Source organism: Crateriforma spongiae (genome assembly GCF_012290005.1).
GTDB lineage: Bacteria > Planctomycetota > Planctomycetia > Pirellulales > Pirellulaceae > Crateriforma > Crateriforma spongiae.
In genome coordinates this window covers 57,672-288,357 of sequence record NZ_JAAXMS010000004.1, presented here as the reverse complement: position 1 = coordinate 288,357, position 230,686 = coordinate 57,672, and the positions used below count along the sequence as shown (strand labels likewise).

Sequence of the window (230,686 nt, the reverse complement as noted above, 5' to 3'; positions counted from 1 at the left end):
CGGCTAGGTTCGACAGTCGACGCTTTGCCACTTCCCCCACCCACACGCGGGAGGGTCGGAATCGAGGGACGAGATTCCGGGGAGGGTTCTTCAAGCGATCGCGTCCTGCCCTCGCTTAGGCTCGACCCTTCCGGTGGGAGGGTGAAAAGGCAATCGCGTTCAACCCCGTATCACTTCACCCTCTCGCCCCGCGGGAGGGTCGGAATCGAGGAACGAGATTCCGGGGAGGGTTCTTCTGCCACGGCAGAACTTCCTCGCCCACACTCACAGTTTGCACGACGCTACTTTCGCGGGAGCGATAGGCGACTTTGGCTCAGCCGCTTGACGCTAGCGTGTCCGGCTCTGGTCTGCCGCAAACAATTTCACTCCGGTGCAACGACTGGATCGTGACGATGGTCCAATCGCCCCAGCGTCTTTTCCAACAAGTGCAGCATCTTTTCGGCTGCACCGTGGAACGCCGCCTTCACCGTCGCATCGTGATGACGCACCGACACGGGTTTTCGCCCTCTCAGTCGGACTTCCATCACACAACGTTTGTCTTCATCCCCAAATTTTTCGCGGCTATTTTCATCCGCCAAAAAGACTTCCACTCGTGTAATTCGATCTTGGTATCGTTCCAGCGTGTCCGTCACCGACTCTTGCACCAATTCCGTCAACCGATCATCACCTTGGATGTGATTGTCCGTGTGCACCAAGACTTGCATCATTGTTCGATTCCTCTAGATGAGCGGAAATTCTTTACACTTTCATTATACGACGCAAACACCTTCGGGGTTTCCCGGAAACGGTTCCGCGGCGTCGGATTTTGCCCTTAGGTGCGTGGGAATCCGATCAGTCAAAACGTGTAGCGGACGGTCCAATCGACCAAGACAGCTTCGCCAGGCGCGGTCGGTGCATCGACGAAGGTAAAACCCGGTTCGTCGGTACGATTGTGATATTCGGTCTTCCATGAACTGACCTCCAGTCCGGTCGTCAGACGGTCGCTGACCCGATAGATACAATTCGCGTAAATCACATCGTTCTTCGTCCGGCCGATCAGACTGTCGTTATCGTTCGGATCATCGATGCTGTACCCCACGTGGCTGCTCAGCTTTGGCGACCAGGCATAAGTCAATTCCCCCCATCCACCGGTGGACCGGATCGGAACTCGCAAGCAGGGACAGACACCCTGAGCGATCCCGCCCAGAATGTTGCTGAGGTTCGATCCGGTGAAAAATTCCCCCTGAACGCTCCACCGCTGCGTCAGTGGCACGCGAGCCTCCGCGTTGAACGACCATGTCCTCAGACGTACATCGTCTTCGGGCCCCAGCGCCGGATTGGCGGGATGCCCGGTGGCAAAGTCAAAACCGGTTTCACCGATGTGCCCCGATACGCCCAGAATCATCGTGTTGCCGCCGACCGCGATGTCATCGAACGTCACGGCGGACCGAGCCTGGATCATCGGCCAATCACCGGTTTCACGAGTCACTCCGGTGGAACTGAACCCAGTCGCCAAGTCTTGAATGACATTTTGTGCAATCGCCGCCTGAAGCGTCCAAGTCGTTGCACCGGAGCTGATATAGCGTTCCCAGCGAAATTGGTTCCTGCGAAACCCAACGTTCCCGGCCGCCCACGAGATGGAAAAGTTGACCGTGTTGGGAATCAGCGGCGAAACGACATCCCAAGTCTGCCCACCTAAAACTCGATTGCGATCGTTCTTGGCTTCCCAGTACACGTGCCGCAATCGCACATCGGGTTGGTTGTCGGTGGTGAAGTTGCCCAAGAAATCGACTTCGAACCGGGCCCCGGTGTCCATGCCGCCGCACCAGTCGATCTGTGGCCCGGCGACCTCCAGACCGATACGGCTGCGACGGGCATCCAGCTCCAGCGCCGGTTCCCCCTGATCTTCTTCCGATGCCACCCACAGGGCGAATCGCCCCGGCACCGTGCGGCTAGTCGCGTACACCAGATCCGACCAAACGGTGCCGTAGGGACGCAGTGTGAATTCGCCGATGTTAAGCGTCGTCGGCTTCGCTTCGGCCGGCACACAAGGCTCGCAGAAACTAACGGGAACCACCGCTGGTTCGGCCCACAGCGGCGTCATGTCAGCGATCGGATCGCCGGTCACATCGACCAGCGTTTCCATGGATTCGTCGCCCGTTACACGATGGTTCGACCCGAAGACCAGGATCATTGCGGCCAGTATCGCGTACCGAACGCCCCCCGCGAACGAAGCGATGTGAGCAGAGCGAGCCACAGGGGGCTGGGTTTCACGACACATCCGACGCCGACGTCTTCGGGGAAGCAATTGAACCTGGTGTTAACAGTGTTCAAGTCGGCGTGCTGAATCGTTGCGATTGTGTTTTCCCGTACAACCGGAAAAGTCAACGCAGATTGCCAGCCGCCTTGCCTCCAAGTCGCCTATCGCCGCGCGAAAGCATCGCACGAATTAGGCTTCAGCGCAAATCTGCCAATCGCACCGCATCATCGATCGCTGGTAGCATCCTTGGTACGGCTTACAAAACCGTTCCTGACAAGCAGCATAGAAAGCCGCCCGAGGGCACCCGATCAATGGTGTTCCACAGCGACCGCTTCACCCTTGGGTTGACCGATTCCCTTCAACAAGTCGTCGAACCACGGCTGGTCGATATCGAATGGCTTACCACCCTTGATCCGAGTGAACTCGATCGCACGTAGTTCATCCCCTTGGTCTTCATCGTGACCGATCACGCCGCCATCACCGGCCAGCGCACAATCGACCGCTTTGTCCGCACAGGTGGAAATCAGATCCAGATCCGCAGCGTTGGACGGCGCCGCACGGCTGAAGTAACCGCTCTTTTGAATCAACGTCTTCTCGGCACCCAACATTTCTGCGAACTGTTTACCGAACCATTTGCCCGGGTTCACCGCATCCAGCTTGTAGTGACCGAACGCATCCTTGGGGACTTCTTCGCCGCGGGATTCCATTTCTTGCACGATCGTGTCCACACCCGCACCTTCACTGATGAAGATGTTGACGCAATCGATTTCGTCCATGATGCCCTTCAGCCGCTCAGCTTCCTTTTCCAAATCGAAGTGCATTTCGGGAATGAACACCCCGTGCACTTCTTTGCGTTCGCGGCTGAGCCCTGATTCCGGTAAGAAGTCCAGTTCGTCCAACATCTCGCGGTACTTCACCGCCGTTGCCGCGGTCAGCCATCCGCAATTGCGTCCCATCACTTCGTGAACGATCAGCATTCGCGGGTTGGCGTTGTGTTCGGCCACCACATTTTCAAAGAATCGAGCGCCCTGTTCCGCGGCCGTCCAAGCCCCCAAGCTTTGGCGGATCGGAATCACATCGTTGTCGATCGTTTTGGGCAGCCCGACGACGGTCAACTCGTAACCGTTCTCGTGCAGGTAAGCGGCCAAGTCGGCTGCCGCGGTGTTCGTATCGTCGCCACCGATCGTGTGCAGAACATCGACCTGGTCTGTCTTCAAACGCTCGGCCGCCACGTGCAGCGGGTCTTGGCCCTCTTGGACCAAACCACGTTTGACGCAATCGGCGACGTTGGTCAATTTCACCCGGCTGTTGCCGATCGGGCTGCCCCCGTGCTTCTTCAACACGTCGGCCTTGTCACGGATTGCCGGGGTCACGACAAAGCTGTCGCCTTGCAGCAACCCTTTGTAACCGGCGCGGTAACAGATGATTTCAACGTCCGGCGCTTTGGAGGTGTACGATTCGATCAGGCTGCCGATCGCGCTGGACAAACACGGCGCCAAGCCGCCGGCGGTCAGAATTCCAACTTTCTTCACAGTCATTTCATGGCTCCGATTGGTTTGGCGGAAGATGATCGCGGGGACCCATTGGTACCCCATGGCGGAATCGATTGGACTTTGAAATCAATCGAGCATCAGCAATCAGGGTTCGGGCACGAAATTCCCCCTGCGGCAACGCGTTTCGGGCACATTGCCAAAATCGATGGGACCAGAAATCTCGGCCTCGAATTTGCACCCACAGATTAAATGATGCACGTGATTTGGTCATTGGGGCGTGCCCACCCGCCACAACCGGTTTGTCCATGGGAAGCCGACGCACCACGACGGACGCGTGAGAGCACTTTACGCCCCACAAAGCTATAACATTTCACCACCGAATCGATCGAATGCCGCCCGTGCTTCGGGCCGGCACTGGTCGTTTTGATCCTTTTCAACTCGCAAGCGTGTCCAGCCCATGAGTATTGCCGACAGCCCCAGCCCCGCCGTGGCGTCCACCTGCGCCATCGCGTCGACCCCAGAACAGCAGGAATTCTTGAGCGACGTGATGCAAGGCTTGTCGGCTGATCGAAAATCGATCCCGTCGAAGTACTTTTACGACCAGCGTGGATCCCAGCTTTTCGATGCGATCTGTGAATTGCCGGAGTACTATCCAACACGCACCGAAGCAACCATCATGCGACGCGACATCGACCCGATGGTACGCCACATCGGCCAAGGCGTCCGGTTGGTGGAATACGGCAGCGGCAGCAGCGTCAAAACACGCATCCTGCTGCGGCACCTGATCGAGCCGCACGACTACGTCCCGGTCGACATTAGCGAAGAACACTTGCACGCCACCGCGGACGACTTGCGTAGCGAATTTCAATCGCTGGCGATTCATCCCGTCGTCGCCGACTTTACCCAGCCGTTCGATCTGCCGCCCGACCGGGGCGCGACCCGGCGATGCTATTACTTTCCCGGTTCAACGATTGGGAATTTCGACGCCGACGATGCCGAGGCCCTATTGTCAAAAATGGCCGACGAGGCCGAGCAGGGTGACGGGTTGTTGATCGGCTTTGATTTGCAGAAAGACGTGGCAGTTTTGGAAGCCGCCTATGACGATGCCCAAGGCGTCACGGCGGCATTCAACATCAACCTCTTGCACCGGATGAATCAAGAACTGGGTGCCGACTTTGACATCGATGCATTCGAGCACCGGTCGTTCTACAATCGCCGGTACCACCGGATCGAAATGCACTTGGTCAGTCGCGGAAAGCAAAAGGTATCGATCGGTGGAAAGACCTTCTGTTTCGATGACGGCGAATCAATTCGAACCGAGTATTCGCATAAATACACCCGCGAAGGCTTCACCGCATTGGCGGCACGGTCCGGATGGAAATCGAAAGCGTTTTGGACCGATGATCGATCCTATTTCGCCGTCATGTACCTGACGCGCGTCTAGCCGCCGACTCATTGCCAAAGTCGCCTTTCGCTCCGCGTATTTAAAGCAATCACGCCGTAACTCAGCTTGCGGGAAGCTCCCTCGGTGCGGACTACGAACCGGCTCAGCCAAAGTCGCCTTTCGCTCCGCGAAAGTAGCGCACGCAACGGGTTGCACCTGAGTCAAAAACGCCACAACCGGGTGTCATCGGCAACCGGCCGGCGTCCGCCTTCGATCATCGAACCGTCAGCACCATGACGTTCTGGTCATCGCCGCCGATCACAACCGGTTGCCCGGGGGCAACGATGATGGTCGTGCTGATGGTTTGGCTGCGAATTTCCGGTGGCATCGATTCATCGTCGGCTTCATCAACGAGCGAATGCTCGACATCGATTTCCAACAACAATTGCTTCCCTTGTGGTTTGATGATGCACTGGCACATCGACCCCACCGAGTACCGTTCCATTCGTTTAGAAACGACACCGCGTCCGGTGGAAACTTCGCCTTCGACCACCGCGACCTGCCGACCGAACTGGACCGACGATTTCATTCCTTGCACACACGATTGTCGCAGCGTGGTCGTCGACTGGACGTTCGACTGGCCTTCCTTGGTGCCAAGCCATTGAAGAATCTCCGTGTTGGACAGATCGGGATCGACCGCTTCGGTCAAGCGATGGCTAGCCACGGTGACTTCGTACACGGACAACTCGGATTCGGCCGCTTTCTTCTCAGCCGCCTTCATCCCCAAAGCTTTCTTTTGAAGCGTCGGTCTTTTCATATCCGCATGATCGTCCGCGACGGCCGGCAAGCATAGAATGAAGACGGCACAGAAGGCATACCAACGCATGGGGGTCACCTGATCGGGGCGAAAGGTCGGGAAGTGGGAGGCCGGAACATTGTAGAGTCAACCGAACCGATTCCGCTTGAATTTTCCGGGCAAGAATCGCTCGGTGCCTCGTGTTATTGGGGTTACCCCAGGTCCACGCCGACTTTTTGCGTCACGGCTTGAACGAAAACAAACAAGGAATGACCGATGAAGGTTTTGGTCGCGATCGATCAATCGACACACTCAATCGCTGCTCTGGACCAATTGGCCGTCCTGGTCGGGGCCGATCAGATGGACATCGAATTGACCGAAGTGGTCGTACCGATGCCGACCTATGATTTTTCCGGTGTCGGTTTCCCCATGGACGTACCGCTTTTGGTCACCGAACAACGTGATGCGGTCAGCGAAGCGTTGAATCGCCTGGCGGATCAGCACAAGGATCAATTTCGTTCCATCAAGACCACCGTCGCAGTCGGTCCGCCCGGATTCGAACTGACTCGCCACGCGCAAGAATCAAACGCGGATCTGATCGTCACCGGTGCGGTCGGCCATAGCGCACTGGAACGCGTGCTGCTGGGCAGTGTTTCCGATCACGTGGCCACGCACGCCGAATGTAGCGCCCTGGTGACGCGAAGTTCAGATGATGCATCCCAAGGCGAACAGGGAAAGCTGACCGATCGCATTTTGATTGCCGTCGGAAATCCCACCAGCGACGATTTGTTCCTGGACTGGATCGACCGCATCGCGGTGCCGGAATCGACAAAACTGCACTTGGTCCATGTCCAAGAAATCATGACGTTCTATCGCCAAGACATTCTGGTGCGTGCACGCGGCTATCTGGAGCAGGCGAAGGACGCCGCGTCGGATCACTTGAAAGCTTTACAACAAAAGTTTCTGGACAAAGGCTTCGCCGCCGAAACCAGCCTGATCGAATCCTCACACATCGGTCGCTCCATTGTCGAACAGGCCGATGCACTGGATTGCCAGTTGGTCGTCACCGGCGACAGCCACCAAAGTGCTTGGGACCGCATCGTGTTGGGCAGCGTGTCACGACACGTTCTGCATCACAGCCCCACATCAGTGCTGATCGTCCGATAGATTCAAACGCTTCATCAGTCTTTCGGCAGATGCACTCGATAGCGATGCACCGCACTGCCGCGTTGAATCCGAACCAGGCACCATGAACGATCCGGACTCTGGCGAATGAGCTCGCGCAATTGATCGGATGTGGTGATGTCGTTTCCATCCAACCCCAGCACGATGTCTTGGTTTCGCAGCCCCACCCGTTGTGCCGGGCTGTTGGGATAGACGTGCGTGATGACAACGCCACGATCAAACTCTGCCGCACGCACCCCCAGCACCCAATCTGTCGCGACTTGCTCCAGGGGAGTCGTCAAATTCTTTGAGACAAGCCCCTGGTTTGGAGACGTCGATGACGGTAAGTCCGTGGTGGCAATCACTCCCCTTGGAATACCAGCAAAGTCGCGATCACCGTCGGCGACTTCCAGATGCACGGTGGCGTACAGCGTGTTATTGGACATGTCGAATTCAACACGCAAAGCTTGCAGCCAATCCAAAAAGGGGAAACGCCACTGCGGATCGGCGGCGGTCACGTCGAACGCGGATTCGGATTCCCAGCGGGTACTGGTCCAAGCAGAATCACCGTCGCGGATTTGATGAACGTATTCGCCGCCCAAAGGACACACAAGGTCACCGCCAAGCAGCATTTGGACACGTTGTTTGGCGGATTCCTCGGGCACACGGAACCATGATCCCATTCGGTCCAACCAAGTCGCGCCCTGGGTCGAATGGTGACGTGCTTGCATGAAGGTGTAGGCTTGGATGTACGGTTCGACTTTGGACCCACGCAACGGATTCATCGTCAGAAACGCTTGGTGCGCCCCACGGTTCGACGTCTCGACCAACTGCTTCCGCGTCCATTGCCGAGTTTCCTCGGAATCACCGACAATGCAGTGCTCATCGGTCAGATCAACCATCGATGCATACTTCATCATCCCTGGGTCACTGGGACGCATCTTGGACAGCGCCCATCCCAGATAGATGATGGCGGACGCACCGCTTGGATTTCCGCCGGGCAACAAATTAGGTGGTGGCATCATTCCCGATTTCTTTGGTGCGGACGCTGGCTTCGATGCGACGTACTCCTCGCCCTTCAACAGCACCGACGCCAACATCTTCAACACCTCAAGCCGTCCCGGACGCATCGCCAGAAAACCACGTGAACTGGCATACAAGCCAGATGTCCCGGCATCGTCCAGGCGTACCTTTCCGCGATCGATTCGAAAATCCACCCGATCGTCGCGAATCCCGAACAGAATAAGGTGGCTGATGTTCGTCCTTTCGCTCATTCGCACCGTCGCTTGACCGTACAACAACGGTGGATCGGACGTTATCAATGCTCGCGATGTCGCGGGGCCGAGGTGTTTTCGCAGCAATCGATACCGGTCTTCGGCGTACGGCGTGATGACGATTTGCAACGATGTCCGCAAATGCTGGGAGCCTGGATCGATCCCTTCATCGCGAAAAACAACCGCAACCGGATCCGCGCGGCGCCACAAACGCAGATACTCCGATGCAAAGCGTTGGTACGTCGCCACCTCCATTCGCGTTGCCCTGTCCAGTGGCACGTCGGGGATCGGCAAGAAGGTCCCTGGAACGCCACGCAAACTATCTTGATAAACCTCCTCCAGCTGAAATGCACGGGCATCGTCGGGACGCTGGCCAAATGATTCTGGCATGTATCGTTCACGAATCAGTCCCAAGTCATCCAGGTCATTGTTTCCCTCGCCAGCCGCCATCAAGTGCGCGATCTTCAATTGCCGGACCTCTTCTAATGCTCGTTCACGCCGCAACATCTCGATGCGATAGTGGGGGCTGATCAAGTTTTGAAAAAACGGATCCCCCAGGTACAGAAACGCATAACTCCGGCCGCTTCCCCTGGTCTTCCATTTGGCGTATTGAAACTCTTTCCGTTTGCCCAACGCATCGATTCCGCGACCGGTTTCAAAGAATCGCTGCACCAAGGTTTTCGAATTGGTGATCAGCAAGAATCCGTCGTCTTCCGCCAGAAACGAACGCACCTGGTGGTCGGGGGTGCCAAGGAAATCCACCGCGTGACCGGCAATGTTGACCTGTTGTCTGTTGCATCCGGCGGTCTGTGATTCCGCATGATCACGCCACTGTTGGAGAATCGCTTTCAGTGGCCCCGTGGACTTTGCCTGCATCAACAGTCCGACCGCGGCGCCATCGTCGAAGAACGGATCCGAGCCGATCAAAGCCAGATCCGATAAATGTGGTTCGATCGGTGTCAGTTCGTTCAGATCGCCGGGAAGCCCAAGCTGGCGTTCGATCATTTGTCGGGTCGATTGTTCGATGACACCCGTTGCCACCACATCGTCCAGCGATCCGCCCCAGCCGACCAACAATCGTCGCAGGTGACGATAGTTGTTGACCGAACCCGTGCGAACGTAGAAACATTCTGCCGGCGTCCGATGGGCGATCGCTTCCACCGCGGTCGCCGGAAAATCGGGGATCCGCAAACTGCGAACGGTCCTGCGCTTTGGCAAGGGCATGTCCGCGTTCGACGCTTCGTAGCGTCGAAGGTTTGATGCGGTACCGTTGATTTCCGTGGATCTATGAATGGCCAACTGCACTGATTCGAACCCGAGCAGCATTTTCACCGCTCGTTCAAACTGGTCCTCCAGCGATTTCGAATCCATCGTCTTGGCTTGCACTTCGATTCGTCGATGCTCGGGAATACCGAACCGAAATGCCATCGTGTCAAGAATCGTCTGTAACTCCGCGCGACCGACTTGCCCGAAACGCGCAACGTCATGTTGAAGCGCTCTCCACCACTGGTCACGCAACTTCTGAACTCGTTGCGCAGACATCTCGACCGACGACAAGGATTCTTCGAACAAGACCTCCTGGTCATGAACGAGTTGAATCGAAAGCGGGCCATCGCCCTTGACCGCAAAATTGGCTTCGATCGAGGATGCTTGATAGGCCCCTTCGTCTTTGTCGTACTGATACGTCACAACGGGATAGAAGACACGTTGTTCGGCATCGACGACGCGAATCGTTTGATCGGGATAGATGACCGGACCTTCGCCATCGATGAACGTCAGCACGACCTTGCCGAACCCCATCGGCTGACCAGCAACCACCTCCGTCGCGGTCGCGGCAATCGAAGCCATCGGATCACGATTCGGCGAATCAGATTCACCGGTCGTTGCGAACGCCGACGCGGCAAACATCAGAACGCCGCAAAATGCCGCGCCGTAGCGTCCACGGAGACCAAAGCGAAATGTACGCACCTGAAGACTCGCTGTTTTGTTGTCCATCGATCATCACAACGAACCCGCGAAGAGATGACCGATACTGCACCTGACACACACCCAATTCAGCGTAAGGAGCCACCCCCTACCAGGCAATCAAAAACCACCCACCGGGAGCGAGTGTGCATCAAATTTCATGGGCCATTGAACGTCAGAGACGCGAGCGTGTCCGACCCTTGGTATTCAGATGTCCAACTTGATTCGTGCGGCGAAACGAAAGCGGATTCACAGTCACTGCCGATGACACTCCCGCGTCATCAAGGCGTCGCCGCTTCGGCCGCATCCGCCGAAGCATCGTTGCCGCTCGAATCGCGAAGTGGGCTGGGACGCAGAGTGTTTTGGATCCCCTGGCGACGTTGCCGCAACTGGTTCAGATACGCCTGGCGGACTTTGCCAAAGCGTCCTCCCTGGTCACTTTCCAATGTTTCGATCGCTTCGTTGATGGATCGAAGTGCATCGACCGGTTTCCGTTGACGACGCTGCAGATCAGCCATGCTCCACAACGACTGTGCCAAAGCAACGCGGAACATGGGAACATCGGGATGTTGTTGCACGATCCGTCGTTGGGTCACCAAGCTTTCGTCGATCATATCTTGCGCACGATCGCCACGTCCGGCCGCATACTGGCTGATCGCCAGCTTCATTTGAACGCTGGCCTGCAGCGATTGATACTCCGCGCTGTCGGGATACTTTCGCACCAATTCGTTGGCCAGACGAATCGATTGCCGCAAGTCATCCGACGCGCGTGAAAACGCGACCGGCCTAGAATCGCCGATCGCCGCGCTGGCCAGCGTGTCAGCGAACTGATACTGGATATCGGGATCATCGGGAAAACGTTTGGATAGATCATCCAAGATTCGAATCGCTTCGTCGCGATGATGTTTTGCCGATTCCGCTTCATCGCGGCGCATTCGATCCTGACGTGCAATGTCTTGATGGGCCGCCGCCAGCGTTTGGGCGTAGACCTTTCGCTGTGGATCTGACTCCAGCAAGACCTCCAGCCACTGGATCGCTTCGCGGCTGCACTGCTGATGCCAACGATACTGCGCCACCGCGCGGTTGGGGCCACGCCGACGTGATTCCCCCATCAACCGAGCCAACAAGGAATCGGGTCCCGGACCAGGGCCGTTGGTCGATGGCCGCATTCCCGTCATCCACTCCGTTGACAGCGTCAAGCTGCCCGCCAGCCGAAGCGACTTTGCCCAAAGAAACGTCAAATCGGATGTCGCGGGTTTGGCCTGGCCTTCGAAGCACCATTGGCGACAGCGTTGCAGCCAAGCCCGAACGTCCGAGGGTCGTCGCAGTGCCGCGGCGACACGCATTTGCCCCCAAGCCACCGCGATGGGCGATTCCACCGGGACGGTGGAATCAACGGCGTCGCCTTCGTCTTCGCCACGTAATTGCGAATAGATTGCCCATGCCTGGTCGTAGGACTCACGCGCTTCGTCGGGACGTCCCAGACGGAACAGAATGTCCCCGATGCTGCGACGTGCGTCGGCCGCCGGCATCCGCAAATCGGTCGCGTTTTCATCGGCGAATTTTTCGAAGAACTGCAGCAGATTTTCCATCAGTTGAACATCGTCGTCACCGAGCGTTGCACCGGAGTCGGCGTCGCGCATCAAGTCGTCTCCGACGCTTTCCCACACCGATTCGGCGACACCGGTTCGTCCGGCCACGTTGTCCACGATTTCTTGGAATGCCGACAACGCCAGCGACAGATTCGTCTCCGCACGTGATCGCTCGCGGACGGCCGATTCGCGTGCACGTTCCGCTTCGTCCAACGCCGCGCTGCGTTGACGCAGATTTTCGGCTGCCTGGTCATAGGCTTTGCCGATTGCCGTCAACGATCGTGTGCGGCTGCGGTTGATGACCGACAACAGCGTGATGACCGACAACAACAGCACCAACACGGTTCCCGAAAGCGACGCGATCCCGGGATTCCGTTTGGCCCAACGCCAAGACCGCTCCATCGCACCGACCCGCCGCGCCGCGATCGGTCGCCCGGCTAAAAAACGCTGTAGATCGTCGCGAAATTCGCCCGCGGTGGCATACCGATGCGTCGGATCTTCCGAAACCGCCTTCATCACGATCGTCTGCAGATCGCTGGGGATGGTTGCACGCAGCGAACGTGGTGGTGCAATTCGACGACGATTTTCGGCTGACAACAATTCCGCGGGTGTCCCTTGGATCGCCGCACGCCCGGTCAGCAATTCATACAGCGTCAGTCCCAAACAATACACGTCGCTGCGGACATCCAGGTGTCCCTTCAGTTGCTCCGGTGCCATGTAGCGCAACGTGCCGACGATTTCACCGGTCTGCGTGAAGCGGTCCGACGATGGATCGGCGGCCAGCCCAAAATCGGTCAACCAAACATGATGGTCTCGATCAACCATCAAGTTGGCCGGCTTGATGTCACGATGCAGCACGCCTTGACCGTGCGCGTATTGCAGCGCGTCGGCGATCGTTGCGATCCAGGCAGCGGTTTGTCGATCATTTTGCAAGTCGACACCGATATCGGGACCGGTGCCGGCCAGCAAATCGGCCAGACTGACGCCGTCGACCAGGTGCATCGCATAAAAGAGCAAGTCGTCTTGCTGGCCCACGCCATACACGGCCACGATGTTCGTGTGGTGAAGGCCGGCGATCGCTTCGGCTTCGCGTTGAAATCGTTGTCGATGGGACGGGTGATCCGCCGCACGCCAGCTCATCACTTTCAATGCGACGTGTCGCCCCAATGATTCCTGAACGGCTTCATAGACGACGCCCATCCCGCCGCGCGCGATCTGGCGAACGATTCGAAAGTCACCGATCTTTTCGGGGGCGATGAAGCAATGGAACGACAGGTCGTCGTCGGCCGACAATGCCCCCGTGGTGGTCGCCGAGATGTCACGACGTGTTCCGCCGACGTTCAGCTTTTCCATCGCTTCGATCGACGGCAGCATTTGCCGCAAAATGTCGGCATGCTCCGGATGCGAAGCCGCGATCGATTCGATGTCCGGCGTTTCGCCCCGTCGGATTCGCATCGCAAAATCCTCTGCGATTAGATCCACCGGATGTCGGTGTTGCGAATCGTCGCTGACCGGCATCGTTCCGTCGGACGATTCGGGATCGACTTGTCCGGCACGGTCTTGGGCAGGATCATTTCGACCGGGATCGATCACGGTGCATCCTTGGGCTGTCCGGACGTGTCGGCACGAACCTGACTGACAATGTCGGCCAACCGACCGGCGGCGCGCACGTATCGATTGCTGGCGGCGGTGGGGCTGAGATTCAGAATCTGTGCGACTTCCGCGTTGCCGAGTTGTTCAAAATGTCGCAACGCCAAAACTTCACGATCAATCGGGTTCATTGATTCCAACGCCTCACGGACGCGATGCAGGGCTTCGTTTCGGCTGACGATCTGGCTGGGGGACTGGATCGCGTCGACCAGACGACACGCGATCGACAAACTGGTCGCCGCGGAATCGCCCGGTGTGGCCAACCGAATTTCACGTTGCGGGCTGCGTGCTTCGCGGAACTGTGTCCGCTGCATGTCGATCAGCACTTGCAGCGTCTGTTGTCGCACCCAGACAAAGAACGATACCGATGGCTGGTCCAGAAAATCCACCAACCGGCGTGAAATCCGTAGGTACGCTTCCTGCAATACGTCGGCCGCATCGATCCGTCCGCGGACACGTGGGTCCAGTCGAAACGAGACCATGCGGTGCAGACGTTCTTGGTAGGTCGAAAACACATCCGCCAGTGCAGACGGACCGCCCGCACGCAATCGCCTTAGCAGCGTCGCTTCCGCCGCATCGATCGAACTGGAGTTTTGGTCTTCCAAAGAAATTCCAACTTTCCAAATTTTGCCCGTGGATGGTCCCGAATCCGCGTCGGTACCCAAAGTACAGACATTCCAGGACACCGAACACTTGCGGCGATCCGGCCGATGGTGCTTTCGCCCGCGAATCGATGTCCGATCCGCTCCATCCCATCCAAAAGTGGACCCCACGATGAATCTTACCTGCCGTTTCGCGGTTCTGTTGGCCGCCGCCATGATGATGACTCCCGCATGGGCCGACGATGATTCGGATTCGCCACGCGGCCGCTTCCGTGCTGGTCGCGGCGCCGGCGGTCCCGGTGCCGGGCCTGGTGGATCGGGCGATCGCCCGCCGTTCATGGACATGATCCGCCGCATGCCATTGGTTCGGGCGTTGGACGCCGACGGTGATGGCGAATTGTCCAAAGAAGAAATCGCCGGTGCTTCGGCGGCACTGGCCAAGCTGGACCGTGACGGTGACGGCACCGTCAGCACTCGTGAATTGATGCCTTCAATGGGGCAAGGACGCGGTCGCGGTGCCGGTTCGGGCGACGACGATCGAGCATTCGGACGACGCGGGTTCATGCCCGGACGCGGCGAAGGCGGCCAAGATGGCGATCAAGCCCGTAAGCAACGCCAGCAACGTTTCCGAGGCGGCGATGACGCCGATGCATCCGAACGACTGAAGAAAATGATGTCGATGCGTGACACCGATGGCGACGGCAAATTGTCCGGCGACGAGATTCCTCAAGGCATGCAGCGTGCCTTGGATCGAATCGACCAAAACGGCGACGGTGCTTTGGACGAAGCCGAGTTGGCGGAAATGGGCAAAAAGATGGCCGGCCAACGCGGACGTCGCGGTGAAAGTGAAGAAGGTGCCGGCAAAGGCGTCCGTCCCAAACGACCGAATGCCGAGTGATCATCACTCCGTCAGGCTTGACCGATCCAGCTATCCGCTCCGGTGCATCGCCATGTCGCGATGCACCGCAGGTCTTTTCATCGCAGAAGTCTCTTCTTTTCCACGGTGCGTACAATGCCAGCGATCTCTCGCTCCGCCGAATCCACATCCGTGCCAAATCGGTCACCTTGGGCGCGTCTTGCCATTTTGGCCAGTTGGATGATCGGTTGTTCGGTCGCTTGGACCATGACGGCGTCGGCCCAGGAAGACACGGACGCCAACATCACACCGGAACAACTGCGATTCTTTGAAACGAAAATCCGGCCGGTGCTGGTTGAACACTGCTACCGATGCCACAGCAGCGACGGCAACGGCGTGCGTGGCGGTTTGCTGGTGGACAGTCGACGTGGATTGGCGGATGGCGGCGACAGCGGACCGGCGATCGTCCCAGGCGATCTGGTTGAAAGCCTTCTGTACAACGCAATCACCTACGAAGATTTTCGGATGCCACCCGGCGGTCGACTGCCCGCCCAAACGATCGACGACTTTCGACAGTGGATCGAGATGGGCGCCCCCGATCCACGAGTTCAAGAAATTCAACATGTCGACAGCGGTGTGACCGACGAAGACATCCGGCAAGGCAAAGCACACTGGGCCTACCAACCAGTCAGCCCCACCGATCCGCCGCAAGTCAGCGACGACGATTGGTCCACCAGCGAAATCGATCAATTCGTCTTCGCAAAAATGAGATCGAATGATCTGCAGCCCGCCGTCGACGCGGAAGCAAACGTCGTGCTACGCCGGTTGTGTTTCGACTTGACCGGATTGCCGCCCAGCCCGCAGCAGATTCGCAGCTTTCAATCGGCTTGGGAAAAGAACCCACAGCGTGCGATCCGCTGGGCAACCGATCGTTTGTTAGATTCCGACGAATTCGGACGCCATTGGGGCCGGCACTGGTTGGACGTCGCACGGTACGCGGAATCCAGCGGCAAGGAAGCCGACATGACGTTTCCCCATGCGTGGCGGTATCGCGACTATGTGATCGATTCGTTCAACGACGACAAACCCTACGATCAGTTCGTCCGCGAACAGATTGCCGGCGACCTGTTGCCCGCCGAATCGGATCAGCAATGGGCCGAGCATTTGATCGCAACCGGCTTCCTGGCGATCGGCCCGAAAACGCTGACCGAACAAAACCCGCGTCAGTTCCAAGCCGATTTGATCGACGAACAAATCGACACCACCACGCGTGCGATCCTTGGCGTCTCGGTCGCTTGCGCACGATGCCACGACCACAAGTTCGACCCGATCCCACAAACCGATTACTACGCCTTGGCGGGGATTTTCGCCAGCACCGAAACCTACTTCGGCGGCATCGCCAGTCGACGGGCGCGACGCGGAAGCGATCTGTTGGTGCTGCCCATCGATGACCCCAATCCGTTTGATCCATCGGTGGATCCTGATGAACTGAAAGAAATCCCCCAGCGATTGACTCAGTTGCGGATCGATTACGCCGAAGCCCGACGTCAACAACGCAATCAAACCGCCGATATGTCAAGCGATGCTCAGATGCGTCGAAATCTACTCAGCCAAGGTCAGATCGATCAACAGATCGCGACGTTGACCGCCAAAGCCAACTCCGTCGACCAGTCGGGCCAGCCGCTGTCGTTTTGCATGGGCGTTCAAGACAAGGACGTTCCGGTCGACGGTCGATTGTTCATCCGTGGCGATGTGACTCAACCGGCACAAGAAGTCCCGCGTGGGCTTGTCCGCGTTCTGTGTGACGATCCGATGCAGATGCCCTCCGATGCAAGCGGTCGTCTGGAATTGGCCCGCTGGATGACCGACGATCAAAACCCGTTGACCGCTCGGGTGATGGTCAATCGAATCTGGTTGCATCTGCTGGGGCGTGGACTGGTGGAAGACCCTGACAACTTTGGCATGTCGGGGACCGCACCCACGCACCCGGAACTGCTGGATCACCTGGCCGCTCAGTTTGTCGAAAACGACTGGTCGGTGAAATCGATGGTTCGGCAAATCGTCACGTCACGAACGTATCGTCTTTCGTCCACCGCCGATGACGCTTCCTTCTTGGCCGATCCGGAAAACAAATATTACAGCCGCGGAACCTACCGACGTTTGAACGCCGAATCGATTCGCGACGCGATGCTGGTGGCGGCCGACCGTTTGAATCATCAGACGCCGCGTGCCTCGGAAATCGCGGAATACGGTCCCACGGTCTTGGGTCCCGATGGTCGTCCGCCTCGAGTGGCAATCCGTGACGAGATCGTCAAAACGATTCAATCGCGTTTTAACGAATCGTCGTTGGGGCGAATGCGTGACGCCATGCGACGACGGCGTGGGAATTCCCAACAGGGGCAGCCATCGCCTCCGCCAGTCGACCCAAGTGCCCCGGCGGATGTTCGGTCCAACGACCGCAGCGTCTATTTGCCGATCGCCCGTGGATCGGTCCCCCGTTCGCTGGACGTGTTCGACTTTGCCGACACAAACATGTTGATCGGTAAACGCGACAGTTCCAACACGGCACAACAGGCCCTTTTCTTGTTGAACAACGATTTGGTGATCCGCTGCAGCGATGACTTCGCCCGGCGTTTGATTCGCGAAAATGATCGCCCGGCCGATCTGATTCGTGACGCTTACTTGATCGCCTATGCCAGGGAAGCCACCGCCGATGAAATCGCCCAGGCGGTCCGCTTTCTACGCACCGCCGCGTCGACCAAAAAAGAAGAATCATTCGCATCGACGGGTTCGTTTGGACGCCCTGGGATGAATCGTGCATCACGGTTTTCCGGCCGACGGTTTCCTCAGCAACGCAACAGTCGCAGCGACGTCAATGTCGAAGCGGTCCGTCAGTTTTGTCACAGCTTATTGGCTTCGGCCGAATTCCGTTACCTCGATTAGAAAGTCAAACCAGCCATGAATCCTTCTTTCGGAATCGGATCGCGACGCCACTGGTTACAAACCGCTTCGGCCGGATTCGGCTACCTGGCCTTCGCCGGGATCAGCGGACGCAACGCAGCAATCGCGTCACAAACGGACGAAGCAGCGACAGATCAATCGTCGCCGAACCCGCTGGCCGCGAAGTCACCGCATTTCCCGGCGACCGCCAAACGAGTGATTTTCCTGTGCATGCAGGGCGGTCCGTCACACGTCGACACGTTTGACTACAAACCGGAGCTGCAAGAAAACGCGGGTCGACCGGGGGTCTATGGTGGCCGTCTGTTGGCGTCGCAGTGGAAGTTCCGCCAGCGTGGCGAAAGTGGGTTATGGATTTCCGACCTGTTCCCCAACGTCGCCAAACATGCCGACGACTTGGCATTGATTCGTTCGATGCACTGTGACCAACCGGTGCACCCGAGAGCGTTGACGCAAATGCACACGGGCAACGCCCAGTTCGTTCGTCCGTCGTTGGGGGCGTGGACGCTGTACGGTTTGGGAACGGAAAACGAAAGTCTGCCGGGATTCATTTCACTGAATCCGCCGCGTGGTGCGTCACAGAACATGGGCAGCGCGTTCTTGCCCGCGGTGTACCAGGGCACCGGGATCGGCCGCGCATCCCGGCGTGTGGCGACCAATCGTCGTCAAAGTCCCAGCAATCCCGCCGATCAAGTTCCCGACATCAAGAACGACCGACTTGGCGAATCGGCCCAGCGACGTCAATTGGCCTACATTCAATCGCTGAACCGTCGCAAACTGTCCGGCGATTCACGGGATGCCGCGATCGAGGGTGCGATTGAATCGTTGGAACTGGCGTTTCGCATGCAAGACGCGGTTCCCGAGTTGATGGACATCGGCGATGAATCCGATGCGACGCGACGCCTTTACGGTTTGGACAATCCGACAACGTCCAGCTTTGGGATGCAGTGCTTGATGGCTCGCAAGTTTGCCGAAGCAGGCGTGCGTTTTGTCGAAGTCACCCATGGAAACTGGGATCACCACTTCCGGCTATCCACATCGCTGCCCCAACGATGTGGCGAAGTCGATTTGCCGATCGCCGGCTTGTTAGCCGACTTGAAACAACGCGACCTGTTGAAAGACACCCTGGTGATCTGGGGAGGTGAATTTGGACGCACCCCGGATGCCCCCGGTGGCGACGGACGCGATCACAACAACAACGGCTACACGTTGTGGATGGCCGGTGGCGGCGTTCAAGGCGGAATCAGCTACGGGGCGACCGACGAATTTGGATTCAAAGCCGTCGAAAACCCGTGTCACATTCACGACTGGCACGCCACGATCCTGCACCTGATGGGGCTGGACCACAAACGGTTGACCTATCGATACGCCGGACGTGATTTTCGATTGACCGATGTGGCCGGCAACGTGGTGACGGACATCTTGCGCAACCCAGCCTGATCGACGGTATCAACGTTTCCTACGCTTGCAACGAACGGGACAAGATTCGCATCGTGTCGGCTTGATAGCCGCGGACACGCTTGCTAGCTTCCGCGGCCTTTTGTTTCGCGGCATCCTGATCAGTCGCCATTTGCAATACCGTGTCGGGAATCCGGGCGACGTCTTGTTCGTCGTCCAAGTCGAACAACCAATCTTGTAATCCGATGTCTCGCCACATCATCCCTTTGCTGGTCTGTTCGGCAAAGCGACATACAATCGCGGGGATTCCGTGGCCGATGCACATGATCGGCGAATGCATTTCGTTGCCGAACAGGCCCGCACTTCGCGTATAAACACTGACGGCTTCACCAGTCAGCCAATAATCCGGTTTCCAAACCACACGTTTGCGAACATCATCGTCCAGCTTGTCGTAAACGTTTTGTTTGCCCACTGCCATCTGCGTCTGGTCTTCGGGACACAGCAAGATCTTCATCTCCGTTTCCCGGACCACACGTGTGATCGCATCACGCAACGGGCGATGGTCGTGTTCACGCATCTGTTCGTTCCGCTGATGCTTCACCGGATCCATCGGCCGCTTCTTCGACGGGATTGTCCAGTACGGCGTGTAGCGTAATCGTGGGATGCAGCACAAAAACTGCTTCGGCGTCAGATCGTGGCTTCGAAGAAACGCATCAGCTGCGGCATCATCACGCAGGTCACACGCAAACGCGGCGTCCGGCCCGAATTGCATCACGGGACACTGGCACCCCAGTGATTTGGCTAGTCCCAATGACACAGAATCGCGGAAGAACACAAAGTCGGCATTCGTCAGATGTTCGATCGTCCGTGCCATCGCTTCGTCCGATGTGGCCGTGGTGGACGAAGACTTCTTCCTGGGCAACGTGATGCCATAAACCCCATACGGTTTGTCGGTCGCTTCGCGCCAACGTGCAATGTCCTTTTCTGCGACAAGCGAAGCACCACTGCCGTGCAGAAAGAAATCACATGACTGGATCGCCGCTTGGCGGTCCGATTCGTTTCGCAAAATGTTCAGTTTCGGGAACCGATTCATCAACAACTGATCCACGCCGTTGTCGATCTTCGATGGCCACAGATGCACCTGAGCCGATGGCAGGTATTGCTCCAAAATATGCAGCAATCCCGGCGTGTGCGCGATGTCGCCGATGTTGACCGTTTGCCAAGACGAACGCAACAAGATCTGGGGTGTCGATCCCGCATCGGCAAGACAACGCTGCATCGTGGCAGCCAAACTGCCAAACAAACCGGCGGACAGGAAATGGCGACGTTTCATGTTGGGGCAGACCAAAACTTGGCAGGATCAATACGAGGCGGGCGAGATGGAACGAAAGCAAAGGGGACGATCACGGCGATTGAATCGACAGCACTATTTCAAGGCACGGACCTCGCCATGCGTCCGCGTGCGATTCAGTTTGGCACGCAGATCGTCCGCCTTGTCCGGGTACCTGTCGATCAAGTTATCGTGTTGGGACAAGTCGTCCGACAAACGATACAGTGCCGCGGAAGAATCATCTTTGGCATAGCCGAAGGCTTCATCAAACCAAGCCGGCACCGCACTGTGGTTGCCGGTCTTTGCATCGACCAGCACCCAATCGCCTTCGCGAAATGCAAACTTGTTCGCGTACGTGTTGTGCACCACCGAATCACGTGCCGATGATTCACCGCGTAGCAGTGCCGTTTGATCATGGCTGTCTTCGGCCATCCCCTCGGGCACGTCCGCGCCGACGACCGCCGCCAAGGTGGCGAACAAGTCGACTTGGCTGATCAACCCGTCGTTGACGGTTCCGGGCTGGACGTGGCCCGGCCATCGAATCAGCATCGGTATACGGTGTCCGCCTTCCCAAATATCACGCTTCAATCCACGCAACGGACCGGTACTGCGGTGGTCGTGATTGCGAATCCGTTCGTAGGCGTATTTTTCGGGACCATTGTCGGCACTGAAAATCAACAAAGTGTTTTCGGTCAAACCGTTCTGGTCCAACGCATTGAGTAATTGGCCCAGATGGTGATCGCTTTGCGCGATGAAGTCGCCGTAGGGCCCGGCATCCGTTTTACCCTTCCATGCTTCGGTGGGAATGATCGGTGCGTGCGGCGAAGTCCATGGCCAATACAAAAAAAACGGACGATCGTCTTTGGTCGCCTGATCCACCCATTGCACGACATGTTCGGTCAAGGTCGGCATCACGTCGTCTTGTCGCCATCCGTCGACCATCGGTCCCGGCCGCCCTTCGGCGGACCCTTCGTCCGGTTCAGGATTGGGGGCGTAAGGCACCGTCGGCGGCTGAACCACGCGGTCGTCTTTGATCCACGCATAGGGCGGAAAGTTCGGGACGTCGTCGCCAAAGTAATGATCGAACCCGTGTGCCAACGGGCCGTCGGGAATCGGCTGGGACCAATCATAGGCATCGGCCGGCCAAGTGCGTTTTCGCCCCGTGCCGATCATCTGGGCGTCGGGCTTTCGCAGCGCCGCCCAGTCCCAGCCCAGATGCCATTTGCCGATGCAGGCGGTCGCATAACCGCGTGACTTCAGCATTTCCGGCAATGTCGTGCGGTGTGGATCGAACACGGATTCGCCCCACGAATTGACGATGCCGTGGAACTTTCGCCAGTGATAGCGTCCGGTCAGCAGTGCATAGCGGCTGGGTGTGCAGATGCCTGACGAACTGTGTGCATCAGTGAACCGCATCCCTTCGCTTGCCAGTCGATCCAGATTGGGCGTCGGAATTTTGGAATCAGTATTTTGGACCGCCAAGTCTCCATAACCCATGTCGTCGGCGTAAACGATGACGATGTTGGGAAGCGGTTCAGCCGCTGCCTGGGACGGTTCTGCCGCGAACAGACAAACGACGGCCAAACAACCAAACCAGAAACCGGCCCTGACGCGATTCGCGGTGCCAGAAGACCGATGGAGCAAGCTGAGTGACATGATGGGGGGACGCGTTTAGTTTTGATGCAATCAGGCGGGCGTCGCGGCGAGGCCGCTATTTTCACGGCATACGGTTTTGCCAAGCCGTTGGAGCCTCCTTTATAGTCGATGCTGACTTCGGGCACGCGTGTGGCGTTATGAACAGGTCACAGACACGACCGGCTGGTTCCTTGGTCCCATCCAACCAAAAAAGATTCACGTGATGACAAAACACTTTGCTGCTCTGTTTTTGATCGGGCTGATGTGGGCCGACACGGTGCCGGCCCAGGATGACTGGACCGGTTGGTTGGGTCCCCAACGCGACGGGATTGCCCGCGGGGTGGAATTGCCCGATTCGCTGCCGGACGAACTGAACGAGCGTTGGTCGATCAATGTCGGCACCGGGTATGGGTCGCCCTTGTTGGTCGGGGATCATGTGTTTCAACACGCACGCCAGAACGACGCCGAAGTGTTGTGGTGCATCCGTGTCGATTCCGGTGATGTGGTTTGGAAACAGTCGACGCCGGTCCCGTTCAAGATGGGCAACGGCGGTGAGTGGCATGGCAAAGGCCCCAAAGCGTCGCCAGCCTATGCCGACGGCCGCGTCTTTACGCACAGCATCACATCGGTCTTGTCCGCCTTTGATGCGTCCAGCGGTCGTCAATTGTGGCAACGGGATCTGACCAAAGACTTCTCCGCACCGTACCCGTACTGGGGTGCCAGTGCATCGCCGGTCGTTGCCGAAGGCTTGGTCGTGTTGCACTTGGGCGGCGACGACGACGGAGCGTTGTTCGCGTTCAACGCGGAAACCGGTGAAACGGTTTGGCGATCGGGAACCGAAGGGGCGTCCTATTCATCACCGCTGATCGCCACCATCGACGGGACCGAACAAGTCGTTCAGTGGAATCATCAATCGCTGGTTGGTGTCCGCTTGAACGATGGACAGCCATTGTGGTCATACCCCTTTCCTCACGTCGGCAGCGACCAAAACATGCCGACACCGACGATCATCGGATCGACCATTTTCTTAAGCGGTGAAAACCGTGGTGCACATGGCTTGTCGATTGAAAACGACGGCGAAGTCTGGTCGGCAAAGCCCGTTTGGCATCAAGACGACGTGGCGTTGAACATGAGTTCGGCCATCGCCTATGAAGGCAACGTGTATGGGTTTTCGCAGTACGACCGTGGCCGGCTGTTTTGCTTGGATCCGACCAGCGGCGAAGTACGTTGGACGGGACCACCACGCACCGGCGACAACGTGATGTTGTTGGCAGCCGACGGTCACATCGTCGCGCTGTTGGACACCGGCAAACTGGTGATCGCTGAAGCGACGCCGGACGCTTATCGCGAAGTCGAACGCTATGACGTGTCGGATCAGCCCACCTGGGCACCACCGGTCATGCTAAGCGACGGCGTGTTGATCAAAGACAAGGAAACGCTGAAACGGCTGGCCTGGTAAAAAGCCGTCTTTCGCTCCGCGAAACAAATTGTCGCCTTTCGCTCCGCGAAAGTAGCGGAGGGCATGGAACGCAACTTTCGCGGAGCGAAAGGCGACGATGGTAAAAACCGCTTAGCCGACGTGTTCCAACAATTGGTCGATCACATTTTCCACGCTCAAGCCTTCCGCTTCCGCTTTATAACTCAGCAGAACGCGGTGCCGCAGGGTTGGTTGAGCCAGGGCACGAATATCGTCAAAGCTGACGTGTGCGTTACCACGCAGTAGCGCGCGTGCCTTGCCGCCCAACACCAACGTCTGTGCGGCCCGCAAGCCCGCGCCCCAGCTGACATACTGGTTCACAAAGTCCGGCGTCCCGTCGCGCCCCGGCCGGCTGCTGTCGACCAGTTTCACCGCCATTTTTGCCACTTCGTCGGCGATCGGTACACGGCGAACCGCTTCGTGAAAGTTGATCACGTCTTCGCCGCTGAACAATGCTTCGATCGGCTCCGGCTTTGAAGCGGTCGTCTGCAGCACCACCGCCAATTCGTCCGCCGGCGGCAAGTAATCGATCAAAACGTTGAACATGAACCGATCCAACTGAGCCTCCGGCAACGGATACGTGCCTTCCATCTCGATTGGGTTCTGAGTCGCCAAGACAAAGAACGGCTCGTCCAACGTGTATTTTTGACCGCCCGCGGTGACCTGATGCTCCTGCATTGCTTCCAACAACGCCGCTTGTGTCTTTGGCGGCGTCCGGTTGATTTCATCCGCCAGAATCACGTTGGCAAAGATCGGGCCTTTGACGAACTGCATCTGACGATGTCCGTCGTGGGTGTCTTCCAAGATTTCCGTTCCCGTAATGTCCGCCGGCATCAGGTCGGGCGTGAACTGGATCCGCTGGAACCGCAGCCGAAAGACTTGGGCGACACTGCGCACCAACAACGTTTTCGCCAAGCCGGGTGCACCGGTGATCAAACAATGCCCGCCGGCGACCAGACAGATCAACAACTGTTCGATCACATCCTTTTGACCGACGATCGTCTTGGCCAATTCGGCCTCGATCTGCGTGCGACCATCGCGCAACTGTTGTACGACGCGGCCTTCTTCTTCGACGTTCATCATGATGGGATTGCTTGTTGAAGGATGGTGGGGCGGGGAAGCGTCCCGGCGGGTTCGACGCCAGCGATGGGCCGAATCACCTTGATCGGCATGGGATTGGATTCAGTGGGTCATCGCATAGGTGACGATGTTGATCCCCAACGGGTAAGCCTTCTTGACGGAAAACTCGTTGAAGTACCACGGGTCTTCGCCTTCGCGTTCCCATCCGTCGCCCAAATCCGTGTTGTGACAAATGAAAACCATGATGCGTCCCGCGTCGTCGTAGATCGCGCGATAGTGGGGCGTTTCGGTATCGTTGTTCCAAGACCGTTCCCACGTTTCGATTGAACCATCGGCACGGCGCCGTGCTTGTCCGATCGCGGGTACCTGCGGCTTTTCCTTCAAATCGTAAACGTTATGAAAGATCTCGTGTTCCAGCGGCACTTCGCTGGGCGTTCGATCGGGAAACACACGTCGCAGCTGTTCAGCCAAGTTTTGGTATTCACGATCACCCCAAAAATCGTCCACCATCAGAAAGCCGCCGTTGTAGCAGTACTTTCGAAGTGCGGTGACCTCATCATCACGAAAGTACAATTCGCCCGGTTCGATCATGTAGATGAACGGATAGTCGAACAAACGATCGTCGGTCAGATCCAGAACAATTGGCTCGGGGTTCACCTTCAGCGAAGTCAACTGATGCAGCCGAAGTGAGAAATTCAAATCACTATCGCGGAAGTCCGTTGCCCATCGACCGCCGCGACCGCCCCACGATTCGTATCGGATCCGCACAAACGTGAATAAATCCGTTTCAAAGTCCGCGTCGGTTTCCCATTCGGGAACGCCATTACGTCCGGCGTCGCGCCAATCGCGACCGCCCCAGCCATAGCCGTACCCGCCACGCCAGCGGCGCGACTGGCTGAACGCCACCGCGGACAGCATCACCAGCAAGATCGCGGAAACGAAAACCGTTCGTGGCCGTCGCAGCATCATGGCCGGGCTCCTTCGACGGGTTCGGGTTCATCGGCGATGCTGCCCCCACCGGGGCCACCGGTTTCTGATTCGACACGTTTGTCTGTTTCATTGGACAAGGACGTATCATCCGCGTCGGTATCGCCGGTGCCGCTGTCATCGAAATCCGCTGATGCTTCGTCATTCGCATCCTCGGTATCCGCGCGACTGACGCGAACCAGCAACGCCAAAGCATCGCGAAAGCGTGGCGCGTCTTGCAGCGCTTTCAAGACCGATCGTTTGGCCGCCACCGTATTGTCCAACTGTTCCCAGCACGTCGCCAGTTCATAGTGCAGCCCGACCGGATCGATGGGGTCAAGTTCCAACAGGGCTTTCAACGGAGCGATCCGATCCGCGGGCCGATTCAATTCCTTCGCCGCCCGATCGGCCCAAGTGTGCCCCACGGTCATCAGGGGATTGATCGCCAAAATTCGCCGGGCCTGATCATGAACTTCTTCCCAGTCTTTCCGCTCGGCCGCCAACTCCGCAAGCCGCGCGTGCGCCGGCCACAGGTCATCGTTCTTGGACACTTGCCGGCGCAGCGTTTCGGTTTCCTTTTCGACATCGCCATTTTTGCGATACAGCGACGCCAACGCAGCCAACACGCCGCCACGATCCCCATGATCAACACCGGCATCCAACAGTCGTTGATAGATCTCGATTGCTTCATCCCGCTGGCCGGCCTCGGCCAAGGTGTCCGCTTGCAACCGCAGACTTCGATAATCCTGCGGATGTTGCTTCATCCATTCCGCAATCGCATCCGGATCGCCGCCTTCGGGCGGTCCATCGGGATCCCACTGAACGCCCTTGCCGAAATCTTCGGCGACCGATGTGGCGTAGGTCAAAAACCCCTGGTCCAATCTGGCCAGCGATCCCAAATTGGCCTGTAACGCGTCGTTCATCGATCGGCCATTGCCGAGATCGTCCAACACCGCGTTCACTTTCTCTTGACCGTATTGATCCATCAGGTATTCCACCGCCAGTGACGATTGGTAATACGCGAACTGCAGATGAACCGGTGACTTGGGCGCCAAAAACGCCGCGCTTAACTGGCTGATCGGAACCAATTCGCCGTCGCGAACCATCATCTTGTAAGTCGGCGTGATTTGTTCGCTCCAAGACGGGTCCCGCTGACGTTCCTCATAGACCGAAATGCCTTCGCTAAGCCAACGCGGCATGCGGTTTTTGGTTTTATTCAACGTCACGACGTGACAAAATTCGTGCCACAAAACGGCTTGCCAATTCGACGGCGTCGCCCCCTGTGATGCCGGACTGTTCGCCGTCACAACATTGCCGAAACAAACGCCCAAGAACCCGGCTCCGCCCGGAAGCCCGAAGGTGCGAATCGCAAAGTCCTCCTGCTTGGGAAAGATCTCGACAACGACCGGCTGATCCAGCGTCACGCCATATTTCTTACACAGCACCGCTTGGGCTTCGGTCAATAGCTCCAAAACGTCGCCGCCGTACACCGCAGCTTCGCGGGCATCCATGCGGACGTGAAGATTGTCCGCTGACAGAGTGGAGAAGTCTTTGATCGAATCATACAGACTGATCAAGTTGTACGCGGTCACGTTGTAGGGGTCTGATTCGTTGACCTGTTCGGCCAAAGCCCAGCCGACGTCGTCAAACCCCAGACGCAACAAGTCTTGGGCAAGCTGGAACTTTGCCGGGCCATACCCCGTGTCGAACGCTAAGGCGGCCCGTTGATACTCACTGCCCTCGGCAAAGCGGTATTTGTCCGAAAGTTTGCGACCGATCAAATGATCGACTTCCGGGTTGGTCGGCCACGTCGAAAGCGCCGCCGCCCGCATCAGCTTTTCGACTTCGTATCGACCGTCCAAATTGGCCAGCACCGCCAACAAGGCCCAAGCACGAGGCTCATGGACATTGATCTGCAAGACCTCGGTGATGCGATCCTCCGCTGCATCGAATTGTTCGGCATCGATCGAACGTTCGGCATCCAACAGCAAGCTGTCAACATGCCGTGGGTTGATCGACAGTGCCATTTCCAATGCTTCGGCGGCCGCTGCACGATCGGACGATTGCAAGGACCGAGATAACAGGTAGTAAATGCGCGGATCGGATTCGGCAAGCTTCTCGGCCGCACGCAGTGTGTCAGCGGCGACTTTGAAGTCTCCCTTGGTGATCGCCAATTCCGCCGTTGCGATATACGATTCAACGTACTTGGGGTCGGCATCGCGGACGCGGTCGTAAAACTGTTCCAGGATCAATCGGGCGTCTTCCCCACGTCGGACGTAGAACCGACCGGCTGCGATCACATTGTCACCGGTGGCGTACCGCGAACTACGCCGCAAAACGTCCATGAATGCCGCCTGTGCCTGTCGGGCTTTCTCCTGGTTGCCCGTGTACTGATAGGCGTCGATGCCCAGTTGTCGCAAAACCAGGCTGCCGGAATACCGCAAGATCGCTTTTTCGTACGTCTGCACCGCCTGGGCGTACTGTCCGCGATCCATCTGGCATCGCATCAGCAGACGCGACCAGCGTTCGTTCCACACGCCACGCTGGACTTCCGCAACGGAAATCTCCTGGGCCCCCTTCAAATCACCGGTGCGGTACAGCAGTTCGGCAGTGGCCAGATCCGCGGCGTCGGTCGACGAAACGAGAGTCAACAGAATCGCCAGAGTTACGACCATGGCGTGGCGCCAACGGGCCGTGGTGGGACGGGTTTCAATGCTTCGGGACGAAAAAGAACTCAACGACAATCGGAGGCTCCGGGTCAGGGCGAACACGAAATCGATCCGGTCCAGTTTATCGTGTTCAACCCCACAGAAGCGCCGCCGGACTGCCGAGACCACCAATTTTCGCTTTTCGGAAACTTCGCAGGCCACTGAACAAAATGGCGGATCATTTCAAAACCGGACCACTCGTCACGTTTACCCGAGTCACACCGACCGCCTGTGGGGGCAAATCGTCGACCGGGCCATGACGATCGATCACATCAAGCCCACACGTTGTCTGCTGGAGAAAAGGAATCGAATCCTGCTCCCATTGTTTTCAAAAATTGAGCCTGGATGGAGTGAGCGGGATTTTTGAAACACGGAGGCACGGAGATCACAGAGCAGGTACGCGGACGGATTCTCTGTGCCCTCGGTGCCTCTGTGTTTTACTTTCCAAAATCCACTTGGCACCTGATTTCGGCAACTCATGCCTAAACAAAGCGATCAGCTTTATTTCGCATGAATCTGCCGGTGTTTGGATGTGGGTCTACTGCACCAACCCTTCGGTGACTTGCAGAAAGACGTCTTCCAGACTTTTCTTATGAGATTCAATCTCGGCGACCAGGAAACCCTCACCGCACAACTTGGCTACCAAATCCGCTTGTTCTTGAATGTCGCCGTGAAATTCAAAACGCACTAATTCGCCGTCGACCACCACGGAATCCACTTGGTCCAAAGGCTCCAACCAACGGGCGGCCTGATCGGCACGTTGTAAAATTCGAATCTTCAAGTCGCGGTGCGACGCCTGTTGGTGTTGGATCTGTTCGACCGACCCCGTTGCCAACAATTGTCCTTGTTCGATGATGCCAACGGTGTCACAGATTTCCGCTAGTTCGGTCAAAATGTGACTGCTGATCAGAATCGTTTTTCCTCGGTCGGCCAATTCACGAATCATCCGCCGTAATTGAATTCGTGCTCGCGGGTCCAGTCCGGCCGCCGGTTCGTCCAAAATCAAAACTGCCGGATCATGAATCAGGGCACGCCCCAAACACAAACGTTGCTTCATGCCTTTGCTGAGCCCACGAATGGGTTTTTCGGCCATGCCCTCGGTGCCGGTGAAGTTCAACACCCAACGCAAACGCCGCAGACGATCGTCGCCGGACAACCCATAGGCTCGTGCGAAGAAGTCCAAGTACTCGCGACAGTTCACATCGCGATAGGTGCCGAACGAATCAGGCATGAACCCCAGCCGACGACGGACATATTCGGGGTCGTTGACCACACTGAAGCCGTCGACAAAGGCGTCGCCATAGCTGGGCAAATCCAGCGTCGCCAGGATCCGCATCGACGTTGTTTTTCCGGCGCCGTTGGGTCCGATGTATCCGAACACGTGGCCCGGATCGACCGAAAATGAGATGTCATTGACCGCTTTGGTTTTGCCGAAAAACCGGTGCAGTCGCCTCAGTTCGATACACGGTCCGGTGCCCGTGTGAACGCTGGGAACGATTCGATTGCTGGGCCGATCGTCTGGCGTGATGCTGGGGCGACCCTCATCGACCGCTGGCGATGCGGATGCGGACGCGTCACTTGGCGTGGGTGTGTTCACGGCAACGTCCCCATCACAAAGTGGATGCTTTCAACCACCTCCACGTCGTCCAATGCGATGGCGGATCGGGTGATAGGTGCCAGGCCAACAAACTGGTTCGGTTGCAATGCACTTTGAAACAACAATTGTTCTTGCAGTTCACGTTCCAACGCCCCGTCTTGATATCGCGTCAAATCGGCACGACCGAACACGCCCGACTGGATGACATCATAAATCAGATCCCGATACCGAGTGGCGGTGCGACCGTAAGTGGAACTGGAACGACTCCAATCCACCATTTCATAGCTGCCGCTTAAACGCTGTTGGCGAAACACCATCCCCAACGCTTTGCCGATTTCGGAATCTTTCAATTGCCGGAGTTCGATTTCTTCGCCGGCTTTGACCACCGGAACGTACCAATAGCGATTGTCGTCGCCACGGATCACCAAGTTCTGCAGCTTCCAGGGAAGCCCGTTGGACAGCACCGGTGGCGGTGAGGCCGGCATCGGTTCCGCTGGCTGAACGTCCGGCTGTGATTCGCCTTCATCGCTGCTGTTATCAGACATCGGGTCAAGCTGCTGCTGAACAGTTTCCAGCACCTCCAGCACAGGACGAATCTCGGGTCCGGGGGGACGCACCCAGGACAGTTTTCCCAAATCGCGGACCACACGCTGGGCGACGAATTGGCGTTGATCTCGCGATGGCAAAAATTGACTGTCGAAATGCTGATATTGGTCATCGATCAACACAGTCGGAACGTTCCGGAACGAGTCTTGGGCGATCTGGTGCATTGTGCGCTGACCACCTTGGCGATACGGATAGACTTCATCGCTGGCCAGGAACTTCAGGTCATCCGAAGGCTGCATCCCGGCAAAGTACGTCACGCGATCGCGCTGGGTGGCATGCCCGGTGACTCCATCGACGACGGTAATCTGGCGGGCACGAGCGGTCACATCGAACCCGTCGCTGATCACCCCATACGCCAACAGTGCACCAGTGGTTCCAAGCGCAAGCACCGGAGCAATCGCATACATCAAGTGCAAACGCCCCGTCTTGCTGGTCCAATAATAGGACAGCGGTCCGACACAAATGACGAAGACCGACAGGAATCCGATGAACGCGTACACCGGCGGCTGGGATACGCCGGGAATCAACCATCGAAAGTAACGCTGATCGCCGATCAACGGATCAACGCCTCGGCGAACGATCGGAACGTGATCCAGTGTCGCCAATTGTGCTTGGACGACGGGCCACGACAAATCGATTGCGGAATAAGGCCTCCGCTTGTCTGGGATCACGACCAGTTCCCCGGCACCGACACGAAACCACTTTGTATCGCCGGATTGACGGAAAAGCTGGCGGTCGGCATCGATATCGGACTGCAACGCAATCACGGCGTCGCGCACGTCCGCCGGCAGACGGATTCGTCGGCCTTGTTTGTCCAAGACGGGCAAAGCGCGACCGCCGAATTCCTCGAATCCCGCCATCGGGACCATCGGATTGATCGTTTCGGTGTACTGCCCATACGACGCGGGATTCATTTGGCTGTCGGTCTGCATCGCATCGGCCTGCGGCGGCAATCCATCGGTCAACAGAACCCAGTTTTCGATCGACGGTTCCAGCATTTGCTGCGCCGCGGACTTGGCCGCATTGACCGGTGTCCAGTCGACCGACGGCGGATCACGTTCAGCCACACGGCCGTCGCCCAGCCCAAGCGTCGAAAGAGTTTGCTGGACGCTGGGCGAATCCAGCACCACCAACGCGCCGCCGGACAGGACCCAATCGGAAAGTGGCGTGATTCGGTCGATCCGATCCTTTGCCAAAGTGCCCAGGGTCGCATCACTGAGCGTGACACAGGAAAACCGGTTGTAGATTCGCCAGTCGGCAAACGCCATCGCGGCATCGATTCGCGTCCATCCCCATCGATCCAGCGGCATGCGACTTCGCATCGCCAACAAACGCATCAGTCGGCCACGCGTCGAATCGGGGTCGAGATCATCGATGACGTAGGGCGATGATTCGATCCATTGGTTATTGGGGGCGGATGCCGTAGAGCTGATCCAAAGTGGACGCACCAAACGTTCCCGCGAGGTGGCTTCGCGAATCATCTGGCTTTGACCATTGACCGGTCCGGTTAGCGTCGCCTGACAACCAGGAATCGGCATCCCAGATTCCATCAGCGTCACCGTCATCGGCCGGTTCCAGGTGTATCGTGGCACGGCGTGATGGACGTTGACGAACTGCGAACGCTCGGCAACACGAATCGGAATGTCGATCTGCACCAAATTCGTCGCGGGGATGACATCGGCGGGTTGTTGTTCCAGCCGCAAGACGAAACTCCGATCGGCCGGAAACGCTCGGGGCGAACGAAGCGTCACGTGGACAGGCAGGTAACCGGCCTCATTGAATTCGGGGATCGTCACCACCACGCTGAACCCCAACGCGGTGTTGGCGGCACGTGGAAGACGGATGCGTTGAAAACGTTGATTGGACGCTGGCGCGGCGGAAATCGGAAACCTGGAATTGACAACATTGGGTGCGTTGTTGGACTGGCCATCCGCAATGGCCGCAACACAACCGCATGCCAAAAAGATCAATGACGCGGTCACACTGCCCCGCCACCGATCGACTGGGCGACCACCTGTTTCGACTCGGTTCGATTTCATGGGCATGCGGGTTTCTGCGACAAGGTCCCGACGGGTTCTTTGCAGGCTTAGGAAGAACGATCGCGTGGCGGCAGCCACTGAGGCGGCAACTGGCCATCGGCGAAGGGGCTGCCCACCAACGCATCCGGATCTTCGCGTCGAAAGAAGACCGCGAAGCTCCATGCGATCAAGAAGAAAAGCCCCAGTGTTGCGAAGAACGCCGCCAGATACCCGGCCACTGACATGAAGGCGATCGCGATGGCCACGCCTTCGCCAGCCTGCCTCGCAATCGCGTACAGAATCGCCCCGACCAGCGTGGCGGCAAACAACCAGCGGATCGATATCTGTGGCACCAAGCGGCTTCGCTGGATCGGTTGAAACGATGCTTCGATGGCACCGTCGCTGCGCTCGGGTTCGCTGCGGTGATGCGGGCGGTCATCCGACGGGCCGACAACCCGATCGTCGGTTGTGGATGCGGTGGGATCCATTCGATGCGCGACGCCCCAAATCAGACGGAATGGGCCGGCGGCTAAGAAGAAGCCGCCGGCAGCGTAAGCGCATCAAGATATCAGATCGTCACGGACGACGTGCGACCGAGCGGTGCACAACGCACCGCCGGTGCATGGACTACAGCCCCAGATCGAATTCGTTTTCGTCATCACCATCCTGATCGGACTCCGATTCGGATTCCATGGCTTCGATCTGATCGCGGTGGCCTTGAGCGGTTTCTTCCATACCGATTTTTTCGTAACAAACGGCCAACGCTTTGTGCGCGTTCAGCTTCAGCGAATCGACCGCCAAGGCACGCAGCAGATCCGGAATCGCTTCGTCATAACGTTCCAAACGATACAGAATCTGGCCGCGAGTTTCGTAGAAGTGGGGCGTCGTCTTGGGTTGCGTCTGCTCGATCGCTCGTTCGATCAGTTCCAGGGCGTCTTCCAATTCCGCGTCGTCACGGGTCGTCATCGCGACGGCCAAGTTGTTCAAGATCGCAGCACTTTGCGGCAGCAGTTCCGCCGCGATCTTCAGGTGCTTCATCGCTGATTCTCGGTTGCCACGCATCAGCGCACCGGTCCCCAAGATGAAGTGGGACACGCCGGGCGACGATCCTTCGACCAAGGTGCGTTGCAGCTTTTGGACTTCGGGATTATCCGACTGGGCGGTCGACAGGACCATGTCGGCAACCAGCGTCAAAACACGTGGATTGTCGGGTGCGAAGCGGACCGCGACCGACAGCTTGCGCATCAAATCGGCCTGTGATTCTGGCGAATCGGTGGCCGTTTCCTTCAGGTGCATGATCCAAGCCACGATCGCTTCGCCCATCGCCGAACGGGCACGTTGACGTTCCTGGTCGGTCTTTGCACGATCGACGGCACGCTTGATCGTTTGGATCGCCGGCATGTATTGCTTGTCGAACAATTGCGTCTGGGCAACGGCCAAAGCCAACACCGTGTTGGTCGGGTCATCGTCCAGCATGCCCGAGACGTGCTTCAGCGTGTGGCGTCCCAGTTCATCCGCTTTTTGTTCGTCGCCCAGTCGCCGGTAAATCGCTGCCGCCTGTAATCCTCGCATGGGGAAAGCCGTCGACAACTGTTCCAACAAAACCGCCGCGTCCTTCATCCGATCACTTGCGATCAAGTAGTCGGCGTACAGTTGTTTGAAGTTCACATCATCGGGCGTCTTTTCGTTGACCAGCTTCAACAGATACCCAAACATCTCTTTCTGGTCGTCGTCCAGATTGCCCCACGACTTGCCGACGAAATCTTCGGCGACCAGCCATCGAGCGGCCTGTTCGAATCGTTTCTGCGTCGCCAACTGGGTCATGATCGACTTGGCTTCGTCGTCACGTTCTTGTTCGTGCAAGACCAACGCCAAGCGAAAATTCAAGTCATTGTCATTGGGCTCGGCCCGCAACTGGCGTCGCAGCACCAATTCCATGGTTTCATAATCGTCTTGTTCACTGGCGTCGGCCAATTGACGCGCGATCAAGCTGCTGCGCCAGTTCGAATCATCCGTGAAGGCCACGCCGGCAATGACGACCAATGCCAAGATCAGAATGATCGCCGGAATCGCACGCGGTGCTTCCTTCCACGGAATCGAATACAGGTACGCGCTGATGAATTGTCCGATCCAGCGGAACCAATTGACCGGGTTCAAGTATTTCATGTTCGATCAGGTCGGGTTGATGATTGGATGTTTGGCGATGTCGTGAACAGCAAGTCAGGTGAAAGGATTCAGGCTTCTGGTTTGGCAACCGATGCCGAATCGGGATTCACGACATTCTTCGCAACAACGGCTCGCGCCTTGACGAACTCTTCTTGCAATTGGCGAATGACTTTGTTGTCCAGTTTCTTTGGCGTGGGCAGCCAGAACTGGAACATCATGATGTCGGTTTGGTCGATGATGCCGTTTCGATCCAAGCGACCAAACAACCGCGAACCGAACGCACCAAAGCTTCCCGGCGAAGATGGAATGGAGCCGTCATAGGAAACGGCGGAAAACATCAATAGACCTTCTTGGCCGCCGGGACGTTTGAACCGTGCGGTCACGAACGATTCATCATCGTTCAGATCCGGCATGACCTTGATATCGATGTCATCGACGACGTCGCGATTGACCAGTTCCCAATCCAGGTTCTGGTAGCAGACACACAATTCGTGCCATCCGCTGTAAGGCTGGCTCAGCACGACTTGGCCGACCAATTCGCCGACTTGGACTTGCCACAAATCCGCGTTCTCGCCCAGTCGCGGATTGTTACCGTCACGCGCGGTGGTGTGATCCGAAAACTGGAAAATCTCGAATCCATCGCCCCACATGTCAGGCGCTGGCGCGAACAGAGCGTCCGAGGAGTGGACGGTCTGGGTGGGAGCACGCGATTGCATGCGAACCAACTGGCCGATCGATGCCAACATCAGCAAACCGGCGACGCCGACAAACCCATAGCGGACCAGAGGATTCTCGATGGCCGATTGCATCCAACCGGGCAATTGTTGATTGCGATACCGGCGGCTTTCGCTTTCATCAAACGAACGGTAGCTGGATCGTTGGTCGGGCTGAGGTGCGTCGCTGACCAAGAAGTTCCAAAACCGTACGAGCGGGTTGTCCAGCATGCCGTCGGAAGTGAATTCGACCGGGTGCAACACCGTGATGATCAACTGATCAAAGGACAAGAGTAGTGCCGCAGCCAACGCCAACGTGGTGTAACCCAAGATGTCGTGTGAGATGCCGGATGAAAGGTCAGTACCGTTCCACACCGCAGCCAAAGCGACGGTCGTGACGCGAACAACGTTCCCGGCAACCGCCAACAAAATCGCGATGGCCAGATAGAACGGTGCCAACCACAACCGGCGTCGCAGGAACGCGACCAACAGTGATGCCAAAAAGGCCAGGGTGAAAACCGACTGGATACCGCTGCAGGCTTCGGCAACGAACAGTTCACGATCGGCCAGCTTGATGATGTTGCCTTCGATCGCGTGCGAGACGCCGAACACATCCAACATCACACTGGAAAGTTCGGTGGTCAAATTCTGTAAGTTTTGAATCAGCAGCGTGTCCAAGTTCAGCGGCAACTTCACCAGCATCAGCAATGGGAATCCCAATGCAAGAAGTGAAACGTCTTCGTCGCCGCGCAATGACGCGACGAACGCGATGCCGATCAAGACGAAAGCGAACCCGCCCAACCAAACCGCTTGGTTGACGATCGCCAACGCCAACGTGGCAATTCCCAGCGCAACCAACGACCACCCGAGCCATCCCGCCGGCGGATAATACTGGCGATCGCTTCGCGCGTAGATCAAAGCACCGACGGCCAAGAACACGAAGGGAAAGTACTGATAGTGCGGTGCCGCCCACATGTCGGCGAAGTAGGGAATCAACAGCGGCACACACGCGGCGAACAGACCTCCCCAGAACCACATCCACTTGGACGTGCGATCGAAGAAGGATCGCGACGGCTGGTCGCTTTCGGGTTGGTCGAACGTAACCGGTGCATCAACGGCAACCGGAGTTTCAGATTCGATCGTGGACATGCTATTTAGTGGGACGTTGGAAACGTGCTTTGTCGAAACATTGGGCGCCAAATCGCAGTCGGATCGGGCGCCTTGATGCGGTCTTTCCATCACGCCGAGCTGGACAGGCGTTGGAAAATCCGCACCGTGGTCCCCACACGACGACCGTGGCGGCCGCGTGGTAGGGGTGGATGGCAGCCGTGCCAGAACCGAATCCTGTCATCCTAACGCCCAGCGGCGGTCGGGTCGGCCAAGTTGTGGGAAGCAAGGCTGATGATCCGGCCGACCCTGAAAACCACCGTGGACGTCGAGGTCACGCGGATTCGGGATCCAAATTTTCCGCCGCCTCGTCCGTCGTTCCACCGGCGGACGTGACAATCGCGGTTGGTTTTAGCTAAGCCCAAAAAAGGTCACAGTGAATCCGATCAGCTGGCCATTTTTGAGACTTCTGTGCGATACTGCGACCGATCTCCATTGGAACAATGTTCACGTGTCGCAGCACCGGTTTGGCATTCTGAACTAGCAGTCCCCAGCATTGCAAGCTTCACACACGGCGACTTCACGCTCTTTTAGTTTTCAAGACCGTAGTCAACGAACCGGCCGCAAACCCATCGGGATCACGGCCGGTCGTGTTGCCTGATATTCCGTCAAACGGATCCGTCCCGTATCCGTACTCTAAGAATCAGCCTGTTGATCGCTCGACACGTTGGGGCGTGTGACAGGCGCGGCGGCGGCGGCGACGGCTTCGTTTCGAGTCGGCATCGCTTCGGACGGGCGGACGCGGTTTTGGGTGCTGCGTCCACTGACCACCATGCCACTTCGTTTCTTGCTGCCCTTGGGCACCACTTCCCCAGCGTTGCCGCCGCGTCGGTAGTACTTCTTGGCGTAGCGACTGTAGCGATAGTAGCCGTATCCGCGGTAGCCGTCACTGCTGGACGCTTCGTCGGAGTTGTTGATGACGGTACCGATCAAGTTGCCACCAACGCTGCTGAGAATGTTGACCGCTTCGCGAGCGTTCAACTTACTCTTGCGGCGAACCCGCAGTGTCAGCAAGACGCCGTCGACCATGCTGGCCAGGATGCTGGGGTCTGTCACGACCAGCAGTGGCGGTGTATCGACAAGCACGTAGTCATAGTGTTCGCGGAGTTCTTCCAACGTTTCGGCCATTTCTGGCAACGTCAACGCTTCGGCCGGGTTGGCCGGAATCGGTCCGCTGGGCATGACGTCCAAGTGTCCCAACGGAGTCGAGTGGCATGCCTCCTGCCACTCACATTCACCGTTCAGCACATTGGTCAGCCCAAGCTGATCTTGCATCACAAAGTTATCGGTCAACTGGGGACGCCGAAGGTCACAGTCGATCACCAAGACACTCTTGCCACTTTGGGCGATAGCACAAGCCAGGTTGCCCGCGATCGTACTTTTACCATCTCCGGGCAACGGACTGGTGACCTGCAAGATCTTGCCACCCTGGACACCCGCCAATTCGAAATAGGTTGCCGTTCGAAGCGACCGGACCGATTCGGCGGCGACGGACGACGGCGAATGCAGGACCGCCAAACAGGGATCCAATTCTTTGTAGGGGCTGTCTTTGTCTGCGTTTTGACCACTCCCACGCTTCGTCACTCGCTTTTTGAAGAACGGAACGTGCGTCAGAACGCTGGTGCCAAGGCTGGCGGCGATTTCGTCCGGGTCGCGGAAGGTGTTGGCGTTCTTTTCCAACAGGAATGCCATGCCGGCCCCCAACGCCAATCCCAGGAAGCCGCCGATGCCGACCAGTTTCCACAAGATCGGTGCGACCAAGTAAGCGCCCTTCGCGGCGATCAATTCAACGACACGCGTTTCGCTTTCAGTACTGGTCGACATGTCGACGCGAGCCATGCTTTCGCTGACTTGCGTGACCAATTCACGAGTCCCCTCGATCTTGTTTTGAAGTGCGATGTAGTCGACTTCTTTATCCGCTAGCAAACGACCCTTGGCGGCTTCGGATTCGATCTCTTTGGTCAGCAAATCCAAGCGTTGCTTCAACATGTCCACCTTGGTCTTCGCGGTGGCTTGAACCGCACTGATCGCTTGCAAGGCTTGCTTGGTCTTACGTTCTTCATCATCCATCAGCTGGCCGATACGACTGGAACGACTCTGCCCCAGGCGATCCAAAGCCTTTTCCAACGATGCGATTTTGTTGTCCAGCACTTTGACATGCGGGTGGCCCTTGCCGAGTTCCGCGGCCAGTGCATCGCGATCGGCTTTCAGCGGTGCCAGTTCTTCCTGGACTTCCATCGAAGCCAGTTCGCCGTCGTCGGCTCCCATCGCCAGACGGGCGGCGTCCACTTCCTCAGGCAAACTAAGCGGACGATCCAGCAGTTGCGACACGATCGTGAACGCCAACAACGGGTCTTCGGCACCGTCAACCGTTTGCTTGATCGATCGGTACGTCAGTTCGGCGTCGACATATTCCTGCACCAGCTTGCCACGATCCGCCATCAATTCCTGGACGCGGACACGGTGAGGGTTAATCGCGTTGCCCTGTTCGTCGAAGAAGAGATCCGATTCCTTGCGGAACTGGGCGTAAATGGATTCGTACTTGTCCAGTTGCGGTTGGACCTTGTCCGTCGCCTCGGTGATGAAACGTTTCAGCTCATCACGGCTGTTACTGTACTTCTTGTTGTAATACTGCTGCAGCGACTGGCTGAATGCCGTCACCGCTGCGGTCGACAAATCAGGATTGGGGCTGTCGAAGTGCAAAAGTGCGACGACGGATTGAGCCGTCTTCACATCGGAAACCTCGGGCTCTAATTCCAGCACCTCGTCTTTCTTCACCATTTCGACGAAGCGTGCCCAAGGGCCGTCGCCCTCGTCCAGCGTTTCGTGGTATTGGATCATCTCGGGGTTTTCAAAAGCCCCCCGAATCACCTCATCGCTGAACAATTGCGCTTGGACGATTTCGATGCTCGGCACGCCGCCGACCATTTCGCCGGTCATCGTGTCCATCACCGCGGGGCGATTGGACTCGATCATGATTTGGGTCGTTGCCCGGAATGTTTCGTTGGTCCTCAGGAACAACAAGAATCCCGCCACCATGCCCAGCATGGTCGGCAGAGCCACCGCCCAGCGGTAACGCCACATGGCCGCACCGATGTTGGGCATTTCATTTTTGCCGCCGTCGGCTCCATCGCGATCCATCATCGCGATCGGCGCCTGCATCATCGCAGGCGAATTGGAATACGGGCGATTCGAAAGTTCGTTCGTGCTCATGCGAATTTCGTTGAAGTAGTACAAGATCCCGCCGCAGCTGGGGGTTCGCTCGCTTGGGGGGGAGAGGACACTGAACTGGCGATTCATATTACAGAGGGGTGGCAAACCAGACCAGCAAATGTGGCCACTTCCTCGAGGTTTCCCGACCGGCAGCGCGCCACAATGCACGCATCCCTCACAGTCGCCCCGTCCCACCTTGGACGCTCCGAAACGGACGACCGGCAATGCCCATCAGCCGATTTCGGATTTCTGAAATCCCAGCCCCGGTCTGACGCGATTTCGTCGTGTCCGAGCCGCAAGTCGGAGGCTGTTTCCCCGCGTTTGGCGACGCAATTTGACCGCCACGGCCGGAAAAAAATCAGCCCCGTCGCGTCAATTCACAAAACTCTCATCAAACGCCCACGAACTCATCCGACTTTGCGGGTCGTGCAAAGAGTGCCGATTCGATTCGGCTGGCTCACAAAGTTTGACGTCCAGGCGGACGCTTGGTCAAACGAAATGTTCACTCGACGGTCAATGCGGGTCGCCTCTGTCCTGGATCCGCCCGTGACCACCGTAACCGGCACACACTGGCCGCATGTATTGACGTTAAGTCCAAGTGATTTCTATACTTCGCCGCTTCGCCCGGTACCGCCGAAGGAGCGCCTTGCGGGGCCCAAAATCGTCGATGCCGCTGGCGCGATCCCTTCGCCGCCGACAGCCCCCAAAAAGCCCCCAATGAATAGCGAACGCCGGCACGAGCTGCAGGAAAACGAACTCGCCAACTCACTCGCTCGCTTCAGCAAACAGATCGAGCCCTATTCGAAGTGGCTGTTGGCCGGCGTGATCGCTGTCATCGCCCTGGTTTTCGGCCTGAGCTTCTACTCCACCACGCGGACCGAAACCCGCAGCGATGCGACGCTGCAATTGCTGCAGGCCGGCGGATCCGGGGACCCCGAAGTCTTCGCCCGCGTCGCCGAAAAATACCCCGACACCGCCGCGGCACACTGGGCGCGACTTTACACCGCCGACCAGCTGATGGCCGACGGCATGGCCCAGTTGTTCGAAGACCGCGAAGAAGCCCTGAACCTGCTGGGCGACGCCGCCGAATCCTACGGACAAGCTTTAAAAGCCCCCGCGGAAAACACGATCACGTCCCGGACGTTACGTTCGCGAGCCCACTATGGGCTGGCCCGGATCGCCGAAGCACAGGGGAACGTCGACGAAGCCATCGCGGAATACAAATCCGTGATGGAAGCCGACGAATCGGAAGCCATGACCGAATTGGCGTCCGACCGAATTGAAGCCCTTGAAAGCCCGGCGACCCAAGACTTCTTGACCTGGTTCGGCGAACAAGACTTCGCCCCGGCCGAGCCTTCGCTGCCGCCCGCATTGCCGGACGCCTCGGAATTGCCCGAGTCGCCCGACATGGAACTGCCCGATCTTGGCTTGGGACTGGAAACTGAAGAACCGACCACGGATCCGGCCGACGAAACCACCGAGGAAATGGCCGACACTAAACCGGCCGACACCGAACCGGCCGAACAAGCGGACACTGTCGCAGAAGACACAGCAGGTGACGCGGCCGAAGCAGAAGCCACTGATGCGGAGGTCACTGACGCCGAGCCCGCTGAAGCAGAAGCCACCGAGGCAGAAGCCACGGATCCAGAAGCCACCGAGGCAGATGCACCCGAAGCCGACGTTGATGCCGAAACCGATGCCCAGGAATCGGAAACGCCTTGACGTCCGACGCTGAACCTTCCCCGCCCGCCACATCGGCCGGACCGGGAATCCGTGAACTGGTGGTCCCGGAATCCGCGGGCGGCCAGCGGATTGACTTGTTCTTGACCAGCATCTGCGACGGATACAGCCGGTCTCAAATCCGCGCGGCAGTCCAGGACCACGGCTGCGAAGTCGACGGTCGGATCATCCGCCCCAGCTACAAGGTCAAAGCGGGCCAACGAATCCGCTTTCAAGTTCCGGATGAGTTCAGCGACGAAACGATCCCGGAAAAGATCTCGCTGGACATCTTGTATGAAGATGACGGCTTGGTCGTCGTCAACAAGCCAGCCGGGATGGTCGTTCATCCGGCACGCGGCAATTGGACCGGAACACTGACCAGTGCTCTGGCATACCGATTCCAATCGCTATCCGACGTCGGCGGCCCGACACGACCGGGAATTGTTCACCGGCTGGATCGCGACACGTCCGGTGTGATCGTCGTCGCCAAGACCAATGCGGTTCATCTGCACTTGGCGGATCAGTGGCAATCACGCGACGTCAAAAAGGAATATGTGGCGATCACCACCGCGCCGATCGATCGTGACCGCGACTGGATCGATGCGGCGATCGGCCGGCACCCCTATCAGCGTGACAAACAGGCGATCCGCGAAGGCCACGAATCCAGCAAGAACGCGTCGACGTTTTACGAAGTGATCTCGCGTCATGGTCGGTACTGCGTCGTCCGCTTGTTTCCCAAGACCGGACGCACCCACCAGATCCGAGTCCACCTGGCCCACATCGGCAGCCCTATCCTGTGCGACAAGCTTTACGCCGGGCACAGTGAAATCCGAGCCGAGTCGCTTCGTCGCGGCATGGACCAGGCCGGCGGGCCGACCGCCGAGTTGGCCGACGCCCCCGACGCCAAGGTTTACCTTTCGCGGCAAGCCCTGCATGCACACCGGCTGACCTTCACCAACCCACAATCGGGACAAGCGATGACGTTCCACGCTCCGTTGCCGGATGATATGAAGCAGATCGTCCGCTTGATCGGCGGTGATGTGGAAAAGGTGCACCAGCCATCGGCCACCGAAATCCCTTGACGGTGCAGCGAAACGGTCTGGATCCGCATCCGAACCGGCACAGGCGACTCGCTAGCCGGCGTCGAATTCCCTTCCGATTATGAATGAACATCGGTGCCCGCGATGACTTTCTATGGCAACGTCGTTCGGCCGATCTTGTTTACCGCCGACGCAGAATGGGTTCATCATCAAACGGTCACTTGGGCTCGGCGAGCCTCAGCTCGACCATGGCTGCGGCGATGGCTACGCAAACGTCTGACGTTTGATTCGCCACGACTTGTGACAACCTTTGCCGACCAACCACTGGCCAACCCGATCGGTCTGGCCGCCGGCTGGGATAAGAGCGGTGAAGCCGTCGAATGCTTTGACGCGTTGGGGTTCGGCTTCGGCGAAATTGGTTCCATCAGCGCTCGCGTTTCTCTCGGCAACCCAAAGCCGCGGCTTTTCCGATTGCCTCAGGATCGATCCATCGTCGTCAACTATGGCTTGCCCAACGACGGTTGCCAGGTCGTGGCCGAACGACTGGCGAAACAGCTTCCGGGATGCCCGTTGGGAATCAACGTGGTGCCCACCAACGACGGCGTCGATGTCCCGGCAATGAGCTTGGACGATGCAATCGAAGACTTTGTATTGTCCACGCAAACCTTGCAGCCGCACGCCAGTTACATCACGTTGAACCTGAGCTGCCCAAACGTGGGTTGCGGCGAAGATCATTGGGCGTCAGCCGAGAATATTGGTTTGTTACTACAGCGTCTGGCCGAGATTCCGATGAAGCGGCCTGTCGTTTTGAAAATGCGTCCGACCGACGAATTGGCAAGGATTGATGGCTTGCTGCAACAGTGCGACCGACATCCGTTCGTGCGTGGATTCATGGCCAACCTTCCGTCGGGAAAACCAGATTCACTGCAAATTCGTCGCGACAACGATCCCGATCGTTTGGCTTCGATGCCCGGTGCGGTCGCCGGTCCAGCGCAATCCGAAACCATGTCGCGTTGGCTGTCACATGTCCATTCACGGATGCCCGACGGTCGTTATCAACTGATCGGAGGCGGAGGCGTTTTTACGGGAGACGATGCCTATCAACGCATCCGCATGGGCGCAAGCGTGGTGCAGATCTATACCGCCATGATTTACGAGGGTCCCGGCGTCGTAGCCCGCATCAACCGGCGATTGGATGAACTGTTGCGGCGCGACGGATTCGCCAACGTCAGCGAAGCGGTGGGGACCGCGAATGCGGCATCAACATTGCGACGATGACTTTCGCTTTCGACGACGCACGATCAACGCGGTCACACCGGTCAGCAACGCCAAACTGGATGGTTCGGGAACCGCGGCCGCTTGGATGTACTGGTTGATAAACGCCGACTGGTTGGCGATGTAGTTGATCCCGCTGCCGGTGATCGGGTCTTCGGCGAATGGATCGTCCGCGTTGTACCGGAACGCGTTGGTGCCGACCAAAACCAATTGGCCCGAATCGTCGACGAACGTCGGTCCGCCGGAATCACCGCCTTGAAAAAACGATTCATAGGTCACGAAGTTTGTGTCGCCGGGATCGTCACGCTGCATCAACAGGCTGTCGTTGTCTGCGTTTCCCAGGAAATCGACATTCTCCACATAGCCCGTGATCCGGTTTTGGCCCACGGCTTGATCGCGGGTCGCAGGATTGACTGCCTGAGATAGGCCAAAGGTGAAAGCCGTCACGCCTTGGTAAGTTCCCGCACTGACCAGCGCCTCGGACGGTCCAGAAAGCATCTCCGTCGCGAATGCATAATTGGTGATCGCGTCGGGCAGGTTTGATTCCAACGTCCCGATCCACAAATCGGTCTCCGTGATTTTTTCCCCATCGGCGATGCCGATCGTTACCGGCACGTCCCCCGGATCATTTGCCGGATAAAACGTCACCGTTCCGGTGGGTGCCAGGTGTGCCGCGCTAATCACCACGTTGCGACCGATGGCCGTCGCCCAGTGGCCGCTGGCATCTTGGCCGATTCCGGACAAATCAAAACCGGACAACAGAAACGAGCCTGAATTGGTGAAGCGATCGTTCGTCGCGTCGGTGTACCCCGAAATGACGATTGCCGCCCGAGCCGAACCGGATCCTGGGCCAACCGTCGCAAAGCAACTCGCCAACAAGCAGCAAACCAAAGCCCGGGAACCCATCACCATCACTACACCACCGAGAAGCCATCAAGAATAGACAAAGCGTTTAGTCGCTCTTTTCTGGTAACCCGACGCGTCAGCGAGGGAAAATCGATATTGACTCGTCCCTCGCTGACGCGTCGGGTTACCAAAAACCGGTGCCTCAGTCATCAGCGCAACCTCACGACTAACGCATCCGCTTCGCACGTCCACTAGGAAGCCTGCGAAACTCTACCGACGCAGCAAAGCGTTGAGAGTTCCCACAGTATTCGCGAATCACGTGGGTGTAAAAAAAAATGCCGGCGGATCATCGATCCGACCGGCATCATGGGCTGTGTGTGCTTCAGGTCCGGCCGGGTGATCGACCGGACACTTTGGCACACAAACGGAGCGATCAAGCTCAGTTTTCTTCTTCAGCGTACTGTTCGTACTCGGCTTCGTACTCAGCTTCCATCGCAGCTTCAGCAGCTTCGTCGGTTTGCTCGACAACGCCTTCTTGCGAATCACAGCCAGCGATCGCGAAGCAGAACAAAGCCGCCATCATGAGGTTCAACCACTTCATCGTAAGTTCCTTGCAATTCAAACTAATTAGGGGTGGAGACAAGACGGGGACTGCGAAGGCAGCCATCTTGATGACGGAACGTTCCGCCCGAATTCCACTGCGAATTGTAGCAAGGACCACCCGTTTGTTGCACAGCCCCGGTGAAAGATTTGCATACACGGGGTGGTTGAATTGTCGCGTCTGACGCTTGGGAAGGTCGCGTCTGACGCTCGGGAAGACTGGGCAAAGCTGACAAAAAACGCCGCGAGTCGGGCATCGACTCGCGGCGTCTGCGAATGGCTGGTCGTCGGCCGCCCGGATCCAGGCGGCGAGACGATTACAGATCGTCCACGCTGACTTGTTCGCGACCATTGATCGTTCCCAAGCCACCCCAGATGCCATACGGGCTGGGGCTGCCGGCGGGCGAACCGTTCCATTGCGGGCGGCCAACCGCGGCAACGGTCGAGTCGCCGGAATCGATCGCTTCGCTGACGAAGTGGACCGAACCGTCCCCCATCACGACGTGACAGCCGCCGGGGTGGTAACTGCCGGCACTCCAGATCCCGTCATCGGCGTCGTTGCCGCCGCGTGCACAGGAAGGACTGTTGGGCGGCAAGATCGTGGTGACGGCACTCATGTTTCCGCCACCGTCGGCCCACTTGTTACCACGGCCGGCTTGGCCCCACTTGCCCAAGTTTCCGCTGTAGCCGAACAGCATCACGCCGGGAGCGTAGAACTTCGGACGCAGCGGGTCGCGGGTGTCCAAGCACTCTTGCGGGTTCAGGTTGATGTCACCACCGATGTCATAGGCACCACCGCCACCGACGCCGCGGTCGCCCAGGCTGTTGGTCAGTTCGGCAATCGCGATCGTGTTGGCCGTCCCGTCGACGACGTCACGGAATCGCGTCTTGTTGGCGGGCGTGAACATCCCACGCTTGACTTCCTTGGGCATGTTGGCCCAGCCCTGTGCACGCACGGTGTCACCGATACAGGCACCGTAATTGGTCGTGCCGAAGGTCACCGGCGGACCGGCATCGCTGGGGCAATTGAACGCCGAAATCAGCGTTCGCCACGGCGTGTATTGGTTGCGATACGGGGTCGGGCCCATCGCGGGATAAGCACCGTTGGGTGCCGCATTGCCGTTGAATTGCGTTGACACCGGATTGCTGATCGTGTCCCACAAAGGTTGCTGCTCGATGAACGGCAACAAACCGACCAACATGCTCAGCCGGCGATAGTTGTGCGTGTCGGTGCTGTAAGCACTCATTTCACCCCAGCTGGCCAGGTAGCCCTTCTTGCCGGTGGTGCCGGCGCGGTGAGCGGGGAATTGCTTGAACGCGCTGTGATAGTTGTGCAGCGCCAGCCCGATTTGCTTGGCGTTGTTGCTGCACGACATACGGCGGGCGGCTTCACGAGCCGACTGAACCGCGGGAAGAAGAAGGCCGACAAGGACACCAATGATCGCGATCACGACCAACAGTTCGACCAACGTGAAGCCTGATTTTTTGCTTCGCATGATGGTTCACACTCCGAGAGAAAAGAACGAGTCGCAAAGAGCCCGCCATCTTGTCCTACAATAGCCAGATAAACTGTTGGCACTTCGCATGTCCGGCAAAGTGTATTCGTCTACCACTGCGAATGAAATACGCGAATCCATCACCCCTTAAATCGACCACCACTGCACACAGGAACACATTGCACTTCGTTGACCGCATGAAAACCCACGTTTACTGCACACCTGGCCAGATCGCATGGCAGCGGATTGCAGTGGCGAATCAACGCAGCATTGCGGCCATGACGACGAAACGCCGCAGTCCGATGGGATCGGACCGCGGCGTCGTTGCGAATCTGGCTGTCGGACGATTGATCCGAGCCGATTAAATGTCGTCGATGCTGACTTGTTCTCGACCGTTGGTCGTGCCCAAACCACCCCAGACACCGTACGGGCTGGGAATGCCGGCGGCCGATCCGCCTTGGCTGGGCCGCGTGACGGTGGGAACGGTATTGTCACCGGCATCCACCGCTTCGCTGATGAAGTGCACCGATCCGTCGGCCATCACGACATGACAACCGCCGGGGTGATAGCTGCCGGCGCTCCAGATTCCGGGCCCGCTGTCGCCACCGTCGGCCGAGCAACTGGGGCTGTTGGGCGGCAAAATCGTGTTGAAGCAGGACAAGTTGCCGCCGCCATCGGCCCATCGATTGCCCCGTCCGGCGCCTTCCCATTTGCCCAGCGGCGCGGCGTACCCCAGCAACATCGCACCGTCGCGATAGAACTTCGGACGCAGCGGATCAATGTTGGCCGCACACATGTCGGGTTCCAACCGGACGTTGAATCCGTCGTCGTAGGAACCGCCACCGCTGACGCCACGGTCGCCCAGGCTGTTGGTGATTTCGCCGATCGCAATCGTGTTAGCCGTGCCGTCGACGACATCACGAAAACGACGGTGCATTGCGACCATGAACAACCCACGGATGACTTCTTTGGCCGGGGCACGGGATCCAATCTGGTCCACCACGTCGCCGACACATCCGGCGTAATTGATGGTCCCCGTTGTCACCGGCGGACCGCTGTCGCTGGGGCACTGCAGCGACGAAACAACCGTCCGCCACGGCGTGTATTGGCCGGTCCACGGCACCGGTCCCATCGCGGGATAAGCACCGTTGGGGGCCGCGTTGCCGTTGTACTGAACGGCCACAGGATTGCTGATCGTGTCCCACAGCGGCTGTTGCTCCAGAAACGGCATCAACCCCACGAACATGCTCAGCCGGCACTTGTTGCTGGCGTTGTTATCCGCATCGATCACGCCGTTGTAGCCCTTCGACCCGGTCGTGCCGGCACGTTGGGCGGGGAATTGCTTGAACGCACTGTGGTAATTGTGCAGCGCCAAGCCGATTTGCTTGGCGTTGTTGCTGCACGACATGCGGCGGGCGGCTTCGCGAGCCGACTGGACCGCGGGAAGCAGAAGTCCGACAAGAACGCCGATGATCGCAATGACCACCAACAACTCGACAAGCGTGAATGCCGAACGGACTTGTGGTGTACGCCGCGGGGATGGACAACCATCCGAAGAGGAATCGAAAGTTTTCACGGTCTGGGTCTTTCAGGGAACGGGACGAAAACGAAAAGCGGGCCAATTCGGCGACTCATTGCGACGCTCACGCAGCCGGCCGATTGGGCCACTGCATTCTCAAACCCCAACCAATCGCATTGGTTTCAATTTTCGCATATGTATTTTCGTTTTTATCCCTAAAACAGTCCCCCACCGATCAACCAGTGAACAAACCCCCAACCTGACGCCTTGCATACGCAAAACGCCGCGGACCGATCACCCGATCCGCGGCGTTACCGAATTCGATTGACTGAAAGCCCGCGACCTTAAATGTCGTCGACGCTAACTTGTTCGCGACCGTTGGTCGTTCCCAAGCCCCCCCACACGCCGTAGGGGCTGGCGATACCGGCCGGCGAACCCGCCGGGTTGTTGTTATTGCCGTTGAACACGGTCGGCACCGTCGGGTCACCCGCATCGATCGCTTCGCTGACGAAGTGAACCGAACCGTCACCCATCACGACGTGAATGCCGCCGGGGTGATAACTGCCGGCGCTCCATACCCCGTCGCCCGCGTCACCGGCGACCTGGGCACACGACGGACTGTTGGGCGCCAGGATCGTGGCCATCGTTGTGAAGTTGCTGCCGCCGTCCATCCAACGGTTCCCGCGTCCCGCGTTGCCGCCTTTGCCAAGGTTGCCGCTGTAGCCCAGCAACAACACGCCGGGCGCAAAGAACTTGGGCCGCAGCGGATCCTTGGTATCCAAGCACTCTTGCGGATTCAAATACACACTGCCGCCAATGTCGTATGCGCCACCGCTGGTGATGCCACGGTCGCCAAGGCTGTTGGTGATTTCACCGATCGCGATCGTGTTGGCCGTCCCGTCGACGACGTCACGGAAACGTCGAATCTGACTGGACAAGAACATGCCGCGTTTGACTTCCTTGGGCGGGTTCGCCCAACCGATGCCGAACGCGACGTCGCCGATACATGCGGCATAGTTGGTCGTGCCGAACGTCACCGGGGGACCCGCGTCGCTGGGGCACTGAAAAGCGGGAACAATCGTCCGGTGCGGCGTGTATTGCCCTTTCCACGGCACCGGCCCCATTGCCGGGTAGGCGCCGTTGGGCGCCGGATTTCCGTTGAACTGGACCGCAACCGGATTGCTGATCGTGTCCCAAAGAGGCTGCTGTTCGATGAACGGCAACAGGCCGACCAGCATGCTGAGCCGGCGGAAATTGTGAGTGTTACGGCTGCCGTCGTCGGCATTGACCATATCGTTCCAATTGGCGTTATAGCCCTTCTTTCCCGTCGTGCCGGCACGGTGGACGGGGAATTGCTTGAACGCACTGTGGTAATTGTGCAGTGCCAAGCCGATTTGTTTGGCGTTGTTGCTGCACGACATGCGGCGGGCGGCTTCGCGTGCCGATTGAACGGCGGGCAAAAGCAGACCCACCAAGACGCCGATGATCGCGATCACGACCAACAGCTCCACCAAGGTAAATCCGTGGTGCCTTCGTTGCATAAGGATGTCTCCGCGTGATAAGGAAAAGTCGCTGGAAGCCGAACACGCCACCGGCGGCTACCCGCCCGCCAACGCTGCCTCGGCTCCGAATGATGCAAACCGTGCCCGACTTGATCGCAAAGCTCATCGATCACGACGCCATGAATCGGGGATTCCGTCGGCCAGGGATCCGGTCCACGTTTTGGCCCGCACGGTGCTCCCGACCCGGCGTTTGAAACGACATCAGCGAACTAGTCGAAAAGACCCCACCAGGGGGCGGCACTTTGACTCAACCTAACACACGGGACGCTCACAAGTCGCACTCAAAGAGACTTAAACGCACCATTTTTTGCCAAGAAAGCGCAAAAACACACCGCAGATGAGCCGAATCGACGAGGGGGGGCGCGTCGGTCAAGACAGCCACGATGACCGCGATAGGCAGTGATATTCCAGTATCCGACGACGAAAAAACGCCGCAAACCGATCATTCGGTCCGCGGCGTTTGGCGGTGGATACCAGCCCGCACTCAAGACGGACAGCCGTGTGAAGTTGACGCGTTACAGGTCGTCAATGCTGACTTGTTCGCGACCGTTGGTGGTCCCCAAACCGCCCCAGACGCCGTAGGGACTGGCGGCCCCGGCCGGTGAACCGTTCCATCCCGGTTGGCCGACCGCGCTGAACGTCGCGTCCCCGGCATCCACCGCTTCGCTAATGAAGTGGACCGAACCGTCCCCCATCACCACGTGACATCCGCCGGGGTGATAACTGCCGGCGCTCCAGATCCCGTCGGCATTGTCCTGGTTGTTGTAGGAACACGACGGACTGTTGGGCGGCAGGATGGTGTTCATCGACGTTTGGTTGGTCGCACCATCCATGTACTTGCCCCCGCGGCCTTCGGCACCCCATTTCCCAAGATTGCCCGTGTAGCCGAACAGCAATACGCCGGGCTTGAAAAACTTCGGACGCAGCGGATCAACTTGGTCGGCACAATTCTGGGGCGTGATGTTGATGTCACCAAACGCCGGTCCACTGTCCTCATAGGCGCCACCGCCGCTGATGCCACGGTCGCCCAGGCTGTTGGTGATTTCGCCGACCGCGATCGTGTTCGCCGTGCCGTCAACGATGTCACGGAAACGACGCGCCGAAGCGGACATGAAAATCCCACGCTGGATCGACGACGGCGGGATTCGCGAACCAAGACCTCGAACGACATCGCCGACACAGGCGGCATAGTTCGTCGTGCCGTAAGTCACCGGCGGCCCCGAATCACTGGGACACTGGAACGTTCCCACCAGGGTCCGCCATGGCGTGTACTGGTTCTTCCAAGGCGTCGGCCCCATCGCGGGATAAGCACCGCCGGGCGCGGCATTGCCGTTGTACTGGGTGGACAACGGGTTGCTGATCGTGTCCCACAAAGGCTGCTGTTCGATAAACGGCAACAATCCGATCAGCATGCTGAGCCGACGAAAGTTGTGGAAGTTGCGTCCGCCGCCGGCCCCGTCATCGGCCGACGTCATTTGATTCCACGTGGCGTCGTATCCTTTGACGCCGGTCGTGCCGGCTCGGTGAGCGGGGAACTGTTTGAACGCGCTGTGATAGTTGTGCAGTGCCAAGCCGACTTGCTTGGCATTGTTGCTGCATGCCATCCGTCGCGCCGCTTCGCGCGCCGATTGAACGGCGGGCAAAAGCAGACCGACCAACACGCCAATGATCGCGATCACGACCAACAGCTCCACCAGGGTGAATCCATGGCGTTTTTGTTGCATCCGAAGAACTCCAGAAGAATAAGGAACGAGTCTGGGAGCCCCGCGTCTTCGGCCCGATCGGACCGACGCCCTACCGCGACACTCCTGTCTGCTCACCCGCTGCGACCAAGCGAAGCCGGCTGGATGACCGGCCGCTGCTCGTCGTGGTGATGTCGCGGACGTCATGCGGTCGATGATGCGTTTGATCGAATCGAGGCGGTGGCCAGGCCGATTCGGTGTCTCAAAACACTCTCAGTTAACCGTCAACTTGCGGCATCGCCCTACCCACCAGAGGGTGGCAGACCGACGCATGTTAGCGGACTTGGGCGCATGATGCTTCCATTTTTCGCCACTTGTGCACAAATTTTTCACATTGGCAGCAGTTCCTAACCCATCACGCCGCCACTGACGGAGCTGCTTCCGAGCTTTGTTTGGCCGACATTTTGTTCGACACCGTTTGGATTTCGGCACTGTCGTCGGCCCAAAAAGAAACCGCGGACCGATCACTCGGCCCGCGGTTTCGCATGTCTATCCGTGCCAACGTTTGACGATTAGATGTCGTCGATGCTGGCTTGTTCGCGACCGTTGACGGTTCCCAATGCACCCCAGACACCGTACGGGCTGGCGATACCGGCTGGCGAACCGCCGTGGTTCGGCGAGGTGACCGTGGGAATGGTCGGGTCACCCGCGTCGATCGCTTCACTGACAAAGTGGACCGAACCGTCACCCATCACGACGTGAACGCCGCCCGGGTGATAGCTGCCGGCGGACCAGATTCCGTCGCCGGCGTCGTTACCGTCACGTGAACAGGACGGGCTGTTGGGGGCCAAGATGGTGGCCATGCTACAGGTGTTCCCGCCGCCGTCCATCCACTTGTTTCCGCGGCCCGCATCGCCCCACTTGCCGAGGTTGCCGCTGTAACCAAACAGCATGACGCCGGGTGCGAAGAACTTCGGACGCAGCGGATCGATCGTGTCCAAGCATTCTTGCGGGCTCAAGCTGACGTCGCCGCCGATGTCATAAGCACCGCCACCGCTGACGCCTCGGTCACCCAGGCTGTTGGTGATTTCGCCGACCGCGATCGTGTTGGCGGTCCCGTCGACGAAGTCGCGGAAACGACGAACGGTCGCCGACAAGAAAGCACCACGCTTGATTTCCTTGGGCGGATTGGCCCAGCCCAAGCCACGCGCGACGTCACCCAAGCATGCACCATAGTTGGTCGTGCCGTAGGTCACCGGCGGTCCCGAATCGCTGGGACAATTGAACGCCGCGATCATCGTACGCCACGGCGTGTACTGGTTTTTCCAAGGCGTCGGGCCCATCGCGGGATACGCACCGTTAGGCGCCGCATTGCCGTTGAACTGGACGCTGACCGGGTTGCTGATCTGGTCCCACAACGGCTGTTGTTCGACAAATGGCAACAGGCCGACCAGGAAACTCAGACGGTTGAAGTTGTGCATGTTCCGGTTGCCGTCGTCGGCGGCCACCATGTCGTTCCAGCTAACGTTGTAGCCTTTGCGACCGGTCGTGCCGGCACGGTGTGTGGGGAACTGCTTGAAAGCACTGTGGTAGTTGTGCAGGGCCAAACCAATTTGCTTGGCGTTGTTGCTGCACGACATGCGGCGGGCGGCTTCACGAGCCGACTGAACCGCGGGAAGAAGAAGTCCGACAAGGACGCCGATGATCGCGATCACGACCAGCAGCTCCACGAGCGTAAAGCCCGCACGTTTTTGACGCATAGAAACTCTCCGAAATGACATCAACAAGAACTCGAGCCGGCGACAAAGAAAAAGCCGGCAAGAAATCCACGAATCCGGTGGGTCACCGAAATCCGTGAAGCAAAGGGACGCACAAAAACAAGGCACTCACGCTCAGAAGGAGCCACCCCTGTCGCCTTGCAATGCGACACTACACCGCATTATACGCATAAAGGAGCCATCTGAACCCAAAAAACGCCTTGAAGGTGAACAAGAGATCCACTGCCGAAGTAGACTGGCCCCACCCACAAGAAGGTGCCTGTAGCCGCCAATGAGAACGCTCACACTGAGCATTCGTTGCGAAAAATGCGGCAAAAACAGAAGAAGGCCGCGGGTCGATGTCTCAACCCGCGGCCTCCAATTTTTTTTGATTTTCTTGTCAGATTGTTGTCGCCGCCGCCGCAAATCGGGCTCGCTTGGCGAACTTTCGAAGGTTAAATGTCGTCAATGCTGACTTGCTCTCGACCATTGATCGTGCCCAGTCCGCCCCAGATGCCGTAGGGGCTCGGGCTGCCGGCGACCGAACCGCCCCAGCTGGGTTGTCCGACGGCCGGGATCGACGGATCACCCGCGTCAATCGCTTCGCTGACAAAGTGGACCGAACCGTCCGCCATCACTACGTGGCAGCCGCCGGGGTGGTAACTGCCGGCGCTCCAGATGCCGTCATCGGCGTCATTGCTGCGGTGCGCACACGAGGGGCTGTTGGGAGGCAGAATCGTAGTCACCGAACAGGTGTTGCCACCGCCATCGGCCCACTTGTTGCCTCGTCCGGCATCGCCCCATTTGCCCAAGTTGCCGCTGTAGCCGAATAGCAGCACGCCGGGTGCGTAGAACTTCGGCCGTTGCGGGTCGCGAGTGTCCAAGCACTCTTGCGGGTTCAGGTTGATGTCGCCACCGATGTCGTAGGCACCACCGCCGCCAACGCCGCGGTCGCCCAGGCTGTTGGTCAATTCGGCGATCGCGATCGTGTTGGCCGTTCCGTCGACGACGTCGCGGAAACGGGTCACCGTCGCGCCGGTGAACACGCCACGCTTGACTTCCTTGGGCGGGTTGGCCCATGCCTGTGCCAGAACGGTGTCACCGATGCAGGCACCGTAGTTGGTCGTGCCGTAGGTGACCGGAGGTCCCGAGTCGCTGGGGCAATTGAACGCCGAAATCAGCGTCCGCCACGGCGTGTATTGGGACCGATACGGGGTCGGTCCCATCGCGGGATAGGCACCGTTGGGCGCTACATTGCCGTTGAATTGGACGGTGACGGGATTGCTGATGGTGTCCCACAAAGGCTGCTGTTCGATGAACGGCAACAATCCGACCAGCATGCTCAGCCGGCGATAGTTGTGCGTGTCAGTGCTGTACGCACTCATTTCCGTCCAATTGGCCAGGTAGCCTTTCTTACCCGTGGTTCCCGCGCGGTGAGCGGGGAATTGCTTGAAAGCACTGTGATAGTTGTGCAGGGCCAGGCCGATTTGCTTGGCATTGTTGCTGCACGACATACGGCGAGCGGCTTCACGCGCCGACTGAACCGCGGGAAGAAGCAGACCGACCAGGACACCGATGATGGCGATCACGACCAAGAGTTCGACGAGCGTGAAGCCCGCACGTTGTTGACGCATTGATTTGCGCTCCATGAAAAATAACAAAGAGACAGTTGGCTTGTTCGTCGCGAAGGTGCCGGCCGAGAAAACTATCCCCGCGTACACCCTTCGACACTGCCGAAAGCTCATTTTCCGCAACCAAGGACTGCGAACACGCCCTATTGAGCACTCAGCGTTTCAATCATAGCCAAAGCGGACAATCTTCCGTACAGTCTCTTCTGTCGCAGGGGGCTCAAAATTCGTTGACTGAACCGGCCAGCGGGTCAAGCCCAACAGGCCCCGTTTACTGTCAACAGTCATTCGATAGCAGGATTTGCCGTGTTTTTTGCTATCACGCGGCCGTGAGGGGGGGGATTCAATGGCTTGTCCGAAGCTCGAAAGAAAAATTTTGACAAAATTTCAAAATTCTTTGCCGAATCGGACATCGGACGAGGGCCGGTGAGACGACCTTGCGGCCACGTAGCGGCGGAACTCCCCGGCCAAGCATCCGACGTGCTTGGAGATCAGGTCGGAACGATCGCCCGCCCCGATCGTCGCCAAAGAATGGCCTGGCTTGACAGAATGGCCTGGTTTGTTGGTGCTGCTTTCGCAAAGCGACCTTGCGCATAAAAAACGCCGCGGACCGATCACTCGATCCGCGGCGTTACAGAATTTAAATCGACAGTCGTCGCGGCTTAAATGTCGTCGATGCTGACTTGTTCGCGACCGTTGGTCGTTCCCAAGCCACCCCAAACGCCATAGGGGCTGGCGATACCGGCCGGTGAACCGTTTTGGTTCGGACGGGTGACGGTTGGGACCGTGTCGTCGCCGCCGTCGATCGCTTCGCTGACGAAGTGCACGGAACCATCGCCCATCACCACGTGGCAGCCGCCTGGGTGATAGCTGCCGGCGGACCAAATCCCGGCCCCCGCGTCGCCACCATCGGCGGAGCAACTGGGGCTGTTGGGCGGCAAGATCGTATTGAAACTCGACAGGTTCCCGCCGCCGTCGGCCCAGCGATTTCCACGGCCGGCACCAGCCCACTTGCCCAACGGCGCGTTGTAGCCCAGCAGCTGTGCATCGGGATGATAGAACTTCGGACGCAACGGATCGATCAGACCGGCACAATTGTTCGGCTCGAGCCGCACGTTGAATCCGACGTCATAGGCACCACCGCCGCTGACACCGCGATCGCCCAGGCTGTTGGTGATTTCACCCAGCGCAATCGTGTTGGCGGTACCGTCGACGACGTCACGGAATCGACGATGCTTCGCGACCATGAACAAACCACGGATCGTTTCTTTGGCCGGGTTTCGCGATCCCAACTGGTCGACCACGTCACCGACGCAAGCCGCATAGTTGATCGTGCCCGTCGTCACCGGCGGACCACTATCGCTGGGGCACTGCAGCGACGAAACGACCGTCCGCCACGGCGTGTACTGGCCGGTCCACGGCACCGGCCCCATCGCCGGGTATGCACCGTTGGGGGCCGCGTTGCCGTTGTACTGAACGGCCACAGGATTGCTGATTTGATCCCAAAGCGGCTGCTGTTCAATGAACGGCAACAGCCCGACGAACATGCTCAGCCGGCATTTGTTGCTGGCGTTGTTGTCCGCATTGATCGCGCCGGTGTAGCCCTTCGACCCGGTCGTGCCGGCGCGTTGGGCGGGGAATTGTTTGAATGCACTGTGGTAATTGTGCAGTGCCAAACCCATTTGTTTGGCGTTGTTGCTGCACGACATGCGGCGGGCCGCTTCACGTGCCGACTGCACTGCCGGCAAAAGCAATCCCACCAAGACGCCGATGATCGCGATGACGACCAACAGCTCCACGAGCGTGAAGCCCGAACGTTGACTACGCATAAACTGCGCTCCAGAAAAAAGCAAATGAAGAGTGCTTCGTCGACAAGAACGACGAGCGTGTCCGCGAGAGCATGCGTACAGACCTGAGAGCCTCAAAGGATCAGAATCTGCCCCAAACACGCCCTCAGTGCACTTTTCTAGCAAACACTTGCTCGTTTCCAAGCGCAAGGTGCCAGAATGAAGACAGGACACCACCCGTTCAGATGACCGGCCACACCCGAAAGGAGCGGATTAATTGTCAACACGCAACCAGATCACGCCAGAACCATGGTTGGTGCGGCAAAAATGCCTGAAAATCATTCAAATTTCCATGTCGACACTGCTCGCTTGAACACGACCAAGCTTTTCTTCGCTTTTTTTGAATTTTTGTTTCGATTCGGACAACCGACGCGGCCTCCGAGCCTGGGACAGACTAACCGCGCATGAAAAATGCCGGCGATCGCGTGAATGCGACCACCGGCGTTTTCGTCTTTTCCGTCGTCAGGGTCAGCCCAGGCCGACCCGGTGTCGATTACAGGTCGTCGATGCTGACTTGCTCGCGACCGTTTCGCGTGCCAAGACCACCCCAGACGCCGTAGGGGCTGGGGCTACCGGCCGGCGAACCGTTCCATCCGGGCGGGCCAACCGTGGCGACGGTCGAGTCACCGGCGTCGATCGCTTCGCTGACGAAGTGGACCGAACCGTCTCCCATCACGACATGGCATCCACCGGGGTGATAACTGCCGGCGGTCCAGATCCCGTCACCGGCATCGTTTCCGTCACGTGAACAGGACGGGCTGTTGGGCGGCAGGATGGTGTTGACGCTACAGGTGTTACCGCCGCCGTCCATCCATTTGTTACCGCGGCCGGCATCGCCCCACTTGCCAAGGCTTCCGCTGTAGCCGAACAGCATGACGCCGGGTGCGAAGAACTTGGGACGCAGCGGATCGATTTGGTCCGCACACTCTTGCGGATTCAGACGCACGTCGCCACCGATGTCATAGGCACCGCCGCCGCTGACGCCGCGGTCGCCCAGGCTGTTGGTGATCTCGGCAACGGCAATCGTGTTGGCCGTTCCGTCAACCACGTCACGGAATCGGGTGACGGTTGCACTAAGGAACATGCCTCGCTTGACTTCCTTGGGCGGGTTCGCCCAGCCCAAGCCGCCGGCGACGTCACCCAAACACGCACCATAGTTGGTCGTGCCGTAGGTCACTGCGGGGCCCGAATCGCTGGGGCAATTGAACGACGAAATCAACGTACGCCACGGTGTGTACTGGCCACGCCAAGGGGTCGGCCCCATCGCGGGATACGCCCCGTTGGGGGCGGCGTTTCCGTTGAACTGCACGCTAACGGGGTTGCTGATCGTGTCCCACAACGGCTGTTGTTCGATGAAAGGCAGCAGCCCCACCAGCATGCTCAGCCGGCGATAGTTGTGCTGATCGGTCGAATAAGCACTCAGCTCGGCCCAGTTGGCGTTATAGCCCTTCTTGCCGGTGGTGCCGGCGCGGTGAACCGGGAACTGCTTGAACGCACTGTGGTAGTTGTGCAACGCCAAGCCAATTTGCTTGGCGTTGTTGCTGCACGACATGCGGCGGGCGGCTTCGCGAGCCGACTGAACCGCGGGAAGAAGTAGGCCGACAAGGACGCCGATGATCGCGATCACGACCAGCAGCTCCACGAGCGTAAAGCCCGCACGTTTTTGACGCATAGAAGTTCACTCCGGAGTGGGAAACAAACGGTCCGACGGGAAAAATGAAACGGACCCTGAGAAAGACAGTGAAAACCGGCCTCGACAGGTGGTCGCCAAAGCTGACAAATGCCCGGCGTCGGCTTCACACTGTTGACTTTCTATCTACCCAATGCGTGAAAGGAAGCCTTAGGCCACCAGAACGATCCCGAGACGGGCGTTCACGACGCCCCTGTGACACACTGTCGCGTGACGAACGGACGCTAACTTTGCATCCCCCCCCGAATTCTCAGTGGAAGGCAGACATTGCATAAACGCTCATTTTAATCACAAACAGCAACGCAAAAGATCACGCATGTCACCCACCAAACGGATTGCAAGATTCTTCGAAATTTTCCGATTTTTTTTGTTCGACCTGGAAACAAGAACGCTCACTCTGAGCAACAGACACCCCTCGCAGGTGGAAACCCTGTGAACCCACAAGCGTTAAAGCAATTGCTTTCGGTGAACATCCCGACGCAGGCGCCTCGGCACGGGAACATCACCCAACGAATGGGTGGTGCCGGGCAACAAAAACGCCGGCGACCGCAAATGTGCGACCGCCGGCGTGGCGTTTTCTTAAATGGTGTCCCGCCTGCGGATGCAGGCCTGACTGACGATCAAGCGTCGTCGATGCTGACCTGTTCGCGACCGTTGGTTGTTCCCAAGCCACCCCAAACGCCGTACGGGCTGGGGCTGCCGGCGGGCGAACCGTTCCAGTTCGGGCGTCCGACTGCTGGGGTGTCGGGGCTGCCAGCGTCGATCGCTTCGCTGACGAAGTGGACCGAACCGTCACCCATCACGACGTGACAGCCGCCGGGGTGATAGCTGCCTGCCGACCAGATCCCGTCACCGGCATCCCAACCACGACGCGCACACGTGGGGCTGTTGGGCGGCAACACGGTGTTGACCATTCCGTGGTTACCACCACCATCGGCCCAGCGATTGCCGCGTCCCGAGTTCCCCCACTTGCCCAGGCTTCCGCTGTAACCGAACAGCAGCACGCCGGGGGCGTAGAACTTCGGACGCAGCGGATCGATCGTGTCCAAGCACTCGCGAGGGCTCAGGTTGATGTCGCCACCGATATCGTAGGCACCACCACCGCTGACGCCACGGTCACCCAAGCTGTTGGTGATTTCGGCCAACGCGATCGTGTTGGCCGTTCCGTCGACGACGTCACGGAACTTGGTCGCGGTTCCGACCAGGAACATGCCCCGCTTGATTTCCTTCGGCGGGTTACCCGATGCCAACGCACGGACAACATCACCGACGCAAGCCGCATAGTTGGCGGTTCCTGTGGTGACCGGCGGGCCACTGTCGCTGGGACAGTTGAACGCCGAAACCATGGTCCGCCACGACGTGTACTGGCCCTGCCACGGTGTCGGTCCCATCGACGGGTACGCGCCGTTGGGTGCCGCGTTACCGTTGAATTGCAACGTGACCGGATTGCTGATGGTGTCCCACAGCGGTTGTTGCTCCATGAACGGCAACAGGCCGACCCGCATGCTCAATCGACGACGATTGCTCTGCTGGGCGTTTCCGACCAAGGCACCCCGGTAACCCTTTTTGCCGGTGGTACCGCCCAGGTTGATGGGGAATTGCTTGAAAGCACTGTGATAGTTGTGCAGGGCCAAACCGATTTGCTTGGCGTTGTTACTGCACGACATCCGGCGGGCGGCTTCACGAGCCGACTGAACCGCGGGAAGAAGAAGGCCGACAAGGACGCCGATGATCGCGATCACGACCAACAGCTCGACCAGCGTGAAAGCTGCGCGTTGTCTTTTCATGGATCAACACTCCCGAAACAAAGACTGAGAAGAAGAAGGGAATTTCGCCCTGAATCGCCGATCCCCGGCCGCCCGTCGTCAAAGCGTTGAAGGACGCCGCCGAAGATTCACAAAACCCAAAGGCTGATAAAACTTGCACTCGCGTGCCTGTAACAGGGATAGCGAACAAGCCTTATATTGCCACTAAATTCCTGAGCACACCCACGCTCAGATCTCGCAACCCCTGGTCGCCTGGGACTTCAAAACCGCGTCCGGTGCAATGGCGTCCGACCACGATTTAACCGGCAAATAGCGGGGGATTGTTCAACACGAGTGGCGAGAACACGTGATTCTTCCGGGCGACAACGCGTTGCCCGAATCGACCGAAATTTTTCCGTTATTTCCGCTGGAATTTTCGAAACCAATCGAACACGACAGGTCGACAAGCATAAACGTGCCAGATTATTGGAGGATCGTGCCACGACAAAGCGGGGATCGACGCCCCAGAAACCTCATCAAGCGCATGCAAAACGCCGGCGATCGCGTGAGCGAGGCCGGCGTTGCAGCTGCAGAGTCGTGACGATGGGTCTCGATGTGAATCGAGCGTCAATTAGATGTCGTCGATGCTGACTTGTTCACGACCGTTGACGGTTCCCAAACCGCCCCAAACCCCGTAGGGGCTGGCGATACCGGCGGGCGATCCGTTCTGGTTTGGACGGGTGACAGTCGGAACCGTCGGGTCGCCAGCATCGATCGCTTCGCTGACAAAGTGAACCGAGCCGTCGCCCATCACCACATGACAGCCGCCGGGGTGGTAGCTGCCGGCCGACCAGATTCCGGCTGCCGCATCGCCGCCGCCGGCGGAGCAGCTAGGGCTGTTGGGTGGCAAGATGGTGTTGACCATTGTGAAGTTGCCACCACCATCAGACCAGCGATTTCCGCGACCGGCATTCCCCCACTTACCCAAGCTGCCGCTATAACCAAGCAACAGGATTCCCGGTGCGTAGAATTTGGGACGTAGGGGGTCGATCGTTTGGGCACATAAGTGTGGTTCGGTACGGGCATTGAACGTCGGATCGTACATCCCGCCGCCACTCACCCCGCGGTCGCCCAAGCTGTTGGTGATTTCCGCCATTGCGATTGTGTTGGCAGTTCCGTCGACGATATCGCGGAACTTTCGGTGCGTTGCCACCATGAACAAACCTCGCATGACTTCCTTGGCCGGATTGCGAGACCCCAAGTGGTCGACCACATCGCCCACGCAGGCGGCGTAATTGGTTGTTCCGGTCGTGACCGCAGGCCCTGAATCACTGGGGCAGTTAAATGGTGAGACCATGGTTCGCCAGGGCGTGTACTGGCCGGTCCACGGCACCGGCCCCATCGCGGGGTAGGCACCATTGGGGGCCGCATTCCCGTTGAACTGCGTCGCGACCGGGTTGCTGATCGTGTCCCACAACGGCTGTTGTTCCAGGAATGGCAATAGGCCCACCAGCATGCTCAACCGACACCGATTGCTTTGATTGTTGCCGCCGACAATGCCCTGACCGGCGTAGCCTCGGAACCCCGTCGTTCCGGCTCTCTCCGCGGGAAACTGTTTGAAAGCGCTGTGATAATTGTGCAACGCTAGGCCAATTTGCTTGGCGTTGTTGCTGCACGACATGCGGCGGGCGGCTTCGCGAGCCGACTGAACCGCGGGAAGAAGAAGTCCGACCAGGACACCGATGATCGCGATCACGACCAACAGCTCCACCAATGTGAAGCCAGCACGTTTTGTGCGCATACGAGAATTACTCCGAACGAAAAGAGAAAGAGCAAAGACAGCCCACACGCGATTGCGTCAAAACAGCGGCACTGCCGGTCAATGACAATGGATGAATCGCCGACAACGTCATTCGCTTTGACAGCAGCCTCAACGCGGGGGCTGGCACGCAGCCTAATGGTCTTTCGAAAGACGTAAACGATCGGTGGTATGGGAATGCGTAGCCCAAAACGACGCCTTATTAATCCGACACGCTCACCTCAACCAACACTTGACGCCTGCACCGCTCATTCCGCACCACGAATGCAAACACACACCGCTTTTTAGACGCACGATAGCGCACAAAAGGCCACACCCTAGGCCCGCATATTTATTATTAACATTGCGATTTGCTTTTCCAAAGTATCAGCTCCGTCGGTAAAAGTCGCATTCGCGACTCCGCGGACGAAGCTAAGAAGCATCGCATTACTCGAGATGCACCGCGAAAACTGCAACACGTTGCACCGAGAACCGTGATCGGTTGGCGATCTCATTGGCAATGAAAACGCGTTGCGGAGAGATGCTTTGCAAAGAGGAGCTCCGTTTCCGGTATGCACCATGGGCCCTGGCTCCGCCCCCTGATATTGCCTCTTTTCACTGGTCCGAAGCATGAAAAACGCCGGCGATCGCGTGAGCGAGGCCGGCGTTGCAGCTGAAGAATCGTGACGGGGGCTCGATGTGAATCGAGCGTCAATTAGATGTCGTCAATGCTGACTTGTTCACGACCGTTGATCGTTCCCAGTCCGCCCCAAACGCCGTAGGGGCTGGGGCTTCCGGCGGGAGAACCGTTCCATCCAGGAGCTCCGACGGCGGGGGTCGCGGGATTCCCCGCATCGATCGCTTCGCTGACAAAGTGAACCGAACCGTCACCCATGACGACGTGACAGCCACCGGGGTGGTAACTGCCGGCCGACCAAATCCCGTCGCCGGCGTCCCAAGCAGCGCGAGCACACGAGGGGCTGTTGGGGGGCAATACGGCGTTGACCATGCCGAAGTTGCCGCCGCCATCGGCCCAGCGATTGCCACGCCCCGCGTTGGGTGACTTGCCCAGGTTGCCGCTGTAACCAAACAACATCACGCCAGGGGCGTAGAATTTCGGACGCAATGGGTCGATCGTGTCCAAGCACTCTTGTGGGCTCAGGTTGACATCGCCTCCGATATCATACGCTCCGCCACCGCTGACCCCGCGATCGCCCAGGCTGTTGGTGATTTCCGCCAGCGCCATCGTGTTCGCCGTCCCATCAACGACATCACGAAATCGCGTTGCGGTCGTCGACGCAAACATCCCCCGACGGACCTCCTTGGGTGGATTGCTGGAGGCCAACGCGCGTACGCAATCCCCGACCACCGCGGCGTAGTTCGTCGTGCCGGTGGTCACCGCCGGGCCGCTGTCGCTGGGGCAATTGAACGCCGAAACCATGGTCCGCCACGACGTGTAACCGCCACGCCACGGGCACGGCCCCATCGCCGGATAGGCGCCATTGGGTGCTGCGTTTCCGTTGAACTGAACCGTCACCGGGTTGCTGATCGTGTCCCACAGCGGCTGTTGCTCCAGGAACGGCAGCAGTCCGACCAGCATGCTTAACCGCCGACGATTGCTTTGGTCCGAGTTCCCGACCAGATTGGCATACCCCTTCGACCCGGACGAACCGCCCATGTTGATGGGGAACTGCTTGAATGCACTGTGATAGTTGTGCAGAGCCAAGCCAATTTGCTTGGCGTTGTTGCTGCACGACATCCGGCGGGCGGCTTCACGAGCCGACTGAACCGCGGGAAGAAGTAGGCCGACAAGGACGCCGATGATCGCGATCACGACCAACAGCTCGACAAGCGTAAATGCTGCGCGTTGTCTTTTCATGGATCAACACTCCCGAAACGAAGACAGAGAAGACGAAAATCTCGCCTCGGATTTGCAAATTCACGTCCGTCTGTCGTCGCAGAAACTTCTGCATCGTCGCCAACAGCAGCGTCAGAAATCGCTAACCCGAGGGGCTTACAAAACCCGCACGCAGACACTCAAACCGAGCACCTGCGAACCAAGAGCATCCTGCCAACGAAAGAATGCAGCCAACAATGCTCATTTTTCGCACCGCTGGCGATTGGCGTCCTACAGGCCTGTGGTGATCCGACCTGAACAACGAACGTGACGCTCCCCAAAAACACCACGTTTTGCAGCACCAATGCGATAGGATCCGCTACAGAGGGACAAGCGTAAGGGCCGCCGGAAGGGACAAGAGATGCACGAGAATTTCTGCGATTTTTCTTTGACACCTGCGCCATCACGACGCGCACCAAGACATTCGTGCCAAAAACACGGACCATTTTGCCATCGCAAAGCGCAGAATTTGCCCTCTGCAGACACCTAAGGAGGCATCACTGAACACGCAGCAAAGCCGATTTTTGGGGCCAGGCGTCCCAGGAAGACTCCGGCGTAAGCCCGACCGCAATCGCATCAGCGGACGGATTGGAGACAGAAGGTGGAAACACGACAGGCTGGTCGCCAAGCCGCTCTTACATGAGTCAGATCCGCGGGCAACAAAAAAAAAAACGCCGGCGATCGCTTTCGCAATCGCCGGCGTTTCGAAGTTTCAATGATGGCGGCCAGCGGACACCGGCCGCGTGTCGATTACAGGTCGTCGACGCTGACTTGTTCACGACCGTTGGTCGTTCCCAAGCCGCCCCAGATGCCGTAGGGGCTGGGGCTACCGGCGGGTGAACCGTTCCACTGGGACCGACCGACCGCGGCAATCGTCGGGTCACCCGCGTCGATCGCTTCGCTGACGAAGTGGACCGAACCGTCACCCATCACGACGTGACAGCCGCCGGGGTGATAACTGCCGGCCGACCAGATTCCGTCACCGGCGTCACCGCCACCGCGTGAGCAAGACGGGCTGTTGGGCGGCAGAACGGCGGTGAAGCTGGCGAAGTTACCGCCACCATCGGTCCAACGTGCTCCACGTCCCGATCCGCCCCACTTTCCGAGGCTGCCGCTGTAACCGAACAGCAACACGCCGGGAGCGAAGAACTTCGGACGCAGCGGATCGATCGTGTCCAAGCACTCTTGCGGGCTCAGGTTGATGTCGCCACCGATGTCGTAGGCACCACCACCGCTGACGCCACGGTCACCCAGGCTGTTGGTGACTTCCGCCAGGGCCATGGTGTTGGCCGTTCCGTCGACAACGTCGCGGAAACGAGTGGCGTTGCCGGCCAGGAACATCCCGCGTTTGATTTCTTTGGGCGGGTTGGACCAACCCAACGCACGCACGGCATCACCCATGCAGGCACCGTAGTTGGTCGTGCCGTAGGTGGTCGCCGGGCCGCTGTCGCTGGGGCAGTTGAACGCAGAAACCATGGTACGCCACGGGGTGTACTGGCCCTTCCAAGGCGTCGGCCCCATGGCCGGGTATCCGCCACCGGGCGCGGCGTTGCCATTGAATTGGGTGGCGACCGGGTTGCTGATCGTATCCCACAGCGGCTGCTGCTCCAGGAACGGCAGCAGGCCGACCAGGATGCTCAAGCGGTTGAAGTTGTGGAAGTTTCGACCACCGCCGGCGGCATCATCCGCGGCGACCATGTCGTTCCAACCGACGTTGTAACCCTTGCGACCGGTGGTACCGGCACGGTGGGCGGGGAACTGCTTGAAAGCACTGTGATAGTTGTGCAGGGCCAAGCCAATTTGCTTGGCATTGTTGCTGCACGACATGCGGCGGGCGGCTTCGCGAGCCGACTGAACCGCGGGGAGAAGAAGTCCGACAAGGACACCGATGATCGCGATCACGACCAACAATTCCACGAGCGTGAAGCCCGCACGTTTTTGACGCATAAAGTGCGCTCCCAAACCAAGAGAAATGACCGGATCACCGATAACAGCGATCCAAACGGAAAAAGACGAAAACAGTCTTCGGGCAACCGCAATGGAGGAAAGTCTTCCCGAAAGACCTGCTAACGATGCTTTCTAGCAACTAGACGCGTTAATGAAAGCTTCAGATTCCGCTGGCATATCATCCCCTTGCATCGCCGCACCCGTGCGGCGGGGTGTCGCATGACAATTTGACGCTCAGCAGTCGCCTCAGCGAGCCTTTGAGTTTCTTCAAAGTGAAAGAGACGTTGTTTCGCTGAGCATCCTGCCAGCAGGGACAAGTGAAGACTTGAACACACTGACATTTCTTGGAAAAAATCTGGAAATTTTTCGAACCATTTGCGTCGAGGCGCGGTTGTTGAGCACAGCAGCCACCCTGCTGAGGTATTTCACGGCGGCATTTTCTGACCATACGGAATGACCGAGACGTCAAATCCGCCAGGAACCGGCCAATCCGATCGCCTGGAACCCCAATGACCCGGCACTCCGATTGACCAGTGATCAGGAGGCGAAAAAACGGTTGCCCCGGTGACGTTCCGGGGCAACCGTCCATGCGTTGCATCTGAATCAACAGTCGGCAGCCACCTAGGCTGCACCGTGCCGATTACAGATCGTCGACGCTGACTTGTTCACGACCGTTGGTCGTTCCCAAGCCGCCCCAGATGCCGTAGGGGCTGGGGCTACCGGCGGGTGAACCGTTCCACTGGGGACGGCCGACCGCGGCAATCGTCGGGTCACCCGCGTCGATCGCTTCGCTGACGAAGTGGACCGAACCGTCACCCATCACGACGTGACAGCCGCCGGGGTGATAACTGCCGGCCGACCAGATTCCGTCACCGGCGTCACCGCCACCGCGTGAGCAAGACGGGCTGTTGGGCGGCAGAATCGCGTTGAAGCTGGCGAAGTTACCACCACCATCGGTCCAACGTGATCCACGTCCCGATCCGCCCCACTTTCCGAGGCTGCCGCTGTAGCCGAACAGCAACACGCCGGGAGCGAAGAACTTCGGACGCAGCGGATCGATCGTGTCCAAGCACTCTTGCGGGCTCAGGTTGATGTCGCCACCGATGTCGTAGGCACCACCACCGCTGACGCCACGGTCACCCAGGCTGTTGGTGACTTCCGCCAGGGCCATGGTGTTGGCCGTTCCGTCAACAACGTCGCGGAAACGGGTCACGGTCGCACCCATGAACATCCCACGCTTGACTTCCTTCGGCACATTGGCCCATCCCAGACCGCGGATGCCGTCACCCATACAAGCACCGTAGTTGGTCGTGCCGTAGGTGGTCGCCGGGCCGCTGTCGCTGGGGCAATTGAACGACGAAACCATGGTACGCCACGGGGTGTACTGGCCTTTCCAAGGCGTCGGGCCCATCGCGGGGTACGCACCGCCGGGGGCCGCGTTGCCGTTGAACTGGACGCTGACCGGGTTGCTGATCGTGTCCCACAACGGCTGTTGTTCCATGAACGGCAGCAAGCCGACCAGGATGCTCAAACGGCGGAAGTTGTGGAAGTTTCGACCACCACCGGCGGCATCGTCGGCACTGGTCATCTGGTTCCAGTTCGCGTTGTAGCCCTTGCGGCCCGTCGTACCAGCACGGTGAACAGGGAACTGTTTGAAAGCACTGTGATAGTTGTGCAGCGCCAAACCGATTTGCTTGGCGTTGTTGCTGCACGACATGCGGCGGGCGGCTTCGCGAGCCGATTGCACCGCGGGAAGAAGAAGTCCGACAAGGACGCCGATGATCGCGATGACGACCAACAGCTCCACGAGCGTGAAGCCCGCACGTTTTTGACGCATGTGTACGCTCCGATAACGCAATAAAGAAAACCCTTAACGTGGATCTCGAAAGACAAGGCGAGATCCGCTTTGACAAGCTGACCGTCGGGCGAAACCTGACAATGAAGGTAAAATTCGGCCCCGCAGTGGCGGTCTAATGTCGCATGCTATCGGTAAAACGCGGGAAAACCAAGGATTTTCCGACATTCGACGGGTTGACAAGGATTTTTCCCGAAACCCACTTTCGATGACTGGGTTGTTCGAACCACCACCCTTAACGGTGCCCGAATTCGCATTATGAAGACTGCTCCGAGTGGCCATGGGGATGGCGCGACCACGCCACGCTCAAAAAAACCAGCCCCAACGGGTGGAGGGCAAGATAAAAGTTTTTCGATTTTTTTCGCTGATTTTCGGCTGCAACGTCGAACCTTTCCGGTTTTTCGGGTGTTGCCGACTCGGTATCCCCACCGAAAAGGTCCCGATGCGTCCCTAAATTGGATCGAAATCGACGTTCCGGCGACGACGACCATGCCGGTGTGTTTACAAAACGAAAAAACCGCGGCCCGGTTTTCCATCCGGGCCACGGTTGCGATTCGTTCAATAGGACTTGGGAGGGCTCTACAGTTCATCCATATCGATCTGTTCGCGGCCGTTGATCGTGCCCAGGGCTCCCCAAATGCCGTAGGGACTGGGGCTGCCGGCGAGTGAGCCGTTCCAGCTGCCCGGGCCGACGGCGGGAATCGAGGGATCACCGGCATCGATCGCTTCGCTGACGAAGTGCACCGAACCGTCGCCCATCACGATGTGACAACCACCGGGGTGATAGCTGCCGGCACTCCAGATTCCATCACCGGCATCGCCGCCGTCGCGGGAACAACTAGGGCTGTTGGGCGGCAAGATGGCGTTGAACGTGGCAAAGTTGCCTCCGCCGTCACACCAACGATTGCCGCGACCGGCGTCGCCCCATTTGCCAAGGTTGCCGCTGTAGCCCAACAGCAACACGCCAGGTGCGTAGAACTTCGGACGCAGCGGATCGGCCGTGTCCAAGCACTCTTGGGGACTCAAGTTGATGTCGCCGCCGATGTCGTAGGCGCCACCGCCACTGATGCCTCGGTCGCCCAGGCTGTTGGTGATTTCCGCCAAGGCCATCGTGTTGGCGGTGCCATCGACGATGTCACGGAACCGCGTGACCGTCGCGCTCAGGAACAACCCACGTTTGATTTCCTTGGGCGGGTTTCCCCAACCCAATGCACGCACACAGTCGCCGATGCAGGCGCCATAGTTGGTCGTCCCTGTGGTCACCGGCGGCCCCGCGTCGCTGGGGCACTGCAACGCCGAAACCAGCGTCCGCCAAGGGGTGTATTGCCCTTTCCAGGGAACCGGTCCCATCGATGGATACGCCCCATTGGGTGCAGCGTTGCCGTTGTACTGCACCGACACGGGATTGCTGATGGTGTCCCACAGCGGTTGTTGTTCCAAAAACGGCGTCAAGGCAACCAGCATGCTGAGACGCCGGAAATTGTGCGTGTCATTGCTGTACACGTTCATATTGTTCCAGCTGATTCCATACCCCTTGCGGCCGGTCGTGCCGGCGCGGTGGGCGGGAAATTGCTTGAACGCGCTATGATAGTTGTGCAGCGCCAAGCCCAGCTGTTTGGCGTTGTTGCTGCACGACATTCGACGTGCGGCTTCGCGAGCGGACTGGACCGCCGGAAGCAACAAACCGACCAGAACACCGATGATCGCAATCACGACCAACAATTCGACGAGTGTGAAGGCCTTGCGTGGGTTTCGCATGGTCACATCTCCCATTTCAAAGTAACAGAACACGGAATGAACCAAATCGGCTTCGCTGGTCCGCGCCGCCAGTGCCTCCAACCGCAACCTTGCTGTCCGGCCGACTTCGTTTCACGCGTCCTTGGCGAAACGTTGAAGCGGTCTTTCGCGAAAACCGAAACGCCATTCTAAATCTGCAGCGTTGGATTCCACGCCACTCGACCGCTCAAAATGACTGTCCACATCGTCGCACGTGACAGGACGTCGCACCGGAGATTCACACGTCACACCAAAAGACAGCACTTTGCACCGGAGCATGTCTTCGGCGCAAACACCGCCCTGGATACCTCACCGGCATGCGGCAAGCTGCCGCGGAAAGAAGACGCGTCAGAAGGAAGCAGCCCGGTTTTCGAACCTCGGGCTTAAACTTTCAGTGTGCCGATCAAATCGCTGATTCGATCCACGCCTTCGTCACGCAGCACTTCGGGCAATTCGCCGACCAGACGTGTGGAGACGTGAGGGTCGTAGTAATTCGCTGTACCGATCTGAACGGCCGACGCACCGGTCACCAGGAATTGCATCACGTCGTCGATATTGGCGATGCCACCGATCCCGATGATCGGAATGTCCACCGCTTGTCGAACTTGATGGACACATCGCAGCGCAATCGGCTTGATGGCCGGACCGCTTAGCCCGCCCATCCCGTTGCCCAAGATGGGACGACGCGAACGCCAATTGACGGCCATCGCCAACACGGTGTTGATCAGACAAACCGCGTCGGCTCCACCATCGGCCGCCGCCGCCGCGATGTCAGCGATCCGCGTCACGTTCGGCGTCAACTTGGCCAAAATCGGCAGATCGCAACTCTGTCGAACCTGGTCAACGACTTTCCGGCAACTGTCGGCATCGGTGCCGAAATCAATACCGCCGGAAACATTGGGACACGACAAATTCAGCTCGATCGCCGCGGCACCGCCCTGCGCGGCGATCTGTTCGGCCAGCGAAACGAAATCGTCGCGGGTTCGGCCGGCGATGCTGACCACCACGGGGGTGGGCAACTGACGCAGGTAGGGCAGGTGATGCTGGATGAACGCGTCCACGCCGTCATTGTCCAACCCGATCGCGTTCAACAGACCGGCCGACGTTTCAACCGTTCGCCAGGGCGGATTGCCCATCCGTGGTTCGGCGGTGATCGTCTTGGGCAACAAGCCACCCAACAGTGACAGGTCGACGACTTTTTCCATCTCGCGGGCATACCCGAACGTGCCGGAAGCAACCATGATCGGATTGCTTAGCTTGAGTCGCCCCAGTTGAACTGACAGATCGGGCGTCATGGAATTCGTCATCGAACGTGTCGTCATGAAACGGGCGTCATCAAGAAAGTGGCATCGCGCCGGCGGGGCGTGGGACGGAAGTCTACCGCCATGGCCGGGAGCTTCGGTAGGGCGGCGCCGATGCGTGAGTCGTCAAAGGCAATCGGTCGATCGCGTTGCGTCAAGCACCCGACCGCGCGACGACCAGACGCTGATCGATGTGACGCAGCAATTCATCGGCGACGACTTCTTTGCTGCCGCGGATATCGGCGATCACGTCGCCATGGACGTCCAGCAATTCGACTTCGTTTTCCTGGCTGTCGATCGCTTGGGGGCCGTTGCTGACGATCAAGTCGCAGTGTTTTTTCTGCAGCTTCACGGTCGCACGAAACCGATGGTCTTCCGTTTCCAACGCAAATCCGACGACCCATTGGTCGTCGCGCTTCTGCTGGCCCAACGTCGCAACGACGTCGGGGGTTTCGACCAGTTCCAATTGAATCGGGTGGCCGGTTTTGGACAGCTTTTGTTCGCTGACCACACGCGGCATGTAATCACAGGGGGCCGCCGCGCCGATCGCGCCGTCACAACGGGCGAATTCGCTTTGCGCGGCATCCAGCATTTCATCGGTCGTCCTGACCGGGATGACTTGAGCCGCCGACGGATATTCGACCTGAACCGGCCCGCTGATGATGACGACGTCGTGGCCCAAGCCGATCGCGGCGTTGGCCAGGGCGGCGCCCATCCGACCGCTGGACGCGTTGGTCAAATAACGCACCGGATCGATGTATTGTCGAGTCGGACCGGACGTGATCAGGATGCGAGCCATCTCGGCGATCCTCCCTTCATTCAAATACACGGTGGGTTCAGGATTCTGAACCTTCGTCCGTTTCTATGTCTTGCACCGGAGCCCCCGCGTCACTGATCGGCGGCATTGATGCCAACAGCCGATCCAAATCATCGGGCGTCAGATTCATCCGTGCCGCGGCCAGGGCAAACAGCCTTTTTTCGCTTTCTTGCAGGTCACCGTCGGCCGCCATCACGCGGATCAAATCCTTCATCAAGGCTTCGCGCTCGTCCGGATCTTCGGGCAATTCCAACGCCGCATCATCGCTCAGGCTGTACCGAATCGCCTCGTGCAATTCGACTTCGCTTAACCCCAGCTCGATGCAACGGTCGGCCACCACGTTGACTTCGCGTTCGCCCAATTGCCCATCGGCCAGGGCCATGACGACCAGATTTTGAAGGTGGCGTTTTCGCCGAATGAAACTTTCGTCGGCCATGAGATTCCACAGCTTTTTGTGCACGGTCACGTGCGATGGCGCCGACGCCATCGCGACGCACAGTCTATACGCGCGGGCATCGGTATACCGAGGGGGGGATGAGCGTGCGTATCGACGGTGCGTCGCCACACCGTGAGATTGTCTGACGAATCCAACACCGGTCGCCGGATTTCCCGGGCCGAGCTTTCCGGCATTCTCGGGTGCCGTCTGGGGCGGGTTCCCGTTAATATCCCCGTCGAAAGACCTTGCCGTCGGTCGCCGCCACAGATGCGCGTGGCTCGCGGCACGACGAATTGATTTGTTTCCTTGGGGACACTGGCCAATCCGATGCTTCGAATTCTTGTCACCGGCGGCGCCGGATTCCTGGGCTCACACCTGTGCGAACGCTTGGTCAAAGACGGCCACGACGTGATCTGTCTGGATAACTTCTTTACCAGCCAAAAGACCAACGTCACTCACCTGCTGGACTATCCCAACTTCGAATTGATCCGACACGACATCACGGTGCCGGTCTTTTTGGAAGTCGACCAGATCTACAACTTGGCTTGCCCCGCCGCTCCGGGCCATTATCAATTCAATCCGATCAAGACGATCAAGACCAGCGTGCTGGGAAGCATCAACATGCTGGGGCTGGCCAAGCGATGTGGCGGCCGAATCCTGCAAGCCAGCACCAGTGAAGTGTACGGCGATCCGGAGGTCCATCCGCAACCCGAAAGCTATCGCGGCAGCGTCAGCCCGATCGGCATTCGGGCCTGTTACGACGAAGGCAAGCGTGTCGCCGAAACGTTGTTCATGGATTACCACCGCTACAACAACGTCGATGTCCGCATCGTTCGGATCTTCAACACCTATGGCCCGCGGATGCACCCGTTCGACGGGCGCGTGGTGTCCAACTTCATCCGCCAAGCTTTGGCCGGTGAACCGATCACGATCTTTGGCGAAGGCACCCAGACCCGGTCGTTCTGTTACCGCGACGACTTGATCGAAGGCATCATCCGACTGATGAATTGCGAAGACGGATTCATCGGCCCGGCCAACATCGGCAACCAAGACGAATACACAATCCGTGAACTTGCCGAAAAGGTGATCGAAATCAGCGGATCAAAATCCACCCTGACCACTGAACCGCTGCCGGCGGACGATCCGACACGCCGCCAGCCCGACATCACGCTGGCGAAAAAGCATCTGAATTGGTCGCCGACGACCGACCTGGCCACAGGCTTGACGAAGACGATCGAGTGGTTCCGCACGATCAACCTGGACGACTATCGGCCGCCGACGCCGAACTACAAATAAGGTTTCCCGGTCAGCCGAAGCGGGCGACGCGTCGGGCCGGTCATTAAACTGGTGCATCGGCACGATCCACGCGCGCCGCCCACCGATCTCCCCACCCCACCTGAACATTGCAAGCGAACAGTCACGACATGAGCCAACCGATTCGATTTGTGATGCTGGGCGGATTTCTGGGCGCCGGGAAAACGACCACGCTGGCACGACTGGCCCGCCACTACCAGTCACAAGGCAAAAACGTCGTCATTGTCACCAATGACCAGGCGGACCACTTGGTCGACACACACTTGTTGCGAAACCAAGGGTTCGACGTCGGCGAAGTCGCTGGTTCCTGCTTCTGCTGCAACTTCGACGGCTTGGTCGGCCAGATGGAATCGTTGTCCCAGGCTCATCGCCCCGACGTCATCTTGGCCGAACCGGTGGGATCGTGCACCGACCTGATCGCGACCATCGCCGTTCCGATGATGCAGTTGCTGGGCGAAAGTTTCGAAGTCGCGCCATACGCGGTTTTGTTGAAACCCAGCCATGGGCAAAAGATTCTCTCCGGTGTCGGCCAACGCGGTTTTTCGCCCAACGCGGAATACATTTTCCGCAAACAGTTGGAAGAAGCGGACGTCGTGGTCATCAATCGCATTGACGAATTGGATCCATCCCAGCGTCAGTTGCTTGAAACCAACGTCGAAAAGAACTTTCCCGAGCGTCCGATCGTCGCCATGTCCGCCAAGACCGGCGACGGCCTGGATGATTTGATCCGGCACATCGAACAACCGGCGCCGAAGCATAACCTGTTCATGGAAGTCGACTATGACGTGTATGCCGACGGCGAAGCGGAACTGGGTTGGCTGAACGCGACGACATCGTGGCAGCATTCCGAACCAATCGATCTGGACCAGACGCTGACGGCGGTCTTGAACGACTTGAAGGATCAGTTTGCCGCCGCCGACGCCGAGGTCGCCCACGTCAAAGCCATCGTGCAGACCGAATCGGATTCCGCCGTCGCGAACTTGGTCAGCAACGACAGCGATGTCGCCTTGTCGATGCCCACCGGCGGCTTGGCGGCCACATCGTTTCGAATGGTCGTCAACGCTCGAGTCGCCATCGCACCGGAAACGTTGGAATCCATCGTCCAGCGGTCGCTGAAACAGGTCGCCGATCAGACCGGCGCCCAGTTGATCGTTGAATCGATCCAATCGTTCCGGCCCGGCCGGCCCGTTCCGACTCACCGCGCGACGTCGTCCTAAAGTATCTTTGTAATGCCCAGATCGTCACGCGGGGTTTCGAATCGCTTCGCGGATCGACAACTGAACCCCGCTGACGACGCCGAAATGCATCAGCAAGACCGGCACAAAGTCATAGTCGCAGTACACGGTCAATAACTCCAGCGCGACCCCGACGAACATCGACGCCAGAACGGTCACACTGACCGGACCACAGGGGATCAGATACGTCGACGCGGCACGCCGCAGACGCAGGCATCCGACGACCGCGGCGACGAACAGTGACGTGAAAATCGTCAGTCCCACGATCCCGAAACGCAGCCCCACCAAGACAAAAGAGTTGTCCACGATCCTCAGTCGCAGCCGGCTGCGTTTGTCCGCGGGCAGCCCGGGCACGTTCGGCGGGAACTGGTCGGTGTTATCGGTCCCAAACCCTAGCAAGCCGCCCTTCAAGACGATCGGCCCGTAAATCTTCATCACGAAGATGCGGTTCCGCGTGCCGGTGTAGATTTCCGCGTCTTCGTCGACTTCGACAATCGTCGCGGATTGCACGCCCACGGATTCGTCCAATTTGGTCACCACGTCATCGAACCGCCAAACCAGCAGCGCGATCGCGATCACGATGACCGGCACCAGGACGATCCGAGCGATTCGCCACTGCACACACGCAAAGAAGACCGCGGCAACCGCCATCCCCAGCACCGGCCCACGCGATACCGTGGCGGCGATGCCCATCAAAATCAGCACAAACGCGATGACGCCCCACCAAGCACGTCGCCGCGTCAATGCCGAATCCCACGTCACCCAAGCCCAGGGTGACAACAGCATCAAGATCACGCCCAAAAAGATCGGGTGTCGTGTCGTCGCGATGGCACGATGAAACAAATCGAATCGCAACCCTTCGGGACGATTCACTCGATCATCAGCCACATGAAAGATTGCTTCCCACAAATTGATGCCGGTCCAGCATTCGATCATCGCCGCGATCGACAAGACGACCGCAACGCCTGCAAACCAGGGGGCCAAGACCGACAAGGAACTCCGGTGCATGAATGCGTAACGGCCAGCGGCATAGGCCAACCACCATTCGGCATAGGCTCGCGCGGCCGTCATGGCGACAGGGTCACCGTATTGCAGATCCACGACCCCATGCCACACCGCCAAAGCCGTGATCAGAACATCCATGACGGTGATGGGCCACAACAGTCGCCGCCAATACATTGCCGATGCGACGACCAACAACACAATGGAAACCGTCGACAGCACATCGACCGGGAAACCAGCGATTTCGATCTCAAACCAACTGGCCGCCGACATGGACACCGCCACCCCAACGCCCAACGCCCATTGGCGGCCCGTCTTCCAAGCGGCGATCGCGGCCACGACCAGACTTAAGATGACGAAAAACAGATAAGACGTTTCGACGGAAAACATTCGCGGACGGCAAACGGGGCGGGCGGCCCGATCAGCGGCCGACACAGTGGATGTGACTTGAAACGATGAAAGAATGGGTGGGAACCACCGACGCAGTTTAGTCGCTGGACGATATCGATAGTCACGCGAAACGATCCAGACATCGGATCGGTGCCGCATCAGCCCCGCATCTGCGTCACAGTGCCTGTGATCCCCCCATTCCATCGTCACGCGAACCGTCACAGACTACGGGGCTTCCCTCGCCAAAGTTGGATCGATGAACCAATCTGAAACACCTCTCGGCCCACGCCATCCTGTCGCACTGACCATCGCCGGCAGCGATCCGTCGGGCGGTGCCGGGATGCAAGCCGATTTGAAAACGCTGCAGGCCTTCGGCGTCTACGGTTCGGCGGTGATGACGCTGCTGACCGTGCAAAACACGCAAGGCGTCGAAGCGGTCGAAATGCTGCAGATGGACTTTTTCCAAAGCCAATTCGATTGCGTGACCAGTGACATCCCGCCGGACGCGGTGAAGACCGGTGCTTTGGGAACCGCCGAAATGATCGCCACGGTCGCGGCGGCTTTGTCACCACTGAAATGTCCGATCGTGGTCGACCCGGTGATGATCAGCAAACACGGTCACGCGATCATTGATGACGGCGCGGTCGACGCATTGCGAACCCAGTTGTTGCCCGTCGCGTCCCTGGTCACCCCCAACCGATTCGAAGCCGAACGACTGGCGGAAACCAGCATCGAAAGCGAAGACGACCTGCCCGTTGCCGCGTCGCGATTGCACGACCAGGGCGTTCCGGCCGTCTTGATCAAAGCCCAATTTGATAATCACGCGGTCGATTTCCTGTCGCTGCGTTCAGGCCAAAGCGGTCGACCGGAAACACAAACCTGGACCACCCAGTGGATCGACGGCGGCAATCTGCACGGCACCGGTTGCGTGCTGTCGGCCGCGATCACCGCCGGCCTGGCGTCCCAAAAGGACTTGGTTTCGGCCATCGAACGCGCCCGACGTTTCGTCACCGCCGGCATCGCATCGCCGTATCGAATCGGCCAGGGTGTCAGCGCGATCGACGTCTTGGAAGCGTCAAAGAAAGCTCTTCGCTAGCCGCATCATCAACCGCGGCTATTCGATATCGTCCAAGTCGAACGACAGATCTTTGACCCTCTCTGGCTGACGATCCGCCGGCGTGCTTGCCGCATCGGTTTGAGCGGAATCTTGTTGTCCGGCGGGTTGTGACCCTGCGGTCATTTGCTGCGGGCCAACCCCACGACGGACGCGGATTCGACCGCCGCTGATGTCGACCACGTGTACCGCCTTGCCGGCATCCACGGGTCCATCCAGACATGTGACGTCCAACGCGTCGCCACCGATTCGTGCTCGTCCGCTGGGCAACAGGTCGGTCGTCGCTTGCCCGGTCTGTCCGATCAAATCCGGATAGGAAACACCCGACGGGGTCACCTTTTGTGGCGGTTGCGGATCGGCTTGACCGGGGCGTCGATTCAAAATGCGGCGTCCGATCGGCGTGTGTGGCCAAAACTTGATGACCAGCATCAGCACCACGGGCGTCGTCGCCATGATGACCAACGAATAAACCGTCCCCAAAAACACGCTGTGCGAAAATGCCGTGACCAGACAGGCAACCGCCGACGCAACCGCGGCAACGCCTAAAAGGCCACCGCTTGGTACGAGAAACTCCAGCACCAAAAGCACGTAGAACAGGATCAACAGGCCGAAGGAGTAAGTGGATGCCATCACGTCGCTTCTTCGACCACGATCCGATTGCCCAAGACTTTGATCACGCGAACGGTCGCGCCGCGTTCGACCGCCTGGCCGTCGCTGACCACTGCCACGACGCGTTCACCGATCCTTGCTTTACCCGACGGACGCAACGGCGTCATGGTCGTCCCGGTCTGTCCCAGCAAGTCTTCGAAATGGGCCAAGCGTTCCTGCTGGTCGATCAACTGCGCATCGGGTTGTTCCATCACCAGGGTGTTCAGCACCGGCAAATGCGGCATGAAGTAGCGTATCAGCGCGAACCCGGCCATCGTGCTGGCCAATCCGCCCAGTGCCATCCAAACGCTTCGAGTCAACACTTCGACCTGATACACGTTTCGCGGCACCACAAACGTCTGGCTCATCAAGACCACCGCCAACATCGTCAGCAGCAAACCGCCGATGCCAAAAATCCCCAGCCCGGGAACCACGAAAAATTCAATGGCAATACAAACCAAGCCCAACACCAGAGCCAACAATTCCAACCATTCCGCGGTCCCGTTCAGATACTGGACCCAGAAAAAGAAACCGAAACAGATCATCGAAACGAAGCCGGGAATCCCCAGCCCCGGTGCACTCATTTCGGTCGACAGCATCATGAAGCCGATCATCAACGCCAGAAACGCCAGTCCCTGGCGGCGACCGATGCTTTCGACAGCCCGCACGATGCCGCGGTCGGCCGCCGGTGCGGGCACCGCGGGCAATCCGGCCTGGGCTGCCACCTGATCCAAAGATGATGCGATCCCGTCGGCCAAGCCCAACTGCACGGCCTGCTCCGCCGTCAGACCTGCGGACAAATCGATCGCTTCACCTTGCCGCCAACGGTCACGTTCCAAATCCGGATCGTCGGCGTCTTCGACCAATTGCTGTGGCGTCGCATACCGCACGCGTCCGGTCGATTTGTTGATGTACCGGAACACCTGTCGTTGACGATCCAACAGCCCCATCAACAACCCGGCCGATCGGTTCGTTCGTCGGGCAATCAATTCAATCAATTCGCGTTGGTCCACCACCTGTTCCGGCTGGATCGAATCGGCACCGGGACCACCCAGCTTTGCATCGGGCGACAGATACAACGGTTTGCAAGCGGTGGCGATGATGGACGCGTCCCCGATGGCACGTCCGGGAACAAAACCGACAACTCGTTGCAGCGGAGGCGTCGGGCTGGCAAACCATCCCGCCAACCCCATGCTTTCGCCGAAGCTGCCACCGTCGGAATCCACCGACACCAGCCAAGTGTTCACATCGCCGGACAAGGTCGCGTTCAGATTGCTTTGCCAACGCTGTGACTTGGCCGTCGTCACCGATCCGATCATTTCCAACAGGACGCCCCGTCGATCCGACGTCCCGACGTCGGTGGCCAAAGGACGCAACTGGCTTAAATCCAATCGAGCGGCCAGGCTTTCGCGAATCTTCTGCGCGGTCGTTTCGTCGTCACGCCGGCCGGTCGCGATGACGTCGGTGGCCACACGCAGATCACGAAGCTGGACGGCAGACACCGACAATGCTTCGCCGGACGCTTTCCAGATGTCTTCTTCGATGACATCGCCACTTTGCCGCATCGATTGCAATTCGTCTGCGGTCACCAGTGGTCGCCCGCCATCGGACGTGGTCAAACGCACCAATTCGGCATCCGGATCCACCAGAGCCGAAACCAATGATTCGGGAAACAAACCGCGACGCTTGGCAATAGCTTGATAGGCGGCCTGGACCGTTTCGTCGATCGATTCTTGTTTCGAATCAAATCCGACCAACACCGCGTTGTTGGACAACATCAACCGTTCCACAGCCGCAAGCGGCAGGACCGTGTGCCGGGTGATTCGCCCATCGACAAACGCGACGATTCGCAACCGGCGGTAATCCGGCGAATTGATTCGTCGGGCCAGACGCAATGCTTCTTCGAATTCCGTTTGGACGTCCGACGCGGATTCGCGAAAGGCAAGAACGACGGTGCGACGCGAATCACCGGGCGTGGACTGTGCCAGTTGATCCAAACCGGCCAAGACGTCATCGACCAGTTCACGCGACAACGGGGGTGCGATGTCGATCCACACGCCCTGCCCCGCCGAGGGGTCGATGCCGTCGCGATTTTGCGCAGAAACAGCCGGCGAAAGCCCGATGGCCCCGATGATCCAAACCGCAATCACGATCGTTCGACGGACAACGCCCATGACCGACTTTGTTTTGTAAATCCATGACGTGCACCAAATGACGGACCGACCGGCATCGACCGGTGCAACGTGCGCGACACGTCAAACACAGTCTGTGGGGTGCATTTTCCCTACTGTCGCATTGTATCGCGACCGCCAGTGGGTTCGCCGGAATGACGCCAATCCTGGTGTACCATTCGGATCGCCTCGGGCAAAGCTTGGCATTCCTGCTGAAAGACTCGGTCGGCCAACGCGTCGGCGTCATCCCCCGGCCGTACCGGACAGCTTCGCTGCCACAGAATCGGCCCATTGTCGTACTGGTTGTCGACAAAATGGACGGTGCATCCGCTGATCCGCACCCCACGGTCGATGGCCGCCTGATGCACTCGGTGACCATACATTCCCTGGCCGCCGAAAGCGGGCAACAGCGACGGATGGATGTTGATCACACGATTTTCAAAATCCGTGGGGATCAAAACGTGTTTCAAGAACCCCGCCATGACGACCAGTTCCGCGCCGGTGTCTCGGCACGGATCAAACATCGCGCGACAGTATTCCTGGGGATCGGGATGGTCCGATTTGCGAACCACGCGGGTGGTGATGCCCGCCGATTCCGCGATCTGCAGTCCCTTCAGCCCGCTTCGGCTGCCGATCACCAACCGAAAATCGATCGGCAATCCGGATTCGTCGCGGTGCCGGATCAGGTTGGCCAGCGTCCGCCCGCTGCCGCTAAGGAACACCGCCACACGCAAAGGTTCGTCGACGCCGGGACGATCGGAATCCGGTGGCGATTGTCCTGCATTCATCAGCCGTCAACCTTTCGCACGTACACCGATCCCAAGTCCGACTTCGCGGCATCGACGCCATCCAACGCGGATGTGATCAATGCGTCGGCCAGGGTTTCCCCCTTGATCAATTCGGCGTGTGCATCGATCGCCGCGTTGACATCATCGTCGTCGCTGACGATGCCGATTTCGATGCGGTCGGTATAGTTGCAATCGATGCGTTTGCGTTCGTTCTGAACCACGCGGATCAAGTCCTTCGCGGCACCTTCGCGACGCAGTTCATCGGTGACCTCGGTGTTCAGCACCACGACGCACTCGCGTCCCTGCGCGGCCGCCCAGCCGTCGCGGGCCTGCAATCGGACTTCGATATCGTCGTTGTCCAAATCCACTGACCCATCGCCCAGCGACAACGTGACTTTTCCGTCACGCTGCAGAAGGGCCAGCAATTCATTTCCGTCGGCTTGAGCCAGAGCTTTTTTCACCGCGGGAACTTGTTTTCCGACCTTGGGCCCCAAACGTTTGAAGTTCGGCACAACCGTGTACTGGACATACTGATCGCCTTCGGTCGTGTATTCGACTTGCTTGACGTTCAATTCTTCCTTCACCAATGCGTCGTGACTTTGTAGCCACTGCACCCGGTCGTCGCTGGCCAAAACGACTTCGACTTTCGACAGCGGCAAACGCACCTTCAACTTCGCATCGGCGCGGGCACTGCGTCCCATCGACGCGATCTCACGCAACAGTGACATCGAATCGGTCAGATCCGCATCGATCCGCGATGAGTCCACTGTGGGATAGTCGCACAAATGCACGCTGGCCGCCGCGGTGTTGCCGAACGGTTCGGCCAAGCGACGCCACAACGTTTCGGCGATGAACGGCACGAATGGCGCAATCAGCCGGCTGACCTGCAACAGCGATTCGTACAACGTCCAATACGCGTCATGCTTGTCCGCCGAATCTTTGTCGGACGCCCAGAAACGATCGCGGCTGCGACGGACGTACCAATTGCTTAGCCCATCGACCAAGTGCGTGATGGCCTCGCAAGCGTTGTAGTTGTCCAGCGCATCCATCCGCTCGGTCACGGTTTGAATCGTCTGGTTCAGCTCGGACAGGATCCAGCGATCGATTTCGCTGCGTTGATCGGCCGGGCGATACGTCGGTGCCGAAGCCAAACTTTCGGGGCTCAGATTGGCATCGGCCGCCGTCGCCGCCGTTGGATCGAAGCCGTCGATTTCGGCATAGATCATGAAGAAACTGAACACGTTCCACAGCCGCAACAAGAATTCGGGGATCGAATCCTTGATGGCCTGCTCGCGATACTGGATCGCCGTCCAAGGTGTCTGGCCGCTGAAGAAGAACCATCGCAGGGCATCGGCACCGTAGCGATCAAAGATCTCATCGGGTTCGCGATAGTTCTTTTCCGACTTCGACATTTTCTTGCCGTCTTCGCCCAGCATCAGCCCCAGCACGATGCAGTTGCGATACGGATGCGGATACGGCAAATCGGGCTGCAACGATTGTCCGGTCGGTTGATGGCCTTCGGCAACCAGCGAACCGCCTTCGCCGAACAACATCGTGCTGATCGCCAGTTGGCTGTAGAACCAACCACGGGTCTGGTCCAACGCTTCGCTGATGAAATCGGCCGGGAATTGATCGGCAAACAGATCGTCGTTTTGATGTGGCCATCCGTACTGGGCGAACGGCATCGCGCCGCTGTCGTACCAGCAATCGATGACCTCCGGCACACGTCGCATCCGTGCACCGTCGGCGAACGGCGAATCGTAGGTGACGTCGTCGATGTACGGCTTGTGAACTTTCAAGTGCTCGGACAGATCCGGATCGGCCGCTTTGGCCTTTTCCCACGACTGCGTTCCGTCGACGCCCGGTTTGGCCAGCAGTTCGTCGTAGCTGCCGATCGCTTCAGCACGCCCGGTCGATTCGCAAACCCAGATCGGCAGGGGCGTGCCCCAGTAACGTTCGCGCGACAGTGCCCAGTCGACGTTGGACGCCAAGAAATTACCGAAACGTCCGTCGCGAATGTGTTCGGGTTGCCAACCGATCTGGGCGTTGTTCTTCAGCATCAAGTCTTTGAACTTGGTCGTGCGGACGAACCAACTTTGACGCGGATACTGGATCAACGGATCGCTGCTGGCACGCCAACAGAACGGATACTCGTGCAGGTATTGATCCAACAGCAACAGCCGGCCGCGTTCTTTCAGCATGCGTGAAAGCGGTTTGTCGGCGTCTTTGACCCAAACACCCACCACCGAATCCAGCGCGGCGTCGCCGGCGACTTCGGAGGTGAATTTGCCGTCCGGCCCGACGGCGCACAACAGTTCCGGACGGCTGTCGTCGGTGAACCGCAACCGTTGTTGGACCAGGACCTCATGGTCGACTTCACCAAAAGCGGGCGCCTGGTGGACCAAACCGGTACCGCTGTCGGTGGTGACAAAGTCGGCTTCGACCACACGCCAGTACAGCGATTCGCTGCCGCCGTCGATCAGCTTGCCTTGCGGGTCGCCCAGCTTGTTCTTGTAGAAATCGAACGGAGGTTCGTAACGCAAACCGATCAGTTCTTTGCCGCCGACGGTACCGATGACCGGCAGTTCGCGTTTCAACTTGCCGGCGATCGTTTCGACCAAGTCGCTGGCGATGACCAATTCACTGTCGGTTTCGTCGTCCCGACAAATGCTGTACGTCAATTCGGGATGCACCGCGGCGTACATGTTGCTGGGCAACGTCCAGGGCGTTGTGGTCCAAACGACCAAATTTCGCCCGGGATGATCGACCAGCGGGAACAGAACGTAAACGCTGGGGTCGGCGACCTCACGGTACCCTTGCCCGACTTCGCCGGCCGACAGCGCCGTTCCGCCTTGGGCCCACCACCACACGATCTTGTGACCTTGGTACAGCAGTCCGCGATCGAACAGGTTCTTCAGACTCCACCAAACGCTTTCGACATAGCTTTGGTGGTACGTCACATACGCGTCATCCAGGTCGACCCAGAACCCCAAACGTCGGGTCAGTTGTTGCCACTGTTGGATGTAGCGAAAGACGCTTTGTTCGCATTTTTGGATGAACGGTTCGACGCCGTAGGCTTCGATTTCTTCTTTGCTGTGGATGCCCAGGTCCTTGCCGACTTCGACTTCCACCGGCAAACCGTGGGTGTCCCAACCGGCTTTGCGTTGGCAACGCAGCCCCTTCATCGTCTGATATCGGGGAAACACGTCCTTGATCGAACGCGTCAAACAGTGTCCCGGGTGGGGCAGCCCGTTGGCGGTCGGCGGGCCTTCGAAGAAAACGAATGAATCGGCGTCTTTGCGACGCGAAAGCGACTGGGCGTAGATGTCGTTCTGGTCCCAGAATTCCAGCACTTCTTGCTCAAGCGACGGAAAGTTCGGGCTGCCGTTGGGGGCGCGAAACGGACTGGCGGAATCGGACATCGGGGTTCAGGCATCCAGGCTGCGAAGCGGTAAAGCCCCATGTTTTAGATGCCTGGCGGCTGTTTCGTCAGCCCCGGACTTCAGCGACACCGGGCGGAATCGTGTCGTCGGCGACCAAGAAGTATCGCCGCGGGCGGCGGATCGCGAGTTGATGACGGCGGGTCAGCCCCGGCGGGAACCGGGCGGCGAGAAAGACGGATAGGTCGGCCGGCGTACGTCAAAAGAAAGGAGACGACGCGTGATCGGGTGGTTCACTCGGGGCCGGTCCGAATTGCCGGCCGAAACCACCAACGGCAACTTTGATCCAGGTCGCGAAGATTCAGCAGCCGGGCTATTCAGCAGCCGGGCTATTCGGCTGTTGGGCTACTCAGCAGGCGGGTCGCGGCGGAACACTGCCACCACGTCGTCAACCGGGATCACGAACAACTGGTTGTCGTGTTCCAAATCCACCGGGATCGCATTCTTCGGGTGGAACAAGATTTTGTCGTACTGGCGAAGCGGCAATTCGTCGTCATTTTCGACCACCGCGCTGATCGTCACGATGCGACCGGTGATCGTCGGGATCTCCGCCGCATCGGGAAGCGCGATGCCGCCACGGGTTTCGCGTTTCGGTTCGTCTTTGCGAACCAACACACGATCCCCGATGGGTTCGACGTACTCAAATCCGGTGTTGGAATTCTTCTTCTTTGCCATGGCGCAATCGTAGCGTCCGCCCTAAGCGGTGCCCAGGCCGGACATGCCCGGTTGCGATGCGGCAACCGATTGCCGCGATGCACGCGGCAATTTCAGAATTTCCAACCGGCTTTCAGGCATCCCGAGAACGGGGAACCGAAGCCTAGTTCGGCACGAAGGTCTTCGAATGAGCTTCGCGCTGGGCCAGCTCGTAATCGTGCTGGGTCATGATGCGGGCCAATTCCTCCAGATCCGTCGTGGCCGTCCAGCCCAACTTTTCTTTCGCCTTGGTGCAATCGCCCAGCAACAATTCGACTTCGGCGGGCCGGAAGTAACGCGGATCGATCTCCACGTGGTCTTCGTAATTCATGTCCAGTTGTTCGAAAACCAGACGACAGAAATCGCGAACCGTTTCGGTGCGGCCGGTGGCCAAGACAAAGTCATCCGGTTCGCTGTGCTGAAGGATGCGCCACATGCCTTCGACATAATCTTTGGCATAACCCCAGTCACGCTTGGCGTCCATGTTGCCCAAGTACAGTTTGTCTTGCAGACCGACTTTGATTCGGCCGGCCGCACGCGTGATCTTTCGCGTCACAAACGTCTCACCGCGACGTTCCGATTCGTGATTGAACAGGATGCCGTTGCTGGCATACAAGTCGTAACTGCGGCGATAGTTGACGGTTTGATGGAACGCGTAAACCTTCGCACAAGCGTAGGGCGATTGCGGGTTGAACGGCGTCGTTTCCTTCTGCGGCGTTTCCATCACGTCGCCGTACATTTCGCTGCTGCTGGCCTGATAAACACGCACCGATTTTTGCTTGTCCAGCAACCGCGCGGCTTCCAAAACATTCAACGCACCGACGCCGACGGCCTGCAGTGTGTAAACCGGTTGATCGAACGAAACACGAACGTGGCTTTGGGCACCCAGGTTGTAAATCTCGTCGGGCTGGATATCCAACACCAGGTTGGTCAACGCTTGCCCGTCGGTCAGGTCACCGTAGTGCAGCAACAGGTTCGGGTTGTCGTGCACGTCTTGATAGATGTGATCGATCCGTTCGGTCGAAAACGTACTGCTTCGACGCACCAACCCGTGCACCGTGTACCCTTTTTCCAACAACAGTTCCGCAAGGTAACTGCCGTCTTGGCCGGTGATCCCGGTGATCAATGCTGACTTGGTCATGACGGTAAAGGCTCTAACCTAAAAAAGAAAAGAAGGATGGGTTGGAACGGATCGGGGATCGATCAAACCGCCCGCAATTGGCCGGCCGATTGTTCCGCCAGGAATGCTTCGTAGGTGCGACGCAGCCCTTCGGCCAAGTCGACGCGATGCCGCCAGCCGGATGCGTGCAGGCGATCCACGTTGGTGCATTTGACCGGCGTGCCGTCGGGGCGTGACGGGTCGGTTTCGATCTTACCTTCAAAGCCGACGGTTTCGGCCACCAACTTGGCCAAATCTAAAATCGTTTGATCAACACCGGTGCCGACATTGACCCAGTCCGGCGGGTCGTTGACGCCCAGCAAGTGCACCAAAGCATCGGCCAAGTCATCGACAAACAAAAATTCGCGACGTGGTGATCCGGTACCCCAGATCGTGACCGTTTCGATACCGTCCAATTTGGCTTCGTGGAATCGGCGGATCAGCGCGGGCAATACGTGGCTGTGTTCGGGATGGTAATTGTCGCCCGGGCCATAAAGATTGGTCGGCATCGCGCTGTGGAACATCGCGCCGTATTGGCGACGATAGTACTGGCACAATTTCAGTCCGGCGATCTTGGCCAAAGCATAGGCTTCGTTGGTCGGTTCCAAGGGCCCGGTCAACAGCGAATCTTCGACGATCGGCTGGGGACAATCGCGGGGATAGATACACGTGCTGCCCAAAAACAGAAAGCGTTTCACTTTGCTGCGATAGGCCGCCTGGATCGCATTCGTCGCCATCAGCACATTGTCCGACAGAAACTCCACCGGATACGTGTTATTGGCAACGATGCCGCCGACCTTTGCGGCGGCGAAAATCACCGCATCGACCTGTTGCTGGGAAAAAAAGCTTTCCACTGCGGCCGCGTCCGTCAAATCCAGATCATTCCGACTGGCCGTCACGACCTGCACATCTTCACCTTGCAGACGCCGACAAACGGCGCCGCCGACCATGCCGCGATGGCCGGCCACGTAGATGCGTTTCAATTCGGGGGGCAGTGTGGATTCGCTCATACCGCAAAAGCTACTCAAACGGCAGCGTTTCGTCACGCCAAGACCGTGTGAAAGTTTCGGGGACCCGCAATCGGAATCCAGAAACGCAACCTGGTGGGGTCGTATCGGCCATTGGGATGACGCCGGACTTGGCGGTTGGGCACCGCGGCGAAGCAGGCGTGGACAGGGGACCCCTGACGGTCGATGAACCTTTGCAGCGGTCAGGGCTGATCGCAGAATCCCTCTCATCACATGGGCAGATACGCACGATGCGTAAGGAAATTAAACGAGCACTACTGGTCTGGCCGCTGGTCGCCTCCTCCACGATCTCGTCGATGACTTGGTTCTCGACGCTTGATCTGGCGGCAATGCGGAGCCGCGCCGGCAGCGCGGCGGTCGAATTGGTCACCCGAGCCAACTCCATGGCAAAGCTGGTCCAACCCCAGATCGCTCCGGCACGACGTACCGTCGACGGTTCCCTGGTGGCATTGCGGCAAAGCTGGCCGGTGCTGAAGAATCCGATCGCCGGACGATGGAAACCGTCCGAACCGCCCGCAACGCAACCGAACACACCGGATGCGTCGGACCTTCACGAATTCGTTGTCGGTGGGCCGACCAATGTGATCGCGCGTGCCCCGCGGCTGAACACCAATCGTGAACTGGCCGGGCTTTCGATGCTTCGTAGCGAAACGTACGGCACGTCGGATTCGATCCAATGGGATGTCGTGCCGTTGGGACCGCGCACCGTCACCGCATCGACGCGGCGGGAACACAAAAGCGTGTTGCCGGAATCCATTCGCGTGTTGGGGCGTTATCGTCCGGATCATCAGTCGCTGGGCATCGATGGCACGGAAACGGATACCGACAAGCCCGACGGCCCACCGGCGCCGCCGACCAAGCCGGAACCGATTTCGCTGGGCCAAGCACCGGCGGCCAAGCAGACGCCCGACGCCCAACCGGAATCGGCAGCTCGTGACGTTGCCGCCGCCAACCAACACAAGGGCGATACGCATCCGGCGGGCTGGCCCGAGGCGGCGGCCTTGCACGAAATGCTGAATGACTTGGCGGGGATCGCAACCGCCGGCGATTTTCCCTCGGCCCAGGACGGTGCATTTGCCGACGATCCGGCCGCCCGCTGGGCCGGGCAAGTCGACAGTCGTTTGCGACGATTGCAGTCTTTCGACTGGCTGGGCGACCCAGACGCGGGATCCACCCTGCAGCAACTGGCAACGTTTGCCGAAGCCGGCTTGCAGCTGGCGGAACAAGTCGACGATCGCCAACTGCAGATTCAATGGCTGCGCACCGCTCACGGGCTGAACCGACGCTTGGCGGTTTGGGGGGCGGTTTGGAAAGTCGTTGATTCGGGTGCTCGGCAAAGCATCGATGGATCGCGACCGGTGTTTTCTGTGTTGGCCGATTCGGACGCCGCACGAAAACTGGCCACCAAGATTGCCGGGCTGGCTGATCAGGTGGAATCCGAACTGGCCCGGTCGAACGACCCAGGCGGCTGGCATGAATTCCTGCTTTTGGATGACATCCGTGCGGCCGTGGACAACGGATCGCCTGCCGCACGTGCGGAAGTCGCCCAGCGGTTCTTGTCACGTTTGCAGTGGTACGGATTGCAGCCATCCCAGCGTCAATGGCTGGACCGACCGGCAGTCAACGAGCTTGCCGATTCGCTTCGTACTTGGTCGGCCACTCCGATCGACTATGCCAAGCTGGTCCGCGATCTGGAGCGTCAAGAAAACAATGCGATCGACCTGAGTGCGATCGACGTTGCCGACGCCGTGCAGTCATTGCGTTTCAGTGGTCGGGAAGCTTCCGTCGCCGTCGCCAAGTCGATCACCACGCACTATCGCAATGCCAACATGCGGTTTGCGGTGACCGATCAACTGATGCGTCGCCTGCTTCCTCCGGTGCAATCACAAGTGCAACCGGTGCGCACGACTTTGCTGGGAAGTCGCGTGCGGGGAACCAGCCAGATCAACAGCGATCTGGACCTTCGGCTGGTGCCGTCACGTGATCGCTGGTCACTTGAATTGTTGACCCAGGGCGACGTGTCCACTCGCGCCGTCGGCCTGAACGGTCCGGTGGCACTGCGAACGGTCGGAAACAGCAATTTCCTTGCCTCCACGCCGATCCAGTTGACCACCGACGCGGTGAAAATCGGATCGTCGTCGGTCTCGGTGAACAATCAAACGCGTTTGCGGGGAATCCGCAGCGACTATGACGGATTGCCGCTGATCGGTTCCCTGGTCCGCAGCATCGCAGCGGGACGGTACGCCGATTCTGCACCGATCGCCAACCGAATCACCGAAAGCCGAATCCGGCAAAGCATCTCGGGCGAAATCGATCAACAAGTCCAAGAAAAAGTCCGCAAAGCGACGGGCCAATTCAGCGACGTCGTGGTCGGACCGCTCGGACGCATGGATTTGGAACCGATGGTCGTCGACATGGAAACGACGCCATCGCGTTTGCTGGCTCGGTATCGTTTGGCGGGCGACTGGCAGATGGCCGCGTTCACCCCGCGACCGAGGGCGCCCCACAACAGTCTGATGAGTCTGCAGTTGCATCAATCGGCGATCAACAACACGTTGGAACAAATGGTTCCTCGTGACGAACCGGCGTCCATCCGCGACATGGTCGATTCGGCGATGTCCCAGTTCGGTGTCGACACACGGCCCATCATCGCGGACCTGCCCGACGATGTGACGATCCAGTTCGCACCGACGCGACCGATCACGGTGGAAATCGAAGACGATCGATTGTGGTTGACGCTGCGAATCGTCCAACTGAAGGGCGAAGACGGTTTCGAACTGAGGACCTTCATCGTGCGTGCAAAGTACCGCGCCGAATTCGATGGCAATCGCGCTTACTTGGTTCGCGACAGCGGCCTGTCGATCCAAGGACCGCGAATGAGCATGCGACAGCGGTTGCCCGCACGAGCGATCTTCAACAAAGTCCTGGATGACGATCGTCCGCTGCCGTTGACGATGCCGCAAATGGCCGAGCACCCGGCGGTGCAAGACTTGGAAGTGTCCCAGTTGATTCTGCGTGACGGCTGGATCGGGCTGGCAATGGGCCCCGCCGATGCGTCAGCTTCGTCCGACGATGAAGACGTCGTCGCCAGCCTGGACGCACCGACAAATCGGCGTTGAAACCGGCTGAAACGGATGGATCGGTGTGACTGCGTCGTTCCGGTGAAGGTGTCACCACGGTCGACGCATCGCTCTGGCCCGAGCGATGCTTGCGATGGTCACTTCACCGTCAACCGGTCCATCGCATCCGCTTGGCGATAGGTCGCGGTGACTTGCTTTCGTACTGCATCATCGGCGCCCACGATCGTCAAACGGTGGGGCGCCCGCAGCGAAACCAACACGGGCAGATCACCGTACTTGGTCGCCCCGGGGACGAAGGTCGCGTCGGTGTAATCGTCCACCGCTGCAAACCGAAACCCATCGGGACGCAGCCAACACTCGGTCACCTTCGAGCCCGCCAGCATCGCGGCACCCGCGACCCAAGCGACGTGCCGGCCGGATCCCGCCAGGACCACCGGTCCATCAATGTCAGTGGCCAAGCGTGCGAGGTGTCCCCACCGACGCGCGACCAGCGGCGGGTTGTAACCAAAGGTGAACCCGGCGTACCGCTTGTTGTTGGCAACGATCGGCTGTTCATCCTGTGACCAATCCAATTCCGGACGGACCAACCGATACCCCTGGTCCAACCATCCGTCCAACTCGTCGGGCAAATCACCCTGACCGCAATAGATCAGCGTCCCGGCCGAAGCGGTCGCATCGGAGATCAATTCCGCACCCGTGGTCTCATCGGCATCACGCCCGGCTTGCTTCGTCGATTCGTCTGGCACCGTCAGCATGATCGACCAGGGAATCCCGAAATCGTGCCGAAACTTCGCCAGCGGTCGCTCCGGTGCATCACCTTGGTACGGCGGTAGCGACGCTTTCAATGACTCGTCCGCCTGCTGCTTCCACCACGCCAGCACCCGCCGTTCGTGCGGCACACCCGAATCCATGGGCGCCGGATGTTGTTGGTTCCACACCGACGTTTCGGCTTCGGTCGGCGGAACCATGTCGGTTTCCACCAGAGGTGATTCCGGCGGCAACGACAGATGCGTGGCCATCCACCGGTACATGGTTTCCCGAGTCACATAGTTGTAGTTGTGGGGAAAGTGCAACAACGGCCGACACATCACGTGATCCGGTTGCCCCAGCATCGTGTACAGCTTGACCAGTTCTGGAAAACCGTCATTCATCATGTCGCGAGTCCAGTCGTCCGCCGCGGTCATACCTTGAGGCTTGGGCGCAAACAACGCCGCCAATTCGACGTTGCCCGTCCCGATACGCAGGTAGTTCGCGTTTTCGCAATAACATCCTCCCTGCATCGACGTCGAAACCATCCCATTGGGAAAGCTAACCGAAACACGATCGTCCAGCGCGCCCAACAGAATCGTTTGGGTTCCACCACCGCTGCCGCCGGTTACCGCCAAGCGATCGGGGTCCACGTCGTCCAACGATTCCAAGAAGTCCAACGCACGGATCGCATTCCAAGTTTGCCACCCCATGATCGATTGCAGATTCAATTCGGCATCGATGCTGTACAAGCATGGCGAGGTGCGATTGGATTCCTCGGGTCGGGCTTTGGCGTGACGATGCGCGACTTCGAATCCGATCTGCTGGGAATCGGCATATCCCAGCATGTCAAACATGAACACGACGCATCCCATCCGTGCCAGGTGCGCACAACGGGCGTACTTTGGATTGCGTCCCGATCCCTCGAATTTCTCTCCGCCAGTTTTCAAATTCTTCTGCAAGTCATCGTCACTTAACTGCATCGTCCGACCGCCGTGACCATGAGGACTCAGGACGCCCGGTCGCTTTCCGTCGACGACCGCCAAATCGTTTCCATCGGCCGGCCGGAACAACTGGCCGGTGACGAAGTGACCGGGAAAGCTTTCGAAGTACACCTTTTCCGTCATGAACCCGTCATGTTGCACGGGGCCGTGGATCGTCGCTTTCAAAGGTGTCTTGGGGGGATACGGCCACAAGCCGGTCGCGACACGGATCCGATGCCGCAGCGTCGACGCCCGTTGGTTCCATTGCTGTACCGTGTCGGGAACATCAAACGGAAAGTGACCGTCCAACGTCTTCAATTCGACATCCGCGGTGGACGCTTCGTCGGCTGACGTTGCCAAGCCGGATGCAAACGACAAACAGATGATCAGTGCGACAGCCAGCCAGCCGTCGCCGGATACCAATCGGTGCGACATCATCGATTCCCTTGAAAAATCTTGGGCCCCTGTCCAACAGTAGACACCAACCCATCACGGCTGTGGGCCATCTGCGGCGCGGTTACACTTGGGGCCGACGCCCCACCAACTTTCTGCAATTCCCCCCCGCCGATATCTGCCGAGGCCCACCGTTGAAAACCGTGCTTGTCCAAGATCGCCAGTCCATGGGGCAATTTGTTGCCGACGCTGCGGCCGACGTCCTACGCAAAGCCATCGCTGATCGCGGAAACGCTCGTTTGATCGTCGCCACGGGTGCGTCACAATTCGAAGTCTTGCAACAACTGGTGACTCGTGATTTGGATTGGTCCGTCGTCGACGCGTTTCATCTGGATGAATACATCGGGATCGACGCCGACCATCCGGCTTCGTTTTGCGGGTACTTGAAACAGCGGTTCGTCGATCACGTCCCGCTGCGATCGTTCGCCTACTTGCCGGGTGATCAAGACCCCGCCGAAGTCATGTCCAACGTGGGGCGGCAACTACAGTCCGCGCCCGTTGATCTAGCGTTGGTCGGAATCGGCGAAAATGGCCACCTGGCTTTCAATGACCCGCCGGCCGATTTTGACACCGACGCCCCTTACATTCGCGTTGCATTGGACGAAGCCTGTCGCCGGCAACAAGTGGGCGAAGGCTGGTTCGCAGGACTTGATGACGTTCCCACCCACGCGATCAGCATGTCGATTCGCCAGATCATGAAGACGTCCACGATCCTTTGCAGCGTGCCGGACGCACAAAAAGCCGACGCGGTCCGTAGCACCTTGCTGGATGAAATCAGCCCTGAAATTCCGGCCAGCATTCTGCGCCGCCACGACGACGCGACGTTGATCATTGATCGGGCGTCGGCCGCCAAATTGCCGCCCGAAGTTCTTCAGGACTTGGAATCCACCGCGTGATGCAGAAAAGGCAAACGCAAAACGAGGGCGATGACTTGGCACCGGATGATTCATCGCCGGGTTATGTCGACCTGCAAGTCAACGGATTTGCGGGCGTGGATTTTAACGGCCACGAAACCACCACCGACGACATCCATCGTGCGTGTCGCTGCATCCGCGATGACGGTGCGGAAAAGTTTTGCCCCACGGTGATCACCGACGATTTGGACCGAATGACATCGCGGATCCAAACGCTGGTGCGTGCCATCGACGAAGACGCCGCCACCGCCGATTTGATCGCGGGCATTCATGTCGAAGGTCCCTTCATCAACCCGGCCGATGGTTTTGTCGGGGCTCATCCGGCCGATCAAGTCCGCGCGGCCAACATCGACGACGCCAAGCGATTGATCGACGCAGGTGCCGGGCACGTCCGACTGTTCACTTTGGCCCCGGAACAGGACGCGGACGGATCGGCGACGCGATTCCTGGCGGACCAAAATATCATCGTCGCCGCCGGACACAGCGATGCGTCCCTCGATGATCTGCACCGTGCACTGGACCATGGCCTGTCGCTGTTCACCCACTTGGGCAACGGTTGTCCCGCATCCCTGCCGCGACATGACAACATCATCAGTCGTGTCCTTTCGGTCTCCGATCGCTTGGCCGTTTCCTGGATCGCCGACGGACACCACGTGCCGTTTTTTGCGCTGCAAAATTACTTTCGCGTTTGCAACGACGATCAAATCATCATCGTCAGCGATGCGATCAGTGCCGCGTCCTTGGGGCCGGGCCGGCACCGCCTGGGTGATCAATGGGTGCACGTCGATGACGATGGCGCCGCTTGGTCGGCCGACCGTAAACACTTCGCCGGATCCGCAACATCCCTGGCGACCATGGTGTCTTTGATGCAACACAATCTCCGGTGCACCGATGTGCAACTCAGTGCGTGGACACGAACCAATCCACTTCGCTTGTTGGGAATGACATGAAAACCATGATTTCCGTCGCCGCGGTTTACCTAGCGATAACCGCATCACTGACTTGGTCGGCCGAAAAACCCAACGTCGTGATCATCTACACCGATGACCAAGGCTTTGGCGACGCCAGCCACCTGAACGAACAGGCCAAATTCCAAACCCCCAACATCGACCGAATCGCCGCCGAAGGCATCTCATTCACCAACGGGCACTGCAGTGACACCGTGTGCACCCCGTCGCGGTATGGCTTGCTGACGGGACGTTACAGCTGGCGGACGCAATTGAAACGCGGCGTGATGGGTGCCGAGGGCAAGTGCCTGATTTCCGATGACCGATTGACTTTGGCATCGATGCTTCGTGATGCGGGCTATCGCACGTCGATGGTCGGCAAGTGGCACCTGGGCATGGATTTCCCCGGCACCGCGGGCGATCGGGACTGGTCACAACCGGTGCAAGACATGCCGTTGGACAAAGGATTCGATGACTTTTTCGGCATCCCTGCGTCGCTGAACTACGGCGTGTTGGCTTGGTTCCGTGGTCGACACGCGGCGGTGCCACCGACGGTCTATACCGCAAAGAAGCCGAACCGACGTCACGTCGATTACCGCATCAAACCGCCCTATCAAGACAGCCCCGAAGCCACCCGGAAAGCGATCGGCAAACGCGGCATGGAAGTCGCCGCCGATTTCGTCGACAACCAATGCCTGACTCGCTTTACCGACGAAGCGATGGCGTGGATCGATCGGCATCAACAAAGCGACGAATCTGGCAAGCCGTTCTTTCTGTACCTACCGCTGACGTCGCCGCACTATCCGGTCTGCCCGCTGCCTGAATTTTGGGGCCAAGGCGAATGTGGCGGTTATGGGGAATTCATGATCGAAACCGACCATCATGTCGGTCGCCTGCTGGATCACCTGGACCAGCACCAATTGGCCGAAAACACGATCGTGGTGTTCACCAGCGACAACGGGCCGGAAAAATCGTGGCAACAACGCATCAAGGATTTTGACCATCGCAGCAACGGTCCCTGGCGCGGCGGAAAACGCGACATCTACGAAGGCGGACACCGCGTCCCGTTCCTGGTCCGCTGGCCGGCGGGAATCGATTCACCCGGCCGACGTGACGATTCGCTGGTGGGACAGATCGACTTGGTCGCCACCATCGCCGAAATCGTTGACGCCGATTTGCCCGACAATGCCGCCGAAGACAGCCACAGCTTCGCGGCGGTCTTGAAGAATCCCGACGCCGCCATCCAGCGTCCGCCCATGATTCACCATTCATCGGCCGGCCGCTTCGCAATCAATGACGACGGCTGGAAACTGGTCATGCCACACCGAAATTCTGGGCTGGAACTGTATCACGTGCCCAGTGACCCGAGCGAATCAACGTCGGTGGCCGACCAAAACCCCGAGGTCGTCAGACGCTTGACCGAAGCCATTACGACGATTGTTACCAGCGGTCGCACCGGAGACGGCCCGGCGGCTGCCAATGACACCGGTCACTGGGACGACCTGACTTGGATAAGTGCAGACCAGTACGATGCGTTGTCGGCCCAATAGCGGACAACGCACCCGCTGTGCATTGCGAAGATCACTCAGACGGCGACCTGCAGCGAGCTGGACGCTTCGATCCAACGCCGGACGCGACGCAGGCTGGGCAAACGCCGGCCCTTCATTTCGCGCTGACCGCGACTGCTGAGCGCGAAACGTTCCAAATCACGGTGCAGCATCGCCGGCGAATCGATGGCCAACGCGCGAATCGATTTTCGGTGGATCGACACCAACAACGATGCATCACGCGGCATCAGTCCTGGCACCGCTGCCGACAATCGGATCGCTTGCTGGTATCGACGCAGCGTGGCCACGGCCTTGGCGGGGGCACCCATCTTCTTGGCGATCGCTAACGGCTCTGCCGTCATCAAGTCACCCGCGGTGATCACGCCGACCGCAGCCAAGCGATCGCAACGACGATCAGTGCACAGTTTGGTGTGCTTCAGATCCATCCCCAGCACTCGCGCACGATGGCTGGGCGTGGGACGTGCCGCATCGGACTGCAACGGACCAGCCTGCACCGGCGGCCCCATCGGATCAGCCGCCAAGGCAGGATTCGAGTCGGCGGCGATCTTCGTCAGCTTCTTTGACGAACGACGCCGTCCTGACTGACGCAAATCCGCAAACAAAACGACTTCCGCATCACGCTTCACCGCAGATTCGTCACCGCAATGATCCGAGGCGGAATTCCATTGACCCCAAAACTTCAGAAATGTTCGCAGCATGCTTGACCACCATCCATGGACGTCAGGGAACGAAGAAAAGACAAGGAGAGAGAAAAGAGGAGATTCGGGATCCTGTCGAAACCGTCTTCACCGGCCGGGCACGAAATCAATCGCGATACGAATCATGACACCGAAGCAAAGTGAATCCGGTCCGCCGATCCGACCCGCCGCATCCCGGCAGCGCCCGAACGGAATCACCGAACAATCCGCTGTTAAAAGATCGAGTCGCCTGGCCGCCAGAGCAGATTCCGAAGGGAACTTGAGCCAAAACTTCCAATTCACCGAAAGTTTGCCAAAAACGGCCCACCAACGGCGGGTCAAAGAGAGCCTGGGAAAGGCGTGAGAATTTTCCGGCGAGCGTTCGCGGCCGGGCACGTCTTGTGCGCCGGCCCGTGAGGTTGTCGAGAGCTGCCGCCATGACCGGATCACCCCGGCCGACGACCGCCAACGATGTCAGCCCGTGGCCGCAAGCTGACCGCGCCACACCCCACGCGAAGCGAACTCGCGGAGTCGGTGTCTTCGAGACCCGCACAGGCCGAGTCCCGATTCATCGAATGGTCTATAAATCTTTGTCCGACATAAACTTACGTGGACAACAGCAGGCCAAAATCGGCCCCGTTTCGGGGAACCGTTGGCCGACAAACACTAAGGTACGCCCTGCGAATCGCGGGTCAACCGCAGTTCTTTCAAATCGCCTTCCACGGTCTGTGGCTCCGATCCTAAACATCCCCCGCCAAACCATTTACGAAATTTCCACCATTTTCGGGACGGCTGGACGGACTTAACACAAACCACCCAAACACCCCATCTACCCAACCAAATGCTGGCATCGAAACGGCACCCGGTGACGTCACTTTGACAACGCTTTAGGACAGACGATCCACGATCGACGACGAATCGTCTCCCCCGGTTGCCGTTTCCACGTGGGAGCGGAAAATGCCCCTCTGGACCCGCCAACGATGCGATGTCCCTCGCCAAGCTTCTTTCGCCACGGACCCACGCGATGACCGCCGAACTCGATCCGCAAAGCCCCGTCCACCTGGCTGTCGACCTGGGAGCCTCCAGTGGCCGTGTCATCGCGGGCGGCATGGCGGACGGCCCATCAGGCGGCCAACAACTGGTGATTCGCGAAATGCACCGGTTCGCCAACCACCCGGTCCGCGTCCACGATTCGCTGTACTGGAACGTCCTTTCGCTGTGGCAAAACATCCAAGACGGGCTGACCGGAGCCGCCAATGAATTTGATCAGGTTCGCAGCGTCGGCGTTGACACCTGGGGCGTGGATTTTGCCCTGATCGATCGCAACGACCAGATGACCGGACCGGTGCGGTGTTACCGCGATCCTCGAACCAACGGCATCTTGGACAAGGCCTTTGATCGCGTTCCCCGGGAACAGATTTTCCAGGAAACGGGGCTGCAGTTCATGCAGATCAACACCCTGTTCCAACTGTTCGCTGCGACCGAGGCGGGTGAGACTTCGCTGGATGCCGCCCGATCGTTCCTGATGATGGGCGACCTGTTCCACTGGTTGCTGACCGGCGAAAAGTCGATCGAAGTGACCAATGCTTCGACCACCCAGATGCTGGATCCGCGGACCAAGAAGTGGTGCCTGGACCTGCTGGACGGCTTTGGCATCCCGCATTCCTTCCTGTGTGAACCGACCGAACCGGGCACGACGCTCGGCAAGATCCTGCCTTCGGTGTCGAAGATCACCGGGCTGGTGGACGTCCCCGTTGTGGTCCCGGCGACGCACGACACGGCATCCGCGGTCGTTGCCGTCCCGGCCGACGGATTCGCACCGGCGCGGCCCGATTGGTGCTACATCAGCTCGGGTACCTGGTCGCTGATGGGTTGTGAACTGCCCGCCCCCAAGGTCACGCCGCTGTGTGGCGAACTGAACTTCACCAACGAAGGCGGTGTTCGCAACAGCACACGGTTGCTGAAAAACATCGGCGGCCTGTGGGTGTTCCAACAGATTCGCCAAGCGATGGCGCGACGGGGCCACGATGCCCAGTGGGCCGAAATGGCCGCTCAGGCCGCCGACGCCAAACCGTTCGAACTGTTGATCGATCCCGACCACGGCGACTTCTTGGCACCGCCGGACATGATCGACGCCATCGAAGCATTCGCCGCCAAGACGGGTCAAAAGAAACCGGAATCACCCGCGACGTTGTACCGGGCCGCGCTGGAAGGTTTGGCCCTGCGGTATCGCGCGTGCTTGGCCATGCTGGAACAATTGACCGACAGCGAAATCAAAACCATTCACATTGTCGGCGGCGGTTCACAGAACGAATTGCTGTGCCAGATGACCGCCGACGCCTGTAACCGTCCGGTCGTCGCCGGCCCGGCCGAAGCCACCGCGATCGGCAACGTGGTGATGCAAATGCTGGGTACCGGGCAATTGAATTCGATCGAAGAAGCTCGTGTGTTGATCCGCGACAGCTTCGCCGCCAAACGTTTTGAACCCTCCGATGCATCGGTCTGGGATGCACCGGCCGAACGTTTCAATCAGCTGGCCACCGAATCATAGGTCGTGCCTAACGCCAATCCTGGCACCAGTCTTTGGTCGTCAAACCGCTGCGAATCCGCCACTCACGTAGCTCCGCCAACAAGCGTTGCTTCACCTCGGCCAGATTCCCGTCGTTCCAGCGATTGTCCAGTTCGCCGGGATCCGCTTGTAAGTCAAACAGTTGCCCGTCCGGTTCGTCCAGAAAGTGCACCAGTTTGTATTGTCGGTCCCGGACCATCGTCATGAACTGGCATCCGGTCAGCACCGCATCGCGTGCCTGTTCACAGTACACGTACGGTCGACCGGAAAAATCATCGCCGCCGATCGCGGGCATCAATGATTCCGCTTCCAACGATTCCGGCACCTCGACACCCGCCCACTGCAGAATCGTCGGCCCCAGGTCCATCTGCTGGACCAGCGATTCGATTCGCCGGCCGCCTTGAATCCGGTCTGGCGACCAGACGATCATCGGAACACGAGTGATCTGGTCATACATCGTCCACTTTTGACTCTGGCCGTGGTCGGTCAAGCAATCGCCGTGATCACTGGTGAAAATCAGAATGCTGTTTTCCAGGTATCCCGCCTTTTTAAGAGACTGCATGATTTGGCCGACCTTTTGGTCGATCATGGTGACATTGGCCAAATAATACGCACGCTGGCGATGCCGTTGCTGTTGGCTCGGGTGCAACGGCATGACAACACTATCGTGGTCGATGTCGCGGTTGTGGACTCGCAATTCCTTCAGCGCCGGAGGCTGGTTTTCCAGTTCCTGGTCGCTGACGGGCAACAGCGGCAATTCCTTCTGCATGTAGGCCGCCGATGCCTCGGGAACCGGATCATAGGGCGGGTGAGGACCGGGGAATCCGATCTGCAGAAACAGCGGCTCGGTCTGGGGATACGTCTCAATCCACCACGACGCCATGTCGCCGACGAAGTTGTCCGGGTGCGTGTCGGCGGGCAATTCCCAATCAAACGCTCCCAGTGATTCGTTGTAATCGGCACGCTTGCGATAGATTTCCCGTTGCTGTTTGACCAGCCCGCGGGCACGCAAGGCCTTGTCCCATTCGTCAAAGTAATAGCGGCCTTCCAGATAACGGTCCTTGTTTTCAACGACGAAGCGTTCGTGAAAGCCCAGCTCGGTCTGATACGGCCACGTGTGCATCTTGCCGATGTTCGTGCAGTGATAACCGGCATCGTTCAGCGATTCGATCCAGCTGCGTCGCCAGCGGTCGGCGTTCTTCAGAATCCCCGTGGTGTGCGGAAAGTAGCCTTTGAACAAGCTGGCGCGGGCCGCCGCACAGGACGCCGCCGTCACGTGACACTGATCAAAACTGACGCCTTCGCGAACCAACCGATCCAAATTCGGCGTGTCCATGTGGGGGAATCCCAGCTCGGCAATCGTGTCGTAACGCTGCTGGTCGGTGATGATGAAGATGATATTAGGTCGGTCCACGGCGGCGGTAGGCTCGCAAGATTGGCGGGTCGAAGCGTCACGGAAAAGGTCGCGGATTGTATCAAAACCACCTGCACCGCTGGGCTCATCGCCCAAAACGGCGGCCAAGAACGGCGTTGACAAACCTTGCCGCTTTTTTGCACAGCCGTGCGGCTGATGTGCAAGACAGTGCGGCCGTCGGTGACGATACTTCCGCCTCGATTTCGATCACGACCAAGCCATTCCTCTTTCTTGCCAGCCGGCACTGACCACGACATGCAACGACGCGACTTCGTCAAACAATCCGCCGCTATCGCCGCATCCGTCACCATTCTTTCCCGATCATCGTCCGCCGCCGAGGCGGAACGGCCCGTCATCGGCCACGGCGATTATCGGTATCGCGTGATCAACGACTGGGCCAAAGTCAGCCCGCTGCGATACCCGATCCTGAACTGCCACGAAATGGTCCAAGACCGTGACGGTCAACTGATCATGGTGGGCGATCACCCGCACAACAACATCATGATTTTCGACAAGTCCGGGGAACTGCTCAGCACCTGGGGCACGATGTTCCCCGGCGGCCACGGATTGACGTTGGTGGACGAAGGCGACGAACAAAACCTGTTGGTCACCGATTCGGGTTGGACGCTGGACGCCAACGGAAAATCCATCCGCAACGCCGGGCGTGTGACCAAGACCACCCGTGACGGTCGCGTGATCTTCGACATCGGCCACCCACAGACGATCGGCCTGTATGAACCCGGTGACTTCTTCAATCCGACCGAAACCGCCGTCGCCGACAACGGTGACATCTATGTGGCCGACGGCTACGGCAAAGACTTCATCATTCAGTACAACTGGAAAGGCGAATACATTCGGCACTTCGGCGGACGCGACAACGACGATCCAAATCAGAACCTAAAAAACGCGCACGGTGTGGCCATCGACCGCCGTGATCCGAATCAACCGCTGTTGGTTTGCACATCACGTTCGGAATGCTGTTTCAAGTACTTCACGTTGGACGGCCAGTACGTCAAAACGGTTGCCCTGCCCAACATGCGAATCTGCCGCCCGGTTGTCGACGACACGAATATCTATGCCGGCGTCTGCTGGTCGACGCCCAAGGAGGGCGGTTCAGCTTGGAAAGGCCACACCGGATTCATGACGATTCTGGACGGCGACAAAGTCGTGTCCAATCCCGGCGGCACCGAACCAGAATACCAGGACGGCAAACTGCAGAAGTCTTACCAGACCGACGACTGTCCGTTCATGCACGGCCACGACGTCTGCGTCGACGACGACAAGAACCTGTATGTCTGTCAGTGGAACGCCAACCACACCGCGCCGATCAAACTGGAACGCGTCTAGGTCGACGTCCCCGGTTTTTCGACGCGTCCACGCCAAGCGACTTGAATCCCCAGCAACGATTGCAGCCAAGCGATCCATTGCAACAGGATGAAGACCGCCACCGCGATCGGGTGCAAGATCGCTCCCGTCCAGGATTGACGAAACACGATCGCGGCCATCGCTCGAGGGTAAATCGACATCACGAACAGCCCGACGATCATGACACCGATCGCCATGTCGACCGCAGGCAAAACTGGGGCCGTGTTGCCCGAAGCCCCGCCCCAGGCCCAAGCCCAGACATAGGCGACCATCAAAACGGTCGGTGCCACCGAAGCACCGATCAACAGGATGCTGAACGGCACGATCAGACGCGAACTTGCGATCCCCTCGGTCGCGTTCTTCAGAACACCCCGGAACACTTCCGCGGCATTGTTGTACATGCGGCACTGGGCCAAATGAGTCCCGTCGACCACGTCGGTCATCAATCCGGCGGTGCGATACGCCCGCGGCAACTTCACACCATCGTGACGCGATCCACGAATCGCTTCGTGCGTGCCCGCCGTTTGGTAGGCATCACGATCGGTCAGAAAGAACTGACCACATCCGGCGGCAAAACCCGGCGAATCACTGGCCCGCATCCGAGCCATCGGCAAGTATCCCAGCAGCACAAAGTGCATCATCGGGATCAACAGTTTTTCCCAGAAAGTTCCGGTTTCCTGATGCGGGAACATCGACAATAACGCCACACCGGTGCGATCCATTCGGCGGCTCAGGATCTCCAGTGCATCCGCCTGTAACCGTATATCGGCATCGATGAAAGCCATCCGGTCATAGCGGGCTACTTGGGACAATTGCCAACAAGCGAACTGCTTGCCGTTCCAGCCGTCGGGCAACGTCTTTCCCTGACAATACACGACACGGTCGTCTTGGGTTGCCAAACGCCGGACAATTTCATCGGTACCGTCAGTCGAACCGTCGTCCATCACGACCACTTCCACATCGACGTTCCGACTGGCCAGGGCCGCACGAACGCAGGCTTCGATTCCCGCAGCCTCATCACGCGCGGGAACCAAGACTGAGATAGCCGTATCTTGTTTGGAGCCATCCACACCAGAAACATCGGATTGCCCCAGCATGAACAATCGCACGTTGACCGCAAACATCGCCGCGGGCAACGCCACCAGTGGCACCAGGATGATCGCAACGAGCAACCAGATCATGAAAACTGGTCCCCGTGCGTGGCTTTGAAGCGTTTCCCTGTCAGCATGCTCTTGGATCGCCGCAGCCAATCATACAGTCCGCCGGTGCCCTTCTTGCCGGCCAGCAAATTCGTGAAGGGCCCACTGTCACGATCCACCACCAACCCGGCCAATCGATCCTGCGCCGATCGCATCGATTCTGTCAGTCGCTGGTTCCACAGCGTCTTGTCCCAGTCCGGATGCTGTGACACATCCATCACTTGCCCGGCGGTCAGCAAGCACATCGGTAATCGTTCATCCCAAAACGCGTATTCCATCACCAGCGGCAAGACGTACCCAGATGAAAGTCGCTGACACAGATGCGACAACCCCGGCATCAACGCGGCGGTGTGATCACGCGGGTCGCAGAATCGCCCCTCCGGCGTCACCCACAAAGCTCCATCACAATTGCCCTGGTCGTCATGATGATGCAGTGCCAGTTGGCTGGTTTTCAAGAAATCCGCCGCGCCCGATTTGCTGTTCAGCTGGACGCCAAAAAACCCCAGCTTTTTGAACACTTCGTACTGACGCAACGCATCGGCATCAATCGGCGCCCAAAACTGTCGCCCGGGAAAACTGACGCGATTGACAAAATGGGCGATCAACGGATCCCACCACGACGGATGGTTTGCGTAAACGATCAGCGGAACGTCCGAGGGAACATTCAGCGAACTTCGTGCGTCCGATTCGATCGCTATCGCATGGAAGTGACGACGCAAATAGGGCTTCAAAAAACGATGAAATCCGTCCTGGAACCAAGCCGGTATCGGCGGCAAATGGTCGTCCTGGTCCGATCGCGATTTCGTCATCGTGGGCTGTTCGCCGTCGTTCGAACGTTTCAAAGTCAGACGCCGACGCCGGTCGTTTGCAGTGATCCCGCGCGAGCGTCCTGGTCCAATGAATCCGCAGCGATCCAGCCGCTCATCAACACCATCGGCATCCCCGGCCCGGGATGCGCCGCACCACCGGCCAGGTACAAGCCTTTCAAATCACGACGGCGATTGCCCGGCTTGAATGCCCCCAGGTATTTCCCGTGGCTTGCCAAACCATAGATCGCGCCGTTCAACACGCGATAACGATGATGAATCCCCTCGGGGGTCAACGACGCTTCGTAACGAATCGCATCACGAATGCCCGTTGCCCCGGCGGTCTTTTCCAGTTTGTCCAGGATCACTTCACGATACTCCGGCAGCATCTTTTTCCAATCGTGTCCGGGACGAAGGTACGGCGTGTGGACCAGAATGTATAGCGCCTCGCCACCCTCCGGTGCAACGGCCGGTTCGCTGACGGCGGGTGCGCAAACATAGGCGGTCGGGTCCGGTGCCGGTTCACCACGACGATAGATGTAATCGAATTCCTCTTCCGCGTCTCGCGAGAACACAAAGTTGTGGTGCAAGAACTGGTCAAACCGGCGATCAAGTCCCAGGTACAGGACGACGCCACTGCAGGCCGCTTCGTACTTGTTGCTCTTTTCGAACGACTTGGAAACCGGCGTATCTTTCAGCAATTCGCGGTACGTCCGCACCGCATCGCAATTACTGACCACCGCATCGCATGGGAACGTCTGGCCGTCGACGGTCATCACCCCCGTCACACGATTGCCGTCTTGCTCGATCCGCATGACGTCGGTTTCGGTGTGAATTTCCACCCCCAGTTCCCCGGCCAGCTTTTCCAAAGCCTCGGGAACCGCTCGAGTGCCACCCATCGGGTACCAAATGCCTTCTTCGGTTTGCATGTGGGCGATCCCACACAACACCGCGGGCGACTGATAGGGCGACGAACCAACGTACTGGGTGAAGTGGTCCATCATCTGGGCGACACGATGATCGGGCACATGTGAACGCACGACCGACGCCACACTCTTGCCCATCCGCAACGACATCACGTCTTTCAGAACCGCGGCGTTGAAGGCACCGCCGACTTCCATCGTGTCACGCAAACCGCCGACGCTGCGCCAGAAGAAAAAGCGGTCCGAAACGCCGTGCAGTTGCTGGCTCAGTTGAATGAACTTTTCGTATCCATTGCCGTTTTGATCACCGCCGGTGAAATCACGCAAGTGATTCTTCATTTCGTCGATATTGGGGACCAAGTCCAAGACCGACGCAGGGTGCCCGCCGGATTCATCGGCGTCAAAGAAGCATCGCCACTGCGGATCCAACGGGATCATGTCCAGGTAATCTTCCATCGCCCGATCGGCTTCGGAAAAGACCTTCTTCAGCACACTGGGCAACGTCACGATCGTCGGCCCCATGTCGAAACGGTAGCCTTCGGCGCGATGCACCGCCGCTTTGCCGCCCACCCATTCGTTTTTTTCCAGCAAAACGACGCTGTGACCGCGAGCGGCAAGCACGCAGGCCGATGACAACCCGGCCAAACCGCCGCCGATCACGACGATACGACGCGATGGGGATTCCGATGCAATCATGGTTCTTCCTGAATCGAAAGCGTGAGTGAATGGTCGTGGGGGCGCGACGGCTGGAATCGCAAATGCCCCATCAGTTTACCGGCAAAGCGGTGCAACAGGCATCGTCGACCGGCTTTGCAAGGGCCTAGCGACGACGGGCCGCATCAACGACTCGCTTCAAGCCTTGCCATTTTTGCCGCAAGCCTTTGCCGTGCGTCATCGCCAGTGAACCCGCCAGCAAGTCGGCATCGGATTGTTGGGGCGGTGACAAGTGCGGCGTCACGGATCCCTTTCGCCGGCTGATCACACGAACCGTCGTCATCGCCAACAAGCCTTCCGGTCCACGAGTCACGCCGTGACCGCTGGCACCCCGCCCGCCGAACGGCAACCTGGCGTCCGCGGTCGGTGCAATCAGATCGTTCACGACCACACTGCCCACGCACAGCCGGTTGGCCAATCGTCGCGCCTGATCATGGGGACCAAAGACCGATGCCGCCAGACGGTAGGGGCAATCATTGACCCGTCGCACCACAGATTCCTCGTCGCCGCACCGATCAACCGTCATCACCGGCGCGAACACGTCGCTGTGGCTGATCCGACAATCACTTGGAACGTCGGTCAGGATCAAAGGATGCATCGAACGATCATTCCGAAGCCGCTGAAGATCAAACAGACCCAAAAAATCCTTTGCCCCGCGATCCAACGCTTCTTCGACCAGCTCGACGACGGTACCAATCGCGCTGGGATGCACCACCAACGGCTTCCCGGATGACAACATCGGCGAAACCCGTGTCGACAGATCCTTCCATGTATCTGCACCGATCAGTAAACGTCGCGGCCCGATACAAGTCGCGCCCGCGTTGAACGTCAGGCCGAAACGCACCGCCGATGCAACACGGTCCAGATCCGCACCCGGCAAGACGACCATCGCGTCACAACCGCTAAGTTCCATGATCGACGGCGTCACCGATTCCGCCAAAGCGTGCATCACGGTCCGCCCCGTCGCCACCCCGCCGGTCAACACCACCAGGTCAACGCCTTGGTCGATTCGCCGCGTCGCCGCGTCGACGGTGGAATCCAGTACCGCCAAGCAATCCGTGGGAACACCGGCGTCAAAAAAACATTCCGCCAAGATCTGTGTCGCGGACTCACAGCCCGGCGCGGGCTTGACCCATACACGGTTCCCCGCGGCCAGTGCTTGGGCCAGCTGCACGCCGGGTAACAGCAACGGATAATTCCAAGCCGCCAGGATCAGCACATCGCCCCACGGCACCCGCTGGACACGGCTTTGGACGCCCCACAACCAGACGGCTCGACCGCGCATCCCGACCCGCCGATCGGCCAAGATGCGAGGACCGCGATCGGCGATGAATTTCAAGGCGTCGCACAACGGAATCAGCTCCGCGGCAACCGTTTCGCTGTCCACCGTCCGCTGTGCACTACGACAAGCATCGACCAACGCATCGACCCGCCGCACCACCTGATGCCGCGCCGCCCCGACCACACGGCATCGCAATTTCCGATCAGTCTGAAACACAACAACCCTCAAAGGGGACGGGGGTCTTTTCTGGGGCCGCGGCCGGCCTGACGCGTGATCTATCCTTCGGTGTGAAACACGACCAACCGTGGTTGATCAGTGACACCTGCATCGATCGAACGGCGACGTTCATCGGGCAAGCGACCTTGGCCGACAACCTGACCGGTTTTCAAGTCGTAAATACGATACGGGCTTGGCACCTCCGTCGAAACGATTGTCGTTCTGCCACCGGTGGGCAGATACAGCACAAACAGTTTGTTAGGAATCAACAAGCCTCGCCGACCGTACGTGCAGGTCCAATCCGGTTGCATGCCGCGAATCGGGTACTGGTTCATGATCTTTGCCAGCACACCGGGATATCGCGAGCCTTCGAATTCCAATGCTTCTTCCCAGCCCGCCCCCGGCGCGGTGCACCAAACTTCGTGGTCGGGTTCGTTGGGATGAAGCACCCAATTCCACAGACTGGCGGCGCCGTACACCACCCCCATCGTCCCCCCGGCGGTGACGTTACAGATCGCCTCGTGTCCCTGCCACCACCCGGCCCCCTTGCCGGTTTCGCCGATATTCTCGTAAGTCGGTTCGCCGTTGGCGACGGCTTTGACGGGCTGGTTTCGCCACATGTCGGCCACACGTTCCGGCACATGTTCACCGTTGTGACCGGTTTGGCACCACTGAAAATCCAGCCACGTCTTGTCTTGGTGGGTTCGGTTCCAAGCATGAGGCGAGTAGTGAATGCCCGTCGGCTGCCGGTACGCATCCCAGCGTTCGATTTCTTGCCCCGACTGGTCCAATTGTTCGACGACGGTCGGATTGACCGCCGGCCCATCTCCACCGATCAACCAGATCGCTGGCCGAGCACCGTAGCGTGCCACCAAGTAACGACAGTACCGCGCATAATCATCCGCGCTGACTTTGTTACCCGCGGTCCCGCCGCCTTTCCATCCATAGCCATGAAACACCGGCTGATAGACGGGCGCGACGCCACGTTGGACCAGAGCATCCACCAGAGAATCGAAGTACTGAAAATACTCTGCGTTCAACTCACGCAACCGCCCCTTGGGCAAGTCTTCGAAACCCACGGCGAAACCTTCGTCTTCGGTGCGAGATCGAGGTCCCGTCGTGTTGGAATCCGGCATCACGGTCATCAGCAACGCGGCGTTGAACCCTTTCTCTGCACGGTCGTCGGCATAACGAACGGCTTGGTCAACGGTGGCGCGCCAAGGTAGTGCCCAGGCGGTATCCGCACACAAAAAGCACGACTTGCCATCGGAGTGCACCAAATTCCGTTCCCCCGGCGGAATCGACCAGAAACCATGCCGCTGGAAAATCGTCTCGGCTTCTCCGGTCGGACACGCAGTCAGTTCACCGGAAAGACCGTGCAGACCATCGTCGACTGGATCGCTGCTGGACGTCCATTTCCAAGTTCCCGACGGCTTGGTGGAAGCGAATCGCACACGAAACGTTTGACCGCCGTCCCAGAAAATCGGCCGACGAATCTTCGTCCCGTCGTCATGAACAAAGTCCACCCATGCGGTGCTGTCGACATACGCATTGTCATAGTGACGCTGACCACGAAATTCGATCTCACATTCCATCCACTGCGGTGCATCTCTTGCTGCACTGATGACCGACTGGGCGTCGGCCACAACGGACGCACAGACACACACCAGACTTACCGACGTCAACGTCAGTCCGAATCGCAAAACCTTATTCATCACAAAAGGCCCTTACCTTCAATCAATGTATAAAGCGGCAAATTCCAAGCCGCGAAAATCTTCACGTTACGCCAATCCAAAAGTTATGGACAGGAAATATTCGCCGTTCGAAAGCCCAGCTAAATAGCCCATGTGCGAATCGCCTGGGAACGTCTTTGTCACCCATCTTATCGCTTCACAGAGATCATCTTTCGCTTTGCCACCGACCGGCTTTGGATCATTTAAGCATCAATTCTTCGATCATTTGAATCAGACGATCCGAACGTCCTTTGATCGACACATATTGATGCTGATGACTGGCATCCGCGTGCCATTCACTGTGCCCATCGGAATCAACCACGACTCTTCCCTTGCCGCTGACTTTCCATAGCGATGGTTCAGGACCACGCACCGCGATCAACACGGCGGCTTGGTCATGCGCGGGCTTTCCGTGATCGATGGCGAAGTTGCCCAAGTACGGACGCACTTCGAATGCTCGTCGGACCGGATTGTTGGATAGGGCCCGTTTCAAACCTGCACCGCAATGCAAAGCCGCGCCCACTTCGAAACCCTGCCATAGAATCGGCCCCGGCCAATCGTTGACGACGGCCACCGAGGCGGGCGGATCCAGTCGAACATTGGTTTCCGGCTTGGCCGACCGGGGAAACGCACCACCCATGATGACCGTTTGCCGAACCTTTTTGCTGATCAACTCGGCCCCGGAGAGCGGGCTGTGGTTGTCCGCTGACGATTCCAAAAGGTCTTGCAAATTGCTTAGGGCACCAACACTGCAAATGACCACCGACTGGTCGTCTGCCGATGCAAGCGTTTTTCGGTAAACGTCGATCGCGTCGGAAAGTTCCGCGTCGACGGGGCTATCGTGTGGGAACTCTTTCGCCAAGACAGGCGTGTAAGAACTTCCCCCCTTCCACTTCGCTCTGGCACCGTCTTTGTCGGTCCCGATTGGAACGTCGGGGCGGCCATAGAAAGTGTTGATGACATCGCAGGCGGCACCGGAAAATCCCGCCGGATCTTTCCGGTTGGTCACCACGGCCAAGATTTCCGCTTCGCCTCGATCGGCCAAGGCATTCAGGACCGCCAGCGCGCCCGCATCGTCACAGTCGCCGGCCATGTCGGTATCGAAAATGACGGAAACGGGTTCAGCCGCCTGCAGCGTCACCCTGAGCAACAAGGCGGACGCGACCAAAAACAAAACCATCCAAAGACGCCGAAGGATCCGCATGTGGTGCACCAAAAGAAGTCGTCTTGAAAGGGTCAATCTCGTTCAATCGCCGGCAAGTATAACGCAAGCACAGACGCGACATCGCTTGGCCGAAACCGATGATTGTTGCCCTGCGCCGATCGGCTAGTCGTCAACGATTCTCTTTAGACATCCCTTGCGGCTTCGCATTGGATGCTGACCACTTCGCGAAAGTGCTGAACGACAGCACAGTTGTCGCACCCACCGCGTGGACGCGATCGTCGGCCATCGCTTAACTTGATCATGGTTCCCGATCAATGAATCCACACATCCCCATGGAGCTTCCTCCGATCATGCGATGTCTGACCGCCCTGTTGCTGTTGACCTTGGCCGCCACCGATGCCTCCGCCGAACCTTGGAAACTTGTCTGGTCCGATGAATTTGACGTGGACGGGTTACCCGACGAATCGAAATGGGGATACGAAGTCGGATTCATCCGCAATGAGGAAGCACAGTACTACACCGAAGCGCGCCCGGAAAACGCTCGCGTGAAGGACGGAGTTTTGATCATTGAAGGGCGAAAAGAAAAGTACGCCAACCCCGACTATGAACCCAATTCCAGAAGTTGGCAAAAGAGTCGATCGCATGCCCAGTACACCGCGGCCAGCGTGGTGACGCGACACAAAGCGAATTGGACCTACGGCCGTATCGAAGTCCGCGCCAAACTTCCTCAAGGCACCGGCGTGTGGCCGGCGATTTGGATGCTGGGAAGCAACCGTTCCGAACTCGGTTGGCCTCGCTGTGGGGAAATCGACATCATGGAATTTGTGGGCAAAGAACCCCAGCATGTCCACGGCAACGCTCATTTCTCAGTCGACGGGCAACATCGCTCGGACCATGGCAAATTGGCAACAACCGAACCGTACGCCGATTTTCATGTTTACGCGATCGAGTGGGACGAGGACCACATCCACTTTTTCTTCGACGACACCCAGTATCACACCTTCAGAATCGATAAGGCAGGCGAGGGTGCGGACAATCCGTTCCGTAAGCCTCAATACTTGCTAATCAACCTAGCCTTAGGCGGCACCTGGGGCGGCAAGATCGACGACAGCATCTTTCCCCAGCAGTACCTGATCGACTATGTCCGCGTCTATCAACGCAAGCCATAAAGGGGACGGGGGTCTTTTTGGGGTTGCGCCGCCGGTGATCGGAGTTGGTGCGCCGTTGCAATGCGATTCGTTTGCGGGTGTTCGGCGAGTGGGGGGAGCAGGCTTTGGAGTCCGGAACGCTACTTTCGCGGAGCGAAAGGCGACTTTGACCGCACAAAGGGGACGGGGGTCTTTTTTGGGGTTGCGTCGCCGGTGATCGGAGTTGGTGCGCCGTTGCAATGCGTTTCGTTTGCGGGTGTTCGGCGAGTGGAGGGAGCAGGCTTTGGAGTCCGGAACGCTACTTTCGCGGAGCGAAAGGCGACTTTGACTGCACAAAGGGGACGGGGGTCTTTTTAGGGTTGCGTCGCCGGTGACCGGAGTTGGTGCGCCGATGCGGTGCGTTTCGTTTGCGGGTGTTCGGCGAGTGGAGGGAGCAGACTTTGGAGTCCGGAACGCTACTTTCGCGGAGCGAAAGGCGACGATGAAGCGGGTTGCCCGCTTCGAGCTTTGGTGGACTTAGCCTTCGCTGACCAACGATTGAGCGTTCGATTCCATTCGCAGGCTGGTGTTACGCACGATTTCATTCAAGAACACCCTTCGTATCGCGTCATAGCCGCGTGTGTTGGGGTCTTCGATGTTATCCCAAAACCAATAGTGTGGATCGGAGGCGTCATAGGTCGATCTCCAAAATTGGCGACAATGCGAACCGTGCCCCAAGAAGGTTTCGTGCAGCGGAACCAGATGCACGGACGCATTACGATCCGCCGCGCGGCGGATGACTTCGTTGTACCGCGAATGAATTTCCAGCCCGTCTGGCCATGCGGGTAGAAAGACGCTGGCGCCGTCGCCCACGCCGTCGGTCGGATCATAGATGTCGGCCAGGTAGATCTCGCATCCGCCGGGAAAGCGATCGATCGTCCGCTGAAGCATTTGGTTCAAACGTGCTTCGAAGCGGTCGATCCATGGCAACGCCTGCTGCAATGTGGCGCCAAACATGGCGGCTTCCCTTGGCGGCAAGCGACCATAGCTGTGAATCAAGTCGTTGCCTCCGGTGGTCATCACCACCAAGCCGAAGACATCGTCGGGATAGGACGGCAAGTCATTCTCGATAACATCCAGATGCATCGGAGACGTGCTGCCCGAGACGGCCAAGTTCGTCGTTTGCAAATTGGGCAACACCGCCGAAAGGCATTTGCCACGCATATCCGACCACTCGTCCGGCGGATTTTTGATCAGCCGCTGAAAATAGCTGTGTGCCGTCGTCCGCGCGCCCAAGCCACGCGTGACACTGTCACCGATTCCGACAAGCTGAACCGTTCTATCGGTCCACACGCCATCAAAAGGAGCATCAGAAACTTTAGGACCGGCTGGACCATCGCCGACCGGTCGTCGCAACCGAAACTCGACCATCGCGATCATGGCCGCGACAATCACACTTCCGGTGACCATCGCGACTAGCGTTCTCTTTGTCATCGCACCCCCACCAAAACGAGGCTCTCGGTCGATCGAAGATCACAGAGGCTCAGTCTACCACGCGGGCTTGTCCCAACGTCGTCCTAGAGGAGGAGACGGGGCCGGGCGGGGAGGTGGAATGCCGATCGCGGCTTTCGAGGAAGCAATGGCGACGATTCTTATCGGGTATTTTAGCGGGCCATCGCTGCGGTGCGTGATTGACGTTTGCGTCCGCTAGTGCTGCCACCGCGATTGCGACGACGGTTCTGTGGGGCACGCCCGCCGGATCGGTTGGATCGAGTCGGTTTGCGTGAGTCCGCCGAGGCGCCGTCATGGCGGAACTTCGCATCAGGATTTTCGATGTCAATTTTCCGGCCGATCAATTTTTCGATCGACCGAAGTTCATCGAGTTCGTCCGCCGTGCAAAAGGAAATCGCGATGCCATCGCATCCGGCGCGTCCCGTTCGGCCGATCCGGTGGACGTAGCTTTCGGCTTCGACCGGCATGTCAAAGTTAATGACGTGGGATACACCCGCGATGTCGATCCCGCGGGCGGCGACGTCGGTGGCCACCAAGACGGAAATCTTCTTGTCGCGAAACGCGTCCAACGCACGCTGTCGGGCGGATTGTGATTTGTTGCCGTGAATCGCAGCGGAAACGACACCTTGGCGATCGAGCTTTCGCACCAATGCGTTGGCACCATGTTTGGTTCGCGTGAACACGATAGCGCGATCCATGTTGGGTTCGGTCAGCCGTCGGTGAAGACAATCCAGTTTTTCTTCGCGCCGGACGTAACGGATCGACTGGCGGATCAGATCGACACTTTTGGTCTTGGGCGTGACGTCGATGGACACCGGGTTGAACAGCAATTCGCCTGCAAGAGCTTGAATCTTGGGCGGCATGGTCGCGGAGAAAAACAGCGATTGGCGGTCCTTGGGCAGGTCCGCAATGATCTTTTTCAGGGCCGGCAAGAATCCCATATCCAGCATTCGGTCGGCTTCATCCAACACGAAGATTTCAACACCGCTGAGATCGATGTGGCCCTGGTTCATCAAGTCCAGCAAGCGGCCTGGCGTGGCGACCAAAACATCCACCCCTCGTCGCACTTGTTTGACTTGGGGAACCTGATTGACGCCCCCGTGGATCACGGCAAGTCGGATTCTCAGGTGCTTGGCGTAGTCACGAAAGCTGTCGCCGATCTGGATCGCCAATTCACGCGTCGGGGCCAACACCAGCGTCGTCGGCTGGTTCGGGATGATTTCGGGTCGGTCGTTTTCCAGATAGTCCAGGATTGGCAGCGCGAACGCGGCCGTCTTTCCGGTTCCGGTTTGTGCGCACCCCAAGACGTCCTGGCCGGCGACTGCGGGAGGAATTGCTTGGGCTTGCACCGGAGTGGGCGTTTTGTAGCCAAGCGATTTCAGTGCTTTTTGGATCGGCGGCGCGAGTTGGATCGAATCGAATTTATTCATGTCTTTTTTGTTTGCTTGCTTCGGTCGCCGGAAGGTTCCGCGGAGCGGTTTGCGACCACTGCGTGATAGTGGATTTGCGGGGCGGTCCGATTTCGATTGCGGACCGGGCCATGATTTGTGAATTGGTTGCGACGCTGGGCAAACCCTTGGGCTTGCGGCGGATGAACGCGGGTGACGCCGAAGTGGATCGAACGCATGAGCGATCAATCACAAACAACAAATTTCGGCGCGTTGTTTTGGACCAACAAGAAGGTTCCAAAACCGTTGCGTTTCCCATCAACGCGAGTCGCAGTCCGAACCGGTCCAGACGACCGAATCAACAACAGCAGACGGTGAATTCTGCGTTCACCAGGTCGAGAAACCGAGAGTGATTCCCGGCGATTATTCTCGCGATCGGACCGCTCCAGAACCGTCCGGCTCCGTGTCTTATTCAACCCGATCGACGTCGAAAAGCAGCATCCGTCTGCTTGTTCGTACGGTGCAAGGGTACAACTGTCCGCCGAAAAAGCCAACGCCGAACCGGAGAAATCCGAAAACTTCATCAAATGCAAGGACGCATGATCCACCGCCGCCCGGCAACCATTGACGTGAAAAACCACCGGTGAGAACCGATCATTCGATGCTGAAAACCGACAATCTTCGGATTATGGGTCGACACCGAACCCGAATCAGGCGATAGTCGCAAAGGCGATTGTTGAATTCGTTTGATGCACGACGCGTGCAAGTCTGCGGCGATCGCCCACAGGAAGTCGAGAGAGAATTGGAAAAGTAGTTTCGGACAAGTTGTTGTAACGGTTGAGTTGGATTTTCGTCCGGACCGAGATTTAGTTTCGCTCTCTGATTGATCCCTTCTTCGATTGTTCCGGCGTTTCATGGCTGGAATTGAACTTGGTGCGACGCACCGATCTGATGGTCACGGGTCACCATACATCCCGCGTGATCGGCCTCTACGAACTCCTGAAATACCTCCGGGAAACCGGCACCTATTTCTAGTTTGGAGTTTCTTGAATGAACATTTACGTTGGCAACCTTAGCTTTGACGCGACTGAAAACGACCTGGAAAGCGCCTTCGGCGAATTCGGCGACGTCGCTTCGATCAACATCATCAAAGACCGTGACACCGGACGTTCGCGCGGATTCGCCTTTGTCGAAATGCGTGACGGCGGTGCGGGCCAAGAAGCCATCGCCGGCCTGAACGATCAACAAATCGCGGGCCGCGCCGTGACCGTCAACGAAGCACGCCCGCGGGAAAACCGCAACGGTGGTGGCGGACGCGGTCGCTGGTAACAGCCTTCGGGTGCAACCGGCATCCGATAACGCCAGACGATTCACGTCGTCCGAAACGGCGACCGATTCATGTTGATCGGTTGCCCTGAGTGATACAGCTGTAAAGGCCTCCCTTTCACAACTGCCTGCAACTTCAAGTGCGGGCGACCTGTGAAGCGGTGGCCTTTTTGCATGGCTGCTCGCCGAACTATCGCCCCATTTTAAGTGCTTGCGATGCCGGACGTTCGATCGACATCAACTTGGCGTCCAGTGCTTCGATTGCGCTTTTGATTTCTGGATCGTCGCTGTGAATGAGGTTTTCGTTTTCGGCAGGGTCGGAACGAAGATCATAAAACTCGTCACACCCATCGTTCCACCGATCGCGGACAAGCTTGAACCGTGGCGTTCGGTAACCACGCAAGGACGCCCGTGCGTAGTTGATCATGTCGTATTCCGAATAGAAATCTTGATCCCAATCGTCGGGTGTTTTGCCGGCCAACAGTGGCGAAAGATCGCGACCGGGCAAGCCATCGGCGGACGCTTCATCGCCCGCGACGGAGCACAGTGTTGGAAACCAATCCAAGTGAGTCGCGGTCGCATCGACCACGGTCGAAGGCTTGACGACGCCCGGCCAGCGGACGATCGCGGGCACACGAAGCGAAAGGTCATAAAGGTTTGGCCGGTACTTTGGCGAAATCACACGCACACCATGATGCGTTTCGCCCGGCGGCTTCTGCTTGGTCGCCCAGATCCCGTTGCCTTTGTGCCAGATCCCGTTGTGACCCATGTTGTAACCATGGTCCGACGTGAAGATAACGACGGTGTTGTCGCGTAGCTGATGATCGTCGATCACCTTCAACAGCCGACCAAGATTGCGATCCACGCCCGACGTGCTGGCCAAGTATTCTTTCATCTTCTTGCGGATCGCTTTTCTGTCCAAATCCGGGTCATCCGGAATGGTCGGAACCATATCTTGGTACGGTTCCCAGTCCTCCGGCGCGACCGGCAACCAAGGCCCGTGGGGTGCGCGAGTGGACAAGCATAAAAAAAATGGCTGGTCCACGTTTTGACCGATGAATTCGATCGCATGATCGGTCAGGATGTCGGTTGTCAGACCTTTGAATTGCCGCAGCTTTCCATCTTTTTCCAGTTCCGGATCGCTGGGCTTCGTGCCGCCACCGGTCAGCCCCATGAAGGTGTCGAAACCATGGGCGGTCGGGTGCTTTGAACGATCGTTACTGTCGGTCCAATCACCGAGATGCCACTTGCCGATCAGACCCGTGCGGTAACCGTGTGACTGAAACACTTCTGCGATCGTCGTGGTCGTGTCGGGATCCAAGAAAACCGCACGGTCAGGGTCATACAGTTTGTGACCGGGCTGAGGAATGAAGTCGGCGATCCCCAAATCGCTTGCGTAGCGACCGGTCATCAATGTGGCGCGTGCGGGACTGCAGACCGGGGTGGTGCAAAAGAAATTGCGAAACACTGCACCGTCGCTGGCAAGCCGGTCCAGATGGGGCGTCGATGGAATCGGAACACCGGGAAATTGCCCCGAACGCACGGCGGTCGCAAACGCCCAAGGGGCCTGGTCATCGGTCAGCACCATCACGACGTTGGGAGGTTCGGCCGACGATCGGTCGCTGGTGACGATTAGTGCTGCCATCCAAACGGCGACGGTGATCCGATGGATCAAGACTGTCTTGGCTGCGTCCGCGAAATTCGGGTTCGACATTTTTTCGTTTGCTAATCAGGGCGCTCTTTCGACGGATCGATCAAGGTCATCATAACTGTCGAAGCTGGGCAATAAGTACGCCGAGACGGGGCGCAAGGAAACTGCAGACAACGTTTTATGTTGACACTTTCGGCTGCCAGAGACGTACCCGATGCTTGCCATGGCGGTATCTTTCGTTCAAACGGACATTGCAGTCGAATGTTCGCACCGATCGCCGTCCGATGCGGTGGTTCATTGCAAGTTCACGTCGATCAAACGCTCGAATCCATAGAGACCTCATACGATGGCAATATCTGAAACACGGAACCCCGTTGATCTGCCCGTCCTGTCCGCGATTGCCAATCGCTGGAGTCCATATCGGTTTGCGGATCAGGCGGTGGAAGACGAGAAGATTCGGCGTGTGCTGGAAGCCGCACGTTGGGCGGCCAGCAGTTTCAACGATCAACCGTGGTACTTCATCGTCGCTCGACGTCGTGACGAACCTGAATTCCAGACGATGCTGGAATGCTTGATGGAGGCCAACCAAGCCTGGGCCAGTCGTGCCGGCGTGTTGATGCTGACCTGCATCCGGACCACGTTCCAGTACAACGGCAAGCCCAACCGCGTCGCGCTACATGATCTGGGCCAGGCGTCCGGATACCTGGCACTCCAGGCGACCGAGATGGGATTGCAGGTTCACCAGATGGCGGGCATCAATTTGTCGGTGGTCCGCCAGAAATACGAACTGCCCGAGGGCGTCGAACCGCAAACGGCCATCGCGATCGGCTATCCCGACACCACCGCGCCGGCTGATGATCAAAACCAACAGTGGGCCGACCGAGAAAACGGCGCTCGCAAACGCAACCCGCTGTCCGCACAAGTCTTCACTGGCAAATTCGGTCAGTCTTCGCCGTTCGTTGACTGATTCAGAGCTTCCGAATCTGATGCAACCGGTTCCGGATCGTCGGTTGCGATCCTGGCGGTCTGAATTTCCGACTCTTCACTCGGCACGGCCCCACGTCTTGTCGCCCACCACAGCAAGGCAACACCGATTGCCGACAATACTGCACCGGTGATCAACCATGACGCCGGCAAGTGTGATTGATCTTCGAACCCTTCACCCAAGAACGTCAGCTTGTCTTCATAACGTGCCGCCAGTTCCAACAACCCGTTGTGAACGAAGTGCATCAGCATGCCGGGAATGACGCTGCCGGTGCGGTAGGCGACCCATCCCAAAATCAATCCCAGCAAGGTGGAGGGAACAAAACGTTCCAGCAACAAGGCGCTGCCCGTCAAGACGTGAAAAGCACCGAACAGAACGGCGGTGACGATGATCGTCTTGGCCGGTGACATGACTTTGGCAAAAGCCGAAAACAGGAACCCGCGAAAGCACAGTTCTTCGATCACCGCCGGTGTCATGGCAAGCGTTGCCAATAGGAGCACCGGAGAAACTTGTTTCCAAGCTTCCAGCACTTTTTCGGTTTGCGCAATTTTGCTTTCGGTCAATCCCTTGATTCCCACCGCATCGGCCAAGACGAACGCTTCGTGGGCAAACACCCAGGCGCCCAAGCCCAAAATGATCGCGCCAAGTGCGGCGGCCCATGGAAAGGTTCGCAATCGGAACGACGGGACCAGCTTCAGCCGGTTGAACCAAGCCACCAGCAACGGAACGCCGCCAAAGGTGACCGCCAACGCGACCGCATTCAACACCAATCGCGACGACATTTGAAACGAGTCGCCGGCGCTGTCCAGGAAGCGGATCAGACCGTTGGAGACCACGAAATAGATCGGCACCAATAACGCCAGAACGGTCGCGGCGACTTGCAACGTGGGCGTTTCGCGAGCCTTGGACGGTCGCAAAAAGATGCTGCCGATCGATTGGCCGCTGGTGCGTGACACCGCGTCGGACCCGAACAACTTGGCCGCCACGGCGATGGCGGCTGCGGCATAAGCCAACGTGCTGGCGATTGTCGCGCCGGCGGCGACCGGTGTCATGTCGCCGGCCAATACGTCACGTGTCAGCAGGACGATGTTCAACAGTGGTGCGATCGCCAATGGCCCAGTCAATTCGATGCCGGGTAACAACGAGACCATTGCCGGTGCCAGCGACAACAGCATGATGGGAATCAGGTAGGCCTGAGCCTCCTTGAACGATCTGGCAAAGCTTGTCAGTGACAACAACAGGGCCGAAAAGAAGCAACTGAACAGCACCAACAGCGTCAAGATCTGCAACACCGTGACGGGACCGATCGAATGATCGTCGCCGGTCAACAGTGGCAGCAGTCCACCGGCCCAAAGCGTGGTGAACATCGCCGTTAAGTTGGCGATCGCCGTCAATAACGCGACCGTCACCACGGCGATGTACTTGGCCATCAAGACGGCGCTGCGTGGAACCGGTGACGCCATCAGCGCTTCCATGGTCCCACGTTCGCGTTCACCGGCTGTCAAGTCGATCGCCGGATAGACCGCTCCCGTGATGGTCATCAAAACCAGCACCAAGGGCACGACGGTGCCCAGCATGGATGTCGATTTGTCTTCACCCATCATGGCGATTTCCACGTCGACGGGCTGACGGTACCGAGGCCCGGCGGCAAAACGATCGGCGAATCTTTCGGCCATTCGCAGTTTGAACCACTGGATCCGTTCGACCAGGATGCGACGCGCCGATCGTCCGACCGCGTCGCCGTTGTACGAGGTCACTTTCACGGCTGGCTGTTGGTCAGGGCCACCCATCGTGACTTCGGCGGCAACGTCGACGGCGCGGGCTTCCAGCGCGGCCAGTGGGCTGATGTCGGTCAGCAAGATCTCGAACTCGGCGACACGATCCCCGTTGGCCTTCAGGATTTCGTCCGGCGGCATCGCGTCGGGGCTGTTGATCCAGATGTCCAACAAGTCGGCTTCGTCGACCGTTGCCACGCCGATCTTGTACGCGGTCTCGGTAGCCTCCGAATTGTTCAGCAGAAAACGGTGCAACGCCATGCTGAGCAGCGGATAGACCAACAGCGGCATGAAGACCAACGTGATGATCGTGCGCCGGTCGCGCAGGGTTTCCCGCAACTCTTTACGGCATAGTCGAAACAGACGGCTGGCGTTCAACGAATCGGCGTCCTTCGTAAGTCCACGTGCGGGGGTGATCCCAGGATCGGTGCGGAAATCCCGGGTCGGGCTGGGTCGTGAGGTTAGTGCGATTCCAGAAGGTCGATGAAGATGTCGGCCAGATTTGACTTTCCGGTCCGCTGAAGCAATTCGTCCAGTGTTCCCAGATGTTCCAACTGACCCCGGTGCAGCAGCCCGAAACGGTCACACAATCGTTCCGCTTCGTCCAGTCGGTGTGTGCAAACGACGACCGCTTTGCCCATCGATCGCAGTTCTTGGATGTAGTGGAAGATCGTCTGAACGCCGACGACGTCCAGACCTCGGGTCGGTTCATCCAACAACATCACCGGCGGATCGTGGATCAGCCCCCGGACCAGAGTGACCCGTTGCCGCTGGCCGGTGCTGAGTTCCCCGGCACGCCGGTCCAGCAGGGACGTGATGTCCATCAGTTCGGCCAATTCGTCACATCGACGCCGGGCCCCGGCGGGCGCCACGCCGTACAAGTCGGCGAAGTACAACAACATTTCGCGGACGGTCAGCCAGGGGTAAACGCCGTCACTGGCCGAAACGAAACCCAAGCGTGATTTGACCGTGATCGGGTCTTCGCTGGTCCTTGCGCCGTCGACTTCCGCGTACCCCGCATCGGGTTCCAGCAACCCCAGCACCATCCGCATCGTGGTGGTTTTTCCGGCACCGTTGGGGCCCAGCAGCCCGAAAACTTCGCCCGGGTGGACTTGAAAACTGATGTCGTCCACCGCTGTCAAAACACCGGACGGTAGTTCAAAGGTCTTCGTCAGCGATTCGATCGATAGCACTGCGAAGCCTTTTTCGCAAACGGGGGATCACAACAGCCACATGATGCTATGCAGCCAAGTGACAATCCGTTCGCGCTTCGGCGTCGAACGACGCCAAAGTTTACAGGTTCACCCAGCCCGGACGCGATGGGCGAGAACCGCGACGACGATGGGCTTCGACCAGACCCGGCATCCACAACAATTGCTGGACCACCGCCACCAACGAAGGCGGATCGATCGGCTTGAACAAACAGCGGGTGACCGGCAGCGATTCGATCTGCTTTTCCAGCCCCGCCCATTGAGATTCGGCCAACAGAACCGCGGGGACCTTCTCGTACTCTTCGCGGCTTCGGATCGCGGCCAACGTGTCCAACACCGCCGCGGCGTCATCGCCGACGTCAAAGACGAACAGGTCTTGCGGCCCCATGTCCAGCGCCGCAACCGCCATGTCGTTGTTGCGGCCGCACACGCATTTCCAGCCTTCGGCATCTAAAACCCCCGCCAACGCCAACAGAGACAGTGGGCTGGGGTCGATCACGGTGATCGATGCGGAACGCGATTCGGTTCGGTCGGCTTGCGCGGAAATGGGGGTGCGGCGCATGGGACGAAGACTCGGCGGGGTTTACTGAACGCAAAAACAGGGGCTGGCGGGAACGATCGGCGTCTGCGAATCCATCCGGACGTCTGAATCATCATCCTGAATGGGGGCAACCGACGAACCGTGTCGGGTCCGCGGTTGGAAAGGATTAACGGGTCGACAGGATTCATGGGCCGAAAGGGCTGTCGGCCATGGCCGGTTTCAGTCGAATCGGCTGGAAATCGGCCTGCGGGCGGACGGTGCCGGTCGCCGGCGTTTCGCCTGCGTCGTCGATCCTGCCCGAATCGTTCCCGACCAAGTGTTGCTCATCGCTCGCGTCCGCGTCGAGATCGCTGGTACAAAGTCGCCCGATGATCTGGCGTCGGGCCGGGCTGTAGGGGTCCGCGTCGTGAAACGTCGCCTGTGAAACCGTCGCCGGCATCGCCTTGCACTGTCCGGCCGTTGTTTGGATCAACGATTGCTGCGTTTCGCAAACCGTCGGTGCCGTTTCGGCGGAATTCACCGGAGGGATCGAATCGGCTTGTCGGCCGCCGGTCAGGCTGCCGCAACCGGTGATCACCAGCAAGCCGACCGCGATGCATACGCCATCGGTGATCCGGCAAAGGATCCCACGGCGTCGAATCGTCAGGACAGGCGTTTTCGTCATGTCCCTTAAGATCGGCACCACCGGAACCAGGACTATGATCCGACCCCGCCGGGCGAAACATCTGGAATGACCGCCACATGCCGAACGATCCCGACATGCGGAACGACCGCAACAAGCCGAACGACCGTCGGATGCGGAACAAAAGGGAAAGTCAGTCTAGGCGGTAAAGCTTGCCAATCGGAGGGATGTCGGCCGATCAACGCCATGAAGTGGGCAATTCATCCAGATTTCGGGCCCGCCGAATCGTCAAAAAAAACCATCAACCCCGCGATTTCCGCGGCCAATCGATCTTGCCCTGGAATCGGGCGATTGACACAATCCGCCGAAGTTCATTTAGCCGTCGCCCATCAGGACCAAAGCGACGGTCGAAAGCGACGCGGCAACGTCGTGGGCAATGATCGATTTAGGATGGACTGAAATCGATCGGCTCGCGGCCGCGGCGACAACCATCGCTGGTGAACCCACATTCTCGCAAACATTACGCAAGGAGAGCGGACGTGCGATCAATCGTCAAACTGGCCATCGTCTTGACCCTCACGGCAGCCCTGGCTTCGGTGACCACCGTCGCATCGGCTCAGGACTCCGGCCACCGCATCGCAGTCGTCGATGTGGCCAAGATCTTCAAAGAACACGAAGCCATCAAGGCTCAAGTGGCTGCCGTCGAATCAAAGCTGAAAAGCTACGACGAACAGTTCAAAGCAAAACGTGAAGAACTGCAAAAGGAAGTCGAAAAGCTGAAGACCTTCAGCCCCGGCACCCCGGCTTATACGCAGCAAGAAGAAAAAGTCGCCTCGATGGAATCGAAGCTGCGTTTGGAAATGGCCCGTACCCGCAAGGAACTGGCCGACGCCGAAGCCAAAATCTACTTTGACAACTACCAGCAAATTGCTGCCGCCGTTGCGGACGTTGCCAAGTACAACAAGATCAACCTGGTGCTGCGCTACAACAGCGAAGACATGGACAAGGCCAAAGGCGACTCGGTCGTCCGTGGCGTCATGAAGAACATCGTCTATCACGATTCGTCGATGGACATGACCGCCGCGATCATGAAGATCTTGAGCCAACGCATCGCCCAGGGTAACGCCGGCACATCCGCCCGCTGATCCCGTCGACACCAGCGATGAACTGACATCACCTGCGGTTCGGGCCAGCGATGGACCGGACCGCGCGTGTGTCAAACCGATCGTTTGATTCTGAACACCTGCCGGCAAGGAGGCCGGGCATGGACGGTTCACGCACACCAACCACCGCGTCGGGCAAACCGACCGGGCGGAACCAACACACCATCGCCAGCCCGTGCTCTGTCCGCGGTCGTGGTTATTGGTCCGGACAAGACGTCCACCTGACGATCAGCCCCGCACCGGTCAACACCGGCGTGCGGTTGGTCCGCAGCGATCTGCCCGACCAGCCTTCGTTGCTGGCGACCACCGACCGCAGCGACGCGATCAGCTTTCGAACGCTGTTGCGTGACGGCGATGCTTCGTTCGCCATGGTGGAACATCTGATGGCCGCTCTGGCCGGTCTTGAAATCGACAACTGTGTGGTCGAAATCGACGGCGAAGAAATGCCCGGCCTCGATGGCAGCAGCCTGGCCTTTGTCGAAGCCCTGCAATCCGCCGGTCTGGTGATCCAAGCCGACACACGCATGCAATTGGTGATTCACCAGCCGCTGCGTCTGAGGCACAACGATGGTTGGATCGAAGCCACACCTTCGATCTCCGGCGAAACCTATTTCGAATACCAGTTGAACTATGGCGATGACTCGCCGGTTCCCGCGGGCAATTTCGGGATCGAAATGACGCCCCATCGATTCGTACGACAGGTCGCACCGGCACGCACGTTCGTCACCAAAGAACAAGCCGATGCGCTGCACGCATCGGGCGTCGCCAGCCACGTCACCCACCATGATTTGTTGGTGTTCGACGACGACGGACCGATCGACAATCCGCTGCGTTATCGCAACGAATGCAGCCGGCACAAAACACTGGACATGATCGGCGACTTGGCTTTGGTGCCTTGTGACCTGATCGGTCGATTCATTTCACACCGTGGCGGCCACATCCTGAACGGAATGCTGGCCAAGCGACTGAGCGAAATGCTGACCCAACAACGAGCCGGCGAACAGACACGACGAAAAGTGGCCTGACCCCTTTTTTGAGCGACGCGGCAAGGTTTGTGAAAACTGAACTTGCTCGGACGCACGCTGATCGCCTACTTCATGACAAATTCAACACAACCCAACCGACGCCCGGAGACGACATGGGTGCCCAGATAGAAAAAACCGCCGCGGTGGACCCAAGAGCCGAACTGGGCCCGAACGTTCGAATCGGACACTTCTGTGTCGTCGGTCCCGATGTCAAAATCGGTGAAGGCACGGTGATCGAAGATCATGTGACGATCAAGGGTCACACCAGCATCGGTCGTGACAATCACATCTTTGCCGGATGCGTGATCGGGACCCATCCGCAGGATAAAAGCTATCGCGGCACCAACACCCGCGTGGAAATCGGCGACGGGAACACCTTCCGCGAACTGTGCACGGTCAATCGCGCCAGTGAAAAGGAAGACGGCGTCACTCGCGTCGGTGACAGCAATTACTTCATGACCCAATCGCACATCGCCCATGATTGCAAATTGGGTGATCGCATTGTCGCGGCCAACAATTGCATGATCGGTGGCCACGTGCACATCGGCAACGATGTGACGATCGCCGGCGGCGTGGGCATCCACCACTTTGTTTCGGTGGGACAGCTTAGCTTCATCGGAGCGATGAGCACGGTGCTGCACGATGTGCCTCCGTACATGATCGTCGAAGGCGCCAACGCACGTCCGCGTTGCGTCAACGTCGTCGGTCTGAAACGCAACGATTACCCTCAAGACGACATCAACGTCTTGAACCAAGCTTTTCGATTGCTTTACCGCGCCCGCGTCGGAGTTGATGCGGCCCGCGATGAACTTCTTAGCATCGGTCCGATTCGGCCCGTGCTGAGGCACCTGTTTGATCATCTGGAACACACCGGTGGCGGACGTCATGGACGTGGCCGCGACCGAAGGAAAGCCGCATGAACAAGTTACGTATCGCTGTCGTCGGTGCCGGTCACCTGGGACGGATCCACGCCAAATTGCTGGGCCAAGTCGACGACGCGGAACTGGTCGCGGTGTGCGACCCGTTCGAATCGGCACGCCAGGTTGCCGCCGAATCGCTCGGCGTACGCACCTGTGCCGATCCCTCGGAAATCGTCGACCAGATCGACGCGGCCGTGATCGCCGCCCCGACCGATTTGCACTGCGACATCGCCAAGTCGCTGCTGAAGGCCGGAAAACACTTGCTGGTCGAAAAACCGCTGGCTTCCGACAGCAGCGATGCCCAGCGTCTGGCCATGCTGGCCGCCGCACGACGGTTGACCCTGCAAGTCGGTCACGTCGAACGATTCAACCCCGCCTTCACCTCCCTGGGTGACCTGGCACGCGACGTGAAGTACGTCGAAGCGGTCCGTGCGTCCAGCTTTCCCGGCCGTTGCCTGGATGTCGGCGTCGTGATGGACTTGATGATCCACGATCTGGATCTGGTGCTTTCAATGACCGATGCGCCGGTCACGTCGGTTTCGTCCAGCGGGCTTTCGGTCATCAGCGATCACGAAGACGTCGCTGAAACGCGGATCGAATTCGCGTGCGGCATGGTCGCCAATCTAAAGGCGTCGCGGATCAGCCCGACCCCCGCACGGTCGATGCAGATCTTTGGGGCAAACGGGTTTGCCGACATTGATTTTGGAAAGCCATCCGTTTCGGTGGTTCGGCCGGCCGACAGCGTGGTCGATCGCACCTTCGACTTGAACGCCGAAACCGACAACCCGCTGCGATACAGCGGCGAACTGTTCCAAACCAAGCTCCGGTGCGAGACCATGGAACTGGAACCGCGAAACGCCATCCTGGATGAACTTCACGATTTTGTGATCAGCATCCGCAGCGGCAGTGCACCCGCCGTCGATGGTGCCGCCGGTGCCCGTGCGGTGGCAGTGGCCGATAAAGTTCTGCAATCGATCCAGCAACGAAGCTGGTACAGCGACGCGACCACCACCGAACGCGGACCGCACGCATTGGTTCGGGAATCGATCCAAATGGCCAGTCGACGTGCGGCTCAAGACCGCCGCGCTGCCTGATCACAGCTTCACTTTCTGTCGGCGTCCGCTGTTATTCAGCGACGCCGGTATTCTTTGACGACGCCGACGACTTCTTTCACGCGTCGATTTGTGACTGTTCCAGCCGAGATTCCATCCGTCGCAGGATGTCACGAATTTCGACCAGCGTTTGGCTGGCCGATGCATCGATGCCGGCATCCGATGTCTGGACGGGTGCGGATTCTTGGATCGACACTCGGTCACGCTGTTCCAGCACCGCGTCGCGAAAGGCACGACCGTTCTTGATCCCGGTCAACTGCACCAGCGACCCTTGCGATGACTGGCCGGCGGTTTCCACGCTAAGCGCTTCGATGTCCAGCATCCGCATGATCGGCCCCTGAACCAATCCCAGATCGGTGATGCGATCCAGCGGCACGGTCTTTTCGGTACGGACCAGAATCCCCTTGCCGACCTTCAGCGACCTGTCGGTCAATTCACAGGAACAGCTTTTCAAGTAGCGATCGGTGACCAACATCCCCAGCACAAACCACACGGGGATCAGCGGAATTAGGATGATCGTGCACAACATCACGATGGTCCCGCTGAGCAGCCAGTAGGACTTCACCTTGGGATTAAACTCGGCTCTCCACAGGACCTTCTCGTCGCTCATCGCTGGTTTCGTCTTTCCTATCGCGGGCCGTTCATCAGCCGGATCGTCACTTGACCCGACGGTCGTGTTCGATGATTCGTGACGCAAGCGTCAACCTTGGCAAACCGCGTTACGGTTTCCAGCCTTCGCTCCAGGATTTCGGGTACAGCCGCTTGCCGTTGCGTTTGGCGTTGGACCGTGGACGAGTATCCCATCGCTTGGCATCACCTTCGTTGATGATTTGGCGGATGTCGTCTTCGGGCACGTCGTGCAACGCCGCTTGGGTTCGGATTTCCCGGTCATAGACATCTTGCAGCGTCTTTTCCATTGCCACACGAGCCGGTCCGATGAGCAACAATGGTTTTTCGATGCTGGTGATGGCCGTCGATCGCATGTCCATATAGATCCGCTTCCGGTCCGCCTCGGGCATGTTGACTTCACGGTAGTCCGGCGCGACCCAGACCACATCGTCGTCATCGGCGGGTTCTTCTTCCGGTTCGTCCTGCACGGCGGCCACCTGGGGCGCAGGATCCCGCTGCAGCCACAGATAGATTCCTACGCCGGCCAACGCGACCACGAAGATGACACTGGCGACGATCGCGGCAACTTTGTTGCTGCCGCCGGAGGATTTCGACTTCTTGCGTTTCTTCTTTGATTTCCCGCCGCCTTCGTTTTCATAGCCCGCCATTTTGGCGGCCAAATCGACCTTGGGTTCGGCCGCGGCGGCATCCTCGCCTGGGTTCCAGACCTTGCCACATTTGGAACACCGCACGCTGGCGATGTGTTCAGGCACGTTGGAAGTCTTTCCGCACTTGGGGCAGGTGACCGAACGGATCATGGGGCTGGCGCGGGCAAAAGGGTGGGAATGCGAATCGATCTGCCCGCGTTTTTAGCCGCAAGTCGGGGTCACTGTCGACTAGACAGCGCCGCGGCCAAACGCGCGACGATCGGCAACAGTTCCTGGTGCGAACGACGCAAACGGTCCGCACGGCTGGGCGACAGACCGTGTCGATCCAGGTCCTGCATCCCCGCGGACAGTTCATCCCAGGCTTCCAGCATGCGGTCGGTGGTCGACTGCAATCGCTGCAAATCTTCCCCCCGGCTCAGCTCGGCGTGCAATCGTTTGGACTGGTCGTACAGACGATCCGACGATCGATCCATCATCACGCGATACGCCCCGGGTTGCATGTAACGTTCGTAACGGTCGACGTCGGCGCGCAGGTATTCGCTGCTGCCTTCCAGTGCGGCGGCCAGTTCCACCAATTCACGCATGTCGATCGCTTGGGGACGATCGTCGATCCCCAACGCCGCACAAATCTGGACCAAGTCGCGACCGACGGCATCGACCAGCGCCGGAGGAATGGTCTGGACCGACGCCAAATGACGCTGCAAGGGATCCCAGCTGCGTTGGATTTCGCTCACACATTCGACCAAGTCACTACGAGATGCACCGGAGCCGGCTTCTTGGACCAAGTGGTCACAACTGGCCGACAGCGATCGCCCCAGATCAAAGATTTGCAACTGCGTTTCTTTGGGCAGATGGAACAGGCTGCCGAAGTTCAATTGCCCCAACAGCTGGTCGGCGCCACGGTTCAAATGCTGGGCCAAGTGTTCGATGTCGACCGCCGGAGCGGGCGGCGTCATCCACAACAGTGCATAGGTGTCGGTGCCGCACTGGGCAATTCGGTCCAGCCGGGCTTGGACGTGCGGGTTGTCGATCGTCGAACACCGGGCGGCGAAATCACGATACCGCATGCTGAATTCATTGAACTCCGTGACCGCCTGGTCGTAGGAGGCCCGGTCCAGTTCGCCGCTTTCGCGAATCACGATCTGGCGCAGCTTGCGACATTCGCTGGTCAGGCCCGCGGCACGCTGTGGTGATACGACCGCCAAACGTAAATCGTCTTCCAACGACAACAAATGCGCCGACGCGGTGATCAGCACCTCACGCAAGGCCACACGATCAAATTGCGGTTGGACATGGTGCATCTTGGCCATCGCCGAACACGCCCCGTCACAGCGACGCAGTGGCTGGCGCACCGAATCGGGCAATCCGTTGATCGAACGCAATTCAAACGAAAGCGTTCGCCACCGAGCGTCAATCTCACAATAGGGGTCATGAATCTGGTCCAAGGATGCCAGCCCGTCGCAACGTTCGATCAGCGTCCGGCTGTCGGCGGCCAAGCGATACGCTTCGCCCAACTTGGGTCGCAACGCGGGAATGCGTCGTGACTCATCACGCATCGCATGGGCCATCTGGTCCGCCGACGATGCAAAATCGACCAACTGTCGCACGAACTGGGCCGCCTCCTGCGATTTCACGCTGATGCTGTTCCGTCCGCCGCGTCGCGGCTGCATCGGCTGGAGCGGGGAATTTCGACCGCTGGTCTGATTCGGCCCCGGTGCAGGCGATCCGTCGGGGCGGGTGGGGGAGATACGTTGCGTGTTGGGGTTGGCGGGCCTGCCATCGGGTCCCGGAGGAAAAAACGACGACGGCAGATCGACCGACCGGCCACCCGGACGCTGGTCGCGACTGGGTGTCGGAGACGACGGCCGCGGTTGCTGTTGCTGGCGTTGCTGTTCGGCTTGGCGACGTTCCTCCGCTTCACGCTGGGCCTTGGCCGCGGCAATCGACCGGAACAACTCATCCAGAAAACTGCCGTTCTGTGCCCGGACGACGGGCGCGACGCCACGGGGAACACCACAGGACAGCGAGAAACAGAAAACAAGGGCCAGCAAGAATCGTGGCGCGATGCGCATCAAAATCACCCAGCGGTTGGGACGTCCGGTCGAAAAGAAAAGATAGGTCAGCCAAACCCAACGCGGATTATAGACCTGTCGACGCGCACTGGCCGCCCAATGGCCGCGAATCGTAGACACGATTCACCGCCGCAAACCATTGCGGGAAAGACTACCCCGCAGCCCTCATCCGGTCCGCAACGCGTGCCGGGTGCGACGCGATGCGGGAAAGTCTTCCGGTTTTGCGATCAGGCGTCGTTGTCGACTTCGACGATACGGGCCGACGTGACCGGTTTGGTGCGATTGGTCGGACGGCTGTACCCACTTTCGTAGTAGCCGTAGTAACCACCGCCCAGATCGAAGCTCTTTCCGGCCCCGAACGTGTTCAACACACAACCGACCATGTTGCCGCCGGCATCAGTGACACGCTTCAAGCTGTTCATGACTTCGTCACGTCGGGCCGAAGCGGCACGGATGACCAACACCATGCCATCAATTCGCGGTGCGACGACAAGCGGATCGGAGACGGCCAAGACCGGCGGCAAGTCGAAGATGACCAGGTCGAATCGTTCTTCCAACTGATGAGTCAATTCTTCCAGCTTTTCCGATTGCAACAACTCGGCCGGAGTCCGCGTCGAAGCACCAGCGGTGATCACCGAAACGCCATCAGCCTCGGTCGGCTTGATCGCATCGTCCAGTTCCATCGACCCGGTCAACAAATCGGTCAAGCCGCCTTCCGGTGCGACGCTGAAGTATCGGTGCACGGTCGGACGCCGAAGGTCACCGTCGACGACCAAGACCGACAAGCCGACCTGTGAAAACGACGCCGCCAAGTTAGCCGTGATCGTCGATTTTCCGTCGCCCTGCATCGAACTGGTGACGCCGATCGATTTCATGTCACGCGATTTGATTTTCGGCAACAACATCGTTCGGCCCAGACGCAGCGCTTCGGCGTTGGGCGACAGTTCCCCGGCGATCAAACCGCGAACGCCACGTCGCATCGAATTCAGCTTGCCGACACGGCCCAAGGACGGCAGCGAAACGGTCTCTTCCACCTCGGCGGCCGAACGGAACCGTCCGTCACGCACGTCGTTGGCCACGGCCAGCGTCAGCCCGGCGAAGACGCCCAGCATCAAGCCGCCCAAACCACACAGCGGCAAACTGGGCCATGACTTGGCACCGATCCGCGGCGTTTCCAGCAATTCGTACAAGTACCCACGCAAACCGCTGGCGATGTCGACGTCACGCAGTTGTTGCACGACACCATCAAACAAAGCTTCGTTGCGTTCGACTTCCTTACGCAGCACCACGTCGGTCAATTCGTATTCGATCAGCTCGCGGGCATCCGTTTCGGCTTGGTTGGCAAGGGCGGTCAATTCCGATTTGCGTTCGGCGATGGTGGCCATATCGTGGTTCAGGAAACCGACATAAGCCTTCAACAGTGATTCGGGGTTGACCGAGTTTTCGCCAAACGGTGCTTCGGCCACCGTGTCTTCATTACTTTCATCGATGAACTTGCGAACCAAACGGATTTCGTCGTCGATGTCTTGCACGTCCGGATGGCTGGCACCGAACTTGGCCTGCAGCCGTTGCTTTTCACTGTTCAGCTTCAACAGGTACGCAAACCGCGTGCGTGCTTCTTCCGCCCGCACCGGCATGGTGGCTTTGAATTCCGCGGTGTTGGATGCACTGATTTGCAGCCCGGCGAACAATCCCAAGCGTTCCAAGCTTTCGCTGTCGATCAGCGCCAACTTGTCCATACTTTCAGTCATCGAAAGCGTTTTGCCGTCCAAGTCTTCCAGTTCGTTTTCGACACGCGCCAAGCGGGTCTTGATCGTGGATTCTTGGATCTGCAGATCGATCAGTTCGTCTTGCAGTCGGCGATACTTGTCCTGATAGACATTGCTGCTGCCTTCGCCCTGGAACAACATGGGCGCCGTTTGGCGGTGTTCCAAGTACTTCTTTTCCGCGATGTGCAGTTCGCCTTCGACTTCGTTCTTGGCTTCGTTGATCTTCGCGGTCGCCAAATCCATCATGTCGCTGATCTGTTGATCCAGATAGCGGCTGTAGGTCTGCAGCACCGCGGTCAACAATCGCTGGGCGTCTTCCGGTTCGGTGTGGTTCAAACTGATTCGCAGCGTCCGTGCGGTCTTCGCACCACCTTCGCCGCCTTTGACGACTTCCATGTGGTCGATCACGTAGTCGACCGCGTCGACGGTTTCGATTTCCGGATCCAGGTGCTCGACAACCGAGGGCAACGTCATCAGCGAATTGCCGTCATCGTCTTTGGCCGCCATCGCTTCACCGACGATCTTGCGGCTCAGCAGCAGTTCGATGTGATTGGCCAGAATGTCTTCCTCGACCATCTCGTTGGACGACGAACTGGCCAAACCCGAGCTTTTTTCGTTGATCAACACGCGGGCGGTCGACTCGTACCACACGCGGGCTTGCAGGGCATAGGCGACGCCGGCGGCCAGACCGGCCAGGGTCAAAAAGGCGATCAGCCACCGCTGGCGAAACAGAATTTGCAGAACGTCCAGAGTGACCACATCCTCGGTCACCCGAGATTCTGACTTGGCGGGTGCCGAAGGTTTGGCGTTGTTTTCGGTCATACGAATCGATGGCCTTAGGGGCAGATCATTGGGTTCGACAAGTAGCCCTGTGCTGGATGCGAGTATAGCTGGCGCCCCGTAAATAGAAGGGGAAACGGCGAAATGGTACGAAAGATCAGGTCCTAATGGCGGTGACGAATACACCGATCGGCCCTTAACGGCAGCCAGTTCGTCGCGGCGTCCCGGCGGCGGTGGCGTCAAAACCTGTCGCGGCCCGGCCGGTTTTGCGAAACGAACCGGTCGATACGATTTGTCGTCGACGTGAAACCGCTTAGACTGACAAGTGCTCCTCTTACACCCTTGGCAGCCTTCGTGGCGGGATGAATGTCCCGTCGGACCGCTCAAAACCACCCATACGGCACGTCGCCTGGCGACCCAAGGGGCCGATTCGACGACACCCCTTGATTGATGGCGTGTCGATCGCCGGGGGAATACGACAAGCCGGGCCATCGGGCTTTCGGACCTGTCGCCGTCCAAACCACATCCACCATCAACCTCATACTGCGCTCCATCGGGGAATCGATGTCACACCAATCCTCCCAAAAGGCTGATCACCACGGCCCCCACTTCGATGACAATTCGGCAGAAGCGATTGCGGCTCGGCTGACCGAAAGTCTGTTGAAGGACCGTGAGGAACTGGAGGTCGACAAGATCTTTCGCGCCCTGGTCAAACTGGAAGGTTCCGACTTGCACCTGAAAGTCGGCCAACCACCGATGGTGCGTGTCGGCGGTGAACTGAAACCGCTGAACCGCCCGCCCATCGAAGCGGAAGAAATGGTGCGGCTGTTGATCCCGATGATGGACCATCGGAACTTGAAGATCTTTGAAGAAGAAGGCGGTGCCGACTTTGCGTACCTGTGTCAGGTCGACGGCGTGAATTGGCGATTCCGGGTGAACATGCTGAAATCCCTGGGCAACATCGGTTTGGTCGCCCGGCGGATCAATAACTTCATCCCCGATTTCCGCGGCCTGTTTTTGCCCGAGTCGATCGAAAGCCTGTGCCACTTTGAACAAGGCATGATCTTGCTGGCCGGTGTGACGGGCAGTGGCAAGTCGACGACCATCGGTTCGATGCTGAACTACATCAACAGCATTTACCGCAAGCACATCCTGACGCTGGAAGACCCGATCGAATTCATTTTCACCGAAGACAAATCGCTGATTAACCAGCGTGAAATCGGTCAAGACGTCATCGACTTTGGCGTCGGCATGAAGCACGCGGTGCGGGAAGACCCCGACATCATCCTGGTCGGCGAGCTTCGGGATGAAGAAACTTTCATGACGGCCATCCACGCCGCCGAAACCGGTCACTTGGTGTTCGGAACGATTCACGCATCCAGTGCGTCAACCACGATCGGCCGGATCCTGGACTTGTTCCCCGAAGAAATGCATAACGCCATCCGCAGCGCGATCGCGTTCAACATGAAAGGCATCGTTGCACAGAAACTGCTGCGCAGCATCAAGCCGGGGGTCTCGCGGGTGCCGACGTGCGAAGTGATGACGTTCACCCCGATGATTCGGAAATTGGTCTTGGAAGGCCACGACAACAAACTGCCCGATGCGATCCGGATCGGTGCCGAAGACGGCATGCAGGACTTCACAATGTCGCTGAAACAATTGATCGACGACGAATTAATCGATCGTCCCACCGCCTTTGCCGTCGCGCCGAACAAGGATTCGCTGAAGATGGCGCTCAAGGGCATCGACGTCAAAGCGCCGGGGATCATCTGATTCCGATCGTTCCGTTTTTGCGGCAGCCGCGCGCCGGCTGCCCCGCGACATTCCGGCCTTCGGGGGCAGTCAGCCCCGGGCCGTTGAATTAATCTAGGCGTCCTTGCCGCCATCACCATCACTTTGACCATCTTCTCGCGATCCACCCCCGCATGGCACGAAAATCCGTCAAGCAGGAAGAACTGCAGCCCTGGCAAACCGTCCGGCCGGTCGAATTTTCGCCCCGCGGACCTTCGTCCAGTGATTCCCAAGCCACCTTGGTCGCCGCGCGACAGGGCGCCGGTTTCGAAGTCATCGCCGGACAAATCGGACACGCGATCGCCAATCGTGCCAGCCAAGTGCTGTTGGACTTTTCGCAAACCGCCTGTGCGATCCGCTACCAGATCGACGGGGCCTGGGAATCCATGCCACCGCTGGATCGCGAAACCGGCGATGCAATGCTGTACGCCTTGAAACAGCTTTGCTACATGAACCCGGCCGACCGCCGCAGCGCACAAAAGGGCGAATGTGACCTCAAGGCGAACAAGGAAAAATTCGACATCAGCGTACGTTCCCAAGGTGTCAAGACCGGCGAACGCGTCCTGGTCGTGGTCGCCCCAAAAAAGATGCCGTTTGAAAAACTGGCCGACTTGGGCATGCGCGACAAGATGATCGAAGCCTTCAAGGAAGGCTTGAATTCATCCAGTTCGATGATGGTCGTCAGCGCACCAAAATCCGAAGGCCTGACCACGACTTGGTGGGTCGCGATGAACGAAGCGGACAAGTTCGTCCGTGACTTTCAGGCGTTGGAAGACAAAGAAAAGCCGGAACCGGAAATCATCAACGTCTCGGCCAACTTCTATGGCGGTGACACCGGGGAAACGGAAACCAGTTTGCTCAGCCGGTTGATCCTTCGTGAACCCGACGTCTTGCTGTTCCCCGAGTTGCCCCAGCCGGAGTCGTTGGAAAAGACCCTGGCACAGTGCGAGACCGCAGAAAAGCAACTGATCACTCGCATGGTCGCCGGCAACGCGATCGAAGCCGTGGTGCGATTGCTGGCCAAGTATCCGCAACAGACCGCCGAAATCCTGAAGCACTTGCGTGGCGTGACCAGCCAAAAACTGATCCGACGACTGTGCGAAAACTGCAAAGTCGGTTTCGAACCGCCGCCGAAACTGTTGGCTCAACTGGGGATTCCCGCCGGCCGCGTGGCGTTGCTATACCAGCCTTTCGTTCCCCCGCCGATCGAACAACAGGTCGACGAAAAAGGCCGACCGGCACCGATCGAACCGTGCCACGTGTGCAACGGTCGCGGCTACTTCGGACGCATCGCAGTGTTCGAGTATTTGCAACCGGGGCCGAAACTGCGCGACGCATTCACCAAGACCCGCGACATCGCCAAGCTATACGCGGTGGCCAAAGCCGAAGGCCACAAGAACATCCAAGCCGAAGCGGTGCTGACCGTCGCCCGTGGCCTGACCGGCTTGGACGAACTGAAACGCGCCTTTGCTAAGAAGTCCTAGCCGCCGGCGGGTTTTTCATTGTCGCCTTTCGTTAGACGAAAGTAGCGTCACGTTGCCTGTCTATCGAGGAGCAAGATCGGACAACGCTTCTTGACGTTGCCTACGCCAAAATGCGTTAGGCACTGTTTATCAATTCAAGACGAAGGCCAATGAAAACGGTAACCCGACGCGTCAGCGAGGGATTCTTGACGAATGAATAACTTCGGCCCCTCGCTGACGCTTCGGGTTACCACTTGATAAACAGTGCCTAGCATGCCCCTACGTGTGATGCATCGTCGGCCTGGTCTGCGATAGCCATTGTCCTTGGGCGGGACGAAAGCGACCCGCGACAACCTTTTGCGCCCAGTCAACCTTCTTCCGGTGCAGCCAAGCCCTGCGTTGCCGACTGAACGACAAATTCTTCGGGTTTTAAATCCAATAATGCTTTTTTGGTGAAGTCGAAACTCTTAATCGATTCATTCAAAGTGTTCCACCGAAACTCGAAATCGTCGGTCACCTCGTAAGGCCACTTTTTACCGGAAGAATCGGTTTCTTTTTGGCGTTCGCTTCGCGTGATTTGCGTCGGAACATAGACGGCACCCATCTTCTGCCATTGAAAAACCGTTCGCTGCGAGACAAAGAAGTTGTCGTCTTCCACGTAGCGGATTCGAATCACAACAGACTTGGGCATCATTGTCTGCGGTGAAAAAATCCACCGATACAAAATATCGCCTCCGGTCTCCATCGGCGTGGCGTGGTCAACCTGAATGTTGCCGCTTTGCAAGTGCTCTGCCGATAATGTGGCCCCAGAAGCTATGGCGGCGTCCCAGTATTCAATGCCGCCCGCAGAACCCGGTTTGGAATCGGGGAACCTGCGAAGCGAGAGACTTTCAAAGCTCGGCCACTGAAACCGCGGCAGCATCCTCTGCCAGGTTTCTCGCCCGACCTCTGCAACTTTCCCACGCAAAGCAACGAAGAAGTTGTTCTGGCCAGACGCCATCAAGGCACGAACAGATTGGTTTGTATCGATCTGTTCATCATCGGAGCGTCGATCGATACGCGTCAACCAGACGCCCAATTGCTTCCCTTCCACGCCGTCACGAAGCAACCGAGCCTGCACTTCCATCTGAGCCCCAACTCCGTTCAAGCCGAACGAGTTGTGCTCATGCGAAATGGAAACATCAAAATTCTCGATGGCCCGATTGTTGCCCAGCAGACCTGTCAACAATGAACTGGCCAGCGTCTGCGATTCTTCGGACGTCAAAGTCTCGAAGGACTGCCCGTCGCAGGAGGCGGGCAGGGCAATAAAACAACTGAGAAAAACTAGCAGACGCATATTTCTTCTACCGCTGGTGGAAGTCATGATTCCCGACGCATCGTCACCAAACACAACCCAAACATTCCTCTAGTTCATCGATGATCAAGCACAGGCCATGATCTATGCCGATGTTCATTCAGCAAGCACGGATTGAAACGTTGAAACGGGCAGCAATTTGTGTTTTGTCGCCATCCGTCGATCGCCCCAATAGACCTGGATGCTCATCTGCGGTTTTGACAATTCGTTGAGCTGGGAAATCAGTTCTTCGGGAATCCGAATCCCCACTCGCGCAAACCCCTTGCCTGCCTGAGTCACCCTGGTCCGCAATTTCCGTCCCGCCAACGACGCCTCGATCGCAATAGGAGATGCCTCTTTGGGATCGCCTTCATCATGGGATTGCCGGTCCGCTGCATGGTTTAAAACAATAACGTGGGCGTCGAGTTTTCCATCCTCGTTGCGGACGACACGAAGGATTGACGGTACGACCGAGACGGCACTGCGTCGGACCACCACCCCGGACAGGCTCGCCGTTTGCCCAGACTCTGGATCCCGAAGCTGACAAGAAAGCTTGACGCCCTTGTCACCAATGTGCGTTTCATCAATTCTCAATACCAATTCTCAATACCAATTCTCCACGTTCCGCATCCAATGGGTCGATTGAAACGCTTACCGCGGGATCGCTTTGATTTTGTATCAGTTGAAGCTTATCAATCTGAATCGGTTCCGTCGCATAGAATGCGAAACGCCTCTCAAGCAGCTTGGGATCACCATCATCAACAGAGTGTTCATAGAGTTGAACGAGAAAACGGTCATCGTCAAAACGCAATAACCCGTTGACGCGGCTAACGATTTCAAGCTTGACGATGGAATCGCCTGGTTTTTTAGAATCAAAAGAGACTGTTTGCCGCCAGATCGGTGCCTTTTGGTTGCGATCGACCGCAACTTTCAAAACAATCTCAATTTCTCCTCCTGCCGGCAGTCGAGTGTCCGACACAGCGACCTGCAGGCATCCGCAAGACGCCACAGGCTTGGAAAAGGTGATTGGCGAGTTGCCGTCAGGATTACTCAGTTTCAAGACAACCGAACGATTCGAATTGATTTCGATTCCGTCCAGATTCACTCTCGCTTCGAAGAGATTGGGCTGAGTTTCTCGAAGCACGACAGGAATGGAGGATCGCGTTTCCGCTCCATGAACGGTCCGCGAGTTCCCAATGCAAAAGACGACCGAGACAGCAAAAACAAGAATCGCCCTGATGCCAACGGTCCGACGTTCCGCCATTCCAGAAAAGGATTCTTTCGTCACCACATTTAGCCCCCATCAGCGAGTTCTCTGACTGGCAGGGACTCGTTGTACTCGATGCGGGGGGGGGGCAAACATTTTTGCCGTGCAAGCCCCTTTTTTAGTGGCCTCTTAACGGGGCTGCATGCGAACATCGACGCGGGTGACGATGCCACCACGCAGCACATCGATCGGCACGATGTCGCCGGGCGATTGTTGACGCAATTGTTCGTACAAATCGTCCAATTGCCGAATCTCATGGTCGTCGATCTTCAGCAATCGATCGCCCACCCTCAGCCCGCCCAACGCCGCTGCCCCGCCTGCCTTGACGTCGGTCAATTGCAATCGCTCGCTCCAACTGGTCGGCTGGCCTGACGCGTCCACAACGACCGGCCCCGGCTTGACCGTCACGCCCAATCGAACGGTCAACTGACGCCGAACTCCACCACTTTGACGCTCGGTATCGGCGTAGCTGGGCCGCTGCGGCGTTGTCGCGAGTTCGGCAACCGTCGCCAACGTCAAATCGCAAATGCGAGACATCCCGAACAGATTCAATTTTTCGAAATCATCACCCGGACGATGATAGTCATCATGAAGCCCGGTAAAGAAAAACAAAACGGGAACGCCCGCTTCATAAAAGCTGGCATGGTCACTGGGGCCGTAACCGGTATCGACCTCGTACAAATCAAACTCCGGTGCAGCGACTTGTTGCCCACCCACGATCGCACCGTCACGATTCAGCCGCCGCATCATGGGCTTGAAATCCGCCGAGGTCCCCAGTCCATAGACCGTCAACTCGTTGTCCCGCAGGCGACCGATCATGTCCATGTTGATCATGGCCACGGTGTCGCTTAACGGGAACCGCGGCTGGCGGACATAGTGCTTGCTGCCCAACAAACCTCGCTCCTCACCGGTATACGCGATAAACACAATGCGACGATGGCGCGTCGAATCCGCCAACGCTTGGTTCAATCGCGTGGCCACGCTTAGCATCGCCGCCGTGCCGCTGGCGTTGTCGTCCGCGCCGTTGTGCACCGCAATGGTTTCCGGAGCCAGCGATCCATAGCCGCCCATCCCGACGTGATCGTAATGGGCGCCCAAGATGATCGTCTGGTCGGCCAATTCACCTTTGCCTTCGATAACCCCGATCACATTCTTGGTGACCGCTTCACCATCGGTCAGCTGGACCGACAAATCGATTTTGGTGTCGGGCAATTCAAAGCTGACCGGCTGGTAGGTCTGATCGATGTGACTTTGAACTTCCTCAATGGACCGCGCGGTTGCTTCGACGATCCAATTGTCAGCGACGTCTCGAGCGATACTGATGACCGGGATCGACGACGCCTTGTCCTCCGATTCCCCCGCTTCGCCGATTCGCAGCAACCCCCGCGCCGCCTGCTCCACTTCGCTGTCCAAACGAACCAGACTGGCTTCGCATGTTTCCAGGCTGATCTGCAATTGTTGTCGAGTCGCTTCTGCTTGCTGGGACAACGTTCGCAACTGGCGTTTCAGTTCTTGTTGGCGTTCTCGTTCGGCATTCAACCGACGCACCGATCGATCAACGCCGTCTTCGATACTGTCGGGATCGTTGACAATCAAGATTCCCGCGGCACCACGGCGGATCGCCAAGTCAATCTTTGTCTGAAAATAGGCGTGCCGAGAATTGCGTGGCCCTTCAAACAAACGCACCGCTTCTTTGCCACCGGGTTCTTTGCGCAAAATCAGCACGACTTTGTCGCGAACGTCGACACCGGCGTAGTCGTTGTATCCGTATTCAGGAGCGTTGATTCCATAGCCGACAAAGACCAACGGCAAACCCTTGACCTCACAACTGCGGCAACCGATCGATAGCGGACGCATCGCTTCGTCCAACCGAAGCGTCTGTGCGGGATCATCGCCGACACGAAACGTCACGTGGTTGGTCTGCGGCGACTTGGTCCGTGTTTCCAATCGCACGGACAACTCTTGGAACGGGGTCCCGTCGAACCAGTCGGTCCGCAAACCGGCCGCGTCGAAACGATCGGCGATGTATTTGGCCGCTGTGTCGATCTCGGGGGTACCAACGCCGCGGCCACGCATCGCGTCACCGGCCAGCGTTTGCACATCGCGTCGCAAAGCCTCCTTCCACGCAGCGGGAGGCGGCGAGGGGGTTTCCGATCGCGTGGCACCGGCCGTGATAACCAGCCCCAGTGTCGCCGCCAGCGCGACAATCCTCCGTTGATACGCCGACACGACGATATTCCCATAGCTGTGAAAAGAACGATTCGATCAACGCGGCGAGACCGGAACGTCACGCGGCACGACGAGGCCGATCGGCCCTCGAACACGCATTATCACGACGCCGGAAAATTCCGCGACCGGCCTGACGGAGGGGCGGGCAACGGAAACATTCGGGGAAGCCGTGTCGGTGAAGCCCCTGAACCGCCGCGAAAAACGACCCGCACAACAAAATTCATCGCGAGTTCACGGACTAATCCACGAACGCAAATTCATTGCTGATCCACAACACCTGGGCCAATTGCTCCAAACGATCCAGCTTGGCCGGACCGCTGGTGTCCAGTGGACCGCTGAAATCACGTCGCGAATCCGCTTCGATGACTTCCCCGTCCTCGGCGGTCAACGTGATGTTGATACGCCAGAAAAAACTGTCGTGGTTTCCGGTCGGCCCGGCCCCGGCGGCAAAGTCCAAGACGTCACCCCGATTGACCTTTGACGTCAGCGGCCCCAATGGCCGATTGTTGCTTTTCTGGGTCCCGCGGAACAAACGACGATCGCCGGCAAAGATCGCCGCCACCACGCCATCGCCTTCGCGATTGCGGTGCCCGATCATCCCGGTGACTTTCACCACCCCGTCACGGGGCACCGTCCAACGCCGCACCACCGCGCCACGTTCGCCGGGTCCGGGATGGCCGTTTTCCGATGCCAAGAACGCGTGCCCCAATCGCCCCGGACTTGGGAAAGTGGTCTCCGCCTGCCAACGATCATTCTGGAACACACCCAGCGGCGAAAACTCCTCCACACCGCCATCGCCGATCCGCCCGGTCCCATAAGTCCACAAGGTGCGTGGATCCGCCGGCTGCTGAAACGGCGTCGCGCCATCACGCAAAAATTTTGTCAGCCATTGTGATTCCTGGTCCGAGGGTTCACGTCCATAGACCAATCGAACCATATGACCAGCCAGCATTGACGGATCATCGGGATCGCCCCCACTGGAATCTTGGCGCACAGATGCTCGCACCCGAGCGGCCAAGGATTTTGACAACGAGACACTTTGCCGGTGGTTGATCAAGAACAATGCCTGCTGTGGCACCGTGGTGAAGTAACGTTGTGGATTATGTGCATCGGGGCTGGCCGAATCGAACGTGCGAAACAGCGATGGCAAGTTCTGGCGATCGATCATTGCATAGATCGTCTTGCGCGGCGTCACCGTCGATGCGGTGATGTCCACCGGCGGCCCACCGACTTGTCGATCCAAGACGCCGGCGGCACACAACGCGGAATCTCGCAACGATTCAAAATCGCGGCGGCGACGAATCGCGCGGGCAAAGTACTGGTTGTCGGGATCGGCGCTGAATGATTCTTCGTCCACGGCGCTGGACTGACGATACAAACGCGTCGTCACGATGCGACGTACCAGCCGTTGGATGCTCCAGTCCTTTGCAAACTCGGCCGCCAAATCATCCAACAGTTCTGGGATTGCCGGCGGTGATGTTCGGAACCCGAAATCGCTGGGACTGTCGATCAAGTGACGGCCCATCAAATGCCCCCAAACCCGATTGACCATCACCCGCGCGGTCAACGGGTTTTCCGAATCGGCAATCCGCCGGGCCAATTCCAAACGTCCACTGCCGTCATTGAATCGTGGTTCGTCGTCACGACGCAGACTGGTCAAGAATCGACGCGGTGCCACGTCGCCTCGATTTCCCGGTTGGCCTCGTAAAAAGATCGCGGTGTCCCGTGGCTTGTCCACATCGACCATCGCCAACGGGCTGGCATGTTTCTCGTCGACTTCGCGGCTGCTTTGAAACACACCATACAGGCTGTAGTAATCCGACATCGGAATCGGATCAAACTTGTGGTCGTGACACCGTGCACAGGTCACGGTCAGCCCCATCAGCCCCCGCGTCACCACATCGATCCGATCGTCGATCACATCATGCCGGTTCAAAAACCGTCGACCGATCGTCAAAAACCCCATCGCATCCAAATTGCCCGATTCATTGCGGGGATCCGTCCGATCGCCCGCCAATTGATGCATCAGCATTTCGTCATATGGCATATCGGTGGCGAACGCTCGGGTCAGCCAATCGCGATAACGTTCGCTGCCGTGCAAGCGGCGATCGCGGCCCGCCAAGCCGTAACCGATCGTGTCGGCATATCGTGCGACGTCCATCCAATGCCGGGCAAAACGTTCGCCGAAATCGGGCGCGGCGATCAGCCGATCGACCAACCGCTGGTAAGCGTCAGGCCTTTCGTCGGAAACGAATCGTGCAATCTGGTCGACGTCCGGCGGCGTGCCGACCAAGTCGAAGTACAGCCTTCGGATCAGCGTTTCGCGGTCCGCCAGATCGTTGGGCTCTGCACCATGGCGGACCGCCGCATCCATGGCGACGACATCCAGCGGATCGTTCGGCTCGTGTGGCAAGCCATCTGTGTCGATTGATTGCCAGCGATCGGCATGAATGCGTCGGGGTGGAACAAACGCCCAATGCGTCGACGGGTCGCGATCGATAGGCGACGCCTGTTCGGTCGTCTCCATTAAATCATCGACGACGCTTTTTCTTGGGTCGACGGCACCGTTGCGGATCCAAGTCCGGATCGCTTCGATCGATTCCGCGTCCAGCTTTCCGTCCGGCGGCATCTGCATCGACGTGTCTTGATATTCGATCGCGCGAACAATCAGACTTTGATCGGGCTTGCCGGGAACCACCGCGGCTCCTCGACTGCCACCCGACAGTAACGCCTCCCCATCGTCGACTCGCAACTCGCCTTCCGCCGCATCGGCTTCCACGGAATGACAGTCGTAGCAGTGATCGATCAGCAGCGGGCGAATGGAGGATTCGAAAAAGTCAACCGCGTCACGATCCAGCGTTTCACGCGGCGACTTTTCGGGCTCGTCCGCCAACGCCGGGACGTGCCCACAAGATCCGAAAAACACCAGCATCGACGGCAAACACAGCCCCCAAAGACGTCTGGGTCGGCGCAACATCCATGACGGATCGACATCGACACGCGGCATCGCGGGAACTCTCTTGGGCGGGAATGATCAATGCGGGGGGGGGGCAGGCAAAGGTGGGGGCGGTTGCATCGGCCGGCGCCCCATGCGTTGGTTTGCCGAGCGGCCGGACCGCTGTATGCCAGTGTACACGACTTATCCACACCGCAAACTTTCCGCCGTTGTCACCAACCGACCGTCCCAGGACGACGTTTGGCCGCTTTGCGGTCCGTACGACTCCGCGAAACGACGTCGATCCGGTAACGTCTTGATCGAACCTTCACCCCAACAATTCGCCGCGACGGATGCCGATGAGTTTTGACGATACCGAAAGGCCTGTTTCTTCCACCGACGAGATCTATGACGACGTTGACGAATCCGGCGTGACCGCCGAAGTGGATGCCGAATCAACAGGCGCACACCAAGCCGACGACGCACCGGTTGCCGCCCAAGACGATGCCGCCGACGCGTCCGATTTGACGCCCCAAGACCGTGACGAAGTCGTCGCGGCACGGCAGGCATTTGAATCCGACATCACGCCGGCGGAAATCACGCCGCCCTTTGACGTCGATGACGATGAATCGACCGACCTGGACGATCCACAGATGGTCGCCATGGCCGAACCGTTTGTCGGACGTTGGAACGGATTGATCAGCCAAACCAACTGGGAAAAAGGCCGCATCATCAGCCAGTGGCGTCAAGCTTTGATCGACAACGGAGCCCCGGCGACTCAGTACAGTGACGAAGCATGGGTGCGTCGCGTCGGCGGCGTGACGTCACCGCACGTGGGCCGATTGCGTCGCGTGTTCGAACGTTTCGGATCGACCTACGAAACATACGAAGGCGTGTACTGGAGCCACTTCCTGGCGGCCCTGGACTGGGACGACGCACCGATGTGGTTGGAAGGTGCGTCGAAGGAATCGTGGAGCGTGTCGGGGATGCGTGAAAAACGCTGGCAAGCCCACGGTGCGGTCGATTCGCAGCGTCCGACGTCCAGCCAAATCGTCGAAGTCGACTTGGACGAAGACGTGGTGTTGCCCGCACAAGGTGGCGGCAGCGAACGCACCTACGATGACGACGACGGCCCCGGCACGTCCGGTCCCTTGTCCGAAGCACCCGACTTTGGTGATGCCGACGAATTAATGTCGCTCGGCGGTGGACGCGAAGGCGAAGGCGGCACGGCGATCACCGCCGAAGACGAATCTGGCGAAGCCGGCCCTGAAACTCCGGTGCAACCGTTTGCCAACCTTCCCAAGCTGCCCGACGATTTGAATGACGCCGTGGAGATGCTGAAGCTGGCGATCTTGCGTCACAAGTCGGCCGGTTGGACGGAAATCGAAGCCGACGATTTGCAGCGATACCTCAATGCCCTGGCGGTCCTGCTGAAAAGCTGATCCCGCGACGTTCATCTTTACCCTCCCGCCCCGCGGGAGGGTCGGAATTGAGGGACGAAATTCCGGGGAGGGCTCTGCCTGCACGCTACTTTCGGCGGAGCAAAAGGCGACTTTGTGAGCCGCAAGGCGCTAGCCGCGGGTTCCGCTGTTTCAGCAACGCAGCCCGGCGCCTACAAATCCAGCCGTGCATCAACTTCACCCTCCCGCTCCGCGGGAGGGTCGGAATCGAGGAACGAGATTCCGGGGAGGGCTCTGCCAGCACGCTACTTTCGGCGGAGCGAAAGGCGACTTTGTGAGCCGCATGGCGCTAGCCGCGGGTTTCCGTTGTTCCGGCAACGCAGCCCGACGCCTACACATTTAGCCCAGCACCACCTACACCCTCCCGCACCGCGGGAGGGTCGGAATCGAGGAACGAGATTCCGGGGAGGGCTCTTCCAGCACGCTACTTTCGGCGGAGCGAAAGGCGACTTTGCCTGCACCGCTTTGGCGTGCCTACCGCATCACGCGTACCGCACGCGTCACCAACACGTGCGGCGTCCGCAATCCCGACAGATAACCGTGATTGCCTGTCACGCGAATCTCTTGGTTCAAATAGCGGCGCAGATTGTATCCGGGGCTGGGCGTCGCATACGCCAACGTTTTGCCCGTGTTGTCTTGTACCGCGAATGGTGGGTGATTGGCACGAGCCGAATACACTTGGACCAACTTTCCGCTGACCCATTCGGCGCCCAAATCTGAAGGCACGTCCGCTGGATCAGCCCCGGGCACTTCGTCCGCTTGGTGCGACACGCCCACCTGCTCCGGTGCAACCGACGGTTCGGAAACCGGCTGGAAATTGCCGACGGGTCGAATCGTCGCCGTCATCGGTGCAGCCGACAACGGTTGCCCGACCGGCACGTGGCCGGTCACCATCGATCCACCGTCACGACGATCGGCAATTCGAATGTACTGTTCCGCTCGTTCGACCAACACGGCCGCACGACGCGCCACCAAGTGATCGCCGGACTGATCCGCGATCCTTTGTGCCGCACGCAGAATCGGCTCCACTTCCACCGACGCCGCAGAATCCGCGATCAAGCGTGCGAACACCAATTGCAAGCGCGCGATGTCGGCGGTGACCGCCTCGCCTTCAATCTGTGCGATACGAGCCGCGTCCACTTGCCGGCCCCTGGTCGGTGTCCCGCGAAAACCATCGGCGGCCTTGGACAACGCATCGGTCATCCGCCCGGTCTGCCAACCCGCCGCCGGCACCACGTCACCCAGCACTTGAGCCTTCAACGGCTGGATTCCACCGACCGTTTGAATCGGCGAAGTCGTGGATGATCGCGAAGCGCCGATCCAATTTGCGTCACTGGCGATCTGGTCGGCCGACGGTGCCGCCTGAGCCGACCCCGTATCCACCAATCGCGGATCACTGGTGATCCGAGCGGTCGACAGCCCCGGCGCTGTATGGAATGAATTGGACACCTGTCGGTCCGAAGGTGATTCGCCGAAAGCCGACCGTCCCGGTTGCCCGCGTTCGCCTGAGTTCGCCGCCCCAGCCGATGGATCAATCCGATTCGGATCAACGCCAGACCCGATCACTCGGTCCACCATTTCGGCGTCCGCCAAAGGTGCGTCGAACGTACCGAAGGATTCTTGACCGGCCGACGGAGAACGGAGCTCCGGTTGGGCTTGGATCGGTGTCAGCCGATCGTCTTGTTCGGTGGATGCCGCGGCGACGCGTCGATGGGAATCTTCTTGGCTTTGAAGCGGTACCAGATCAGGAGCCTGTGCGTACGAAGGCGACTTTGCGCCGCCGCTGACTTGGGCAATCGTTTGCGAATCCGACGAGTGACTCAGACTCTGCGCCCCGCCGACGACCAAATCATCACCACAGCAGGACTCCGGTGCATCCATTTGATTCTGCTGGACCTGAGCGATCAACTCTTCCGCCGACATGGCGACTTGATCACGGTGCACCCAGCGAAACTCGCCAGAGGGCGGGACGATTCGCAACCAGTCGGTCGGCCCATCGGGACCCTCGCGCTCGCTGCGGCCCAGAATGGTCACACGTTCGCCTTCGGCCAATTGAACTTGCCAGCGATACTGCCGGGCTCGTCCCAATTGAGTCCCGATCCAGACGACGCTGCGATCTTGCCGTACGGTGGCCGCTTTGCCGTTGGGTTCGACGTTTACGTCGTCGGCTTGAATCCAACTGAAGCTGTCTTCCGGCGGACGCACGCCCAGCCATCCGTCTTCCGTTTCCAAGTAGACGTCCAAGGCTTGCCCGTGCCGCAAACGCTCGGTCCGATATAACTTTCCATCGGGTCCACATCGCGTGAACGCCGATTCATGAGCGACATAAACGGTGTAGGGATCCGCATCAATCGCCGGCACCACGGCCTCTTCGGCATGGGCAACGCCGGTCATCGCCATGCCGCCGATCGCCATGCTGACGATTATTGCAACCGCGCAGGCGGCGAAACCAACCGCTCGGCCACAGCATCGGATTGGCTTGGAACGTTCGAAAGCAAAGTGTGACGTCGGGTTTTGCATCTTGCGCGACTCCAGAATTCCACGCAGAACGTTTCACCGCCCGCCCGGCGTCATGCCAGACCAAGCGGTTCGCCGCGGGAACGAAGATTCGGGTACCTCAGGCGGGAATAGCCGACCGCAGAACGTTTCACAAGATCGATTTGACACTCGGGCGACCGACAGAGCCGGCATTTCCCGGATCATCCACCGGCCAGCAGTCATCCCATTTTGCCCAAGCCCACACCAATGGCGGTTTCCCATTTACTCCGTCCCCAGCGGTCTCCTATAAACGAGTGCTGAAAACACGGGTGAACCCCGGCTGCACCCGTTGGTGCGTCGACGCGATCGGCCCGGCCTTCCTCCGACCTCAACGAAACCGCAACGGCAAATGTCTGTATTGATCAGCTGCGAAACCGGTGGGGATCGCGTGCTGATACCGGAGCCCTGGAACGAAGACCCCCAGTGGCGGCAACTGGGTGATTCGGTCGCTTCCGGTGACGCTCATGCTTGGTACGCCGCCGCATCACTCAGCCGACTGTTGCACGTGCCGCTATTGTCCAGCCCGTATTCGCCGGACTGGATCGACGTCTCGGTGTCCCAACATCACCGGCGTCTGTTCTCGCCGCGGTCCAAGCGGTTGCCCGCCGCGGCCCGCCAACGGCTAATCGACCTCGCGTTTGTTCCCTACCGCCAACAGGTGGCCCAGCGAATCGAATCAATGCTGCGGACCGGTCGTCCCTGCATCCACCTATCGATCCGCACGTTCGAGTCACGATTGGGCGACCAAATTCGACGCGGCGACGTCGGCCTGGGCTACGACACCGGCCAGCCCGCCGAGGTGCATTTTTGCCTGGACTGGATCGACGACCTGTACGAAGTGATGCCGAACGTCCGAGTCCGACGGAACTATCCTCGCCGCGGCAGCAACGACAGTCTGACCAAGGCGATGCGAGCGAAATATGCCTCGCGAGGCTATCTGGGAATCGAAGTCCAGCTGAATCGCGCCTGGGTCGCCCGACCAGTGAAAATCCGCGACGAAGTCCTGGCCGGACTGGCCGAATCGCTGGAATACATGCTGCAGAGTCTCCCCAGCGAGGCCGCCTGACAGACCCAGCAAAGCTGCCTGGCAATTCGCCGTTTCGCCCGCTGATTCCGATCTTCATCGAACCCGCATCTTGGCCTTGTCATCGCCGACACGGACGCTAGAATCTGCCACTTCACAAGAACGACATGAAAGTCCCGTCCCACGGCGGCCTTTTCGTTCAGTGAACCCGACGCACCCCTAGCTCAACTGGATAGAGCATCGGTCTACGGAACCGAAGGTTACAGGTTCGAATCCTGTGGGGTGTACTCCCTCTCCGGCGGCCTCTCCGCCATCTGACACCCGGCCTCTCATTTCGCCGGTCGTCGACCATCAGCCCCTGGCGAATCTTTGCATCCGTTCGGCATTTGGGCGATCAAAGCAAAGCCTTCCACTTGTATCCCACCGGCGTGTCTCTCTTTCGTCCCCCCGGACCTCACCACCCACTCCGGTGCATCCATCAGTGCGCGCATACGCTGCTTTCCTTCAGGGCTTCAGACGTTGGGTCGCATTGACGTCGATTCGACGCGCCATCGCTCGGTCGCTTCATCAAACGCTCATCCAAAAAGCCTCAAACATTTCGGAAAAGGATTTACTGTTTCCCGCGTGTTGTGAGAGCCAAGCGCACAACGTTCAAAGATCTTGGCTTGGCGAAAGTTTCGATACTCATGCAACGGGAAACAACAAAGATGCGACCGCAACACTACGCCGGCGTCGTGCTGGCAATGTTACTACTGATGACCGGATCCGCTCCAGCGGCGGTGGTCATCTTCCAAGACGAAGCCGCCTTCACCGCCGATCTCGCGGATTCCAACAACTTTGGAACCGTCGGTGAAGACCTTCATGGCACCTCGGATCTAACAGGGCTCTCCAGCCAAACCTCCAGCGGAATCTTCATTAACGGGCTGGAGTACTCATTCACTTTTCGCGAAGGTGTTTTCGACACCAGCCTGGGTGGAAACGCATCGGTCGCGACCGGTGCGAACTTGATCGGCGACATTGATACAAGCGGCAGTAGTTTTCGCTATGAGGCCGGCACCACGGACCAAGGCGGTGCATCGATCCCCGCATGGGGATACGACACGGATGCCACGGCGTCCAGTTCCGCCAATACCGTTGCGTTGTTTGATTTCACGGCATCGCCCACGGACCTCCTGTCATTCAGTCTCCAAGCCGGTGACTTCGAAGGCGGTAATGCCTGGTCGAACGTGGTTGCCGCCTACCGAGCCGATGGCACCAAAATCGGAGAGGTCTCCTTCGATTGGCCGGCAACCGCCTACGGCGATGGCGTTACCAACTTCATCGGCTTCGGCGCGGACGAAGCGATCGGCTACGCAGCGTTCTTCGTCGGCGAAGATGACGATACCGGATTCGGCCACACCGAGCGAATCGCGGTTGGCGATTTCAAGCTGGGCACCAGCCAGCTCAATGCTGCCGCCGTACCGGAGCCCTCCAGCATTCTGACCCTCACCGCCCTTGGGCTCACCGGCGCCGCCCGGATCCGCCGCAAACGGAAGCAAACGGGCTCACACTCCGCCTAGTCACCTGACGCTCCCCGCAACTCCAAAACGCCGGCGGAACCCACGCCGGCCGGCGTTTGCGCGAAAATTCCCTTTAACCAGCGCACCGTTGTAGTGCTGACATGAAAACATTCCTGAATGCCAGCCCCAATTGATTCGATCAAAGATGTCAACAGAGAAAACCTAGAGCTGAAACCAGTTCTTATACATTGTCACCGCTGACGACCAACATGCACATGGCCGACTCATCACCCCCATCTACTGCAAATCCTCTGGCTGAAACAAAACTGCCCGCGACTGTACGCCACGAGAGTTCTGGCTAAGTCGCTTCACCCCACTGGCCAACACATACACCGCGGCAAGCCAAACAAATTGACCTACAAAATTCAAATTCGTAAAACTGTCGGAGTAAACAGAGAGAAGACAGCCTGTAGAAAGAATCGATACAAAACAAAGACCAGGAAGACTGCCGTAGAATGCATACGAAACACTAGACAAAAAGCCAATCAAAAAGGCGAATGCCGCGACGCCCGTGTGCCCCCAATCAAGATACGGACCAATGAAAGCCGTTGAAACATTGAAGGTCTTACTTTCCAGCCAGTACCGCTCGTTTCCCGACAGTTTGAATCGGTTTGCTCGAGACTCTACTCCAACGGCTTCCCGAAAAGCCGTCGGCAACAAGGTATTGATACTGCGCCGCGGAATAAGATTCCTTTCGGGCGGATAGTTTTCCATTGCGTACGACAAATTATGAAGCGGTGTGGCCGCATACATATAGACCCAGGTTAAAGCGGGACTCTTACTCAACAGCGAACCTTTTGGAATTCCCGAAACGATTTCCATCGCTCCTCCCGATCGCATTTCACCAGCCAACCCAAAAAGGGAGAACAACGCTGCAAACCCAAGCAAGCACAGGGGAATTACATATCGAGGCGGATAAAAATAGACAACAAGCACCAGGGCCTGAAGTCCTAAGACCATGAACAACTTTCGGCTCATTAGCACGATCCCGAGCAGCACCCCAACACCGAGCCAAAACACTGCATGACGTACCCTACATTCTAAGAGCGATTCTACGATTCGTATCGTGCACAAAAAAGCAATGCCAGCAAGAACGACACCATGGACTGAAGGGATTCCAAACTCAAAATGGCTGATACCCGCACCTTGAAGCTTCGCAAGCAATGGAACATAGCCGCAATAGACGAACTCACAACAAAGCAACACAATCAACACCACCCAACTTGCGTACTCTGCCCAACGCAAATATGAGCTACCGGATGAGATTTCGACCTTTCGCCGCATCGGAATCAATACCGTCGCGATGCCCGCACCGACACAAAAAGACACCAGCACCAACAATACAGGAACAAGCAGATCTTCCAACGACGCTGAGAGCCTGGTTGATAGCCGCAGAAGCACGAGAATCGACGCAGAAAACCAAACACAGCACATCAATACGACCGGATGGGCAATCACGGGGCGGTCAACGACTCGTCGTTGCATAACCTAACCTTGTGTGAATGACTTGAATCTTCACAGAATACACTGCTGCACTGAGACGATCGACAGAAGCCCGGAAACAACAAATCGCAGTTCTAGTCGCAGCAGCCATACTGTACAAACAATTGGAAAAACAACAAACAAGACCACTCTGACAATCAACTAGAATCGCCAACCGCTATGAAGGGCATGCGTCGAGCACTCTGCAGCTAGCACCCTTCACACCTCGGACCTCGGAAACAAACCCTGGCTCCGCTGCTACAAGAACAACCCTCTCCGCAATCTTGATGGCAGGCCAGTCGTCCGGATGATCGGTATAAAACGTGAACGGCTTTCCATTCGCATACGACAACACTCTAGAAGCCTTCGCCTCAGAAACATTCTCCTCAAATTCCCATCGAAAAGCTGCAATTCGAGTTGGATTCCCTGTTGCCAAACAGACTGCGGAAAGATGCTCGGCAAAGTACTTCGCGTAAACACCGGGAGCCGCGGTTGCCAAAACAGATTCAATGGAATCTCGCCCACAAACCTCATCGATGACGAGTCCATTCCCGTACCGCTCGAGGATATCCTGGACAAACATTCTTAGCCTGACCTCTGTTTTCTCCCGATCTTTCCAAATCGAAACATATTCCCACAAAAGCAGAAAACACATTTTCCAAATTCGATGACTAACGCATCCCAAAAGCCGCAACGCCGTCAGAGCGAAAGCTAGGGGCGCCACGTAAAGCCAATGCACCCCGACAATTGCATTCGGCATCAAGAAACAACGCTTTATCCAATGATGAAAGGTATTGCACCGAACCAAAGTCCCATCTAGATCGACAACGCGAATTTGCGTCTCGTTACTATCGAACTCACTTTCCATCAAGTTCACCGGACTTCGCATCGTCAGACCAAGGGAAGCGACACAAAACCTCACGCTTGTAGAAAAAATCCACGTCCACGACCGGATCAGGTCGCGTCACCGTTACACACGCTATACGCATACTTGAACGCGAAACTCCGAGGTGCTCAAGGGCCAACACAATCTCTCCAACTGTACGCCCTGAGTCCACAGCATCGTCAACAATCAGAACAGGCGTTTTATCCGCGAGATCGTACCACTGCACCCAAGAGAGCTTATCTACGAGCTCACGCCGAAGCTGTAGCGTTTCCGTACTCGCACTCGATAGGATTCGCAGAGCTCGATCTTCCAAGACCCGCGCAACATTGCCAACAAAAACTGGAAACCTATTCACGGCGGACACAGCCATAGATTTCACGCGGCCTGTCGTCTTGCGTCGATGCAACACGCACCTACATTCGCTTCCCAACTCCCTCGCCAACATTTCCGCAGGGACACGCCCACCATTTAGAACTCCAAGCACAACGCTGGGGGAAACTCCAGCAGACCGCACCTGTTGACAAATCGTCCCTGCCGCATCCACGAGTTCAGCACTGCCAACATCAAGTATCATCGAATTACCCTTCAAAACCTAACTGATCACCAAGACTCAACTGGATACCATTTCTCGACCAAAAAGGGACCTTCTCAAGCTTAAAAAGGCGCTCCTCATTTCCATGTTCGCGGCTTCGCGTATGGCGAGGCTCATAAGAAATCGACGACGCCCGAAGCTCCCCTCCTTCAACAATCCGTACTCCTTCAATAGCATCTTTCGCCTCGCTTCCAGCCCAGCCTCGAAATTGGTTGTGATAGAACCCTCGGTGCCATACACCACCACCGTCGGATCGCAAATCACCAATGGATCACTCCGATCCAACAGTCGAAGTGCGAAATCCCAATCCTGGAATCTTCCCAGACACTCATCAAATCCACCAATGGAATCGAACAAGCATCTTTTCACTACGATTGTTTGGGTACTTGCGAGGTTTACCGTTGCAAATCGCTTTCGCTCTTGCCTGGAAAGAAACCTCCATTGTGAATCAAGATTGTTCATCAACGCTGCAGGGGCCCCGGAAACTGATCCCGAAACCAGCCGTATGAATCGCGAAAAGCACCACTCGACTGATTCACCACACTCTGACAATGCTGACGCTGTAGCCTCCATTTTCCCAGGAAGCCACGCATCATCGCTGTCCTGATAGGCGATCCACTCTGCACAGGCAAGTTTTGATCCCATATTTCTAGCGAAATTTGCTCCTCGGCGTCCTCCCGTGTGAACCAAACTAACCCCAGGTATCGCGGATACAATTGCACAAGTCTTGTCGGTTGACCCATCATCAACAACAAACACTTCTCTCGGCGGAATTGTTTGCTGCAGAACCGAGCAAACGCTTCGCAATATACTCCCTGCTCGATTGTAGACAGGAATAACCACTGAATAGTCAAACTCCAACACTATACGTACCCCCACAAACGCAAGGGCCTATCAAAACAGAGACCAACTGAACGCCGCGCAAACACTAACAGCAAACCTTTATAAAGCACCAGATATAGCGACGCGGCCATAGCGGCCCCCAACACACCAAAAGCTACAACCCCAACAACCTGAGCAACCACACCGATAGCAAAACAACCTATTGACGCTCGCTTCAGGACAATGTCGTCGTGGCATGCCAAAAGCACGTATCCTACGGCACCTGGAGCCAGTGAAAGCAGTTGCCCAGAAACCAAAATACCAAAAACCAGCCAGACTTGTTGGTTCTCAACAACCACACGCGGCATCAGCCCAAACTTCGCCAGACAACTGATAAACAGGACGCAAGCCAACCCCAGAGCAAATGGAAATATTGCCGACAGTCGCCACTGCCTACACATCTCCCCATAACGCAAATCTCGAATCGCTGCAACGATTTTCGGTGTAATTGCCGCTAAGCTGATACTGTTCACAAAGCCAACAACCATCGCCATTCGATTCGCGATCCGCATGACCGAAACCGCCTCTGAAGACCCAAACGTGCCTAAGATTGCAGAATCCAGCCAGTTTTGCGCTGACGAAGAAAACGAAACAGGAAACAGGTTCAATGACTGCCGCCAGACTGTTCCATTCATGCCCCTCACTTCAGCCAGCGAAACTGACACACCGATTCTTGTCGCCCACTTCACGACCACTAGAACCGAGGAAAGTGCAACAATCCAAGCCCAGATCGAAAACACGCAGACTGCCCAGACTTCAGTGAAGACTTCTAGTCGCCCACCGCAAACCAAAGTCAAGCAAACTGCCGCATAAAGAAACGAGTTGTGAAAGATGGACCAAAAGAGCAGCGCTCCCCTACCTTTACCGAACTCGGCCACCACCCACATTGTCGCTAGCGGACATATCGCTGCAGCTGCAACTACCCAAATCAACTGACGGTTTGAAGTAACCAGCAGAAACACTAACACCATGAAACAGATGGTCACCGCCAAACTGAAAACAAGAATTTGCAGTAACCCGGCGAATAGTCCACAAAAAGCTTTTTCGCCATCAGTGTCGGCCCCCAACCGGAAAACGGCATGGTCCAAACCGAGCTTCGCGACCGCGGCGCCCATCGTTACGACAGCAATTGCATATTGAACTTCGCCGGCCTTTTGCAAGCCAAACAGTACTGCTAATTGAATCGTGAACGCGAACGAAGCGGCGACTCCAAAAGCCTTCACCAGTGCAGCAGATAACCCCGGACGTCTCAGCAGACGAGAGAAAACACCATGCGCACTACCATTCATGGACCGTTCTTGCCCACTCATACGTCGGCCAAGTACGACGGCAGATTAGCTACAGCACGACATGCCTTCCGCAATGGCGCTGATGGATTTAATCGCTGAACAACGGTTTTGTTCCGATTATGTCGCACATCCCACTCTGCCAAGGATTCCGACGAACACTCGACACCTAAAAACTCACAAAATCCGGAGAACGAATTCTTCGCATCTGCAAGATCAAAATCATACACATGCGCTTGCTGCTGTAAAAAGTAGTGGGCATTTGACTCCAGCGTCTCGACATAAAATTCACACCACTTGAGCCGGTCATTTTTCGGAATCCGCGATTGCATGCATATTCCAGTAGCAAATGCACGAACCACCGAAACGGTAAGATTCCACCGTTTTTCATAGCTTAGCGAAATTTTCTTTGGATCACGCCGCATGTACACATACCGAGCGTCGTTCCCAAATCGCTCGCCTAACGGACCAAGAAACCACGCAAGCCGATTGTCTACTTCAATATGATTGTCGGGGAACGCAAGACGATCTCTTCCAATTAGCGTTGAGCGAGTCTCGTGGCCCGCGGTAAATCCAGGAAGATGGGACGCTGCGGATGCAAATGCCGTTGAAGCCGTACGACCAGCACAAAGAACAAAAACATTCATAAATTCACCTATACATTGCGCCATCCACGGCGCCAAATTTTTCTGCATCTCGAAGTGAGGCGAAATGCTCTTTGTCGCGATACTTCACTACTTTTGCAGGATTCCCCACAACAATCGCTAACGCGGGAACGTCACCTGCAACAACACTTCCGGCGCCAACAATTGCGCCATCTCCAATCTTCACACCTGGAAGAACGATAACATTAATCCCTATCCAAACAGCGACCCCGATATCCACTGGCCGCTCGACAACAGTGTCATCGTACGGCAGTCGGTCACCATGATAGTTGTGATTGATTGTATAGATGACACAATTGCGAGCGATGTGGGTGTGGTCTCCGATTCGCAACCCAGCATCCCCTCTAATTGTCGCGTTCGATCCAACGTGCACATTATTCCCCAACTCAATTGAATCGAACCCGGTAATCAGCGATTTACCTCGCAGCCTGCAATCGTTTCCAACACTTTTTAGTTTTGCCAATGCAAAGCTTTGCCACCCAAAACTGGCTACACGCTGAACCACCAGCACAGATTTGTAGATCAAGTATGCGAAGAACCGTACGAAAATCAACTCAGCTCCACTTCATCAAATTGGTCAAACACGCAGTAATGATGTCATTAGGTTTCTAGGGCGGCGATAAAAGCTATGTTCGGAACGCCAAGCTTTGCTTACTACTGATGGCGACTTTAGGCTGCTCCTCAATAACAATCCTGCAAACGTATCCTTATGCCGCTTACCATTTGCACGTACTTTTTAAGGAATCTTCTCAAATGCCGAAAATCAATACGCTCCTTCGCGCATAGCCATCGTGCGGATGGTGCGGAGGAGGATGTAAGTGTCCAGCCAGGGTGACCAGTTGCAGACGTAGTAACTGTCCAGTTGCACGCGTTGGTCATAGCTGGTGTCGTTCCGGCCGCTGACTTGCCAAAGCCCCGTGATGCCGGGACGGACACGCAAGTAATAGGGAAACATTTCCCGGTAACGCTCCACTTCCGACTGAACGATCGGGCGTGGCCCCACCAGACTCATCTCACCCGTCAGAACGTTCCACAGTTGCGGAATTTCATCCAAGCTGGTTTTACGAAGGAAGTGGCCGATGCCGGGAATGATCCGTGGATCGTTCTTCAGCTTCTGGTCTTCGATCCATTCCCGACGCATTTCGGGATGCCGTTCCAGGTAGTCTTCCAACACCGAATCGGCATCCGGAACCATGGTGCGGAACTTCCAGGCCTTGAATTTCTTTCCGTCGCGGCCGATTCGTGTATGCCCATAAAATGCAGGGCCGGGCGATTTCCACTTGGTCCATGCAATCGCCAGAATGAACATCGGTGACGCGGCCAGCAAACCGAACAGCGAACCGAAGAAGTCCACGGCTCGCTTGACCGTCGCGTTGACCGGGCTTTGCAGGTGATCGGTGACATGGACCCCCATCACGCCGGCGCATTCGCGCGGGCTGGCCCAAAGACTGGGGATCATCAATTGCGACGGCAGCACGATCAGATGCGGCAGGTCACCACAAAATCGCATGACGCCCGACACGTCCATGCCATCACAACCGCCTGGTGCCAAAATCCCCCAGCGGACACCGTGCCGGGGCACGATTCGATTCAGACGATCGATGCTGCCCAAGTAACGATAACGGTCGGCGTCCAGGGGCGGCGACAACGGCTGGGCGTCGTGCCAACGATCAACCAGTCCGACCGGCCGAAGGCCGCGTTGGGACGCACGTTGGTAAAACTTATAGATCGCTTGACCTTGAACGCCCGCGCCAATGATCACAACTCGTTCGCCCCACCACCCTCGGTCGGCCACCATATGCCGGACCGTCGCGCGAACAATCGGCAGCAGCAGCATGGCGACGATTCCGCCGATGATGCCGACCAATAATTCGATGGGACTGAGCACGGCGACCATGGCATTGGTGGCCAGCATCAAGCTGAAGGCGAAAAAACCGCTCAGCACCAGTTGGCGAAGTTCGAACACGGGACTGACGCCGGTGGCCGGGTACAGGCCCATCAGCAAACCGATGCCCAAGAACGAAACGCCGACAGCCAGTCCTTGGAAAAAGAAATTCGTGTGCGGTGCATAACCCAGCAAGGCGGCGCTGACCAAAATGGCACCATAGAAAGACCCGAGCACCACCAGCAGGTCACCGCAAATCAGCGGGATCGAGGTCAGGACCACTTGTCCGACGCCGCTGGCGACCCCACGTGGTCTTCGTTTGCGGTGGCGTTCTTTCCCCGACGGTTCGGGCAACACCGGAGCAAGCTGCTCGATGGCTTCGGTCGACACGACGCCGACGGGCAGTCGCTTCGATTCTTGCAAGTCGGTCGAGGCCATGGAAGTCATCAATGGTGTACGGCAGTGAACGCTTGCCCCGTAGATCGCAAGTAAGAATAGTCGAATCGATTGAAAGTAAAACGAAGATTCGAACAATCAGCGAAGCGGGGTTGCGGTTGATCCCTACTATTCGCGTTGGGTGGGATTCAGACCCGCAAAACCGGAAACAAGCATAGCCCCGCAGAGGGATACCTGCCAACTGTCCGCGTCGGCATTTCGGGATCGCAAGGATTCGGAACCCTGCCGCCCAGTCGTTTTGGCCGTCGTGAATCGCGATCCATCAAGACGTTCGTCACGCGAAACGGCGGCGGTGATATCGCTGTCGAATCACGTCTGGACGGTATGGGTGGAGGCTAGCGTCGTCGGGCAAGCCGTCACGACACGCACGATCGGCGTAATCGAATCCTGACGGCGGATCGCGAATCCCTCACGCGTCGGGTCGTGCGGGCTGTGTGGATGTTTCGCGGCCCGGTCGAACGACTTCGACTTCTTGGGGCACTCGGCCAGAGGGAATCGCCTGCGTCGGTCCGATCGACCGAGGTGAAAGCGAAATTTTCCTGGAAGGAGTTTCCACCGTGAAGGATTCACGAACACGCCCGCGCCGGGCACGATGGCTGATCGCGCCATTGGTGTCCTGCGCCCTGCTGACGACCGGTTGCGCATCTTTGGTCGACTGGAAGTACGAACAGACACAGATGCACCGCGCCCGGGCCGCGTACAAACACTGTGGCAACCCCTGCGGTGAATGCTATCCGCACGATTATCGGTCCGGATGGATCGACGGCTACTACGACACGCTGACCGGCGGAGACGGTTGCCCGCCATCGATCGCGCCGGCTCGGTATTGGGATCCCAAACAGATCCTGGAGGACTGCGATAACCGACGCCACGCTTATTACAGCGGTTGGCAAGACGGTGCCGCGGCGGCGTCGCGGTGTCCCGACACGCACTACTTGAAGGTGTGGGAATCTTGCGAGTGCGAATTCCCACGTTGCGAACAGCCCTGCTGTCCGACCTCCGGTGCATGTGGCTGTCCGACACTGGACATTCCGGCCGCCGATGGCAACGGTCACATGATCGAAGTCATCAGTGATGTACCGATTGGTACCGCTCATTCATTGACCGACGGGATGATCGTCCCAGTGCCCATGGATGACGTGGAAAACGAACCGGTCGCCACGGACGAGGACGCCGAAGAGGATTCCGAGCCAGACGTGCAAGAAGATGCACCGGAGTCTGACGTCGACGCGGCGGCCGATGCGGCGGAAGAAGATGAACCGCAACTGGATGCCTCCGATGACCAGGATTCGGATTTCGGACGGGGTGCAGAGATCATTCCCGCGGCACCGGCGGAATTCGACGAAGCGTTGTACCGCCCCAATGTCCAGCTGAAGATCAAGACCGTCGGATTCACGTCCACGGCCAAGCCGGCGGCCCCAACGTCAGAGAAGTTGTTGGAAGCTTTGCATCAACAGCAACAGAAACGCACTCATTGACCTTTGGCGGGCGCGTCGCCACGACGCGATTGCCCGATTCTTATTTAGACCGTCGCGTCCAAGGATTACGGCACGCGATGGTCTGACCACCACCGTTCACGTTGTTCAATCTGTTCCGAAAGGATTCGGTCATGCCCCTATCCAAACAAACTTGGCTGTCCGCCGTCACGAAGCGCATGGGGCGTGTGTGTGTCACCGCGACGCTAGGACTGCTTGCCATCGCCAACACGGGATGCCACTTGGTATCGTCGGCCCGGCATGCCATTCCCGCACACCGCTTGGACCCGAATCTGTTCGATTGCCCACGGGACGACTTGGCGCCGCTGCCTTACGCAGCTCTGGGTCAAGAAAAGCCGATGGAGCACTTGATCGGCCCCGGCGACGTCCTGGGTGTCTACGTTTTTGGTGTGTTCCCACCGGGTGAAGATGACACTCCGGTGCAGAATCGCGCTCAGGCGGTGAACCAGCGGTACTATCCGCCACGCGGCACCGTGGTCGGACCGACGACCGGCTTGCCCGTGACCGTCGACATCAACGGCGAAGTCGATTTGCCGCTGATCGATCGCGTCAACGTCCAAGGGCTTTCGCTGACCCAGGCCACTGACAAGATCCGCAAGACCTACCGCGAAGCCGACATGATCGCCGCGGGTCGCGAACGGGTTTCGGTCGGTCTGATCACGCCCCGAGTCAAACGCGTCGTCGTGCTTCGTGAAGACACCCCGGCCACGCCCGTTGCGTTGGCGTCGCCCCAAGCCGTCGACGAAGTGCACCGCGGCAGCGGTGAAGTGATCGACTTGCCGGTCTACGAAAGCGACGTTCTGCACGCACTGGCGGCGACCGGCGGATTACCCGGGACCGACGCCGAACGCGAACTGTACGTGATTCGCCGCAGCCCCACGATCGACTATCGGTTCATGAATATTGAACAGTTGCAAACGATGGTCGACACGCTGGGCCCCGAATCGGGCGTCGTACGTATCCCGTTGGTCGGCTGTCCGGACCAGCCGATTCCGTTCACCGAACAGGACATCAAGCTGGACGAAGGCGATGTGCTGTTCGTGCCGCGTCGCAACGAATACTTCACGACCGGCGGCATGCTGCCCGGTGCACGCATCCCGCTGCCGCGAGATCGTGACATCGACGTGATCGAAGCGATTGCGATGGCCACCGGTTCGGCGGGCGGACCGCTGGGCCGCGACGGCGGAGTGTTGGCCGGGGCCGGCGTCAGCTACATGCGTGAACCGACCCGCGTGTTGATCCTGCGTGACTTGCCCGACAACCGCCAAATCACGATCCGCGTGGATTTGGACCGGGCGATGAAGGACAAGAAGGAACGGATTCGAATCCTTCCCGACGATGTCGTCATGCTGTACTTCAAGCCTGGATCGGCGACGCTGAACAGCACGCTGAACTACATCCCAAGTGCGGTCGTCGGCTTGATGATTCGCGACGCCGACTGATCCGACGGGATCCGAATAAGAAAACGCCACGCGGCCAAGCCTTCGATTCGTAGGCTTGGCCGCTGTTGTTTTGCGCCGACCTGCACGCTGGTTCGGAAACGCGGGCTTTAGCCCAAGACCAAACCGTCGCCGGGTTCGGCCTGTTCCCATTCGCGGCGAATTTCGCGAAGCCCGTACGCGCACAGTTCGAACTGTTCGCTGAGCAAAGCCAATAATTCACAGGACGGGCGATCATCATCGGCCTCGATCTCCGAAGCGATCGCATAAGCCAGCTTGCCCTGTCGACAGTAATCCAAGTAGCCGTCGGCGGTTCCGCGACCACGAATCTTGCGCAGCCGCTCGGGATACATGCCCGACCAGAACAGCGTGAAGTCGCCGATGTGACGATGGACATCGCGGCGGGCGACGCCGATGCGTTTGTCCGCTTCGCCCATCATCTGGAAAACTTCGGTCGCCGGTTCGCCGTTGGATTTGCGAACGCGATGCAAGTTTTCCATCCGCACGAAACGAAACAGCAAATCGCTGACGTAGTCGACCAATTGCACGTCGGCGATCCCCAAGTCTGAATGGAAAACGCACTCGCTGAGACCGCTAAAGAAGCGTTCGATCGCCGAGCGTGGTTTCGGATTATCAGGATTCATAGAAATTCAGTCCTCTTCACTGGATCATGATGGTGAAGCGGAGACAACGGTTGGTGGGGAACAACCGCGAGTCCTGAAATCTACAGTTAGTAACTGACGAAGCCCACGTCAAGGAAGAATCGAATTGCTGGACAATCGACGTTGGATCGATTAGAGCGAATTTGGATTGATTTAAGGTGCGTCAGGATGGAGTAAGCAGTAGGGGGCGGTCGACGATCGATGGAACGGACACCGGCGGCTAGCGCCTTGCCGCTCATTTCGTGCGGGAAAAGATACCGGCGGCTAGGCACTGTTTATCAATTCAACACGAAGGCCAATGAAAACGGTAACCCGACGCGTCAGCGAGGGATTCTTGTTGAATAACTTCAGCCCCTCGCTGACGCTTCGGGTTACCAATTGATAAACAGTGCCTAGAACCTTGCCGCTGATGCGGGGACGAGTCTCGGGGCGATCTAACCGACCTTGTCGTCCAACAAGGGTTTGATCGGCTGACCTTCGCTGCGTGCCAGCGGTCGTCCGATCGGTGTGATCAATTCCTCGGCGGGATCAATTCCCAAGACGTGCAAAATCGTGGCATGCAGATCTCCAATGGTGACCGGATCGCTGATGTCGCGTTTGGGATGCGCCGGATCTAACTTGGGTTCGCTTGCCGTCGCGCCGTACACAAATCCGCGGCGAATACCCGCGCCGGCCATCAGAACGCTGAATCCGTGTGGCCAGTGATCACGCCCTTCGGCCGGATTGATCCGAGGCGTCCGGCCGAATTCACCGGCGCACACGACCAACGTCGTGGACAACAGGTCCCGTTGTTCCAGTCGACGCAACAGCGACGCCAGGGCAGGATCCAACGTTTCGCAGGCGGATGACTGCAGTGTGTGATTGGTGACATGTGAATCCCATCCGCCCAAGTTCACTTCCACACATCGCACGCCGGTTTCGATCAAACGTGTGGCCGCCAAACAACCACGTCCGAACGCGGTGTCGCCAAAGGCTTCCAGCTCCGATGCACTTTCTTGTGTCACATCGAACGCGGTCAATTGCTCGCTGGACATCATCTGTAGCGCCGCGTCGGTGGACCCACGGTGCAACGTTCGCACGGTTTCTAAATCGGCCAGACGTCCGCGAGCAAAATTCTTTTCCACCACATCCATCAGATCGCCGATACGGGCGTCGTACCGTTCGGGGTCGACCCGCCGCTGGACATCGGTCACCGGTCCGGCAGGATCGTTGACTTTGAAGGCGTCGAATTTTCCGCCCAAATATCCCCCGCGCCCCGGTGAATTACCGGGCAAGATGCAAACGTGCCGGGGCAAGTCGAACGCTTGGGAATCATGTTCGCACAGAATCGCGCCGATCGACGGATGGGTCAACGTCGGGTCGGGACGATAGCCGGTTTTGACTTGGTAAATCGCGCGGTGGTGTTCGCCTTCGTTTCCCACCACACTGCGGATCAACGATGCCAAGTGCATTTGCGTGGCGGTTTGCGGCAGCAAGTCGGAAATCCGGATTCCCTTGGCCGTGGTTTCAATCGACTTCACATCGCCGCCATGCGAGGTCCCCGGATGTGGGTCGAATGTTTCCAGTTGGCTGGGGCCGCCTTCCATCCACAGCAAAATGACGCTGCGCGGCTGCGACGGATCGATCCTGCCCGATGCTTCGGCGGCCGCCAAGGCACGAGCGATCGGCGTCAACATCGATGCCCCACTGAATCCTGCCCCCAGCAACGTCCGGCGGTGGCAATGCAATTCGGGTCGGCAAAAGCGATTGAACATCGGGTGATCCGTCAGTGGTTCCAAGCAAATTCGCTGCTGTTGAGCAGCGTCCAAAACAAATCTTCGATCGCGCCACGTCGATAATCCGTGGCGTCCAGCCGCGCGACAAAGTGGTCGATTTCTTCCTGGTCGGGCGGCCGGTTTAAGACGCACCAGTAAGCGTTGCGGACGATTTCGTCGTCTTCACCACTGAACATCAACACGTGGGCGGACGCATTGAGCACCGGGTTATAGTCGACCGATTCGTCCACCAGCTTTCCGTTCAGCATCACCAAACGCTGGCTGATCGTCGTGGCGTCGTCGGCGAATTCGTCTTCGCCACGATCACCGTAACGTTTCAAAAAGTCGTTCGTTCCGCCAAACTTTTGCAATTGGACAAGGAAGGAACTGTCGCGATCAATCGTGTGAACCCGCGAGCTTTGAATGACGCTGCCGGCAATCTGTTCGGGACGCAGTCGAACGAGCGGAAAGACGGCACCGGCCGCATCGTGACGCGCGGTCACGTGAAATCCCGCTCGACTGTCGACGCGAAATTCGTCCGACATCACGATTGCCGCGATCAGCCGTCGAAGATCGAAACCGTTGGCGATGAAGTCATCGACCAAGATTTTTGTTTCCGCATCCATCGGTTCGTCCAGCGGCAGATTGTCGACGCTTTCCCCACGAGCGCGACCGAACAACAACGCCCACACGTGACTGACCGCCGAACGAGCCGCTTGTCGGTTTTCCGATGACGTCAACCAAGTTGCCAAACGCCGTCGCGGGTTTCCCGATTCCGGCATCCAAGCTTCGCCAAACGGCACCGCCGCCGGCACGCTTTCTTCTTGGTCGCTGTCCAAGTACTTGTACTGGTAATCGACCGGACCGTTGCGAACGCCTTGCAGCCCGTTGGAGCGTGCGGCGGTGAAGAACGCGGCCAGTTGATGAAAGTCTTGTTGGGTGCCGAATCGCAAGTCATCCGCGTCCCCCAACGAAACGTTTCCCAAGAAGTCGTCGTGACACTGCAAGCAATCGATTCGCAATCCTAAGAACACGCGGGACGTCCGCGCGGCCAAGCGGATCGGATCGGGACCATCATCCCCACTGTCGTAGGTCACGGTGTAAAAGTTGACTTCCGGCCGGTCGGTCCACAAACCTTCGGCGGTGATCAAATCACGGACGATGCCGTCATACCGGCGGTTGGATGCAAACTGGTCGGCCAGCCAATGCCGAAAGCGACGCCGACGGAACACCAAGAAAGGTCCTTCTTCGGCGCCGACCAGAAACCGTGTGTAGCGTTCCGCCCAATAATCATGGTGTCGCGTGCTGGACAAGAGGGTGCGCAGATGACGCGCCGTCCGCTCCGATTCGGGCAATGACTGTAACTGGCGGATCTCCTGCATCGACATGCCGGTTCCGACCAGCGATAGCGACAGTCGGCGACAGATCGTGGTCCAATCCGCGACGTCCGCCGATTCCAAATCCAAGTCCGCCAAACGGTTCGCGCGGGCCTGGTTCAGCTGCACAACGACGTCGCGAAGGTCGGCAGGCAATTCCGACAACGGGTCCGGCGACGAAGCCGATGGCATCAGCGATGCGGCAGACACATTTTTTGGTTCGGTCGCAACGGGCGACGGCGGTACGGTCAGGCCCGACAACAGATACAGCGCGGCCAGGAACAGGACCGTGGTCAACCACATCCAGCGTAGTGCGACGGCGGAGGTGTGCCGGATCGTGGGCATGATCGTCGACCGTGGATGAAGGAGATGCGTGATGGTTGAAACGCCGATTCGTTCCGTTGCACTCTATCTTGGTGAAATTCTTCTCGGCTTGCAAAATCGGGCGATCGATGGCGGGGTCGACGGCACGCTATGCTTTGGCGGATACCCTTTGCCGATTCCGATGTTTCAACCACCGACGACAACGCATGACTTCGCCATCATCGACCGATCCGTTTTACGAAGCCTATGACCGCGACGACGTCGCGTACGGCATGACGGCTTCGGCGATGTTGTCGGCCTATCTAAATCAAGTCGGCGGCGAGGGTGACGTTTACGACTTGGCCGCCGGTGCGGGTCGCGACACGATCGCGTTGGCGAAATCAGGCTTTCGTGTCACCGCGATCGACATCAGCCAGCGTGGATTGGACCGCATCGCCGAGCGATCGGCGACCGACGGATGCCACGAGAATGTCAACGTGATCTGCAGCGATGTCCGCGACGTCGATTTTCCGACCGGAACGCTGGCCGGCGTGGTCGCCACCACCATGCTGGATCACATTCCATCCGCGGATGCCGCGGTGGTGTGGGATCGGATCTGTCAATCACTTCGCAGCGACGGATTTTTGTACGCCGAAGTCCACACGACCGAGGACCCAGGATGCGATCAACCGCCGGGGTGCGACAGTTCCCGCCCGGTCAGCGAGACGGCGTCGGCGGTGGTGAATTATTTTCGCCCAAACCAATTGGCGCAGTGGGCGGTGCGTCCGGAATCGGGTCTGCGGATCCTGCAGTACGCCGAACGCATCGAATGGGATTACACGCACGGGCCGGAACATGCCCATGGAAAAGCCGTGTTGCTGGCGGTGCGTGACGGGCATCACCCGGATTGGCTGGGCCAGCCGCCCTCGTTCCCTCGCCGCCCGCGACCCCAGGCGTGACGACGCCACGGTGCTGAGCGTGGCACGAGTTGGCTGACGGAAAATCGCCTTACTTGAATTCTTCGTCGAACGCCGAAAAGTCATCGGCCACGGGTTCTTCGCCGACCGGTTCGCCAAATTCCGCCGGTTCGTCCATTTCCTCTGCTTCCGCCTCGAACGCATCCTCCTCGGCAACCGGTTCTTCTTCGGCCACCGGCCCCAAGGCTTCGCGCCGTTTCTTGTTCTCGATCGCATTGACGACCGGCACCGAGGCGGCGATGGCGACGATCAGGATGGTCCAGAAGATGAAGTAGATCATGGATGATTCGACGAGAAGAATCGGACGATGCGACGGCGCGGCGGTAGCGGCGACGCCTTCAAGAATAATCAAGCGCCGGCCGAATTTCGCATCCGACAGCGGTCAAAACGGCAACGTTTTTGAGGACCGACGGTGAGGATTGTCGCGAATGCACCGGTCGGTCGACGTCGACCCGCCCGAACCGCCCCGGCGGCTATTTGTCGGCCCAATAGTCGATCACGACGACCTTGTCCAAATGCGGCTTCAGCACGCCGACAAATTCCTTGTGGGCGGGGTGCGGCAGGTACTTTGCCCGATCTTCTTCGCTCTTGAAGCTGACCAGAAAGCAGTGCGTCAGGCCCTCGTTCAAGCCTTCGGGGCTGTTGTTGGTGCCGTATTCGAAGTCCGCGATTTCAGGGATCCGTTTGGGCAAGGCACGAAAGGCGTCGACGACACCTTGGACGTCGCTATCGCTGCTGGAATCCTTGAATTTGAACATCACGACGTGACGCAGCGTGCCTTTTTCCATCTTTTCTAATCCCGGTTCGGCGTCGGCGGTCATCATGCCGGCGACGGCCAGCAACGCCAACGCGGTCAGGGCGGTGCATCGACGACGAAGGTTGGTGTTCATGGTGTGAAAACTTGAATTTTCGGTGGGAGGGGCGGAAGGCGGGAAAATCGTTCCCGTGACATCGAAACGATTCTATCGCATTCTAATCGCCGCCAAACGCCACGAGCAGTGGATGATTCTGGGGGGACGTTTCCGCTGATCGCCGTCGATTCGCTGGCCCGGATCTGCACTGAGTCTCGATTCGGCTTACGCTTTGAAAATCGTCGTCTTTCGAACCACGAAAGCAGCGTAGAAGGATTGACGAGGCTTCGCCGCGAAGAGAAACGTGGTCCCGAAATTTGTTCGATTAGCAGCACGCAAAAGGTATCACCTGGATGACTGACGCTGCTTTCGGCGGAGCGAAAGGCGACTTTGGTCAAACCTTAGGTCTCGTCCAGGGTGACGCCGATTTCCATCATTTCGCGATCGCTGAACACGTCACCCAAGATGGAGGCCTGTTGAGGATTGCTGGATTTCAGCTTGCTGATTTGGTTGGTCAGCCGTTGACGCAGCGTGGCCAGACTGGTGCTGTCGCCGCGTGCTTTGGCGACCTGTGACCGCAAGATCAGCGCGGTCACCTGATAAATCCCACGCAAACTTGGGTCCGCCAGCATCTGGTCCAGCACCCGGTCGGCTTCGCGATACTGTTTTTGTTCGATCAAGTATCGGCCCAACTGGATCCGCGCACGGTTGGCGTATTCCTGGTTGGTCGCGTTCAATTCCGGTGGGAAATACTCCATCACCGCTTTCCACCCCGCGGCGTCGTTTCGTCGGACCGCTTCGATCCACTGGGCTTCGACCGATTCCGCTTGGACGACCTCGGTCGGGTTCAGCAAAGTCGCAACGTCCGGCCGCGGGCTTCGCGCCGCCATTGCGATACCAGCCACCGCGGCGACCAAAGGCAGCCCCACACAAGCGGCGATTCGCAACAACCGGCGTCGCTGTCGGCGTCGGGCCAGCGCCGATGCGCGCTGCAGCCGAGTCGTCGCGGCGACAGCCCCACCGGACCAGCCGCCGGATCCCTCGCCGGTTTCGCTGCGGATCACGTCCAGCATTTCTGACGCCGACTGGAACCGGTCCTCCGGCATCTTGCTGATCAGACGTCCGATCACCGTCACCAGCCAAGGCGGCAAGTCGTCGCTGCCGCGTGCCTTGTCGATCGGCGGCGGCGTTTCATGCAGGTGCATCACGGCCAGCGCCAACGGATCTTCCGCTTCGAACGGCGGTCGCCCGGTCAGCAAGTGGTACATCGTCACGCCCAGCGAATACAGGTCGCTGCGTGAATCGACTTGTCGCCCCTGGATCTGTTCGGGGCTCATGTAACGCGGCGTGCCCAGGGTCAGCCCGGCTTGGGTCAATTCCGCATGGCTGCGTCCCGGTTCGGGTCCCAGACGTGCGAGCCCGAAATCGGCGACTTTGATTTCACCTCGCGACGAATGCATGATGTTTTCGGGCTTGATGTCCCGGTGCGTGATCCCCGCTTCGGCCGCCACCTCCAACGCCTGGCCCACGGCCATCAAGACGCGAACGCCTTCGTCGGCGTCCAGCGGCCCACGTCGATCCAACTGCTCGCGCAAATTCGCGCCGTCGATCAGTTCCTGTGCGATGAAGTACTGGTCCTCCACCTGTTTGACGTCATAAACGCCGACGATGTTGGGATGATTCAACTTGGCCGCCGCGGTGGCTTCGCGGCGAAAGCGTTTGACGTACGCTTCGTCCATCGCGAACTGTTTCCGGAGCACTTTCAACGCCACGTCGCGATTCAGACTGAGCTGTTTCGCGGCGTAAACATCGGCCATGCCGCCGCGTCCCAGTTTGCGAAGGACCTGGTATTCGCCCAACCGGCATCCGACCAGGCTGGCCGAAGATTTGGACGGTTCAGCCGACGTCGCGCGCGGCCCGGCCTGTGTTTGACCGGGGTCGATCGGCGACGGATCGCCAGACGTTTCAATGGGTTCCGGCTGGCTGCCCTGATCTTCCGTGGGATCGTCGGCGGGATTCATGAAGACTTCTTCGACTAGGACGGAACGAGCAGCGAGAGAGTGGCAAATGGCGGGCCTTGTCGGCACGGCATGCGATCAACCGAACGGCGAATCCGTGACGGATGGCTAGGCGGACGCCGGCGGACGCGTCGACGCGGAAACGGTTGGGCTGACAGCGTCGGGTGAGCTGGCCACGTCGGCTGATCGGGCCGAATCAGGCAAAGGGATCTGAACCAACGCCTGGTTCAGATTACCGCTACGCAGCCCTGTCGGTTCGACCGTAACAAATTGAAACCCGATCTGGACTAGCTTTTTCGACATTTCATCCGCCAATTCGGTGCCGGCCAAGCGGGGCAATTCTGACCTCGGAACCTCCACCCGAGCCAGGCCACCGGGGTGCAGTCGAACCCTTAGGTCGGAAAACCCTTGTCCGCGCAACCAATCTTCGGCCGATTCCACCATCGCCAAACGTTCGGGCGTGACCGAAACACCGTACGCCAGCCGGCTAGCCAAGCACGGCGAAGCGGGCAAATCGGCGTTTTCCAGCCCGAAATGATCGGCAACCTGACGCACCATCGCCTTGCCGATCCCCAGATTCGCCAGCGGTGTGACAATGTCGTGGTCCCGGCCCGCTTGGATGCCCGGCCGGTAATCGCCCAAGTCGTCCGCATTGGTCCCCGACAAAATGGTCGCCCCACCCTGGGGTGCCATCGCGCGGCGGATGTGCCCCAACGAATCGTACAAGTTCGTCTTACAGTGAAAACAACGGCGGGCGTCGTTGCGGACGTAATCGGGATCGGCGATTTCCCCCGTTTCCACCCATTGATGATCGATGCCGATCTGTGCTGCGATGCGAACGGCCAAGTCGCGTTGCCAAGCCGGGACGCTGGGTGACACCGCGGTCACGGCGATCGCATCGGCGGTCGAACGATGCGCCGCGGCGGCCACCACGCTGCTGTCGACCCCGCCGGAAAATGCGACGATCACGTGCCCCAATTGCCCGATCCGCTGGACCAAGGCGTCCGCGGTCGCCTGGGTATCGCGATCGATGGTGTCCGTGGGGGCTGTCATTTGATTTTGGTGGTCATTCTGTGGGACGTTCACGCCGCTTTCGGTCGTCAGTTCGATTGGCCGGATTCGGCCGACGCTTCCGAGCCGCCCCGCGTGTCGACACGGACAAAAAATCCCGCATCCAATCGTCGCCCCTGCTGATCCGTTAATTGTGACCTTCCCGTCCGGATCATGCCACTGTCATAGCCGTGTCGGATCAAAAAGTCCTTCACCGCATGCTGGTCCACTTGGGGTGAATGCCCCGTGATCAACAAACGATGCCCGGCGGGCTGGGCCAGTTGTAAACAATGATCCAACAAAGGCCACAGATCACGTTCGATTCGCCACGCCTTGCCGCCCGGTGCGTGACCATACGCCGGCGGATCCAAAACGATCGTGTGATAGTGCCGGCCACGCCTGACTTCACGTGCGGCAAACTTCGCGGCATCGTCGACCAAGTATCGGATCGGCCAATCCGTCAAACCATTGACCGCCGCGGCCCGACGCGCGGTCGCCACGTTGGGCTTGGCCGCATCCACATGAGCCACCGCAAACCCGGCAGTCGCCAACGCCATCGTCGACGCGCCGGTGTAGGCAAACAGGTTCAGCGCGGCCGGACGATCGCCCGCCACCTCCGGTGCATCCGTGTGTTCACGGCCTTCCGTTTCCGACAACTCGTTGCACCGGAGAGGATCAGGCGACATCAGCCATTGCCAATTGTCTTGCTGTTCGGGGAACAGGCCGATGTGCCCAAACGGCGTCGGTGCTACGGGCATTTCGAAACGACCACAATCGGCCAGCAAATCATCAGGCCACGGTCGATGATGCTTCCACTTTCGGCGGCCCAGATCAAACACCGATTCGGCGTTGCCCCAAGCGTCGGGGTCGGCCGGGCGGACCCCTTCGGCTGCCGGGGACGGACGATCCAGCCAGCGGCCGGCAACACGCTCCAATTTTCGGCCACGCCCGAAGTCGATCAATCGGTAGGAACCGATGCGTTGATTCAAAGTGTTGTTGATCGGTGAAAGGGAAACGGGCGTCATCATTGGATCACGGGCCGGATCGTCACGCCGACGCCGCAGAAACAGACTAGACGAATCGGCGAAACAGATCAGCCGCCGGTCGGTCCGGCCTGAATGACTTGCCCACGACGCGGACGAACGGTCGGCTCCGAAGCCCCCGACGGCGGCTTGGGTTGATCGCCAGGCCCCGCTTTTTTCGCCGACTTGGCGGGCGCATTCGACGTCGCCCCACCGGATGACTTGCCCGACTTCGCGTTCGCTGTTTTTTCGGCAGGCGTTTTTTCAGACGGCGACTTGGCCGAAACCATCTTCACCATCGCCTCCTTTTCCGCGGCCTCAATTGGCTCCGCTTTGGACGCATCACCAGCGATCATTTCCACCCCACTGTGATTGGGGTCCAGCGCGGGCCAACCGTCGTCAAAGCGGACTTCGGCGGTGTAGTCCACCGGAGGCCGATCAAACATCTCCGGACCAGCCCCTTTGTGGTGGCGTCTGCCGAAACGGATCAGCTTGCTGCCGGCCAGCTTCGTGTCGTCGCGGATCGTGCCACTTTGGAACGGACCGACGCCCAGCACCCAAGTGTCTCGTGCGGTCGCCGAGGATTGTCGGATTCCAGATTGCCACACCGCTTTGCGGGTCTTGCGATCGTACGCAAAGGCGGCAATCTTCGCCGCCCCCTCGCGGGCTTCGCGTCGCGCGACGCTGATTTCGGGCAGCGTCGGAACCGCCGGCGCACTGGACACCAACGACGCGGCGCTGGACAGCACATTGTTTTCCGGAACCCCGTACGTCATCCGATGATCGTCGGATCCCAGGGTCCCGATGCGGGCTTCGATGATCAAGTCCGCTTCGTTGGCCGAATCCTGCATCAGACAGCCTGCCGCAACGATCTGCTGACGCAGCGAACTGGTGACATAGTCGGCGTTGACGAAATCGGCCCCTTTGACCGACCGCAAATAGCTGGTGTCCAGATAGACTTTTTGTCCGCTGAGCGGCCGGAAATCGATGGTCGATACGCTGCGATCGACGGCGTCGCTGAGGACCAGTTGTTCCGTCGCCTGGTAATCACGGGTGGTGCCGCATCCGAACGTTGCGACGGTCAGGATGCCGAAAATCCACCAGCCAAGCCGACCGCCACGGCGATCAGGGTTGCAAGTTCGACGTCGTCGAAAGGTGGACATGCCAATGCGAATTCGGGCGGGAAATGCAATCTGGGGAAGGAAGGTATGGTCCGAAATAGAAGATTCGCCCGTTCGCAGCAAGACCTGTGCAGGGCCGCAGACTCTGCCCCCGTCTGCATGTCATCGCGTCCACCTGTCATCCCGCCCACCTGCCCGGCCTTAAGCCGCACAGGTGTCGGCCGCTTCGGCCAACAAATCCACCGCGCGGTCGATTTGGTCGCGGCTGGTCGTCCACCCCAGACTGATCCTCAGCGTCCGGTTGACCTCGCTATCGCTGCACCCAATGGCTTTCAAAGCTCGAGTCATCTCGTCGGGCGGCGATTCGCTACGTGCGGTCGCGATGACCAGTGTCCGAGCGATCCTCTGGACCGCTTTGGCGTTGGCATTCAGCTGGACCGACACCGTGTTGGGCAACCGTTCGGCGTCTTCGGCAACCACCGACATCACGTCCGGCATCGCCGATTGCAGCCCCGCGACGAACCGATCACGGAGCTCCGACAGGTTATTCGCCGCGTCGACACAGCATCGGGCGGCTAAATTCGAAGCGGCTCCCAGCCCAATCAGCGACGGGATATTCTCGCTGCCCGGACGCAGTCCCATTTCTCGCGGATCGCCGAACATCATCGGGGAAAGGTCCAGCCCACGGCGGACATACAACGCCCCGACCCCCTTGGGCCCGTACATCCGGTGCCCCGAGATGGAGACGGTGTCGGCCCGCAACTGGACAACATCGACCGGCATTTTTCCGAAAGCTTGGACGCCGTCGCAGTGCAGCGGGACACCATGATTGTGACATCGATCGGCGATTTCGCGGACCGACTGGACGACGCCGGTGGTCGCATTGGCCAGTTGCACACAAACCAGCCGCGTTTGGCCTGGTCGAATTCGCTGCTGCACCTCGTCCGGGTCGACCCAGCCGCTGCCGTCACAGGGCACCACTTCGACGTCCCATCCGCGTTGTTCCAGCTTTTCGCTGGTCATCGTCACGGCGTCATGTTCCACCGCGCTGATCAGCAAGTGTCCCGCCGGATGATCGCCGGCGACGCCCAAAACACCCAAATTATTGGCTTCGGTGCCGCCGCTGGTGAAAACGACCTCAAACGGATCACATCCGGCCAAAATCGCGACACATTCACGAGCGTGCTCGACCGCCTCCCCGACCGCTTGGGCCTGCGGATGCTCCTGGCCCGGCAACATGAAATGCTCGGCCCAAAAGGGCTGCATCGCTTCCAAAACCGACGGCGCGATGGGCGTGGTCCGGTTGAAATCCAGGTAAATCAAATCAGTGAACAGATCAGCAAGGTGCGCGGCAGAGATGAAAAAGGCCGGCCAATGGCGAATGTTTGCGAGACCTTCATGCGTTCCTCAGGTTAATTACTTCACAAGACGCATTCATGGGGTCGGTGTGTCAGGTTTGGCCGGATTCGGCAAGATCTGACGGCTCAGGGCGTGATGATCCGCAGTGTCGTCATTTCGATCAAGCTCGGAGCGATCAAATCGACGAATCGCCAGAAATCCTTAAGGGATTGATGGAGGGCAATATTTGCACCCAAAGGCGATATCGGTGATAATGCTGGCAGAGCTCGACGATACGGCAGGTCCGGATTCGGCGCTCGCCTCTTTCCTCGCCCCTTCTCTTGCTGGAAGCGCCCCCATGAACCTTAAACGCACCGGATTTACCCTGGTGGAACTGCTGGTGGTGATCACCATCATCGGCGTCTTGGCCGGCCTGTTGCTGCCCGCCGTCCAATCGGCCCGTGAAGCCGCCCGTCTGGCCCAATGCGGAAACCAGGTCAAAAACTTGGCTCTCGCCGCGATCCAATACGAAAACAACAAGGGCGAAATGCCCGGCTGGTGCATGAAGTTCGGTGACTTCGCCGGCGGCGTGAACCCCAGTGATCCGGATGCGGGCGCCAGCCCGGCCCACCAAAAGGTCGGCACTTGGGCGGTCGGCTTGTTGCCTTACCTGGACGGCCAACCGATTTATGAAGTGTGGAACGAGGACAAGTACCCGGTCATTGGTCCCGGCAGCCCCGAAAACCCGTCGTCCACCGGCGAATCGGGCGAAGGTTACACCGCCAGCGCGGCCCCGAACCTGCCGATTTTCCAGTGCCCCAGCAGTCCCGTCATCGTGGGCGACCTGGGCCGTAACAGCTACATCAGCAACAACGGTTTCCATCCCCAAGACCTGCAAGGCAACTTCGTCAACGTCGCGCACACCAATGCCAACGGCCCGGCGGCGACCTTCGCCAGCTCGCAAGAGCGTGCCAACGGCGTCTTCACCAACAAGTTTGCCGGCGCGACCAACGCCGCCACCGGCGACCGTGTCCGCATGGACGACTTCAAGGATGGTGCGGGAAACACGGTTCTGTTCAGCGAAAATCTGCAAGCGATGCCCTGGCACCGTGCCGGCTTGATGGGCCAAACCGATCTGACCAACGCAAGCTTGGAATACGACCCGTTCAGCCGATACACCAACGGCATGGTGTACTGGTATGCGGATGATAACCCGACCAATTTCCCGGGTGCGATCTCGCTGAACGGTGCCAATTCGATCTTGAAGATCAACGGCGGCGATCAAAGCGGCGACAAGTTCAACATCGAAATGCCGAAAGTTCGCAACGCTCAAAACCTGATCCGCGCCGCCCAACTGGCTCGCCCCTCATCGGCTCACGTCGACGGCGTTCAGATGGGATTTGCCGACGGTACCGTACGATTCATCGCCGAAGGCATCGACTATCGCGTCTATCAGGCCTACATGACGACTCGCGGCAAGAGCAGCGACGTGCCGTTCAACGAGTTCATTCCGAGGGGACAATCCCTGTAGGGTTTGCGACCTTTCCCGCCAAACGACGATCCCTTTCGGTCCACCGACCGAAAGGGATTTTTTTTGTGAGCCACAAGGCGCTAGACGCGGGTTTGGGATGTTCCGCCAACAAGGCCCGGCGCCTACACATCCAGCCCAACACCACCTTCACCCTCCCGCTCCGCGGGAGGGTCGGAATCGAGGAACGAGATTCCGGGGAGGGCTTTGCCAGCACGCTACTTTCGGCGGAGCGAAAGGCGACGTTGTGAGCCGCAAGGCGCTAGCCGCGGGTTTGGGATGTTTCGCCAGCAAGGCCCGACGCCTACACATCCAGCCCAACACCAACTTCACCCTCCCGCTCCGCGGGAGGGTCGGAATCGAGGAACGAGATTCCGGGGAGGGCTTTGCCAGCACGCTACTTTCGGCGGAGCGAAAGGCGACGTTGTGAGCCGCAGGGCGCTAGCCGCAGGTTTGGGATGTTTCGCCAACAAGGCCCGACGCCTACAAATCCAGCCAAGCACCAACTTCACCCTCCCGCTCCGCGGGAGGGTCGGAATCGAGGAACGAGATTCCGGGGAGGGTTCTTCCAAGACTCGCGCCCTCCCCTCGCTAAGGCTCGACCCTCCCGGAGGGAGGGTGAACAGGCAGGCAGATTCAACCCAACACCACCTTCACCCTGCCGAACGCTACTTTCGGCGGAGCGAAAGGCGACTTTCTGAGCCGCAAGGCGCTAGCCGCGGGTTTGGGCTGTTTCGCCAACAAGGCCCGTTGCCTACAAATCCAGCCCAGCACCAACTTCACCCTCCCGCTCCGCGGGAGGGTCGGAATCGAGGAACGAGATTCCGGGGAGGGCTTTGCCAGCACGCTACTTTCGGCGGAGCGAATGGCGACTTTGGCGAACGCGTGTTGGGGCGGATTGTCTACCAACGGTGTTCGGGGCGATCCAAGATCTCGCGTAGCAAAATCGCTTGACGCATGCCCTGCGGCGAACGCAGCATCGCCATCAGCTGCTCCGGATCCAGCACTTCGCCCTCACCGATGGAATTGCTGGAGGTGTCGACGACGCTGGACGACTTTTTGGCCCGCTTGGCCGTCTCCGCAGCGATCTTCTCCGCCCGTTTCTTGGCCTGTTCGATCCGACGTCGGCGTTCCTGATACTGCTGCTGATCCGACGGCGTCTCCACAACCTCGCCCACGATCACTTCGTCGACCAAATCCGAATCATCCAGTTCGCGGATCTGGCGTTCGCGGCGACTGTCGGTGTACTCCGGCGCGGACCGTGTGGGACGCGTGTTGGCGTTTTGCGCGGCCGCCGCTTTGGCTTGCCGTTTCGCCGCGGCGCGTTTCAGAAAGTCTTCCAGGTCACCGGCCATCGGACATCCCCTTGGCGGTCAGCCTATTTGTACTGCTCGGGCGTTTCCCGTTGTCCGCCGCCGGCGATGGCTTTACGCATTTCCGTGTCGGCGTTGACGTTTTGCAGTTTGTAGTAATCCAAAATATTCAGCTTGCCGGTTCGAAACGCGTCGGCCATCGCTTCGGGTACGGCAGCCTGGGATTCGACGACTTTGGCCCGGCTTTCTTCGATCTTCGCCTGCATTTCCTGTTCTTCGGCCACCGCAGCGGCACGTTTACTTTCGGCGTTGGCGCGGGCGACCTGTGTGTCGGCTTCCGCCTGGTCGGCTTGCAAACGAGCCCCGATGTTGGCCCCAACATCGATGTCGGCGATATCGATCGAGACGATTTCGAACGCCGTTTGGCTGTCCAATCGCTTGGCCAACACGGCTTTACTGATCACGTCGGGGTTTTCCAACACTTTCTTGTGCGACGCGGCGCTACCGATCGCGCTGACGATGCCTTCGCCCACCCGTGCGATGATGGTTTCTTCCGTCGCACCACCGATCAACTGTTGCAAGTTGGCCCGCACGGTCACCCGTGCTTTGACCTTCAGCTGAATCCCATCCTTGGCGACCGCGTCCAGTGACGGCTTGGCGGCACCGCGGGGCGGACAGTCGATGACTTTGGGATACACACTGGTCTGAACCGATTCCAACACGTCACGGCCGGCCAAGTCGATCGCAGTGGCTTCGCGGAACGTCAGCGATATCGTTTTCGCTTTCCGAGCGGCCACCAATGCACGCACGACTTGTTGGACGTTACCGCCGGCCAAGTAATGAGCCTCGATCGCCTCGGTCGACATTTCCGGATCATCCAATCCGGCCTGGGTCGCCATGATCTTGCTGCGGACGATCGACCGCGGATTGACCTTTCGAAAGGTCATCCCGATCAAGTTCCACATTGACACGCCGGCCCCGGTCAACTGGGACTGGATCCACAGACCGAAGTAGCTGGCGAAGACAAACAAGGTCACCATGAAGATGACAAACAGGACCAGGGCACCGATCAGGGCGCCGCGGGTCAAATTGTTGACTTGGGCCAGTTCGAACAGAACGGCTTGCGAGGGCACAATCGATGCCACGTCGAAACCGGGGATCGCGGCAAGCGAGCGGGTCACAGATGGCGAAACGGTTTCCAGCGGCATCAACACGGTGAGTTAATCCTCAAGGACTTCGGATTCGCGGGCTTTGGCCAAGTCGTTGACTTGAGCCTCGTACTTCTTGGTCAGCTCCTGGACGTCATCTTTCAGCTTGTCACGATCGTCCTCGGTCATGACCTTATCCTTTTCGCCCTGATCAGCCGCTTTGTTGGCATCACGGCGAATATTTCGGATCGAAATCTTGGCTTCTTCGGCCAACTCTTTGATCCGAGAGACCATTTTCTTGCGGACTTCGGTCGACAACGGCGGGACGTTCAACCGCACGACGCGGCCGTCGCTTTGCGGATTCAGGCCCAGTTCGCCCGCGACGATCGCTTTTTCGATTTCTTTGATCGTCCCGGCATCGTAGGGACGGATCAAGATCTGCTGTGGCTCGGGAACACCGATCGACGCCAACTGCTTCAATGGCGTTTGCGAACCGTACACCTCGACCTTCAGCGAATCGACCAAGCCAGGGGTGGCCCGGCCGGTGCGAATGCCCGAAAGGTTGTTGCCCAGCACGGAGACCGCCTTTTCCATGCGTTCTTCGGCGTCCATCAAAATCTCGTCGGTGCTCATCGTTTCTCAGTCGTCTTCCTGTGGTGGGGGCTTCCTGGGGCGTTCCGTGCATTGGCAGCGGATCGTCAATATATCCCATTGTGCCGCCGGCTTGGGATCCGCCCGCGGAGATCAAACGCACACTTTCGCAGACACTCAAGCTGTCAACAAGCGAGCAACCCCAAGCGAAGTTGCGGCACCATCGCCTGCCCAGGCCCAGTCAGATCGGCGTGCGAGATCGGCAGGAGGCGAGCGCTACTTTCGGCGGAGCGAAAGGCGACTTTGTGAGCCGCAGGGCGCTAGCCGCGGGTTTGGGATGTTTCGGCAACTGGCCTGAACCCGATTCGGCGAGCGCTACTTTCGGCGGAGCGAAAGGCGACTTTGTGAGCCGCAAGGCGCTAGCCGCGGGTTTGGGCTGTTTCGCCAGCAAGGCCCGACGCCTAGACATCCAGCCCAGCACCAACTTCACCCTCCCGCACCGCGGGAGGGTCGGAATCGAGGAACGAGATTCCGGGGAGGGTGATTCCGAGCGCTACTTTCGGCGGAGCGAAAGGCGACTTTGTGGGCTATCGTCTGGACGGTCGCTTACAGCTTGACGCGTTGACCGGACTGAGCCGATTCGTAGATCGCGCGGATCACTTCGACGCTGCGACGACCTTCGTGCCCGCTGATCGACGGCATCCGGTTCTCTGCGATCGACGCCGCCAATTCTTCATAGACCTTCGTGTGTCCCTTGTGGTCGATCGCCGATGGGTCGGCCGCACCGCCGCCGGATTCGGTTTTGCCTTGCATTGAATCACGGATCTGACGGTCCGCGTCGGTTTCGTCCGCAAAGTCCCACTGGATCAGGTCTTCTTCTTCCAACACGGCCGATCCGTTGCTGCCGGCGATTTCAATCCGCTTCAGCGCACCGGGATACGCCGTCGTGGTGGCTTCGATCACGCCCAAGGCCCCCGACTTGAACTTCAACGTGGCGACCGCGACGTCTTCCACTTCGATTCGTTCGTGTGTCAGTGTGCCGGTCATCGCGCTGATTTCTTCGACGTCGCCCATCAGCCAGACCAACAAGTCGACACTGTGGATGGCTTGGTTCATCAACGCGCCGCCACCGTCCAGCGCCCACGTGCCACGCCAAGCGCCGCTGTCGTAATACTCTTGGCTGCGGAACCACTTCACATAAGCGTCGCCCATGGTAACGGTCCCGAATCGGCCATCTTCCACGGCTTTTTTCATCAGCAGACTGGACTGATGAAAACGACTTTGGAAGGTCACGACTAACTTGGTGCCGGCCTTTTCGCACGCTTGAATGATTTGGTCGCAGCGTTCGGTGGTGATCTCCAGCGGCTTTTCAACGATCACGTGCTTGCCCGCCGCGGCGGCCGCAAGGGCCGGGTCCAAGTGCGCGCCGCTGGGCGTGCAGACCGCGACCGCATCGACGGTGGGATCGTCCAACATGGCTTCGATCGAACCGTGTCCGTTACAGCCGTATTTTTCGGCGAACGCCGTGGCGGCTTCGGGAATGCGATCACACACGGCCGCCAGGTGACAGCCCGCCGCGTCGGCGATGGCTTTGGCGTGAAAGTTGGAGATCATTCCGGCGCCGACGATTCCGATTCCGATACTCATGTTTTGGGCAGGCAGTTCATTGGGGACCAAGGGGATGGGGAAGAATTGCGACACCACATCGCGGGGTGCCGATGTGCGGTCGCCGACCGTCGACCAGGGGGCCGATTTCAACGAAGCCGCATCTTTCGGGTGTCACATCTTGCCCGCACACGATACTTTTTTTTGTCCCGCACGACACCCAGTGCGTGCCTTTCCGTCCCCTGCTCAAGCGACGCGATCGTTTGACCGCAGCAAAGAAAACCAGCCGCCGCGGAAAATCCACCAGCCGTCGCAAGCCGGTGACCATCCGCCAACTGTCCGACCTGCCCGCGTTGATCGACGACGCGGCGGGCGTCAGCGCGCGCATGCGCGGGCTGAAACCGGACCAGCCGCTGGGCTTCGGCGGCGTTTGGGGCGGCATCCGCGCGTTGCTGGCCGCGGCGATCGCCCGCAGCACGCCTCACATCCTGATGCTGCTGCCCCAAGCGGCCGACGCCGAAATCGTGGCCACCGACGCCCGGTCATTCGGACTGACCGATGCGGTCGCGCTGCCGCTGTCGGCCGGCGACGGCAGCGGTGCGACGATCCGCGACGTCGACTTTGCCGATCGGCTGCAGGTCCTGCAGCGTCTTCGTTCGCGGGACGCCGATTCGCCAGAACCGTTGCTGGTCACCGCGTTCATCGGCGCGGCGATCCAGAAAGTTCCGACGCCACAAAAACTGGCCGACAGCACTCGCACACTAAAAGTCGGACAGACGCTTGCACCGGAGGACGTGCGGGCTTGGCTGGCCGAAGCGGGCTTTGCCGGCACCACCGCGGTCCAGTTCCCCGGCGAATTTGCCACCCGCGGCGGCTTGCTGGACATCTATTCGCCCGACCAGCCGTTGCCGATTCGTGTGGAATGGTTCGGTGACGAAATCGAATCCATCCGCACGTTTGATCTGTCCAGCCAGCGAAGCATCGAATCGGTCACCGAAATCGAACTGGCCGCGATCGGTGCATCAACGGCTGACCCGCTGGACGAAACGCCCGCGATGCCGCCCGAACAACAGGGCCCGATCAGCGATTACTTGCCCACCGACACCGTGGTTGTGGTCGTCGATCCACAAGGATGCGCGTCATCGGCCGACGCACTGCTGCGGCGTGTGGTCGATCCGTCACGGTTCGTGACGATGGATGATCTGATCGCGTCGATGACCAGCCACCGTGTGGTCACGGCCGACGATTTCCCCGAAGCGACCGGCGATGATCTGGTGTCACTGGACACCGCATCGGCCGACAGCTTTGCCAGCGAGCTTTCGGAAACCCAAAAGAAGGTCGACACGATCGCAGCGGATCATCACGTGATCGTCGTCGGTGACACGCCCGCCGACGGACAACGGCTGACGGAATTGCTACAGCCCACTCGCGCCGCCGCCGAAGGCCGGTTGCACATGACGGTGGCGGATCTGTCCGGCGGCTTTCGGTTACCGTCGGCCGGCGCGTTGGTGCTGACCGGCGCCGAACTGTTTCACCGCAGCCCCGTGCGTCGTGGCAAGACGCGGGCACGTGGCAAGCCGATCCAGAATTTCTTGCAACTGCAAGTCGGCGATCTAGTCGTGCACCTGTCCCACGGGATCGGTCTGTATCGCGGGCTGCGACAGATCGAAAAGAACGGCCAGCACGTCGAACACCTGACCATCGAATACGACGGCGGGACAAAGATCTACGTGCCGGCGTCACGGATCGGTCTGGTCCAAAAATACATCGGCGGATCGAAGACCCGACCACGGCTGGCCAAAATCGGCGGCCAAGCCTGGGCGAACCATCGCAAGGCTGCCGAATCGGCGGTCACCGACATGGCCGCCGAGCTGATCGAGATGCAGGCCCAGCGTCAGGCCCGCCGCGGGATCAGTTTCGCCCCCGACAACACCTGGCAACAACAATTCGACGCCAGCTTTCCTTACACCGAAACGCCCGACCAGTTGGCCGCGATCGAAGCGATCAAGGACGACATGGAAAGCGCCCGGCCGATGGACCGCCTGATCTGTGGCGACGTCGGCTTTGGCAAAACGGAAGTCGCGATGCGAGCGGCATTCAAGGCCGTCACGTCGGGATACCAAGTCGCCGTGTTGGTGCCGACCACCGTGCTGGCCGAACAGCACTACAACACCTTCCGCGAGCGGATGGCGGAGTTTCCGATTGAAATTGCCAAGCTGTCGCGGTTCGTTTCGCCCGCCGACACCCGCGCGACGGTCAAGCGGATCGCCAGCGGTGAAGCCGACATCATCGTGGGCACCCACCGCATCGCGGGCAAAGACGTCCGCTTTGCCAACTTGGGGCTGGTGATCGTTGACGAAGAGCAACGTTTCGGCGTCGAAGTCAAAGAACGTCTGAAAAATCACCGCAACAACGTCGACGTACTGACTTTGTCCGCCACCCCGATCCCGCGGACGTTGCACATGGCACTGGTCGGTGTGCGAGACATCAGCAACTTGGAAACGCCGCCGGCCGAACGGATGAGTGTTGAAACGAAGGTCACCCGCTGGGACGACAAGATGGTCCGCAGCGCGATGGTTCGCGAACTGAACCGCGGCGGCCAAATGTTCTTCGTTCACAACCGCATCGGCGACATGCACGAGCTGGCCGACCGGTTGCGCGACATTGTACCGGAGCTTCGCATCGGGATCGGCCACGGTCAGATGGGCGAAGGCGAATTGGAACAAGTGATGATCGACTTTATCGATCACAAGTTCGACTTGTTGCTGGCCACCACGATCGTTGAAAGCGGGATCGACATCGCCAATGCCAACACGATGTTCATTGACGAAGGCGACAAGTATGGGCTGAGCGATCTGCACCAATTGCGTGGTCGCGTCGGGCGATACAAACACCAAGCGTACTGTTACCTGTTGGTCAGCCGCCGGAAACACCTCAGCCCCGAAGCCAGCAAACGTCTGCGGGCGATCGAAGATTACAGCCAAATGGGCGCCGGGTTCGCCATCGCGATGCGAGACTTGGAAATCCGCGGCGCCGGCAATCTGCTGGGCAGCCAACAAAGCGGTCACATCGCCGCGGTGGGTTACGAACTGTATTGCCACCTGTTGGAAGACGCCGTTCGGCAAGCCCAAAAGTTGCCGCCGAAGTTGTCGGCCGACGTGGACATTGATTTGCCGGTCGAAGCGTATTTGCCCGATGAATACGTGCCCGATCTGCGTCACAAGATCGACTTGTACCGCCGCATGGCCAAGATCGACAACGTCGCGAAAATCAACGAAATCAAAGAAGAATTGGTCGACCGGTTCGGACCGATCCCTCAGCCCGCCGAGCGGATGTTACAGCTGGTCGAACTACGTCTGGACGCCGCCGCGTGGCAAATCCATTCGGTGACCAGTGACGCACGCTTCATCGTTTTGCACTATGGAAACCGCCGACAAGTTGAACAATTGGCCGAACGTTCGCCCGTCCCGGTTCGCATTGTCGATCAACGCAAGGCGTACATCCCGACCAAAGATTTCGACATGAGCGATCGGTCGGGAAAAGCGTGGCTGCAACTGGCCCGCGCGGTGTTGTTCAACGGATAGACGCCGACGCCATATCGCGGACAACTTGGCGATGCGTCACCAGACGCTCAAACGTTTTCTGACTTGGCGTCTTCGGCAACGCGGATCGCTTCGACCAGCCGCACGATCTCGGGCACGGCCATCGCTTCGGCACGTGCCGTTTCGTCGTGGCCCAGATCGGCCAACACTTGGTCGACGTCCGCCTTTTCCAGCCGGCCTTTCATCGCGCTGACGACGACGCTGCGCAAAAACTTGCGGCGATGGAAGAACAACGCTCGCGTGGTGTCGTGAAAGTATCGCAGGTCTTCGAAGCTTTCGTAGCGATCTCGATCCAAGTCCAACCGCAAGATTGCCGAGTGGACTTTGGGGCGCGGCCAGAACACCTTGGGCGACAGCACACGCACCAACGTCGGATCACTGATCGCTTGCAACCACACCGACAGCGCGCCGTAATCCTTGGTCGACGGCACCGCCATGATGCGATCGGCCAATTCTTTTTGAATCGTCACGACGATCCGATCCGGCGGCGGCGTTTCCAACATCAGGTTGCTGATGATCGGCGTCGCCACGTTGTACGGCAGGTTGGCGACCAGCATGAACCGCGCATTTTCGCCCAGCTGTGACATCGCTTGGCGGACGTTCAACATGATTTCGTCGCGCAGCGTGTTCTTGTTCTTCAGCGCGTCGCCATGGATCAGTTTGACGTTTGTCCGATCCGCCAATTCTTCGCCGGCCAGTTCGAACAAGTGATTGTCGATCTCCACCGACAACACCGCACCGGCACGGTCGGCAAGTCGCTGGGTCAGCGATCCCACGCCGGTGCCGATTTCCAGCGCCACGTCATCCTTGGTCAATTCGGCCGAATTGGCGATCAGGTCGACCAAGTTCAAATCGATCAAGAAGTTCTGGCCGAAACGGCTCAGCGGTTTCAAGCCGGCCGCGGTCAGACGGCGTGACAGATAGGTGGCGGTTTGACGCGACGGTTCGGACAAGAAATTCGTTCCGGGGTTTGAAGGGGTTTCGCAGACGCTTTTTCGTTGGTCCGTCGATCAATCGGATGATTCGCCGGGGACATCGGGACCTTTGACGCCGGTGATCAGACTGCGTTGGACGTACTTGGCCAACACGTCGCTTTCCAAGTTCACTTTGTCGCCCACGTTTCGAAAGCCCAACGTGGTGACTTCCAGAGTGTGTGGGATCAGTGCGACGGTGAACGAATCGGGGTCCGCGTCGACCACGGTTAGGCTGACGCCGTCGATCGCGATGCTGCCTTTGTCGGCGATTTGCGAGGACAGTTTTTTCGACACGCCGAATCTTAAAAAAGCCCACGGCGGGTCTTCGCGACGATCCAGCAACGTGCCCAATTCGTCCACGTGACCTGTGACATAGTGTCCTCCCAAGCGATCACCGACCGCCAGGGCGCGTTCCAGGTTGACTCGGCTGCCGACTTCCTGGGTGCCCAGGTTGGTTCGCGACAGGGTTTCTTCGCCTGCCTCGAATCCCAGCACGCCACCGTCGATGGCGACAACGGTCAAACAACAACCATTGATCGCGACGCTATCGCCGATCGCCGCCCCTTTGGCCAATTCACCGGCGTCGATCGAAAACAGTTTCCCTGGCGGCTGGTCGGTGATTTTTGCAATGCGGCCCAGCGATTCGACGATCCCGGTAAACATCGATTGGATTCCCTAACTGCGTGTGAAGGCTGGTCGGATGGGGCGGGGACGGAGCGTGGCGAAACCGCTCGGCAGTGCGTCTGGGGCACATTCGGGCGTTTCGTCGGGTGTTCATCCGCAGTCGGATTGGACAGAATGCCGCCGCCCAAGACAACGAGGGCCGGCGCGGAAATGTGCCACCTGCGTCGATCGACGCGGCGGCCCAGCGAACGCGACGCAATCGTGTCGAACTGACCAAACCATTTCACGGATTTTCCACTCCATCCCGCATCAAAATACGCGAGGCATCCATGACTCTGATCGAAGCCATCCACGCACGGCAAATTCTGGACAGCCGCGGCAACCCGACCGTCGAATGTGACGTCATGTTGGAAGACGGTGCCGTCGGCCGTGCCGCAGTGCCCAGCGGTGCCAGCACCGGTGTCCACGAAGCCTGGGAATTGCGTGACGGCGACAAGTCGTTCTTCATGGGCAAGGGCGTTTCGCAAGCGGTTGAAAACGTTAACACCACGATCGCCGAAGCCCTGCAAGGCATGGACGCGACCGATCAAGCCGCCGTCGACCATCGCATGTTGGAACTGGACGGCACGCCGAACAAGAAAAACTTGGGCGCCAACGCGATCCTGGGTGTTTCGCTGGCCGTCGCCCACGCCGCCGCTTCGTCGACCGACCAACAACTGTATCGCTACCTGGGCGGTGCCGGCGCCCGCATGTTGCCCGCCCCGATGATGAACATCATCAATGGTGGTGAACACGCCGACAACAGCGTCGACGTTCAAGAGTTCATGGTCATGCCGCTGGGCTTTGACCGCTTCAGCGACGCGCTTCGTTGCGGCACGGAGATCTTCCACAACCTGAAGAAGGTCTTGTCGGGCAAGGGTTACAACACCGCCGTGGGTGACGAAGGCGGTTTCGCACCGGACTTGAAGAGCAACCAAGAAGCTCTGGACGTCATCATGCAAGCGATTGACCAAGCGGGCTACAAAGCCGGCGAACAGGTCTGGATCGCCTTGGATGCCGCGTCGACCGAGTTCTATGACGCCGATGCCAAGCAATACTCGATCGATGGCAAAAAGCTGTCGGGCGACGAAATGGTCGACTTCTTGGCCGACTGGTGCAGCAAGTACCCGATCTGCAGCATCGAAGACGGTTGCAGCGAAGACGACTGGGAAACCTGGAAGAAGCTGACCGACAAGATCGGCGACAAGGTTCAATTGGTCGGCGACGATTTGTTCGTCACCAACGTCGAACGTCTGCAACGCGGGATCGACGAAGGCATCGGCAACAGCATCCTGATCAAGGTCAACCAGATCGGAACGCTGACCGAAACCATCGACGCGATCCACTTGGCCGGCCGCAACGGTTACACCTCGGTGACCAGCCACCGCAGTGGTGAAACCGAAGATTCGACCATCGCCGACTTGGCCGTCGCTCTGTCGACCGGACAAATCAAGACCGGTTCGGCCAGCCGTAGTGACCGGATGGCGAAGTACAACCAGTTGCTTCGTATCGAAGAAGCCTTGGGCGATCACGCCCTGTACGGTGGACCGCTTTTCGCTGCCAAGCTGAAGGGCTAGGGCCACTGACCTAAGCCGCTCGGCCAAGCGGTGCACTTCACCCTCCCGCCTCGCGGGAGGGTCGGAATCGAGGAACGAGATTCCGGGGAGGGTGCCCCGGACGCGACTTTCGCGGAGCGAAAGGCGACTTTGTGAGCCGCAAGGCGCTAGCCGCGGGTACCGCTGTTTCGGCAATGCACCCGACGCTGGCATGTTCGGCCAACATCTGCACTTCACCCTCCCGCCTCGCGGGAGGGTCGGAATCGAGGAACGAGATTCCGGGGAGGGTGTTTCCGGACGCGACTTTCGCGGAGCGAAAGGCGACTTTGTGAGCCGCAAGGCGCTAGCCGCGGGTACCGCTGTATCGGCAATGCACCCGACGCTGGCATGTTCGGCCAACACCTGCACTTCACCCTCCCGCCTCGCGGGAGGGTCGGAATCGAGGAACGAGATTCCGGGGAGGGTGTTTCCGAACACTACTTTCGCAGAGCGAAAGCCGACTTTGTGAGCCGCAAGGCGCTAGCCGCGGGTTCCGCGGTTTCGGCAATGCACCCGACGCTGGCATGTTCGGCCAACACCTGCACTTCACCCTCCTGCCTCGCGGGAGGGTCGGAATCGAGGAACGAGATTCCGGGGAGGGTGTTTCCGGACGCGACTTTCGCGGAGCGAAAGGCGACTTTGTGAGCCGCAAGGCGCTAGCCGCGGGTACCGCCGTTTCGGCAATGCACCCGACGCTGGCATGTTCGGCCAACATCTGCACTTCACCCTCCCGCTTTTGCGGGAGGGTCGGAATCGAGGAACGAGATTCCGGGGAGGGTGTTTCCGAACGCGACTTTCGCGGAGCGAAAGGCGACGATGGGCGATCCGTTACGATACAGGCACCTGATGTCTGAACGCTTCTCTTTTCCCGCGTCGACTGCCGATGTATCAAACGCTTGCCGAACGCCCTTTGATGACGATGGCGATGCTGGGCATCATCGTCGCCGCTTGCGTCGCCGCCTGGCTGAAGACCGGACGCCGTGACGTATTGATTGCCGCCATCATTGGTGCCTGCTTGATACCGGCGGCCGGCTACCTGGCCGACGTCTTGGTCACCGACCGTGAACGGATCGAACAAATCGTTTACGAAGTCGCCGAGGCGGTGGAGAACAATGACGTCGACACCGCCGTGTCTTACCTTCGCAGCGAGTCGCTACGGCGCCGCGCCGCCGATGAATTGTCGCGGTATCGCTTCAGCATGGCGCGAGTCAATCAATTGCGCCGGGTCGACCTGATCAAAAACAGCTTTCCACCGGAGGCCGAGGTCGAACTGTCGGTCAAAGTCGACGTCAGCGAACGCAGCGGCGCATTGCAAAACGTTCGTGTCGTCCGCCGATTGGTCTTAAAATTCGTCAAGGTCGGTGACGGTGACGACGGCAACGGTGACTGGAAAGTCATCGATTACGCTCATTTCCCGATCACGGGAGGTGCGGATTCCTATTCCACCCAATTCTCCGGTGCAAACGCCGGTTACTAGCCACATCGCCTATGTTCATCACTCTTGACGGCATCGACGGTGTCGGTAAATCCACCCAGATCGCCCGCTTGGCAGAACACCTGACATCGCTGGGACAGGACGTGTTGACCGTGCGTGATCCCGGCAGCACGGACGTCGGTTCCAAGTTGCGATCGTTGCTGTTGGACAGCGATCTGACCATGCACCGGCGGACCGAAGCGATGCTGTTCATGGCCAGCCGATGTGAAATGGTGGAAACCATCATCCGCCCCGCTCTGGACGCCGGACGTTGGGTGATCAGCGACCGTTTTTTGCTATCCACGGTGGTCTATCAAAGTGTCGGCGGTGATGTTCCGCCCGATCTGCTGTGGAAACTGGGCGAAGCCGCCAACGATTGGCTGTGCCCCGATGTGACGATCCTGTTGGACATGCCCGCCGAAGCATCGATGCGGCGACTCGATCGACCCGCCGACCGCATGGAATCACGCGGGTTGGATTACCTGGAAACCGTCCGGCAAGCGTTCCTGGATCAACTTCCCCACAGCAGCCCTCGCAATGTCGTCATCGACGCCGATCGTGATATCGACGCGGTGACCGAAGACGTGCTGGCACTCTTTGCGTCCCGAGCGTCAACCTGATCGAAAATCGCGTCAGTTCGGACAACGTTTGGACGAATCGATAAGGCGACGAACGAATCGACGCACCCGGCCTTGGTTCACTTCATCCAGCCCATCGGGATGTCACAATAGCGTCATCGCAATGATGTTTCCTTCGTTCGACGCATGAGATTTTTTCGTGGCATTGTCGGTACCGATCACGCGTGGCTTGTCCGGCGTCATGCTGGGCCTGCTGTTTTATTCCGCATTCCCTGGCATCGGCACTCCCGCGTCGGCGGACGACGGTGATTGGCAATCGCTGTTCGACGGAAAAACGCTGTCCGGATGGCACGTCCGATGTCGTCCCGAAGACAACGACAAACGTGGTTATTGGCGGGTCGAAGACGGGGTGATCGTGGCTGAGGGTAAATCACCCGACCGGCATCACTACATCTGGTTGTTGACCGACCAAGAATACGACGACTTTGAATTGAAACTGAAAGTCCAGACATATGCCGGCAACAAAGGCAACAGCGGCGTACAAGTCCGCAGTCGCTATGACGACGAAGCATTCTGGCTGGACGGTCCCCAGGTCGACATACACCCGGCCGGTCCATGGCGCAGCGGCTTCATCTACGACGAAACCCGCAGCCGCAAAGTCTGGTTGTGGCCCGACGTCGGACGTCCGGCCAACGCCAAACCCGAACATGCCCCCGAGGGCTGGACATGGCAACACGCGGGCGATTCCGACCACTGGAACGACATCCGGATCGTGTGCCGGGGGACTCAGGTGCAATCCTTTGTCAACGGAGTCGCGGTCGCTGATTTGGACGGACACGGCATCCTGGACGACGACGATCACCGACGCCTCGACGTCGGCATGAAAGGCCACATCGGCCTACAAATCCATCCCGGCCAAACAATCCACCTCCGCTTCAAAGACATCCACATCCGACCAATAAGGGGTCAGGCCTCTTTTCCTTCTCCCGTGCCGCCAAATTGACCGCGCGAGGGGGCGGAATGGGGGCTAGGCCGAGACGAATTCGACCAGAGTCATCTTCGGCGTCGGCAGCTTCAACAGCGGGGCGAACTCCGCGGTCGACTCATCGACCTCGGTCAACAAAGCCTCCAGTGCATCCAGGTCCAGGTCGCACAACCGATTGAAACCGGCGTGGAAAAGCTCGAATTCGGTCCACGCTTCGTCGGTGCACGACGGCAACATCGAAGCCAACGCCACGCAAGCTGCGGGCAATCGCGATTCGCCACCACCGAGCAATTCGTCCAGTTCCGTGTGCTGGCCGATCAGATCGACAAAGTCTTCGGGCAGATTCCAACGCTTGGCCAGCATTGCCGCGGCCTCGGCGTGGTCCCAGCCGAACATCTCACGCTCCAGGCCACTCAGCCGACGGCCTTCGGCGACGCGTCGTTCGACCAGCGTTTCGTACTGCGCCGGCAATTCCTTCAACAACAGCGGGATCGCCATGTCCTGCAACAGCGCACCGGCGAACAATTCCTCCGCGTTGGCCAGCTTCAACGTGCGGCCTAGTTTGCGGGCGAACACGGCGCGGCGGAGCGAATCTTGCCACAAGCCTTTCAGATCGAACGGGCCGAATTTCGGGTTCGGAATGACGCTGAACACAGCATTCCAGAGTGCAAAGTTCGTGATCGCTCGGGTGCCCACCAAGGTCAACGCTTGTTGGATGCTGGTGATTTCGCGGCTGAACCCGAAGTATGACGAATTGACGAACTTCAAGACCTGCCCCATCAGTCCCGGGTCGGCTTCGATCGGCCGAGCGAATTCGGGCGGTCCCGCATCGCTGCGTTGGGAAAGCTGAAGCAACCGGATCGCACTGGTGGGCAGCGCGGGCAGCAGATCGCTGCGGAAAACTTCTTCAAGCGACGTGTTCTGGGTGGCGGTCGACATTCGGCAAAGGTCCGTGACTTGAAGTACCCCGAAAGGACGGGCTGATCGTCCGATTGACAACGACGGTTTCGGCGCGGCGCGAACCGTCGATGAAAACCTAGGTCACATCCGTGCGACGCGTTGTCCTAGCGACGACAGCTTTGCCGAATCGAACGCCCGCCGGTTCGGGTCATAGCGGTTTTCGTGCCGCCGGATCAGCAACGGCCGCTCCTTCGGGTACACCACCGGCGACCTGAATCGCGTCGCGATGCAGCCACCGTTGTCGCTTCGGTGCAACATGACGGTGTTGCGTCCGCACAACATCACTTTGGGCGCCGATCCAGTGCGGGATTCACCGCCAATGACGTAAACGCTTGCTCAGAAGAGACTTCCGTTACCGCCCAGGCCCTGCGGCGGCGATTCCGGCCTGAGTCGTGCAAGCACGCTTGGCATGATCCGTCTGACCGTGACCGCCGACGACCGCCAATGGATGAAACGTCGACTGCTGCGCAGCGTCCGATGCTGTGGGCTGATGGCGATCCTGTCGATCGCGGCACAATTCGGCAATGTTCCTCCCGCACCGCAGGCCCAAGCGGAAGCCGAAAACGCCGTCGCATCCGTCCCTGGCCAATCACTGGATGCCCCGGCGATGCCAATCCATGCCCCGGCGATGCCGCCACAGACCGGCGACACGGCGGATTTATCCAGCCCGCACAGCGTGCCGCCGGTGGGTTGGCGTCGGACCAATCGGGGATGGGAACGTGCGGAAGACTGGGCTTGGCAATACGGCGCCGTCGCCGCCAAGGACCGAACCTTGGATCAGTGGATCGATCACCAGGAACAGGCCGAACCCGGCTGGATCGCCAAGCCGATGGCCTGGCTGCGTGGCATTCCGCCGCTGGGGATCGCCGCCCTTCAAATCATCGCGGTCTATCTGATTTATCGTCAGTGTCCCAGTTCGGTGGAGCGGCGAAGTCCGCAGCGTCCCGCAGCTTGAGCCGCCGGTCAAAACCAGCCCCAAAGGCCGGTCGCCAATCGCTGGAAATGCCCGTGGCGGAGCGCCGATCCGGCGCCCTTGACCGTTTGGCAAGCGTCGGGCTACGCTTCCGCCTCGTCTTTTTGCACTTTGCCTCTATTTTTCGCAGCAATCGGGACGAAGGACGTACGACGTCCTGGACCCCGCACGGCCGATTTTGGCGGCCGGCGGACGCGGTCTGGAACCCGCTGTGAAAGGCTGAATCCCCGGAGAAATCCCTTTGTCGACTGCTTCCAATAAATTCGTCCAAGACATGATCGAAGCCGGTGTCCACTTCGGTCACCGCACCAGCCTTTGGAACCCGAAGATGGCACCGTACATCTTCGGCCGCAAGAACCAGATCCACGTGCTGGATATCCGCGAAACCCTGCGTGGTTTGCTGCGGGCCAAGAAATACCTGAGCCAAGTCGCCGCCGGCGGCAGCCTGATCCTGTTCGTCGGTACCAAACGTCAAGCCGGCGAAGCGATCGAAAGCGAATCGCTGCGTTGCGGCATGCCGTTCGTCAGCGAACGTTGGTTGGGTGGCACGTTGACGAATTTCCGTACCATCCGCAGCCGACTTGGCCGCTTGGAAGAACTGGAAGCCCTGCGTAGCAGCGACGACATCAACAACTACAGCAAGAAGATGCAGTCGTCGCTGACCCGCGAGTACCGCAAGATGTACCGCAACCTGAACGGCTTGCGGACCATGAACCGCTTGCCCGAAGCGATGTTCATTGTCGACCCCGGCAAGGAACGCAACGCGGTCCGCGAAGCCAAGCGTTTGGGCATCACCACGGTCGCCCTGATCGATACCGACAGCGATCCGTCGCAAATCGATTTGCCGATCCCCGGCAACGATGACGGGATCCGCAGCATCGAATTGATCCTGCACCAACTGGCCGACGCGGTGAACCAAGGCAAGGGCCACGCACAAACCGAAGCCGCCACCTCCGGCCAAGCTCAACCGGCTGCCGAAGCACAGCCTGCTGCTGCCGCCGCACCGGCCCCCGAAGCCACCCCGGAATCGTAAGCCAGCGGCTCGCCCGATCCCATCGGCTGGCCGGCCAGGGTTTTGCCCCGTCCGAAACGATGGTCTGAACCCCGCCGGTCGGCGAGACGTCCTTTTTGAAACACCGCCACGATACCGACGCTCCGCGCTTTGACGTGAACGCCGAAGGAGTCCGTCCAGACACCCCACGCCCCTCGGTCGCCCTTGCGTCCGAGGGCCGCGCATGGCCGGATCGCTGGAGCCCTGAATTTCGCGGCGTTGAACGGAAATTCTTCCGCGTCGCGACGAGGCATCGATGGCTTGGCAGTCGTGTCGTCATGGCGTGGCGACCGGCCCGACAATGCCCGTGGGTCGGCATCATGGGTGCCCGCACCGCAAGCCGTTACGGTCGTCTGACCCAACATTTGTGCTTCACGGCCGCCGCTCCGGTGCAGATACCTGTCGCGACGACCGGCGCAATGTCGGCGTTCACAGAACACGCGGCTGATCAGCCACACTCGTACCCGGCTGCCGGTGGCCCCGTGCCCCGATTCCCGGCCCAATCCCCATTCAAACTTTCTCACTCGACCAATCTCTGAATTCAACCACAGGAAGATTAAGTCATGACGATTTCTGCTAAGGCGGTTGCCGAACTGCGCAAGACAACCGGCGCCGGAATGATGGACTGCAAGAAGGCGTTGGAAGAATCCGGCGGCGACATCGACGGTGCATTGGAATACCTTCGCAAGAAGGGCCAAAAGGTGGCCGAAAAGCGTGCCGACCGTGACGCCAACGAAGGCGTTGTGGCCATCGTGACCGACGACAACAAGGCGTTGGTGTTGGCCCTCAGCTGCGAAACCGATTTCGTCGCCAAGAACGAATCGTTCGTCGAATTGGCCACCGACATCGCCAAGACCGCCCTGGCCAATGGCGCGTCCACCGCCGACGAAGTCAGCGCAATGACCTATGGCGACACCACCGTGGCCGAACGCTTGGTCCAGGAAACCGGCAAGATCGGTGAAAAGATCGAAGTCAGCGATTGCCAAGTCATCGAAGGTGACAACATCGCGACCTACGTCCACGCCGGCAGCAAGATCGGCGTCCTGGTCGCTTACAAGGACGGTGGCAAAGACGGTGCCAGCGATTTCTTCCGCAGCGTTGCCATGCACATCGCCGCGATGAAGCCGCAGATTTTGCACCCCAGCGAATTTGATCCGGAATTCGTCGCCAAGGAAACCGAGGCTCTGCGGGCACAAATCATCGCCGAAAACGAGCTGAACGAAAAAGAAAACCTGGGCAAGCCGCAGAAGAACGTGCCCCAGTACGCCAGCCGCAGTCAGCTGACCCCCGAAGTCTTGGCCGCGACCGAGGAAGCGATCAAGGCCGAACTGAAAGCCGAAGGCAAACCGGAAAAGATCTGGGACAAGATCGTGCCCGGAAAGCTGGAACGCTTCATCGCCGACAACACCTTGCTGGACCAAGAACGCTGCTTGCTTAGCCAGTTTTTCGCGCTCGACGACAGCAAGACCGTCGAAACCGCGGTCAAGGAATTTCATCCCGACGCCGAAGTCATCGCGTTCCGCCGCGTCGCCGTCGGCTGATTCGACCGCATCGGGATCTGCCCGATATGATCCGGTTCGGCACGCCAATCCAAGTTCTCTGGCGTGTCGAACCGGCGAAAGAATTCTGACGTCGGCAATCGTTCATCCATCAACTTCTCCGTGACGCCACACCATGACCAGCGAACCGATGTCGGATCCGAATCTGCGATACCGCCGCGTGATTTTGAAACTCAGCGGCGAAAGCCTGGCCGACGCGGGACAGCGTGGCATCAGCGGTGAAGAACTCAGTGCGATTGCCGCTCAAGTCAAACAGGCCCACGAATCAGGTTGCCAAATCGCCGTCGTCGTCGGCGGCGGAAACATCCTGCGTGGCGCCCAGTTTTCCGGCAGCAACGCGGTCGTCCAAGAAGCCACCGCCCACTACATGGGCATGCTGGCGACGGTGATGAACAGCGTCGCGATGCAAGACGCATTGGAATCGATCGGTTGCCCGACCCGCGTGATGGCCGCGCTGCGGATCGATCGCGTTTGCGAAAGCTTCATCCGCCGGCGCGCCATTCGTCATCTGGAAAAGGGACGCGTCATCGTGCTGGCCGCCGGCATCGGCAGCCCCTTTGTGACCACCGACACCGCGGCCGCCCAGCGGGCACTGGAATTGGACGCCGACATCGTCTTGAAAGCCACTCGAGTGGACGGCGTTTACAGCGACGACCCGGAAAAGAACCCGCACGCGGTTCTGTACGAATCGCTGTCCTACAAAGAGGTTGTCGAAAAGAATTTGAAGGTCATGGATGCGACGGCGATCGCGCTGTGCCGCGAGCATGACAAACCGATCCTGGTGTTCAACTTCAAGACCGACGGCAACATCGTCCGCGCCGTCCGCGGCGATAACGTGGGCACCCGCATCAGCGTCTAGCATCCTCGCTGTTCGCTTCGCGGAAATGATTGCGCCGCATCTGCGCTTCAAGCTTTCACAAGCTTGCGAAACTTCGTCCACGACAACGTGTTGACCACGTCGTCTTTGGTCAAACCGCCGCGACGCGCCTGGCAGATCCCAAACCGCATCACATCCAGCCCGTCGGTGCTGTGGGCATCCGTGCTGATCACGATCGGCACGCCCAGTTTCTTTGCAGCCGCCAAGTGCACATCGTTTAGATCCAAACGAGCCGGGTTGGCATTCAATTCCATGATCGTGTCGTGCTCCTTGGCGGCGTGCAGCACCGCGTCCATGTCGACTTCGTACGGCGGACGCCGGTTGATCAATCGTCCAGTCGGGTGCGCGATGCAGTCGACGTGCGGGTTTTCGATCGCTCCCAAAATCCGATCCGTGATCTGGTCACGAGGCTGTTTCTGTCCGTAGTGAACGCTGGCAATCACCCAATCGCCTTGGGCCAGCACATCATCGGGCAAATCCATACCGCCTTTTTCCAAGATGTCACATTCGATGCCCTTCAAGATCACCAGCCGTCCGTCGTATTCCGATCGAATGTCATCGATCATTGCCCATTGTTCCAACAGCCGATCGGGATCCAGCCCGCCGGCCATCGTCACCCGCTGACTGTGATCGGTGATTGCGATGTACTTCAATCCGCGTTCGATCGCCGCGTCGGCCATTTCCCGCAGCGTCGCCGTACCATCGGTGGCATTGGTGTGCATGTGCAGGTCGCCCACGATGTCGTCGACATCGATCAAGTCGGGCAATTGATCCGACGAAGCCCACTGGAATTCCTGGCGGTCTTCACGCAACTCCGGTGCAATCCATGGCAACCCGATGGCTTCATAGACATCTTGTTCGGTGCTGCCCGCGATCGGCTGATCTTCGCCGTCGCGAAAGACGCCATATTCGTTGATCTTCAGCCCGCGTTCTTTGGCCAACCGCCGCGTATGAATGTTGTGGGCTTGAGAACCCGTGAAATACTGCAGCGCCGCACCGAACTGCTCCGGTGCAACCATTCGCATATCAACTTGGAAGGCTTTGCCGACACGGATCGACACCTTCGTTTCGCCTCGCCCGATCGTCTGGGTGCGGTCGGCGTAAGATTCGAAGTGATCCATCACCGCGTTTCGATTTTCGGGCGAATCTTCTTCAGCGACGACCAGCAAGTCCAAATCACCAATGGTTTCTTTGCCGCGTCGATAGCTGCCCGCCCACTGCATCCTTTCGATCCCTTCGCACTGTTCCATGTGCCGGCTGATCGCCCGAGCCAGCGAATCGCCGTCGGACCAGTAGATGCGTTCGGCCGACGCTTGGGCGATCTGCAGACCGTCCAGGATCGAGGCTTGTGTTTTTTTGCCGAATCCTTTCAGGTTGGCGACTTCGTCGGTCTGGCAGGCTTTGCGCAAGTCATCCAGCGATTGGATGTTCAATTCCTCTTGCAGCTTGACCGCTTTCTTGGCCCCCAGTCCGGGAATCCGAGCGATTTGGATCAGCACATCGGGGACTTGATCGCGCAGCTTTTCCAAAGCCGGCAGTGATCCCGTGTCGATCAACGTCTGGCACTTTTCGACCAGCGTTTTTCCGATTCCCGGGACTTTGGCCAGATCACGATCGGGATCGGCCAGAATCGATTGGACGGATTCGTCCAGATCGCGAATCGCTCGCGCCCCGTTGGAATAGGCGCGGATGCGGAACGGATTTTCGCCGCGGAATTCCATCAGTTCCGCGATTTCGTCGAATGCGGCCGCGATGCCTGCGTTGTCCATGCTGTGGTCCGTCGTCTGCCCTGCCAGATGTTTGAAAAAACGGCCGGTACCGCGGGCATAATTCCCACGGTGCCGACCGATCGGTTCAGCATGGCAGTTTACGACGCCGGAGCGTCACGGACAGACCCTGGACTAGCGGGCCTTGTACCACTTGTTGTTGACCTTCTTGGGTTGCCGAGTCGGCGGTGCGGCGGGACGAGCCACTTCGTAGCGATCCGCGGCGGCCCGGCCTTGGGACTGCGGTGCAGTATTGCCAGTTCGATAATTCGATTCCATCGACGCTTCGCGAACCGGCACGGTGACCGTGGGGCGTTGGTTGCTGCCCGGTGCCGGTCGTGCGGTGAACGTGTCGCCGTATCCACCGGTCGACTGCCCGGCGGACGGACTGGCCGAACCGTTGGGACGCGTCAGCGGCGGCGCGGTCGGTCCGAACCCGCCCGACGAACGCATCCCCGCGGAAGTCGACGGGGCGGTCGATGGTCGCGCGGCGGCATTGCTGCGGTACGACGGCGGCGCCGGAATCGGCTGGACCGCACCGTATCGCGTGCTCGGGGACATGCTGGTGTTGTTCAGATCGGCCGATGCACTGGGCACGGTCGAGGGCACCGTCGGCGGCAATGCCGTTTGTCCGGCGGCAGCGTCCAGTCGGCGACTCGCTTCCGGATCGCTGCTGCTTTTCAGCCGCCATTGACCGTCGGCGGGAACGCCATCGGGACCGACCGGCGGGACGCTCGTGGACGGTGCGTATCCCGATCCGTATCGGTTGTCGGTGCCGCCGGAACTTTGTGACGCCGAACCATTCAAGCTGGGCTGGGTCATCGGCTGAAGATCGGCCGAGGCGGCCGGAGACGTCCCCATCGCGGGTGAACCGGTCAGCGGCGAACCGGTCAGCGGAGCGGTGGTCGATGGAATCGGTGCAACGTTGTAGCCGGGGCTGTTATATCCACCGACTTGTCCAATGTTGCCGCTATAGCCGGGCGTCGTTTGGCAGGTCCCACCGGTCGACGGCACAATCGTCGTCGGTGGTGGCAACACGGTGGTCGTCGCGCCGCCCATCGGAGCTTGCAGCGAATTGTAGGGCGTCCGCTGGAGCTGTTGAACGGTGGATGCACAACCTTGCTGAACGGTCACCGTGGTCCCGGTGATCGGATCGACGGTCGTCGCCGGACGATAGTAGGTCACCGGCGCGGGGTAGTACGAACTGCGATAGTTCGTCCCGAACAGGTTGCTGAAGAACCGACGCAGTCCCGATTCACGTGGTTGCACCGGAGTCGCGTAGACTGGCGCAACACCGGTCGCCGGCAATGCGCTGGGCGGAACCGGAACCACACCCGCGGCGCCGCTATTGACCGTCGGCGGCAACGTGGTCACCGGAACCTGGTAACTGGTCCGTGCTTGGTAGTTGGTTGGATAAACATTGCCCGTTCCATAGATCGGGTTGGACGTCGTTGTCGCGCCGCGATAGGTCGACAAGGGAACCGAGTTGGCGGTGTAAGCCGACGTGACGGGTTGGCCCGTGTAGACCGAAGGGTTATCGATCGAGTACGTCGGCCGCTGCAGCGAATACGCCGAAGCCGTCGGCGTTGTGATCGGCAACATGTACGACGTCTGGGCGTTGTAGGCGGGCTGGCCGACAACCGGCGTGGCGATCGGCAAACTGCCGGGTGGTCGAGCGGCGGTGTAGGTGGGATACCCCGCGTATCCGGCGGCGTACACCGGCGTGGGTCGACCGTACAGCCAATCGGTCAGACAACATGCGTCGGCGACCGAACCGCTCAGCGGCGTCAGCGCGGCGGCAAGCAATGCGATCTTCGTGTGTCGGAATGACATCCGATAGTCCCGTGCGTCTAAGTCAAAAGTGGATGACGAACCGGTGGTGCGACATCGGCTCGGTGTAAGTGGAGGACTTGACCATCCAAGAGTCAACGAAACTTGAGCGGTCGTGGGGGAAAAGCCTCGGGATCCCATGCGGCGATCACGGGTGGTGCCGGTTACGTTGATTTTTCCGGCGACGCACGCCCCGCCCCTGACACTACCGCGTGAAACTTGGTCGCCGTGAAACTTGATGTGGACATGTCGACCTGGTGGGTCGATCGATCAGTCACGGCGAAGATCGCGTTCCAACCACCGGTCTGATCCGCTAGTCCGGCGGACAGCCCCTTCGAATTGACCTACAATTCCGCCGGTCACACGATCACACGTTTTCTGACGCCGTATCCTCACGTCCCTCGCACCGAACACGACGCCCCACGTGCTGCAGCCATTCATCGAACTGCCGCTGATTGTTCGCTGGATCATCCTGGCCCTGCTGGGGCTGGGCGGCGGCGTGCTGGCCAATCATGTGATCTACACGTGGTGCTGGTTCCCACGCCCGATCAGCCCGTGGCGGCGAAGAAACCGGGCGTCAGATTCGAACGAAGCCAAACCAACCGCCTTTGCGGCGACCGACCGGATTCCCTTGTTCGGATGGCTGATCCGATCCCGTCGTGATGCAGCGGCCTTTGGACGCTGGTTTTGGGTGCGGCCCTTGATGATCGAATTGGGGCTGATGATCGCCCTGCCGGCTTACTACCAATACACCTGTGTGGCGGGCGGCATGCTTCCGGAAGCGTTCCGTGATCCAGCCACCGTGAATAATCTGGCCGGCTATCTGAATTGGATCTTTGTGGCCCACGCGTTGTTGTTGATCTTGATGACCGCGGCGACGTTCATCGATTTTGACGAGCAAACGATCCCCGACTTGATCACCATTCCGGGCACGCTGATCGCCCTGACCATGGCAACGCTGTCACCTTGGATCTTCATGCCCGCACTGGTTCCCGGTGCCGGAGGCGTCCCGGCCAGTTTTCGTCCGATCACTTTCAGCCTGCCCGATCTGCCGGCCGATCCCAAGTGGTTCACGTCGACCGGATGGTGGACCGCGATTGCGATATGGTCGGGCTGGTGCTTTGCCCTTTCGCACCGCCGCGTGATCTTGCGCAAAGGCTGGGCGAAAGCCGTGGAGTTTTTCTTGGCCGGCCTGGTCCGCTATCCGACATGGAAGTTTTTGATGGCCATGTGGCTGGTCGGACTGGTGGCGGTCAGCGGCGTGTACTTGGTGCGCGAAGAAATTTGGGGCGGCATCGCTTGGACCGGCCTGTTGACGTCACTGTTCGGCTTGGCCGTGGGCGGGTCCGTTGTCTGGGCCATCCGCATCGTCGCCTCCGCCGCCATGGGTGTGGAAGCCATGGGCTTTGGCGACGTGACTTTGATGGCGATGATCGGCGCCTTCGTCGGATGGCAGGCTTCGATCGCCGCATTCTTTCTGTCGCCAATTGCGGCGATCGCCATCGTCTTGGTCCAGTACGCAATCACGCGAGAATCCCGTGTGCCGTTCGGTCCCTACCTTTGTGCGGGAACCGTACTGACGATGCTGTTTTGGGATCGCATCTATGCGGGCTACTTGGAATCAGTGCTGATCACGCTAGGGCCATCACTGCTGTGGTTCGCGCTATCGATGTGCGGGCTGTTGGGCGTGATGCTATTTGTCTGGGGCCTGATCAAGAAAGCCGCCTTTCAATGATCACTTGGGTGTGAGACCACTTAGGTGTGACGGCGGCACCGACACTTGAGTTAGGTACCAGCGGTTCAATTTCGCTGCTGGGCGAACCGCCGTCCTTCGATGCATCGGCGTTTCGCCGCCACCTCGTTGGCTTCGTGCCAATATCGGATCTCCGGTTCATCGATGTGCCAACAAAGGTGAATGATCCGACGGTCATGCACGGCACGAAAATCGACATAGCCTTCGGCGTCGTCGTGCAGCACCACGCCCAGCTTTGCCAGTTCGTCCATGTGCCCCGACAATCGATCGCGATCCTGCTGTAGGGAATCCCGCACATCGTCGACCTCATCCACAAAGTCGCGATGTCTTCCCAATCCTTTGGCATCACGTTCATTCAAGCCGGCCAGTTGTTGATTCAGCGCAGCGATCTCGTGCCGCAATTGCATCACGTCCTGGACGATTCGACGGACCAGGGGCAGTGTTCGGTTGGCCTGTTCGGGCGTGAAGATCGGCGACGCGCCGGCGTCACGTCGTCCTGATCGCGGTCGACGGTTGGGGTCGGTCGGCGGATTGACGGCATGAACCATGATGACGATCCGGGTTTGTCGGCGAATGGATTGTTTGGCTGCGGTGATTCGGTTCGGTAAGGGGATGCGACGATCGCGGGCCGGATTGCCCGTTTTACGCCAGTTCATTGGATTCGGATGTCACACGCCGGCTCGGCAGCACCACGAAACTCCATGCTGTTGAATGTTCAGCGGCCGATCGTTCTCCGCCGGCGTGCCCATCGTGAACACCGCATGGCGTTTCAACCGGTGGTCACGGCCGAACATTCACGACGACCGTCAGAATCGTTCCCAGCGATACAGACCCCGGCGACACAATTCCACGGCGACACAACCACAGGATGCGTTCGCGTTTCGGCGATTCGATCCTGCTGTAGCGATGTCCTCTCCTACAAGGGACGGATCCCGACGGTCTTCTGTTCACCGGACGGCGAAAACCAAACCAATCCATGCGACATTCGGCCGCAGGACGGGTGTCGGCTTTCTGACAACTTCCAAAACGCTCACCCCCTGGTCTCATTCGGCTCAGTTTTGGAGATCTTGGGTTCGAGGTGAGACTCCATGGATCAGGCGGGGAGGACCGAAGGTGCGGGCAACCGCAGCCCTATCGCGGCACAGGTGACCTGCCTGAAGAGGGACCGTGTTCGAAAAATTAAAAATCCGCCATTTTCGCGGCCGGAAGCGAAGAATCGGGCACAAATCGCGGGGATTCTGGTCCGTGGAGATACTTTTCCGGGTTTGTCAAGTCCGTTTTGCTTGACGTTTTGCTTGCGTGTCGTAGAGTGGAAGTGAACAGGACGCTGTGTTCAATAGGATTTTGCACGCAGACCGCGAACATTCGGGCTCGGATCCAGCAGGTTTTGGATTCACCGCCCAATGATTCGCCTTACGATGCTCTGCCAGTTCTTTCCCTCCGAACCCAACAGCGATCACCGGAGTAAATGAATTGACCGGGTAACAAGGAATGAGTTGAAATGTTGGTTCTATCACGAAAGAAAAACGAGAGCATCGTGATCAACAACGACATCAAAATTGTCGTCGTTGAGATCCGAGGCGATAAGGTTCGCCTGGGTATCGAGGCTCCCCGCGAGGTGCCGGTGCACCGCCGCGAAGTTTACGACGCGATCCAAAAAAGTATGGAAGCGGGCGACCCCACGGTCGAACCGTAAGCGTTTTCCGTTCTAGGGCGGCTTCGTCCCGCCATCTGATTTCGACGCGGACCGACGTTGCAAATGGCGTCGGCCGTCTCGATTGACCGCTCAGATCCTGTGCACCACAAGCGGTCGGTCCATGATCGTTTCGGGGCCCCTTAATCCTGCCGATTTTTTCCCCTTAGCCTTCGCCGAAGGATGGTTTCCCACGGGTGCCGATAATCCTTCGGACAACTTTCATAAATGGCAGCCGAGCGGCTTGACGAAATCGCGGGTTCTTGGTTTGATACCGCCCACGTCAGCCGAGGTAATGCCGTTTGCGTTTCCTGCGTGTTGACGCGTGGCTGATTCGTCTTCTTGACGAATTCCTGGGATTCAGGTGCAGAGATTCCGCGGCTTCGGCCGATTCGTTCTCTGACCTGGGCAATCAAAACGGCCCCTTCGTCTAGCGGTCTAGGACATCGCCCTTTCACGGCGGTAACACGGGTTCGAGTCCCGTAGGGGTCACTGCAATCGAAACCGCGATTCCGATTCGTTCGGGATCGCGTTTTTTTTTTGCGCCATTGCCGGGCGGCTCCCGTTTTCCAAAGCGTGCCCTCTCCACCACACGGCTTTCCCAACACTCGGCCGACTCCCTGTGACGTTCCGGATCACAGGAAATTCATGGGATCCCCCCACCTTCATGTGGTTGCCGATCCGCTATCCTTTCGCTCCCGCCGGCGAATGCACCGATCGATGCGGACGTTTCGGGCGTCAACGACGCGCGAGTGCAACGAACGACGCGTTCCCAGTGCCGGTCTTCTTGTTTCCCAGACTTCCTGAGTCCCTTTTCTTGATCCGGGAGATCACCCATGATCCGGTCAGCAACTCTGATCCTTGCCGGGCTGGTCGCCACAGTGATGGCCACCTCGACCGCCCGCGCCGCCGACGATACCCCAAACATTTTGGTGATCTTCGGCGACGACATCGGTCAAACCAACGTTTCCGCCTACACCCGCGGTTTGGTCGGTTACCAAACGCCCAACATCGACCGCATCGCCAAAGAAGGCATGCTGTTTACCGATTACTACGCCGAGCAAAGCTGCACGGCGGGTCGGTCCACCTTCATCACCGGCCAATGCACCTACCGAACAGGCTTGGCCAAAGTCGGCCTGCCCGGATCGCCGCTGGGATTGCAAGCCGAAGACGCAACGCTGGCCGAATTGCTGAAGCCGCACGGTTACGCCACCGGCCAATTCGGAAAGAACCACCTGGGTGACCGCGACGAATTTCTGCCGACCGCCCACGGCTTCGATGAATTCTTTGGCAACCTGTATCACCTGAACGCCGAGGAAGAACCAGAAAATCGCAACTACCCGACCGACCCGGAGTTTCGCAAAAAGTTTGGTCCGCGTGGCGTGATCAAATCCAGCGCCGACGGCAAGATCGAAGACACCGGCCCGCTGACCAAAAAGCGAATGGAAACCGTCGACGAAGAAACCTCCGCTGCCGCGATGGACTTCATCGAACGACAAGTCAAAGCGGACAAGCCGTTCCTTTGTTGGTGGAACGCGACACGAATGCACTTCCGCACTCACGTCAAAGAAGAAAATCGGGACGAACCCGGCCTGACATCGCGAACCGAATACGCGGACGGGATGATCGAACATGATCAACAGGTCGGCCAACTGTTGGACAAGCTGGACGAACTGGGCATCAGCGACAACACGATCGTCTTGTACACGACCGACAACGGCCCGCACAAAAACACGTGGCCCGATGCCGGCCTTAGCCCTTTCCGCAACGAGAAGAACAGCAACTGGGAAGGCGCCTTCCGCGTTCCCTGTGTGGTGCGTTGGCCCGGCAAGATCGAAGCGGGCAGCGTGTCCAATGAAATCGTCAGCGGCCTGGACTGGTTGCCCACCTTCATGGCGGCCGTCGGCGAAGATGACATTAAAGAAAAACTGCTCAACGGTCACCAAGCCGCTGGCAAAACGTTCAAAGTCCACTTGGACGGTTACAACATCTTGCCCTACCTGACAGGCAAGGAAGAACGATCGCCACGTAAAGACTTCTTCTACTTCAACGACGACGGCCAACTGGTCGCCATGCGTTTCGAAAATTGGAAACTGGTCTTTCTGGAGCAACGCGCACCGGGATTGCTGAAGGTCTGGGCCGAACCGTTCACCCAACTGCGGTTGCCCAAGATGTACGACTTGCGGGCCGACCCGTACGAACAAGCCGACATCACGTCCAACACGTATTACGACTGGTTGATCGACCACGCGTTTCTGCTGGTGCCGGCGCAAGCTTACGCGGGCAAATTCATCGAGACGTTTGCGGAATTCCCGCCACGCCAAAAACCCGCCAGCTTCAATCTGGAAGAGGTGATGCAACAGCTGCAAGAAAGCAGCAATCACTGATCCCGCAACAGCGATCGGCTTGATTTCTACGTATCGCCGCCTTGCCCCGAACGCCCACGCCCTTCAGCGCGAGACGTCGGCAAGGCGGCGTTTTTCGTTGGCAAGCCATGAATGCCCAAGACCGGCCTTTCCGCCCCTCTTTCACTTGCCCGCCGCCAGCGACACGACTAATTTGTATGACAATAAAACGCCCCGGTTGATCCCCACCGCCTCCACCGTCCCAAGGCAACGATCCGATGTTTGTCCTGCGTGTTTACGCCGCTGTGCTGCTGACTTGCCTGCTGATCGATTACCGTCCTATCGTCGCTGCCGATGACGATGGATTGGTTCTGATCGAAACCGAATCGTTCGCCGAAACAGGCGGTTGGGTGGTCGACCAACAGTTCATGGACCAAATGGGATCGCCGTATTTGTTGGCCCACGGACTGGGCGAACCCGTCGCCGATGCCGTGACCAAGATCACGTTTCCCGCGGCGGGATCGTACCGCGTGTGGGTGCGGACACGTGATTGGGTGGCTCCCTGGAACGCGCCCGGTGCGCCCGGGCGTTTCAAAATCTCATTCGACAACGAACCGGTCGACACCGTGTTCGGGACTGAGGGCGCCGCATGGCACTGGCAAGACGGTGGCGAAGTTCAACTGAACGATCGAGTTGAAATCCGGCTTCACGATTTGGCAGGATTCGACGGACGATGCGACGCCATCCTGTTGTCCGCCGATCCGGATTTTGTACCGCCCGATGACGGCGATGCGCTGCGTCGGTTGCGAAGCCGACTGTTGGGCTGGGATCAAGATCCGATCGATGCGGGAACCTATGACTTGGTCGTTGTCGGCGGCGGCTTTGCCGGGTCGTGTGCCGCGATCGCCGCGGCGCGACTGGACTTGTCGGTCGCTTTGATTCAAGACCGACCGGTGCTGGGCGGCAACGGCAGCAGCGAAGTTCGAGTATGGCCCGAAGGCGAATCCCGTGTCGAACCCTATCCCGAAGTCGGCCGGGTCGTCGACGAACTGTCGCCCAGCGCTAGTATCAAATTGCATCCGGATCCGAAGGGGCCGCTGGCATTCGACGACCGCCACAAAACCCAATTGGCGATGGCGGAATCGAACTTGGACTTGTTCCTGCAGCATCGCGTCAACGCCGCCGAACATGACAACAATCACATCGTCAGCGTCACGGCCCAGCACACACGCTCGGGGCAACGAAAACGTTTCACCGCCCGGTGGTTCCTGGATTCCACCGGCGACGGCGTCTTGGGTGCGCTGGTCGGCGCAGACTATGAATACGCCGCCCAAGGTCACATGGGGACGACGAACCTGTGGAGCATCGGTGAAACGACGGCCAATGAACACCAGATTCGCTGTCTGTGCGACGACGACGATCCGCTGTCGATCAACTTCGTCGCCTCCCAAGCCGCCCAGCCGTTCCCGCGTTGCCCGTGGGCCGTCGACATGTCGCAGATCGCGTTTCCTGGACGCGACGGCAAAGCCGCTTTCGGTGCGCCGGGCATCAACCAACTTGGCAACTGGTTTTGGGAATCAGGATTCAACAAAGACATCATCGAAGACGGCGAATGGATTCGCGACCTGAACCTGCGTGCGATGTTCGGTGCTTGGGACACGCTGAAGAACATCGATGGCAAGTATCCAAACCACCGTCTGAAGTGGGCCGCCTTTATCGGAGGCAAACGAGAATCCCGGCGTCTGATGGGCGACGTGGTTTTGACGGCCAATGACTTTCGTGACAAAACAGTTTTCGAAGACGCCGCATTCCCCTGCAGCTGGCACATCGACATCCACTCGCCTCACCCGGAATATTTCGAATCCGACAGCGGTGATGCTTATTTCTCCACGTTCACCCGCGGCAAAGAGTTTCGTTATCAAGGCCCGTATTGGGCACCGTATCGATGCTTATACAGCCGCAACATCGACAACCTGTTCATGGCGGGACGCGACATCAGCGTCTCGCAATCCGGTTTGGGCCCGGTACGGGTGATGCGGACCGGCGGCGTGATGGGAGAAATTGTTGCGATGGCCGCGTCGATCTGCAAAGCCCATGACTGTACACCGCGGGATGTCTACCAAAGCCATCTGGACGAATTGAAACAATGCATGACCCAGGGTATCCCCGCGCACGACTGACCCGCGTAAAACACTGATCTAGAGTGCCTCCCGCCTCCGCCTGCTCCCCGCCTACCTGCCTACCCGCCCACCTGCCTACCTGCCTACCCGCCTACCCGCCCACCTGCCCACCTGCCCACCTGCCCACCTGCCCACCTGCCCACCTGCCCACCTGCCTACCTGCCTACCTGCCTACCTGCCTACCCGCCCACCTACCAACCACCATGCCACATTCACCGTCTCGCATCGTCCAATCCGCGATCCTGATCACACTTCTGGCCGTCACATCCGGCAATGCACAATCAGCCTCGCCAATCCAGCCGCCGAATCCCACGGAACTTCGCGTCATCTATTCCACCGGCTTTGAAGACGCCGACTGGCTGAGCGATTGGAACGACGTCGGTCATCGCCAGAACATGCAATGCGTTGATTCGTCGGATCGTTCCGACGTCCCGTCACCAAGTGGCGACGGTCGGTCGACCGGCAAAGTCTTACAAGTCACTGTGGCGAAAGACGGCCACTACGGTTGTGCTCCTCAGCTGATGTTCCAGCGGCATCTGGGATCGCTTCCGGACGAGGTCTATGCCAGCTATGACGTTTGTTTTGCCGACAACTTTTCCGGCTACGGCGGCAAAGCACCGGGGTGGAGCGGCATTGAAAGCGTTGGCTGGGGCGGCAAACCATCGGACGGCATCAACGGTTGGTCCGCACGTGGCGGCATCCATACCAACGATGATGGAACGTTGGGTCTGTCTTACTACACGTACCATGCTCGCATGCGTGGCAAGTACGGCGATTCATTTCGCTGGACCGGTCCCGCAGCCGCGATCAAGACCGGACGTTGGTACCACATCGACCAGTACTGCAAGATCAACACGCCGGGCCGACCTGATGGTGTCTTGCGAGCATGGGTCGACGGCGAACTCGTCTTGGATAAGACCGATGTTCAAATGCGAAACACCAATCAACTGGGTTTAAAATCGTATTGGCTGAACTACTACTACGGCGGCAAAGGCGTCTCCGCTCACGAACGTCACGTGTATCTGGATAACCTTACGCTGATGACGCCGAAACGATAGACAGCCCAGGTCCCCACGGATCCAGCCGACAATCAGTCCTGCATCTCTGCCATAGCTTCGGCAAACCCTTTGCCGATTTGCAACATGATTTTGGCGGATCCCAAATAGTGGTATTCCGCGTTGGAAACACCAGTGGACAGAATTTGCCACTCCGCTTCGGTGAATTCGTCTTTTCGCAACCGATCCCGCATCGCCGACTCTTCTTGGCGAGTCATTTTCTGTTCTTTCTTCAGCGTGCGAATCTTCTGACCGATCTGGTTGTCTCGGGTGCGAAGCTCGGCCAATTCCTGATCCCAGTAGTTCTCCGTCAACACCGCCCGCACGTTGCCCTGAAACTCGGGCGACTCGGCTGGCGTCGCCATCGCGTGACGAAAATTTTGGTGCACGCCGCGGATGCGGTTTTGTTGTGTCGTGTACAGAGCCGTCGGGCCGTTGACGCCCATCACACCGATCACGATCGGTAGCCCCGGAGCGTCAAGATCGTGCCGGACGTCGCGAATGAAGTGGCCCAACAGTTCGCTGTATTTCGCATAGCCACCCGGCTGATCACGATCGGGGTAAGTCCCCGAATCGACCATGTCATTCCACCCTTGAAACCAAACCAGCCCGGCCAATTCATATCCCGCACTGGAGTCATAATCGGGATAGACACGTCCAATGTCCGACAGAGTGCGCCGCACATGTTCGATCATCAAACGATAGTACCGACCGGTGGCCTCTCGTTTCTCGGTACGAATGCTTTCCACGTCTTTGCCCTGTTGTTCGAAACGTTGGATCTGGTGGGATTGAAAGACGTAGGGGCCGGCGCTGGGCGGCCGAAAATCCGTATGGAGGCTTTTGCCGCCCCAGGACGTTTTGACCAGCAAGACGGGTTCATCTAGCAATTCATGGATCGCGATCCCAAACATTAACTCCGGACCGATCTTTTGATCATTCGCCCCGAAGCCCGTCGTCAGCGGTCCATGCTTTTCACCCGAATTGGACAATGAACTGATCCATACGTCATCGACAACTTTTGGCCGTCCCTCTGCGTCTTGAACCTTGGCAAGCAGCGGTGCGGTTGCCGGATCCATCCCGACATGCTCCAGCGTCTCGACATTCGCATGCCCCTGCATGTTGGACTGGCCCACCAAGACAAAGACTTTCAATGGCTTTGATTGGTCAGCATGGACCGCATCATGGAAAAACGATCCTGCAACGAACAAACAGGTCACGATGGCGGTCGGAGCGGAAAGAAACGCGTGCGTTTTCATTAGCTTGATCAACTTGGCGATGGGTGAAGCGGAACTGACACCACTCTGCTCGGCACAAACAGACGAACGACCCTACAGACTAACGACTCGGCGCACGACAGAAGCCTCGGCAACTCGCCAAGCTCTCTACACCAGTGATTCGACTTTCCCGTGATGCCTGGTGGGTACCGACAATTTCAATGGTCGCGAAACACTGCCGAATGCCAAATCGCAAACGGCCCGACAGTTCATTGATCACGAGCCACACCTGGCCCGGTTACGATGTACTCCCGCGTTTTGTCCAACGGCATCGCCGTTCGCTTCTCGACAGCATCCACGATCCCATTCCCACCATGAACATCCCCGCTTTCCCGCGTCCTATTCGTGTTTTCCACCCAGGTTTGAACTCCCAACAGTTTCGAAACCTGTGGCGCATCGCCCTCTTATTCTGGCTGATCGCCGTGTCGGCGGGGCTGACGACGACCGGCCGCATCGCCGCGTCTGAATCACCCAATGTCGTGGTCATCTTTGCGGACGACTTGGGATATGGGGACGTCAGCTGCTATGGCGCGACCAAAATCAAAACACCGAACATGGACCGATTGGCGGCCGAAGGCATTCGTTTGACCGACGCACATTCCGCTGCTTCGCTTTGTTCCCCATCACGCTACGGATTGCTGACCGGTCGATCCCCGTGGCGATTGCATAAAAAGGGAAACGGCTATCGGCTCAGCTCCGACCAGATGAACATCGCCGCATTCTTAAAAGAATCTGGCTACACATCCGCGGCGATCGGCAAATGGCACTTGGGTTACAGCAAGGACTGGAACCGCTTGCCCATCACCGGACCACTGGAAGTCGGATTCGACTACCACTTTGGCGTGCCATCGAACCACAATGATTCCACACGGGCGTTCATCGAAAACCATGACCTGGTCGGTCGTAAACCGGGGCAGCCTTACCGGATCGTCAAAGGCCAAGACTTTCCCGACGGCTTGGAATCACCACGTGTTGAAGACCAAGTCGACACCACGCTGACCCGAAAAGCCATCGACTTCATCCGGCGCAATGCACAACGGCCATTCTTTCTGTACTTCACCCCCTGTGCGCCACACACGCACGTGACGCCGGCCGCACAGTTTCGCGGTACCAGCAAAGCCGGCTTGTTTGGTGATCACGTCCAGGAATTGGACGCTCATGTCGGCGAGATCTTGGACACGCTGGATGACCTGGGGATTGCCCAGAACACATTGGTGATCTTCACCAGCGACAACGGTTCCACCCCAAAGGATTTCAAGGGCACCCAGAACGTTCACTTGAACTTGGCCGACGACTCGGGCGAGGTGCGCCGGAAATTCAAAACTGCCAAGGCCGATGCCAAGAAGATGGGGCACGTGACCAACGGACCTTGGCGTGACGGCAAAGGCTACTCCTACGAAGGTGGCCACCGCATTCCCTTCATCGCTCGATGGCCGGGAATGATCACGCCGGGAACCACGTCCGACAAAACCATCAACTTGACCGACGTCTTTGCCACCATCGCCGATGTGGTCGATCGAGACCTTCCCGCCGACGCCGCCGAAGATTCCATCAGTGCGTTGCCGCTATTGCTGGGACAACGGACCGAGATCCCACATCGCGAAGCGGTGTTCATTCTGGGTAACGGCAAGGACAGCGCCGTGGCCGTTTGCACGGGCACTTGGAAGCTGATCTATCGTTACGGCAGCGACGAAGACCGTGGTCACGAACTGTATGACTTGTCCAAAGACCCCAGCGAAAGCCACGACGTCGCCCAGCAGTATCCGGAAATCGTCGAACGCTTGGCCGACGCCTATCGATCCGCCGAAAACGCTGGCCGCACTCGCCCCTAGCACCACCGCCCGCCATCGGTCCGTACGCGGTGCTATCTTGGAAAGCTACCGTCGATCCGCGCGCCAAACGCCGGCATCCGCCATCGCACCGTTCGACACGCACCGCCATATCGTCATTCCATGAACCGCGGCACCCTCCAGGAACCATCGACGCATCCATCGTTGTTGGATCGAGCCCGATTGGGTGATGAAGAAGGATGGCACACGCTGGTCCAGGTGTATGGCCCGATCGTTTATCGCTGGATTCGACGCTGCGGGGTCCAATCGGCAGACGCGGCCGATGTGATGCAAGACACGTTTCTGTCAGTCGCCAAGGCTCTTCCCGAATTCGATCTGGACCGCTCCGGCGCCACCTTTCGTGGTTGGCTGTGGACGATCGCACGCAACAAGCTTCGGGATCGACAACGCGCCGATCAACGAGCGCCGATCTTCTTGGACGATGCAGACTTGCGATGGTCCGAGCAAGCCGATGACAATCCTCCCAGCGAACTAGCCGACGATATCCAGTCGATTCAAAAACGCTTGCTGCAAGTCCTCCGGCACTCGACCGATCCCAAGACCTGGCAAATGTTTTGGCGTACTGCCGTCGAAGGCTGTGACCCGGCGATCGTGGCAAAAGAAATGTGCGTCAGTCGCTGGACCGTTTACAAAGCTCGCGCCCGTGTGCTGCAGCGGCTGAGAAAAGAATTGGAAGAATTTTCTTGCTGAGGGTGTCCAATCCAGATCCGAATCATCGTTGCATGGTTGTCCGATCGCCCTCTCGCACCGAAAGCCTGCCATGATCGCCACCCGCACCGATTGCCCGTCGCTGGACGTCCTGACTCGTTTGATCGATGGGAACTGTTCCCAAGACGAATTTGAATCTGCGGCACAGCACGTCGATCAATGCGAACACTGCCAATCGCGGCTTCCGGGTTCGGTTTCGAAAACGAATGGCCTTACCAATATGGATTCCGATGAAGATTCCATCTTTGGTGAATCCGCCTGCCAGTTCGCCATCGCACGATTGATGTCCACCGGCGTCCAGCGTCCGATGGAAGTTCCATTGGAACAAATCGGGCCGTATGAAATCCTTGAACCACTGGGCCAAGGTGGCATGGGGATGGTGTGTTTGGCACGCCACAACCGTTTGAAACGACGTTGCGCGATCAAGTTCCTGCCGCCACATCGTGTTACCGAACCAGGCTGGCTGGATCGATTCGATCGTGAAATGACCACGGTTGCCGCGCTAGAACACCCCGGCATTGTTCGCGCGACCGATGCGGGCACGGATTCCGGTTGGCACTATCTGGTCATGGAATATTTGCAGGGAATGGATGTCGGCCGCGTGGCCCACCGATTGCGAAAGATTCCCATCGCGGATGCTTGCGAAATCGCGCGTCAAACCGCCATCGCCTTGGCCCACGTTCACGACCACGGTCTGATTCATCGCGACATCAAGCCGTCCAACGTGATGCTGACCCGTGGCGGGACCGTCAAACTTCTGGACTTGGGGTTGGTGCTTGCCGGCGATGATCCGTTGGCCGCCGATGATCGACTGACGACGGTCGGACATCTGATGGGGACGCTGCCCGCGATGTCGCCGGAACAGTTGCTGGACAGTCGAAACGTCCATGCCGCTTCGGACATCTATTCGCTGGGCGCAACCCTGTATCGTCTGATCGCAGGTCGCTGGCCGCACGCGGGTGACGCCGGCTTGGCCGCCCGAGTGTTGGCGATCACGGGCGAATCGGGGCGATCCATCCCGACGCCACTAAGCGATTTCGATCCGACGGTCGACGCCGAACTGGAACGCTTTGTCAGCCGAATGATGCATCGCCAACCGGATCAACGACCGGATGCATCTGCGGTGGCCGAACGACTTTCATCATGGTCGGTCGATGCGGATCTGAAAGCGTTGCTGCGGCGTGCGGAATCGACGCCAGTGCCAGACGCACCGGTCATCCCCACCTTCCCCCCGCTAAACAATCCGGCTGCACCGCCGCCGGTCAATCCCCGCAATCGGATGCCCGCTTGGCTCGGGCCACTCGGATGGTTCGCGGCAGCCGTCTTGCTGGCAACGGTCGTGATTCAAATCAAAACCGATCGTGGCCTTGTCACGGTCACCACAGACGGGAAAGACACCAGCGTCTCGGTACAGGAAGACACCATCCCAGGAAGCGAATCGGCGACTCAACCGCACAATCAAAAACCAGTCGCGTCGGCCGACAACCCGACCCATAAGAAAATCTATCTGGGCGAAGACCTCGATCATTGGTTGGGTGTTTTTCGTCAGGAACAACAAATCGAACGCATCGGACAAGCCATGCGTGCGGTCGAATTGCTTTCACGCGACACGCCAAAACGTGCGGAAGCAGCAAGAGTCACGCTGCAAATGGCCAACGAACACGGCTCGCTGCTGATCGAGGACAATCCCGATCAAAGCGGCAACGTCAACCTGATCGGTGGCCTCCCTTCGCCGTCTTCGCGATTCATGGGCTATCTCACCCAAACGTTTCCCCACTACCTTCCATCGCCAGGCCTTGCCGCACTGGAAGAATCGTTGGTCGAAGGAAACGAAAAAGCCAAGATCGCTGCAATCCTGCTTCTCAAGCACTTCGTCACCGGCGTGTATGTCAACACGCGTTACCCAGAACGCCAGGATTCTGCCGCGGCTTACCTGAGCCGACTTGGCGAGACGGAGCAGGGAAGATCGCAAGTGGAAGGCCTTCTGCGAGTACTTGGCAAAGCGTCCAACGATCTTCAACCCATCGCTTCGCAAAGTGACCGTCAAAGTCGCGTCTCCTATACGACAATCGACCAAGCCTATGACGCGCGGCACTACGCCTGGGAAACCGCAGTACGAATCACGGGCCAAGGCGGACCGCACATCGAACCTCCCACCTGGATCGCAGACTATGTGATCGAGCGTGCCGGGGAATCCATCACCGAATACCAACGGCGTGAGCTTGATCCCGAAACGAACACGACACGTTGGTCCTATGAAAACTCGTTCGGCTTCGGCGGTTTCGGAGGCGGAGGGATGCAAACGCAAACCAGCCCAACCGCTCCCGACTGGCTGATGCCCCGAGAATTGTTTGCAGCCGCAGTCGAACTGCAGCGAGAAGGCCGGTTGGAGATGCCAACGGATTTCATGGCCGAAACCCTGACACACCCTAGTTTCAGTTGGTACTCCACCGATGGCATGTCGCTGCAGGATGTGGCAAAGGCGATGAAAGAGATCGACGACAATGCGTACGCTCGGATCACCTACCATTTGGATCGCCTCTTCCGCGAGATCGACCACCAATTCCAAGACTCCAACAATGCGGAATACGTCCGCACACTGACCTTCCTAAAACCTCGCCTGGAAGAAGGACTGGCCGAAATCTACACGGCACACGTCGACCAACCGAAATCAGCACAACAGCGTTTGGAGGACTTGATGCTCGCCATCCCCGAGTTGCAGTCGTTTGGCCAAAACACCAATCCCGACCTGTCCATCTTCATAAGCATGGTACGGGCTCTGGACAGTCGGGCGGATTGACGCAGATCCATCGGATCGCAGTGTGTTTGTCAGCATGCGAATCGGTCACCGATAGAATGCCAGTGGACGCTTCGCGGCGACCATCGCTGGAATACGTCGCGTCTCCCCCGCTCACAAAATTTGACGATAGGAATGTTCGGTTCCCAAACGAACGGCCTATCGGAATCTTAATCCGGAATTGCAGACCATGAGATCGTTCGCGACCGCCTGTTGCATTCTGTGCCTTTGCCTTGTTCCCACCATCGGACAGGCAATCGAAGTCACCAGCCCGGATGGTCTGCTTCGGGCCGAATTCGTGTTGGAATCCGGCGTTCCCAGATGGACGCTTTTCTATGGCGGGCAACAGCGGTTGGAGTCCGGTCGATTGGGGCTTGGCATTGCCGGTGACGAACTTGGCATGCTGGAGCAGGTTTCTGCGTCGGTCAACGAACAGAACGAAGCGGTTAAGACAACGTGGGGAAAATTCGCCCAATATCAAAACCACTATCGACAATTGGATTGGAAGCTTCGTGAATTGTCCGGTGATGGTCGTGAGATCCAGGTGATCGCAAGGGTTTTCAACAGCGGTATCGGAATACGCTACGCCTTCGGGCGGGGTTGGGATTCGTCCATTGACATCCGCGACGACCTGACGGAGTTTCGATTCACCAAAGACGACATCGGCTGGGCCCACAACCGCGAACACGATCCGGTCGGGCCCCAACCGCTCCGCAAATTTCATCAAGCGAAGACATCTTTGATCCCGCTGGTCGTGCGATGTTCCGATGGCGTGCATCTGTCAGTCGTCGAGGCGGCGATTTACGACCATGCCCCCTTCACCCTGACAGCACTGCCATCGAATGTGCACGGTTTTCGAGCGCGCATGGCACCGTCCAAAATCACCCGTGATACCGCCACGTCCTGGCGTGTCGTGCTGGTCGGTCGCAGCGCCGGCGACTTGCTGGTTTCCCCCGTTTTGTTTTGCCTCAATCCGCCCTGCAAGATTTCGGATACATCATGGATCAAACCAGGATTGGCCATGTGGGATTGGCGGGCATGGGGCGCGAAAGTCGACGACGGGTTCACCTACGGGCTGGACATGCCCAGTTGGCGCCGATTCATCGATTTCGCATCACGGTGTGGCGTGTCATATCTGGTGCTGGACGCGGGATGGTACGGATTGGAGTTCAAGAAGGACTCGGATCCAAAAACCAGTCGTAATTACTTGCTGGTCCAGCCCGATCCGGATTCGCCGCGACTGGTTCCCAAGCCTGCTCCAGCGGATTGGCAGGATCCCATCGACATCCCCGAATTGATTCGATACGCACGCGAAAAGAATGTCGGAATTCTGTTGTACTTCAACGACCTGGCCCGCGATCACGGTTCGTTTGAAGAAACACTGGCCTTGTATCGGCAATGGGGCGCCGCCGGCATCAAGTACGGGTTCATGAAAGGCGATGGGCAACAAAAGGTGTTGAAGACCCGACAGATCGTTCAGCTTTGTGCGAAGTATCAGCTGTTGTGTGACTTCCATGACGGCCCCGTGCCCCCCTCGGGTGATCGTCGCACATGGCCGAATTATGTCTCACGTGAATTTTGCCATGCCCAATCGGACGCCATGCGTTCGTTCACGCCATCCACGTTTTGCGAACAAGTCTTTGTGAACATGGTTGCCGGCCCCTTGGACATGTGCAACGGCCTATTCACCTTGAACAATCCGGCGCAGGACCGCCCCAAGATCTTCGAAAACGTTCCCAGCACCGTAGTCGCCGAAACCGCAAGAACCCTCATTGTCTTCTCGGGACTTTCCTTTTTGCCGGACTGTCCCGAAGCCTATGAATCGAAGGCTGACCTCTTTCAGTTCCTCGGTCAGCTGCCCATGACCTGGGACGAAACACGGATCTTGGACGGCGAAATCGGAGAATACATTGTTTCGGCTCGCCGCTCGGGATCCGAATGGTTCATTGGTTCGGCGACCAACGAAGAATCACGCACCCTTGAAATCAAATTGGATTTCTTGGATCCCGACACGAGCTACCAAGTCACCTTGTACGAAGACGCGGACGACGCGCATTACCTGCACCGCCGCGAGGACTACCAAGTCCGCCAGACCACCGCACACCGCGGCGACGTCCTACACGCAAAGCTCGCCCCCGGCGGCGGCCACTGCATCCACCTCACCCGATCCCCTTAAAGGGGTCAGGCCTCTTTGTTTGTTCATTTGAGAAAACACCGGAGGGCGGCCATGCAGTTTGATTCCGAATCGACGCCGGGATTCGCGATCGGGCGGATCGCCTATCTGATGCGAATCCGGATGGAAGCGGTGCTCAAGCAAGCCGAATGGCCATTTACACCAGACGAAACTCAAACCCTGATCACGTTGGCTGATATGGGCGAACCGCTGAGCATGAACGATTTGGCATCGCGAATGGTTCGTACCCCGACGACCGTCAAGCGGCAGCTAGACCGCCTGGTCGATCACAAGTTCATCAAGCGAAGCGTATCGCCCAAAAATGCTCGGATCTTGATGGTCGGTTTGACCTCTCGTGGCGAAAAGAAACTGCGAACCGAGCTGCCGTTGCTCGATGATCTTCGCAAAAGCGCTCTGCAAGTCATCACCAAAACGCAGGTGGCCGAGATACAGAAGGTGCTTCAGAAGATGCAATCCAACCTCGCGAACCACGCATTGAAAGACTGATCGGATTGAAAGACTGATCGGATTGAAAGACTGATCGCATTGAAAGACTGATCAAGTGGCCCCGAACGACCTTCCCTTCGCTGCACCCAAGTGGTGTTCCTGCGACTTTTCTGCCTCACCCCGCCTGGCCAATCGGATCCATCCCATTGCGTTTGGCGACATGAAGGATGCCCGAATGACGGAGACTTGCGTTGGCTGAAAAAACTCGATCCAAGATCATGCAAACGCTCACGCGATTTGGCATGCGGTCACTGTTCATTCCGCCGTTGGTCGCGGGTATCTTCGTCGCGATCTGGATCGTGGGGAACCGTCCGCAACCGCAACGGGAGGTCGCCGACGAAGCATCGCGAATGCTGCGTGTGATCGATGTTCCCGTGGTCGACGTCGTTCCACGCGTTGTTGGCTACGGCACCGCAACGCCCGGCGCAACGTGGCAGGCGGTGGCGGAGGTGGACGGCCGAATCGTGGAAGTCCATCCGGAGCTGGAATCAGGTTCGTTTGTCAACAAAGATCAGTTGCTGCTCAGGATCGATCCGACCGAATACGAGTACGCGGTCGCTCAACTGGAAGCCGAGATCGAACAAGCCAAAGCGTTGATCGACGAGCTGATACGAACCGAAGAGAACTTGAAAGCGTCAATAGCGATCGAACGCGAAGCGCTGAATGTGACTCAGCGTGAAATGGAACGCTTGCGACAACTGGCATCGCGAAGTGCCACGTCACAATCAGAATTGGACACACAACAACGGTCGATCTTTACTCAGCAGCAACGCCTGCAGGACCAAACCAGTGCGTTGAACTTGTTGCCCGCACGCAAACAAAGTCAAGAAGCCAACCTGGCACTCAAGCAAGCACAACTGGCTCAAGCGAAATTGGACCTCAAGCACACCGAGATCCGTGCTCCGTTTCACTGCCGATTGGGCACGGTCACGTTGGACGTCGACCAGTACGTCGGCACGGGCCAGACTCTATTCGAGGCCTACAACATCGATCTGGTCGAAGTCGAAGCCCAGGCTCCGATGCGTGAAGTGCGGCGGCTGATTCAGAACGATTCGCAAACGGCATCACTGGAAGAGTTCTCGATGCAGCGTGTGCGTGATGTCTTCAACGTCCGCGCCGTTGTTGAGATGGCATCGTCGGATATCCCCGCTCGCTGGGACGCACGGTTCATGCGTGTCCGTGAATCGCTGGACCTGCAAACTCGCAGTCTGAGCATGGTGGTCGGCGTGGATGATCCGTATGAACAAGTCATTCCCGGTATCCGACCGCCGCTACTGCAGGGTACGTATTGCCGCGTGACCCTGATCGGTCAACCTCGTCCGAACCAAGTCATCGTCCCGCGGCACACCGTTCACGACGGTCATGTCTATGTGTTGGACGACGAACAACGTTTGCGAAAACAGCCGGTCGAAGTCGCGTTCGTGCAAGGGGAGTTCGCCGTCATCCGCAGCGGCCTGTCCGGTGGCGAAACATTGATCGTGTCCGATCCGACGCCAGCCGTTGAAGGGATGTTGATCGATCCGGTCACCGACGATGAACTGCTCGACCGAGTGATCACTGACGCCAGTGGTGCCAACCTGGGTGTGCCGGTCGCAACAAACCATGGCGAAACCGGCAACACCGGAGACGGCGATGATTGATCAATTCGCTCGCCATCCAACGTTGGCCAATCTGTTGATGTTGTTGTTCATCATCGCGGGCCTGTTCGCGCTTCCCAAATTGGAACGCGAGACGTTTCCGGAGTTCACCGCGACGGAAATCCAAATTCAGATCTTGTACCGCGGTGCGACGGCAGAGGAAGTCGAAGAGGCGGTTTGCCAACGAGTCGAAGACGCGATCGACGGCGTTGAAAACGTTAAAGAAGTCCGCTCCGATTCCCAGGAAGGCGTCGCGGTGATCACGGTCGAAATGCGGGACGGTGCCGACATTTCGATCTTCCAAGACGACATTGAATCCGAAGTCGAAGCGATCACGGAGTTTCCGGTCGACGTCGAAGATCCCGTCATCACGCAACTCGGACGCACCGAAGCGGTGATGGTTTTGCTGGTCACCGGCCCGATGCCAACGGGCGACTTGAAGATCTACTGCGAAAACCTAAAGGACCGCTTGCAACAGGTGCCGCAAGTGTCGCTGGTCGAACTGGGCGGATTTTCCGATCGCCAGCTTCGCGTCGAGCTGTCCGAAGAAGCGCTGCGACGTTACAGCTTGACCGCGGCCGACGTGGCCCGAGTCATCGCACGTCAGGGCATCGACATTCCGGCCGGTGCGTTGGAAACACGCGACAACGAAGTCCTGCTGCGTTTTGTGGAACAGCGTCGCACGCCGGAGGAGCTCGAGGACCTGATTATCAAAGGCACGCGTGGCGGAGCAGAGATTCGCTTGCGTGATCTCGGCCAAGTCGTCGATTTGTTCGAAGACGAAGAAGTCAAAAGCTTGCTGGGCAACGAGCGGGCCGGTGTATTGCGGATCGAAAAAACAAAAACGCAAGACGCGATCCGCGTGACCACGGCGGTCAACGAATTCTTGAAAGCCGAACGCCAGCGTCAACCGAACGTGAACATCGCCGTCGTCAACGACATGTCGACGTTGATCCGCGATCGCTTGCGGTTGGTTCTGAAGAACGCGGTGCAGGGGATCATCCTGGTGTTCTGTACGCTGTGGATGTTCTTCAACCTGCGGATGTCGTTCTGGGTCGTGATGAGTCTTCCGGTCTCGTTCCTTGGTGCGTTGTTCTTGATGCCGATGCTGGGGCTGACCATCAACATGATCACGTTGGTCGCGATGCTGTTGGCAACGGGAATCTTGATGGACGACGGGATCGTCATTTCCGAGAACATTGCCCGGCATCTTGGCATGGGCAAACCAGCGATGCAGGCCGCGGTCGATGGCGTCAAAGAGGTTGCCGGCGGTGTCGTTTCATCGTTCCTGACCACGATCTGCGTGCTCGGTCCGCTCGCGTCGCTGGCGGGTTTCATCGGGAAGGTGCTGCAGGTCATCCCGATGGTGTTGATCCTGGTGCTGGCGGTCAGTTTGATCGAAGCGTTCATCATTTTGCCCGCCCACCTTGGTCACTCGCTGGGACATTCGGGCTTGGAAAGGTCCGGCCGAATGCGTGGTGCGATCGACACCGTGTTGGACTGGCTGCGTGAATCGGTGATGGGGCGGTGCGTCGATGGGGCGATCCGTTGGCGTTACTTGTTCTTGGGAAGCCTGGCTGGCTTGTTCGTGGCATCGTTGGCCCTGGTCGTCAGCGGCATTGTTCCCTTTCAAGGCTTTCCCACGACCGAAGGCGAAATCGTCGAAGCCCGTATCTTGTTGCCTCAAGGCACGCCGATCGAGCGGACCGAAAAGATCGTCCAGCGGATCACGACTGGACTGGAAGAAGTCAACAAAGAATTCACGCCGGACCAACCCGACGGTCGCGAACTGGTTGAAACCGTTCAGGTGCAATTCGGAACCAACGCAGACGCGTTCGAATCGGGTTCGCACGTGGCAACCATCACGGCGGATTTATTGAGCCCCGAAAACCGATCGACTCGGATCGACGCGGTGGTTCAGGCGTGGCGTGAAGAGGTCGGTAACCTGCCCGATGCGATCAGTGTCACGTACGGCGAAGCGGCGTTTGGACCGGCGGGGCGACCGATCGAAATCCGCTTTCAAAGCGACAGTCTTCACGATGCAAAAGCGGCAGCGCAACAGGGCTTGGCGTTCTTTGATCAGTACGAAGGTGTCTATAACCTGACCGATGATTTGCGTCCGGGCAAACAGGAATATCGCATCCGTTTGGATGAGGGCGCCGTGGGACTGGGATTGGATGTGACCACGATCGCCGATCAAGTTCGCGCGGCGTTCCAAGGCACCGTCGCCGATGAAATCCAAGTCGGCACGGAGGCTTATGAAATCGAAGCCAGATTGAAAACGTCGGACCGAGACAGCCTGGCGGACTTTGCTGACTTTCATGTGGTCTTGACCGATGGCAGTCGCGTTCCTTTGTCGGCGGTTGCCAAAGTCGACGTGGCGACGGGTTGGTCTCGGATCGCGCGGCTGAACGGTCGTCGCACCGTGACGTTGATCGGCGAAGTCGACACGCGAGTGGCCAACACGGCGGCGCTGATGGGTTTGTTCCGTCGTAAAGCGATCCCCGAAATCGAAGAGCAACATCCCAACGTTCGCGTTCAGATTGAAGGTGAATCGCAAGAGTCAGCCGAAACGGGGAACTCCATGTTGCAAGCGTTCGTACTGGGCTTGATCGGTGTGTTCGCGATCCTGAGTTACCAGTTCGAAAGCTGGACGGAACCGCTGATCGTGATGGCAGCGATCCCAATGGCGTTGATCGGCGTGATTTGGGGACACCTGATCACGGGGAACTCGCTGTCGATCCCCAGCGTGTTGGGATTTGTGTCGCTGGCCGGCGTGGTCGTGAATGATTCCATTTTGTTGGTGCTGTTTCTTAAGCAAGAACGTGTCAAATTAAGCAAAGTGATCGAGTCGGCTCAACATGCCAGCCGACTTCGCTTCCGCGCGATCCTGCTGACCTCAGCCACAACGATCGCCGGTCTAACTCCGCTGTTGTTCGAAACCAGTCGCCAAGCTCAGGTGCTGATCCCGCTGGCCGTCAGCGTATGCTTCGGCCTGTTGGCATCCACGGTCCTTGTGTTGATCGCCATCCCTGCCGCCTATGTCGCGTTGGCCGATCTTGGATTGGTCGCCAAGATAGACGAAGCAAACTCTTCGCGTAGCAGTGTCTCTCCGAGACACTGACATCACGACAACCACAACAGCATCGGTCTCGGAGAGACCGAAGACGCATTAAGGGGACGGGGGTCTTTTCCATGACGCGGCCGCACTGGCACCGAAAATCCGCCTGACGCCTTTCGCTACACTGCAACTGCCGCGGGAACGACGCTTGGTCCGGCCTGCGATTTCTGTGATGTCCAGAACCACGACGGCACAAATTGGACGGGGGCGAATCGAAAAGGTAGAGTGCCCCCTGATAGATTGCAGCGTTCGCCGCATTCAATTCCCCACAGCGCCAGCCCATCGAAACATGAACCGATTCAACACGCTCTCTTTTAGCTGCTGTATCGCCTGCGTGTCAGCCGTCGTGTTCCCCCCATCGTTGACAAAAGCCGCGGGACCGCACGATCTGCCAGAAGGGTTCACCGAACTGAAGATAGGTGATCGGGCCCCCGAGTTTGAATTGCCCGGTGTGGATGGGAAAACTTATACGCTCGATGATTTCTCCCAGCCCGATGTCCTAATGGTCTACTTCACCGGGACACATTGCCCGACATCGCACGGTGTCGAACGACGCTTGCAGACCTTCCTAAAATCCATGCAGGGTCAAAGTTTCGGCTTCGTCGCGATCAATCCCAATCATTCGTCAGGTCTTCGGCCAGACGAGTTCGGACACACTCAGTACGACGAAACGTTTGAAGATTCTCGCCGATACGCCCACGACCTGGGCTGGGAGTTTCCATTTCTTTACGATGGCGAAAAACAGCTGACCGCCCGAGCCTATGGATGTTTGGCCACACCTCACGTTTTTATCTTCGATCAAAAACGCACACTGCGGTACAACGGACGGTTTGACGATTCACGTTTTCCGGATCCCGCGACGGTCAAGCATCACGACGCGATCAACGCCGTGAACGCGTTACTGGCCGGAAAACCCGTTCCCGTCGAAAAGACTCGCCCGCACGGTTGTTCAACCAAGTGGCGTGAACGCAGCGTTCATGTTGCCGAAGAAGAAGCGAAATGGCAGGCGGCTCAAGCCACGGTGCAGGAGATTGACGTCGATGCCGTCAAAGCATTGCGTCAAAACGGGAGTGGCAAAGTGCGTCTGTTCAACGTTTGGGCAACCTGGTGTGCCCCGTGCATGCAAGAAATGCCTGATCTTACGAAGATCGCCAGGAAATTCAGCCGCCGCGAGTTCGAGTTGATCACCATCAGCCTGGACGCTCCCGAAGACAAAGAAGACGTTGTCAAATTCTTGGGCAAAGTCCGCGCCGTGATGAGCGATAAGCTCCGCAAATCGGTGGAACAAGAAGGACGCACGACCAACAACTACATCTATGTCGGTGCCAGCACGGATGACCTTGCCGAAGCACTCGACCCCGAGTGGCCCGGGCCCGCACCTTATTCACTGTTGATCGATCAAGACGGCAACGTGATCTATCGCAAAGTCGGCGTTGTGGATCCAGAAAAACTCACCGATAAGATCCTTCAGACGCTAACTCATTTCCACAAGCCTTAGCCTCTGATGCCGCGATAAAGGGGACGGGGGTCTTTACCATAAAACGGCCGCGCGGACACTAAAAAAGACGCCTGACCCCTTTTCCTACGCGGGCGATTAGAGTGCTGTAGGGTCAGTAGCTACTGGCCGGTTCTTCTCGACTGTCCGGTGGGCATCAGATCTACTCCTTGCCTCAATCCGTCGCCATTCCGAGTATAAGCCTTCGATATCGGAATCAGAAGAAACATTTTCGAGACGGAGCAGGTCTTCCTCAGGGAATGAGTATCGAACTTTGGATTCCGTTCCACCAGCGAAATCGTCGCTTGTTTCAATCAGATGCAAGACACTATTTGATAGTCGGCGGTAGAAAAAGCGGTCATCGGGAGTCACTCCATCGGTTACGCTGACGATATAGGAACTATCGATGCTCATGGTGGTGTGATCGGTTTTCTCGGATGCCGCCGCTCCATCCGCAGTAAACCACCCGATCAAACGCCATTGACCGAGTAAGCTTTGTGCTTGATCTAATTGAGAAATGCGAGCTAGCCATGTGTCGCCGCGTTCGATCTTTACCTCATCGCCGGTGATTGTGAACTGCGAATCGGCGTCGTCGATTTCGATGACGTAGTCGCCCACCTTCAAACGCTTGGTCAATCCGGCGGAGGTGATCGTGAGTTCTTCTATGGTCTCGTCGTTTTGAATGATGCGGACCGGAATTTCCCCATCGCTGTTGGTTTCAATGCGGAGCGTGCCATTGTTGGTTTCGAGGTAGATGACGCCGCCGAGGAGGGCGAAGAATCCGAACGCGGCAAGGGCGATCAGCCAGCGGGCTATTGGCGGAAGGTGAGAAAGCTTTGGTAGTGGACGAGGCGACGAGTCCTTCGAACCACCCTTCGTGCTCGGAGCGGAGGGACTCGTCGCCTCGTCCACTACGGGCGGATCAACACGATCGGGACTTTGCAGATGAGCGTGCCAACTTTGCAGTAGGTCTGCGACATCGCCGGCTGATGTGAATCGCTTGTCGGGGGCTTTGGCTAGCAGACGACTAACGAACGCTTCGAGCCATTCAGGGACTTCGGCATTGACGCTACGCAATGGACGTGGATCGTCGTTGCCGATTCGATTGAGCACGCCCATGGTGGTTTCGGCTCGAAACGGGCTGCGTCCGGTTAGCATGAAATAGATCACGCTGCCGAGCGAAAATAGATCACTGCGGTGATCTATCGAATCACCGTGTGCTTGTTCGGGCGACATGTATTGGGGCGTGCCGGCGATGACACCACTGCGGGTCATGCTGGCGTCATCGACCGCGCGGGCCAAACCAAAGTCGGTAATCTGCACCCGCTCGACGCCGTTTTCGAGCAAGATGTTGGCCGGCTTGATGTCGCGATGCACCAGGCCTTGATCGTGAGCCGCCGCCAGTCCTTCGGCAATTTGTGATGCGATGCGAACGGTTTCGATAACCGACAGCGGACCATCAGCTTCGACGCGTTGTTGCAGACTTTGCCCTTCGACCACCGGCATGACCAGGTACGGCAAGCCTTCGTGTTGGTTGACGGTTTGGATTGGAACGACATGAGGATGCACGACGGCTGCGGCACTTTTGGCTTCACGTGAAAATCGTTTCTTGGCTGCCGCGCTGCTGGCCAGCTCTGGAGCCAGCACTTTCACCGCACACAAACGGTTGAGCGACGGATCAAACGCTCGCATGACGATACCCATCCCGCCACGACCGATGATCTCGCGAATCTCGTAGCGAGCAAAACGACCGATGGAGTTGGAATTGTCGGTTGGGTCGAGAAACGTAGCGGAAGGGCGCAAGCCCTCCGGTGCGTTGGTGATGATCGCTAATGCACCGGACGGCTCGCGCCGTTCCGACAATAAGTCATCGCCGAGCAATTCGCTCGCCTCGTTCCAATCAAAATCGGACTCAGCCAGCGATTCCAATTCGGCTTGGCAATCCTCGCAGCTTTCCAAGTGTGTCTGCATTTCGCTTCCACCTTCATCCTGGCCATCGAGGAACGCCCGCAACTGCTCTCGGTCATAGTGAAATCTCGCGATCATCTCGCCGCACCTCCTGTTTTAATTTTGCCATTACACGACACCGGGCCACGCGGATGCTGCCTTCGCTACGCGAAAGCTGCTTGGCCACATCCGCGATGGATTGATGTTTGATCGCGGTCAGCCAGAACGACTGCCACGTGCCATCGGAGAATTGATCGCGAATTCGCTCGCAAGCCAGACGCAACTGCTCGCGACGGACCTCGACGTCCCACAAACTACCGGTGTCCTCGCCAGCCGGCAGTTCGTTCAACTGTCGCTGAACTGCGGAATCCCCCGAACCGGTTCCGATGCTTGGCCGCCGCAGTCGATCGATCGCGACATCACGAGCCAGCTTGCGAAGCCAGCCGCGAAACGAGCCCTTCGCCGCCGGATCAAACTGCTCGACCTTTTGAGCCACAATCGCAAAAACTTCTTGACTGACGTCTTCCGCATCAGCGTGACGGAGCCCTCGAGCCCGAGCGACGCGGTAAACGACGTCGCGGTACAAACGCACGAACTCTTCCCAAGCTTGTTCGCAAGCCGGGTCAGCTAATCGACCGATCAGCGTCGGACGTGTTTCTGGACCGTGATTTTCGCTAGCCACGTGCAATCAATCATCTCCTTACCGACAACCCGAGTGAGCCCGGTGATTGTTACACAGAAAAGTAACCCAACAGCACGATCTGATAGAAAGACGGTGATTCTCAGCGAACTGCTCATCAAAACGCTTGACTTGTCTACGCTGCGCCGGCGGGGATGCCTACACCGGGCAGGCAATCAGTACTTTCGAGGGAAACGGGACATGGCGAAGCCGGAAACGACACCGCTGACGCAGGCGCAGCGTGAAATCATGGAGATCGTTTGGGACCAGGAGGTCACCGTCACGCAGGTGCGTGACCAATTGGCGGAGCGACGCGAGGTCGCTCGCAATACGATCCAAACGATGATTGTCCGCCTTGAAGAACGCGGTTGGCTGAAGCACCGGACTGAAGGCCGAACGTTCTGGTACTCGGCCAATCGACCTCGCACCGCTTCCCTCGGGGCGAAGGTTGCTCAGATGGTGGATCGACTGTTTGCCGGATCGCCCGAGGAGATGGTCACGGCCCTGATGGAGTATCGTGGGCTGACGGCCGACGAGGCCGACCGGATTCGCGAGATGATTGACGCTGCCGAAACAACGGCTCCGAAACAAAGCAAACGCAAAGCTGCCAAAAACGTGGAGGCAAGTCATGAACATCATGTCCGATCAATGGACCGTCTGGGTGGTCAACGTCTTGATCCATTCCACGGTGTTGACCGCCTTGTTGCTGATGGTCGCGGCGGTCTTCCGGCTTCGCGCCGGACTCAACAAAGGGGACGGGGGACTTTTTCATGAAACGGTCTCGCTAACACTAAAAAGACGCCTGACCCCTTTTCCTACGCCGGGTGGAGTGGGTTGCGTTGCAACCAATTCAATATGGAGGCGTTCGTTTGCTCCGGCAATTCTTGTTGGATCCAGTGACCACAATCCAGATGGGTCACGTCAACGTTGGGGACAAAGTCGACTAACGTTTCCGATTTGGGGATCGTGTCTCGATCGCCATAGATCATCAACGTCCGATGTTCAATCACTGGGTCCACATCGGCCAGCAGATGCCAGTTTCGATCAAGATTTCGATACCAATTGATCCCCCCTGAAAATCCGGATGCTTGGAATGAGTCGACAAAGACGGCCAGCTCATCATTGCTCATGATAGGATCACCGAATGGCTTTTCCGCCCTGGCAAGATTCATCATCTGCATGCCGGGTTCCGGCTCCCGTCGGGGAAGGTTTTTGCGATAGAGGTTTGCCAGGAACTGACGCGTGTTTTGTTCCAACACTGCGTCTGCGACTCCCGGTTTTCGATTGAAGTGGACGAAATAGTTGTCGGGTCCCAACAACTGTTCCATCAATTCAATCCAGGGGACCTGTCCACGTGCCTGATACGGCAAGGCCAAATTGATGATTTGCTTCACACGACGGGGGTGCAACATTGCCAATCCCCAAACCACCATCGCTCCCCAGTCGTGACCCACGAACGTGGCATCTTGGTACCCAAAGTGCTCAAGCAACCCAGCCAAGTCGGACGTCAAATGCCGAATGTCATATTCGGTGACCTCCGTAGGGGAAGATGATCTGCCGTAGCCGCGCTGATTGGGAACGATGACATGGTAGCCCGCGTCCACCAGGGCTGGTACTTGATGTCGCCAGGAGAATGCGAGTTCTGGCCATCCATGGCATAGCATGATTGGGTTTCCCGCGTTTTGCTGCCCAGCTTCAAAAACTTCGAGCTGGACGTCACCCAAATCGACAAGGGTGGCCTCGGGAAAATGGGTTTGCTTCAACATATCGAAACCTTGATCCGTTCGGAGTGCGTTAGATGGGTGAATTGTTCGTTGCCGAGCGTTGCACTTGGGCATTTCCTGCATGGCGTCATCGTCGAAAACAAGATGGCCGACAGTTCGCCGCCCCATGGCTCTTGTCGACCAACTTTACAGAGCGCTACTGACAGCCTACTGTCAGCGGTGCTGGAAGATTTCGAAAGATTGCTCATCAAGGAAAACAGCATTGCGCCGGGCGGATCGTCTATTCCGGATCGTTGAGTACCTGAAAGCTCGACGCGAAACGGTCACCGCAAAGGAACTTGGTGAGGAGTTGGAGGTCGGGGTCCGCACGATCTATCGCGACATCGCTGACCTCAAGGCCTCGGGCGTACCCCTGACCGGTGAAGCCGGCGTGGGCTACCTGCTGCGCCCGAACTATGTGGTTCGGCCGCTGTTGTTTGATGACGAAGAGCTGGATGCATTGGCCCTGGGCGCGCAGATGGTTCAAAGCTGGGCGGACCCGGCGATGGCTCAGGCGGCCAGACGTGCACTGGACCGGATCACCGCCGTCTTACCCGATTCGCTGGGCGACATGATTCGCGAGTCCACTTCGTACGCCTATCCGAGTTCGGGGAAGCCATCGCTGAAAATCGATTTTACGTCGCTAAGGCGCGCGATCCGCTCAAGACACGTGGTCGAGTTCGCGTATACCGATCACAACGGATCCGAAACCAAGCGTCACATACGGCCCCTAGCCATCATCTTCATCGCGCCCCACTGGATGGTGGCCGCATGGTGCGAACTGCGACGTGATTTTCGCCACTTTCGATTGGATCGAATGCAGTGCATGAACGTCCTGGATCGTCAATTCGAACACGAAGCGGGTAAAACGCTCGAAGACATGCGACAACGGGGCGAAACGGACTGATCCAGCCGGACCGGACCGCTGCACGCCTGGCTTGACTCGCTTCGATTCTTAAAGATCCCACCGGAAACCCGTTTCCTTTTCGGACACGTCCCAAAGCCGCTGCATGACCGCCTTGTCGTACGCGTGGGGGTGAAGCGTGCCCTTGCCGACAGGACCGACAAATTCTATGAACCCGGTTGGACCATAGAGAGCTCGTTGCTGGAGACCATCCTCGGTCGCGCACATCACTTCCGGCCAAGAACCTTTCTCGGCCGATTGCACGATCGGAGACAGTGACATGAGATAAAATGCGATCCGCGTCGCCAAATTGCCGCTAGTCGTGATCAGTGATGTCTTCGACGATCCGGGATGGCAGACAAACACTTTCACGTTGGTCCTGTTCGCTGCGGCCAGCCGATCCTGCAACTCGTAGGCAAACATCATCTGTGCCAGCTTGCTTTGCGAATAAGTTCTATTCTGGTGGTAGTTCTTGTCCCAGTTCATATCATCAAACTGGATCGTCTTGATCCCCATGTTGTAACCAAGACTGCTGACCACCACGATTCGTCCTTCGGTCTGTTCGATTCGTTCAAACAGCAAACCGCACAATAAGAAGTGTCCGTAGTGGTTGGTGCCCAGCATGCTTTCAAAACCGTCGTCGGTAAGCCTTTGTTTCGGCACCTGCGCGATGGCGGCGTTGCAAATCAACGCATCGATCCGTGGGAGGGAGGCCAGGACCTCCACCGCGGCATCCCGGACGCTGGCAAGCGAGGCGAGGTCCATGCGAATGAAGCCGACCTCGGCATCGGATCCGAACTCCGTTTTTAATTCCGCGATCGCCGCTTGCGACTTGTCGGACGAGCGGTTGAGCATCACCACATTGGCGTTCTTCGCCAACAAGGTTCGTGCCGCCTGAAATCCCGCACCCGAATTGGCGCCGGTGATGACGAACGTCTTGCCCGCCAGGGAGCCAAGGCGTTCCGGCGTCCACCCCTTCGGTCCGAATGTCGTGTCTGCCACCGTTCGCTCCTAAAAAAACTGCACCCGTTTTTTACTTACCGCTGGTCTCCTGTTTATCGACCACCGGTAGCCTTTTATGCAACCACTGGTACACTGTCAACAGAGACAACAGAATTCTTCCGGAAGAGGCGATTGGTGAGCCCGAGAAAGAAAACGTGGAAACGAGCCAGAAAACCGGAACAGAAGGCCGAGAGGATCGACGCGATCCTGGAAGCAGCCGGGGTACTGCTTGACGAGCAGGGTTTGGAAGGCACCGGGCTGAACGCGATCGCTAGGCAAGCCGGTTTGTCCAAACCCAACCTGTATGTTTACTTTGAAAGTCGCGAGGCAATCTTGCTTCAACTTCTGCTGAAGGAGTCCGTATCGTGGGCACGATCCTTCAAGCGGCGACTTGATCAAATCGAGAAATCGGGCGATGTCGATGCCGTCGCCACCGCGTTTGCCGACTCTCTTGCGCGTCGACGCCGATTCTGCACGTTGTCCGCATCATTGGCATCAGTTTTCGAGCACAATGTCGGCCCGGAGACGGTGGCCCAGTTCAAGCGGGAGTTCCTGGCAATCGTGCAACCGTGCGTTGCCGCTTTGTCCGAAGCTCTTCCTGATCTGAACGATGAAGAATCCTCGCGGGCACTGGCAATGCTCGTGATGTCAGCCACCGGAATGTGGGCCCACTGCCATCCCTCGGCATCGGTCAAGGCTGTTCTCAAGCAACCGGAGTTTCAGCAAATCAAGTTTGATTTCCAGGAAACGGTCTCACGACTGGCTGCCTGTTTTCTTGTAGGGGCATTGTCAAAGCCCTGAGCCACCCCCCTGAGCCCTGGCCGTCCGTCTCCGCGGCCCAGGAAATGCCCTGCTTTTGCCACTTCGGCAATGCGCGTATGCCGACGCAGCGTTCAATCTTCCCTTCGCTTTCCATAGCGAAGGATTATTTTCGTCTCTACGTCTTCGGATTCAAAGATTTCCGCAATTTCCTGTGCTTCCTCCAGGCTGCCAAACGTCGCCACATAAAAGTACTCCGGCAGGAATTCGATGACATCGACGCTGATGTAGTTCGTCGGCAATCGGTCACGGGTTTGCCCCGAGAGTATTCGTGCTAATTGGTCCCACGCATCGGCTTCGGTCTCGAAAGGGCCCCTGTATACGGTGTCCCGGTCTTCGTATTCGAAGATCACCCAAAAACCAACCTCATCAAGCGACCGATGGTCAATGACCCACAACTCGTACGACGTGGCAATCTGAACGTCGGGGATAATGCGTTCAGGGAATGTTGGATAGAGCAGGCCCGCCTGAGAAGTTCGCATCACTTGTTGAGCAGAAA

The 230,686-nt window shown here is 58.5% G+C and carries 167 protein-coding genes, 2 tRNA genes and 1 pseudogene (2 of these 170 only partly in view); 65 read left to right on the top strand and 105 right to left on the bottom strand.

Annotation, left to right across the window (positions count from 1 at the left end; genetic code table 11):
• Positions 1 to 7 carry the 3' end of a fatty acid CoA ligase family protein gene (locus HFP54_RS12560; RefSeq protein ID WP_168565389.1) on the top strand. 1,670 nt of this gene lie to the left of the window's left edge, so the window shows 7 of its 1,677 coding nt (coding positions 1,671–1,677); its start codon lies off the left edge, out of view; it ends in the stop codon at positions 5 to 7.
• 355 nt (positions 8 to 362) lie between these two features.
• Here HFP54_RS12560 and HFP54_RS12555 read toward each other — a convergent pair whose 3' ends face one another.
• From HFP54_RS12555 to HFP54_RS12545, 3 genes are all read right to left on the bottom strand, one after another.
• Positions 363 to 707 (bottom strand): HPF/RaiA family ribosome-associated protein, encoded by a 345-nt coding sequence (locus HFP54_RS12555; RefSeq protein WP_196784768.1) that lies wholly within the window; start codon positions 705 to 707, stop codon positions 363 to 365.
• Positions 708 to 835: 128 nt separating this feature from the next.
• A complete protein-coding gene (locus tag HFP54_RS12550; RefSeq protein ID WP_206036181.1) occupies positions 836 to 2,173 on the bottom strand; it encodes a DcaP family trimeric outer membrane transporter in 1,338 nt (445 codons plus the stop codon).
• A 374-nt stretch (positions 2,174 to 2,547) separates the two neighbouring features.
• Positions 2,548 to 3,777: a pyrophosphate--fructose-6-phosphate 1-phosphotransferase gene (locus HFP54_RS12545; protein ID WP_168565388.1), complete on the bottom strand. Its 1,230-nt coding sequence runs from the start codon at positions 3,775 to 3,777 to the stop codon at positions 2,548 to 2,550.
• Positions 3,778 to 4,189: 412 nt separating this feature from the next.
• Between HFP54_RS12545 and egtD the strand changes: the two genes are divergently transcribed.
• Positions 4,190 to 5,176, top strand: a complete 987-nt coding sequence (egtD, locus tag HFP54_RS12540) for an L-histidine N(alpha)-methyltransferase (protein WP_168565387.1) — start codon at positions 4,190 to 4,192, stop codon at positions 5,174 to 5,176.
• 214 nt (positions 5,177 to 5,390) lie between these two features.
• Here egtD and HFP54_RS12535 read toward each other — a convergent pair whose 3' ends face one another.
• The gene (locus HFP54_RS12535; RefSeq protein WP_168565386.1) at positions 5,391 to 6,002 is read right to left on the bottom strand and encodes a type II and III secretion system protein; all 612 of its coding nucleotides are present in this window, start codon (positions 6,000 to 6,002) and stop codon (positions 5,391 to 5,393) included.
• Positions 6,003 to 6,188: 186 nt separating this feature from the next.
• On the opposite strand from HFP54_RS12535, the gene HFP54_RS12530 reads away from it, so the two are divergent.
• Entirely contained in the window at positions 6,189 to 7,079 is an 891-nt protein-coding gene (locus HFP54_RS12530; RefSeq protein ID WP_168565385.1) for a universal stress protein, read from the top strand.
• 14 nt (positions 7,080 to 7,093) lie between these two features.
• Here HFP54_RS12530 and HFP54_RS26190 read toward each other — a convergent pair whose 3' ends face one another.
• The 3 genes from HFP54_RS26190 to HFP54_RS12515 all read right to left on the bottom strand — a co-directional run bounded on the left by HFP54_RS26190 (position 7,094) and on the right by HFP54_RS12515 (position 14,243).
• A complete protein-coding gene (locus HFP54_RS26190; RefSeq protein WP_168565384.1) occupies positions 7,094 to 10,318 on the bottom strand; it encodes a PDZ domain-containing protein in 3,225 nt (1,074 codons plus the stop codon).
• Between the two features lie 278 nt (positions 10,319 to 10,596).
• A complete protein-coding gene (locus HFP54_RS12520; protein WP_168565383.1) occupies positions 10,597 to 13,500 on the bottom strand; it encodes a serine/threonine-protein kinase in 2,904 nt (967 codons plus the stop codon).
• Positions 13,497 to 14,243: a sigma-70 family RNA polymerase sigma factor gene (locus HFP54_RS12515; protein WP_168565382.1), complete on the bottom strand. Its 747-nt coding sequence runs from the start codon at positions 14,241 to 14,243 to the stop codon at positions 13,497 to 13,499. The genes HFP54_RS12520 and HFP54_RS12515 overlap by 4 nt, the downstream gene beginning before the upstream one ends.
• Positions 14,244 to 14,331: 88 nt before the next feature.
• Here HFP54_RS12515 and HFP54_RS12510 point away from each other — a divergent pair, with 88 nt between their 5' ends.
• From HFP54_RS12510 to HFP54_RS12500, 3 genes are all read left to right on the top strand, one after another.
• Positions 14,332 to 15,057, top strand: a complete 726-nt coding sequence (locus HFP54_RS12510) for a hypothetical protein (protein ID WP_168565381.1) — start codon at positions 14,332 to 14,334, stop codon at positions 15,055 to 15,057.
• A gap of 150 nt (positions 15,058 to 15,207) precedes the next feature.
• The gene (locus tag HFP54_RS12505; RefSeq protein ID WP_168565380.1) at positions 15,208 to 17,958 is read left to right on the top strand and encodes a PSD1 and planctomycete cytochrome C domain-containing protein; all 2,751 of its coding nucleotides are present in this window, start codon (positions 15,208 to 15,210) and stop codon (positions 17,956 to 17,958) included.
• 15 nt (positions 17,959 to 17,973) lie between these two features.
• Positions 17,974 to 19,413 carry a DUF1501 domain-containing protein gene (locus tag HFP54_RS12500; RefSeq protein ID WP_168565379.1) on the top strand — a complete coding sequence of 480 codons (1,440 nt, stop codon included), beginning with the start codon at positions 17,974 to 17,976 and terminating at the stop codon, positions 19,411 to 19,413.
• A gap of 19 nt (positions 19,414 to 19,432) precedes the next feature.
• Here HFP54_RS12500 and HFP54_RS12495 read toward each other — a convergent pair whose 3' ends face one another.
• Together HFP54_RS12495 and HFP54_RS12490 are read right to left on the bottom strand one after the other, a co-directional pair.
• The gene (locus HFP54_RS12495; protein WP_168565378.1) at positions 19,433 to 20,704 is read right to left on the bottom strand and encodes a polysaccharide pyruvyl transferase family protein; all 1,272 of its coding nucleotides are present in this window, start codon (positions 20,702 to 20,704) and stop codon (positions 19,433 to 19,435) included.
• 93 nt (positions 20,705 to 20,797) lie between these two features.
• The gene (locus tag HFP54_RS12490) at positions 20,798 to 22,357 is read right to left on the bottom strand and encodes a sulfatase family protein (RefSeq protein WP_168565377.1); all 1,560 of its coding nucleotides are present in this window, start codon (positions 22,355 to 22,357) and stop codon (positions 20,798 to 20,800) included.
• A 202-nt stretch (positions 22,358 to 22,559) separates the two neighbouring features.
• Between HFP54_RS12490 and HFP54_RS12485 the strand changes: the two genes are divergently transcribed.
• Positions 22,560 to 23,795 carry a PQQ-binding-like beta-propeller repeat protein gene (locus tag HFP54_RS12485; protein ID WP_168565376.1) on the top strand — a complete coding sequence of 412 codons (1,236 nt, stop codon included), beginning with the start codon at positions 22,560 to 22,562 and terminating at the stop codon, positions 23,793 to 23,795.
• Between the two features lie 111 nt (positions 23,796 to 23,906).
• Here HFP54_RS12485 and HFP54_RS12480 read toward each other — a convergent pair whose 3' ends face one another.
• The 9 genes from HFP54_RS12480 to HFP54_RS12440 all read right to left on the bottom strand — a co-directional run bounded on the left by HFP54_RS12480 (position 23,907) and on the right by HFP54_RS12440 (position 40,047).
• Positions 23,907 to 24,893 (bottom strand): AAA family ATPase, encoded by a 987-nt coding sequence (locus tag HFP54_RS12480; protein ID WP_168565632.1) that lies wholly within the window; start codon positions 24,891 to 24,893, stop codon positions 23,907 to 23,909.
• 102 nt (positions 24,894 to 24,995) lie between these two features.
• Positions 24,996 to 25,859 (bottom strand): DUF4159 domain-containing protein, encoded by an 864-nt coding sequence (locus HFP54_RS12475; protein ID WP_390657363.1) that lies wholly within the window; start codon positions 25,857 to 25,859, stop codon positions 24,996 to 24,998.
• Positions 25,859 to 28,534 (bottom strand): peptidase MA family metallohydrolase, encoded by a 2,676-nt coding sequence (locus HFP54_RS12470; RefSeq protein WP_235951714.1) that lies wholly within the window; start codon positions 28,532 to 28,534, stop codon positions 25,859 to 25,861. Before HFP54_RS12470 ends, HFP54_RS12475 begins: the two co-directional genes overlap by 1 nt.
• Positions 28,535 to 29,105: 571 nt before the next feature.
• Positions 29,106 to 30,065 carry an ABC transporter ATP-binding protein gene (locus HFP54_RS12465; RefSeq protein ID WP_145304846.1) on the bottom strand — a complete coding sequence of 320 codons (960 nt, stop codon included), beginning with the start codon at positions 30,063 to 30,065 and terminating at the stop codon, positions 29,106 to 29,108.
• 95 nt (positions 30,066 to 30,160) lie between these two features.
• Positions 30,161 to 32,809 carry a hypothetical protein gene (locus HFP54_RS12460; protein WP_168565375.1) on the bottom strand — a complete coding sequence of 883 codons (2,649 nt, stop codon included), beginning with the start codon at positions 32,807 to 32,809 and terminating at the stop codon, positions 30,161 to 30,163.
• 47 nt (positions 32,810 to 32,856) lie between these two features.
• Positions 32,857 to 33,276 (bottom strand): hypothetical protein, encoded by a 420-nt coding sequence (locus tag HFP54_RS12455; protein ID WP_168565374.1) that lies wholly within the window; start codon positions 33,274 to 33,276, stop codon positions 32,857 to 32,859.
• Positions 33,277 to 33,415: 139 nt separating this feature from the next.
• Positions 33,416 to 34,954, bottom strand: coding sequence for a tetratricopeptide repeat protein (locus tag HFP54_RS12450; protein WP_146413892.1), 1,539 nt, complete (start codon positions 34,952 to 34,954; stop codon positions 33,416 to 33,418).
• A gap of 68 nt (positions 34,955 to 35,022) precedes the next feature.
• Entirely contained in the window at positions 35,023 to 36,816 is a 1,794-nt protein-coding gene (gene xrtU / locus HFP54_RS12445; RefSeq protein WP_168565373.1) for an exosortase U, read from the bottom strand.
• 654 nt (positions 36,817 to 37,470) lie between these two features.
• The gene (locus HFP54_RS12440) at positions 37,471 to 40,047 is read right to left on the bottom strand and encodes a polysaccharide biosynthesis tyrosine autokinase (RefSeq protein ID WP_168565372.1); all 2,577 of its coding nucleotides are present in this window, start codon (positions 40,045 to 40,047) and stop codon (positions 37,471 to 37,473) included.
• A gap of 717 nt (positions 40,048 to 40,764) precedes the next feature.
• Here HFP54_RS12440 and HFP54_RS12435 point away from each other — a divergent pair.
• The 3 genes from HFP54_RS12435 to HFP54_RS12425 all read left to right on the top strand — a co-directional run bounded on the left by HFP54_RS12435 (position 40,765) and on the right by HFP54_RS12425 (position 44,084).
• Entirely contained in the window at positions 40,765 to 41,769 is a 1,005-nt protein-coding gene (locus HFP54_RS12435; RefSeq protein ID WP_168565371.1) for a YfgM family protein, read from the top strand.
• 47 nt (positions 41,770 to 41,816) lie between these two features.
• A complete protein-coding gene (locus HFP54_RS12430; RefSeq protein WP_168565629.1) occupies positions 41,817 to 42,848 on the top strand; it encodes an RluA family pseudouridine synthase in 1,032 nt (343 codons plus the stop codon).
• Positions 42,849 to 42,950: 102 nt separating this feature from the next.
• Positions 42,951 to 44,084, top strand: coding sequence for a quinone-dependent dihydroorotate dehydrogenase (locus HFP54_RS12425; protein WP_168565628.1), 1,134 nt, complete (start codon positions 42,951 to 42,953; stop codon positions 44,082 to 44,084).
• On the opposite strand, the gene HFP54_RS12420 is transcribed toward HFP54_RS12425, so the two are convergent.
• From HFP54_RS12420 to HFP54_RS12410, 3 genes are all read right to left on the bottom strand, one after another.
• Complete coding sequence (locus tag HFP54_RS12420; RefSeq protein ID WP_206036179.1) at positions 44,067 to 44,993, bottom strand: PEP-CTERM sorting domain-containing protein; 927 nt, start codon at positions 44,991 to 44,993, stop codon at positions 44,067 to 44,069. The genes HFP54_RS12425 and HFP54_RS12420 overlap by 18 nt on opposite strands.
• A gap of 373 nt (positions 44,994 to 45,366) precedes the next feature.
• Positions 45,367 to 45,528: a hypothetical protein gene (locus HFP54_RS12415; protein WP_165701207.1), complete on the bottom strand. Its 162-nt coding sequence runs from the start codon at positions 45,526 to 45,528 to the stop codon at positions 45,367 to 45,369.
• 316 nt (positions 45,529 to 45,844) lie between these two features.
• Positions 45,845 to 47,023 carry a DUF1559 domain-containing protein gene (locus tag HFP54_RS12410; protein ID WP_146413897.1) on the bottom strand — a complete coding sequence of 393 codons (1,179 nt, stop codon included), beginning with the start codon at positions 47,021 to 47,023 and terminating at the stop codon, positions 45,845 to 45,847.
• 197 nt (positions 47,024 to 47,220) lie between these two features.
• Here HFP54_RS12410 and HFP54_RS12405 point away from each other — a divergent pair, with 197 nt between their 5' ends.
• Positions 47,221 to 47,388: a hypothetical protein gene (locus tag HFP54_RS12405; RefSeq protein ID WP_168565369.1), complete on the top strand. Its 168-nt coding sequence runs from the start codon at positions 47,221 to 47,223 to the stop codon at positions 47,386 to 47,388.
• Here HFP54_RS12405 and HFP54_RS12400 read toward each other — a convergent pair.
• The 16 genes from HFP54_RS12400 to HFP54_RS12325 all read right to left on the bottom strand — a co-directional run bounded on the left by HFP54_RS12400 (position 47,385) and on the right by HFP54_RS12325 (position 72,280).
• Complete coding sequence (locus HFP54_RS12400) at positions 47,385 to 48,599, bottom strand: DUF1559 domain-containing protein (protein ID WP_146413898.1); 1,215 nt, start codon at positions 48,597 to 48,599, stop codon at positions 47,385 to 47,387. The two genes, HFP54_RS12405 and HFP54_RS12400, sit on opposite strands and share 4 nt — an antisense overlap.
• 287 nt (positions 48,600 to 48,886) lie before the next feature.
• Positions 48,887 to 50,083 carry a DUF1559 domain-containing protein gene (locus HFP54_RS12395; protein WP_145297308.1) on the bottom strand — a complete coding sequence of 399 codons (1,197 nt, stop codon included), beginning with the start codon at positions 50,081 to 50,083 and terminating at the stop codon, positions 48,887 to 48,889.
• A 536-nt stretch (positions 50,084 to 50,619) separates the two neighbouring features.
• Positions 50,620 to 51,828 (bottom strand): DUF1559 domain-containing protein, encoded by a 1,209-nt coding sequence (locus HFP54_RS12390; RefSeq protein ID WP_168565368.1) that lies wholly within the window; start codon positions 51,826 to 51,828, stop codon positions 50,620 to 50,622.
• Positions 51,829 to 52,358: 530 nt separating this feature from the next.
• Positions 52,359 to 53,546: a DUF1559 domain-containing protein gene (locus HFP54_RS12385; RefSeq protein ID WP_197137399.1), complete on the bottom strand. Its 1,188-nt coding sequence runs from the start codon at positions 53,544 to 53,546 to the stop codon at positions 52,359 to 52,361.
• Positions 53,547 to 53,998: 452 nt separating this feature from the next.
• The gene (locus tag HFP54_RS12380; RefSeq protein WP_235951712.1) at positions 53,999 to 55,177 is read right to left on the bottom strand and encodes a DUF1559 domain-containing protein; all 1,179 of its coding nucleotides are present in this window, start codon (positions 55,175 to 55,177) and stop codon (positions 53,999 to 54,001) included.
• 656 nt (positions 55,178 to 55,833) lie between these two features.
• A complete protein-coding gene (locus tag HFP54_RS12375; protein WP_168565366.1) occupies positions 55,834 to 57,000 on the bottom strand; it encodes a DUF1559 domain-containing protein in 1,167 nt (388 codons plus the stop codon).
• A 511-nt stretch (positions 57,001 to 57,511) separates the two neighbouring features.
• Positions 57,512 to 58,690: a DUF1559 domain-containing protein gene (locus HFP54_RS12370; RefSeq protein ID WP_168565365.1), complete on the bottom strand. Its 1,179-nt coding sequence runs from the start codon at positions 58,688 to 58,690 to the stop codon at positions 57,512 to 57,514.
• Positions 58,691 to 59,328: 638 nt separating this feature from the next.
• Positions 59,329 to 60,495, bottom strand: coding sequence for a DUF1559 domain-containing protein (locus tag HFP54_RS12365; RefSeq protein WP_168565364.1), 1,167 nt, complete (start codon positions 60,493 to 60,495; stop codon positions 59,329 to 59,331).
• A 589-nt stretch (positions 60,496 to 61,084) separates the two neighbouring features.
• Positions 61,085 to 62,254, bottom strand: coding sequence for a DUF1559 domain-containing protein (locus tag HFP54_RS12360; RefSeq protein WP_168565363.1), 1,170 nt, complete (start codon positions 62,252 to 62,254; stop codon positions 61,085 to 61,087).
• 712 nt (positions 62,255 to 62,966) lie between these two features.
• On the bottom strand, positions 62,967 to 64,130 hold the full coding sequence (locus tag HFP54_RS12355) for a DUF1559 domain-containing protein (protein ID WP_168565362.1): 1,164 nt from the start codon (positions 64,128 to 64,130) through the stop codon (positions 62,967 to 62,969).
• Between the two features lie 768 nt (positions 64,131 to 64,898).
• Complete coding sequence (locus HFP54_RS12350) at positions 64,899 to 66,095, bottom strand: DUF1559 domain-containing protein (protein WP_206036178.1); 1,197 nt, start codon at positions 66,093 to 66,095, stop codon at positions 64,899 to 64,901.
• A gap of 640 nt (positions 66,096 to 66,735) precedes the next feature.
• A complete protein-coding gene (locus HFP54_RS12345) occupies positions 66,736 to 67,932 on the bottom strand; it encodes a DUF1559 domain-containing protein (RefSeq protein ID WP_168565360.1) in 1,197 nt (398 codons plus the stop codon).
• Positions 67,933 to 68,529: 597 nt separating this feature from the next.
• The gene (locus HFP54_RS12340) at positions 68,530 to 69,795 is read right to left on the bottom strand and encodes a DUF1559 domain-containing protein (RefSeq protein ID WP_235951710.1); all 1,266 of its coding nucleotides are present in this window, start codon (positions 69,793 to 69,795) and stop codon (positions 68,530 to 68,532) included.
• A 314-nt stretch (positions 69,796 to 70,109) separates the two neighbouring features.
• The gene (locus HFP54_RS12335) at positions 70,110 to 71,033 is read right to left on the bottom strand and encodes a dihydroorotate dehydrogenase (RefSeq protein ID WP_168565359.1); all 924 of its coding nucleotides are present in this window, start codon (positions 71,031 to 71,033) and stop codon (positions 70,110 to 70,112) included.
• Between the two features lie 148 nt (positions 71,034 to 71,181).
• The gene (locus HFP54_RS12330) at positions 71,182 to 71,826 is read right to left on the bottom strand and encodes a phosphopantothenoylcysteine decarboxylase domain-containing protein (protein ID WP_146413910.1); all 645 of its coding nucleotides are present in this window, start codon (positions 71,824 to 71,826) and stop codon (positions 71,182 to 71,184) included.
• Between the two features lie 37 nt (positions 71,827 to 71,863).
• Positions 71,864 to 72,280 (bottom strand): TerB family tellurite resistance protein, encoded by a 417-nt coding sequence (locus tag HFP54_RS12325; RefSeq protein WP_168565358.1) that lies wholly within the window; start codon positions 72,278 to 72,280, stop codon positions 71,864 to 71,866.
• A 327-nt stretch (positions 72,281 to 72,607) separates the two neighbouring features.
• Here HFP54_RS12325 and HFP54_RS12320 point away from each other — a divergent pair, with 327 nt between their 5' ends.
• Together HFP54_RS12320 and HFP54_RS12315 are read left to right on the top strand one after the other, a co-directional pair.
• Positions 72,608 to 73,576, top strand: coding sequence for a UDP-glucuronic acid decarboxylase family protein (locus HFP54_RS12320; protein WP_168565357.1), 969 nt, complete (start codon positions 72,608 to 72,610; stop codon positions 73,574 to 73,576).
• A gap of 128 nt (positions 73,577 to 73,704) precedes the next feature.
• A complete protein-coding gene (locus HFP54_RS12315) occupies positions 73,705 to 74,811 on the top strand; it encodes a GTP-binding protein (RefSeq protein ID WP_168565356.1) in 1,107 nt (368 codons plus the stop codon).
• A gap of 24 nt (positions 74,812 to 74,835) precedes the next feature.
• Here HFP54_RS12315 and HFP54_RS12310 read toward each other — a convergent pair whose 3' ends face one another.
• Positions 74,836 to 76,221, bottom strand: coding sequence for an O-antigen ligase family protein (locus HFP54_RS12310; protein ID WP_168565355.1), 1,386 nt, complete (start codon positions 76,219 to 76,221; stop codon positions 74,836 to 74,838).
• 256 nt (positions 76,222 to 76,477) lie between these two features.
• On the opposite strand from HFP54_RS12310, the gene thiD reads away from it, so the two are divergent.
• A complete protein-coding gene (thiD, locus tag HFP54_RS12305) occupies positions 76,478 to 77,317 on the top strand; it encodes a bifunctional hydroxymethylpyrimidine kinase/phosphomethylpyrimidine kinase (RefSeq protein WP_168565354.1) in 840 nt (279 codons plus the stop codon).
• Positions 77,318 to 77,335: 18 nt separating this feature from the next.
• Here thiD and HFP54_RS12300 read toward each other — a convergent pair whose 3' ends face one another.
• From HFP54_RS12300 to HFP54_RS12270, 7 genes are all read right to left on the bottom strand, one after another.
• Positions 77,336 to 77,965 (bottom strand): NfeD family protein, encoded by a 630-nt coding sequence (locus HFP54_RS12300; protein WP_168565353.1) that lies wholly within the window; start codon positions 77,963 to 77,965, stop codon positions 77,336 to 77,338.
• Positions 77,965 to 80,157, bottom strand: coding sequence for an NfeD family protein (locus HFP54_RS12295; RefSeq protein ID WP_168565352.1), 2,193 nt, complete (start codon positions 80,155 to 80,157; stop codon positions 77,965 to 77,967). Before HFP54_RS12295 ends, HFP54_RS12300 begins: the two co-directional genes overlap by 1 nt.
• Before the next feature lie 110 nt (positions 80,158 to 80,267).
• The gene (gene purN / locus HFP54_RS12290; RefSeq protein ID WP_168565351.1) at positions 80,268 to 80,942 is read right to left on the bottom strand and encodes a phosphoribosylglycinamide formyltransferase; all 675 of its coding nucleotides are present in this window, start codon (positions 80,940 to 80,942) and stop codon (positions 80,268 to 80,270) included.
• Positions 80,942 to 84,364, bottom strand: coding sequence for an isoleucine--tRNA ligase (gene ileS, locus HFP54_RS12285; RefSeq protein WP_168565350.1), 3,423 nt, complete (start codon positions 84,362 to 84,364; stop codon positions 80,942 to 80,944). Before ileS ends, purN begins: the two co-directional genes overlap by 1 nt.
• Positions 84,365 to 84,727: 363 nt before the next feature.
• Positions 84,728 to 85,057 carry a co-chaperone GroES gene (locus HFP54_RS12280; protein ID WP_146413923.1) on the bottom strand — a complete coding sequence of 110 codons (330 nt, stop codon included), beginning with the start codon at positions 85,055 to 85,057 and terminating at the stop codon, positions 84,728 to 84,730.
• A 142-nt stretch (positions 85,058 to 85,199) separates the two neighbouring features.
• Positions 85,200 to 86,216, bottom strand: coding sequence for a GDP-mannose 4,6-dehydratase (gmd, locus tag HFP54_RS12275; RefSeq protein WP_145297236.1), 1,017 nt, complete (start codon positions 86,214 to 86,216; stop codon positions 85,200 to 85,202).
• A 62-nt stretch (positions 86,217 to 86,278) separates the two neighbouring features.
• Positions 86,279 to 87,244, bottom strand: a complete 966-nt coding sequence (locus HFP54_RS12270) for a GDP-L-fucose synthase family protein (RefSeq protein ID WP_168565349.1) — start codon at positions 87,242 to 87,244, stop codon at positions 86,279 to 86,281.
• Positions 87,245 to 87,558: 314 nt separating this feature from the next.
• Between HFP54_RS12270 and HFP54_RS12265 the strand changes: the two genes are divergently transcribed.
• Entirely contained in the window at positions 87,559 to 90,381 is a 2,823-nt protein-coding gene (locus HFP54_RS12265) for a hypothetical protein (protein ID WP_168565348.1), read from the top strand.
• A 98-nt stretch (positions 90,382 to 90,479) separates the two neighbouring features.
• Here the strand turns inward: HFP54_RS12265 and HFP54_RS12260 are convergent, their stop codons facing one another.
• Entirely contained in the window at positions 90,480 to 92,510 is a 2,031-nt protein-coding gene (locus tag HFP54_RS12260; protein WP_168565347.1) for a glucuronyl esterase domain-containing protein, read from the bottom strand.
• Positions 92,511 to 92,659: 149 nt separating this feature from the next.
• Between HFP54_RS12260 and HFP54_RS12255 the strand changes: the two genes are divergently transcribed.
• Genes HFP54_RS12255 through HFP54_RS12245 form a run of 3 tightly spaced genes read left to right on the top strand, consistent with a single transcriptional unit; the run spans position 92,660 to position 95,936 of the window.
• The gene (locus HFP54_RS12255) at positions 92,660 to 93,421 is read left to right on the top strand and encodes a glucosamine-6-phosphate deaminase (protein ID WP_235951708.1); all 762 of its coding nucleotides are present in this window, start codon (positions 92,660 to 92,662) and stop codon (positions 93,419 to 93,421) included.
• Positions 93,421 to 94,389, top strand: coding sequence for an N-acetylglucosamine-6-phosphate deacetylase (locus tag HFP54_RS12250; protein ID WP_390657360.1), 969 nt, complete (start codon positions 93,421 to 93,423; stop codon positions 94,387 to 94,389). The genes HFP54_RS12255 and HFP54_RS12250 overlap by 1 nt, the downstream gene beginning before the upstream one ends.
• 5 nt (positions 94,390 to 94,394) lie before the next feature.
• Complete coding sequence (locus HFP54_RS12245; RefSeq protein ID WP_390657358.1) at positions 94,395 to 95,936, top strand: sulfatase family protein; 1,542 nt, start codon at positions 94,395 to 94,397, stop codon at positions 95,934 to 95,936.
• Between the two features lie 35 nt (positions 95,937 to 95,971).
• On the opposite strand, the gene HFP54_RS12240 is transcribed toward HFP54_RS12245, so the two are convergent.
• Entirely contained in the window at positions 95,972 to 96,652 is a 681-nt protein-coding gene (locus tag HFP54_RS12240; RefSeq protein ID WP_168565345.1) for a DUF4332 domain-containing protein, read from the bottom strand.
• A gap of 1,003 nt (positions 96,653 to 97,655) precedes the next feature.
• Between HFP54_RS12240 and HFP54_RS12235 the strand changes: the two genes are divergently transcribed.
• Positions 97,656 to 99,182 carry a rhamnulokinase gene (locus tag HFP54_RS12235; protein ID WP_235951704.1) on the top strand — a complete coding sequence of 509 codons (1,527 nt, stop codon included), beginning with the start codon at positions 97,656 to 97,658 and terminating at the stop codon, positions 99,180 to 99,182.
• 7 nt (positions 99,183 to 99,189) lie between these two features.
• Here the strand turns inward: HFP54_RS12235 and HFP54_RS12230 are convergent, their stop codons facing one another.
• Positions 99,190 to 100,614, bottom strand: a complete 1,425-nt coding sequence (locus tag HFP54_RS12230; RefSeq protein ID WP_206036177.1) for a sulfatase family protein — start codon at positions 100,612 to 100,614, stop codon at positions 99,190 to 99,192.
• 255 nt (positions 100,615 to 100,869) lie between these two features.
• Between HFP54_RS12230 and HFP54_RS12225 the strand changes: the two genes are divergently transcribed.
• Entirely contained in the window at positions 100,870 to 101,961 is a 1,092-nt protein-coding gene (locus HFP54_RS12225) for a twin-arginine translocation signal domain-containing protein (RefSeq protein WP_168565343.1), read from the top strand.
• Here HFP54_RS12225 and HFP54_RS12220 read toward each other — a convergent pair.
• From HFP54_RS12220 to HFP54_RS12195, 6 genes are all read right to left on the bottom strand, one after another.
• On the bottom strand, positions 101,958 to 103,160 hold the full coding sequence (locus tag HFP54_RS12220; RefSeq protein ID WP_168565342.1) for a glycosyltransferase family 2 protein: 1,203 nt from the start codon (positions 103,158 to 103,160) through the stop codon (positions 101,958 to 101,960). The genes HFP54_RS12225 and HFP54_RS12220 overlap by 4 nt on opposite strands.
• The gene (locus HFP54_RS12215; protein ID WP_146413933.1) at positions 103,157 to 103,987 is read right to left on the bottom strand and encodes a lysophospholipid acyltransferase family protein; all 831 of its coding nucleotides are present in this window, start codon (positions 103,985 to 103,987) and stop codon (positions 103,157 to 103,159) included. The genes HFP54_RS12220 and HFP54_RS12215 overlap by 4 nt, the downstream gene beginning before the upstream one ends.
• Before the next feature lie 35 nt (positions 103,988 to 104,022).
• Positions 104,023 to 105,603, bottom strand: a complete 1,581-nt coding sequence (locus HFP54_RS12210) for a phytoene desaturase family protein (RefSeq protein ID WP_168565341.1) — start codon at positions 105,601 to 105,603, stop codon at positions 104,023 to 104,025.
• Positions 105,604 to 105,727: 124 nt separating this feature from the next.
• Positions 105,728 to 107,119 (bottom strand): aldehyde dehydrogenase family protein, encoded by a 1,392-nt coding sequence (locus HFP54_RS12205; protein WP_315853886.1) that lies wholly within the window; start codon positions 107,117 to 107,119, stop codon positions 105,728 to 105,730.
• 59 nt (positions 107,120 to 107,178) lie between these two features.
• Positions 107,179 to 108,834, bottom strand: a complete 1,656-nt coding sequence (locus HFP54_RS12200) for a glycoside hydrolase family 140 protein (protein ID WP_168565340.1) — start codon at positions 108,832 to 108,834, stop codon at positions 107,179 to 107,181.
• 217 nt (positions 108,835 to 109,051) lie between these two features.
• Positions 109,052 to 110,056 carry a nucleoside hydrolase gene (locus tag HFP54_RS12195; protein WP_168565339.1) on the bottom strand — a complete coding sequence of 335 codons (1,005 nt, stop codon included), beginning with the start codon at positions 110,054 to 110,056 and terminating at the stop codon, positions 109,052 to 109,054.
• A 275-nt stretch (positions 110,057 to 110,331) separates the two neighbouring features.
• Here HFP54_RS12195 and HFP54_RS12190 point away from each other — a divergent pair, with 275 nt between their 5' ends.
• Positions 110,332 to 111,186, top strand: a complete 855-nt coding sequence (locus tag HFP54_RS12190) for a glycoside hydrolase family 16 protein (RefSeq protein ID WP_206036176.1) — start codon at positions 110,332 to 110,334, stop codon at positions 111,184 to 111,186.
• A gap of 495 nt (positions 111,187 to 111,681) precedes the next feature.
• Here the strand turns inward: HFP54_RS12190 and HFP54_RS12185 are convergent, their stop codons facing one another.
• Together HFP54_RS12185 and HFP54_RS12180 are read right to left on the bottom strand one after the other, a co-directional pair.
• Positions 111,682 to 112,614 (bottom strand): SGNH/GDSL hydrolase family protein, encoded by a 933-nt coding sequence (locus HFP54_RS12185; RefSeq protein WP_235951702.1) that lies wholly within the window; start codon positions 112,612 to 112,614, stop codon positions 111,682 to 111,684.
• A gap of 194 nt (positions 112,615 to 112,808) precedes the next feature.
• Complete coding sequence (locus HFP54_RS12180; RefSeq protein WP_168565337.1) at positions 112,809 to 114,086, bottom strand: DEAD/DEAH box helicase; 1,278 nt, start codon at positions 114,084 to 114,086, stop codon at positions 112,809 to 112,811.
• A gap of 1,008 nt (positions 114,087 to 115,094) precedes the next feature.
• Here HFP54_RS12180 and rbp point away from each other — a divergent pair.
• A complete protein-coding gene (rbp, locus tag HFP54_RS12175; RefSeq protein WP_146413939.1) occupies positions 115,095 to 115,373 on the top strand; it encodes an RNA-binding regulator in 279 nt (92 codons plus the stop codon).
• Positions 115,374 to 115,560: 187 nt separating this feature from the next.
• Here rbp and HFP54_RS12170 read toward each other — a convergent pair whose 3' ends face one another.
• Positions 115,561 to 117,015 carry a sulfatase family protein gene (locus tag HFP54_RS12170; protein ID WP_390657356.1) on the bottom strand — a complete coding sequence of 485 codons (1,455 nt, stop codon included), beginning with the start codon at positions 117,013 to 117,015 and terminating at the stop codon, positions 115,561 to 115,563.
• A gap of 352 nt (positions 117,016 to 117,367) precedes the next feature.
• Between HFP54_RS12170 and HFP54_RS12165 the strand changes: the two genes are divergently transcribed.
• Positions 117,368 to 117,988 (top strand): nitroreductase family protein, encoded by a 621-nt coding sequence (locus tag HFP54_RS12165; RefSeq protein WP_168565335.1) that lies wholly within the window; start codon positions 117,368 to 117,370, stop codon positions 117,986 to 117,988.
• On the opposite strand, the gene HFP54_RS12160 is transcribed toward HFP54_RS12165, so the two are convergent.
• The 4 genes from HFP54_RS12160 to HFP54_RS12145 all read right to left on the bottom strand — a co-directional run bounded on the left by HFP54_RS12160 (position 117,964) and on the right by HFP54_RS12145 (position 122,197).
• Positions 117,964 to 120,159 carry an ABC transporter permease subunit/CPBP intramembrane protease gene (locus HFP54_RS12160; protein ID WP_206036175.1) on the bottom strand — a complete coding sequence of 732 codons (2,196 nt, stop codon included), beginning with the start codon at positions 120,157 to 120,159 and terminating at the stop codon, positions 117,964 to 117,966. The genes HFP54_RS12165 and HFP54_RS12160 overlap by 25 nt on opposite strands.
• A gap of 83 nt (positions 120,160 to 120,242) precedes the next feature.
• On the bottom strand, positions 120,243 to 120,974 hold the full coding sequence (locus HFP54_RS12155; RefSeq protein ID WP_146414438.1) for an ATP-binding cassette domain-containing protein: 732 nt from the start codon (positions 120,972 to 120,974) through the stop codon (positions 120,243 to 120,245).
• Between the two features lie 100 nt (positions 120,975 to 121,074).
• Positions 121,075 to 121,554, bottom strand: a complete 480-nt coding sequence (locus tag HFP54_RS12150; RefSeq protein WP_146413942.1) for a response regulator — start codon at positions 121,552 to 121,554, stop codon at positions 121,075 to 121,077.
• Positions 121,555 to 121,717: 163 nt separating this feature from the next.
• Entirely contained in the window at positions 121,718 to 122,197 is a 480-nt protein-coding gene (locus tag HFP54_RS12145) for a hypothetical protein (protein WP_168565334.1), read from the bottom strand.
• A 497-nt stretch (positions 122,198 to 122,694) separates the two neighbouring features.
• Here HFP54_RS12145 and HFP54_RS12140 point away from each other — a divergent pair, with 497 nt between their 5' ends.
• From HFP54_RS12140 to HFP54_RS12125, 4 genes are all read left to right on the top strand, one after another.
• Entirely contained in the window at positions 122,695 to 123,300 is a 606-nt protein-coding gene (locus HFP54_RS12140) for an OmpH/Skp family outer membrane protein (RefSeq protein ID WP_196784755.1), read from the top strand.
• Between the two features lie 119 nt (positions 123,301 to 123,419).
• Positions 123,420 to 124,343 carry a UDP-3-O-acyl-N-acetylglucosamine deacetylase gene (locus HFP54_RS12135; protein ID WP_168565333.1) on the top strand — a complete coding sequence of 308 codons (924 nt, stop codon included), beginning with the start codon at positions 123,420 to 123,422 and terminating at the stop codon, positions 124,341 to 124,343.
• Positions 124,344 to 124,456: 113 nt separating this feature from the next.
• Positions 124,457 to 125,263 (top strand): acyl-ACP--UDP-N-acetylglucosamine O-acyltransferase, encoded by an 807-nt coding sequence (gene lpxA, locus HFP54_RS12130; protein WP_146413946.1) that lies wholly within the window; start codon positions 124,457 to 124,459, stop codon positions 125,261 to 125,263.
• Positions 125,260 to 126,357 (top strand): Gfo/Idh/MocA family oxidoreductase, encoded by a 1,098-nt coding sequence (locus HFP54_RS12125; protein ID WP_146413947.1) that lies wholly within the window; start codon positions 125,260 to 125,262, stop codon positions 126,355 to 126,357. Before lpxA ends, HFP54_RS12125 begins: the two co-directional genes overlap by 4 nt.
• A 76-nt stretch (positions 126,358 to 126,433) precedes the next feature.
• Here HFP54_RS12125 and HFP54_RS12120 read toward each other — a convergent pair whose 3' ends face one another.
• From HFP54_RS12120 to HFP54_RS12105, 4 genes are all read right to left on the bottom strand, one after another.
• Positions 126,434 to 126,985 carry a PH domain-containing protein gene (locus HFP54_RS12120; RefSeq protein WP_168565332.1) on the bottom strand — a complete coding sequence of 184 codons (552 nt, stop codon included), beginning with the start codon at positions 126,983 to 126,985 and terminating at the stop codon, positions 126,434 to 126,436.
• Positions 126,986 to 127,094: 109 nt separating this feature from the next.
• On the bottom strand, positions 127,095 to 127,802 hold the full coding sequence (locus tag HFP54_RS12115) for a zinc ribbon domain-containing protein (RefSeq protein WP_206036174.1): 708 nt from the start codon (positions 127,800 to 127,802) through the stop codon (positions 127,095 to 127,097).
• Positions 127,803 to 127,870: 68 nt separating this feature from the next.
• The gene (locus HFP54_RS12110) at positions 127,871 to 129,844 is read right to left on the bottom strand and encodes a hypothetical protein (RefSeq protein ID WP_168565331.1); all 1,974 of its coding nucleotides are present in this window, start codon (positions 129,842 to 129,844) and stop codon (positions 127,871 to 127,873) included.
• Positions 129,845 to 129,951: 107 nt separating this feature from the next.
• Positions 129,952 to 132,315, bottom strand: coding sequence for a polysaccharide biosynthesis tyrosine autokinase (locus HFP54_RS12105; protein ID WP_168565330.1), 2,364 nt, complete (start codon positions 132,313 to 132,315; stop codon positions 129,952 to 129,954).
• A 522-nt stretch (positions 132,316 to 132,837) separates the two neighbouring features.
• On the opposite strand from HFP54_RS12105, the gene HFP54_RS12100 reads away from it, so the two are divergent.
• Complete coding sequence (locus tag HFP54_RS12100) at positions 132,838 to 134,046, top strand: type IV pilus twitching motility protein PilT (RefSeq protein ID WP_146413952.1); 1,209 nt, start codon at positions 132,838 to 132,840, stop codon at positions 134,044 to 134,046.
• A 152-nt stretch (positions 134,047 to 134,198) separates the two neighbouring features.
• Entirely contained in the window at positions 134,199 to 135,548 is a 1,350-nt protein-coding gene (locus HFP54_RS12095) for an ATPase, T2SS/T4P/T4SS family (RefSeq protein WP_168565329.1), read from the top strand.
• Positions 135,549 to 135,894: 346 nt separating this feature from the next.
• Here HFP54_RS12095 and HFP54_RS12090 read toward each other — a convergent pair whose 3' ends face one another.
• The 5 genes from HFP54_RS12090 to HFP54_RS12070 form a co-directional block, all read right to left on the bottom strand.
• Positions 135,895 to 136,917: a hypothetical protein gene (locus HFP54_RS12090; protein ID WP_206036173.1), complete on the bottom strand. Its 1,023-nt coding sequence runs from the start codon at positions 136,915 to 136,917 to the stop codon at positions 135,895 to 135,897.
• A 60-nt stretch (positions 136,918 to 136,977) separates the two neighbouring features.
• On the bottom strand, positions 136,978 to 137,454 hold the full coding sequence (locus HFP54_RS12085) for a hypothetical protein (RefSeq protein WP_168565327.1): 477 nt from the start codon (positions 137,452 to 137,454) through the stop codon (positions 136,978 to 136,980).
• Positions 137,444 to 138,148 carry a hypothetical protein gene (locus HFP54_RS12080; protein WP_168565326.1) on the bottom strand — a complete coding sequence of 235 codons (705 nt, stop codon included), beginning with the start codon at positions 138,146 to 138,148 and terminating at the stop codon, positions 137,444 to 137,446. Before HFP54_RS12080 ends, HFP54_RS12085 begins: the two co-directional genes overlap by 11 nt.
• Before the next feature lie 108 nt (positions 138,149 to 138,256).
• Positions 138,257 to 140,356, bottom strand: a complete 2,100-nt coding sequence (locus tag HFP54_RS12075) for a M28 family peptidase (RefSeq protein ID WP_168565325.1) — start codon at positions 140,354 to 140,356, stop codon at positions 138,257 to 138,259.
• Positions 140,357 to 140,594: 238 nt separating this feature from the next.
• Positions 140,595 to 143,363 (bottom strand): PSD1 and planctomycete cytochrome C domain-containing protein, encoded by a 2,769-nt coding sequence (locus HFP54_RS12070; RefSeq protein ID WP_235951700.1) that lies wholly within the window; start codon positions 143,361 to 143,363, stop codon positions 140,595 to 140,597.
• A gap of 115 nt (positions 143,364 to 143,478) precedes the next feature.
• Between HFP54_RS12070 and HFP54_RS12065 the strand changes: the two genes are divergently transcribed.
• Together HFP54_RS12065 and HFP54_RS12060 are read left to right on the top strand one after the other, a co-directional pair.
• Positions 143,479 to 143,661: a hypothetical protein gene (locus tag HFP54_RS12065; protein ID WP_146413957.1), complete on the top strand. Its 183-nt coding sequence runs from the start codon at positions 143,479 to 143,481 to the stop codon at positions 143,659 to 143,661.
• A complete protein-coding gene (locus HFP54_RS12060; RefSeq protein WP_146413958.1) occupies positions 143,651 to 144,733 on the top strand; it encodes a hypothetical protein in 1,083 nt (360 codons plus the stop codon). Before HFP54_RS12065 ends, HFP54_RS12060 begins: the two co-directional genes overlap by 11 nt.
• Positions 144,734 to 145,225: 492 nt before the next feature.
• Here the strand turns inward: HFP54_RS12060 and HFP54_RS12055 are convergent, their stop codons facing one another.
• On the bottom strand, positions 145,226 to 147,166 hold the full coding sequence (locus HFP54_RS12055; protein ID WP_168565324.1) for a hypothetical protein: 1,941 nt from the start codon (positions 147,164 to 147,166) through the stop codon (positions 145,226 to 145,228).
• Positions 147,167 to 147,638: 472 nt separating this feature from the next.
• Here HFP54_RS12055 and HFP54_RS12050 point away from each other — a divergent pair, with 472 nt between their 5' ends.
• The 3 genes from HFP54_RS12050 to HFP54_RS12040 all read left to right on the top strand — a co-directional run bounded on the left by HFP54_RS12050 (position 147,639) and on the right by HFP54_RS12040 (position 149,872).
• Positions 147,639 to 148,355, top strand: coding sequence for an N-formylglutamate amidohydrolase (locus HFP54_RS12050; protein WP_168565323.1), 717 nt, complete (start codon positions 147,639 to 147,641; stop codon positions 148,353 to 148,355).
• A 171-nt stretch (positions 148,356 to 148,526) separates the two neighbouring features.
• Positions 148,527 to 148,600: transfer RNA gene (locus tag HFP54_RS12045), tRNA-Arg, on the top strand.
• A gap of 420 nt (positions 148,601 to 149,020) precedes the next feature.
• The gene (locus tag HFP54_RS12040; RefSeq protein WP_168565322.1) at positions 149,021 to 149,872 is read left to right on the top strand and encodes a PEP-CTERM sorting domain-containing protein; all 852 of its coding nucleotides are present in this window, start codon (positions 149,021 to 149,023) and stop codon (positions 149,870 to 149,872) included.
• A 237-nt stretch (positions 149,873 to 150,109) separates the two neighbouring features.
• Here HFP54_RS12040 and HFP54_RS12035 read toward each other — a convergent pair whose 3' ends face one another.
• From HFP54_RS12035 to wbaP, 8 genes are all read right to left on the bottom strand, one after another.
• Complete coding sequence (locus tag HFP54_RS12035; RefSeq protein ID WP_206036172.1) at positions 150,110 to 151,237, bottom strand: hypothetical protein; 1,128 nt, start codon at positions 151,235 to 151,237, stop codon at positions 150,110 to 150,112.
• A 295-nt stretch (positions 151,238 to 151,532) separates the two neighbouring features.
• Positions 151,533 to 152,243 carry an HAD family hydrolase gene (locus tag HFP54_RS12030; protein WP_206036228.1) on the bottom strand — a complete coding sequence of 237 codons (711 nt, stop codon included), beginning with the start codon at positions 152,241 to 152,243 and terminating at the stop codon, positions 151,533 to 151,535.
• Positions 152,212 to 152,814, bottom strand: coding sequence for a phosphoribosyltransferase family protein (locus tag HFP54_RS26425; protein ID WP_168565319.1), 603 nt, complete (start codon positions 152,812 to 152,814; stop codon positions 152,212 to 152,214). The genes HFP54_RS12030 and HFP54_RS26425 overlap by 32 nt, the downstream gene beginning before the upstream one ends.
• Positions 152,815 to 152,850: 36 nt before the next feature.
• Positions 152,851 to 153,675, bottom strand: coding sequence for a glycosyltransferase family 2 protein (locus HFP54_RS26420; RefSeq protein WP_168565318.1), 825 nt, complete (start codon positions 153,673 to 153,675; stop codon positions 152,851 to 152,853).
• Between the two features lie 20 nt (positions 153,676 to 153,695).
• On the bottom strand, positions 153,696 to 155,003 hold the full coding sequence (locus tag HFP54_RS12015) for a lipopolysaccharide biosynthesis protein (protein WP_168565317.1): 1,308 nt from the start codon (positions 155,001 to 155,003) through the stop codon (positions 153,696 to 153,698).
• A gap of 17 nt (positions 155,004 to 155,020) precedes the next feature.
• Positions 155,021 to 155,647 (bottom strand): hypothetical protein, encoded by a 627-nt coding sequence (locus HFP54_RS12010; RefSeq protein WP_168565316.1) that lies wholly within the window; start codon positions 155,645 to 155,647, stop codon positions 155,021 to 155,023.
• 4 nt (positions 155,648 to 155,651) lie between these two features.
• Complete coding sequence (locus HFP54_RS26185) at positions 155,652 to 156,191, bottom strand: acyltransferase (RefSeq protein ID WP_315853885.1); 540 nt, start codon at positions 156,189 to 156,191, stop codon at positions 155,652 to 155,654.
• 237 nt (positions 156,192 to 156,428) lie between these two features.
• Positions 156,429 to 157,997 carry an undecaprenyl-phosphate galactose phosphotransferase WbaP gene (gene wbaP, locus HFP54_RS12000; RefSeq protein WP_235951698.1) on the bottom strand — a complete coding sequence of 523 codons (1,569 nt, stop codon included), beginning with the start codon at positions 157,995 to 157,997 and terminating at the stop codon, positions 156,429 to 156,431.
• A 566-nt stretch (positions 157,998 to 158,563) separates the two neighbouring features.
• On the opposite strand from wbaP, the gene HFP54_RS11995 reads away from it, so the two are divergent.
• Both HFP54_RS11995 and HFP54_RS11990 read left to right on the top strand, forming a co-directional pair.
• Positions 158,564 to 159,484, top strand: a complete 921-nt coding sequence (locus HFP54_RS11995; RefSeq protein WP_168565315.1) for a hypothetical protein — start codon at positions 158,564 to 158,566, stop codon at positions 159,482 to 159,484.
• 131 nt (positions 159,485 to 159,615) lie between these two features.
• Complete coding sequence (locus HFP54_RS11990; protein WP_168565314.1) at positions 159,616 to 160,944, top strand: polysaccharide biosynthesis/export family protein; 1,329 nt, start codon at positions 159,616 to 159,618, stop codon at positions 160,942 to 160,944.
• A gap of 107 nt (positions 160,945 to 161,051) precedes the next feature.
• Here HFP54_RS11990 and HFP54_RS11985 read toward each other — a convergent pair whose 3' ends face one another.
• The 3 genes from HFP54_RS11985 to HFP54_RS11975 form a co-directional block, all read right to left on the bottom strand.
• Positions 161,052 to 161,585, bottom strand: coding sequence for a hypothetical protein (locus HFP54_RS11985; protein ID WP_168565313.1), 534 nt, complete (start codon positions 161,583 to 161,585; stop codon positions 161,052 to 161,054).
• A 452-nt stretch (positions 161,586 to 162,037) separates the two neighbouring features.
• The gene (locus HFP54_RS11980; protein ID WP_168565312.1) at positions 162,038 to 163,357 is read right to left on the bottom strand and encodes a DUF1501 domain-containing protein; all 1,320 of its coding nucleotides are present in this window, start codon (positions 163,355 to 163,357) and stop codon (positions 162,038 to 162,040) included.
• 11 nt (positions 163,358 to 163,368) lie between these two features.
• Positions 163,369 to 165,078 carry a DUF1549 domain-containing protein gene (locus HFP54_RS11975; RefSeq protein WP_168565311.1) on the bottom strand — a complete coding sequence of 570 codons (1,710 nt, stop codon included), beginning with the start codon at positions 165,076 to 165,078 and terminating at the stop codon, positions 163,369 to 163,371.
• A gap of 185 nt (positions 165,079 to 165,263) precedes the next feature.
• On the opposite strand from HFP54_RS11975, the gene HFP54_RS11970 reads away from it, so the two are divergent.
• Positions 165,264 to 165,995 (top strand): class I SAM-dependent methyltransferase, encoded by a 732-nt coding sequence (locus HFP54_RS11970; RefSeq protein WP_206036171.1) that lies wholly within the window; start codon positions 165,264 to 165,266, stop codon positions 165,993 to 165,995.
• 49 nt (positions 165,996 to 166,044) lie between these two features.
• Here the strand turns inward: HFP54_RS11970 and HFP54_RS11965 are convergent, their stop codons facing one another.
• From HFP54_RS11965 to HFP54_RS11935, 7 genes are all read right to left on the bottom strand, one after another.
• Positions 166,045 to 166,293, bottom strand: a complete 249-nt coding sequence (locus HFP54_RS11965) for a hypothetical protein (RefSeq protein WP_146413976.1) — start codon at positions 166,291 to 166,293, stop codon at positions 166,045 to 166,047.
• Positions 166,294 to 166,486: 193 nt separating this feature from the next.
• Positions 166,487 to 166,837 carry a Dabb family protein gene (locus tag HFP54_RS11960; protein ID WP_390657354.1) on the bottom strand — a complete coding sequence of 117 codons (351 nt, stop codon included), beginning with the start codon at positions 166,835 to 166,837 and terminating at the stop codon, positions 166,487 to 166,489.
• Positions 166,838 to 167,265: 428 nt separating this feature from the next.
• Positions 167,266 to 168,885 carry a serine/threonine-protein kinase gene (locus HFP54_RS11955; RefSeq protein ID WP_168565309.1) on the bottom strand — a complete coding sequence of 540 codons (1,620 nt, stop codon included), beginning with the start codon at positions 168,883 to 168,885 and terminating at the stop codon, positions 167,266 to 167,268.
• A 105-nt stretch (positions 168,886 to 168,990) separates the two neighbouring features.
• Positions 168,991 to 169,935 carry an ATP-dependent sacrificial sulfur transferase LarE gene (larE, locus tag HFP54_RS11950; RefSeq protein ID WP_168565308.1) on the bottom strand — a complete coding sequence of 315 codons (945 nt, stop codon included), beginning with the start codon at positions 169,933 to 169,935 and terminating at the stop codon, positions 168,991 to 168,993.
• A 47-nt stretch (positions 169,936 to 169,982) separates the two neighbouring features.
• On the bottom strand, positions 169,983 to 170,960 hold the full coding sequence (locus HFP54_RS11945) for a class I SAM-dependent rRNA methyltransferase (RefSeq protein ID WP_168565307.1): 978 nt from the start codon (positions 170,958 to 170,960) through the stop codon (positions 169,983 to 169,985).
• A gap of 65 nt (positions 170,961 to 171,025) precedes the next feature.
• A complete protein-coding gene (locus HFP54_RS11940; RefSeq protein ID WP_235951695.1) occupies positions 171,026 to 172,117 on the bottom strand; it encodes a DUF6655 family protein in 1,092 nt (363 codons plus the stop codon).
• A gap of 159 nt (positions 172,118 to 172,276) precedes the next feature.
• Positions 172,277 to 173,398: a cysteine desulfurase family protein gene (locus HFP54_RS11935; protein ID WP_146413980.1), complete on the bottom strand. Its 1,122-nt coding sequence runs from the start codon at positions 173,396 to 173,398 to the stop codon at positions 172,277 to 172,279.
• A gap of 373 nt (positions 173,399 to 173,771) precedes the next feature.
• Between HFP54_RS11935 and HFP54_RS11930 the strand changes: the two genes are divergently transcribed.
• The gene (locus HFP54_RS11930) at positions 173,772 to 174,944 is read left to right on the top strand and encodes a DUF1559 domain-containing protein (protein WP_168565306.1); all 1,173 of its coding nucleotides are present in this window, start codon (positions 173,772 to 173,774) and stop codon (positions 174,942 to 174,944) included.
• An 899-nt stretch (positions 174,945 to 175,843) separates the two neighbouring features.
• On the opposite strand, the gene HFP54_RS11925 is transcribed toward HFP54_RS11930, so the two are convergent.
• The 4 genes from HFP54_RS11925 to HFP54_RS11910 form a co-directional block, all read right to left on the bottom strand.
• A complete protein-coding gene (locus HFP54_RS11925; protein ID WP_168565305.1) occupies positions 175,844 to 176,296 on the bottom strand; it encodes a hypothetical protein in 453 nt (150 codons plus the stop codon).
• A 23-nt stretch (positions 176,297 to 176,319) separates the two neighbouring features.
• On the bottom strand, positions 176,320 to 177,468 hold the full coding sequence (floA, locus tag HFP54_RS11920) for a flotillin-like protein FloA (protein WP_261342629.1): 1,149 nt from the start codon (positions 177,466 to 177,468) through the stop codon (positions 176,320 to 176,322).
• A gap of 6 nt (positions 177,469 to 177,474) precedes the next feature.
• Positions 177,475 to 178,035 carry a ribosome recycling factor gene (gene frr, locus HFP54_RS11915; protein WP_146413983.1) on the bottom strand — a complete coding sequence of 187 codons (561 nt, stop codon included), beginning with the start codon at positions 178,033 to 178,035 and terminating at the stop codon, positions 177,475 to 177,477.
• 564 nt (positions 178,036 to 178,599) lie between these two features.
• The gene (locus HFP54_RS11910) at positions 178,600 to 179,640 is read right to left on the bottom strand and encodes a Gfo/Idh/MocA family protein (protein WP_146413984.1); all 1,041 of its coding nucleotides are present in this window, start codon (positions 179,638 to 179,640) and stop codon (positions 178,600 to 178,602) included.
• Between the two features lie 344 nt (positions 179,641 to 179,984).
• Here HFP54_RS11910 and mfd point away from each other — a divergent pair, with 344 nt between their 5' ends.
• A complete protein-coding gene (mfd, locus tag HFP54_RS11905) occupies positions 179,985 to 183,182 on the top strand; it encodes a transcription-repair coupling factor (protein WP_390657352.1) in 3,198 nt (1,065 codons plus the stop codon).
• A gap of 47 nt (positions 183,183 to 183,229) precedes the next feature.
• On the opposite strand, the gene rsmA is transcribed toward mfd, so the two are convergent.
• Both rsmA and HFP54_RS11895 read right to left on the bottom strand, forming a co-directional pair.
• Positions 183,230 to 184,153, bottom strand: a complete 924-nt coding sequence (gene rsmA, locus HFP54_RS11900) for a 16S rRNA (adenine(1518)-N(6)/adenine(1519)-N(6))-dimethyltransferase RsmA (protein ID WP_235951694.1) — start codon at positions 184,151 to 184,153, stop codon at positions 183,230 to 183,232.
• A 57-nt stretch (positions 184,154 to 184,210) separates the two neighbouring features.
• Positions 184,211 to 184,837, bottom strand: coding sequence for a riboflavin synthase (locus HFP54_RS11895; RefSeq protein WP_168565303.1), 627 nt, complete (start codon positions 184,835 to 184,837; stop codon positions 184,211 to 184,213).
• Positions 184,838 to 185,127: 290 nt separating this feature from the next.
• On the opposite strand from HFP54_RS11895, the gene eno reads away from it, so the two are divergent.
• From eno to HFP54_RS11875, 4 genes are all read left to right on the top strand, one after another.
• Entirely contained in the window at positions 185,128 to 186,414 is a 1,287-nt protein-coding gene (eno, locus tag HFP54_RS11890) for a phosphopyruvate hydratase (RefSeq protein WP_145297057.1), read from the top strand.
• Positions 186,415 to 187,315: 901 nt separating this feature from the next.
• Positions 187,316 to 187,909: a hypothetical protein gene (locus tag HFP54_RS11885; protein ID WP_168565302.1), complete on the top strand. Its 594-nt coding sequence runs from the start codon at positions 187,316 to 187,318 to the stop codon at positions 187,907 to 187,909.
• Positions 187,910 to 187,920: 11 nt separating this feature from the next.
• Positions 187,921 to 188,526 carry a dTMP kinase gene (tmk, locus tag HFP54_RS11880; protein ID WP_168565301.1) on the top strand — a complete coding sequence of 202 codons (606 nt, stop codon included), beginning with the start codon at positions 187,921 to 187,923 and terminating at the stop codon, positions 188,524 to 188,526.
• Positions 188,527 to 188,683: 157 nt separating this feature from the next.
• Complete coding sequence (locus HFP54_RS11875) at positions 188,684 to 189,487, top strand: 3-keto-disaccharide hydrolase (protein WP_168565300.1); 804 nt, start codon at positions 188,684 to 188,686, stop codon at positions 189,485 to 189,487.
• A 24-nt stretch (positions 189,488 to 189,511) separates the two neighbouring features.
• Here HFP54_RS11875 and HFP54_RS11870 read toward each other — a convergent pair whose 3' ends face one another.
• Positions 189,512 to 190,408 carry an HDOD domain-containing protein gene (locus tag HFP54_RS11870; protein WP_146413994.1) on the bottom strand — a complete coding sequence of 299 codons (897 nt, stop codon included), beginning with the start codon at positions 190,406 to 190,408 and terminating at the stop codon, positions 189,512 to 189,514.
• A gap of 430 nt (positions 190,409 to 190,838) precedes the next feature.
• On the opposite strand from HFP54_RS11870, the gene HFP54_RS11865 reads away from it, so the two are divergent.
• The 4 genes from HFP54_RS11865 to pyrH all read left to right on the top strand — a co-directional run bounded on the left by HFP54_RS11865 (position 190,839) and on the right by pyrH (position 194,871).
• Complete coding sequence (locus HFP54_RS11865) at positions 190,839 to 191,384, top strand: hypothetical protein (protein WP_168565299.1); 546 nt, start codon at positions 190,839 to 190,841, stop codon at positions 191,382 to 191,384.
• Positions 191,385 to 191,676: 292 nt separating this feature from the next.
• Complete coding sequence (gene rpsB, locus HFP54_RS11860; protein ID WP_168565617.1) at positions 191,677 to 192,435, top strand: 30S ribosomal protein S2; 759 nt, start codon at positions 191,677 to 191,679, stop codon at positions 192,433 to 192,435.
• Positions 192,436 to 193,016: 581 nt separating this feature from the next.
• Entirely contained in the window at positions 193,017 to 193,994 is a 978-nt protein-coding gene (gene tsf / locus HFP54_RS11855; protein ID WP_146413996.1) for a translation elongation factor Ts, read from the top strand.
• Between the two features lie 133 nt (positions 193,995 to 194,127).
• Positions 194,128 to 194,871: a UMP kinase gene (pyrH, locus tag HFP54_RS11850; protein ID WP_231604647.1), complete on the top strand. Its 744-nt coding sequence runs from the start codon at positions 194,128 to 194,130 to the stop codon at positions 194,869 to 194,871.
• Between the two features lie 47 nt (positions 194,872 to 194,918).
• On the opposite strand, the gene polX is transcribed toward pyrH, so the two are convergent.
• Positions 194,919 to 196,658, bottom strand: coding sequence for a DNA polymerase/3'-5' exonuclease PolX (gene polX / locus HFP54_RS11845; protein WP_168565298.1), 1,740 nt, complete (start codon positions 196,656 to 196,658; stop codon positions 194,919 to 194,921).
• A gap of 132 nt (positions 196,659 to 196,790) precedes the next feature.
• Positions 196,791 to 198,488, bottom strand: a complete 1,698-nt coding sequence (locus tag HFP54_RS11840; RefSeq protein ID WP_168565297.1) for a hypothetical protein — start codon at positions 198,486 to 198,488, stop codon at positions 196,791 to 196,793.
• 421 nt (positions 198,489 to 198,909) lie between these two features.
• Here HFP54_RS11840 and HFP54_RS11835 point away from each other — a divergent pair, with 421 nt between their 5' ends.
• Positions 198,910 to 200,220, top strand: a complete 1,311-nt coding sequence (locus HFP54_RS11835) for a prepilin peptidase (RefSeq protein ID WP_315853883.1) — start codon at positions 198,910 to 198,912, stop codon at positions 200,218 to 200,220.
• A gap of 65 nt (positions 200,221 to 200,285) precedes the next feature.
• Here the strand turns inward: HFP54_RS11835 and HFP54_RS11830 are convergent, their stop codons facing one another.
• Positions 200,286 to 200,894, bottom strand: a complete 609-nt coding sequence (locus HFP54_RS11830; protein ID WP_168565296.1) for a DUF2203 domain-containing protein — start codon at positions 200,892 to 200,894, stop codon at positions 200,286 to 200,288.
• Positions 200,895 to 201,739: 845 nt separating this feature from the next.
• On the opposite strand from HFP54_RS11830, the gene csrA reads away from it, so the two are divergent.
• The 5 genes from csrA (at position 201,740) to HFP54_RS11805 (ending at position 207,514) form a co-directional block, all read left to right on the top strand.
• Complete coding sequence (gene csrA, locus HFP54_RS11825) at positions 201,740 to 201,934, top strand: carbon storage regulator CsrA (RefSeq protein ID WP_145297028.1); 195 nt, start codon at positions 201,740 to 201,742, stop codon at positions 201,932 to 201,934.
• Between the two features lie 416 nt (positions 201,935 to 202,350).
• Positions 202,351 to 202,423 (top strand) — tRNA-Glu (locus HFP54_RS11820).
• A gap of 392 nt (positions 202,424 to 202,815) precedes the next feature.
• Positions 202,816 to 204,318, top strand: a complete 1,503-nt coding sequence (locus HFP54_RS11815) for an arylsulfatase (protein WP_390657349.1) — start codon at positions 202,816 to 202,818, stop codon at positions 204,316 to 204,318.
• Between the two features lie 236 nt (positions 204,319 to 204,554).
• Entirely contained in the window at positions 204,555 to 206,456 is a 1,902-nt protein-coding gene (locus tag HFP54_RS11810; RefSeq protein ID WP_168565294.1) for an FAD-dependent oxidoreductase, read from the top strand.
• Between the two features lie 203 nt (positions 206,457 to 206,659).
• Entirely contained in the window at positions 206,660 to 207,514 is an 855-nt protein-coding gene (locus HFP54_RS11805) for a polysaccharide lyase (RefSeq protein ID WP_168565293.1), read from the top strand.
• A gap of 32 nt (positions 207,515 to 207,546) precedes the next feature.
• Here the strand turns inward: HFP54_RS11805 and HFP54_RS11800 are convergent, their stop codons facing one another.
• A complete protein-coding gene (locus HFP54_RS11800) occupies positions 207,547 to 208,767 on the bottom strand; it encodes a sialate O-acetylesterase (protein WP_168565292.1) in 1,221 nt (406 codons plus the stop codon).
• A gap of 332 nt (positions 208,768 to 209,099) precedes the next feature.
• On the opposite strand from HFP54_RS11800, the gene HFP54_RS11795 reads away from it, so the two are divergent.
• The 8 genes from HFP54_RS11795 to HFP54_RS11760 all read left to right on the top strand — a co-directional run bounded on the left by HFP54_RS11795 (position 209,100) and on the right by HFP54_RS11760 (position 223,076).
• Positions 209,100 to 210,617, top strand: coding sequence for a sulfatase family protein (locus HFP54_RS11795; RefSeq protein WP_168565291.1), 1,518 nt, complete (start codon positions 209,100 to 209,102; stop codon positions 210,615 to 210,617).
• A gap of 120 nt (positions 210,618 to 210,737) precedes the next feature.
• Positions 210,738 to 211,325, top strand: a complete 588-nt coding sequence (locus tag HFP54_RS11790) for an RNA polymerase sigma factor (RefSeq protein ID WP_168565290.1) — start codon at positions 210,738 to 210,740, stop codon at positions 211,323 to 211,325.
• A gap of 70 nt (positions 211,326 to 211,395) precedes the next feature.
• On the top strand, positions 211,396 to 214,143 hold the full coding sequence (locus HFP54_RS11785; protein ID WP_168565289.1) for a serine/threonine protein kinase: 2,748 nt from the start codon (positions 211,396 to 211,398) through the stop codon (positions 214,141 to 214,143).
• A 187-nt stretch (positions 214,144 to 214,330) separates the two neighbouring features.
• Positions 214,331 to 216,316 carry a glycoside hydrolase family 97 protein gene (locus HFP54_RS11780; RefSeq protein ID WP_168565288.1) on the top strand — a complete coding sequence of 662 codons (1,986 nt, stop codon included), beginning with the start codon at positions 214,331 to 214,333 and terminating at the stop codon, positions 216,314 to 216,316.
• Between the two features lie 51 nt (positions 216,317 to 216,367).
• A complete protein-coding gene (locus HFP54_RS11775; protein WP_168565287.1) occupies positions 216,368 to 216,820 on the top strand; it encodes a MarR family winged helix-turn-helix transcriptional regulator in 453 nt (150 codons plus the stop codon).
• Positions 216,821 to 217,038: 218 nt separating this feature from the next.
• Positions 217,039 to 218,460: an efflux RND transporter periplasmic adaptor subunit gene (locus HFP54_RS11770; RefSeq protein WP_235951692.1), complete on the top strand. Its 1,422-nt coding sequence runs from the start codon at positions 217,039 to 217,041 to the stop codon at positions 218,458 to 218,460.
• Positions 218,453 to 221,581 carry an efflux RND transporter permease subunit gene (locus HFP54_RS11765; RefSeq protein ID WP_168565285.1) on the top strand — a complete coding sequence of 1,043 codons (3,129 nt, stop codon included), beginning with the start codon at positions 218,453 to 218,455 and terminating at the stop codon, positions 221,579 to 221,581. The genes HFP54_RS11770 and HFP54_RS11765 overlap by 8 nt, the downstream gene beginning before the upstream one ends.
• Before the next feature lie 358 nt (positions 221,582 to 221,939).
• Positions 221,940 to 223,076: a redoxin domain-containing protein gene (locus HFP54_RS11760; protein ID WP_168565284.1), complete on the top strand. Its 1,137-nt coding sequence runs from the start codon at positions 221,940 to 221,942 to the stop codon at positions 223,074 to 223,076.
• Positions 223,077 to 223,172: 96 nt separating this feature from the next.
• Here HFP54_RS11760 and HFP54_RS11755 read toward each other — a convergent pair whose 3' ends face one another.
• Positions 223,173 to 225,119 carry a serine/threonine-protein kinase gene (locus HFP54_RS11755; protein WP_168565283.1) on the bottom strand — a complete coding sequence of 649 codons (1,947 nt, stop codon included), beginning with the start codon at positions 225,117 to 225,119 and terminating at the stop codon, positions 223,173 to 223,175.
• A complete protein-coding gene (locus HFP54_RS11750; RefSeq protein ID WP_168565615.1) occupies positions 225,097 to 225,702 on the bottom strand; it encodes an RNA polymerase sigma factor in 606 nt (201 codons plus the stop codon). The genes HFP54_RS11755 and HFP54_RS11750 overlap by 23 nt, the downstream gene beginning before the upstream one ends.
• A gap of 198 nt (positions 225,703 to 225,900) precedes the next feature.
• On the opposite strand from HFP54_RS11750, the pseudogene HFP54_RS26415 reads away from it, so the two are divergent.
• Positions 225,901 to 226,311, top strand: a pseudogene (locus tag HFP54_RS26415) (BlaI/MecI/CopY family transcriptional regulator); the annotation flags it as partial.
• 203 nt (positions 226,312 to 226,514) lie between these two features.
• On the opposite strand, the gene HFP54_RS11740 reads toward HFP54_RS26415, so the two are convergent.
• Complete coding sequence (locus HFP54_RS11740) at positions 226,515 to 227,465, bottom strand: alpha/beta fold hydrolase (protein ID WP_168565282.1); 951 nt, start codon at positions 227,463 to 227,465, stop codon at positions 226,515 to 226,517.
• On the opposite strand from HFP54_RS11740, the gene HFP54_RS11735 reads away from it, so the two are divergent.
• Positions 227,382 to 227,720, top strand: coding sequence for a hypothetical protein (locus tag HFP54_RS11735; protein WP_168565246.1), 339 nt, complete (start codon positions 227,382 to 227,384; stop codon positions 227,718 to 227,720). The genes HFP54_RS11740 and HFP54_RS11735 overlap by 84 nt on opposite strands.
• Entirely contained in the window at positions 227,686 to 228,369 is a 684-nt protein-coding gene (locus HFP54_RS11730) for a helix-turn-helix transcriptional regulator (protein WP_168565281.1), read from the top strand. Before HFP54_RS11735 ends, HFP54_RS11730 begins: the two co-directional genes overlap by 35 nt.
• A 48-nt stretch (positions 228,370 to 228,417) precedes the next feature.
• On the opposite strand, the gene HFP54_RS11725 is transcribed toward HFP54_RS11730, so the two are convergent.
• Positions 228,418 to 229,245, bottom strand: a complete 828-nt coding sequence (locus HFP54_RS11725; RefSeq protein ID WP_235951688.1) for an SDR family NAD(P)-dependent oxidoreductase — start codon at positions 229,243 to 229,245, stop codon at positions 228,418 to 228,420.
• Here HFP54_RS11725 and HFP54_RS11720 point away from each other — a divergent pair.
• Complete coding sequence (locus HFP54_RS11720) at positions 229,192 to 230,169, top strand: TetR/AcrR family transcriptional regulator (RefSeq protein ID WP_235951686.1); 978 nt, start codon at positions 229,192 to 229,194, stop codon at positions 230,167 to 230,169. The two genes, HFP54_RS11725 and HFP54_RS11720, sit on opposite strands and share 54 nt — an antisense overlap.
• A 92-nt stretch (positions 230,170 to 230,261) precedes the next feature.
• Here the strand turns inward: HFP54_RS11720 and HFP54_RS11715 are convergent, their stop codons facing one another.
• On the bottom strand, positions 230,262 to 230,686 hold the 3' portion of the coding sequence (locus HFP54_RS11715; RefSeq protein WP_206036168.1) for a hypothetical protein. It continues 235 nt past the right edge of the window; the window shows 425 of its 660 coding nt (coding positions 236–660); its start codon lies beyond the right edge, outside the window — the gene reads right to left on this strand; the stop codon is at positions 230,262 to 230,264.

Excerpts from the sequence above, each read along its gene's own strand:
- HFP54_RS12555 (WP_196784768.1), bottom strand. The coding sequence starts at position 707 with ATGATGCAAGTCTTGGTGCACACGGACAATCACATCCAAGGTGATGAT.
- HFP54_RS12550 (WP_206036181.1), bottom strand. The coding sequence starts at position 2,173 with ATGATCCTGGTCTTCGGGTCGAACCATCGTGTAACGGGCGACGAATCC.
- HFP54_RS12545 (WP_168565388.1), bottom strand. The coding sequence starts at position 3,777 with ATGACTGTGAAGAAAGTTGGAATTCTGACCGCCGGCGGCTTGGCGCCG.
- egtD (WP_168565387.1), top strand. The coding sequence starts at position 4,190 with ATGAGTATTGCCGACAGCCCCAGCCCCGCCGTGGCGTCCACCTGCGCC.
- HFP54_RS12535 (WP_168565386.1), bottom strand. The coding sequence starts at position 6,002 with ATGCGTTGGTATGCCTTCTGTGCCGTCTTCATTCTATGCTTGCCGGCC.
- HFP54_RS12530 (WP_168565385.1), top strand. The coding sequence starts at position 6,189 with ATGAAGGTTTTGGTCGCGATCGATCAATCGACACACTCAATCGCTGCT.
- HFP54_RS12510 (WP_168565381.1), top strand. The coding sequence starts at position 14,332 with ATGAATCTTACCTGCCGTTTCGCGGTTCTGTTGGCCGCCGCCATGATG.
- HFP54_RS12500 (WP_168565379.1), top strand. The coding sequence starts at position 17,974 with ATGAATCCTTCTTTCGGAATCGGATCGCGACGCCACTGGTTACAAACC.
- HFP54_RS12495 (WP_168565378.1), bottom strand. The coding sequence starts at position 20,704 with ATGAAACGTCGCCATTTCCTGTCCGCCGGTTTGTTTGGCAGTTTGGCT.
- HFP54_RS12490 (WP_168565377.1), bottom strand. The coding sequence starts at position 22,357 with ATGTCACTCAGCTTGCTCCATCGGTCTTCTGGCACCGCGAATCGCGTC.
- HFP54_RS12485 (WP_168565376.1), top strand. The coding sequence starts at position 22,560 with ATGACAAAACACTTTGCTGCTCTGTTTTTGATCGGGCTGATGTGGGCC.
- HFP54_RS12480 (WP_168565632.1), bottom strand. The coding sequence starts at position 24,893 with ATGAACGTCGAAGAAGAAGGCCGCGTCGTACAACAGTTGCGCGATGGT.
- HFP54_RS12475 (WP_390657363.1), bottom strand. The coding sequence starts at position 25,859 with ATGCTGCGACGGCCACGAACGGTTTTCGTTTCCGCGATCTTGCTGGTG.
- HFP54_RS12470 (WP_235951714.1), bottom strand. The coding sequence starts at position 28,534 with ATGGTCGTAACTCTGGCGATTCTGTTGACTCTCGTTTCGTCGACCGAC.
- HFP54_RS12460 (WP_168565375.1), bottom strand. The coding sequence starts at position 32,809 with ATGAAATCGAACCGAGTCGAAACAGGTGGTCGCCCAGTCGATCGGTGG.
- HFP54_RS12455 (WP_168565374.1), bottom strand. The coding sequence starts at position 33,276 with ATGGATCCCACCGCATCCACAACCGACGATCGGGTTGTCGGCCCGTCG.
- HFP54_RS12450 (WP_146413892.1), bottom strand. The coding sequence starts at position 34,954 with ATGAAATACTTGAACCCGGTCAATTGGTTCCGCTGGATCGGACAATTC.
- xrtU (WP_168565373.1), bottom strand. The coding sequence starts at position 36,816 with ATGTCCACGATCGAATCTGAAACTCCGGTTGCCGTTGATGCACCGGTT.
- HFP54_RS12440 (WP_168565372.1), bottom strand. The coding sequence starts at position 40,047 with ATGAGCACGAACGAACTTTCGAATCGCCCGTATTCCAATTCGCCTGCG.
- HFP54_RS12435 (WP_168565371.1), top strand. The coding sequence starts at position 40,765 with ATGAATAGCGAACGCCGGCACGAGCTGCAGGAAAACGAACTCGCCAAC.
- HFP54_RS12425 (WP_168565628.1), top strand. The coding sequence starts at position 42,951 with ATGACTTTCTATGGCAACGTCGTTCGGCCGATCTTGTTTACCGCCGAC.
- HFP54_RS12420 (WP_206036179.1), bottom strand. The coding sequence starts at position 44,993 with ATGGTGATGGGTTCCCGGGCTTTGGTTTGCTGCTTGTTGGCGAGTTGC.
- HFP54_RS12415 (WP_165701207.1), bottom strand. The coding sequence starts at position 45,528 with ATGAAGTGGTTGAACCTCATGATGGCGGCTTTGTTCTGCTTCGCGATC.
- HFP54_RS12410 (WP_146413897.1), bottom strand. The coding sequence starts at position 47,023 with ATGCGAAGCAAAAAATCAGGCTTCACGTTGGTCGAACTGTTGGTCGTG.
- HFP54_RS12405 (WP_168565369.1), top strand. The coding sequence starts at position 47,221 with ATGAAAACCCACGTTTACTGCACACCTGGCCAGATCGCATGGCAGCGG.
- HFP54_RS12395 (WP_145297308.1), bottom strand. The coding sequence starts at position 50,083 with ATGCAACGAAGGCACCACGGATTTACCTTGGTGGAGCTGTTGGTCGTG.
- HFP54_RS12390 (WP_168565368.1), bottom strand. The coding sequence starts at position 51,828 with ATGCAACAAAAACGCCATGGATTCACCCTGGTGGAGCTGTTGGTCGTG.
- HFP54_RS12385 (WP_197137399.1), bottom strand. The coding sequence starts at position 53,546 with ATGCGTCAAAAACGTGCGGGCTTTACGCTCGTGGAGCTGCTGGTCGTG.
- HFP54_RS12380 (WP_235951712.1), bottom strand. The coding sequence starts at position 55,177 with ATGCGTCAACAACGTGCGGGCTTCACGCTCGTCGAACTCTTGGTCGTG.
- HFP54_RS12375 (WP_168565366.1), bottom strand. The coding sequence starts at position 57,000 with ATGCGTAGTCAACGTTCGGGCTTCACGCTCGTGGAGCTGTTGGTCGTC.
- HFP54_RS12370 (WP_168565365.1), bottom strand. The coding sequence starts at position 58,690 with ATGCGTCAAAAACGTGCGGGCTTTACGCTCGTGGAGCTGCTGGTCGTG.
- HFP54_RS12365 (WP_168565364.1), bottom strand. The coding sequence starts at position 60,495 with ATGAAAAGACAACGCGCAGCTTTCACGCTGGTCGAGCTGTTGGTCGTG.
- HFP54_RS12360 (WP_168565363.1), bottom strand. The coding sequence starts at position 62,254 with ATGCGCACAAAACGTGCTGGCTTCACATTGGTGGAGCTGTTGGTCGTG.
- HFP54_RS12355 (WP_168565362.1), bottom strand. The coding sequence starts at position 64,130 with ATGAAAAGACAACGCGCAGCATTTACGCTTGTCGAGCTGTTGGTCGTG.
- HFP54_RS12350 (WP_206036178.1), bottom strand. The coding sequence starts at position 66,095 with ATGCGTCAAAAACGTGCGGGCTTCACGCTCGTGGAATTGTTGGTCGTG.
- HFP54_RS12345 (WP_168565360.1), bottom strand. The coding sequence starts at position 67,932 with ATGCGTCAAAAACGTGCGGGCTTCACGCTCGTGGAGCTGTTGGTCGTC.
- HFP54_RS12335 (WP_168565359.1), bottom strand. The coding sequence starts at position 71,033 with ATGACGAATTCCATGACGCCCGATCTGTCAGTTCAACTGGGGCGACTC.
- HFP54_RS12330 (WP_146413910.1), bottom strand. The coding sequence starts at position 71,826 with ATGGCTCGCATCCTGATCACGTCCGGTCCGACTCGACAATACATCGAT.
- HFP54_RS12325 (WP_168565358.1), bottom strand. The coding sequence starts at position 72,280 with ATGGCCGACGAAAGTTTCATTCGGCGAAAACGCCACCTTCAAAATCTG.
- HFP54_RS12320 (WP_168565357.1), top strand. The coding sequence starts at position 72,608 with ATGCTTCGAATTCTTGTCACCGGCGGCGCCGGATTCCTGGGCTCACAC.
- HFP54_RS12315 (WP_168565356.1), top strand. The coding sequence starts at position 73,705 with ATGAGCCAACCGATTCGATTTGTGATGCTGGGCGGATTTCTGGGCGCC.
- HFP54_RS12310 (WP_168565355.1), bottom strand. The coding sequence starts at position 76,221 with ATGTTTTCCGTCGAAACGTCTTATCTGTTTTTCGTCATCTTAAGTCTG.
- thiD (WP_168565354.1), top strand. The coding sequence starts at position 76,478 with ATGAACCAATCTGAAACACCTCTCGGCCCACGCCATCCTGTCGCACTG.
- HFP54_RS12300 (WP_168565353.1), bottom strand. The coding sequence starts at position 77,965 with ATGGCATCCACTTACTCCTTCGGCCTGTTGATCCTGTTCTACGTGCTT.
- HFP54_RS12295 (WP_168565352.1), bottom strand. The coding sequence starts at position 80,157 with ATGGGCGTTGTCCGTCGAACGATCGTGATTGCGGTTTGGATCATCGGG.
- purN (WP_168565351.1), bottom strand. The coding sequence starts at position 80,942 with ATGAATGCAGGACAATCGCCACCGGATTCCGATCGTCCCGGCGTCGAC.
- ileS (WP_168565350.1), bottom strand. The coding sequence starts at position 84,364 with ATGTCCGATTCCGCCAGTCCGTTTCGCGCCCCCAACGGCAGCCCGAAC.
- HFP54_RS12280 (WP_146413923.1), bottom strand. The coding sequence starts at position 85,057 with ATGGCAAAGAAGAAGAATTCCAACACCGGATTTGAGTACGTCGAACCC.
- gmd (WP_145297236.1), bottom strand. The coding sequence starts at position 86,216 with ATGACCAAGTCAGCATTGATCACCGGGATCACCGGCCAAGACGGCAGT.
- HFP54_RS12270 (WP_168565349.1), bottom strand. The coding sequence starts at position 87,244 with ATGAGCGAATCCACACTGCCCCCCGAATTGAAACGCATCTACGTGGCC.
- HFP54_RS12265 (WP_168565348.1), top strand. The coding sequence starts at position 87,559 with ATGACTTGGTTCTCGACGCTTGATCTGGCGGCAATGCGGAGCCGCGCC.
- HFP54_RS12260 (WP_168565347.1), bottom strand. The coding sequence starts at position 92,510 with ATGATGTCGCACCGATTGGTATCCGGCGACGGCTGGCTGGCTGTCGCA.
- HFP54_RS12250 (WP_390657360.1), top strand. The coding sequence starts at position 93,421 with ATGCAGAAAAGGCAAACGCAAAACGAGGGCGATGACTTGGCACCGGAT.
- HFP54_RS12245 (WP_390657358.1), top strand. The coding sequence starts at position 94,395 with ATGATTTCCGTCGCCGCGGTTTACCTAGCGATAACCGCATCACTGACT.
- HFP54_RS12240 (WP_168565345.1), bottom strand. The coding sequence starts at position 96,652 with ATGCTGCGAACATTTCTGAAGTTTTGGGGTCAATGGAATTCCGCCTCG.
- HFP54_RS12235 (WP_235951704.1), top strand. The coding sequence starts at position 97,656 with ATGACCGCCGAACTCGATCCGCAAAGCCCCGTCCACCTGGCTGTCGAC.
- HFP54_RS12225 (WP_168565343.1), top strand. The coding sequence starts at position 100,870 with ATGCAACGACGCGACTTCGTCAAACAATCCGCCGCTATCGCCGCATCC.
- HFP54_RS12220 (WP_168565342.1), bottom strand. The coding sequence starts at position 103,160 with ATGATCTGGTTGCTCGTTGCGATCATCCTGGTGCCACTGGTGGCGTTG.
- HFP54_RS12215 (WP_146413933.1), bottom strand. The coding sequence starts at position 103,987 with ATGACGAAATCGCGATCGGACCAGGACGACCATTTGCCGCCGATACCG.
- HFP54_RS12210 (WP_168565341.1), bottom strand. The coding sequence starts at position 105,603 with ATGATTGCATCGGAATCCCCATCGCGTCGTATCGTCGTGATCGGCGGC.
- HFP54_RS12200 (WP_168565340.1), bottom strand. The coding sequence starts at position 108,834 with ATGAATAAGGTTTTGCGATTCGGACTGACGTTGACGTCGGTAAGTCTG.
- HFP54_RS12195 (WP_168565339.1), bottom strand. The coding sequence starts at position 110,056 with ATGCGGATCCTTCGGCGTCTTTGGATGGTTTTGTTTTTGGTCGCGTCC.
- HFP54_RS12190 (WP_206036176.1), top strand. The coding sequence starts at position 110,332 with ATGAATCCACACATCCCCATGGAGCTTCCTCCGATCATGCGATGTCTG.
- HFP54_RS12185 (WP_235951702.1), bottom strand. The coding sequence starts at position 112,614 with ATGGTCACCGGAAGTGTGATTGTCGCGGCCATGATCGCGATGGTCGAG.
- HFP54_RS12180 (WP_168565337.1), bottom strand. The coding sequence starts at position 114,086 with ATGAATAAATTCGATTCGATCCAACTCGCGCCGCCGATCCAAAAAGCA.
- rbp (WP_146413939.1), top strand. The coding sequence starts at position 115,095 with ATGAACATTTACGTTGGCAACCTTAGCTTTGACGCGACTGAAAACGAC.
- HFP54_RS12170 (WP_390657356.1), bottom strand. The coding sequence starts at position 117,015 with ATGGCAGCACTAATCGTCACCAGCGACCGATCGTCGGCCGAACCTCCC.
- HFP54_RS12165 (WP_168565335.1), top strand. The coding sequence starts at position 117,368 with ATGGCAATATCTGAAACACGGAACCCCGTTGATCTGCCCGTCCTGTCC.
- HFP54_RS12150 (WP_146413942.1), bottom strand. The coding sequence starts at position 121,554 with ATGCGCCGCACCCCCATTTCCGCGCAAGCCGACCGAACCGAATCGCGT.
- HFP54_RS12145 (WP_168565334.1), bottom strand. The coding sequence starts at position 122,197 with ATGACGAAAACGCCTGTCCTGACGATTCGACGCCGTGGGATCCTTTGC.
- HFP54_RS12135 (WP_168565333.1), top strand. The coding sequence starts at position 123,420 with ATGGACGGTTCACGCACACCAACCACCGCGTCGGGCAAACCGACCGGG.
- lpxA (WP_146413946.1), top strand. The coding sequence starts at position 124,457 with ATGGGTGCCCAGATAGAAAAAACCGCCGCGGTGGACCCAAGAGCCGAA.
- HFP54_RS12125 (WP_146413947.1), top strand. The coding sequence starts at position 125,260 with ATGAACAAGTTACGTATCGCTGTCGTCGGTGCCGGTCACCTGGGACGG.
- HFP54_RS12120 (WP_168565332.1), bottom strand. The coding sequence starts at position 126,985 with ATGAGCGACGAGAAGGTCCTGTGGAGAGCCGAGTTTAATCCCAAGGTG.
- HFP54_RS12115 (WP_206036174.1), bottom strand. The coding sequence starts at position 127,802 with ATGATCCGTTCGGTCACCTGCCCCAAGTGCGGAAAGACTTCCAACGTG.
- HFP54_RS12105 (WP_168565330.1), bottom strand. The coding sequence starts at position 132,315 with ATGACCGAAAACAACGCCAAACCTTCGGCACCCGCCAAGTCAGAATCT.
- HFP54_RS12100 (WP_146413952.1), top strand. The coding sequence starts at position 132,838 with ATGTCACACCAATCCTCCCAAAAGGCTGATCACCACGGCCCCCACTTC.
- HFP54_RS12095 (WP_168565329.1), top strand. The coding sequence starts at position 134,199 with ATGGCACGAAAATCCGTCAAGCAGGAAGAACTGCAGCCCTGGCAAACC.
- HFP54_RS12070 (WP_235951700.1), bottom strand. The coding sequence starts at position 143,363 with ATGCCGCGTGTCGATGTCGATCCGTCATGGATGTTGCGCCGACCCAGA.
- HFP54_RS12065 (WP_146413957.1), top strand. The coding sequence starts at position 143,479 with ATGCCAGTGTACACGACTTATCCACACCGCAAACTTTCCGCCGTTGTC.
- HFP54_RS12060 (WP_146413958.1), top strand. The coding sequence starts at position 143,651 with ATGAGTTTTGACGATACCGAAAGGCCTGTTTCTTCCACCGACGAGATC.
- HFP54_RS12055 (WP_168565324.1), bottom strand. The coding sequence starts at position 147,166 with ATGGCGATCGGCGGCATGGCGATGACCGGCGTTGCCCATGCCGAAGAG.
- HFP54_RS12050 (WP_168565323.1), top strand. The coding sequence starts at position 147,639 with ATGTCTGTATTGATCAGCTGCGAAACCGGTGGGGATCGCGTGCTGATA.
- HFP54_RS12040 (WP_168565322.1), top strand. The coding sequence starts at position 149,021 with ATGCGACCGCAACACTACGCCGGCGTCGTGCTGGCAATGTTACTACTG.
- HFP54_RS12030 (WP_206036228.1), bottom strand. The coding sequence starts at position 152,243 with ATGCGAAGTCCGGTGAACTTGATGGAAAGTGAGTTCGATAGTAACGAG.
- HFP54_RS26425 (WP_168565319.1), bottom strand. The coding sequence starts at position 152,814 with ATGATACTTGATGTTGGCAGTGCTGAACTCGTGGATGCGGCAGGGACG.
- HFP54_RS12015 (WP_168565317.1), bottom strand. The coding sequence starts at position 155,003 with ATGAATGGTAGTGCGCATGGTGTTTTCTCTCGTCTGCTGAGACGTCCG.
- HFP54_RS12010 (WP_168565316.1), bottom strand. The coding sequence starts at position 155,647 with ATGAATGTTTTTGTTCTTTGTGCTGGTCGTACGGCTTCAACGGCATTT.
- wbaP (WP_235951698.1), bottom strand. The coding sequence starts at position 157,997 with ATGACTTCCATGGCCTCGACCGACTTGCAAGAATCGAAGCGACTGCCC.
- HFP54_RS11990 (WP_168565314.1), top strand. The coding sequence starts at position 159,616 with ATGCCCCTATCCAAACAAACTTGGCTGTCCGCCGTCACGAAGCGCATG.
- HFP54_RS11985 (WP_168565313.1), bottom strand. The coding sequence starts at position 161,585 with ATGAATCCTGATAATCCGAAACCACGCTCGGCGATCGAACGCTTCTTT.
- HFP54_RS11980 (WP_168565312.1), bottom strand. The coding sequence starts at position 163,357 with ATGTTCAATCGCTTTTGCCGACCCGAATTGCATTGCCACCGCCGGACG.
- HFP54_RS11975 (WP_168565311.1), bottom strand. The coding sequence starts at position 165,078 with ATGCCCACGATCCGGCACACCTCCGCCGTCGCACTACGCTGGATGTGG.
- HFP54_RS11970 (WP_206036171.1), top strand. The coding sequence starts at position 165,264 with ATGACTTCGCCATCATCGACCGATCCGTTTTACGAAGCCTATGACCGC.
- HFP54_RS11965 (WP_146413976.1), bottom strand. The coding sequence starts at position 166,293 with ATGATCTACTTCATCTTCTGGACCATCCTGATCGTCGCCATCGCCGCC.
- HFP54_RS11960 (WP_390657354.1), bottom strand. The coding sequence starts at position 166,837 with ATGATGACCGCCGACGCCGAACCGGGATTAGAAAAGATGGAAAAAGGC.
- HFP54_RS11955 (WP_168565309.1), bottom strand. The coding sequence starts at position 168,885 with ATGAATCCCGCCGACGATCCCACGGAAGATCAGGGCAGCCAGCCGGAA.
- larE (WP_168565308.1), bottom strand. The coding sequence starts at position 169,935 with ATGACAGCCCCCACGGACACCATCGATCGCGATACCCAGGCGACCGCG.
- HFP54_RS11945 (WP_168565307.1), bottom strand. The coding sequence starts at position 170,960 with ATGATGACGCCCGTTTCCCTTTCACCGATCAACAACACTTTGAATCAA.
- HFP54_RS11940 (WP_235951695.1), bottom strand. The coding sequence starts at position 172,117 with ATGTCCACCTTTCGACGACGTCGAACTTGCAACCCTGATCGCCGTGGC.
- HFP54_RS11930 (WP_168565306.1), top strand. The coding sequence starts at position 173,772 with ATGAACCTTAAACGCACCGGATTTACCCTGGTGGAACTGCTGGTGGTG.
- HFP54_RS11925 (WP_168565305.1), bottom strand. The coding sequence starts at position 176,296 with ATGGCCGGTGACCTGGAAGACTTTCTGAAACGCGCCGCGGCGAAACGG.
- frr (WP_146413983.1), bottom strand. The coding sequence starts at position 178,035 with ATGAGCACCGACGAGATTTTGATGGACGCCGAAGAACGCATGGAAAAG.
- HFP54_RS11910 (WP_146413984.1), bottom strand. The coding sequence starts at position 179,640 with ATGAGTATCGGAATCGGAATCGTCGGCGCCGGAATGATCTCCAACTTT.
- mfd (WP_390657352.1), top strand. The coding sequence starts at position 179,985 with ATGCGCGGGCTGAAACCGGACCAGCCGCTGGGCTTCGGCGGCGTTTGG.
- HFP54_RS11895 (WP_168565303.1), bottom strand. The coding sequence starts at position 184,837 with ATGTTTACCGGGATCGTCGAATCGCTGGGCCGCATTGCAAAAATCACC.
- eno (WP_145297057.1), top strand. The coding sequence starts at position 185,128 with ATGACTCTGATCGAAGCCATCCACGCACGGCAAATTCTGGACAGCCGC.
- HFP54_RS11885 (WP_168565302.1), top strand. The coding sequence starts at position 187,316 with ATGTATCAAACGCTTGCCGAACGCCCTTTGATGACGATGGCGATGCTG.
- tmk (WP_168565301.1), top strand. The coding sequence starts at position 187,921 with ATGTTCATCACTCTTGACGGCATCGACGGTGTCGGTAAATCCACCCAG.
- HFP54_RS11870 (WP_146413994.1), bottom strand. The coding sequence starts at position 190,408 with ATGTCGACCGCCACCCAGAACACGTCGCTTGAAGAAGTTTTCCGCAGC.
- HFP54_RS11865 (WP_168565299.1), top strand. The coding sequence starts at position 190,839 with ATGATCCGTCTGACCGTGACCGCCGACGACCGCCAATGGATGAAACGT.
- rpsB (WP_168565617.1), top strand. The coding sequence starts at position 191,677 with ATGATCGAAGCCGGTGTCCACTTCGGTCACCGCACCAGCCTTTGGAAC.
- tsf (WP_146413996.1), top strand. The coding sequence starts at position 193,017 with ATGACGATTTCTGCTAAGGCGGTTGCCGAACTGCGCAAGACAACCGGC.
- pyrH (WP_231604647.1), top strand. The coding sequence starts at position 194,128 with ATGACCAGCGAACCGATGTCGGATCCGAATCTGCGATACCGCCGCGTG.
- polX (WP_168565298.1), bottom strand. The coding sequence starts at position 196,658 with ATGGACAACGCAGGCATCGCGGCCGCATTCGACGAAATCGCGGAACTG.
- HFP54_RS11840 (WP_168565297.1), bottom strand. The coding sequence starts at position 198,488 with ATGTCATTCCGACACACGAAGATCGCATTGCTTGCCGCCGCGCTGACG.
- HFP54_RS11830 (WP_168565296.1), bottom strand. The coding sequence starts at position 200,894 with ATGAACTGGCGTAAAACGGGCAATCCGGCCCGCGATCGTCGCATCCCC.
- csrA (WP_145297028.1), top strand. The coding sequence starts at position 201,740 with ATGTTGGTTCTATCACGAAAGAAAAACGAGAGCATCGTGATCAACAAC.
- HFP54_RS11815 (WP_390657349.1), top strand. The coding sequence starts at position 202,816 with ATGGCCACCTCGACCGCCCGCGCCGCCGACGATACCCCAAACATTTTG.
- HFP54_RS11810 (WP_168565294.1), top strand. The coding sequence starts at position 204,555 with ATGTTTGTCCTGCGTGTTTACGCCGCTGTGCTGCTGACTTGCCTGCTG.
- HFP54_RS11805 (WP_168565293.1), top strand. The coding sequence starts at position 206,660 with ATGCCACATTCACCGTCTCGCATCGTCCAATCCGCGATCCTGATCACA.
- HFP54_RS11800 (WP_168565292.1), bottom strand. The coding sequence starts at position 208,767 with ATGAAAACGCACGCGTTTCTTTCCGCTCCGACCGCCATCGTGACCTGT.
- HFP54_RS11795 (WP_168565291.1), top strand. The coding sequence starts at position 209,100 with ATGAACATCCCCGCTTTCCCGCGTCCTATTCGTGTTTTCCACCCAGGT.
- HFP54_RS11790 (WP_168565290.1), top strand. The coding sequence starts at position 210,738 with ATGAACCGCGGCACCCTCCAGGAACCATCGACGCATCCATCGTTGTTG.
- HFP54_RS11785 (WP_168565289.1), top strand. The coding sequence starts at position 211,396 with ATGATCGCCACCCGCACCGATTGCCCGTCGCTGGACGTCCTGACTCGT.
- HFP54_RS11780 (WP_168565288.1), top strand. The coding sequence starts at position 214,331 with ATGAGATCGTTCGCGACCGCCTGTTGCATTCTGTGCCTTTGCCTTGTT.
- HFP54_RS11775 (WP_168565287.1), top strand. The coding sequence starts at position 216,368 with ATGCAGTTTGATTCCGAATCGACGCCGGGATTCGCGATCGGGCGGATC.
- HFP54_RS11770 (WP_235951692.1), top strand. The coding sequence starts at position 217,039 with ATGCAAACGCTCACGCGATTTGGCATGCGGTCACTGTTCATTCCGCCG.
- HFP54_RS11765 (WP_168565285.1), top strand. The coding sequence starts at position 218,453 with ATGATTGATCAATTCGCTCGCCATCCAACGTTGGCCAATCTGTTGATG.
- HFP54_RS11755 (WP_168565283.1), bottom strand. The coding sequence starts at position 225,119 with ATGATCGCGAGATTTCACTATGACCGAGAGCAGTTGCGGGCGTTCCTC.
- HFP54_RS11740 (WP_168565282.1), bottom strand. The coding sequence starts at position 227,465 with ATGTTGAAGCAAACCCATTTTCCCGAGGCCACCCTTGTCGATTTGGGT.